This is a genomic window from Agrobacterium genomosp. 13 str. CFBP 6927, from assembly GCA_900012615.1.
Taxonomy (GTDB): domain Bacteria; phylum Pseudomonadota; class Alphaproteobacteria; order Rhizobiales; family Rhizobiaceae; genus Agrobacterium.
This window is the reverse complement of record LT009756.1, coordinates 1,257,635-1,480,908: the sequence shown is the minus strand read 5'-3', so window position 1 is coordinate 1,480,908 and position 223,274 is coordinate 1,257,635. Positions and strand designations below refer to the sequence as shown.

Sequence of the window (223,274 nt, the reverse complement as noted above, 5' to 3'; positions counted from 1 at the left end):
CCGGCCGTCTCTTCGGCGGTCTTTGTCACGGCCGTGACGGATATTGTCGGCTTTTTCGCTTTTCTGGGTATTGCGACCTGGTGGTATGGTATTTCCGGCTAGGCGCGGCGGGAAAAATTGACTTTTACGTGAAGGTCAAATAATATTATCCGGTTATGAATCGGATAGGCCCTTGGACAAGTATTATAGCATAACCGAACTGACACGCGAATTCGGTGTTTCCACCCGCACCTTGCGATTTTACGAGGACGAGGGGCTGATTCACCCTGAGCGTCGCGGGCGCACGAGGCTTTTCAGGGCCGCGGACAGGCGTCTCATTCAGGAAATCCTGCGCGGTCGCCGTATCGGTTTCACGATTTCTGAAATCCGCGAGATTATTCACGTTTACAAGGAGCCCCCGGGCGAATCGGGCCAGCTGGTGCTTCTGATGAAGAAGGTCGATGAAAAGCGTGCCGATCTCCGGCAGAAACGCAAGGACATCGAAGAGACGCTGGCCGAACTCGACAATGTCGAAGAAGCCTGTCTGACCCGGCTTGCCGAAATCGGCGTCGGGACTTGAACGACTACCCTGGCTGTCGCGCTTAAGGCGCGCTTTTAAAGGTCGAGACCTCTCCTTCGTCACCCTCGGGCTTGACCCGAGGGTCTACAGCGACGTCAATGGATCCTCGGGTCAAGCCCGAGGATGACGTCGAGTGTAGGACAACTCGCTGTTCCTCTATGAACCGGCAACTTTTTCCTACTGCGCCTCAACCGTGCACTGCTGCGCCACTTCGCCTACCTTGGTCTGCTGATCGGCGCTGAGCTTGCCTTCCATCATCGTGTCGAACAGGTTTTCCGCCTGCAGCTTTTCCAGCGTGCAGCCGCAGAAACGCTGGCACAATTCCAGCCCGTTCGGCTGCTCGACGCAGCTTTTTTCGCAGCTCGATTTGTAAAGCTCGACCTGATCGACCGGTGGGGGCGGGGCCACCTGCGACAGGACGTAGACAAGGCCGATCAGCACCGGCTGGTGAATGAGGTAGAAGGCGAGGCTGTGACGGCCGGCGCTCGCTATCAGATTGCGCGGCGAGCTTGGACTGCGAAAACGGTCCAGCCAGTCGCGTGGCGTGACGAATTGCGAAACCGCGAGCCCGGCAAGAAAGGGGGCAAGCCACGGCAGGAGCGGCACATAGTCGTTCGAACGCGGCGGCATGGTGGAAAAGCCGATCCAGGCCAGCCACTTGCTGTTGAACAGGTCGGATTGAACATAGTGCGGCAGCGCAAAGGCAATCACTGCGAAAAGCAGCGTTACAGGCGCTGGTGCGCGCAGAAACAGCAGGCCAACGAGGCTTGCAGCGGCGATATTGTGCAGGATGCCGAAAAAGATGAAGCTGTCGGGAAAGGCGAAATACGTGGCGATGGTGATGAGCAGCGCCGAGCCGGCCACCATCGCAAAACGCTTGCCGAAGGACGGCCAGTTCAAGCCTTTGCCATGGGCAAGAAACAGGCTGAAACCGGCCAGAAACAGGAACGAGCTTGCAATGCCGCGCGCATAGAGCTTCCAGAGGCCCGTGGTCGCCGTGCCGGGTTCGAGATAGCCGAAATATTCGAGGTTCCACGTGAAGTGGTAGGATGCCATGGCGATGAGCGCCAACCCGCGCAATGTATCGAGACCGCCGATGCGGCCTTTGCGGCGGTTTTCGTTTGCGGCTGTGTCTGTGTCCATGGTTTCCGCTTTTTCCGCTTTTGGGAGGGCCAATATTCACTCGGGCTTGGCCCTTGAAGTGCGGCTATTTCAAGGCCTGTTCTCTTCCATGATGGCGCGCCGCGCCTCGGAAAAGAACTGGCGGCGCAACAGCGCCACGATGATGGTGACGGTGCTGGCGATGAAGACATAGGGGCTGATGAACCAGCCGAGATAACCGATGGACAGAAAGATGGTGCGCAGGCCGTCATTGAAATTCTTAGCAGCGATGATGTTCATCTTTATGACGTTTTCGGCCGCTCTCTCCGCCGCCTCGCGGTCCGAGTTGACGTCGTGGACCATGGGAATGGCGCCGAACAGGATCGTACAATAGTTGAACAGGCGGTAGGACCAGCCGAATTTGAAGAAGGAATAACCGAACAGGCAGGTGAGCCCGATAACCTTCAGCTCGAAGGCCGTGCGTCCGGCATAGTGTACGAAAGGCATGTCGCGAAACACCGATTCGACCTGCTCGGTCGCACCCAGAAGCGCAAAACAGCCGCCGATGGCGAAGATGGAGGTGGAGGCGAAAAAGGCGGTGCCGTTCTGAAGGCCGGCCATGATCTGCGTGTCGATCATCTTCAGGTCGCGCTTGAGCGAATTCATGATCCACTCGCGCCGGCGCTCGGCCATGGCCTGATTGAGGCTGGTTCGCGAAAACAGCGTCCTGCCTGTCGTGACATGCGTGTAGGCAGCCCATAACACGATGAAAACGACGATCGATATATAGTCCATGATGGTCATCACGGGCAGGCCACCTTGCTGTTTGCGAATCTTCGAAAGCATATTGATTTGAAGGCCATGCCAAGGCAATGGCAGCGGCCTCCGTCAGCCGATATTCTGCCGCGGCGTTGCAGCCTGATCATTTTATTTTCTGCTAACGTTCCGGTAACCAAGTGGCTTTATCAATCCTCTCGCGGACAGCAGGTCTGCCGGTTCCGGGTAAGGTTTTGCGTACCGGTTCCGCTTTGATTTTCCGGCCATATCGCGTGCCGATTGACAGGGCTGCCTTTCGCACCTAGCCTTTCATCAGGACCGGTGTTTCCGGCGCCCGGAGTTGTCAGGACTTTGATATGATCCGCATCCTGCGGACAGGTTGTGATCTCTCCGGCCCGGTATCAGCGGCAGTCCGGCATGAGCAACCGGGGGACGCCTTTTTCTACGAATCGTTCCCTTCATGTCCGCCTGTCCCTGGCTTGCGACATCGCAAAGATACCGGTCCGCTCTATTCTCTCTTTCAGGTTTCCCATGACAGATAAAAACCGCTCCGTTTTCATTCTTGGCGGTGCGCGCTCGGGCAAGTCCCGTTTCGCCGAAGAGCTTGCGGCGAATGCCGGCGGGCATCTGCATTATCTGGCCACCGGCCGGGCATGGGACGATGAAATGCGCGATCGCATCGATCACCATCAGGCGCGGCGCGGCGGGGAATGGACAACCCATGAGGCGCCCGTGGATATCGCCGCCGTGCTTGCCCAGCTTGACGGGCCGGACAATGTCATCCTCATCGACTGCCTGACATTGTGGCTCACCAATCTGATGATGGAAAATGCCGATATCGAGGCCGCCTTTGCCGCTCTTGAGACGGCGATCACATCCACCAGGGCGAAACTCATTCTCGTCTCCAACGAGGTCGGTCTCGGCATCGTGCCGGAGAACCGCATGGCGCGGGAATTTCGCGATCATGCGGGGCGGCTGCACCAGCGCGTCGCCGCCATTGCCGGCGAGGTCTATTTCGTCGCTGCGGGTCTTCCATTGAAGATGAAGGGCTGATGCCGCCCGCCTCTTAAGCCGGAACCGTTTCGGAACCCTGCCATTTTGTTCTGACATCGTTTGTGCGTGAACGCAGCGTTTTTCCCCGCTGCGACAGCTTTGCTTTCTTGATCTGAATCAAGGTGGCTTCCCCACGCCGGTGGCAATGCTCCAACCGACGCAAAGGCCCGTTTCCGCTTAGTCAAGCGCGCGCCGTGCCTTTCGTCGGTCGCTTGCACGTTGGGGGAAACCAACAATGAATTACACGTTAGAAACCGCGATCGTGGCCCTTGGGGCCTTTCTCGCGTTGCTCGGGGCAGCCTTTGCCCATGACAGTCTTTTCGCCGCCCATATGTGGGTGCTGTTCTTTACGCTTCTGGTCAGCACGGTGCTTCTGCTGCGCCGCGTGTCCTTCGCGCCTGTCGATCAGGCTGCGCGCGCGCGCCTCAAATCGCAATATTTCGACGAGGTGGTGAAATACGGCGTCATCGCCACCGTGTTCTGGGGTGTCGTCGGTTTTCTGGTCGGGGTCGTGGTGGCGCTTCAGCTTGCCTTTCCCGATCTCAACATCGCACCCTATTTCAATTTCGGCCGCATGCGGCCGCTGCACACCTCGGCGGTGATCTTCGCTTTCGGTGGAAATGCGCTGATCGCCACGTCCTTTTATGTGGTGCAGAGAACCTGTCGGGCGCGCCTGTTCGGCGGCAATCTCGGCTGGTTCGTGTTCTGGGGCTACAATCTTTTCATCATCATGGCCGCCACCGGCTATCTCCTGGGCATTACGCAGGGTCGTGAATATGCCGAGCCGGAATGGTATGTCGATATCTGGCTGACCATTGTCTGGGTCGCCTATCTCGTCACCTTCCTCGGCACGATCCTGACGCGCAAGGAGCCGCATATCTATGTGGCGAACTGGTTCTATCTGAGCTTCATCGTCACCATCGCCATGCTGCATATCGTCAACAATCTGGCGATTCCGGTTTCCTTCCTCGGCGTCAAGAGCTACTCGGCCTTCTCCGGCGTGCAGGATGCGCTGACACAATGGTGGTACGGCCATAACGCCGTCGGTTTCTTCCTCACCGCCGGCTTCCTCGGCATGATGTACTACTTCATTCCCAAGCAGGTGAACCGTCCGGTCTATTCCTACCGTCTGTCGATCATCCACTTCTGGGCGCTGATCTTCATGTATATCTGGGCCGGTCCACACCACCTGCACTATACGGCGCTGCCGGACTGGGCGCAGACGCTCGGCATGGTGTTTTCGATCATGCTGTGGATGCCATCCTGGGGCGGGATGATCAACGGCCTGATGACGCTTTCTGGCGCCTGGGACAAGATCCGCACCGATCCCATCGTGCGTATGATGGTGATGGCGGTTGCCTTTTACGGCATGGCGACCTTCGAGGGGCCGATGATGTCGATCAAGGCCGTCAACTCGCTCAGCCACTACACCGACTGGACCATCGGCCATGTGCATTCTGGTGCTCTCGGCTGGAACGGCATGATCACCTTCGGCGCGATCTATTACCTGACGCCGAAACTCTGGGGCAGGGAGCGTCTTTACAGTCTGCAGCTGGTCAACTGGCACTTCTGGCTCGCCACGCTCGGCATCGTCATTTACGCCGCCGTCATGTGGGTGGCCGGCATCCAGCAGGCCTTGATGTGGCGCGAATACGATAGCCAGGGCTTCCTCGTCTATTCCTTCGCGGAATCGGTCGCGGCGCTGTTCCCCTATTACGTGATGCGTGCATTGGGCGGCCTGATGTTCCTCAGCGGCGCGCTCATCATGGCCTACAACGTCACGATGACCATTCTCGGTCATCAACGCGACGAAGGTATCCACACGGATGCCGAGGCTTCGGCGCAGCCCGCCGAAACCCGTTCGCTGCAGCCCGCTGAATAAGGAGAGGCCGATGTCCATACTCGACAAACACGGCGTCATCGAACGCAACGCTACACTCCTCTTGGTCGGCTCCCTGCTGGTCGTCTCCATCGGCGGCATCGTGGAAATCGCCCCACTCTTTTATCTCGAAAACACCATCGAGAAGGTGGAGGGCATGCGACCCTATACGCCGCTGGAGCTCGCCGGGCGCAACATCTACATCCGCGAGGGATGTTACGTCTGCCACAGCCAGATGATCCGGCCGTTCCGCGACGAGGTGGAGCGTTACGGGCATTACAGCCTGGCGGCGGAATCCATGTACGACCATCCGTTCCAGTGGGGCTCCAAGCGCACGGGCCCGGACCTCGCGCGTGTCGGCGATCGTTATTCGAACGAATGGCATGTGCAGCATCTGGCCGATCCGCGTTCGGTGGTGCCGGAATCGATCATGCCCTCCTATGCGTTCCTGAAGACCACGCCGCTGAAGATCACCGATATCTCGATGGAGCTGAAGGCCAACCGTACCGTCGGCGTTCCCTATAGCGACGAGATGATCGAGAAATCCGCCGCCGATCTTGCCGCCCAGGCCGACCCGAATGCGGATTCGTCGGAACTCCTGGTGCGTTATCCGAAGGCGAAGGTGGGTGATTTCGACGGCGATCCGGCCAAGCTTACCGAAATGGATGCTCTGGTCGCCTATCTGCAGATGCTCGGCACGCTGGTCGATTTCTCGACCTATGACGATGCCGCCGGATACCGGTGAGGAGGTTTAAGCCATGGAAACCTACACGGCCATGCGCCACTTCGCCGATAGCTGGGGCCTGCTTGCCATGACCCTGTTCTTTGCCGGCGTCGTCGTTTTCACCCTTCGCCCCGGCTCGAAAAAGGCCGCGGACGATGCCGCCAGCATTCCGCTTAGGGAGGACTAAGATATGTCCGAAAAACACATTGATGACATCAGCGGCGTCGAAACCACCGGCCATGAATGGGACGGTATCCGCGAGCTGAACAATCCCATGCCGCGCTGGTGGGTCTGGACCTTCTATGCCACGATCCTCTGGGCGATTGGCTACACCATCGCCTTTCCGGCATGGCCGCTGATCAATGGCGCGACGCAGGGCTTGCTCGGCTGGAGCAGCCGTGGCGAGATCGCGGCCGACATGGCCGAAGCGAAACAGTCGCAGAGCGTCTATGTCGACAGGATCGCCAACTCGTCACTTGCTGAAATTCAGGCGGATCCGACCCTGAGGCAATTTGCCCTTTCCGGCGGCGCTGCCGCCTTCAAGGTCAATTGCATTCAGTGTCACGGTTCGGGTGCTGAAGGCGGGCAGGGTTATCCCAACCTCAACGATGACGACTGGATGTGGGGCGGCAGCGTCGACGACATCTATACGACGGTGAAGCACGGCATTCGTTTTGCCGACGATGCGGATACGCGCGCTTCGGAAATGCCGGCCTTTAGCGATATCCTCCAGTCGAATGAAATCCGCGAGGTTGCCGCCTATGTCGTCAGTCTCACCGGCACCCCCTCCAACCCGGCGCTGGTGGAGCCCGGCAAGCAGCTCTTTGCCGACAATTGCGCCTCCTGCCACGGGGAAGACGCCAAGGGCAATCGCGAATTCGGCGCGCCCAATCTGGCCGATGCGATCTGGCTAAAGTCGCAGGGCGAAGAGGGGATTGTCTCGCAGATACGGTCGCCCAAGCACGGGGTCATGCCCGCCTGGGGTGAGCGTCTCGGTGATACGACTGTCAAGCAGCTGGCAATCTTCGTGCATTCGCTTGGTGGGGGCGAATGAGGCAAGTAGAATATAAAGAAGGGCGCGGGGAGGCGCCCTTTTTTATTGTTCAGATTAGGCGTTTTCCGCCCGTCCATCCGGATATTCGGCTGGTCCCTTCAACTCGATCTTGTTGCCGAAGGGATCACGGAAATAGAACGAATGTCCCATCCCTCTCGCGCCGCCGTGAAAGGCTTCCTGTTCTATCGTGACGTTAAATTTCGCCAGATGGGCGCGAAGCGCATCATGGTTCAGAGGACCGGTCGCTATGCAGATGTGATCGACATTACGACCTCCGGCGACGGGCGGAGCGGCCTTTGTGCCACCGGGGTGCGTGACATCCCACAGCACGATCAGGGCATTGCCGCACCAGACTTGTTCCATCCCGAGAGCAGGGTAAGAGTAACCATCCCTACACCCCAGCACGTTCCGGTAAAAATCGAGCGCCCGCGTCATGTCGTCGACGATGAAGACGATATGATCGATACCGACCAACGAAAAAGGTGGTGTTGTCAAAGTCATGGCGGGCTCCTGCCGATCAGTTTCTCGACCAGACGGCCAGTTCGTATCCATCCGGATCGGTGAAATGGAAACGCCGCCCGCCGGGAAAGGCGAAGATCGCAACGCTGATCTGCCCGCCGGCGGCTTCGACGCGTCGCTGCACATCCTCGATATCGGCGGCGTAGAGAATGACGAGCGGTCCGCCCTTGGCCGAGACCGGAGCCGTCGTGGTGAAGCCGCCGGTCAACCGGCCATCGGAAAACTCGCAATATTGCGGACCGTAATCCTTGAAGGTCCAGCCGAAGGCGCCGCCGTAAAATTCCTTGCTGCGCTCGATATCGGCGACGTTGAATTCGACATAGTCGATCCGCCGGTCGTTCGTATTCGTGGTCATGGTTCCTCCATCAATCCTTTTCGAGCAGCGCCTTCAGCGTTTCGAGATCGGCGGTGACCGCTCGTGCATCCTGTTCGAAATCGTCGCCCGTCATGCCCTGAAGGCGAAGCAGGGTGAAACTCACCTCCGTGCCGCTGCCATTCGGCGTTACCCGTAGCGCGTTATAAACCTTCACGCCATCCGGCAATGTCACGACATGGTCGATGACGCCGAACTCGTTTGCGGGCGCGAAATTGACGCGCACTTCGCCAAGCGGCCCGCCCTCGGCAATCCAGTCTTCTCCGTCAGGCTTCAGCCCGCCGCCAAGACCTGCCGCCCAGTGCGGCATGTTCTGCGGGTCGGAGGCGAAGTTGTAGACATGGCTCCAGGGTTTTTCGATCGACAGATGAATGATTCTCGACTGCATGACAGGCATTTCATCCTCCCTTGGCGGCGCGTTCCCATACTGCGCCACTTTGTCGTCACTTGATGCAAGTCAAGGATGTTTCACCGGGGAGATGGGAGAAAGCAAGGAGATAAAAACGGACTCCTATCATGAACATCTATCGCGCCGGACAGGACCTCCCGCAACAGCCCGTCGAAAGGCTGGAGGCGGAAGCCGTCAATTCCGCAAAAACGCGCAAACCGCTCTACGAAGCGCGCAGGAAGATTTTTCCCAAGCGTGCGGAAGGCAGGTTCCGGCGGTTCAAATGGCTGGTGATGCTGGTCACGCTCGGCATTTATTATCTGACGCCGTTTCTGCGCTGGGATCGCGGTCCCTATGCGCCGGATCAGGCGGTGCTGATCGATATCGCCAACCGGCGCTTTTATTTCTTCTTCATCGAAATCTGGCCGCAGGAGTTCTTCTTCGTCGCCGGATTGCTGGTCATGGCCGGGCTTGGGCTGTTTCTCGTCACGTCCGCTGTCGGGCGTGCATGGTGCGGTTACACCTGTCCGCAGACCGTCTGGGTTGACCTGTTCCTGGTGGTCGAACGGGCGATAGAGGGCGACAGGAACGCCCGCATGAAACTGGATGCAGCGCCCTTCACATTCGGTAAATTGCGCAAGCGGGTGCTGAAACATGCGATCTGGCTGGTGATCGGTGTTCTGACCGGCGGCGCCTGGATTTTCTATTTCGCCGATGCACCGACGCTGGCCATGCAGTTCATGACAGGGCAGGCGCCGATGATCGCCTATTCCACCGTCGCCATCCTCACCGCCACCACCTATGTCTTCGGCGGGCTGATGCGGGAACAGGTCTGCACCTATATGTGTCCATGGCCGCGCATTCAGGCGGCGATGCTGGATGAGAATTCGCTTGTCGTCACCTATAATGACTGGCGCGGCGAACCGCGCTCGCGGCATGCCAAGAAGGCTGCGGCGGCAGGGGAGAGCATCGGTGATTGCGTCGATTGCAATGCCTGCGTCGCGGTCTGTCCCATGGGCATCGACATCAGGGATGGGCAGCAGCTGGAATGCATCACCTGCGCGCTCTGCATCGATGCCTGCGACGGGGTGATGGACAAGATCGGCAAGCCGCGCGGGCTGATCGCCTATGCGACGCTGTCCGAATACCAGTCCAACATGGCGCTGGCGACCGGTAATGGTGAGCATGACATCCGCCCCGCCAATGTGCGCGAGGAGGACGGCAGCTTCAGGAAGAGCATCCGCCACTTCAACTGGCGCATCGTTTTCCGGCCGCGCACGCTGCTTTACACGGCCATATGGTCGGCGGTCGGTATCGGCATGCTGTTTGCGCTGGTGACGCGCGAGCGGCTGGCGCTCAATGTGCTGCATGACCGCAATCCGCAATATGTGCTGGAATCGAACGGCTCCATTCGCAACGGCTATACGGTGCGCATTCTCAACATGGTGCCGCAGCCGCGTACGATGAGCCTGACCATCGAGGGCATTCCGAATGCGGTGATGAAGATCAACGGCATGCCGGATACGGCCGCGCGCACCTTCGAGGTGACGGTGGAGCCGGACGAGGCGACGACGCTGAAGGTCTTCGTCACCCTGCCGGGCGAGGATGTGGCGCGTACGGCGGAAAATTTCGAATTCATCGTCAGCGATACGGGCGGCCATGAGACGGCCCGCTACGATGCTGTCTTCAACGCTCCGGGAGTGAAAAAATGACCGTGAACAATCGTCAGACGTCCGGTTTCACGTTCACCGGCTGGCATATGCTGGGTGTCATGCTGCTGTTTTTCGGCACCGTCATCACCGTCAACATGGTGATGGCCTGGAACGCGGTCAACAGCTGGAGCGGGCTTGTCGTACCCAATACCTATGTGGCCAGCCAGCAGTTCAATGCCAAGGCGGAAGCCGCCAAGGCACGGGCTGCGACCGGTATCAGGGGCAAGCTCATCGTGGATGAAAAGACGGTGCGTTACGAGGTGTTTCATCCCGACACCGGCCCGGTCGACACCGATAAGGTGACGGCGCATTTTCGCCGGCCTGTCGGGGAACGCCAGAATTTCGACATGGAACTGACCCCGGTTTCCACCGGCGTCTTCACCGGCCCGCATGACATGTTGCCGGGCCAATGGATCGTCGAGGTTACCGCCGTCAAGGACGGCCGGATCATCGTGCATGAGGGCACGCGGATCGCCGTCATCAGGGGGCGCAAATGAGCTGCTGCGCACCGGGAACGGAAGGTTCGCTGCAACTCGGCGAGCCGGTCAATCCACCATCGTCGGAGGAGTTGCTGCTGGCGAGCCGCGATCTGGGGCAGGGGCTGCGCCAGACCGATCTCAGCGTACCGGATGTGTATTGCGGCGCCTGTATCACCACCATCGAGACCGCGCTCGGCCGTCTGCGCCAAGTGGAGCGGGCGCGTGTGAACCTGTCGTCCAAACGCGTGGCGGTCGTCTGGAAAGAAGAAGTTGACGGCGTTAGGACCGATCCCGCCGATATTGCTCGCGCCATTCTCGCGATGGGATATCGCACGCATCTTCTCGCCAGCGGGCAGGATGCCTCGGACGCCTTGCGTTCGCAGCTGATCAGGGCGGTGGCGCTGTGCGGCTTTGCTTCCGCCAATATCATGCTTCTGTCCGTCTCCGTCTGGTCGGGGGCGGATGCGGCGACGCGCGACATGTTCCACTGGATTTCGGCGATGATCGCCGCGCCGGCGCTGATCTATGGCGGGCGTTTCTTCTATCAATCTGCCTGGAACGCGCTGAAACATCGCCGCACCAATATGGACGTGCCGATAGCACTCGCCATCACGCTTTCCTATGTCATTTCCCTGTGGGAGACGATCCATCACGGTGAGCATGCCTGGTTCGATGCGACCGTGTCGCTGCTGTTCTTCCTGCTCATCGGCCGGACGCTTGACCATATCATGCGTGACAAGGCGCGTTCGGCCATTGCCGGGCTTGCCCGTCTTTCGCCGCGCGGGGCAACGGTGATCGGTGAGAATGGAACGCGGGAGTATCGGCCGCTTGCCGATATCCAGCCGGGAATGTCGATTGCGATTGCGGCCGGGGACCGCGTGGCTGTGGACGCCCTGGTCGTCTCCGGCAGCAGCGATCTCGACATGTCCATCGTTAATGGCGAAAGCGCGCCGCGCCGCGTTGCGGCAGGCGACAGCCTTCAGGCCGGTACGCTCAACCTCACCGGTTCGCTCATTGCGCGGGTGACGGCATCGGCGAAGGATTCCTTCCTCTCCGAAGTGATCGGGCTGATGGAAGCGGCCGAAGGCGGGCGGGCGCGTTACCGTCGCATCGCCGACCGTGCCGCGAGCTATTATTCTCCAGTCGTGCATCTTCTTGCACTAGTGACGTTTCTCGGTTGGGGCATTTTCGGCGGTGACTGGAAACAGGCGATCCTGATCGCCATTGCGGTTCTCATCATCACCTGCCCCTGCGCGCTTGGTCTTGCCGTTCCAGTCGTGCAGGTAGTGGCCGCCGGGAGGCTTTTCCGCCACGGCATCATGGTCAAGGAAGGCTCGGCGATGGAGCGGCTGGCCGAAATCGACACTGTGCTGTTCGACAAGACCGGGACGCTGACCGTTGGCAAGCCGAGACTGGTCGAAACGGGTGATGTGAAGCCGGCCACGATGGCGATTGCGGCGGGACTTGCCGCCTATTCGCGTCATCCTCTGTCGAAAGCCCTGCATGCCGCTTATAGCGGTGCCTTGCAGACCTATGAGGTGGTGCAGGAAGTTCCGGGCTCGGGTGTCGAGGCTGAGACAGCATCGGGAACCTACCGGCTCGGCAATCGCCGTTTCGCCTGCCCGGATGAGGCACGAACCGACAATGGCGATGCGCGGTCGGAAGTGGTGCTGTCCCTCGATGGCCATCAACTGGCGAGCTTCGGCTTCGAGGACAATCCACGCGCGGGCGCTGCTGCGGCATTGCGCAGTCTGTCTGCGCGAGGCCTGATGCAGGAAATCATCTCGGGTGACCGGGCCGCCGCCGTCAGCGCCATGGCCCAACGGCTGGGGATCGGCAACTGGCGTGCGGACCTGTCGCCGAAGGACAAGGCAGCGCGCTGCGCTGAGCTTGCCGGCGAGGGTCGCAGGGTGCTGATGGTGGGAGACGGTATCAACGACGCGCCGGCGCTCGCCGCCGCGCATGTGTCCATGGCGCCCGCCACCGCCGCCGATATCGGCCGGCAGGCCGCCGATTTCGTGTTCATGCAGGAGGATCTCGATGCCGTGCCTTTCGCAATCGAGACATCGCAGCGGGCCGGAAGGCTGATCCGGCAGAACTTCGCGCTTGCCATCGGCTATAACATCATCGCCGTGCCGATTGCGATTGCCGGCTATGCGACGCCGATGATTGCGGCCATCGCCATGTCGACGTCCTCGCTGATCGTTGTCGCCAATGCCTTGCGGCTTGCCGGTGTGGCTGAAACCGCCCGTCCCCAGAACGACGCAAAGACCGGATTTGCAGGCGAGGGGGCGCAACTGGCATGAACATGCTGATCTATCTCATTCCCGTCGCGCTGTTTTTAGGAGCGCTCGGCCTTTTCGCCTTCCTCTGGTCAGTGCGCTCGGGCCAATATGAGGATATGGACGGGGCCGCCTGGCGGGCCTTGGATGACGGTGATGACCGGCCCCGACGATCATAGGAGGCGAAGCGGGCTTGCCGTCTTGAACCGGTCTCGACCTGTCGCAAATATGCAAAGCTGATTTGCGTCATCAAAATTTAATCGTTTCAGTCGCCCCCAGCCTTGCCGTTTGTTCATTACAGTGCCACAACACGACCACCTAAAAGCAAGATGGAGGCACATCCGTGGAACAGGCAGAAATCGGTTTGATCGGTCTCGGCGTCATGGGCTCGAACCTGGCGTTGAACATCGCGGAAAAGGGCAACAAGATTGCCGTATTCAACCGAACCCCTGAAGCGACGAAAAAATTCTACGCCGAGGCTGGGGACTTGCGGGGACAGTTGATCCCCTGCGAAACCATCGAGGAATTCGTCGCCGCCATTCGCCCTCCGCGCCCGATCATCATCATGATCAAAGCCGGCGATCCGGTCGACCAGCAGATGGAAATCCTGAAACCGCATCTGTCCAATGGCGACATCATGATCGATGCCGGCAATGCGAATTTCCGCGATACGATCCGCCGTTTCGACAATCTGAAGGATAGCGGCCTGACCTTTATCGGCATGGGCGTTTCCGGCGGTGAAGAAGGTGCGCGCCATGGACCGTCGATCATGGTCGGCGGCACCGAGGACAGCTGGAAGCGCGTCGAGAAGGTGCTGACTTCCATTTCCGCCAAGTACAATAACGATCCGTGCGTGGCATGGCTCGGCAATGACGGCGCTGGCCATTTCGTCAAGACCATCCATAACGGCATCGAATACGCCGATATGCAGATGATCGCCGAAATCTACGGCATCCTGCGTGATGGCCTTGGCATGAGCGCCGTCGAAATCGCCGACGTGTTCGCAGAATGGAACAAGGGCCGCCTGAATTCCTACCTGATCGAAATCACCGAGAAGGTTCTGCGCGCCGCCGATCCGATCACCGGCAAGCCGATGGTCGATCTGATCCTCGACAAGGCAGGCCAGAAGGGCACCGGCAAGTGGTCGGTCATCGAGGCGCAGAACATGGGCGTCGCCGCAACCGCCATCGAGGCAGCCGTGGCTGCCCGTATCCTGTCGTCGCAGAAGGATGAGCGCGAAGCTGCCGAGAAGATCTTCGGCCTGCCGACCCTTGCAGCGGCACCCGCCGACAAAAAGGCCTTCATCGCCGATCTGGAAAGCGCGCTTCTGGCCGCCAAGGTCGGTGCTTATGCGCAGGGCTTCGCCATCATGTCGGCCGCTTCCAAGGAGTTCAACTGGAACCTGCCGATGCCGACGATTGCCCGCATCTGGCGCGCCGGTTGCATCATCCGCTCGGAATTCCTCGATGAGATCACCTCGGCCTTCACCAAGGACCCGCATGTGGCCAACCTCATCGTGACGCCTGCCTTCGCCGGCATCGTCAAGGATACCGACGCGCCGCTGCGTCGTGTCGTTTCCTATGCCGTTCTCTCCGGCCTGCCGGTTTCGGCGCTGGCTTCGGCACTCGGTTATTTCGACGCCTATCGTCGCGGCCGCGGCAGCGCCAACCTCATTCAGGCGCAGCGCGACTTCTTCGGCGCGCATGGTTTCGAACGTACCGACGGTGTGGACAAGCCGCACGGCCCTTGGGGCAGCGGCGCCGACATTTTCTGATCGGCTGAAACGACAAACGACAAAAAGGGTCGGCTTTGAGCCGACCCTTTTTACTTGGTGGATAATGCTGAAACCTCTCCTTCGTCATTCTCGGGCTTGACCCGAGAATCCACAGCCCATTGCGATCAATGGATCCTCGGGTCAAGCCCGAGGATGACGTCGAATGTGGAGCGATATTCGTAAAAATTGTCAGGCCCGCTCGCGCGGGCCTTGTCATTGTATCCGGTGACTGCACTCAGCGGGCGGCGGCGAGGCCGACGATCAGGCCGCTGACGGCATTGATGAGCAGGAACTGGTTGTCGACGCGGACCCAGCGCTGGTCGCGGCGCGGTTCGGCAAGGCGATAGCGGCGATAATCGCGGCGGTCGATCACATGGCGGCGTTCGCCCGCAGACAGACGCTGGCCGCGATCCCAGCGGTGCTTCTTGACGATGACCTTCTTGGTGGTGACCTGACGCTCGACGGTGACGCCGCGATGGCGATCGTCGTGGCGGCTTTGGGCCTGAGCCATCGGAGCGGCGAGAACGGTAGCGGCCAGAAGAATGGTGACGAACTTTTTCATGGAAGTTTCCTCTCGTGTTTCGATGAGGAGAACTTACGAATAAACGAATGAACGGAAACTGAATTTAAAATTACATTTATGTAATGGTTATTAACGGTTAGGGGCAGGAGTTAATCTTCTATTTTGAGATTTTTCTTGCTGCCAAAGTGATCCGACCACCCGGCCGTCGTTTTGTCCACCACGCCGTCACGTGCAAATGCTGCTGTTGATTGAACCCCAAAATCCGCCTTGCCTGCGAAAGCGCAAGTACCATGGCGCCGACGCTGACGGCAGGTTCCAGTGCGCGAAACGCACCACAGAAGCCTGAGCCGAACGCGCGCTGCGATGGCATTCAACGTCGATCCGTTGTGCCAATTATAGTTTTATTCACCTCAAAAAACGTTCAAATTCTGAAATATTTGCAATTAGATACGTGCGACTTTAGTGAGAAATAAATATCTGACCACGACCAAGGCGAGTAGAAGAGATAAGCATGAAGTCAAGATTAGTTACATCAGTGTCGCTCATATTGATCACCCTTAGTGGCTGCACAACTGCGCCGACAACGCTTAATAACGCCGGGTCGTCTTCTGACGCTTGTGGTGCGTCGCGCTATCAGAAATATATTGGAGGGCCTTCATCCGCGACTGTTGGTCTGAATATTCCCGGAGACTCGCGGCACTATGGGCGACAAGAGCGCGTTGCTAATGACACACCGTCAAGATTGAACTTTGTTCATAGCGGCACTGCCACAGAATCTGTGACTAATCCGAAGTCGACCGTCATTCGCGTGTTCTGCGGCTAATAAAGGAACCTCGACCCAAGCTTGGGTAACCCATGTGAGCGCGCGGGGGCTTCGGGGCTATTCGAAAACGGCCGGATTCCCTACAACGAGCCCCTTCTGTTCCGGTAGCGACTTTCGCTGCCTCATTGAGTGATAGGACCGCCCGGCAAAACCGGGCGGTCTTTTTTCGATTAGACCCGTTCGGCGGATTTTGCCCAGAGGTTGATATCCGCTTCCTTGGCGTAACGGTCGATTTCGGCAAGCTCTTCGGCCGTGAAATCCGGCTTGTCGAGCGCCTTCACACAATCCTCGACCTGTTCGACACGGCTTGCGCCGATGAGCGCCGAGGTGATGCGGCCGCCGCGCAGAACCCAGGCAATTGCCATCTGCGCCAGCGTCTGGCCGCGCCGCTCGGCAATGCTGTTAAGTGCACGGATGTTCTCGACATTGCGCTCGTTGAGGAAGGCCGGGTTGAGCGATTTGCTCTGCGCGGCGCGGCTGCCGTCCGGCACGCCGCCGAGATATTTCGTGGTCAGCATGCCCTGCGCCAACGGTGAGAAGACGATGGAGCCGATGCCCAGTTCTTCCAGCGTGTCGACAAGACCGTCTTCCTCGATCCAGCGGTTGATCATGGAATAGCTCGGCTGGTGGATGATGCAGGGCGTGCCGAGGTCCTTCAGGATCGCTGCGGCCTCACGGGTGCGCTTTGAATTGTAGGACGAGATGCCGACATAAAGCGCCTTGCCCGAGCGCACGATCTGGTCCAGCGCGCCGCAGGTTTCCTCAAGCGGCGTGTTGGGGTCGAAACGGTGGGAATAGAAGATATCGACGTAATCCAGTCCCATGCGCTTCAGGCTCTGGTCGCAGGAGGCGATTACGTATTTGCGGCTGCCCCATTCGCCATAGGGGCCGGGCCACATGTTGTAACCGGCCTTGGAGGAGATGATCATCTCGTCGCGATAGCCGGCAAAATCCGTCTTCAGAATCTCGCCGAAGGCGGTTTCGGCACTGCCGGGCGGCGGGCCGTAATTGTTGGCGAGATCGAAATGGGTGATGCCGAGATCAAAGGCGCGGCGGCAGATGGCCTGTTTGGTCTGGTGTGGCGTGTCATTGCCGAAATTGTGCCAAAGGCCGAGCGAAATCGCCGGCAGTTTCAGGCCGGTCTTTCCGCAATGATTGTATTTCATGGATTTGTATCGGTTTTCGGCCGGTTGCCAAACCATGGGTCTTCCTCCATTTGCTGATGATCGGCTGCGCAGAATCCGGCAGCCCTTTGAACTGATGGGACAGGCGCGGGCGCACCTGTCATTTCCGAGAGGGATGGTTATGCCTTTCTCCGCCTTGTTTCAATGCGAGGATTGGCAGGTATAAAGATCGAAGATGCGGAAATGCGGCTGCCCGCCATCCGCTTTCGGGGTGAAGATGATACGGCGCGTTTCGCCAGCGGAAAGATCGAACAGATTATCCGAATAGCGCCCGGGCTGATCGGCCTCCAGCACGACGAAGAGGGCGAGACCCGTAGCCGTCACATCGATTTCGAACTGGCCGTTTTTCAGTGTGTTGGTGGTGAATGTCAGGCCGGCAGGCTGAAGCTCCAGCGCTTTGTAGGTGTCGCGCACATGGTGGCCTTCGCCGGTCATGCCGTTGGAAGCGATGAAATTCCAGGCGAGGATGGCGCCATCAGGCAGGCTGTCCATGTCGATATCCGTCAGCGTGGCGGCCCTGTCGGTCGCGCAGGTGCCGTTGGCGGATTTCAGCGGCACGCGGTTGCCGTCCATGGTCAGCGCAACGATGTTCATGTCGATTTCCACATCTTCCGCCGTGTCGTTGACCATGGAGAAGCTCACCCGGCGTCCATCGTCGGAAGGGATGGCCGAGACGGTGACGGGCTGGAAGAAACGGCGGGCGGCATAATGCAGCGCTTTCCAGCCGCCGCCATAATCGAGGCTCGACCATGAGGTGACCGGCCAGGTGTCGTTGAGCTGCCAATAAAGCGTGCCCATGCAATGGGGCTTCAGCGAGCGCCAGTAATCGACAGCCGTGCGGATGGCCAGCGCCTGCTGCACCTGGCTCAGATAAACGAAATTCTCGAAATCCTTCGGGAAGCGGAAGTAGCGGAACATGGTGCCGGCGATGCGCTCATTGCCGCCGACATTCTTCTGGTGCAACTCGATGACCGGGGAGGCGATGTTCATGTCCCTGTCTTCCGCGTAGGTGCGGATGACGGGCATGGATGTATAGGACTGGAAACCGAATTCGGAGCAGAAGCGCGGCTTCACCGAACGGTAATTATTAAACGACTTGTTCTCGTGCCAGACGGACCAGTAGTGCATGTCGCCGGAACCATCCGCGTGCCAGGCATCGCCATAATCGAGATAACCGGAGGCGGGGCTCGATGGCCACCAGAGCGCTTCGGGAGCGGCTTTTTTCAGAGCCCGTTCGATGGTGCGGTTCAGGCGGTCATAGGCTACGAGATAACGGTCGCGATTGTTGCGAGATTCATCGAACCAGGTCAGCGCACCCACCAGCTCGTTGTCACCGCACCAGAGCGCGATGGACGGATGGGAGGAGAGGCGTTTCACCTGATAATCGACTTCGTGTTCGACATTATCGAGGAAATCCTCGCTGCAGGGATAGAGATTGCAGGCGAACATGAAATCCTGCCAGACCAGCAGGCCGAGGCGGTCGCAGAGATCGTAGAACCAGTCTTCCTCATAGAACCCGCCGCCCCAGACGCGGATCATGTTCATGTTGGCCTCGACCGCGGAGCAGAGAAGGTCCTCGGTCTTTCCCCGGCTGGTCAGCGAATAGAGCGCATCGGCGGGGATCCAGTTGGCGCCGCGGCAGAAGATTTCCCTACCATTGATGCGGAAGGCGAAGCGGCTGCCGGCCTCGTCCTTGTCCGTCAGAAGCTCGATGGTCCTGAAGCCGATCTGGCGGGTGACTGTCTCGTCAGGCAATTCCACCGTCAGCGTGTAGAGCGTCTGTTCACCACTGCCGGCCGGCCACCAGAGCTCCGGATTCTCCAGGAAGAAGACGTGGCGCACCACCGTTTCACCGGCGCCGACGCCGCAATCGAGCCTGAGCCTTTCGTCATTCAGCGACAGATAGACCGGCAGGCTGGCCGGGCCCTCGGCAAACAGCGTGACGGCGACATGCAGCTCGACGCCGCCTTCGACATGGTGCTGGGAGGTGACGACATGTTCTATACGTGCGGTATCAAGGCGCTTCAGCAGGATTTTTCCATAAAGGCCGAGTGGCGCAATCGCGATATTCCAGTCCCAGCCGAAATGGCATTGCGGCTTGCGCAGCATGTTGCCATTGGCGATCGGCGAATTGCCCGGGTGATAGGGAATATAGAAAGGCTGGCGTGCCTGCCGTTCCGCACCGGCGGCGATGTTGGAGTGGAAATGGATGCGGATGGTGTTTTCGCCGTGCCGCAGCGCGCGCGACACGTCTGGGCGGTAACGGCGGAAACAATTGTCTGCGGTGAGAACCGGGACATCGTTGACGAAGATGATGGCGACCGTATCGAGGTAATCGATATCGAGATACCAGCTGGCTTCAGCATCATCGAGCACGAATGTCCGCTGGATGATCCAGTCCCGCTGCGCGACCCATTGCACCGCGTTTTCATTGGCAGCGTGATAGGGGTCGGGAATGATGCCTGCATTTTTGAGTGCGCTGTGAATGTCGCCGGGTATAGAAAGTTCGGTCGCATGGTCTCCTTCCGCGGATTCCAGGCGCCACAGCCCGGCCAGATCGATGACGGTTTCGGGCGTGGAGGAGGAAATCATGATCGGACCCTGCGTAATATGAATTCGAAGCGGATGGGCCGGCATTATGATGCAGGCTTGTGTCAGAATCTGGGGAAGACGGATGCCCGTGCACCGGCTGATACAAGCTCGTCCGGCTAGACAGTCTCCTCTCTCCGGCAACGTTACCGTAAAATAATCGTTCCGTCATGCCTTCAGGATGAAACTTACAAAGGTAAAGATGCCTGCCGTCGGAATGCGGTAACTGGCAGATGGTATTGTTTTTAGCATGTCGTACTTTTACATTTTAAATCATATGTTTCAGATGATTATTTAATCTAAATAATAAGGATTTTTTCGCCTGGAAGCGATCGCGATCTCTGCATCTGAGGTTAGGGAGGTTTTTCGGGCAACGGGGGAATTTTTCCCTGCCTATATCGTTATAGTCATGATTTCCGTCGCCATGAGCGCGCTGGCCGGCGGTTTATGACGTTTGCCTTTGCAACAGAGCAAAAGCTATCTATGATTACCGTCCGGTAAAGCGTGGCGAAATGACATGAACGATACAGGTAAATCCGGCGGGGGCGATATGCCCGTCACGACGGGCGAGCGCCCAACCTTGAAGACCATCGCCTTCATGACAGGCCTGGGCATTACCACCGTGTCTCGCGCGCTGAAGGATGCACCGGATATTGGCGCTGAAACCAAGGAGCGTGTGCGGCTTATCGCCCGGCAGATCGGCTACCAGCCGAACCGTGCGGGTGTGCGCCTTCGCACCGGCAAGACCAATGTGATTGCCCTTGTGCTGAGCGTCGATGAAGAGTTGATGGGTTTCACCAGCCAGATGGTGTTCGGCATCACCGAGGTTCTCGCCACCACCCAATATCACCTTGTCGTCACGCCACACACCCATGCCAAGGATTCCATGGTGCCGATCCGTTATATTCTCGAGACCGGCTCGGCGGATGGGGTCATTATTTCGAAGATCGAGCCGAACGATCCGCGCGTGCGTTTCATGACGGAGCGCAACATGCCCTTCGTCACCCACGGCCGCTCGGATATGGGCATTGAACATGCCTATCATGATTTCGACAACGAGGCTTACGCCTATGAGGCTGTCGAGCGACTGGCTCAATGCGGACGCAAGAGGATTGCCGTGATCGTGCCCCCGTCACGCTTTTCCTTCCACGACCATGCCCGTAAGGGCTTCAATCGCGGCATCAGGGATTTCGGCCTTTCCGAATTTCCAATCGATGCCGTGACCATTGAAACGCCGCTCGACAGGATTCGCGATTTTGGCCAGAGGCTGATGCAATCGGACGATCGTCCCGATGGCATCGTCTCCATCAGCGGCAGCAGCACCATCGCCCTTGTGGCGGGTTTCGAGGCGGCGGGTGTGAGGATCGGCGAGGATATCGACATCGTCTCGAAGCAGTCCGCAGAGTTTTTGAACTGGATCAAGCCGCAGATCCACACCGTAAACGAAGATATCAAGCTGGCGGGCAGGGAGCTTGCGACAGCCCTTCTGGCGCGCATCAATGGTGCGTCACCGGAAACCCTGCAGAGCATCAGCGGGCCGGTCTGGTCCGAGATGGCGCCGAAGCCTTGAGAGAAGGATCGCCAGTCCGGATCAGGACAGGCAATCCTTCAGTGAGGCGGCAATGCCGCGCATCAGCTTGAAATAGAGATCGGGGCCGGGCTCCAGCGTGGCCGCCTCCGGATCGAGCGTCGCCGATTTTGCCGCCGTGCCCTCGGTGATGACCGAGATCAGTTTCGGCTCGAATTGCGGTTCGGCAAAAACACAGGTCGCACCAAGCTGGCGGACTTTTTCCTGCATTTGGCTGACACGATCCGCGCCCGGCAGGGTCTCGGGACTGACGGTGATCGATCCCGCCGTTTTCACGCCGTAACGGTGTTCGAAATATTGGTAAGCATCGTGGAAAACGATGAAGGGCTTGTCCTTCACCGGCTTGACCGTTTCCGCAATTTCGGTGTCCAGCGCATCGATGTCATCGATCAGCTTCTTCGTATTGGCCTGATAGGTTGCGGCATTGCCGGCATCTGCCGCAATCAGCGCGGTTTCGATCTCCTGCGCCATGGCCTTGGCATTGGCGGGATCAAGCCAGAGATGCGTGTCATATGCGCCGTGCTCATGATCGTCGTGATCATGGGCATGATCATGCGTGCCTGCCTTTTCGGCATGGCCGTCATGTTCGCCGTGTTCTTCTTCGCCATGGTCATGCGCCTCGAAGGGGCCGCCTTCGCGGAAGGGCAGCTTTTCCAGCCCTTTGGCGTCTTCCAGTTCCACCACAGTCGCCTTGCTGGTCAGCGCCTCCAGCGGCTTTTCCAGGAAAGCTTCGAGCCCGGGCCCGACCCAGAAGACCAGATCGGCCTTTTGGAGCGTGCGTGCATTGGAGGGCCTCAGGTTATAGGTGTGGGGAGAGGCCGCACCCTCGACGAGGAGCTGCGGTTCGCCCACGCCCTGCATGATTGCCGCGACAAGGGAGTGTACAGGCTTGATCGAGACCACGACATTGGGTGCGGCCGTGGCGCCGGAAGCGGCCACTGCTATTGCCACCGATGCCATGAGCGGGATCAGGATCGACTTCATGAAATGCACTCCACTTGAAGAAGTATAGTTATGTTATTACATTTATTGCGTAACTCTATAACGTATGCAATAGCGGTAAGCAACATCGCCAATCGGACAATCCCATGCTTCATTCCGCCCCCAAGGGTAACGACATACTGGTTTCCCTTTCCAATGCCGGCGTGCAGCGCAACGGCCGCTGGCTGGTGCGCGGCGTGGAGTTTTCCGTCAGCAAAGGCGAGATCGTCACGCTGATCGGCCCCAATGGTTCGGGGAAATCCACCAGTGCGAAAATGGCCATCGGCGTGTTGAAGCCAAGCGAAGGTGAGGTGTCGCGCATTGCCGGTCTGCGTGTTGGTTATGTGCCGCAGAAGCTATCCGTGGACTGGACCATGCCGCTTTCCGTGCGCCGGCTGATGACGCTGACCGGGCCGCTGGCCGCCCGCGAGATCGATGCGGCGTTGAACGCCACGGGCATCGCGCATCTGGCGGGTGCAGAAGTCCAGCATCTGTCCGGCGGCGAGTTCCAGCGTGCGCTTCTCGCCCGTTCCATCGCGCGCAAGCCGGACCTGCTGGTTCTTGATGAGCCTGTACAGGGTGTCGATTTCTCCGGTGAGATCGCGCTCTATGAACTGATAAAAAACATCAGAAATTCAAGCAATTGCGGAATTCTGTTAATCTCGCATGATTTGCATGTGGTGATGGCGGAAACCGACACCGTGATATGCCTGAACGGCCATGTCTGCTGCCGCGGAACGCCGCAGGCGGTGAGCCAGAGCCCGGAATATATGCGTCTGTTCGGCGGGGCGGCCGCCAAGGGCCTTGCCGTTTACAGTCACCATCACGATCACACCCATCTGCCCGATGGCCGGGTACAGCATGCGGATGGCTCCGTAACCGATCATTGCCATCCCGAAGATGGCCATCATCACACGCATGATCATGGTCACCGCCATGATGACCATGGCGAATGCGGCTGCGGTCATGAGCATGACCATCAGGGCCACGGCCCCGCAAGCCACGGGAAGGGAGAGCGCCATGTTTGACGATTTCTTCGTTCGCGCCATGCTCGCGGGCATCGGCGTTGCCCTGACCGCCGGTCCCCTCGGCTGCTTCGTCGTCTGGCGGCGCATGGCCTATTTCGGCGATACGATGGCGCATTCCGCACTGCTTGGCGTTGCCTTGTCGCTGCTGCTGCAGCTCAACCTCATCGTCAGCGTTTTTCTGGTGGCGTCGGCCGTTTCGATCCTGCTGATTTTTCTGCAAAGGCGGCAGGCGCTTTCCGCCGATGCTCTGCTCGGCATATTGTCCCACTCGGCGCTTGCGATCGGTCTCGTCATCGTCGCCTTCATGAGCTGGGTGCGCATCGATCTAGTATCGTTCCTGTTCGGCGATATTCTGGCCGTTACCCGCAGCGATATCGCGCTGATCTGGGGCGGCGGACTGGTGGTTATCGTCGCCATGGTCCTCCTGTGGCGGTCGCTGCTCGCCTCCACCGTCAATAACGAGCTCGCAGAGGCGGAGGGGCTGAACCCGGAACGGGCCAAGCTCATCTTCACCCTGTTGATGGCGCTGGTGATCGCCATTGCCATGAAGGTGGTCGGCATCATGCTGATTACCTCGCTGCTCATCATACCGGCGGCGACCGCCAGGCGTTTTTCGGCCACGCCTGAGGTGATGGCCGTGGTCGCCTCGCTGATCGGCGCGGTTGCCGTCATTGGCGGCCTGTTCGGCTCGCTGACCTATGATACGCCGTCCGGCCCCTCCATCGTGGTTGCCGCCGTGATCCTGTTCGTTATAAGCCTGTTACCGGCGCCGGGTTTTTCCCGCTCCGCGGATGAAGGAGGCAAGTCATGAATGTGCAGACCCAGCAGAACCTCACCAAGAACCAGTCGCTGGTCATGAATGCCCTGTCGAATGCGCATCAGCCGCTCAGCGCCTACATGATCCTCGACAAGCTGCGGGATGACGGGTTCCGTGCACCGCTGCAGGTTTACCGGGCTTTGGAAAAGCTTGTTGAATATGGTCTCGTGCACCGGCTGGAAAGCCTCAACGCCTTCGTTGCCTGCACCCACACGCAGGCCGAATGCTGCTCCCATCATCACGGAACGGTGGCCTTTGCCATCTGCGAATCCTGCGGGCAGGTGACCGAATTCCATGATCACGAAATCGACCATCGCCTGGAGCGCTGGGTGAAGGACAGCAAGTTCAAGGCGGAAAAGACCACGATTGAAATTCGCGGCCTCTGCGCCAATTGCGCGTCATAGGCATTGTTCGCGGGGCGGGCGTTATCGCCCGCCGTTTCTCATCCTTCGATGATCGCCAGGTCTTTCGAGAAACGCTTCCAGTTCTCGATGTATTTTTCGGCCGAGCGGCGAAGGCTGGCGACGGCCTCGTCATCCAGCGTCCTGATCGCTCGCGCAGGCGATCCGACGATCAGTGAATTATCCGGGAATTCCTTGCCCTCGGTTACCAGCGCATTGGCGCCGACAAGGCAGTTGCGGCCGATCTTCGCGCCATTCAGGATCGTCGCGCCCATGCCGATCAGCGAATTGTCGCCGATGGTGCAGCCATGCACGATGGCATGGTGGCCGATGGTGCACATTTCGCCGATCGTTGCGGCAAAGCCGGGGTCGCTATGCACCATCGCGCCTTCCTGAATGTTGGTGCCGCGCCCGACGCTGATCGGTTCGTTATCGCCGCGCAGCGTCGCGCCGAACCAGATGCCGACATCCTCACCCAGCGTCACAGAGCCGATGACATTGGCGTCGGGAGCCACCCAGTAGCGATCCGCAGCGGGGGTCTGCGGCACCCGGTTGCCGAGACGAAAAAGCGGCATGGCGGTTCCTCCCTATGGATTATGCGTCGATCATGATCAGGCGACAGTGACGGACAGCGTGCCGACACCTTCGACGCCACACTCGATCCTGTCGCCGCGCACGATGGGGCCGACGCCAGCCGGCGTGCCGGTCATGATCACGTCGCCGGCGGCAAGTGTGAAGAGCTTGGAAAGCTCGGCGATCACTTCCGGCACCTTCCAGATCATCTGCGCAAGATCGCCCGTCTGCTTGCGTTCACCATTGACATCGAGCCAGATCGCGCCGGTCGCCGGGTGTCCAATTTTATCTGCGGGGACGATGGCCGAAACCGGCGCGGAATATTCAAATGCCTTGGCGCCCTCCCAGGAGCGTCCCATCTTCTTCAGGCCGTCCTGCAGATCACGGCGCGTCATGTCGATGCCGACGGCGTAACCCCAGACGTGGTCCAACGCTTCACCCGCCGGAATATCCGCACCACCGCTTTTCAGCACCACGACACACTCGACTTCGTAATGGACGTTCGAAGACAGCGACGGGTAGGGGAAATCCTGACCTTCGGGCAGGAGATTGTCCGGGTTCTTCTGGAAATAAAAGGGTGGCTCACGCGAGGGATCGTGACCCATCTCGATCGCGTGATCGGCATAGTTGCGACCGACGCAATAGACCCGCCGCACGGGGAACATGTCGCTCGTGCCGTCCACGGGCAGGAGCACGGGTTGCGGGGCGGGGATGACGGTGGCGGCCATGGGAGTTTCCTGTCGTCTTTTTTAAGGTGCAATTCTTGTCCCGCGATTCCGGGCTGATTTCCAGTTGAAAATGCTGGCGAGGGCAAAACTGGCTTTTTGCGGTCCTTTGCTGTAGAAGCCGGCGCAAAGAGGTTAATCCATGTACAGACAAGCGCTTGCAAGCGGCGAAAAAATCTTCGCCGTGGCCCCGATGATCGATTGGACCGACACGAGGTGCAGATTTCTGCACCGGCAGCTGTCGAAGCGCGCGCTGCTTTATACCGAAATGATCGTTGCCGACGCCATCATCCATGGCCAGCGGGACAGGCTGCTCAGCTATCACCCCCAGGAACATCCTGTTGCATTGCAGCTGGGTGGATCGGATCCGTTCAAGCTCTCGGAGGCCGTGCGGATCGCCGGTGATTACGGCTATGACGAGATCAATCTCAATGTCGGCTGCCCTTCGGACCGGGTGCAATCCGGCACCTTCGGCGCCTGCCTGATGCGTGAGCCGGATGTCGTGGCGCAATGTGTGGCGGCGATGAAGGCCGTTGCAAAAGTGCCGGTCACGGTGAAATGCCGCATCGGCGTGGATGATCAGGAGCCGGAGGCCGTGCTGCCGGATTTTCTGGCGCGCGTTATCGCCGCCGGTGCGGACGCCATCTGGATCCATGCGCGAAAAGCATGGTTGCAGGGGCTTTCGCCGAAGGAAAACCGCGAGGTGCCGCCGCTTGATTACGAACTTGTCTATCGCATGAAGCGGGAAAATCCCGACGTTTTCATCGGCATCAATGGCGGCATCGCCGATCTCGATCAGGCCTGCGATCATCTACACCATATGGACGGCGTGATGCTTGGCCGTGTCGCCTATCACAACACCTCCATCCTTGCGGATGTCGACCATCGCATCTATGGCGAGGATGCCCGGCAGCCGGACTGGATGGGGCTGCGTGATGCCATGATGGCCTATGCCGCTGACTATATTGCCGCAGGTGGACGTCTCAACCACGTTACCCGGCATATGGTCGGTCTGTTTCAGGGCATGCCGGGTGCACGCCGTTTCCGGCAAATCCTTTCCAGCGATGCGACCCGGCCGGGCGCTGGCACCGAGGTGATCGAGGCAGCGTTTGCGGCCATTGATTTCAACCCGGCGAAAGAGCTGGCTGGCTGAGGCCCGGCAAGGGCCTTGGTGTGCAGCGCCGTCGGTGCGATGGAAAGCCTTTCAGGGAACAACCCAGACCAGACCGCGCCATTCCGTGTCGATATCGCCCGGAACCGTAAAATCCAGAGATGGTTCCCGTATCAGGCCAAGGCGGGCCATGACGGATTGCGATCGGATATTATCGGAACTTGTATAGGCGACGATCCGGGCTATGTCTGAGCGACTGGCCGCATGCGCCAGCGCCGCTCTTGCGCTTTCGGTTGCGTAACCCTTTCCCCAGGCCTGCCGGATGAAACGCCAGCCGATTTCGTGGTGCAGGCCAAGCGGATGGTCGTCTGTCATGCGCGGCATCACGCCGGCATAACCGAGAAAGACGCCGTCCGGACTTTCCACCGCCCAGCGGGCAATGCCCTGGTCGCGCTCCGCCTTGCGGTAACGCTCGAATTTCTCTCTGCTCTTTGCGTTGTCCGCCGGCCCACCCTGATCGGCCATCACGTCCGGGTCCGTCTGCATTGCGGCGAAAGCTTCAAAATGATCGTCCCGCCAGTGGTGAAGGCGCAGACGTTCCGTTTCAATCATTCCCATTGCCGGCCAACCCTTTAAAGACGATAGAGGTCTTGAGATATTAGCCGGCACGAGATGACCGCAATAAGACGGGGGGCATCTGTTCCCTGACTTTTGGTGCCGCTTGGCCAGGTGGATCAAGCGATCGCGAGCGGGCTTTCCCGCTCAGACCGCTTTCTGCAGCGCCTGCGCACCGTTCGGCGCATTGACCTTGCCGCCGGTGATGAAGAAGGCGAAGACGTCGCGCGGCGTTTTTTCGATTTGCCTGTCGGGCGCGATCAGCGGCAGGTCATCCGGCACCCCGCCCGCCGCATAGGTCTTGACCCGTTTTGCCCAATGGTCAATCCCGGTCTTCGGATAGCAGGTCTCGATATCGTCCTCGCCCTTCTGCAGCCGGCAATAGACGAAATCCGCCGTTACATCCGGCAGCATCGGATAGTCGTGGTGATCGGCGCAGACGACGGCGACCTTATGTCTGGCGAGAAGATCGATGAATTCCGGCACCTGAAATGTCGGGTTGCGAACTTCGACCACGTGACGAAGGCGGATGCCGTCCTGTTTTTCGGGAAGCAGCGCCAGAAACGCGCCGAAATCATCCGCGTCGAATTTTTTCGTCGGTGCGAATTGCCAGAGGATCGGGCCAAGATGACACCCAAGTTCCGTCAGGCCCTGTGTCAGGAATTTCGTCATCGATTCGCCCGCTTCGGCCAGAACCCTGCGATTGGTGACGAAACGGCTTGCCTTCAGGGAGAAGATGAAATCCTCCGGCACATCCGCCGCCCATTTGGCGAAGGTCTCGGGTTTCTGGCTGCTATAATAGGTGCCGTTCACCTCGATCGCCGTCAATTGCCGGCTGGCATGTTCGAGCTGGCGTTTTTTCGGCAGTTTCTCCGGATAAAACGTGCCTTCCCACGGCTCGAAGGTCCAGCCGCCGATACCGGTGCGGATCGTGCCTGATGTCGACATATGCTGTTCCTCCCAATTAGGCGTTTTCTTTTCAACGTCGCTCTCGACGTCATCCTCGCCCTTGAGGCGGGGATCCATGTTTTCGGCGGCTGTGGATCCTCGCCTCAAGGGCGAGGATGACGGAGGGGGGTGCGAAATTCCCGGCAATATCCGGGAATTACTCCGCAGCCTCACGTTTTCCGGCCGGCCGGCGTTCCAGAAGTTCCTTCAGGAAGTGACCGGTATAGGACCGCTCGTTCTTGACGATGTCTTCCGGCGTGCCGGTTGCCACCACTTCGCCGCCGCCAGTGCCGCCTTCGGGGCCGATGTCGATGATCCAGTCCGCCGTCTTGATGACTTCGAGATTATGCTCGATCACGACAACGGAATTGCCCTGGTCCACCAGCGCCTGCAGCATTTCCAGCAGCTTGTTGACGTCGTGGAAGTGAAGGCCCGTCGTCGGTTCGTCGAGAATGTAAAGCGTGCGGCCTGTCGAGCGTTTCGACAGTTCCTTGGCGAGCTTGACGCGCTGTGCCTCGCCACCGGAGAGCGTATTGGCCTGCTGGCCGACCTTGATATAACCAAGACCGACATCGAAGAGCGATTGCAGCTTGTCGCGCACCGCCGGAACGGCAGCGAAGAATTCAACACCTTCCTCCACCGTCATATCCAGCACATCGGCGATGGATTTGCCCTTGAAGGTGACATCAAGCGTCTCGCGATTATAGCGTTTGCCGTGGCAGACATCGCAGGTGACATAAACGTCAGGCAGGAAGTGCATCTCGATCTTGATGACGCCATCGCCCTGGCAGGCCTCGCAGCGACCGCCCTTGACGTTGAAGGAGAAACGGCCCGGCGCGTAACCACGCGCCTTCGCCTCCGGCAGACCGGCGAACCAGTCGCGGATCGGCGTGAATGCACCGGTATAGGTGGCGGGGTTGGAGCGCGGCGTGCGGCCAATCGGCGACTGGTCGATGTCGATCACCTTGTCGATGAATTCGAAACCATCGATGCGATCATGTTCTGCCGGAATTTCGCGCGCGCCCATCACCCGGCGCGCCGCCGATTTATAAAGCGTTTCGATCAGGAAGGTGGATTTGCCGCCGCCGGAAACGCCGGTAACGGCGGTGAAGACGCCAAGCGGCACCGCCGCAGTCACATTCTTCAGATTGTTGCCACGGGCGCCAAAAACCTTGATCTCGCGGCCCTTTTTGGGCTTGCGGCGCTCAGCCGGCACGGCAACACCGAGTTCGCCGGAGAGATATTTGCCGGTCAGCGACTTCGGATTGGCCATAACCTCCTGCGGCGTGCCTTCGGCGATCACCTGACCGCCATGGATGCCGGCGGCCGGGCCGATATCGACGACATAATCCGCCGTCAGAATGGCGTCCTCGTCATGTTCGACCACGATGACGGTATTGCCGATATCGCGCAGATGTTTCAGCGTATCCAGCAGGCGGGCATTGTCACGCTGGTGCAGGCCGATGGACGGCTCGTCAAGAACATAGAGAACACCTGTCAGGCCGGAGCCGATCTGCGAGGCCAGACGGATGCGCTGGCTTTCACCGCCGGATAGCGTGCCGGAATTACGCGAGAGGCTGAGATAATCCAGCCCGACATCATTGAGGAAGCGCAGGCGCTCGCGGATTTCCTTGAGGATGCGGACTGCAATCTCGTTCTGCTTGGCGTTCAGGGTCTCCGGCAGGGTCTCGAACCAGTCGCGCGCCATGCGGATCGACATCTGGGTGACTTCGCCGATCTGCAACTTGTTGATCTTGACGGCGAGCGCTTCGGGTTTCAGGCGAAAACCCGCACAGGCCGGGCAGGGGGCGGCCGACATATAGCGTTCGATTTCCTCGCGCGCCCAGGCGCTGTCAGTCTCTTTCCAGCGGCGCTCCAGATTGGGCACGATGCCTTCGAAATTCTTCACCGTCTTGTAGGAGCGGGCACCGTCCTGATAATTGAACTCGATCTTGTCATCGGTGCCCTGAAGGATGGCGTGCTGCGCCTCCTTGGACAGATCGGACCATTTGCTCGAAAGTTTGAAACCAAAGGCCTTGCCGAGTGCTTCAAGCGTCTGGTTGTAATAGGGCGAGGACGATTTGGCCCAGGGAGCGATGGCGCCGTCGCGCAGCGTGCGGGCCGGTTCGGGCACGATCAGGTTTTCATCCACCTTCTGCTGCGAGCCGAGGCCATCACAGCTGGGGCAGGCGCCGAAGGGATTGTTGAAGGAGAACAGCCGCGGCTCTATCTCCGGAATGGTGAAGCCGGAGACGGGGCAGGCGAATTTTTCCGAAAACAGCACACGCTCATGGGTCTCGTTGAGCGACTTGTTGGCGGAGCCGCCAGCCGCGGTTTCTTCCGGCGGCAAGGGCTTGTCGGCGAATTCGGCAACCGCCAGACCGTCGGCGAGCTTCAGGCAGGTCTCGAGACTGTCAGCGAGACGCGCCGCCATATCCGGGCGCACGACCGCGCGGTCGACCACCACGTCGATATCGTGTTTGTATTTCTTGTCGAGGGCCGGAACGTCGGCGATTTCGTAGAACTGGCCATCCACCTTGACGCGCTGGAAGCCCTTCTTCATGAGATCGGCGAGTTCCTTTTTATATTCGCCTTTGCGGCCGCGCACCATCGGCGCGAGAATATAAAGGCGCGTGCCTTCCTCGAAAGCGAGAATGCGATCCACCATCTGGCTGACCGTCTGGCTCTCGATCGGCAGGCCGGTGGCCGGCGAATAGGGCACGCCGACACGCGCAAACAAGAGGCGCATATAGTCGTAGATTTCCGTGACAGTGCCGACCGTGGAACGCGGATTGCGCGAGGTGGTCTTCTGCTCGATGGAAATCGCCGGCGACAGGCCGTCGATCTGGTCGACATCCGGCTTCTGCATCATTTCGAGGAACTGGCGCGCATAGGCCGAGAGGCTCTCGACATAACGGCGCTGGCCCTCGGCATAAATCGTGTCGAAGGCAAGCGATGACTTGCCCGAGCCGGAGAGCCCGGTCATGACGATCAGCTTGTTGCGCGGCAGATCCAGATCAATGCCCTTGAGATTATGCTCACGGGCACCACGGATGGAAATCGTCTTCAGTTCACTCATGACAAAGCTCGGACAAAAATAACAGGCTTGATGGCGGCGCGCCCTTATGTAGTGACGCAGCCGGACGTGTCGAGGTCTATTCCCTATAGTCGGCGGCTTTTCGGCTCACTTGACTCGAATTTCACGATTCAATAGAACAAAAAAGGAACAAATAGCAAGTGCGAATATCCCTTTGGGGTGCTCAAGATTATTCGCTGTGGATAGTTCCCCTGTTGCGGTGCCTTTTAATGCCCGTGGCGGTTATTGTGTGCCGAATTTTTTGAAATGCAATTGCCGGTCATGATGGCTGGCGGACAGGATGACGAGATGGCTGGTAGCGTAAACAAGGTAATTCTGATCGGAAATGTTGGCGCCGATCCCGAAATCCGCCGGACCCAGGACGGCCGTCCGATTGCCAACCTGCGCATCGCCACCTCTGAAAGCTGGCGGGACCGCAATAGCGGCGAGCGCAAGGAAAAAACCGAATGGCACACGGTCGTTGTGTTCAACGAAGGCCTGTGCAAGGTCGTCGAGCAATATGTGAAGAAGGGCGCCAAGCTCTACATCGAAGGCCAGTTGCAGACACGCAAGTGGCAGGACCAGACCGGTAACGACCGTTACTCCACCGAAATCGTGCTGCAGGGCTTCAACTCCACGCTGACCATGCTTGATGGTCGCGGCGAGGGCGGCGGCGGTGGCCGTAGCGGCGGCGGTGACTTCGGCGGCGGCGATTATGGCAGCGGCGGCGGTGGCAATTACGGTGGTGGTTACGACCAGCAGTCGTCGTCGCGCGGCGGCTCCTCGCGTGGCGGCGGCCAGCCCTCCGGCGGCTTCTCCAACGACATGGACGACGATATTCCGTTCTGAGCGGACGGCGAATGAGAGAAGGCGGGCGTAGCGAAGCTGCCGCCCGCATTGAGGTTGCGGCTGTTTATGCCGCAGCCTTATCCGCCAGCATCGCGACCATGACATCGGATTGCGATATAATGCCGACCATCTTGCCGTTGGCGTCGATCACCGGCAGGTAATGCAGCCCTTCTTCCGCAAAGCGGATGATGGCCTCCTCGATTGCGGTTTCCGGCCGCACGGTTCTGACCGGCGATGTCATGATGTCTTTCACGGTATCGTTGGGCGCGCTTGCCCCTGTAAGGATGAGACGCAGCCGCTGCAGGAAACCGATGGAGGGACGGCCGTTTCTCCAGCTTGCCTTTTCCAGAAAATCCGTCTGGGTGACGATGCCGACGATTTCGGCGCGGTCATTGGTGACAGGCAGCGCCTTGAAATGACGGTTGCGCATCAGCGCATGGGCGTGGCGCAGGCTATCATCGGGGGCGACGCCGACGACATCGCGTGACATGATGCTTTCGCAATCGAGATGAAGGGCGCGACGACGCCAGGAGCGCAGTTCGGTCCTGCGCAGGATGGTCTCGAGATCGTCGCGGTCTATATCCAGAATCTCGTCATATTCCTTCAGCACCTCATCGAGATCGGTCGAGGAAAAGCCGATTTTCTGGATCGGCGTCGGGTCTGCCGTGCCATGACTCGCCTTTCCCAGCTTCAGACCGTGCGGATAGGCGCGGCCGGTGGCATTGTTGTAGGCGAGTGCGAGGGCAAGAAGGATCAGCGAGTTTCCGGCGACGGGCCAGAGGAGAAAACCATAACCGAGGCTGTGCACGGCGGGGCCGCCAAGAACAGCCGTCAACGCCACCGCGCCGCTTGGCGGGTGCAGGCAGCGCAGCGCCATCATGGCGGCAATGGCAAGGCCGATGGCGAGCGCGCTGGCAAGGAAGACATCCGGGACGAGAAGCGCCGCCGTCACGCCCACGAAAGCCGAAACGAGATTGCCGCAGAGGATGGACCACGGTTGCGCCAGCGGGCTGGAGGGCACGGCGAAGAGAAGCACCGCCGAAGCCCCCATCGGCGCGATCATGGCGGGCAGGGTGGGGTCGAAGCGAAAAGCGAGGCTGCCCAGAAGCCCGGTCAGCAGGATGCCGACAAAGGCGCCGGTTGCGGCACGCAGCCTTTCCCTGTGACTGACTGGAGCGGCATCCGGGATGAGGCGGCGCAGCGTGGAACGCATGGAGAAAACTTTCGAATCCGGAGAACACACGTCTTTTAGCCGAGGCTGACCCCGGATTTAAAGGACGGATTTTCCGCAGTTCCAACCGGTCGAAGGATTTTCTTGCGCGTGGATCAAGGCAGGCGTCGCTTTAGAAGTCGAAGGCTGATTTTATTCCGTCGACCACGAATTGAACGGAAAGGGCTGCGAGCAGGACGCCAAGCAACCTTGTGAGGATCGCGCGGCCGGTATTGCCGAGAAAGCGGTCCATGCGCTCGGACACGATCAGGACGGCATAGACGAGGGCCATGGCGAAAGCGAGGATGAGAATGAGCACGACCATTTCGAGTGTCGTCTTCATCGTTCCCGCCAAAAGCACCGTGGCGGAAATGGCGCCCGGCCCGGCAATCAGCGGCAAAGCGAGCGGAAAGACCGCCAGATTGTGCAGGTGGTCCTTGGTGATGGCAATCTCGGAGGTCTTTTCCTTGCGCTCCTGGCGTTTCTCGAAAATCATCTCGAAGGAAATCCAGAACAGCAGCAGGCCGCCGGCGATGCGGAAGGCACCGAGCGAAATGCCGAGCAGGTTGAGAATGGTAAGACCGAACAGGGCGAAGACGGCGAGAATGCCAAAGGCGATCAGCGAGCCGCGCAGCGCCACCTGACTGCGCTGGCCGCGCGTCATGCCGGTGGTGAGCGCAAGGAATACGGGCGCGAGACCGGGCGGATCGAGGGTGACCAGTAGTGTGGTAAGCGCGTTGATAAGGATTTCGCTGCTGGCCATTTTTTCCCCGCTTTTTGCCTTTTTGTGCGTGAGACTACGCAAGTCGCGCCTGCATTGAAAGGGAGCGGCGGCGCTTTTGCCAAGCGAAATGGCGAAAAGCGGTGTATGTCTTGCAAATGACGCAAAAGACTGTTCAAAACTCGCCGGGAAATTGGCTTAACGTGGCTGTTTCCGCTATAAAAATCCATCCGATTCTTAACAGAGAATGTGATCCGTTTTGACTGACCAGAGCCCCCCCGGCGGCGGAAAGCTTCCGCCAGGTATTGAACCGATTTCCATCATGGAGGAAATGCAGCGGTCGTATCTCGATTACGCCATGAGCGTCATCGTCTCCCGCGCGCTTCCCGATGTCCGTGATGGTCTGAAGCCGGTTCATCGCCGTATTCTTTACGGCATGTCCGAACTTGGCATCGACTGGAACAAGAAATACGTCAAATGCGCCCGCGTCACCGGTGACGTGATGGGTAAATTCCATCCGCATGGCAATTCGGCGATCTATGATGCGCTGGCGCGTATGGCGCAGGACTGGTCGCTGCGTCTGCCGCTGATCGACGGGCAGGGCAATTTCGGCTCCATCGATGGCGATCCGCCGGCGGCCGAACGTTATACCGAATGCCGCCTCGAAAAGGCCGCGCATTCGCTGCTCGACGACCTCGACAAGGAAACGGTCGATTTCCGCGACAACTATGACGGCACCCTGCAGGAACCGGTCGTCATTCCGGCCAAGTTCCCGAACCTGCTGGTCAACGGCGCAGGCGGCATCGCCGTCGGCATGGCCACCAATATTCCGCCGCACAATCTCTCCGAGGTCATCGACGGCTGTATCGCGCTGATCGAAAATCCGGCGATCGAGCTGCCGGAACTGATGCAGATCATTCCCGGCCCGGATTTCCCGACCGGCGCGCTGATCATGGGCCGTTCCGGCATCCGCTCGGCTTACGAGACGGGCCGCGGTTCGGTCATCATGCGCGGTCGTGCGACCATCGAACCGATGCGCGGCGACCGCGAGCAGATCATCATCACCGAAGTTCCCTATCAGGTGAACAAGTCGTCGATGATCGAGAAGATGGCCGAACTGGTCAAGGAAAAGCGCATCGAGGGCATTTCCGACCTGCGCGACGAATCCGACCGTCAGGGTTACCGCGTTGTCATCGAGCTGAAGCGCGACGCCAATGCCGATGTCATCCTGAACCAGCTTTATCGCTACACGCCGCTGCAGACCTCCTTCGGCTGCAACATGGTGGCGCTGAACGGCGGCAAGCCGGAGCAGATGACGCTGCTCGACATGCTGCGCGCTTTCGTCTCCTTCCGTGAGGAAGTCGTCAGCCGCCGCACCAAGTACCTGCTGCGCAAGGCGCGCGATCGTGCACATGTGTTGGTAGGTCTGGCGATTTCGGTCGCCAATATCGACGAGGTCATCCGCGTTATCCGTCATGCTCCCGATCCGGCTTCGGCCCGCGAAGAGCTGATGACGCGGCGCTGGCCGGCGCGGGATGTGGAAAGCCTGATCCGTCTGATCGACGATCCGCGCCACCGCATCAATGATGACGGTACCTATAATCTCTCTGAAGAGCAGGCGCGCGCCATTCTCGAATTGCGCCTTGCCCGCCTCACCGCGCTCGGCCGCGATGAAATCGGCGACGAGCTGAACAAGATCGGCGCGGAAATCAGCGAATATCTCGAAATCCTGTCGTCGCGCCTGCGCATCATGCAGATCGTCAAGGACGAGCTTGGCGCCATCCGCGACGAATTCGGCACGCCGCGCCGGTCCGAGATCGTTGAGGGCGGCCCTGACATGGACGATGAAGATCTCATCGCCCGCGAAGACATGGTCGTTACCGTTTCGCATCTCGGCTACATCAAGCGCGTGCCGCTGACCACTTACCGGGCGCAGCGTCGCGGCGGCAAGGGCCGTTCCGGCATGGCGACGCGTGACGAAGATTTCGTCAACCGTCTCTTCGTTGCGAATACGCATACGCCGGTGCTGTTCTTCTCCTCGCGCGGTATCGTGTACAAGGAAAAGGTCTGGCGCCTGCCGATCGGCACGCCGCAATCCAAGGGCAAGGCCCTCATCAACATGCTGCCGCTGGAGCCAGGCGAGCGCATCACCACCATCATGCCGTTGCCCGAGGACGAAACGACCTGGGAAACGCTGGATGTGATGTTCTCGACGACACGCGGCACGGTTCGCCGCAACAAGCTCGGCGATTTCGTGCAGGTCAACCGCAATGGCAAGATTGCCATGAAGCTAGATGAAGAGGGTGATGAAATCCTCTCCGTCGAAACCTGTACCGACCGCGACGACGTGCTTCTGACGACTGCTCTTGGCCAGTGCATCCGCTTCCCCGTGGACGATGTACGCGTCTTTGCAGGCCGTAACTCCGTCGGCGTGCGTGGCATCAACATGGCCGAAGGCGACCGTATCATCTCCATGACCATTGTGGGTCACGTGGAGGCTGAACCGTGGGAGCGCGCCGCCTACCTCAAGCGTTCGGCTACCGAGCGGCGCGCCGCTGGCGTCGATGAGGATGATATCGCACTGGTTGGCGAGGAAGTGACGGAAGAGGGCGAGCTCAGTGAAGAACGTTATCAGGAGCTGAAGGCGCGCGAAGAATTCGTGCTGACGGTTTCCGTGAAGGGCTTCGGCAAGCGCTCGTCTTCTTACGATTTCCGCACATCAGGTCGCGGCGGCAAGGGCATCCGCGCCACCGACACCTCGAAGACAGCCGAGATCGGCGAACTCGTTGCCGCTTTCCCGGTCGACGAAGGCGATCAGATCATGCTGGTTTCCGATGGCGGTCAGCTCATCCGCGTACCCGTGAACGGTATCCGTATTGCCAGCCGTGCGACCAAGGGTGTCACGATCTTCTCGACCGCCAAGGATGAGAAGGTGGTTTCCGTGGAGCGCATCAACGAGCCGGAAGGTGACGATGAAGGCGAAAACGGCAGTGGCGAAGAGGCCGATGACAATCTGCCGGATACGCCGGAGGCACCGGAGAGCGAGGCGTAAGCCGCCTCGTTTCCCTCTCACTGCCGATAAACAGAAAACCCCGCGTAGCCTGAGCTTCGCGGGGTTTTTATTTGGATATTGTCTGCAGTCCGGTCTTAGCGAATGCGTATATGGACCGGCGCGCGGCCTGAACGGCGTGCGACATGAAGGTGGATGCTGGCTTCCGGCTGGTTGGCGCGCCAGGCGCGGGCGCCGTGCGACAGAAGCAAGCTGACGAGATCGCGCGTCTTTGCCTTGGAACGGTTGAGACCGAGATCGGCGATACGCATTGCCGCCTCGTGAATGGGATGCAGAACCGACAGACTGCCATGCCCGTTGCCAGACGCAATGTCCGAATAATTCTCGTTGACTGCCATCTTGGAAAGCCTCGCTACACATTACACAATTCGAGGAGACAGGCGATGTTTCGACAATGAACCACCGCCTGCGGAAACGTCTGTTACTGGAGTGACGCCCAGCAGCTGACGCCTTTCTTTTTCAATGCATTGCATGCATTCACCGCAGCGTTCTGGCCATCAAAGCCGCCGAAACGGGCGCGATAAATCTGGGAGCCGTCCTTGCTGAAGGCGACCGTGAAGGGTTTTGCGGAACGAAGGGCGGCGCCGCCCTTTTCCTGTGCGTTCTGCAACAGGCCGCGCGCGGAGTTTTCATCCGGCGATGCGCCGATCTGGATCACCCAGCCACCCTGGGCAACCTCTGCCTTTGCGGAGACCGAAGGGGCAGACGATACCGAAGGTGCGGTCGATGCGGTGACGATATTGTCCACCTTGGTCGAGTTGGTAATCAACTTGCGATCGGGTGCGACGGGCGCCTGATTGATGGGATCCTTGCCCTTCTGCCAGGTGGCGGCCTCCATGGCCTTTACGGCTGCATTGGAAGAGGAGCCTGCGAAGGCGGTAACCGGTGCTTCTTCGTAACGGGTCTGCGGCACAGGGCCAGAATTGGGCAGGCCGGCTGCAGTTGCGGCAACGGCCACGGAAGGAACGGCTGCCGCCACGGCAACGGGTTCTTCAACCGGTGCGGACCGTGTCTGTGCGATGAGGTTGCTGTTACCGCCACGCGATGCCTGCGGCAGGTAGGTGGCAACAAGCTTGCGCATGGTGGCATCACGGGCAGCGCTGGAGCGTCCACCAAGAACAACGGCCACGATGGAGCGGCCGTCAAGCTGCGCCGAAGTCGCAAGGTTGCTGCCGGCAGCGCGGGTGTAACCGGTCTTGATACCGTCCACGCCTCTAACAGTTCCGACGAGACGATTGTGGTTGCCGATGACCTGCTTGCCGAAATTGAAGGTACGCGTGGAGAAATAACCGTAATATTGCGGATAATGCTGGCGAAGGGCGATGCCGAGGCGGGCCTGGTCGCGTGCCGTCGTCATCTGCGCCGTATTGGGCAGGCCATTGGCATTGCGATAGGTCGTACGGGTCATGCCGAGGGCACGGGCCTTGGCGGTCATCATCCGGGCGAAACGGTCTTCCGAACCGCCGAGATATTCACCGAGTGCGGTTGCCATGTCGTTCGCGGAGCGGGTGACGAGCGCAAGGATCGCCTGCTCGACGGTGATCGAGCCGCCGGCGCGCACACCGAGCTTGGAAGGCGGCTCCTTGGCGGCATTGGCCGAGACGGGCACCTTCGAATCGAGCGAGATACGTCCGGTATTCAGCGCTTCGAATGTCAGATAAAGCGTCATCATCTTTGTCAGCGACGCAGGGTAACGCAGACCGTCGGGATCCTCGCCGTAGAGAACCTTGCCGGTCTTGGCATCGATGACGATGCCCGCATATTTCGGCTCTGCCTGCGCAGTCCCCACGGATGTTGCGGTTATGAACGCCGCAGCAAGGGTCAACGCAACAAACCTTACAAAAGACGCCGCGCCTACATTGCGCGAAAGTGCCCCGGATAGACTTTTCAACACTGCTGAACTCTTCAATCGCATATTTCTGTTCCGCTCGGACACGCCCCGCCCGAATGCTCCGGGAAGAAACTTTATCGGGATGGCGTTACCAAGTGGTTTATGAAAGGTATCCGGTTTCCATAAAATGCGACTTTTCGCCCGCAATCTGTTCCGTGCCGTGTCACGGATTTCTGTCTTTTACGAGGCGCTGTTCGACATAAGCTTTTATATCCGCATCCAGCTTTGCCCATTGCGGCAGCAGGGTGGCTGAAAAACGATAGAACAGGCTGAGGTCCTGACCGGCGTGGATATCCCTCTGGCAATCGCTGCCCGTCGCTTCCCGCGGTGTCTGCGGCAGGAGGCAGCGGACCACATAGTCGTTTTCGCCTTCACGTCGGCCTGTCAATATGACTTCCTTGCCGTAACCGGAATCGGCGCGCAGGCGATGCAGCATCAGGCCGTGCTTCAACTGCACCGGATCTCCTTCCGTCAGCCGGGAATAAATCGGCCCGAAACGGCCTGACATATCCTCCGACATCGTGCTTTGCGACAGCTGGACGTAAATCAGGCCTGCTGACCGTGACGGATCGTCAAAGACAGCGCGATTGGCGTCTTCATACCCCCTGAGCTCCGGCCATGTCAGATAAAGATCGACCCGCTCGCGCTCGCCATCCTGGCGTTCGGACGGCACGCGCAGCGTGTTTTTCGCAAGCGTCAGCCGGTCGTTGCCGATTGAAATCAGCACCTCATCGGTTGCTGTCGTATGGGTCGCCTGGATAATCCTGTCGCCATACCATTTGATGCCCACATTGAGTGCGGCGACGAGAACGAGAATGATGACGGCGCTAATCGCGAAGCGCCGCATCAGGGACGATGAAAGCAGGGGTCTTTCGTTGTGCATGAGCTTCCAGATTCGTTCTTGCCATCGGGCGCGTTTTCCCGAGTGGAAATAGATGGGCAAAGCTTTAACCTGCGGCGATCGCCATTGAAATGATGTTTTGCCGCTGCTACCTGATGAGATGCAAGCAAAGGACGGCATATGGCAGCGCGTGACAGATATTCCCGGAAGCTCGAATGTTCCAAATGTGGCCATCAGGGTTTTGCCGAGGTGTCGGAATCCGATGAAAAGGGCCGCGCAAACGTCGATTTTCGCGTCGATGAAATGCCGCGTGGTTTTCGGACCGAGCGCGCTTCGGGCGACCCGACGGATTTCATGATCCGCTGCGCGCAATGTGGCAACATATTCCGTTTCCTGCAGAAAACCGCCTATGCGCCGGGAGGCGAACCGCGCGTGAAGGCCTGAACGGAAGGTGCCGGCATGACCATACCGCAACAACCGAACGGGACGCCGCAGAGGCGTAAACCGATCTGGCCGTGGATCGTGCTTCTGGTGCTGACGCTGTGCGCCATCTATTCCTATAATCGCGCCAACGACATCATTGCCGAACTGTCCGAGACATTGCCTCCGGCGTTGCTGAACCTTTTCGAGGATATTCTAAGGGGTGGCGGGCGGCACGGTGATGGTGGACCCAGTATCGGCGTCTGACCCGCCGAACCGGCCAGGAGGCGTTTTCTGTACGCCCAACCTTTCACCGACGGTCCTAATTTTTAATCGCTATCAAAGAAAAAAGCCCCGCAAAGGAGCGGGGCAGGTTGATCGCTCGGGGAAAGTTGGGCAATGCCCGGGAGCGATGTGATTATATAAGCGACAATATTGCTGACGCGATAGGCCACTTCCGTCCCAAACAGTACGCTGGCGCATAAATTTTGCTCAATGGGTGGAAGACAGGCTTTGGGCCGGTATTTGTTCGCCCGAATGCTTTCTCCGTTTGCAGTTGCAAAACGTGCCAAGCAAACCGACAATCCACCCGCAGGTTGCCCGATTCTTGATGTTGCCTCGAATTGCACATATTCGACCCTAACATAACCGGACATGAGCAGACGCATGGATAAATCCGGAATTCTCTTCGTGGCGCTGTTGCTGGTGCTTGTTGCAATCGTCCTCAGCCTGACGCTTTTCGATTCGAACCAGCAGATCCCTGCTGTTCCCTCGGGCGAGGGGTCTTTGCTGCCGCCGGCGACGACGCCCGGGCAATGATCCTTGGGCTTCCGCCAGGAGAAGAGGCTGGCTTTTCCCAGCGGGATTGACGGCCATTTTCAAACCGCTATAAAGCCTCACCACCGAAGGATGGGTGTCCGAGTGGTTTAAGGAACCGGTCTTGAAAACCGGCGTGCGTGAGAGCGTACCGTGGGTTCGAATCCCACCCCATCTGCCACTTTTGTTTATAATATGTTCCCATATGTTCCTGTTGGCCCTTGCGCGCTTAAGCAGTTCCGGTTCATCCCGGTCATTTCCGGGTACCAAACCGGGTATCAGGTGGCAAAAACCGGGTATCGATGGGGTGGGCGTGCTAACCGACACGGCGATTCGAAAAGCTAAGGTGCAGGACAAGCCCTACAAACTTTCTGACATTAACGGGCTGCACGTTTACGTCACGAAAGCCGGCAGCAAAATTTTCCGTTACCGCTACGAATTTCTTGGCAAGGAGAAGACCCTCGTTATCGGAGATTATCCCGAGATGAGCTTGCTCGAGGCGCGACGCGCCAGAGACGAGGCGCGCCAGCTCCTGAAATCGGGCAGGGACCCATCGTTATGCCGCCCTCTGACAGGTTTTCGACCATTGGCCGGCCAGTTGCAGGAAAGATTTGAACTCGTCCTCAGTGATGAAGACAATGCTCTCCCACTGCTTCACGGCTACGATGCCCTCTCTATCGTCAAGCTAGAGTTCTACGGGCTCATTCTTGAAGGTGTCGATGGTGCAGGTTGTTTTCATCTCGGCCATCCGTCAGCCCTCCTGCTTGGAAGGTGCTGAGGCATAGAGCCTGCCGACCGCGTTCCTCAGCCTTATGGATTTCGTCCATGAAGGCGGCGTGTGGTGTAGCGAGGCTGCTCCTCGTCGCCGAAATCGGCAAGCGCAGCGTTCCAGTAATGCCAGCCGGCATTGATGACCTCGTCCTGATATCCGTCGTTGCAGCGCGCCAGGCACTCGACGCGGATCTCGACTTCGAGGAAGCCACTTTCCTTCATCCGCTCGATGACGGCGGCTTCAAACAGGTCTCGTTGGGTCTTTTTTGGGGGGCGGTCATAGTTTGCGCTCCGGATGTTTGACGCGAAGATGATCAACGGGGACGGTGATAAAGCGATCGTCCTTGATGCATATCGCCATCATCCCGGTGATCGTGCCCGACATGCGGGAGTGATCTTGTACGGTGCCGTGGGCAAAGCCTTGGATGGTGACTTCGTGTTCGTAAAACTCGGGATCTCTTAAAACTGTTGGCTGTTGGTAGATTGCCGGGATCATGCCTTGTCCCTTTCGCGATAGCAGGCGAGCAGCTTCTCGCCGGCCTCTTCGTCTATGATGTCGAGCTGGCGCAGCGCCCAATTGAGCCCTTCGGCGAATCCGCTGCGGCTGCCCTTTTGGAACTCGTCGATGCTGCGCTGGGCGACCTTGCGCTCGCGGTCCTCGACGAGCGTGGTGGCAGGGATCCATCCCCCACATGAAATGATCGGGTCAGTCACAAAAGCCGCTCGGGTGACCGGGCGGCTTTTTAGTTTCTTCTAGAGCTACTCAGAACGAGCAGACACTCGCCGCTAGGCGCACGCAGCTCAGCGTGTAAGACATGGAGTATCGTGATTTGCCTCGCGCTTGGGCAAACTGCTCAGCCGCCTGATCGCAATTTTCTTCCGCCTGTGCTTCTGCCTCAGCGATCGCCTCCGCACTGCCCTGTTCAGTGACAGGTACTCGCGCCATGCCGTAAACCTCTGCTAAGCTCTCTTGAGTTTGATAACTAGTCGGCATCGATACCAACTGACATCCGTAGTAGGGGTTGCACACGGGCTGGACGGTCATCCCAACATTCGTTCGTGTGTACGCTGGCTTTCGTGTCACATATATTGCCGTAGCCCAGGGATAAGTCCGGTAGATTGTCGAAGTGGTGACGTCACCATGGATCGTTGACCCCTGAATGTTCGTGTAGGTCTTGATGTCGACGTTTGGAACGTTCGATCTACAGATGTTGCTGGCCATTTCCCGCCGCTTGGTGGTCGCGTCCGGCTGCTCAGAGCAACCAGCGGTCAATATAGTAAGCGCGATCAGTAAGGAGGACCTAAAAATGTTTAGCATATTACCCGGCCTTTCACGCAACGCTGCTGCGAACAATGACAATCACCGGGTAACAGTTGTGGTTGCAGTTGGATTTGCTGTGGGCGTTACTGTCTGCCCTCCACTAGTTGTGCTTACCGAACCGCCAATTTGTGAATTCGTGATATGCGTTCCTGTTTCTGATTTGGTAGATGTATTATTACAGGCAGAAAGAATGACGGCGCTTGCAAATATAACTAATGCTACTTTCATCTGTTTTCCCCCAAAAGAAATGCAAATTTTTTAACATTTACGGTTGAGTTTGAAAAGGTACTCCATCAAAAGATCAGTAGACTTAGCCGCGGCTCCAAACTGGCGGTACCAAATTCCACCCACAATTGGGGTAGGAAAAAAGGCGGGTCAGCTCTGCGTCGCCCGTCAACGTTGCGCAGGCCTCGAGTAGTCACAAAAGCCACTCAGGTGACCGGGCAGCTTTTGCGTATATCTGCGGTTAGGCTCAGTTGATGAGACTCTTGCAGTAACTCCCGAGAGGTTTCGTCATCAGGATTTAGCCAATGAATATTTTATCAGTGGATAATTCGATTCGTCCACGCCCGATGCGGTGTCGATCAGAGCCCAACCCTGTTTGAGAAGCTCGTTCACACCTTCTTTGGAAGTGGTTTCAGTTACCTCTTTAACTTTAGTCAAGTCGATATTCGGCATTAATTGTATTTCTCCATTTAAGCTGTGGCGGTCGGCCAAAGGCAGGTTGCCTCCGGTGCGGAGGCATGTTGAGGCGATACACCATAAAGTTGCCAAAAACAAACTGAGTTTGCACGGCGGGGCGTTTACGTCATGCTGCCAACACCTTTGGAAACTGGAGATATTCGGTGCCGTAGATCTCGCGGCCGGCGGCCTTCTTGCCCACCCGCACCATTTGCACGGTGCCGAGATTGGTGACTGAGAATGCGTTGTCGTCGCGCGGCAGCTCGAGGAGCGGATAGGTCCTGAGGCTTTTGACGCCCGGGAGCTTGCGCGGGTAACGCCACAATAAACGAAGAAGCCCGCCTTTCAGCGGGCTCCAAACGTCATATGCAATCAAATTTCCGGACAACCACGTTCATTGGCGAAGGTGATGCGGTCCGGTCCGCGGCGGGTGAAGCCTTCGACGACAACACGGCCGGGGGTGACGCGCACGACTTCGGGGTCACGCAGGCCGGCTTCGCGGGCGGCGGCGCGGGCTTCGCGTTCGCTACAGCCACGCATGCGGGGTGGGCCGCGGCGGTCCACATCCCGGTCACGATCCCGGATAACGGGGCGAACGCCATCGGGGCCGATCCTCAGCTCCATATCCTGTGCGCCTGCCGGGATGGGCGCGGTGATGGATACCAGGGCTATACCGAGTGCCAGACCCGTAGCTTTTAACGACTTCAACATGTTTCCTCCCTCAGCCGAAAACCGGCGGAAGCTTGGTTGTTTGCGGGGTGGAAACGCGGCGGCACTGCGTTTGTTCCGTCGGCGCGGATGCCGGAAAGCGAGCAGATCAAGGGCAGGTGGCATGTTCAACACCGCCCAAAAAGAGACAAATCATTAACCACGTTCATTACAATTTTATCGATTTTGCAGAAGTCGTTCGCATTTTCGCCACGTTATGCACAAGATTAAGCGACTGTTAGGTGCTTCGATGGCAGGGGCAAAGCAATCGAAGCGGAAGAGGGTGCGGTTCTCCGAGCCTGTAAGCAGCGTGGGGCAGACGATTTGAATTCTACGGTCAAGAAACTCGGCATCAGCACCAGATCGGGTGCGAAGTGGCTTGCAATTTCCGTGCTTTGCGCCGCGACAGCGTCGTGTTCAACCACTTCCGATACCAAGCCAAAGCCAAAGCGCAGCAAGGAATATTTTTCCGAATCCGAATATGGCGTCAAAGCCAGCCCGCGTGTGGCGGACGGAAAAATCATTCCCAAAGGCGGCGGACGCGAGCTTGTCGGCAATGCCTATACGGTCAAGGGCCGTCGTTATTTTCCGAAAGAAGAGCCGGGTTACAACAAGACCGGCCTTGCTTCCTGGTATGGCTCCGCCTTCCATGGCCGCCTGACGGCGAATGGCGAAGTCTACGACAAGGAACATCTTTCCGCCGCACATCCGACATTTCCCCTGCCGAGCTATGCGCGCATCACCAATATGGAGAACGGCGCCTCGGTTCTGGTGCGCGTCAATGATCGCGGCCCCTTCCATGAGGGTCGCCTGATCGACGTTTCCAGCAAGACGGCCGACCTTCTCGACATGAAAGCGACCGGCACGGCGAATGTGCGGGTGCAATATGCCGGCCGTGCGCCGCTTGACGGTCACGACATGCCTTATCTGATGGCGTCCTATATTCCGAAGGGCTCGCGTTCGCCGGGTGTTGCGCCGGAAGGGCAGATCGCAACCGGCGTCATGGTGGCTTCGGCTTCTCCGAATTTCGTGCCGGCTCCAACATCAAACCCCAATTACGGCGCTTCCACGCAGACGGCGCTGGTGGGGTCAAAGAAGAATGCAGCGCTGCAGGCCATGCCGCTGGTCAATGGCCCGGCGCCGGTCTTCGAACAATTTGCGATTTTGCCGGAAATCGGTCCGTTCCTGGCCGAGCGCCCGGAAGGCAATTTCATGCGTGAGCCGGCGGCACCCGGCGGCAATTATCTGCGCGTGCCGACGCCATCCTCCAAATATGCAGCCGCTTATTCCGAGGAATCTGCTACGGTCTCCAGAACGTCGCGTGCGTTTGACAGCGTGCTCGTCGATCGTGGAACGCTGAATGAGGATTCCATACTCGCCCATGTGAAGCGTCAGCAGGCGAAGACGCGCTGACCAATTGAAGAATTTATGGCTGACTTGCGTTTTCGTCGCGAGCGGCGGGTTGCGGCAGGGAAAGCTGGGCGGTTTCATGCGCAAGGCCATACATCGTTCTATTATTTCGCTCGCCGGGGCGGCGGCATTTGCGTTTCTCGGCGGCGATCCGGCGCAATCGCAAACAGCGCCTTTCATCGCCAAGGCCGAGCAGGCCTATATGATCGATGCCGAGACCGGCACGGTGCTTCTTTCCCAGAATGAGAACCAGTCCTTTCCGCCCGCTTCGCTTGCCAAGCTGATGACGGTGGAGGTGGTTCTGGATGCGCTGTCGAAAGGGCAGGTGACGCCCGAGACGCCTTATCCCGTATCGGAATATGCCTGGCGTACGGGTGGTGCGCCCTCGCGAACCTCGACCATGTTCGCGGCGCTGAAATCTTCCGTCAGCATCAATGATCTCCTGACCGGGATTATTGTGCAGAACGCCAATGACGGCTGCATCATCATCGCCGAGGGCATGGCGGGTTCCGACCCGGCATTTGCCAAGCGCATGACGGTGCGGGCGGGCGAACTCGGCATGAACCGCAGCACCTTTGCCAATTCGACAGGACTGCCCGATCCGGGCAACCAGACGAGTGCGAAGGACATGGTCCGTCTCGCCCAGCATCTGCACGATACCTATCCGGATCGCTACGGGCTTTTCACCCGGCCGGATTTCGAATGGAACCGGATTTTCCAGCGCAACAAGAACTCGCTGCTGGGTAACGGCATAGACGGTCTCGGACTTGGTTTTGCCGAAGGCAGCGGTTTTGCGGCCGTGGTTTCCGCGGAGCGTGAGGGGCGCCGGGTCTATCTGGCGCTTGCCGGCATCGTCGACGACAAGACACGGCAGGAAGAGGCCCGGCGGGTGGTGGACTGGGGGCTGACGGCCTTCGAGAAACGCCACCTTTTTGCCAGGGACGAGGCCGTTGGTTCCGTCAGCGTCTATGGCGGCAATGTTTCGCATATCGATCTTTCGCCGAGAGAAGACGTCAGCGTGCTGGTGCCGGTCAATAATCCCGAGCGTATCTCCGGGCGGATCGTTTATCGCTGGCCACTCAACGCGCCGCTCGACAGCGGCGCGAATGTCGCAACGCTCAAGGTTTTTTCAGGCGAACGGCTGTTGCGGGAAGTGCCGCTTTATACGAAGGCTGCCGTGGGCAAGGGCACGCTGACCCAGAATGCGACAGGCGCGCTCAAGGAATTGCTGCTGTTCTGGCTCTGACGCCTTTTGCGCAGATGACAGCTTTCTCCATGCTTTTGTTCAGTCACCGGATTTTCGCAAAAGCGCTTCACACTTTTCGGTTCGATGCTGTAAACAGGCATTTCGAATTTTGAGAAATCCCCTGCAGGACGTGACATTGGCCGAAAAGACCGGATTGTTCATAAGCTTCGAAGGCGGCGAGGGCGCCGGCAAGTCGACGCAGATTCGCACGCTTGCCGAGGCGCTTCGCGGCCGTGGTTTCGAGGTGGTCGTGACGCGTGAGCCGGGCGGCTCGCCGGGTGCGGAGGCCGTTCGGCATGTACTGCTTTCGGGTGCGGCCGAATCCTTCGGGGTGCGCATGGAAGCGATCCTGTTTGCGGCGGCGCGCAACGATCATGTCGAGGAGGTCATTCGTCCGGCACTGGAGAAGGGCGCAATCGTTCTCTGCGACCGGTTCCTCGATTCTTCCCGTGTCTATCAGGGTACGACCGGCAATCTGGAGCCGGATTTCATCGAAACGCTGCAACGGGTCGCGATTGACGGCGTTGTGCCGGAACTGACGCTGATCTTCGATATCGCTGCCGAAAAGGGCCTTGCCCGCGCCAGAAAGCGGGCGGATGAGGGCGCTACGCCGGATCGGTTCGAAAAAGAGGAAATCGAGACCCACGAGAAGCGGCGGGAGGCCTATCTCGATATAGCGCTTGCCGAGCCGCGTCGCTGCCGGATCGTCAATGCCGATCAGCCGGAAGAAAAAGTGACGGAGGACGTCATGTCCTTTGTCGAGCCGTTACTCGAGCGGCTGAAGACTGTGGCGGGCGCGGAGCATGAGTGACGTTCAGGGCGTTCTCGACGGTGCAATCGCGCCGCAGCAGAACACGAAGCTTTTCGGTCATGCCGAAGCGGAGGCGTTCCTTGCGCAGTCCTATCGCTCCGGCAAAGGGCATCATGCCATTCTGATCGAAGGGCCGGAGGGTATCGGCAAGGCAACGCTCGCCTTCCGTTTCGCCAATCATGTGCTCAGCCATCCCGATCCGTCGCTGGCGCCGGATTTCCTTGCCGATCCCGATCCGCAATCGCTGGTCAGTCGGCAGATTACCGCCGGCGCCTCGCACAATCTGCTGCACCTCACCCGTCCCGTGGACGAAAAGACCGGCCGTGTGAAATCCGCCACCACTGTGGACGAGGTGCGGCGGGCAGGGCACTTCTTTTCGCAGACCTCCGGCACCGGAAACTGGCGTATCGTCATCATCGATCCCGCCGACGATCTCAACCGCAATGCCGCAAATGCGATCCTGAAAATACTGGAAGAGCCGCCCAAGCGTGCGATGTTCCTTGTCCTGTCACATGCACCGGGAAAATTGCTGCCGACCATCCGTTCGCGCTGCATGCCGCTGAGGCTCCTGCCGCTTTCCGATGCGGCCATGGTGCAATCCCTCGATCATCTCGGCATCAGCCCATCCGGCGAAAAGCGCGACGCCCTGCTCGCCGCCTCGAAGGGCAGTGTGGCGCAGGCTTTGAAGCTGATGAATTACGGCGGCTCCGACATTGTCGAGGCCTTTGCGGAAGTCATGGCGGCTGAAGGGCCCGGCGTGCGCAAGCAGATGCACAAGCTTGCCGAGGTCCTGGCACAGAAGGATGGCGATATCGTTCTCGGCTTCTTCATGGAGCATGTGACGGAAGAGCTGATGGAGAGGGCGCGGGCGGCGGCGATGGCGGGCGATATCGCTGCGGCGGAAAAACACGCGCGGCTTTCCTCTACGCTTTCGGAGCGGATTACGGTGGCGCAGGCCTATAATCTCGATAAGAAGCAGATGGTGCTTTCCATTCTGGAGGATATTCGCGGCGTTTGAAGACAGGAAATCGTCCGAAACGTACGGTTTTATCGATACGGAAACGTCTCCTCCGTCATGCCGGACTTGATCCGGCATCCAGCCACGGCGCGTCTGCGCCGTGAGCAGTGAGTCTTTCGCAATCAAGGACTTGATCGCTGCTGGACCCCGGACCAGGTCCGGGGTGACGGCAATGTGGATGCCAAGCGCTCGCCAACTCCACTTTGTCCGCAAGCCATCGTACAAAACGTACGCTTTTTCTTTCGCTGCTGCGAACAATGGTTTAAGAGCGGTCTATCCAAAAAACAGCCTGTAAAGTCGATAGACCGTCATGACAGACAAGACACCATTCTACATCACCACCGCGATCTCCTATCCTAACGGCAAGCCGCATATCGGCCATGCCTATGAACTGATCGCGACGGACGCCATGGCACGCTTTCAGCGCCTGGACGGAATGGATGTGTTCTTCCTGACCGGCACTGACGAACATGGCCAGAAGATGCAGCAGACGGCGCGGGCGGAAGGCATTTCGCCGGAAGAACTGGCGCAGCGCAACTCCGACCAGTTTCGCGAGATGGGCAAGTTGCTCAACGCCTCGAACGACGATTTCATCCGCACCACGGAAGAGCGTCACCACGAGACCTCGCGCAATATCTGGAACCTGATGGCCGATAGCGGCGACATCTACAAGGACAGCTATGCCGGCTGGTATTCCGTGCGCGACGAGGCCTATTACGGCGAGGACGAGACGGAAGTGCGCGCCGACGGCGTTCGTTACGGGCCGCAGGGCACGCCCGTCGAGTGGGTGGAAGAGGCAAGTTATTTCTTCAAGCTCTCCGAATATCAGGAGAAGCTGCTGAAGCTCTATGAGGATAACCCGGATTTCATTGGTCCGGCGGAACGGCGCAATGAAATCATCTCTTTCGTCAAATCCGGCCTCAAGGACCTGTCGATTTCCCGCACCACCTTCGACTGGGGTATCAAGGTTCCGAACGACCCGAAGCACGTCATGTATGTCTGGGTCGACGCGCTGACCAACTACATCACCGCGACCGGTTACATCGAGGACAAGAACGGCCCGCGCGCAAAATACTGGCCAGCCGACGTGCATATCATCGGCAAGGACATCATCCGTTTCCACGCGGTCTACTGGCCGGCTTTCCTGATGAGCGCGAATCTGCCGCTGCCCAAGCGCGTCTATGCGCACGGCTTCCTGCTCAACAAGGGCGAGAAGATGTCGAAGTCGCTCGGCAACGTCGTTGATCCGGTTAATCTGGTCAACCATTTCGGTCTCGATCAGGTCCGCTATTTCTTCCTGCGCGAAGTCTCTTTCGGCCAGGACGGCAGCTACAGCGAAGAGGGCATTGCCACCCGCATCAATGCCGATCTTGCCAACGGTATCGGCAATCTCGCCAGCCGTTCGCTGTCGATGATCGTCAAGAATTGCGACGGCCAGATTCCGGCCCCCGGCGAGTTCACCGATGAAGACAAGGCGATGCTTGCCTCCGCCGACGGGCTGCTTGAGATTTGCCGCGAGGAGATGGGCAAGCAGCTCATCCACCGTGCGCTTGCGGCCATCATTGCCGTGGTGTCCGAAACTGACCGCTATTTCGCGTCGCAGGAGCCGTGGGCGCTGAAGAAGACCGATCCCGAGCGCATGGGCACCGTGCTTTACGTTACGGCGGAAGTCGTGCGCCAGATTGGCATTCTCCTGCAGCCCTTCATGCCGGAATCCTGCGAGAAGCTGCTCGATCTCGTTGCTGCCCCCGCCGATAAACGTGATTTTGCAGCGCTCGGCGAAGCGGGACGTCTGGTTCCGGGCACGCCGCTTGAGGCACCGAAGCCGGTCTTCCCGCGTTACGTCGCTCCGGAAGCGTGAAGGCGACGACCATGCTGATCGATACCCATTGCCATCTGGATTTTCCCGATTTCGAGGCTGAGCGCGACGATATCGTCGCCCGCGCCCACGCTTCGGGCGTGAGCCAGATGGTGACGATCTCGACGCGGGTACGCCGTCTGCCCGAGCTTTTGAAGATCACGGAGAAGTACCCGTCGGTCTTCTGCTCGGTCGGTACGCATCCCAACAGCGCCGCCGAGGAACTGGATATTTCCGCGGACGATCTGGTGCGGCTGGCGGAGAGCCATGACAGGATCGTGGCGATCGGCGAGGCGGGTCTGGATTATTTCTACGATACGCAGAAGCCGGAGGACCAGAAGACCGGTCTCCTTCGTCATATCGAGGCGGCAAGAAGGACGAAGCTGCCGCTCGTCATTCACAGCCGCAGCGCCGATGACGATATGGCTGCGATTTTGCGCGAGGAAAGCGACAAGGGTGCCTTCCCGTTCATCCTGCACTGCTTTTCCGCCGGCCCGGAGCTGGCGAAGACCGGTGTCGAGCTTGGTGGTTATGTGTCCTTTTCCGGCATTCTGACTTTCCCGAAATCGCAGGACATCCGCGATATTGCCGCCACCGTGCCGCTGGACCGGCTGCTGGTGGAAACGGACGCGCCCTATCTTGCGCCGAAGCGCTGGCGGGGAAAGCGCAACGAGCCGTCCTATGTCGTTAACACGGCGGAGGTTCTGGCCGAGGTGCATGGCATTTCCTTCGAGCGGATGGCTGACATCACCACCGAGAATGCCTTTCGCTGCTTTTCGAAGATGACAAGGGTGTAGGCGTGGCAATATACCGTCGCCGCTTCACGGTTCTCGGATGCGCGTCGTCGCCCGGCGTGCCGCGCATCAACGGCGACTGGGGCGCCTGCGACCCTGAAAACCCCAGGAATCGGCGCACGCGCACGGCCTTCATGGTGGAGCAGATCGGACCCGATGGCGGCAAAACGACCGTCGTCATCGATACCGGCCCGGATTTTCGCGAACAGATGATCGCGGCGAAGGTAGAGGCGGTCGATGCGGTGCTTTACACCCATGCCCATGCCGACCATCTGCACGGCATCGACGATCTGCGCATCTATTTCGCCATTCAGCAAAACCGCATTCCGATCTATGCCGATCCCGTCACCATGGCGCGCATCTGGGACGGGTTCGCCTATTGCCTGGAAACACCGCCGGGCAGCAGCTATCCGCCCATCGTCGAACCGCGGATCATCGCCGATATCGATGCGCCCTTGATCGTCGAGGGGGCAGGTGGGCCGATACCTTTCAACGTGCATATGCAGCAGCATGGCGACGTGCACTCGCTCGGCTTTCGGATCGGCGATATCGCCTATTGCACCGATGTCAGCGATTTTCCGACTGAGACCCTGCCAAAGCTCGCCGGTCTCGACATTCTCGTCATCGACGCGCTGCAGCACCGCTATCACCCCAGCCATCTTTCGCTGGAACAGGCGCTCGGCTGGATCGAAAGATTTGCCCCCAAAAGGGCGATCTTGACCCATATGCATATTCCGCTCGATTATGACACGGTGATGCGTGAAACGCCTGATCATGTTGAACCGGCTTACGATCAGATGCGTTTCGAAGTCGAGATCGAGATTGAAGCGCCCTAGTACCGCCTGAAAAGGAACAGCATGTCGACCCGGCCTTTCCGTGCACCCAGTATGGCGAGCTTTTTCGACAATCTGCGCGCCAGCCGCCTGCGGGCGATGTTCCGGCGCGGCGAACTGGGGCTGGTGGCCCTTTCCGTTCTCATCGGCATCGCAGCGGGGCTTCTGGTGGCGCTGATCGGCGCCCTGAGCACGGCGCTGCATGTGCTGGTCTTCGGCGTCGAGCGCCTGAGCAGCAGCGATCTGTCCGGGTGGATCGTGCTTGTGGGGCCAATCATCGGCGGCATCGTGCTTGGCCTCATCATTTTCATTCTGTCAAAGACCCGCAAGAAACCCATGGTCGACCCGATCGAGGCGAATGCGCTGCATGGCGGCCGCCTGTCGTTGACGGACAGCATCATCGTCTGCGTGCAGAACATCGTGTCCAACGGTTTCGGCGCGTCCGTGGGGCTTGAGGCCGGTTATACGCAGATTGCCAGCGGCGTCGCCTCCAAGATCGGCATCAAGCTGAAGCTGCGGCGTGGGGATATGCGAATCCTCGTCGGCTGCGGTGCGGCGGGGGCGATAGCGGCGGCCTTCAACGCGCCCTTGACCGGGGCATTCTACGCCATCGAACTTATCATCGGCACCTATACGGTCGTGACGCTTGCGCCGCTCATCGTCTCGGCGCTGGTGGCGACGACCGTCATAGGGGTTATAGGTGGCCATGGCCTCTCGATCGATATTGTCGATGCAAGCCGCGTGACGCCCGCCGACTACGTGCCCGCCATCTTTCTTGGCGTCGTATGCGCGGCGATTGGCATCGCGCTCATGCAGACAGTGTCCTTCATCGAGGAGACTGCGCGCAAAAGTGCTATTCCAGGCTGGCTTCGTCCAGCCATTGGCGGCGTGGCTGTGGGCGCCCTCGCGTTGATATCGCCGCAGGTGCTTTCGAGTGGCCATGGGGCGCTGCATCTCAATATCGATGCAGAACTGACGATCTACGGGCTGGCGGGGCTGTTCCTGCTGAAAGCGGCGGCCAGCGCCGTTTCCATCGGTTCGAATTTCCGCGGTGGCCTGTTCTTCGCCTCGCTGTTCATGGGATCGCTGCTCGGCAAGATTTTCGCGCTCTGCGCCCCCTATATCGGTTATGGGGCGACAGCGCCCATCGTCTATGCCGTGATCGGCATGAGCGCCTTTGCCGCCGCCATCATCGGCGGTCCGCTGACGATGACATTTCTGGCGCTGGAACTGACCGGAGACTTCCAGATCACGGCTCTGGTGCTTGCCGCCGTCATCACCACCTCGCTCGTGGTGCGCACGACCTTCGGTTACTCCTTCGCCACCTGGCGCTTCCACCTTAGAGGCGAAAGCATTCGCAGCGCCCATGACATTGGCTGGATCCGCGACCTGACCGTGGGCAAGATGATGCGCGCCGATATTCGCAAGGCCAATGTCAGCATGGGGCTCCCAGCCTTCAAGGAGAAGTTTCCACTGGGTTCGACGCAGCGTGTGATCATGACGCATGATGACGGGCGCTATGCCGGCATCGTCCTCGTGCCGGAAATCTACGCCGACCCGATGGATCGCGACCCGAGCAAGATCAGCCTCGAAACCTATCTCCACTACAAGAATGACGTGCTGCTGCCGACGATGAATGCGCGGCAGGCGGCAGCCGCTTTCGATGCCACGGAAAGCGAAGCGCTGGTTGTCGTCAACGACAAGATAGAAAACCGCCCGGTTGGCCTGCTGACGGAGAGCCACACGCTCAGGCGCTACAGTGAAGAGCTTGAGTTGCGACGCCGAGAGGCCTCCGGTGAACTATAAATTACTTTATGTTTTCCGCTTTAAATATTGATATAATTATATTTGATATAGATCATATCTTCCTTTTGATTTTTGGTTTCCCCGCGATAACGGCGTTGGGTGCGATAATTCGGTACCGCGTCGTAAAACATGGTCTTGACCAGCAAATAAAACCATGTGTATGTAACTTTATAACGTAACAATTGATTGGACGAAGGAGACTTGCGTAGCGTGTTCACTTGCGGCGCAGGCGGTTGACAGCGGCCGGCGGCAGTGTAGGTTCGCTCCGTCATGGTTCTTCCGCCACCCGGTGGAAGCTAAGAGGGAATCCGGTGAAGACCCGGAGCTGTCCCGCAACTGTAAGCGGTGAGCCAATCGCCCACAATGTCACTGGCAGAAATGCCGGGAAGACGGGTGAGGTGGCTTTGACCCGCAAGCCAGGAGACCTGCCTGACATATTGTAATTCCGTGGTCGGGGGGTGCCATGGGAATGATGGCTGTTTCCGGCATTGATGCCGGAGGCCCGTCATTTTCGTCGCCGCCTCGTGAATGAGGCATTGTGACAACCGAGATCCAACCAACCTATCGAGAGCCATCTCAGCCCGACGCCGTGCTGCTTGTCGCTAAATCGGCTTTCGCGGCGGCGCCACATCAGGACATGCAGCGTCTTGCGGCGCTGGCGGGGCAGCTGCGTGGAGCGAGAACCGTTCGCATCGCATTCACCGAGCAGGGCACACCGTCCTTGCGCGAAGCACTCGGCGCGCTCATCGATGAGGGTTTCGGCAATCTCCTTCTCGTGCCGCTCATGTTGCCATTGGAGCCCAGCTTTCAAAACTGGCTGACCAAGACCCTGAAACGATGGCGGGCAGCGGACCCACGCCCCTGGCCCTCGCTCTCGATAACCGCGAGCCCGACCGCAAGCAGCCTGATGACGCTTCTTATCGAAGACCTCGCCCAAACGGCGAAGGAACTCGATCTTTCACCGTCGGTGCGCCCGGCAGGCGAGGGGTCGCTGGTGCCTGCGCAAAAGCGCCGCGTACTCGTCTGTCAGGGTGCCCCGTGCAATTCAACCGGTGCGGACGCCATCTGGGGGCATCTGCGCAACCAGCAGGAACGGCTAAAACTCAGGGTAACGGGCGATGGCACCATGACGGCCAAATCGACCTGTCTCGGCCCCTGTAACCTTGCGCCGGTCATGCAGGTCTTTCCAGAGGGCACTTATTACGGCGGCGTCACCGAAGAGGCCGTCGATCGTATCGTTGCCGAACACTTGCTTGGTGGTCGTATCGTCGAGGACTTCGCCTATCACCCGACCGGCCGCAAACAGCGGCTGCGCAATCTTTCCGAATAGCATGAGAGGAAACAAAATGCCGATAAAGAGCTTTTCGCGTCTGGCAGCAGCCGGGCTCGCGGCTTTCATCACAGGCGTGGCGGCCGATGCGCTTGCCACCGAACCCTTGCGCGTCGGCGCCACCTACATCACAAGTGGCCTTGATCCCGCAAAGGGCTCCAATGGCTGGGCTCTTGTCAGTCATGGAGTGGGCCAGAACCTCTTTACCGTCGACAAGGAGGGTCGGCTTGTGCCGGACCTTGCCGAGAAAGCGGAACGTACGGGCGATTTGACCTGGACAGTGACGCTGAAACCGGACCGGACCTTCTCCGATGGTTCTGCCGTAACGGCAGCAGCCCTTGCGGCCGGATTTGAGCATACTTTCGCAACCAACAAGGCGGCGCTTGCGACAGGTGGAAAGCTTGGCTTCAAGGCAGTCGATGCACTGACGCTCGATATCACGACGGAGAAACCGGTGTCCTTCCTGCAGGCGCTATTTGCGGAGTGGCCGCTCGTCGCCTATACGCCGGCCGCCGATGGAAGCGCTCTCTTCACCGGGCCGTATCAGATTGCGGATTTCAAGGCAGATACATCGCTGAAACTCGCGCCGAATGCCAATTTCGCCGATGCGGCTTCCCGCTCCCCGGTCGATTTCCGCAGGTTCGGTGACGCGCAAAGCATGACACTTGCGCTGGAGGCTGGCGAATTGGACCTCGCCTTCGGACTGCCCTCGGAAGTCGTGAAACGGCTGGAAACCAATCCGGCACTGACGATCAAGTCCTTCCCGGTCGGTTATCAATATCTCGCCTTCCTCAATACGAAGCGGCCGATTACCACCGACATCAAAGTGCGGGAGGCGCTGGACCTGACTTTCGATCGCAAGGAGCTGGCTGCCGCGATCAATGGCGGTGAGCCGGCCACCGGCGCTTATGCCGCCTATTTCCCCTTCGCTGGAAAGCAGCCGCGGCCGACCGACATCAAGAAGGCCGAAGCGCTTCTCGATGACGCCGGATGGGTCAAGGACGGGGCAGGGAACCGCACAAAGGACGGCTTGCCGTTGCGGCTTCTCGCCATCACCTATCCGCAGCGCCCGGACCTTGTTACCATGCTGCCTGTCGTGAAGGCGCAGCTTGCCAGGGTCGGTATCGCGCTTGACACCAAGGTCGTGGAAAACATTCAGGATGTGGCGGCCGCGGGCGAATTCGATATCGCGCTCTGGGCGCAGCACACCGCGCCCAACGGCGATCCGGCTTTTTTCCTCAATTCGATGCTGCGCAGCGGTGCTTCGCTCAACTATTCGAAATATTCCTCTGCGGAATTCGATGCGATCCTTGACCGCTTCGCTACGGCGGGTGAGGCCGGCGAACGGGCCGCGATTGCCCTTGATGCCCAGGCAAAATTGTTCACGGACGTTCCTGCTTCCTTTCTAGTCTCGCCAGTCTGGTATGTGGGCCTTTCGAAGCGGCTTCAGAATTATGAGCCATGGGGTTCGGACTATTATGTCCTTCGCGCCGATATCGGCGAGACCAGGTAGTTCTGATGCAATTGTTCAGTTTCGGCATGCGTTCGGCTTTGGCAATGCTTGCGCTTTCGCTTGCATCCTTCACGCTTATCGCCCTTATGCCCGCCGATCCCGTGCAAATCGCCATCAGGGTATGGAACATGACGGCAACGAGTGAAACCGTCGCTGCACTGAGGGAAGAATGGGGCCTCGATCGGCCCCTTCTTCTGCGTTATCTGCATTGGCTTGCGGATTTCGTCATCGGTGACTGGGGGCGGTCTTTCCGCACCGGTGAACCCGTTTTCGCGGAGTTTAGCGAGCGTCTTCCGGTTTCCCTCATGCTCGGCCTTGCGGGCATGCTCCTCGCCATCGCCGTCGCAGTGCCGATCGGATTTTTCGCAGCGGCCCGGCTAGGTGGAGTTACCGACCGCGCAAGCCGCGCATTTTCAGTCTTCGTCCAAGCCGTTCCAGGTTTCTGGCTCGGGCTGATTCTGCTCTGGGTTCTCGGTGTCCAGCTGCGATGGATACGTCCCTTCGCGACCGACGCCACCGCGATCGTGCTGCCCGTCATGCTGATAGCGTCGCATTCAACCGCCGTCTTTGCGCGCGTCTATCGGCGAGACATGATGGAAACCATGCGGCAGCCCTATTTCCGCACCGCTCTCGCCAAGGGGCTTTCGCGCCGGCAGGCTCTCTGGCGTCACGCGCATCGCAGTGCTTTTTATGCGCTGCTTTCGGCGGTCCGCTCGGAGGCTGGCTGGGTGATCGGTTCGACCGCGACCATGGAAATTCTCTTCAATCTTCCGGGTCTCAGCCAGTTTCTTGTGCAGAGCATTGCGGTGCGCGACCAGATGGTCTTGCAGGCCTATGTCATGGTCATTGCGCTGTGGCTGCTCCTCATGAACCTGATCGTTCATATACTTCAACGTTTTCTCGATCCGCGGCTTGGGCGATGATCCGGTATTCCGCACTTGCCATTTTGCTTCTTTTCCTGCTTCTGAGCACCTTCTGGCAGCCCTATGATCCGGATGCGGTGGATATTCTTGCCCGTCATTCGGGCATGACGGCGAGCCACCTGCTGGGAACCGATCACCTCGGCCGCGATCTTCTGTCCCGCATCATGGCGGGCGGGTGGCGCACGGCGCTGGTGGTTTTTTCGGTTGGCTTCATCGCATTTACCGGCGGGACATTGCTCGGCACAGCCGCCGCCGTACTGGGTGGCTGGAAGGAGCGCGCATTGCTGCGCTGCTGCGAATTCTTCATCACCGTCCCGACGCTGATCATCGCGCTCACGACAGCGGCGGTTTTCGGTCTGACGCCCATGACGGCGGGACTGGCGCTTGGCCTTGCCGGCATTGGGCCGACGGCCCTGTTTGCCCATTCCCTTAGCCAGCGCGTGCTTGGACAAACCTTTGTTCATGCGGCGGAGGCCCTCGGTGTGCCACCATTCCGGATGATCATCCGCCATCTTTTGCCGAACATCCTGCCGCTGATGGTGACACATACCGGCAATCAGGCGGGTTTTGCGGTCACCGCCTATGCCTCGCTCGCCTTTATCGGCCTTGGCGCGGATCCATCAAAGCCGGACTGGGGCTCCATGCTCTTCGAATATCGCGTTTTTATCTTTGACCATCCGAGCCTGATGATTTGGCCGGGTGTTGCGATTGCCGTGACGGTCGGAACGCTCAATGCGCTGTTTGACACCGCTGACTGACATTTCGCCAAGGTGGAAACAACGTGCAATACCTAAAGGATCAAACAATGGATGGCGGCAATTTCGACCTGAAGGAAGAAATCCGGGATTACTGGTCGAAAAGATCCGAAACGTTCGATCTTGCCTTTGGACACAGGATTGCTGCCGGTCCGGAGGCGGATGCATGGCAGAAGCCGATCAGGGACTTGCTGGGTACAGAGCCAAAGCGCATCCTTGAACTGGCCTGCGGCACGGGCGAGGTGACGCGACTGATTCACGACCTCGGTCATGATGTCACGGCACTGGATTTTTCAGAGGCGATGCTGTCCTTGGCGCGGGCGAAACATGCCGGAAAGCCGAAGCTACGTTTCATCATGGCGGATGCTGAAAACACCATGGAACCGGACCAGTCCTATGACGCAATCATCTGCCGGCATCTGGTCTGGACATTGACCGAGCCCGAGAAGGCCTTCCGAGAATGGTTCAGGCTGCTTCGTCCGGGCGGTCGCCTGCTGTTCTTCGATGGTGACTGGGCAAGGCCAAAGCCGATAGGGCGCTTCGCAAGCCAGCTGATCTGGCTCATCGACCGGTTGGTGGGCGCCGACAAGAGCTACGACGGCGCCCAGAGTGTTCACCACGCCGCCATCATGAAGGCTCTTCCGTTCGGGCAGGGGCTGAGGCCCGACATGCTGATGCCGCTTCTGACGTCCGCAGGCTTTGCCGGCATCGAACTGCACTCCCACGACCCTATAGCGCAAGCGCAGCGTAAAAATGCCAACCTGCGCAACAGGCTGCGCACCTATGTCTACCGACGTTTCATACTGACGTGCCGCCGCCCGTGAGCGAGATAATGAAGTCGTCGCTGTTGACAGTGGCAATATATCCGTTATTCTGGATATATGGATAACAGCATTGCGATAACGGCGCTCGGCGCGCTCGCCCAATCCACCCGACTGGAGACTTTCCGGCTTCTCGTGCGCCACGAGCCCGAGGGTATTCCGGCGGGTGAACTTGCGCGTCTCATCGATATTCCGCAGAACACGATGTCGGCACATCTTGCCACATTGTCGAGGGCAGGGCTTGTCAAAAGCGAGCGGCAAAGCCGGTCGATCATCTACCGCGCGGATCTCGATGGTCTGCGTGAGCTGATCCTGTTCCTGCTGAAGGATTGTTGCGGCGGCGCGACCGAACTCTGTGCTCCGCTCCTTGCCGAACTTACACCCTGCTGCAGCCCGGAGGCGAAGCCCTCTTGAGGTCTGCCAAGCCGCCGACCTAACCCGGATCAAGAGACCATGACAGATAACGTCCATAACGTGCGCAGCCCGCGCACGAATAATCACGCGCGCTCAATTTTCTCCCATCGTGAAGGGCGGGGGGCCGGCCGACGGCCGCATTATCCTTCCCCGACGACGACGCAGGGAAGGTCCGTATAATGTCCAGGTTCGAACGTTATCTCACGGTGTGGGTGTTCCTGTGCATCATTGTCGGTGTCGCCCTCGGGCACATGATGCCCGGGGTCTTCCAGCTTATCGGTGCGGCCGAGATCGCCAGGGTGAACATGCCCGTTGCAATATTGATCTGGCTGATGATCATTCCGATGCTGCTGAAAATCGATTTCCGGTCTCTTGCGCAGGTCGGCACCTACTGGCGGGGCATCAGCGTGACGTTGTTCATCAACTGGGCCGTCAAGCCGTTTTCCATGGCGCTGCTGGGCTGGCTCTTCATCGGCTGGCTGTTTCGTCCCTATCTTCCCGGCGACCAGATCGATTCCTACATTGCCGGGCTGATCATTCTCGCCACCGCGCCCTGCACGGCCATGGTTTTCGTCTGGAGCAACCTGACACGGGGAGAGCCGCTGTTCACCCTCTCGCAGGTCGCGCTCAATGATGCGATCATGGTCATTGCATTTGCTCCGATTGTCGGCCTGCTGCTTGGCCTGTCGGCCATCACGGTTCCATGGGACACGCTGATCCTGTCCGTTGCGCTCTATATCGTCGTGCCCGTCATCCTTGCGCAGCTCATCAGGCGGAAGCTCACGGCCGACGGTACGTCACGGGTGCTGGATCGCGTGCTTGCCAGGCTGCAGCCGATGTCGCTTGTGGCGCTGCTCGCAACCCTGGTTCTTCTCTTCGCCTTTCAGGGGGAACAGATCATCGCACAGCCAACCGTCATCGGCTTGCTCGCCATCCCGATCCTGATCCAGGTCTATCTGAATTCCGGGCTCGCCTATCTTCTGAACCGCATGGCTGGCGAAAGGCATTGCGTTGCCGGACCGTCCGCCCTGATCGGCGCCAGCAACTTCTTCGAACTCGCGGTCGCGGCCGCCATCAGCCTGTTCGGCTTTCAGTCAGGCGCGGCACTCGCAACCGTCGTCGGCGTCCTCATCGAAGTACCGGTCATGCTCTCGGTCGTCTGGATCGTGAACCGCTCAAAGGACTGGTATGAGGCCGCCCCCGCTGTTTCCCGAACAATAGTCACCGAAAGGCAATGAGCATGGACATCACGATCTATCACAACCCGTCCTGCGGGACATCGCGCAACACGCTGGCGCTGATCCGCGCCGCCGGGATCGAACCGAAGGTGATCGAATATCTGCAGGAGCCGCCGACACGCGAAGAACTCGCGACGATGATCTCGGAAGCAGGCCTGACCGTTCGCGAGGTCATTCGCGAGAAGGGCACACCCTATGCCGAACTCGGTCTCGACAATCCCGACCTGAGCGAAGACGAATTGCTTGACGCCATGATCGGCACACCGATCCTCATCAACCGTCCCTTCGTGGTGACACCGCTTGGCACCAGGCTCGCGCGTCCTTCCGAGGTTGTGCTGGATATATTGCCGGACAGCTTCAAGGGACCATTCTTCAAGGAGGATGGCGAGCAGATACTGGATCAGAAAGGAAAGCGAATTGCCTGATACATTCCCGGCACTGAATGGTGACCATCTGCAGTCGATCGATCTCGATGCGCTCCGTTCATCCTTCGCAACCCACAAGCCCCGCATCCTGATCCTTTACGGCTCGCTCCGCGAAGTGTCCTACAGCCGTTTGCTTGCGTTCGAAGCGGCGCGGCTCCTTGAAAGGCTCGGATGCGAGGTGCGGATATTCGATCCGAAAGGCCTGCCTTTGCCCGATGAGGCGCCCGTCAGCCACCCGAAGGTGCGGGAACTGCGCGAGCTGTCGCTGTGGTCTGAAGGTCAGCTATGGGTAAGCCCCGAGCGCCACGGCGCGATGACCGGCATCATGAAGTCGCAGATCGACTGGATTCCTCTTTCTGTCGGATCCGTGCGCCCGACGCAGGGCAAGACGCTTGCCGTGATGGAGGTTTCCGGCGGCAGCCAATCGTTCAATGCCGTGAACCAGATGCGGATCCTCGGGCGGTGGATGCGGATGATCACCATTCCCAACCAGTCCTCGGTTGCGAGAGCCTATCAGGAATTCGACGCCGATGGCCGGATGAAGCCGTCGTCCTATTACGACCGGGTGGTGGATGTCTGCGAAGAGCTGGTGAAATTCACCCTGCTGACGCGTGACGCCTCAGCCTATCTGACTGACCGTTACAGCGAACGGAAAGAAGAGGCGTCCGCGCTGGAGAAGCGCGTTTCGCTAGGCTCCATCTGACGGGTGAGGGCGTCACTCTTCGTCTTATAAGGATAAGTTTTCAACGAATCTGGATCGGCTGAAACTCTTTTCCCGACCGGCTCGTATCTTCCCTTGCTCCGATTGTGGAGTGTCAGCCCGAGGAGGCGCGTAGCGAGCGTCGGGGCAATCGAACAAGAGGAAATTACGATGATCAGGTCCACGATAGGCACGCTTGCAGTCGCAACAATCGTGTCCGCCATCTCCGTCAGCGCATTCGCCGCCAATCCGAAGGTGGGCGGCGCTGCCATGTACGAAAACAAGAACATCGTTGAGAATGCGATGAACTCAAAGGATCACACGACCTTGGTCGCAGCCGTCAAGGCCGCCGGCCTGGTTGAGACGCTTCAGGGGAAGGGGCCTTTCACGGTCTTCGCACCCACCAACGAAGCCTTTGCGGCGCTGCCCAAGGGCACTGTGGAAACCCTGCTGAAGCCGGAAAACAAGGCGCAGCTTACCAAGGTTCTCACCTGCCATGTGGTGGCCGCCGATGCCATGTCGAAAACCATCGAAAAGATGATCAAGGACGACAAGGGTACGCATGACGTCAAGACCGTTGGCGGCTGCATTCTCAAAGCCAAGGAAAGCATGGGCAAGATCACGCTGACCGACGAGACCGGCGGCGTGGCGCATGTCACCATCGCCGACGTCAAGCAGTCGAACGGCGTCATTCACGTCATCGACAAGGTTCTGCTTCCGAAGATGTGACCGGCGAATAACCGGCGTCATGGAAAAGGCTGGCCCCAAACGGACCAGCCTTCTTTTTTGTTCGGAGCCCGTGATCGCAAATCACATCGCTGGAAGGACCGTAATATCGCGCAGGCCGTTCTCCGCGCCGGTGATTGCACCGACTTCGGTGGCCGCGCCGGTTTCGAGATTGACGGTGTAGAGAGTATTACCCGCAGCCAGATAGGCGGTGTTCTTGCCGCCTTCCTCACCGTGAATGTCAAACGCATAAGTAGCCGGTTTTTCCTTGAGGCCAAGCTTGCCGATCGCTTTCAGCGTGCCGTCATTCGGTTTCGTCTGCTGGATCAATGCGCCGATGGTGGCATCGATATTGTACATCGCCGTTTTTTCCGGCTTGCCTATCGAGTTGGTATAGGCGGCGGCAACGATGTTGGGCGTTTCGCCCTTATGCATGTCGCCGTCTTCGAAGGCGAGTGCGCCATCCACCGTCACGGCGCCGGTATCGGGGTGGACGCGGTGATTGGTCGTTCCGGTCATGAAGCGCAGACGATCCGCCATCGGGTTGAAATCGACCACCACCGGCGCCTCCGTGAGGGTCAGCATCTTGTCCATCTTGGCCACTTCGGTTGCCGCGCCCGTCTCGAGATTGATGGAGACGATGCGATGATCCGGCGTTACACCGATAACGGTCTTGCTGCCGGGGCGAAAATCGATGCCGACAAGCTTGTCGACGCCGGTGACATCCATCGTCTTGGTAACGGCCGGCTTTTCGCTATCGAACATTACCAGTGTCTTATCTCCGGTCAGTCCAAGTACCGGCGCTGAAACGGCGACGCCTGCGGTCGCTGCGAAAGCGACGGAGGCGATCAGAGTGAAGCGGATAGTAGTCATGTCTTTCTCCCGTGCGTTGATCCGTTTGGAAGCCGTTCAAGCTTTGGCATTTAACGCTTCCAGCAATGAAGACACGCGGGGCAGGGCGTTTGGATGCAGCCGGTAAAAAAATATCTGCCGCATGCATCCATATCGCCGCTCTATGGGTATTATGCCAGGATCGGCCGTTGCTGCGGTCAGAACTCGAAAGGTTTCGCATGCGTATGGGCTCCGTGCCTGATGATCTCGACAGGGCGCTCGCTGCCTGTGCCAGAGGCGACCGAAACGCATTGCGCGCTATTTTCGACCGTGAAGCGGGGCGGTTGATCGCGGTGGCCGAGCGTATCGTCAAGCGCAGGGAACTGGCGGAAGAGGTGGTGCAGGAAAGTTTCGTGCGTATCTGGACGCATGCTCACCAATACAGGAGGGATCAAGGTTCGGCGCGGGGCTGGATTTACGCCATCGTCAGAAACCGGGCACTGAACCTTCTGCGGGACGGCAGGCGTGAAATCGCGGTGCAGGATGTCGAGACGCTGCGCGACATTGAACAGGCCGATGAAGTGATCGCCGCCTGGCAGAAGCTCGACAGGAATTCGCGTCTTTATGAATGTCTCGGTGCGCTCGACGAGACCAAAAGGCAGGGCATTCTGATGGCTTACGTCGCCGGATATTCCCATGGCGAAATCGCCGGCCGGCTGCGGGTTCCGCTTGGCACGACGAAATCCTGGATAAGGCGCGGACTTTCGGCGCTTCGGGAGTGCATGGCATGACGTTTGATCGCAAAGACATTCCCGCTATTGCCGACGACTATGTATTGGGGCTGCTCGAAACGTCGGAGGCTGCGGCCATCGAGGCGGCAATGGAAAGCGACCACGAATTGCGGGCGGCAATCGCGGCAAGCCGGGAGCGCTTCCTGCCGCTCGATACCAGCGTTGAGCCCGCAGCCGTCAACGGTGAGTTATGGAACAATATCCAATCCCGTTTGCCGCTTCAGGAGAAATCCGCGGCCAATAAACCGATCCGCACCGCAAACGACAATCAAGGAAACGGGTGGCGATCGATTGCCATTTCCGCGATTGCCGCAACCGTCGTTCTTGCCGCCGGCCTCACCTTTAGCCTGACACGGACAATGGAGCCGCTGGTGATTGCAGTCCTCGTCAACGAGGCTGGCGAAGTTCAGGCCGTGGTCGAGGATTTCGGAAATGAAAAGGCGACTGTGCGGATGCTGGCTGATTTTGCCGTACCGCAGGACAAGACGATCCAGCTATGGACCTTGCCTTCCAAAGAGGTTGGGCCAGTCTCACTCGGCCTGATCGAAGGCGTTCGATCCGCACATCTCGCAGGACCGGCTTTGCCGACGCCAAAAAGCGAGCAGCTTTACGAGATCACGCTCGAGCAGGCAGGCGGATCGCCAACGGGCAGACCGACCGGACCGATTCTGGCGAAAGGTTTTGCACGAATGCCGCGGTGATAATGCTTGAACAGCAAAATGTTTGTGATGGTTCCTGTTGGTTTCGAAAATGGATCTTACGCGGATTTCCTGACTATCAGCGCGCCCGGCAGCGTAACAGTTTCAAGCTCGATCGTTCCCTTGATCATCTTGAGGATCACATCGACCATTTCGCTGCGCGGCTGCTCGTAGGTGGTGAGGCCATATGCAAATGACCCGCCCAATTCGTAGTTGTCAAAGCCCACGACGGCGATATCTTCGGGAACTCTGAGCCCGAAATTTCCCCGGATTTCATCCATGGCGCCCATCGCGAGGATATCGTTTTCGCACATGAGGACATCGACACGGTCGTCCGCGGCGGTCCGGGACAGATACTCCCTTACTGACGTGGCACCCGCTTCCGCGCTGTATTTTTCTGCGGAAAGCAGCGCGATTTCCGTAACACCCTTGGATGCCCAGAACTCCGTAAAGTGGTGACGCCGTCGAAGCGCCGTCGATAGAGCCGCGGCGCCACTCATGAAGCCTGGCCGTTTGTATCCCTTCGCATGGAGATGATCGACGATTTCCCTCAGCGCAAGTTCTGCGTCGCAGACGACGGCGGGAACGCCCTCGATCTGGCTATCGCGCGCAAGTACGAACATTGGCGGCATTCCATGACCGAGTTGCAGATCCGTGAGGGTCTCGTCGCGAAACGCCGTGCCGAACAGGACGATGGCGTCCACTTGCCGCTGATCGGCATGAAGAAGCGCGTTCACATGGTCGAAATGGTTATTGATATTGATGAGCATCACCACCAGTCCGGCGGCCTGCAGTTTTTCGGTCAGCGCCTCGAGGAACGGCAGCTTTTGCGGGTTTGAGAAGTCATCCACGAAAACAGCGACCTGTCCGGTGGAATTGGTGGCAAGACTCCGGGCGAGCAGGTTGGGCGTGTAGTTCAAAGCCGCGGCGGTCTCGAGCACTTTTCGCTTGCTTTCATCGGTAATTGAAGCGCCGGGCGTGAAAGCGCGAATGACGGTCCACTTCGATACCCCGGCCGCTTCCGCTACCTGCTTTGCCGTTGCTCTCTTGCGCATGACTTCCCCCGTAAATGGAATATGTGTTCCATTTTTATATTCCGACGAAATGAATGCTTGCTTTTAACGCATTCCCACATAATATGCACCTGCTTGCACCCGGTAGCAAATACATTTGCACCCGGTAGCATTCGAATTTGCCAGCCAGAGGAGTGGGTGGCATTGAGGAGGAAAAAATGAAATCGATTTTGAAGACATTTACTTCGGCTGCTATTGCCGTATCGCTGGCTGGCGCCTGGTCGGTGGGTGTAAAGGCCGATGAACAGCCCAGCATCATTGCCGTCACGCATGGTCAGGCTTCGGATCCGTTCTGGTCCATCGTCAAGAACGGCATGATGCAGGCCGGCAAGGACATCAATGCCAAGGTCGACTACCGCGCGCCTGAGACCTTCGACATGGTTGCAATGGCTCAGCTCATCGAGGCTGCGGTCAATCAGAACCCGGCAGGCATCATAATCTCCAATCCCGACCCGGACGCACTCGGACCGGCCGTAGAAAAGGCCGTCGCCGCCGGCATTCCGGTCATTTCCATGAACTCCGGTATTGCGGCCGCCGAGAAGCTCGGCATTAAGCTGCATGTCGGCCAGGATGAACTTCCTGCGGGTGTGAAGGTCGGCGAAAAGCTGAAGTCGCTTGGCCTGAAGCATGTTCTCTGCGTCAACCAGGAAGTGGGCAATGCCGCTCTCGACCAGCGCTGCGCCGGTACTGCAAAGGGGTTTGAGGGTGGCAAGGTCACAATCCTGCCCACGACGAGCGATCCGGCGGAAATTGAAGCCAAGATCCAGGCTGCCCTGACGTCCGATCCGTCCATTGATGCCGTCCTTGGCCTGTCCGCTCCGCTCGTCGGGGAGCGCGCCGTGGCTGTCGTTGACAAAATGGGCAATGGCGACAAGGTCAAGGTTGCCTCCTATGATCTTTCGGCCAATTTTCTGAAGGCTGTTTCCGAGGGCAAGGCACTCTTTGCAGTCGACCAGCAACCCTATCTGCAGGGTTATCTCCCGGTCACGTTCCTCGCGCTGAATGCCAAATACGGCACGATCCCCGCTGGAAACGTCGCTTCCGGTCCGAGCTTCGTCGAGAAGGATGCCGCAGCTTCGGTTATCGAGAAATCCTCCCAGGGTATCCGCTAGGCGGAACCCCTCCCGCAGTTCCCGCACCTCTAGCGGGAGCTGCCCACATCGCCCGATATCCGATCCGCGTGACGCGTGAGCGGAAACCGATGGCGCAGGTATAACAACTTACTTCTGAGGTACGACCATGACGCTGGCAAACGAACAGAACGGGTCTCCGACTCGATCCGACGAACGCCTGAAAAAGGTTTCGACAATGACCGCGCTGGCGCGGCGGCCGGAACTCGGCGCCGTCGCAGGACTGGTTCTCGTCACCATTTTCTTCTATTTCACGGCCAATCCGGCCATGTTCACGCTTGCCGGCGTGGTCAATTTCATGGCCCCGGCCGCACAGCTGGGAATCCTTGCGATTGGCGCGGCGCTTTTGATGATCGGCGGTGAGTTCGATCTGTCTATCGGTTCAATGGTCGCCTTTGCGGGCCTTGTGTTCGGTACGGCGCTTGTTGTGCTTGATCTGCCCCTCAGCGTCGCGATTCTGATCGCGCTCGGTTTCGCCGTGGTCATCGGCATCACCAATGCTCAGCTCACCATGCGGACCGGGTTGCCATCGTTCATCGTTACGCTTGCCTTCCTTTTTATTCTGCGGGGACTGACGCTTGTCGGACTGAAATGGGCGAGCGGCGGCTCGACGCAGCTGCGTGGAATGCGGGAGGCGGTGGCGGATAGTCCGATCGCTCCGCTGTTCTCCGGCGACGCGTTTACGGGCCTGTTTTCCTGGCTTGGCAATCAAGGTATCATCGATACCTTTCCGAACGGCGCTCCAAAAGTTCCGGGCATACCTGTCGAAATCCTCTGGTTCGTCCTGATCGCCCTCGTCGCGACGTGGGTGCTGCTTCGGACGCGATTCGGGAACTGGATCTTCGCCTCCGGCGGTGACCCGAAGGCTGCCCGCAAGTCTGGCGTGCCTGTCGCTCGTGTGAAAACCACCTTGTTCATCGTCACCGCGATGTGCGCCACTCTTGTCGCCATCCTGACGGTCCTCGATGCCGGTTCCACCGATGCCCGGCGTGGCTTTCAAAAGGAATTCGAAGCCATCATCGCGGCCGTTATCGGCGGATGTCTTCTGACCGGCGGTTATGGTTCGGCAATCGGCGCGTTCTTCGGTTCGATCGTCTTCGGCATGGTTCTGATCGGCCTGACCTACACCTCCATCGATCAGGATTGGTACCTCGTCTTCCTTGGTGGAATGCTGCTGACCGCGGTTATTTTCAACAATATCATTCGTAAGCGTGTGACGGGAGAACGCTGATGAGCACGACCCAGACACCACTTGTCGAGGTCAAGAACCTCGTGAAACATTTCGGTTCCATCATCGCGCTCAACGGCGTCTCGCTGAGCGTCCACGCAGGGGAGGTTCTCTGCCTTCTCGGAGACAACGGGGCAGGCAAGTCCACTCTCATCAATACACTTTCCGGCGTACATAAGCCGACATCGGGTGACTTCCTGGTCGAAGGAAAACCGCACGCTTTCAATGGCCCACGCGGTGCGCTCGATGCAGGGATCGCCACCGTTTATCAGGATCTGGCGATGATCCCGCTGATGTCGGTGACACGCAATTTCTTCATGGGTCGCGAGCCGCTCAAGGGGTTCGGTCCGTTCAAATACATGGACATGGAATTCGCCGATCGCGTCACGAGCGAGGAGATGAGAAAGATCGGCATCGATGTCCGTGAGCCCGGACAGGCCGTTGGCACGCTTTCCGGTGGCGAACGCCAGTGTGTGGCAATTGCCCGTGCCGTCTATTTCGGGGCGAAGGTTCTCATTCTCGATGAACCGACATCCGCCCTTGGCGTAGCGCAGACCTCGATGGTTCTAAAATACATCGATCAGGTGCGCAGCAAGGGGCTGGGCGTGATCTTCATTACCCACAATGTTCGCCACGCCTATGCGGTGGGCAACCGCTTCACGGCTTTAAACAGAGGGAAGACACTTGGCACTTTTGCCAAGAATGAGATCGATCTTGATGGTCTCCAGAACCTCATGGCTGGCGGCAAGGAACTCCAGTCGATCTCCGCGGAACTGGGCGGAACCATCTGACAGAACCCCATGAAAACGACATTGAGCTCGGCGTCAGCGCCGGGTTCGAACACCCATACCCAAAACCCAGGGAATCACCCCAATGAGCAATGCCATCAACACCCCGTTTCCATTGGCCGCCTGCGCGGAGATGCTGTGGCGGGACAGGCCGATAGAATGGCGCGCCTCCCGCCTGAAGGAGCTGGGATTCGGCGTCGGCCTCTGGAACTGGCCGGAACATGACATCGGCAAGCTGGAAGCCACCGGCGCAACCTTCACAATCATGAACGGCTATCTGGCCGGCCGGCTCACCGATGAGGAGGGGGCAACCGAACTCCTGAGGACGGCTCGGGAAACCGCTCAGATCGGTAAACGTCTCGGCGTCCAACGTCTCAACCTTCACGGAACAGGCCTTGGGGATCGCGGCCTTCCCGTTCAGCCGGTCGAGGTCATCACGGGAGCGATGTGGCTGAAGGCGCAGGATACGTTACGCCGCATCGTCGATTTGGCGGAAGAAGAGAATGTGGTTTTCACACTGGAGAACCTGAACCTTCCCGTCGATCATCCCGGTGTGCCGTTCGGCCGCGCCGAAGACACCCTGGCCCTGGTATCCAGCATCAATCATCCACGCCTTCGTCTCAATCTGGATCTTTATCATGCCCAGATCGGGGAGGGGAACCTGATCGAACTGTGCCGGAAATGCCTGCCATGGATCGGCGAGATTCAGGTGGCCGACGTTCCCGGACGCTGCGAGCCGGGTACGGGCGAGGTGAACTGGAAGGGCGTCGCCAAGGCGCTGAACAATATGGGCTATTCCGGTCCGATCGGGATGGAGGCATGGGCGGCCGGAGATTCCGAGGCCGCGCTCCTGACCTTCCGCGAAGCCTTCACTCTCTAATTCCCAGAAACAGGACACAAATCATGGCCAAGGTCAAAACTGTCAATATCGGGCTTATCGGAGCAGGGCGCATCGGCTCTTTCCATGGCGAAAGCGTCGCCAAAAGGCTGGTGGATGCGGAACTTGTAGCAATAGCCGATCCTGCACCCGGCGCGGCAGCGACGCTTGCCGGCAAGCTGGGCGTCGATGCTTCCTACACCGATGTCGCCGCAATGCTTGCTCATCCGGATCTGGATGCCGTTATCATCGCAACGCCGGCGCGGTTCCACACGAATATTCTGGTGCAGGCTGCCGAGGCCGGCAAGGCAGTGTTTTGCGAAAAGCCGATGGCGCTCACCCTTGAAGATGCGGAGCGCGGCATTGCGGCCGCCAAAGCTGCGGGCGTTCCGCTTCAGGTTGGCTTTAACCGCCGCTGGGACCAGGCATTTGCCGAGGGACGCGCAGCGATCGATGCAGGAAAAGTCGGTGCGCCGCAGCTCATCCGTTCGCTGACGCGTGATCCAGGCCCGTTCGGCGCCGATCCCGACAAAATCCCGCTGTGGACGATCTTCTATGAAACGCTGATCCACGACTTCGACACTCTGCTCTGGCTGAACCCCGGCGCAAAACCGGTCGAAGTTTTCGCCATGGCGGATGCGCTTGTTCGTCCGGATGCACGCGACAAAGGGTTTCTCGATACGGCCGTTGTCAACATCCGCTTTGACAACGGGTCCATTGCCGTCGCCGAAGCAAACTTCTGCGCAATGTACGGCTACGACATCCGCGGTGAAGTCTTCGGCTCGGGCGGCATGGTCACCATGGGCGACGTTCGCCGTTCCAGTATGACACTCTTCAACAAGGATGGCGTCTCCTACGACACGTGGCGGCGCGATACGGACCACTTCGTCCAAGGTTATACGGCCCAGATCGCGTCATTCGTAGAGGCGGTTCGCAACGGTGCGATCAAGGATGCGCCGACAGGTATCGATGCCCGCAACGCTCTGGCGATCGCGCTTGCCGCAATCGAGTCCGTTTCAACCAGGCAGCCGATCAGTATCGGTTGATCGCCGCCGCCGATGGGAGGGCGTGCCTGCCCTCCCTGCCAGCGAACCGGCATTTCGGAATTCATGACCGGAAACTGACCTGATTTCACCGGACATGCTCGAATAATTTGGAGAGGTTCGTCAATGAGCGAGAACACGACATTGCCCCAGTCAAAAGCGCGCCTTGCTGTCAGCCCTCTGTCTTGGGCGAACGATGTGCTCGAGGATCTGGGAGCCGATATTTCTCTTGAGACATGCGTGTCAGAAGCCGCGTCGAATGGCTATGCCGGTATCGAACTCGGCCGGAAATTTCCGCGTGATGTATCGATCCTTCGACCATTGCTCGAAAATCATGGGCTTGCCCTGGCGTCGGGGTGGCATTCGGGACAGCTTGCGGAAAGGACTGTCGAGGATGAGATGGCCTCGGTCGTGGAACATGCCGAGCTTCTGAAGGCCATGGGCTGCGGCGTTCTCGTCTATGGCGAGGTCGCCATGATGACGCCAGGAGCGCCGCTTGATGCTCCCATGTCCCACCGCCTTGTCATGCAGGCGACAGACAGGACCGGCTACGCCGCTCGCCTGACCGACTTCGGCAAGCGTCTCTTCGACAGATACGGCCTGAAGCTGGCTTATCATCATCATTTGATGATGATCGCAGAAACATTCGATGAAATTTCCGACATCATCGGCGGCGCCGGGCCGGAGGCCGGCCTGCTTCTGGATACGGGACATGCGGCAGCGGCGGGCTTTGATTATGAAAAGCTGATCGAGCACCTTGGTGACCGTATCGTTCACATTCATCTGAAGGATATGCGCAAGGCTGTTCGGGAAGATGTGCGGACCAATGACTTGAGTTTCAACAAGGGTGTTCGCAACGGCATGTTCACCGTTCCAGGCGATGGCGTTGTCGACTTCGATCCGGTTGTCCGGTTCGTGAAGAGCACCGGATATGACGGATGGCTGGTTGTTGAAGCCGAACAGGATCCCGTTGTTGCGCCGCCAAAGGAATACACGGCACGGGCATTCGAATTCATTCAAACGAAGTTTGAAGGCTGGTCTTCTGAAGCAGGCTAATCATCAATTGCAAGGTGCTATCATCATGAGAAGCCACGTGGTCATTGAGAAACCCACGACTTTCGCTGAACTGAAGGGCATGATCACGGCGACTGAACTCAGGCTCTCCAAAAATCAGGCGCGGCTGGCGCGAACGGCTGTCGCTCATCCCGAAATAGTGGCGTTCGGAACAGTGCATTCGCTTGCCGATCATTGCGCCGTTTCGCAATCGACGGTCATGAGGCTGGCAATCTCTCTCGGCTTTGGAAGTTTCAGGGAGTTCAGACAGGTTTTCCGTCATCACATTAGAGCGAATACGGGATTTCAACGTTAAACGTAACGCTTCCAGACGATGATTTATGTTCCATAATCTATCTTATGCGATCATTAAATGTGGTGGTAATGCGATAGCTGGGCCGGATAGAAATGCGACACTCTCCTCGCATGACGCCGCGATGTGCTAGGTTCCCGAGAGTAACGATTGGAGGGCTCGCGCGTCACCGTTGGTCAAGATCGACATGTCTCTTGTAGACGGCACCTTCCCGATATCTCATCGGAAGTTCAGCCGCGGGCAGATCGTGCGCCTCGAACGGTTTCCCGCTGGACCAGGGGAGCGCGTTCAACGCGACGCCGAACCCTGTGCTGAAAAGCCATGGCGCGAGCTTCGTAAGGGGCTTCTTCCACGCGATTGCAAAAACACTGAGCGGCAACTTCACGACTAAGAATAGGATGAGGACGAGCGGGGCGACGAAGAGGGTCAGCACCATCGGAATCGCCGTTTCCAACATGGGATCGCCGCCGTATCGCAAGCGAAGCGGTGGGTTCCGTGTGGCCGCAAATGGAATCAGTTCTTCCATGAAGCGAACGTAGTCGGCGGACCGATCGACGCCCGTTTCTTCGAGCCAATCGAGCGAGGAGATTTCGTTTGACGCGAAGCGCGTCCTTAGACGCGTGCTGTAGACTGGAAAGCCAGTGGTGCCGACCCCACTCGTGACGTGGAGGTGCAGGAATCGAAGCGACGTCCACGGGACGAGGCTGACGGACCGCCCTCGCGTCACCGAGAGGCCTCGGTCCTCGATGACGTAGGCCATCTCGACCTTTTGCGGGGTATCACGATATCTCTGGATCTTCGCAGTGAAGCGGTAGTTGGGAAGGTCGTCCGTCTGCAATCGAGCCCTCCAATACGGTCCGCCAGTCGAAATGCTGCCTATCCGCGATAGGATTCGTTATCTGATTTACACGCAACTTGTTCTGCTGGGAATGACCGCTTGCGGCGGATCAGAGATCAGCCGTTATCTTCGCCTTCGGGCTCGGGAGCAGACCGACTTAAACGCTTCAAGGACGCCCGAAATTGGCGCAAAGCAGCCGTGACGACTAAGGAAGCTAAAGCCGAAGGGGTGTTCCATCACCCGCCCCCTCCCTACCCTTGCAACTCGGCCCAGCCGGTTCGGTCGAGGGCTGATCTGCGGTGCCAGTGTCGCATTTCTAACGGGCCAGCGGCGTCGCATCTCTAATCAGCTTTGACATTGTTTGTGGATTGTAGCCATCTCGCTGACGGGTGTTTTCCGGCACAGTCAAAGGCGGTCTTCCGCTATGGGAGGGATTTTGACGATCTGCCGGCGTGGTGCGGATTAAACCTCGTCCTGTGGTGTTCTCCTGAGTGCGACTACTCATGAAGGAACTTGCGCCGTGAAATATTCCCACTCCATCACTCTTCTTATCGTGACATTGATTTGCACGCCGGTGTCTGCCAGTCCATTCTCATCGGCGGCCGGACGCTATCGTATCGATCCTGCCTCTCACATTCGCTTTTCAATTGCGCAGGTTGCCGGCCCTGGGATCAAGGGCACAATTCCTGATATTTCCGGCCGCTTTGATATCGACCCGGACCAGCCGGCCAGATCTTACGTTGAAATCAGTCTCAACCCTTCCAGCGTCCAGACCGGGCAAGAACGGGTGGAAAATTTCCTGCGATCCAGTGCGGTTTTCAATATCGCCGTTTATCCGCAGATCGTGTTTCGCTCCAGCCGCGTTACGCAGGACGGACCGCGCAGCGCCGTGGTTGAAGGCACATTGACAGCCAGAGGCATATCCAGACCCGAAACGTTTCACGCGACATTCGTTGAACAACAGAAGGGATCCGTCACCTTCCACGTCACCGGCAATGTTGCACGCTTGCCCTATGGCATGGGTGTCGGAGTGCCGCTCTATTCGAATACGGTTGCATTCGACATTGATTTAAAGGGCGTCAGATAAAGGCGCTGGGACAGCAAAAAATCAAGCGGCGATGGGATTAAAAGCCGAGGGCGGGTGTTTGTCTAATATCGGGCATATCGTCCGATCCGTTACCCTTCAAAGGATTATCGTCATGCGTGCACATCATTTCATTCTGGCCGGCGTTGTAGCACTTGCCGCCACGGCTGCCCTCGCCGAACCATATGCCGGTGGCGCCGTGGTTGAAAAGGCAACGGCCAAAGGCCCGATCCTTACCGACGCCAAGGGCATGACACTCTATACGTTCGACAATGATACCAATGGCGCATCGGTCTGCTATGACGGCTGCGCAAAGAAATGGCCGCCCCTCGCCGCCTCGAAAACCGACAAGGCGGATGGCGACTATAAACCAATTTCCCGCAAAGATGGTACGATGCAATGGTCGCATGACGGAAAACCGCTCTATCGCTGGCAGATGGACAAGAAGCCCGGCGATGTCACGGGCGATGGCGTTGGCGGCGTCTGGCACATTGCCAAGGAATAGTGTCCATGCCGGATTTTCTGGACGAGATGACGAGTTGCATACCAGCGCTTCGCCGCTACGCGAATGCGCTTACGCATGATCGTGACACGGCTGACGATCTCGTCCAGGACTGTCTGGAAAGAGCCATCCGTAAAAAGGCGCTGTGGAAACCGCAAGGACCGTTGCGTCCGTGGTTGTATCGGGTGCTCGTCAACGTCTACCGCAATAATCTGCGCGGCCGCAATCGCCGGCCCTCGCAAGTGCCGATCGACGATGTTGCGGAACAGCTGTTTGTGCCGGCGGCGCAGACGGGCCGGATTGCGCTTGCCGAAATGGCCCGCGCTATCGAAAAACTGTCCGGCGAACATCGCGAGGCCCTGCTCCTCGTCGTCGTCGAGGGTCTCAGTTATGCGGAAGCGGCAGATGTTCTTGAAATTCCGCTGGGCACGCTGATGTCCCGTCTGGGGCGGGCCCGAACGGCTCTCGCCCGGATGACCCAGGAAGACCAGCCAAATCTCAAGGTGATAAAATGACCGGCAGCGAAGCGCAGATAACCGAAGCCGATCTGATCTCTTATGTCGACGGGCAGCTCGAAGACAGGCAGCGTGACGCCGTTCGTGCCCACCTCGCCTCCAATCCGGCCGACGCGCGTAAGGTTGCGATGTGGCAACAGCAGAATGCGACGCTGACGGCTCTCTACGGCCCTCTTGATACCGACGCCCTGCCCGAGCGTCTCAATGTGTACCGCATCGAGCGGCGTCTGCGGTTGCAGCGCGCGGATTGGCGTAACGTGGCGGCGGCATCGATCCTTATTCTGGCCGTTGGGTTGACGGGCGGGTGGTTCGGGCGCGGGCTGGTGTCCCAGGTCGCGGAACCGACCCATTCTATCGTGGCTGATGCAGCGCAGGCGCATAAGCTGTTTGCGAGCGAGGTTCTGCATCCCGTCGAAATCCGGGCCGATGCGGAGAATGCTTCCAGCCTGCCGAAATGGCTTTCGAAGCGGCTGGACCGCAAACTGAACATTCCCGACCTCACCCGCCACGGTCTGTCGCTTGTCGGCGGCCGGGTTCTTCCCAGCTCCGAAGGCGCCGCCGCCCAGCTGATGTATGAGGATAAAAGCGGGCAGCGCGTCACTCTTTATATCGTGGCTGCAGCCGATTCGAGCGACACCGCCATGCGGCGGTCCAGCCTCGGTTCGCTGGAGGCCATCTCCTGGGACGACGAAACCATTCGCTGTGCTTTGGTCGGCAACCTGCCATCCGACCGCATGGACGCCATCGCGAAAGACACCTATCAACAATTGAGCTAGCCGATGAGATATTTCGAGGATCATTCCGATAGCGCAACGACGCGGGAACGGGTGTGGCGTAATACGCCCCTATCCTACGGACTGGTGGCAATCGCGTTCCACTGGACAATCGCGGTGCTTTTTCTGGCGCAGCTTGCGCTGGGATATCTGATGAGCCGCGACAATATCGACCCGGTTCTTCAGTTCGACCTGTTCCAATATCACAAGTCGATAGGATTTCTGGTGCTGGCCCTCGCCGCGCCGCGTTTCCTGTGGTCTGTTTTCAGTAGAAAGCCGCATGCTCTAGAAGGTGATGGGCTGGCAGCGAGGTTCGCCGCGCGGGCCGCTCACGCCGCGTTGCTGTTCCTGACGCTCGCCGTTCCCCTCGCCGGCTGGGCAATCGCGTCGACCTCGCCCCTGCAAATCCCCAGTTACGTCTTCGACCTCGTGGTCGTGCCGGGATTGCCCCTGGTGATTTCCGACAAGGCGGAGGCCTTCTGGAGCGAGGTTCACGCCACCCTCGCCTACCTTGCCGCAGCCATCGTCTTTCTTCATGTGGCGGCAGCGTTATGGCACCATTTCATTCGTAAAGACGCGACTCTCCGACGTATACTTCCGTTTCCGACAGCCACAGATAGCAGGCATAAAACCGCCGCCTCCCGGAAATAAACGCACAAGCCGTTATGTAAGTATATGTTTCCATTATTTTTATGACGATAGAGCCTGTCCGAAACGTCATCTGAACCGGGAAGAATGGGCGGGCGGGTCACCTGACGTTGCATAAAAGTCGCATCGCAACGGCTTTCGGCCTTTTCGCCGCACTGGATGACTCTGTTTCGGAGCGATCATTTGTTATTGTCGCCGCCGAAGAGCATTGGCGCATCGAGGTAGACTTTGCCTAAGTAAATACCGGTCTCAATCCAGTTTCACCCGTATTGCCGGATAGCCACAGGCTGTCGGCGTATGATCATGTTCATCGGGTGGTGGCAAGAGACCGGTCTGGCATTGTTACAATGTGCCCTGCGCAGCGCCGCTGTCTCAGCTCTTCACCACCCAAAAACACCGCCATGCCGTTCCCGTAAGGGTTTTCTCCTGCACCATCTTGGTGGACTTCCAAATGGAAGACCAAGAGACTATGTGCAATTTACTTCGGGTCCAATGGACCGTTACGCCACGAACGGCGCCCCAGCCCTGGCTTGCATGCAGCGGATGCGGCGGCCTGAGGGCGTTTCAGGCCAGTGGCAAGATCCGGCTCAATGCCAATGGCCGCAAGCTGGATGCCTGGCTTATCTATAGATGCATAATCTGCGACAAGAGTTGGAACAGGCCGATTTTCGAGCGGCAGAATGTCCGGGACATAAGCCCTGCGGTTCTCGAAGCGCTGCAGTCCAACGATCCGCAATGGATAAGAGCGGAGACCTTCAACCTCGAAGCTTTGAGATGTAAATCGCAGCGCGTCGATGAGTTTCCCGAATTCGATATCGCGAAACAGATAAGGGATGAACCTCCCGACTGGGCCATGGCGGAGATCGATCTCACGGTTCCGTTTCAGGCCGGCATACGCCTTGACCGTCTGCTGGCGTCTGAACTCGGGCTTTCGCGGTCGATGCTGCAGAAGCTTCAGGATGAAGGTTCGCTTCGGGCGCAGTCCGACCGTTCCGATCTTTGGCGGCGGCGCGTTAAAAACGGCACCCGCATTGTGATCGCGCGCTGCGACAGCTTCGATCCGGAGCATTTGTGGAAACCCGTGACGGCGGAATTCTAACTGCATGGCGAGGGCCTGAAGGTTCAGGCCCTCGCTTGCGGCATCGTTCAGTCGAGAAACCCCTGCTCCACCTCAGGCGAGTGCCTTCTTCACCGCAGCGAGACCGCGACGCAGGAACGGATCGGAATGGACATAGAAGAATTGCACGCCGCGCTCCCGCCAGTGCGGCATTTCATCCAGCGTCGCAAGCGTTCCCGCGATTTTTCCGGCTGCGCGTATCTTGTCGACGGCGATGGCGACCTTCTCTATCACCACATCCGGGCGCGGCTCGCCGAATGGCGGCGCGGGCGGATAACCCATATCCTGGGAAAGATCGCCGGGACCGATGAAGAAGACGTCGATACCCTCGACCGTCAGCATCTTGTCCAGAGCATCGATCGCATCGACGGTCTCGATCATGGCGATGACAAGCCGTTTTTCATAGTCTGACGGCAGGGCGTAACGCACCGCATCGACAATCGCGCGGGCCTCGTCGGCATTGCCGACCATGGGCACCATGATCCCGTCCGCGCCGGCATTCAGATAGCGGATGATGAGCGGCCGCTCGTGCGAATGCGGGCGTACGATGGCAGCACCACCGACGGAGCGCACCACCTGCCCGGCCGCGCGCACATCCTCAAAGCTCCATGTGCCGTGCTCGCAATCGAGGAAGACCGCGTCCGCGCCCAGTTCCACCAGCCGGGCGGAAAGGCCCGACGACGTATGATGCGGGGTGAACATGCTGATAGCTTCACCCGCCGCAAGACGGGCGCGCAGCTTTGCTCCATTCATGGACGTCTCTCCCTAGTTCTTTTTCGGCATGTCCGGCGTATCGTCCGGTGCGCCCACCCAGCGCGCGACTTCGATATCCTTCGATGTGTCACGCATATGGGTCGGGCAAATGTGCAGTTCCGGAATGACTGCGCTTTTGTTCAGGCTGGCGCAAAGCAGGATGGCGCGGGCCACATCATGCGGATCCATCATCACGGCGCGTTCTTCCTTCAAAGGCGGACGCGCGCGGTTGTTCATGATCGGTGTATCGGTCTCGCCCGGCAGAATGGTCGTCGCGCGGATACCCTGGTTGCGATAGGTATTGTGCAGGAAGGTCATGAAATTCTTCACGCCCGCCTTGGCAGCGCCATAGGCCACGCCGCCCAGAAGATTGGGATTGAGGGCGGCGAGCGAGGAGACGGTGATGATGGTGCCCTCACCCTTTGCGATCATCTCCGGCAGTACCGCCTGTGTCAGGTTGAACACGGCCGTCAGATTGACGTTGATGGTGGCGTTCCACTCCTCCTCACCGATGAAGCGGGCGTTGAGCACCTTGCTGGCGGAACCGGCATTGTTCACCAGAATATCGACGGGACCGACGGCCTCACCGATCGACTTCACCGTGTCGAAGATCGCCTCGCGCGAGGCGATATCGAGCGTCCGGGCAATCGCCCTACCCTTTTTCTTCTCGATCAGTTCCACGACCTCGCGCAGCGGATCGAGGCGGCGGCCGGTCAGAACGACCGTCGCCCCTTCTTTCGCCAGCAGGATTGCGGTTTCGCGGCCGATGCCTGAACCGGCGCCGGTTACCAGCGCAATTTTTCCGTTCAGCAGTCCCATTCTCATCTCCTATTCGGCTGCGGCAGCAATGGTGCCAGAATAGCCGAAGATTTCTTTCGCCGCCTTCGCGGTGACCAGACCTTCGGAAATATCCTGTTCGATCAGCGCGCGCGAACGCTCGCTGGCCCTGCCCCAGCCGCCGCCGCCGGGTGTCTGGACTTCCAGACGTTCGCCGGTCTGAAGAACGACCTTGCCCTTGGGAAAATGCGACTTGCCCTGCTTCATTACCTTGCCGGCGGACCCGCTCTGGCCTTCCACCACGCCGAAGCAGGGATGGCGGACGCGTTCCGATGCCAGATAAATGTTCATCGGGTTCTTGCCGAGATTGCGCAGAACGACGCGCTGGCCAAGGCCGCCGCGATGTTTGCCGGCGCCACCGGAATCGGCGATGAGTTCCTTGCGTTCAGTCAGTACCGGAACGGCGACCTCGAACATTTCGATGGCGGTGACCTTGCAGTTGGACGGGAAGCTCAGCGTATCCAGCCCGTCGAATTCGGCGCGCGCGCCCTGCCCGCCATGGAAATTCTGTACGGAGCCATATTGCGTGCCATCGTTACGCTGGCCGACGCAATTGGCCGCCCAGATCGGCGCACCGCCGCTATCGCCCAGCACCTTTTCCGGCACGATGCCTTCCAGCGCCTTGAAGATCAGCGAGGGAATGACGTGGCCGATGAGGTTGCGCGAATTGCCCGCCGTCCATTCCTGCGGATTGAGAATGCAGCCGAGCGGCGCCTCGTCGGTGATCGGAACGATGCAGCCCTCATTATTGGGCGTTTCGGCATCGAGCAGGCATTTCAGCGCATAGACCGAATGGGCGTAACGGTAGTTCGTGCGGCAGTTGATCGAGTGCAGGACCTGATCCGAGGTGCCGGTATAATCCACATGGATGGAATCGTCCCTGACGATCACGGCGGCTTTCAGTGTGACGTCGACATCGTAGCCGTCGAGCAGGACTTCGGCGGAATAGGTGCCGTTCGGCCATTCGCGGATTGCCTTGCGCGTCTGCGCTTCGGAACGGGTGTGGATGGCGTCTGCCAGCCCGTCGACATCGTCCAGCCCGTATTCATCGAGGAATTTCACCAGTTCGCGGCCCATGACATTGTTGGCGGCGATCATCGATTCCAGATCTCCGCGCACTTCCGTGGGAAGGCGGACGGAGGCTGCGATGATATCGAACACATCCTCGTTCGGAACGCCGGCCTTGAGCAGCTTGACGATGGGAAAACGGATACCTTCCGCGAAAATGTCGCTGGCTTCCGAATGCAGCGGCGCGCCGCCAATATCGGGAAGATGGGCGATGGACCCCGCATAAGCGACGACCTTGCCGTTCTTGAAGATCGGCGTGATCATCGTCACGTCAGGCAGATGGCCGGTTCCGATTTCCGGATCGTTGGTCGCGAGAACATCGCCCTCTTCCAGCATCTCGACCGGAAACTTTGGCAGGAAATATTTCTGCGCCGCTGCGGGCAGCGAGGTGATGAAAACCGGGATCGACCAGGTGCATTGCGCCAGCGCCCTCCCCTTACTGTCGAGAAGTACCGTTACGTAATCATGGTTCTCACGCACGATCGGCGAAAAAGCTGTCTTTCCGAGCACGTTATCGGCCTGATCCGCGATGAAGATCAGGCGATTCCACATGACCTGAAGGTTGATCGGATCGTTGAAATCGGTTGCGGGTTTCGACATCTGACTGCCCCCTTAGAGAATATTGATCACGAGATTGCCGTGGGCATCGACATGGAAGGCGCCACTCGGCCCGACAACGGCCGTCGATTCACGCTGTTCCACAATGGCAGGCCCTTTCATCTCGTGGCCGACCGGCAGTTTGTAATGGTCGTAAACCGAGGTTTCGACATAGCCGCCCGCCTCCTGAAAATAGACCTGTCGGCTGCCCTTGCGGGCTTCGGCAACGACGGTTTCATGCGGCCGGGTGACCTGATCCTTCTCGCCGCTGGCGCGTAGACGCCAGGTGATGACTTCCAGCGGTGCGGCCACCGTGCGGCCGAACAATTCGCGATAGAGCTTGAAGAAGCTGCTGCGCAATTCTTCAAGGAAAAGGTCTTTCGGCAGGTTACGGTCGGGCAGTACCACCGTAATCTCGTGTCCCTGCCCCACATGGCGCATATCCACGGTATAGCGATTGCTGATCGTCTCCTTCGGAACCCCGGCGGCCGAAACGACTTCCGCCCCCTGAGCGGAAAGATCATCGAGCAGGCGGTTCATCGCCTCGATATCCCAGGCGTCGAGCGCCATCGGATGGCTTGCGGAGAGATCGACGGCAACCGGCGCGATCAACAGGCCGATAGCGGAGCTGACGCCGGCGCCGGTCGGGCAGATGATGCGCGAAATCCCGAGCTTGCGGGCTATGCCATAGGCGTGGACCGGGCCGGCCCCGCCGAAAGCGACCATCGGCAGCGAGCGCGGATCGACACCGAGATCGGTCGCGTGCATGGCGGCGGCCTTGCTCATGGATTCGTTGACGAGATCGTGGATGCCCCAGGCGCAGCGCTCGACGGACACATCGAGAGAAGTGGCCAGTTTGGACATCGCCTCACGGGCCGCGTCCTTCGATACCTTGAACGAGCCGCCGACGAAGGATTCCGTTCCCATGTAACCGAGCAGAATATCGGCGTCGGTTACCGTCGGTTCGGTTCCGCCGCGCTGATAGGCGGCCGGACCCGGCATGGCGCCGGCGGAATGCGGGCCGACATCGAGAAGGCCGAGAGGGTTCTTCGCGGCGATGGAACCGCCGCCAGCGCCGATCTCGATCATCTGAATCGACTGGATTTTCAGCGGAAACCCCGATCCCTTGCGGAAACGCTGGTAATGCGCGACTTCGAGATCGGTGCCGACATTCGGTTCGCCATCGGGAATAAGGCAGAGCTTGGCGGTGGTGCCGCCCATGTCGAAGGAAAGAACGCTCGCTTCGCCCGCCGTACGACCGAATTCGGCGGCGGCGACAGCACCTGCGGCGGGGCCGGATTCGATCAGGCGAACGGGAAGTTCGGCGGCGCGGCGGCTCGGCACAAGGCCGCCCGAAGAGGTCATCCACAGCACCTGCCGGTCGATGCCCTTCTCAGCAAACTCCCGTTGTAGATGGGCGACGTGGCCCGACATTTGCGGGCGGGTATAGGCATTGACCACCGTTGTCGAGGCGCGGTCGAATTCACGCATTTCCGGGCAGACCTCGGAAGACAGCGAAACGAAAATATCCGGGTCTTCCTCGCGCAGAAGGGCGGCAACGCGCTGCTCGTGCTGCGGATATTTGTAAGCGTGCAGCAAGCAGACCGCTACCGAGCGGATGCCTTTTTCTTTCAACCGTCCGGCAATCTCGCGGACGGTCTCCTCCTTGAGCTCCGTCATCACCTCACCATCGGCGGCGATGCGTTCTTCGGCGCCGAAACTGTTGGCGCGGGTGACCAACGGATCGGGATATTTGATGTTCAGGTCATAGAGATCGTAACGCCCCTCGTTGCGGATACGCAGCATGTCCTGAAAACCGTCTGTGGTGACGAAACCGGTCTCCACGCCCTTGCGCTCCAGCACCGCGTTGGTGACGACGGTGGTTGCGCCAAGCACCTGCAGGTTCTCGATGGCAATCGCGTCCGCATGTTTTTCGAGCAGCTCAGACACGCCCTGGACAACGGCTTCGGCCGGATTTTTCGGCGTGCTCAGGACTTTATGGAGGTGCAGTTCGCCGCTGTCGTCCAGAAGCGCGAAATCGGTAAAGGTACCGCCAGTATCGAAAGCCAGTTTTGCCATTGTTTCCCTCGAGCGACCATGCAGCCTCTTTGGCTGCCTTGTGGACCCAAATTTGAATCCGTTCACTGATGGAAAATTTGAAACGTTCGGCGGGCCTTTACCAACACAACCTCGGTCTGCCGCCATAGGGTTTGCTTATAGCGAATTCAGATGGCGCGAATGCCGGGGTGGTGGCCGCTCTTGAGCTTGGTGACGATCTCGAGAAGCACGGAACGCGCCGCCAGAGCCGGCTCGGAAAGCGGCATATGATCGGAGACGCAGAGCGAAACCGTGGCGTCGATGACGGGGGTTGTGAGCGGGTGCAGCTGCGCGCCGCTGAAGCTCGGGGTTTCCAGAACAACGGAGGCTGGAAGGATGGTCGAGCCGAGGCCGTCCAGTACCGCCGCCCCGAGCGCCGGCACGGATTCCAGTTCTGAAATCACCTCCGGCTTTGCGCGCGCCCGCGCCAGCCCTTCATCGATGAGCCGGCGAAGGAAATGCGCCTTGCTCGGCAATAGCATCGCGTGGCCATCCAGCGCCGAGAGCGGAAGCGGCTGACCGGGTTCGGCCGGCAGCTTCATATCGGCGGGCGAGACGAGGAACATTTCTTCCCGGAACAGCGGCTCCAGCGTCACGCCCTTGATGGGATCGGAGGTGTAGATCAGCGCCATGTCCATCTTGCCGGTCATGATCAGCTCGCTGAGGATATGGCCGAAACTGTCGTTGATATGGACCGTAATGGCGGGGAACCGTGCCCTCATCTCCTTGATGAGCGGCAGGGACAGTGCGCTGGACGAGGAATAGGTGGCAAGCCCGATGGAGACGCGGCCGGAGACCGAGCGGGCCGAGCGGTCGATATCGGTCTGCGCCTGCTCGATCTGCTTCAGCATGATCTGCGCATGGCGATAGAGGATCAACCCCGCTTCGGTTGGCGTGATACCGACATTGCTGCGCAACAGCAGCTGGTGTTTGAAATGCTGTTCCAGCGACGCGATCTGCTGCGACAACGCCGGCTGCGCCACACGAAGAATGCCGGCGGCACGCGAAACGCTGCCGGTATCGACGATCTTGACGAAGCTCTTGAGTTTTTTGAAATCGACGCTCATCGGTCCCCACTTTTTGGGGGAAATCCTAGCGCATCGATGCGGAAACAGGAATGGATTTCTGCACGGAGGATTCGTAATTTCAATGGGATAGGTGTTTTTCGGTATATGTCCACGACACAGCTGTGCGCGTACATCTCCACCTCCGTTATTCCGGCCTTGAGCCGGAATCCAGTCGACGCGCGTCTGCGCGGCGGGACAAGTCTTTTCAGCCCAGGGACTTGGGCTGGCTGGATTCCGGCTCAAGGCCGGAGTGGCGGGAAGTGAAAGCGTCAAGAACCGTTGTAAAGGCGAGCCTGTTTACGGGTCCTATTTGCCCCTACCTTAGCGCCGCCACCGCCCGTTCGATGCGATCGCATGCATCCTCCAGCACTTCCATGGAGGTGGCGAAGGAAATGCGGAAATAGGGCGAAAGGCCATAGGCGGCACCCTGAAGAGCCGCCACGCCGACGCTGTCGAGGAGATAGAGGACGAAATCGAGATCGTTTTCGATCACCTTGCCATCTGCCGTCGTTTTGTCGATCACCCCGGCGCAACTCGGATAGAGGTAGAAGGCCCCATCCGGAACCATGCAGGAAAGGCCGGGGATCGCGTTCAGGCGCGATGAGGCGTAGTCGCGCCGCTGTTTATAGACCGCGACGCTTTCCGTCACGAATGTCTGGTCGCCGGCAAGTGCATGGGCGGCGGCGGCCTGGCTGACGGAGGACGGGCAGGACGACATTTGTGACTGCAACTTGTTGATGGCAGCGACGAGTGCTGCCGGCCCTGCCCCGTAACCGATCCGCCACCCCGTCATGGCATAGGATTTTGAAACGCCGTTGGTCAGAAGCACGCGGTCCTTCAGTTCCGGAACGACGGCAACGAAGGTCTTCATCGGCTCGTCCCTGAACCAGACCTGATCGTAAATATCGTCGGATAGGACCATGACATGCGGATGGCGCAGCAATACGTCGCCCAGCGCTTTCAATTCCGCTTCGCTATAGGCAGCACCCGTCGGGTTCGAGGGGGCGTTGAGGATCAGCCACAGCGTCTTCGGGGTGATTGCCGCTTCCAGCGCTTCAGCCGTCAGCTTGAACCCCGTTTCCTCCGGGCATGCAACGATGACGGGCGTGCCGTCATTGGCGATGACCATATCGGGATAAGACACCCAGTAGGGAGCCGGAATGATGACTTCCGCATCGTTTTCCACGCTTGCCATCAGCGCCAGAAACAGGATCTGCTTGGCGCCGCCGCCGACGCAGATTTCACTATCGCCATAGGTGATGCCGAGACGTCTCTGGAAGTCGCCGATGATTGCCTTGCGAAGCGCCGGCGTGCCGTTGACTGCTGTGTATTTGGTCTCCCCCCGATCGATGGCGGCATGCGCCGCGGCCTTGACGGCGTGCGGCGTATCGAAATCCGGCTCGCCGACGGTCAGGTCGGCGATATCGCGGCCGGCGGCCTTCAATTCGCGGGCGCGGGCCGCCGCCGCCGTGCTTGGCGAAACCCTAATTTTCGACACGCGTGATGCTGGCACGAAAGTGCTCATGGTCTTTCCTCGTCTGATATAAAGCTTTGGACCAGTCAGTGTGCGGCTTCGAGTTCGCCGCGCATCTTTCCGGTCAGGAACAGTTCACCTAGTTCGTCATGGGTGATCTCCGCCGGCGTGCCGTCCCAGATCACCTTGCCGAGACGGAGAATGACGGCGCGCTCAGCCACCTCCATGGCCTTTTTGGTATTCTGCTCGACCAGCAGGATGGTCATGCCATTCGCATGCAGCCGCAGGAGTTCATCGAACACGATACCGATTGCGGCCGGCGACAGGCCGACCGAGGGCTCATCCACCAGCAGTACCTTCGGCCGCTGCAAAACCGCCATCGCCACTTCGAGCAATTGTTGCTCGCCGCCCGACATATTGCCCGCGAGCGTCGAACGCCGTGTCTTCAGGATCGGGAAAAGGTCATAGACATAATCCCGGTCCGCCTTCACTTTCGCATCCCGGATGGTATAGGCAGCCATTTGCAGGTTTTCATCGACCGTCATAACCGGGAAATTGCAGCGTCCCTGCGGCACGAAGGATATGCCCTCCCCCAGAATGGCGCGCGACGACAATCCGGCGATATTCCTGCCGCGCCAGTCGATGCCGCCTTCCTTGATGGTCGTCATGCCATAGAGCGTCTTGAGCAGGGTCGATTTGCCCGCCCCGTTCGGCCCCATGAGGGCCACGAATTGGCCGGCCGGCACATCCAGATCGACGCCGTTCAGGATATCGAGATTGCCGTAACCCGCGCGCAGGCCCTTGATGGAAAGATTGCTGTCAGCCGCCAAGATAGGCCTCCCTCACACGCTGGTCCTTGATGATGTCATGCGGCAGCCCCTCGACCAGTTTCGTTCCCTGATCGAGCACGACCACACGCTGGCAGATGCTGGTGACCACATCGATATTATGTTCGATGACGAGGAAACTCACGCCGAGCGATTTATTCGCATATTGGATCGTCTCCACCACGCGCTCGATGATCTTCGGATTGATGCCGGCCATCGGCTCATCGAGCAGGATAAGCTTCGGTTCCGGCATCAGCATGGAGGCGAACTGGATGAGTTTCTGCTGACCGCCGGACAGATTGCCGGCGGGCTGATGGCGAACGTCCCAGAGGCCCGCCATCTTGATCAGCTCACGCGCCCGCTCTCTCAGCCCCGCCACGCGTCGGCGCGACATGCCGCCGAGACCGAAGGTCGACAGCAGCGAGGGAAAGGTGAACATCTGGCCGGCGATGACGAGGTTTTCCTCCACATCGAGCGCCTTGAAGGTGACTGTCTTCTGGAACGATCGCAGCATGCGGCCTTCACGGGCGATGCGGTTGAGCGACCAGCCGGTGATGTCCTGCCCGTCCAGTATCACCTTGCCGGTATCCGGCCGGGCAAGCCCGGTGCTGCAATCAAAGAATGTGGACTTTCCCGAGCCGTTAGGCCCGATCAGCCCGGCGATCTCGCCGCGATTGATGTGCATGCTGACATCATTGACCGCCTTCACCGCACCATAGGACTTGCTGAGGTTCTTTATCTCGAGGATGGGAAGATGAGCCGTCATTTCGAACCTCCGATCGCGTTCCAGAAGCGATTGATCAGGGGCGCAAAGCCCTTCTTGAACCAGAAGACGAGAACGAGAAGGCAGAAACCATAGGCGATCATCCGCACTTCTGGCGCGACGCGCAGCGCCTCCGTCAGACCGACGAAAAGCAGGCTGCCGAACACGGTTCCGGAAATCATGCCAGCACCACCGCCAAGAACGATGATCAGCATCGTCGTGGAGTAATACATCTGGAAGGTCAGCGGGCTGACGACCGTGAGGTAATGGGCATAGAGGCTGCCCCCTACCCCGGCAAAAACGGCGCTCAGCATGAAAACGATCAGCTTGTAGCGCCAGGTGGGAACACCGAGGGATTCCGCCAGCGTTTCGTTTTCGCGAATAGCGACCATGTTGCGGCCCGCCGGCGAGCGAACGATTGCCCATGCGGCAAGCGTTCCCAGCACGCAGATGGCCAGAGCCAGATAATAGAAACTGGTGGTTCCGCTGACCGTGAAGGAGAGCGGGCCAAGTTCGAAATAGGGCTTCGGTATGCCGGAAAGGCCCATGTCGCCGCGGGTCAGCGAAATCCAGTTCTTGGCGATTGCCTGGCCGATGATGACGAAACCCAGCGTACACATGACGAAGGATGTTGAACGAAGACGCAACGCCGGAATGCCGAGCGGCAGGGCAATCGCGCCGGTAACGAGGCCGGAGGCGATGAGGTTCACGTAAAACGGCGTCTCGAAATGCACCGCCAGTAGGCCCGCAGTATAGGCCCCGATGCCGAAGAATGCCGCCTGCGCCAGTGATAGCAGACCGGTATAGCCGACGAGCAGATTGAGCCCGTGGGCCGGCAGCATGAAGATGAGCGCAATGATGAGCGAATGGGTAACGTAACGCGTGCCGATGAAGGGCGCGGCCAGCGCGACGACGATCAGGACGGCGGCGAGCGGAATGCGCAGATCGCGGCGGCGTGCCTGGGGAAAGGTGTCTGTGAGAGACATGTCTAGTCCTCAAAATTCGAGTAAATTCGGCGGGCGCGGCTTCTAGAAGCGCGCCTGCGTCGAAAACAGGCCGTGCGGACGCCACATCAGCATCAGGATCAGCGTTGCGAAACCAACCGTGTCGCGGAATTGCAGCCCGACATAGGTGGCGACGAGGCTTTCGGCGATGCCGAGGATCATGGCCGCGAAGAAGGTTCCCCGCACGTTGCCAAGGCCACCCATGATGATGATCGGCAGGGTTTTGAAAGTGATGAGCTCCCCCATGCCGCCATAGACGCTGACATTGACCGGCGCGGTGAGCACGCCCGAAAGTGCAGCAAGCGCAGCGCCCAGGACGAAGGTGCGCAACACAACCTGCGAGACGTCGATGCCGACCACGCCGCAACATTCGACATTCTGCGAGACCGCCCGCATCGCCATACCGAGACGGCTATAGGTGACCATCAGTTCCAGACCGACGAAGACGATCAGACACACGACCAGAATGAGCACGCGCTGCTGCGCCAGCGTGAAGCCGAGAATGGAAATCGGCTCGATATAACCGCCGGCGAAGAACTTGTAGCCGCCGCCGAAGACGAAAATGATCGTGTTCTGCAGGATCAGCGCGATGCCGAGGGTGGCGAGAACGCCGGACTCCGCCGGCGCCCCCACCATTCTGCGCATCACCAGCTGGCCGACCACATAGGCCACGACTACGGTGGAAAGAACGCCGACGACGATCGAAGCCTCATAGGACAGGCCGAGATAATCGATGGCGAACCACGCCCCGAAGGTTCCGAGCATGTAATATTCGCCATGAGCGAAGTTGATGGCTCTCAGCACCCCGAAAATCATGGTCATGCCGACGGCGACGATAGCGTAGACGGAACCGGTGACGATCCCGTTTACGACTTGCTCGAGAATTGTCGAGAACATGGCTGTACCCCTCCCGGTCTATCAGTTCGCAGGGTACTGGATTTCCGCCGTATAAGCGCCCTTGATGCTGGGCTTGCCGTTCTCGATCTGGAGAAGGATCATCGGAAGGCGCGCCTGATTGTGATCGTCGAAGGTCACTTCGCCGACCGGGCTCTTGTACTTGATCTTGGAGAGCGCTTCGCGGACCGCATTGCGATCAGCGCTGCCGGCTTGCCTGATCGCCTGGGCGAGCAGGTTGACGGTATCCCAATGCACATAGGCGTGATTGTTCGGCGCTTCTTTGTATGTGGCGGTGAATTTCTCGACGAAGGCCTTGCTGGCCGGACTATCGAACTGCGGCAGCCAGGCGGCGGCTTCCACGGCGCCTTCCATGGCTTTCGGCGCGGATTTGATCGTCTTTTCGGTGTTGAATTCACCGTTGCCGATCAGCACGACCTTGCCGGCAAGGCCGAGTTCCAGCATCTGGCGGGCAACGATTGGCGTGGTATCGGCGAGACCATACATGATGATCGCCTGTGCGCCGTTATCGCGGATCTTTGCCAGCACACTGCGGAAGTCGACCTCGCCTTCCTTGTAATAATCCTCGCTCAGAATCTCGCCCTTGAAGTCCGGCAGGTATTTCTTGGTGAAGGTGATGGCGGAGCGGCCGTAGTCGCTATCGACCGACAGGACGGCGAATTTGGTGAAACCACGCTGTTCGGCAGCGTATTTCGCCACGACAAGCGCACGGTTCTCATCCGTCGGATAGTTGCGGAATGTCCATTTGAAACCGCCGACGCCCGCCTGATAGGTGATCTTTGGGTTGGAAGACGCGGCGTTCAATAGCAGAACCTCGGCATCTTCGGCGACAGGCTGCATCGCAAGCGTCACGGAGCTGGAGACATCGCCGATGACGAAATCCACCTCGTCCTGATCGATCAGGCGGCGGGTGGCCGAAACGCCTTCGACCGGCGTGCCCTGGCTGTCGGCGTTGAAGAGTTCGATCTGCTGGCCGTTGATGCCGCCGGCCGCGTTGATGTCCTTTACCGCGAGTTCCGCGCCATGCATGGAGAAAGCGCCGTAGCGCGCATTCGGGCCGCTCATCGGCGCGACGAGGCCGAGCCTTATCGTGTCGGCCGCATAAGCGGAGGCGGAGAGCGCCGGCGACAGGCTCAGGATCGGAGCGACCGCTGCGGAAACCAGTAGAAGTCTGCGAGTAATACCGTTTTTCATGTTCCCACTCCTTTTCGGATTTATCTGTTCCGGCTTTGGCCGGGCGAGCTTTTGCCGCTTTTGCGGTTCTTGTCGATTAACGTCATGCTAATCTTTCAGGCAGAGTAGGTTCATCGCCGGATATTTTGCCAACACAAGTCCTTTCTGCCGCTATAGCGTTTCCTTATGCCGGCAGTCGTTTCCCCCTATCCAGACGTCGGGTTTCGATTTTTGCATGTCTTCCATGCAGGCAAATGCCTGTATTTTTCGCGCCAGAATGGGCATATTTTATGCAATCTCATCACTGGAAACCATGAAAATGAAACTTCACGAAACCGTTCGAAACTATTTCCGCAACCGTCGCGCCGTAGCCGAACTGAGCGCGCTCGATGACAGAAGCCTTTCCGACATCGGCGTCAGCCGCTCGCGTATTCGTTCCGCCGTGGAAGGCCGCCGCTAACAGGCCGAAACGGACGCCTTCATGGGCGTCCGCGCGCAGCACGATCTTCAGGCGCTGAAAATTGCGCCTCAGAATCGGTAAAGCTCCTGTAGAACTCTTCTCCACATATTGGGCGGCGCTTTCAGAGCGCGGCCAAGAGGAGAGTCGAATGAACCACGCCGATTATTCCCCCGACTATTCCATTGTCGCGACAATCCCGTCTGTCGAGGACTATCTGCGCCTTCGCGCCGTGGCGGGGCTAAGCCCCTTCTCACGGGAGGCGGCGGAGAAGGGTTTGCAGGGCACGGTCTTCTCCGTGCTGGTTCTGCATGCAGGTTCCGCCATCGGCATGGGCCGACTGATCGGCGATGGCGGCTGCTTCTTTCAGGTCGTGGACATTGCCGTCGATCCCGCCCATCAGGGCCGGGGCTTGGGCAAGGCGGTCATGGATGCGCTGATGAGCCATGTGAAGAGCGAGCTTCCCGCTTCGGCCTATGTCAGCCTGATCGCCGATGTGCCGGCAAACAGGCTATACGAAAAATTCGGCTTCAGGGAGACCGCGCCGAGGTCGCTCGGAATGGCCTATCGCGTCAGCACGTCGGATTGATCGCATGCAGTCCGCAGCGAGGGCCTCTCCGGTCGATGCGGTTCAGCCGTTCGATGCAGCTTTGAAAATCGCCAACTGATCGGCAAAGGCGCGTTTATAGGCGGGACGCGCCTCGCCGCGGGCGACATAGGCCGCGAGATTCGCGTATTCATCGAGAATGCCCGAACTTTTTATCCGTTGCAGCACCGATATCATCAACAGATCGCCGGCGCTGAATGCGCCGTCAAGCCATTCGGCCTTCCCCAGTCGGTGGGACAATTCGCCGAGCCGCTTGCGAATGCGTTCATCGACGATCTGCAGGCGCTCGCCGTGCCAGCTTTTGTCCCTTTCGAGAAAGCCGGTGACAAAATGCTCGACGATGGGCGGTTCCATGGTGCTGAGCGCGGCGAACATCCACATGATTGCGCGCGCCCGCGCATTCGCATCCTGTGGCAACAGGCCGGCATGGCGTTCGGCTATATGGAATATGATCGCACCGGATTCGAACAGGACGAGATCGCCCTCCTCATAGGTCGGGATTTGCCCGAAGGGTTGAAGCGCGAGATGCGCCGGTTCCCGCATCGCCTTGAAGGAAAGGAGGCGGACCTCATAGGTTTGGCCCACTTCTTCGAGTGCCCAGCGGACGCGCATGTCGCGGGCGAGACCTTTGCCGCCATCGGGCGAACGTTCAAAAGCGGTAATGGTGACTGTCATTGCTGTTCTCCATCACTCCCCATCCCCGGAATGCTGTCGCCTGACGTTGCGTCACACTATGCGCTGGGATGAGCGAAAACAACGTCGTCGTGTTTTCGGCACAGGCTCAGGCGGCGGTTTGCTTTCGGTGGGACACCCACATCAACACCGGCAATGCGGTAAAAGACAGTGCTGCGCCCGCCAGGAAGGTGCCGAATGAACCATGGAGGTCCCACAGCAAGCCGGCGATGACATTGCCGACCAGCACCGCCAGACCTGTCATCAGATTGAAGATGCCGAAGGCCGTTCCCTTGAGATGTGGCGGCGCCGTTTCCGCAATCAGGGCTGCGAGCAGACCCTACGACAGGCCCATATGCAGCCCCCACAGAAGAATGCCAAACAGGAACAACGGAATGGAATTGGCAAAAGCAAGCGTCAGATAGGAGGCCACCAGCACGGCCACGCTCGCCGCGATAATCCCTGAGCGGCCGATCCTGTCCGAAAGCCGGCCGGCGGGATAGGCTGTCAGGCCGTAGACGGCATGCATGATGACCATGGTGATCGGTATCCATGCCGGCCGGAAGCCCGCCTCTTCGGATTTCAGCAACAGGAATGCTTCGCTGAAACGCGCGAAGGTCAGGAGCGACGCCGCGATGATGACGATCCAGACCGCCTGATTGAGTTTCGCAAAATCGGCGAGCCGGAATGGCTTTTCGGCTTTCGGTCTTGCGGGCGCATCCGGTTCCTTCACACCGGCGATGAGGATGAACACCGCAAGGAAAGCGGGAATGACCGCGACCCAGAAAATGGCGAGTACATTTTCGCTGAGCGCGAACATCAGCCCGATGGCCGCCAGCGGCCCAATGAAGCCGCCGACCGTATCGAGTGACTTTCTGAGCCCGAATGCGGCGCCACGAATTTCGGGCGGTGTCACATCGGCAATAAGGGCGTCGCGCGGCGTTCCGCGAATGCCCTTGCCGACCCGGTCCACGGCCTTGGCAGCGACGATCCAGCCAAGCGAGGTGGCGAAGGGAAAAGCGAGTTTCGAGATTGCGCCGAGACCGTATCCAAGCACGGCAAGCATTTTCCGCCGCCTCGTCCAGTCCGCTACAATCCCGGAAAACAGCTTGGTCGTGGTGGCGATGGCAACCGACATGCCCTCGATGAAGCCGACAGTGACCGCGGAAGCGCCGAGACCGGAAACGAGATAATAGGGCAGCAGCGTCTGCACCATTTCCGAAGAAATATCCATCAGAAGGCTAACGATGCCGAGCACCCAGACCGTCGCTGGAATGCGTGCCCGAACCGTTGCGGAAACAGGCGCAGAAGAAGTCGTCATGATGGCCCCCGATCGTCTCTGGAATAATCATGTCCTCCTGAAACAATCAACCGGGCGGATATCGTGCAACCGCGACAAACGGGGAAAATAAGCGCCATCAAATCTCTGTGGGGCTGAGGCAAATACCGCCGAAGCCCGATGAAAGGGCTGGCCATTTCATGCAAAAACTCTAAGCTCCAGCGCCGGACACGGATTGCCTAGAACCATCGGTTTTCAGTTCAAATCATTAGGGAGAAAACATCAGATGAGCCTGCGTATCAACGACATAGCACCCGACTTCACCGCCGAGACCACCCATGGTCCGGTGAGCTTCCACGACTGGATCGGCGACGGCTGGGCGGTCCTGTTTTCGCATCCGAAGAACTTCACGCCGGTCTGCACGACGGAACTCGGTGCGATGGGCGGCCTGCAGCCGGAGTTCGAAAAGCGTGGTGTCAAGATCATCGGTATTTCGGTCGATCCGGTCGAAAGCCATGAAAAATGGAAGAATGATATTCGCACCGCGACCGGTTTCAACGTCGACTATCCGCTGATCGGCGACAAGGACCTGAAGGTCGCCAAGCTATACGACATGCTGCCGGCCGGTGCTGGCGACAGCTCCGAAGGCCGCACGCCTGCCGACAACGCCACCGTGCGCTCCGTCTTCGTCATCGGTCCCGACAAGAAGATCAAGCTGGTCCTCACCTACCCCATGACCACCGGCCGCAATTTCGAAGAAATTCTTCGCGCGATCGATTCCATCCAGCTCACATCCAAACATCAGGTGGCGACCCCGGCCAACTGGAAGCAGGGCGAGGATGTCATCATCACCGCAGCCGTTTCCAACGAGGATGCGATCGCCCGTTTCGGTTCCTACGACACGGTTCTTCCGTATCTGCGCAAGACCAAACAGCCCGGCTGATTTGAAGCCTATGATGGGGCGGTGAAACATCATCGTCCCATCCGTCCTTAGGTACGATAGCACGCTCTAGCCGGCGTCCTGCCTGATAACGCGCAGCATTGGCCGGGCATCGAGTTCGGCGGGCGTGAAACGCGCAAGAAGGTCGAAAGATGTTATGGCTTCGCCGGCAGCGAAGCGTCGCCCGTTGACGACGAGATGCCCGAGGCCGAAGAGGGTAAGAAGCGCTTCCGTCGCATCTCCGGCCGGGGTTTCGAAAAGCAGATTCGTCTGGCCGAAATGTTCCAGACCCGTTGTCCAGGCCCTGATCTTTTCCCCCTCCTCCGTCACGAAGGTTCCGAAGGCCAGCATCGCCGCCATTTGCTGCGGTTGGTCCAGATGGCCGTTTGCATAATTCAGATAGTCATCGAGATTGGCGCGGCCGACGATCATGTCGAGATAATGCAATGCAACGGCCTGCATGGGAGCGACCTGATGAATGCCGAGCAGGGCCGAGGCGATCTCGTTATGGGCGATTTCAGGATCGTCCTCATCCGCCATGATGAGGAATCTGAACTCGCACTGATGCGTCGCGCGGCTGAAATCGTCATATGCCGCTTTGGCATCGACGCAAAAGGTCTTTGACCAGTCGACCCTGGCCTCTGCGACTGCCGGATATTGGGCCGGCGCAACCGGCGCAACCGGCGCCACTGCGACCGGCTCGGGAGTGCCGACAAAAACCCTCGTCGAACCGCGCAAGCCGTCAAATACGCCCTTTTCGCTCAGCCGCTCACATTCATATCCCTCCTCGCCCCACGCTTCTGTCAGCGCTGAATCAGAGATCGTGGGTTCGCTGTCGAAATAGAGTGTCGCCTTGAAAAATTGAGTGTCGCCATTTGCCATCGCAAATCCCGTCCATGGCATTTTCTGTGCGTTATGGCTTTATGATCCCGCCATGATAGTCAAGCCGGTACGTCTCGACATGGCCCCGGTAAATGCGCTCGATACCGGTGAAGGACCGGAATTCACCTTCATTCGTGTCGACATAGATCAGATTTTCCACCGGGTTGGTGAAGCCGCCAAGGAACCGGCCCTCACGATAGAGCGTGGAAAGCGACCGCTGAATGACCATGCCAGCCGTGGCGCCATCGATCATGTCGGGCCGGAGGATGCGGCCGTAATAACTCATTGCCCACACTGCCGTTCCCTCATGCCAGACGACCTCCTGGCCGATGAAATCGGTTCCCCCGAAATAACTGTCGATATAGTGCCAGTCGCCGCTCTGATAACCGAGATCGTGAGATCCCTTGCGCGTGGGCGTCGCCGATTTACTACCGCTGCCGACATAGGTGGCGGACTTGGCCTGCACGATGAACTCTTCCAGCATGGGAAACCTTTCGGGATAAGAACATAAAGTGAACATAGGCGATTTTTGGGGTGGTCGCAAGTGCGGTCCCTGCCCGGCATCGAACCCGCATTTCAGCAATGGCGGGCTTGGTAATCGCGGCGTTTGCGCTTAGAAGCTTGGCAGGAATTATCCGAAAAGAGTGTCCATGCCGCAAAACCCGCAAATCTATGTCGATGCCGATGCCTGCCCCGTGAAGCCGGAGATTCTGAAGGTGGCGGATCGGCATGGGCTGGAAGTGACCTTTGTTGCCAATTCCGGTCTGCGCCCGTCACGCGATCCCATGGTGAAAAACGTCATCGTATCCGCCGGTTTCGACGCGGCAGACGACTGGATCGCCGATCATGCCGGTGAGAACGATATCGTCATCACCGCCGATGTGCCGCTGGCCGGGCGCTGCGTCGCCAAGGGTGCGTTGGTGACCGGGCCGACGGGTCGCGTTTTTGACCAGTCTAATATCGGGATGGCGACGGCGATGCGCGATCTTGGCGCGCATCTGCGCGAAACCGGTGAAAGCAAGGGATATAATGCGGCTTTTTCACCGCGTGACCGCTCCGCTTTTCTGGAGACGCTTGACCGTTTCTGCCGCCGTGTCAAAAAATGACAGCGCCAACAGAAAGGTGCCGCCCATGACCCCGGCCAATATGAAAAGCAACAGCTATCGCCGCCATCAACCTTTCGTCATTGCTTTTTTGGTCGGTGCCGTGAGCCTTGGGCTGGCGCTGGTTTTTGCGCCACCGCTGGCGATCGAGGTCGCGGCCGTCCTGTTCTTCCTGACCTATCTCACCCTGATCGCCTTTCGCCTGTCGGGCCTGACGGCGCAGCATCTGAAGGCCCATGCCGATAGCGACGACCTGCCTGCGGTCGCCATCATCGCCGTCACGCTGCTTGCCGTTGCCGTCGCGGTGGTATCGCTGTTTCAGGCCCTCAACCATACCGGCGAAACAGTCTGGGCGCTGCTCATCGCCTTCGCCTCGGTGATCTTCGGCTGGCTGACCATCCACACCATGACCGCCCTGCATTACGCCCATCTTTACTGGCGGCCCGCCATGGTGGACGGCAAACGCCAGCATCGCGGCGGCATGGATTTTCCGGGCACGAAGGAACCCTGCGGTTACGACTTTCTCTATTTTGCCGTGGTGATCGGCATGACCGCACAGACGTCGGATGTGGGGATAACCACGACCGCCATGCGCAAGGTCACGCTGCTGCACTCCATCGTTTCTTTCTTCTTCAATACGGTTCTGGTGGCGGCGGCGGTCAATGCAGCCGTCTCGCTTGCGGGCTGAACCGGGAAATTTCACAAGGAATGGCTTCATGAACATTATTTCGCAAAATACGGCCTTTGGCGGCATGCAGGGCGTATTTTCGCACACATCGGAAACCCTGAAATCGGAGATGAGCTTTGCGGTTTATGTGCCGCCGAAGGCGATTCATGAGCCCTGCCCTGTCCTGTGGTATCTTTCCGGCCTCACCTGCACCCATGCCAATGTCATGGAAAAAGGCGAATATCGCCGCATGGCGTCCGAACTCGGGCTGATCGTCGTCTGCCCGGATACCAGCCCGCGCGGCAATGACGTGCCGGACGAATTGACCAACTGGCAGATGGGCAAAGGCGCCGGATTTTATCTCGATGCCACGGAGGAGCCCTGGTCCGAGCACTACCGGATGTACAGCTATGTAACGGAAGAACTGCCTGCCCTCATCGGCCAGCATTTCCGTGCGAATATGAGCCGCCAGGGCATTTTCGGCCATTCGATGGGCGGCCATGGCGCGATGACCATTGCGCTGAAGAACCCCGGGCGTTTCAAGAGCTGCTCAGCCTTTGCGCCGATCGTGGCTCCCTCTTCGGCCGACTGGTCCGAGCCGGCGCTGGAAAAATATCTCGGTGCGGATAAGGCCGCATGGCGTCAATACGACGCCTGTGCGCTGGTCGAGGACGGCGCGCGTTTTCCCGAGTTCCTGATCGATCAGGGCAAGGCCGATAGTTTTCTTGAAAAGGGCCTGCGCCCCTGGCTGTTCGAAGAAGCGGTCAAGGGCACGGATATCGGCCTGACGCTGCGCATGCATGAGCGCTACGACCACTCCTATTATTTCATTTCCACCTTCATGGATGACCATTTGAAGTGGCATGCGGAGCGGCTGGGATAAGGATGGAGAAGCAGGCTGGCGGCGCCCTGTAAGCGCCGCCGTTTCGGATTTAACCTGACATTACGGGATGCGGGCAATGACCTTGATCTCGAAATCGAAGCCGGCAAGCCAGTTGACGCCGACGGCCGTCCAGTTCGGGTAAGGCTTTTGGCTGAAAATCTCCTGCTTGACGGCCATGATCGTTCCGAACTGGTTTTCCGGATCCGTGTGGAACGTCGTTACATCCACAATATCATCGAAGGTGCAGCCCGCCGCTGCAAGCGTGGCCTTGAGGTTTTCAAAGGCCAGCCGGACCTGACGTTCAAAATCAGGTTCAGGCGTTCCATCGGCACGGCTGCCGACCTGGCCGGAAACGAAAAGAAGGTCACCGGATCGGATCGCTGCGGAATAGCCATGCTCCTCGTAAAGCGCATGCCTGTTGGCGGGGAAAATTGCTTCGCGTGCGGTCATTGTGCATCTCTCTTTTGGCTGAGTGGTCATGGACGCGAGAAGCGTTGCTCTTCTTAAAAGAAGGCTTCGGGCGCCAATTCACATACGTTACGTATGCCAGATAATTACATACGTGCCGCATGTCAATTAAATATACGCGACGTATGTGAATTCAAGAGCATCGAAGATGCGCCTGATTGAAGCTTGAGATATTTGTGAAGCTGAAGTGCGGACGAATAGAAGTCACGCCCTCGCCTTTTGTGTCCGGCCTATGGAAACAGCGCCGTTGCAAGCGTCGTCGGGCCGGGTCGGCTGAGCCTGAACTCGCGGATCACGCGTTCGGCGACGCCATAGGCAAGTTCCTGCTCTGTCGACTGATTGTCGAAGCTGACGACGGTGGCGGTGAATTTGGCCTCGGCGATCACCTCTCCCGTCGCAACGGCGGCGGCGCGGACGATGACCTTGGCTGACGCCCTTTCCCCGAATAGAAAGGGACCGCGCGTAACGGATGCGAGGCGAATGGTCAGTACCACGCGCGGCCGGGTTTCTCCACGCGCCGTGGTTTTGATCGCGTTCTGCACCTGCGCATGAATGGACTGCATCAGCGCCGGAGCGACATCCGGGCGTGCGGCGACGAATGCGCCGCGCACATCGTAAAGCAGCCGGTCGGTATTGGTCGCTTCCGGTTCCAGCCTGAAAGACATGAGCGTGAAACACGCCAGCACAAGAATGCCAAGGCGTTTCAGCGTGGTGATCATGATCAGCGGCTCCCCTAACGTGAGGTAACCGCATATTCGGCCATCAGGGTTAGAAAAGCGTTAAGAAGCGCTCTTCAGGGACTCCAGAACATTGAGTGCGGCGCGCATATCGACAAGCCTGACGGCGCGGCGCTCCAGGGCCTCCTCGTCCTCACCCCATTGCTCGGCCGTCCAATCCTCGTCCAGATGGGCAAGCGCCCAGGCTTCCTCCAGCGTCAGCTCCGCTTCCGCCAGTGCAAGGGCCAAAATGGCGGAGCCGGTCAGCGACGTCATGGTGTGAAGAGCGGCAAGCGCAATCGGCGTATCGTATTTCTTCAGCGTTACCGCAAAAGCCGCGATGGCTTCGCGCGGCTGGTCCTGATGCATCACGCCTTCAACGAGAATGAAGCGCGCTCCGAGCACATTGGCCGCCCAGTCCAGAACAGGATCCCAATGGTCCGTCTGCCGCGCGACCAGCGCTTGCGGATCACCCGCGCGATAGCAGAGGAGATCGGAAGAGGAAAAACGAAGTATGTCCTCAAAAACCGCCTGCGTGTCGTTGGCGACGCCATCAATGGCCGTGTTCACATGCCGAGAGACGGGCATGACCACCGGATTGACCACTTCTTTCTGGGCGTCCCATTCATCGCGAAGCAGTTCCGCCAGCGCACGCGTCGGGACAGCTAGCGACTTCTTGGCGGGGGTGCGTAGCGGCTTACCATCGAGAAGGATGGTGAAGCCGCCCTCTTCCGTCTCACCGACGGTGACATCCTTGTAAAACCGCTTCGGCAGAGGTTTCTGCATCTGGATCTGCGCGCGCAGGATCGGATCGGGATGGCTCAGGCCCTCCGAAAGGTCATTCAGGAGATCACGCATGGCACGTCCTCGTCAGTCGGATAAAAAGATTATTCAAGAATATCGGCCGGAACATAGGCCGGGATTTCGCGCGGGTGGCTGACGACCGCATCGGCGCCCGCCTTCCAGAGATCGTCGACAGAGGCATAACCCCAGGCGACGCCGATTGCTTTCGCGCCCGCAGCCTTGGCCATCTGCATGTCATAGATCGCATCGCCGATAACGACAGTGTCGGCCGGAACCATGCCGGTTTCATGGCAGCATTCCATCACCATGGCCGGATGCGGCTTGGAGGGGCAATCATCCGCCGTGCGCGACACGATGAAATGATCGGTAAAGCCATGCGTCTCGAGAATATGGGTAAGCCCGCGACGACCTTTGCCGGTGACGGCGCCGATCAGGACATCGTTGCGTTTCGCCAACTCGTCGATCAGCGCCGCAACGCCATCGAAAAGCGGCTCGATCATTCCCGGGCGGGCGCGGACCGGATGATAGATTTCCTTGTAGCGCTGCGTCATCGCCAGCGCCTCGTCATCCACATGCGGCTTGTCGAGCATGCGGGCGATGGCGATATCCAGCGTCAGGCCGATAATGGCCTTGGTCTGCGAGATATCCGGACGCGGTTTTCCGAAATCGGCGAATGTATCGGACATGACGGCATGGATGAGGCCGGCGCTATCCACCAGCGTGCCGTCGCAATCGAAAAGAACCAGTTTCATGGGCTGTCAGCCTTCCCTGTCGCCATCGGCCACGTCGAGGCCGAGCAGGTTCCAGGTCTGGACCATATGCGGCGGCAGGGGTGCGCTGACCCGAAGCCGGCCGCCATTCGGATGCGGAATGTCGATATGGCGCGCGTGGAGATGCAGGCGTTTCTGGATGCCGCCCGGAAAATCCCAGTTTGGATCATCGATGTAATATTTGGGATCGCCGATGATCGGGTGTCCCATATGCAGCGCATGGACGCGAAGCTGATGGGTGCGGCCGGTATAGGGTTCCATTTCCAGCCAGGCAAGGTTCTGCGCGGCGGTATCGATGACACGGTAATAGGAAATGGCGTGGTCAGCCCCCTCCTCGCCATGTTTGGCGATGCGCATGCGGTCGCCATCGGCCGTCTGTTCCTTGACGAGCCAGGTGGAAATCTTGTCCTGATGCTTGCGCGGCACGCCCTTGACCAGCGCCCAATAGGTCTTCTTGGTGTCGCGCTCGCGGAAGGCGGCGGTCAGTTTCTGGGCAGCACCGCGGGTGCGGGCGACGACCAGCACGCCAGACGTATCGCGGTCGAGGCGATGGACCAGACGCGGCTTTTCGCCCTTCTGGTTTGTCCATGCTTCGAGGAGCCCGTCAATATGACGGTTGACGCCGGAACCGCCCTGCACGGCAATGCCGGCCGGCTTGTTGAAAACAAAAACCTTGTCGTCCTCATGCAGCAGCATGCGGGCCAGAAGCTCGGTATCTTCCGAATGCTTGAGGTCCCTTGACCCGATCGGGCCGCTCTTGACCTTGAGGTCGGAATCGACCGGCGGTACGCGAACCATCTGCCCCGGCTGCACCCTCGCATCGGTTTTTACACGGCCGCCATCCACGCGCACCTGTCCGGAGCGCAGCAGCTTCTGCAATTGCCCGAAACCAAGGCCCGGATAGTGAATCTTGAACCAGCGATCGAGCCGCATACCGGCCTCGTCGGCCTCGACCTTGATATGCTCGATACCTGCCATGAAATTTCCAGTCTCTCTGTCTTGATCGCACGCCCATATCTCTGGCGCGCCGTTTGAACCAAGCCTTTAGAACAAACTGCGGCCCAAGGCCAGCCCGGCAAAAACCGCAGCGATGGAAACCACAAGACTTGCAATGACGTAAATAGCCGAAAGACCGAGCGCGCCGCGCTCAAAAAGCGCAACCGCATCGAGCGAGAAGGACGAAAAGGTGGTGAACCCGCCGAGCACGCCGGTAACGAGAAACAGGCGCATTTCCATCGAGGCGTTCAGCCGCCGCGCCACAAGCTCGACCAGTAAACCGATCAGGAAGGACCCAACCACGTTAACGGCCAATGTTCCCCAGGGAAAATTCGGACCAGCCAATCGCATGCTCCAGACACCGACCAGATAACGAAACACGGAACCGATTGCGCCGCCTGTGGCGACAAGGGCGATATTGATCATGGGGATTATGTCTCCGGAGGAAATTGCCGGACAATCTGTCCGAGGCATTTCTAGACCATGGCAATCCTGCGCGAAAGTCCACTACCCCGCGCTTTCGTCCATTAAAATACGATTAAATTGCAGGTCCGCGATTTAGCCTTCCAACAAGACGGCGGTGTTAGTCTCCTGTTTTTACGGGTCGGCGAAGATGGCCGGAGGTTGGATGACACAGGTTCTTTCCGTTTCAGCAAATACGGCCGCCTATGCACTGGAGGCGGTGAAGCCGTCGCCGCGCGTGCCGCGCAGGAGCGAGGTCGAAGAGGCCATTCATGAATTGGCGCGCAAGGCGGAAAACGGAGACGACTTCCAGCTCAGGGCCCTGATGACGGCTATCAAGCCGCCCGCACTTACCCTTTATTTCCTGACCAATGCCAGCCAGCGTCACGAACCGCAGACTACGCTCGATCAGGCCGTGGAGGCCTATGAGGAAAACAATCCCCCTTCTGATCATAAAAAATCACTTTAGATCAAATTGATATCTTTATATTCTAATTTTATGGTTCAGGTTTTTCCGATTTAAATTCGGCCTTCCCATTCAGGCTGATGTCAGGCTGATTTTCTAGATATCACCCACCGAATGCCGGAAAAATCACGGAGGCGATGGCCATCACGCCTTTTCCGTCACGGCGCTGAAAGCAAGGAAATAACCGAAAAAGCTTGCGGCTACCGGACATGTCACGCGTTCCGGTAGCCGTTTTTTCAGCCATCAATTGTGCTGGTGTTCGTCACCCTTGGCCGAGCCTGCGGAAAGCACGATTTCGACTTTGCCGGCTTTTTCGAAGATCAGCGTCACCGGCACCTTGTCACCTTCGGCAAAGGGCTTCTTCACGTTGAAGAACATCATGTGCAGGCCGCCCGGCTTCAATTCCACCGTCTGGCCGGCGGGAATGACGATGCCGTCATCCAGCTTGCGCATTTTCATGACGTCGTTGACCATGGCCATTTCATGAATTTCAGCGCGACCGGCGGCGGCGGATTCGACGCCGATCAGCTTGTCATCGCTATCACCGGCATTCTTGATCGTCACATAACCGCCGCCCACGGGCTGGCCCGGCAGCATGGCCTTGGTCGTGGCGCCGGAAACCTCAAGGCTGCCGGCCTTCACCACATCCATATCCATGGCCATGGCGGAATGGTCATGCCCACCGGCATGGGTCTTGGCAGTAACGCGGATGGCCGGGGCCGGGTTTTTCAGCGAATGCGGATCGACGCCTGCCGCTGCCACCTCGTCCCAGGAAACCTTGCCCTTGTCGCCGCAAAGCTGCGTGACCTTGAAGGGCAGGTCCTGCCCTGCCTCTATACCGGAGATTTTTCCCTGTATCGCAAAGGTGTCGTAGAACTCGTCCGGCAGGTTGCCGCCTTTCCAGAGAATCTCGACCGGGCCGCTTTTGATCTCCTGGCCGTGGTTCTTGTAGGCTTTCTGATAGTCGCCCTTGATGATTTCCAGCTCCCAGCCGGCCTTGGGCTGCGGCTTGGCGGAAATGAAACCTTCCGGCAGCTTGACCTGAACTTCGGTCGTGGCAAGGCCGCCTTCGCAGCCATGCGGCACCTGAAGAGCGGCGACAACGGTGCTTTCCTGTTCGGCCGAAGCGTCAACGAAGCTGGTATGGGCAAATGCCTGGACGCTCGAGACCGAAGCGGCAAACAGGGTGCAGGTGATGATCCTGGTGGTTTTCATTGTGTCTTGTCCTTGCGACTGCGCCCCACGGGCAGTGCAGCCATTGCGTGCCGCCAGCCGGCGGCGATGATCCTGTGAAACGAAGAGATCAGACGGACAGCAATGGCGGGCCGCGCGCAGCCTGTTTAAGGATCGTCAGGACCGAGCGGAAACTCCACTCCGCGGATAAACGATTGTCGAGCCAGGCGAATTCGGTCCTCAGCCAGCCGTCCGCATCGGGCACGGGCAGGAGAATGGACGAGGCCAGCAGGCAGGCCTCGCAAAACAGGATCGCATCGCTGGAATGGGTCGGACCGTCCTTGGCGTGCGAGGCATTCACCCCGCCGCCGTGGCCGAGGCAAATCTCTGCAAAGGTGCCATCCGGCAGCCGGTAACTCTCATCAAGCACGACTTGCGAGGCAGCGGCAAGTACGGGCTTGTGGGCAAAGCCGAGCGACAACATCAGGGTCGCGCAGAAAATGCGAAGCATTTTCTCCATCCCTGTCAGCCGTCGCTTTCGATTTGCGTCCATACTCTGGCGATACCTCTCTTTCTCACCGATTTCAAAGGGGAAATTTGCCGCAGCCCCAGGCTCTGAACCGGAACAATCGTCGGAGCGCGGCATTTTCCCTCCGATAAACTATTACGGAAGGAGTATCCGACATGCCGGCCAAATCGAAAGCCCAGCAGAAAGCGGCGGGCGCGGCGCTGGCCGCCAAACGCGGCGACATCAAGAAATCCAGTTTACAAGGTGCTTCAAAAAGCATGGAGAAGTCCATGACAGAAAAGGAACTTGATGAATTGGCATCGACAAAACGCAAGGGGTTGCCGGAGAAAAAATCCGACTGATATTGTCCGGCACTCAGGCTGTTGACTGCATCTTACGCCGACGATGGCGCAGATGGAGCAAGAATCTGTTCAGATGCGTCATTTGGTCCTTGCCAATAACGGGTCTTCGAAGATAATGAGCGTCGCATCATCGTTGGGAGAAACCGCTTCACTGCGGTGCCGAAGGAGCAACCGCCCCGGAAACTCTCAGGCAAAAGGACCAGCGGTGACGACGGAACTCTGGAGAGAAGCCACCTTTCATTAGGACGGCTCGCCGAAGGGATAACAATCTCAGGCGACAAGGACAGAGGGGGCTCTTGAACCCGGCGCGTTTTTAGCGTCATGACCTGAGCCCGCGCGATCTTTCGCGCAACCCTGGAGGCGTCCTTGGACGATACCGCCGAGCTTCAAATCACGCCGCTCAATTCCCTGCATCTATCGCTTGGCGCCCGCATGGTGCCTTTCGCCGGTTATGACATGCCGGTCCAATACCCGGCCGGCGTTCTGAAGGAACATCTTCAGACCCGCACCTCCGCCGGTCTGTTTGACGTGTCGCATATGGGTCAGGTGATCCTGAAGGCGAAGTCCGGCAGAAATGAAGATGCCGCACTCGCGCTGGAAAAGCTGGTGCCGGTGGATATTCTCGGCCTGAAGGAAGGTCGCCAGCGCTACGGTTTCTTCACCGACGAAAATGGCGGCATTCTCGATGACCTGATGATCACCAATCGCGGTGACCATCTGTTTGTCGTCGTCAATGCGGCCTGCAAGGATGCCGATGTCGCCCATATGAAGGCGCATCTTTCCGATGCCTGCGAGATAACGCTTCTCGATGACCGGGCGCTCATCGCGCTTCAGGGACCGCGCGCGGAGGCCGTTCTGGCTGAGCTCTGGGCCGGCGTTTCGGAAATGAAATTCATGGATGTGCAGGAAGTGCCGCTGCATGACGTGCCCTGCATCGTCTCCCGCTCCGGTTATTCCGGTGAAGACGGCTTTGAAATCTCCGTGCCGGCCGACAAGGCCGAAGAAATTGCCAAAGCCCTGCTCGAACATCCCGATTGCGATCCGATCGGACTTGGTGCGCGCGACAGCCTGCGTCTGGAAGCCGGCCTTTGTCTCTACGGCAACGATATCGATACGACGACCTCCCCCATCGAAGCCTCGCTCGAATGGGCGATCCAGAAGGCGCGCCGCGCTGGCGGCGACCGCGAGGGCGGTTTTCCCGGCGCAGAGCGCATTCTCGGCGAATTGAAAGACGGCACATCGCGCCGACGCGTTGGCCTGAAGCCGGAAGGCAAGGCGCCGGTGCGCGGCCATTCGAAGCTGTTTGCGGATGCCGAAGGCAAGACGGAAATCGGTGAAGTGACCTCGGGCGGTTTCGGTCCCTCGGTCGAAGGTCCCGTCGCCATGGGTTACGTGCCTGTTTCCCACGCTGCTCCCGGCACGGCTGTCTTTGCGGAAGTGCGTGGCAAATATCTGCCCGTCACCGTCGCCGCCCTGCCCTTCATCAAACCCACCTATAAACGATAATCTTCATCCCATCTCCGGAGAGAATACGATGCTGAAATTTACCGCAGAACACGAATGGCTGAAGTTCGAAGGCGATATCGCCACCGTTGGCATCACCAGCCACGCCGCTGAACAGCTTGGCGATCTCGTCTTCGTCGAATTGCCGGAAGTGGGCGCCACCTTCTCCAAGGATGGCGACGCGGCAACCGTTGAATCCGTCAAGGCGGCTTCCGACGTCTATTGTCCGCTGGATGGCGAAGTGGTGGAAATCAACCAGGCCATCGTCGATGATCCTTCGCTGGTCAATTCCGACCCGCAGGGCGCCGGCTGGTTCTTCAAGCTGAAGCTTTCCAATGCGGCGGATGCCGATACGCTGCTCGACGAGGCAGCCTACAAGGAGCTGATCGCGTAATGACGACGCCCACCGAATTCCATTTCACCGACTATCAGCCCTATGATTTCGCCAACCGGCGTCATATCGGGCCGTCGCCGTCGGAAATGGCCGAGATGCTGAAGGTCGTTGGCTACAAGAGCCTCGACGCCCTGATCGACGCCACCGTTCCCTCCTCCATCCGCCAGAAGGTGCCGCTGACCTGGGGTGCCGCGTTGACCGAACGCGAGGCGCTCGACCGTCTTCGCGAGACGGCCAACAAGAACCAGGTCCTGACCTCGCTGATCGGCCAGGGCTATTATGGCACCATCACGCCGCCGGTCATCCAGCGCAATATTCTGGAAAACCCGGCCTGGTATACGGCCTATACGCCCTACCAGCCGGAAATCAGCCAGGGCCGTCTTGAGGCGCTGCTGAACTACCAGACGATGGTGTGCGACCTGACCGGTCTCGACGTTGCCAACGCATCGCTGCTCGATGAAGCGACGGCGGCTGCCGAAGCCATGGCGATGTGCCAGCGTGTTGCCAAGTCCAAGGCGACCGCCTTCTTCGTTGACGCCAATTGCCATCCGCAGACCATTGCGCTGATCGAGACGCGTGCGGCCCCGCTCGGCTGGAAGGTGATTGTCGGCAACCCCTTTACCGATCTCGATCCGGTCGACGTGTTCGGCGCGATCTTCCAGTATCCGGGCACGCATGGCCATGTCAGCGATTTCTCCGGCCTGATTTCCCGCCTGCACCAGACGGGCGCGATTGCCGCCGTCGCCGCGGATCTTCTGGCGCTGACGCTCCTGAAGTCTCCCGGCGAAATGGGCGCGGATATCGCCATCGGCACCTCGCAGCGTTTCGGCGTTCCGGTTGGTTACGGCGGTCCGCATGCGGCCTACATGGCCGTCAAGGATGCGCATAAGCGTTCCATGCCCGGCCGTCTGGTCGGCGTTTCGGTCGATGCGCGCGGCAACCGCGCCTATCGCCTGTCGCTGCAGACCCGCGAGCAGCATATCCGCCGCGAAAAGGCGACGTCGAACATCTGCACCGCGCAGGTGCTGCTCGCCGTTATGGCCTCCATGTATGGCGTCTTCCATGGCCCGCAGGGTATCAAGGCGATTGCCCAGCAGACCCACCAGAAGGCGGTGCTGATGGCCAAGGGACTGGAAAAGCTCGGCTACACCATCGAGCCGGAAACCTTCTTCGACACGATCACCGTCGAAGTCGGCCATATGCAGGGCGTCATCCTGCGTTCGGCCGTAGCGGAAGGTGTAAACCTGCGCAAGGTCGGCGCGACCAAGATCGGCATGAGCCTTGACGAGCGCACGCGTCCGGCAACGCTGGAAGCCGTCTGGCGCGCTTTTGGCGGCAATTTCTCGATCTCGGATTTCGAGCCGGACTATCGTCTGCCGAAGGAATTGCTGCGCACCAGCCAGTACATGACGCATCCGATCTTCCACATGAACCGTGCCGAAAGCGAGATGACCCGTTACATCCGCCGTCTTTCGGACCGCGATCTGGCGCTTGACCGTTCGATGATCCCGCTCGGTTCCTGCACCATGAAACTGAACGCCACGGCGGAAATGCTACCGATCACCTGGCCGGAATTTTCCGACATCCATCCCTTCGTACCTGCCAATCAGGCACTCGGTTACAAGGAGATGATCGACGATCTCTCCGAAAAGCTGTGCTCGGTCACCGGTTACGACGCCTTCTCCATGCAGCCGAATTCCGGCGCGCAGGGGGAATATGCCGGGCTTCTGACCATCCGCAACTACCACCTCGCCAATGGCGGCACACATCGTGACGTCTGCCTCATTCCCACCTCGGCGCATGGCACCAATCCTGCCTCCGCGCAGATGGTCGGCATGAAGGTGGTGCCGGTGAAGGTGCGGGATAACGGTGACATCGATATCGATGATTTCCGTGTAAAAGCAGAGCAGTATGCGGAAAACCTCTCGTGCTGCATGATCACCTATCCGTCCACTCACGGCGTGTTCGAAGAGACCGTTCGCGAGATTTGCGAGATCACGCACAAGCATGGCGGTCAGGTCTATCTCGACGGCGCCAACATGAACGCCATGGTCGGTCTCGCCCGTCCCGGCGATATCGGTTCTGATGTTTCGCATCTCAACCTGCACAAGACTTTCTGCATTCCGCATGGCGGCGGTGGCCCCGGCATGGGACCGATCGGCGTCAAAGCACATCTTGCTCCTTACCTGCCCGGCCATCCGGCGACGGACGGCCGTGAGGGTGCGGTGTCTGCTGCCCCGTTTGGTTCGCCGTCGATCCTGCCGATTTCCTGGAGCTATTGCCTGATGATGGGCGGCGAAGGGCTGACGCAGGCGACCAAGGTGGCGATCCTCAACGCCAACTACATCGCCGAACGGCTGAAGGGCGCTTATGACGTGCTCTACAAGTCCGAAACGGGACGTGTGGCGCATGAATGCATCATTGATACCCGCCCGCTGGCAGACAGCTGCGGCGTGACGGTGGACGATGTCGCGAAGCGCCTCATCGACTGCGGTTTCCATGCGCCGACCATGAGCTGGCCGGTTGCCGGCACGCTGATGATCGAGCCGACGGAATCCGAAACCAAGGCTGAAATCGACCGTTTCTGCGATGCCATGCTGGCGATCCGCGAGGAAGCCCGCGACATCGAGGAAGGCCGTGCGGACAAGACCAACAACCCGCTGAAGAACGCGCCGCATACGGTGGAAGACCTCGTCGGCGAATGGGATCGTCCCTATAGCCGCGAAAAGGGCTGCTTCCCGCCCGGTGCGTTCCGCATCGACAAATACTGGTCGCCGGTCAACCGCATCGACAATGTCTATGGCGACCGCAACCTCATCTGCACCTGCCCGCCGATGGAGGCTTATGCCGAAGCCGCCGAATAAGGCACTCGGTTCGAATAATAAGAAGGCCCGGACAGATCCGGGCCTTTTTTCGTTGCTGCAAGTGAAACGGTCCTGGGATCGCGCTGACACGATTGATCGCCCGTCGATCCATGTTAAACCGGACCATGCAAACCAGCGGCGATGGAGTGTGAATGCGTCTGATCTGCCTGAACGGTTGGGGCGGAAAGCTCCATGACGAGCTCGTTTCCTATATTGCCGCGGTCGATCCCGATATTCTGTGTCTCCAGGAGGTCATTCATACTCCGGCGGCCACGCAGGAGTGGCTGATCTATCGTGATCACGGCATTGACCTGCCGCAGAGGGCGAATTTCCTGCAGGATGTCGCAAAGGCCCTGCCCGATCATCTGGCGGTGTTCTGCCCGGCAGCGCAGGGCGATCTGTGGGATGATGAGACGCGGTATCCTTCCCAATGGGGGCTGGCGACCTTCGTGCGCAAATCCATTGCCATTGTCGCGCAGGCGCAGGGTTTCGTGCATGGCGCCTTTTCCGCGGACGGATATGGCGATCATCCTCGCTCGCGCACCGGTCATGCCATTCGTGTCTTTGATTTCACGACCCGTAGACCGGTCGTCATCGCCCATATGCATGGCCTGCGGGAACTCGATGGCAAACGGGATACACCCGCCCGTCTGGCGCAGGCAGAACGACTCGTCCAGCTCGTCAGAAACATCGCCGAGGATGGCGACCGGGTCATCGTCTGTGGCGATTTTAATGTTCTGCCTGATAGTGAGACATTCGCCGTGCTGAAGACGCTGGACCTTGTCGAGCTCGTTACGACACGCGGCTTTACCGACACGCGGACATCGCACTACACGAAACAAAATCGTTATGCGGACTATATGCTGGTCAATCCGGCCGTGAAGGTCGATCACTTCCATGTCGTGACGCAGCCGGAAGTCTCGGACCATTGCCCGCTGCTTCTCGAGTTCAGCTGAAAATCTGAACTCAATGTCCGACTTTCACCAGCAGCTAGCCGAAAGTAATCAGCGCACCAGCCGGATGTCGCTCGTCACCACCGTTTTACCGGTCTTGCCGTCCTTGTCGGTCGTGCGCAGCCGCAGGCCATTGTCACCGACTTTTTCAATGGTCATGGCCGCGACGCGGTCGCCGTTGATTTCACGGTTCCAGCGGACCGTGAGATTGATTGCATTTCCCTGACGGTTGCCGGCCAATGCCGAAGGACGGCCGGAGGGGCCGGTATAGGTGCCGCTGTAACGCGCGCCGCTGGCGGCGAGGTCAGCGGCGATGGCGCGCTTTACCACGACAAGACCACGGCATGTACCCGACATGCGCAGCGCCGTCGCCTTTGCGTCGGAACTCAAGGTGCAATTGACATTGATCGGCGGCATGCCGATGCGGGTGATCACCGTTCCCTTGCCTGTCCATGTGCCCTCCAGCGACGACAGGAACCCGCTTTCATCGGCGCGCGTCGGGCTTGCGGCAATGAGGCTTGCGAAAGATAAGATTAGGGCTGCCTTCGTTTTCATGGCGATCATCCGATACGATTTGATGAAAGGTAACTCGCGGATCGCCGAAAATGTTCCTCGTGCCATTTTTCAGGCAACTAAAAAAAACGTCAGCGAAAGTTTCGTCCGCGTCGATGCAACCAAATGCCGGCAGGCATGTTCTTGGCGAGCCACGGTGACCCTGTGCCAATATCGGGCATATTTCGGAGCTTGTTCCATGACGACTATCGGCATTTCGGCATCGAAGGCTAATATCCCTTCCGGGGGGCTGCCGCGCAGCGGTTTGTCCGACCGCACGCTCTTTGCGCTGGCGGCGCTGAACTTCTTTCTTGCCGATGCGCGTGACGGGCTTGGGCCGTTTCTGGATGCGTTTCTGGCCACCAAGGGTTGGTCATCGCTTTCGCTTGGTTTGATTGCAACAGTCGGCGGGCTGGTCGGCCTTTTGGCGACCCCCCTGTGCGGCGCCCTTGTTGATGGCACGGTGTGGAAACGGACGCTGATCGCGGTGCCTGTCGTTCTGGTGACCATCGGGGCGCTCATTACGCTCATCTTTCCCGATGTCTGGATTGTCTGGACTGGCCAGATCATGACCGCTGTCGTCGGCGCCGTCGTCGGTCCCGCCCTCGCCGGGCTGACACTCGGCCTTGTGGGCGAACGCCTGTTTTCCCGGCAGATTTCGCGAAACGAGTTCTGGAACCACGGCGGCAACTTTGCCTCGCTTTTCGCCACCTATGTTGCCGTTTCCTTCTTCGGACTGCATGGCGTCATCGGTCTCATGCTGTTGACAGCGGCGGGAGCGCTTGTTGCCGCAGCCGCAATCGACCCTGACAGGATCGATCACAAGGTTGCGCGCGGTCTGGGTGAAGACAAGGGCGAACCTGGCCCCTCCGGCATCAATGTGCTGTTTCACGAACGTGGATTGATCCTGCTCGCCGTCATCCTGCTCATCTTCCATTTCGGCAATGCGCCGATGGGGCGGCTTCTGGCCCAGGATTTTGCGATCGAATTGCAGACGCCGTTCCGCACCACCGCCATCATCACCGGCGTCGCGCAGTTTGCCATGATCTTTGTGGCTGCCATGGCGCCTTTGCTCATACGCCGTTTCGGCCTTGCCATGGTCTTTCTCATTGCGCTCGCAGCATTGCCGATCCGTGGGTTTCTTGCGTCCGCTTTCACGGATTTCTGGGTTATTTTCCCCGTGCAGTTTCTCGACGGTATAGGCGCGGGCCTTTTGGGGATTGTGACGCCGGTGGCTGTGGAGCGAATCCTGAAAGGCACAGGGCGTTTCAACGTCGGTCTCGCCAGCGTGATGATGGTGCAGGGTATCGGCGCTTCGTTCAGCAATGTCGTTGCGGGCTGGCTGGTGACGAAAGGCGGTTATGCCCTGTCACATCTGGTTGGCGGCGGCATTGCGGCCATCGCTATAGCCCTGTTCCTTGTCTACCGGAATGAGATCGCGCCAAGACAGAATGACGAGATCGCCGCCAAATAAAAAGGAGGCCTTTCGGCCCCCTTTTTAAAAACGTCTGTACGGATATTTCCTCAGCCGACAAAAGCACGCTCGATCACGAACTCGGCTGGCTTGTTATTGGCGCCTTCATTGAGCCCCGCCTTTTCAAGCAGTTCCTTGGTGTCCTTGAGCATAGCGGAGGAACCGCAGATCATGCCGCGATCGATTTCGGGATCGAGCGCCGGAACACCGAGATCCGCAAACAGCTTGCCGTTCTCGATCAGCGTGGTGATGCGGCCCTTGAAGGGGTAATCCTCGCGGGTGACCGTTGCATAATGCTTCAGCTTGTCGCCGACGATCTCGTTCAGGAATTCGTGGTTACGGATTTCCTCGACCAGATCGAAGCCGTATTTCAGTTCGGCCACGTCGCGGCAGGTATGGGTGAGGATGACTTCCTCGAACTTCTCATAGGTTTCCGGGTCGCGGATCAGGCTCGCGAAAGGCGCGATGCCGGTGCCGGTGGAGAACATGTAAAGCCGCCTGCCGGGCGTCAGCGCATCCAGAACCAGCGTGCCTGTCGGCTTCTTGCGCATCAGGACGGTGTCGCCGGGCTTGATCGCCTGAAGATGCGAGGTCAGCGGGCCATCCGGAACCTTGATCGAGAAGAATTCAAGTTCCTCATCCCAGGCGGGGCTGGCGATGGAATAGGCGCGATAGATCGGCTTTTCTCCGACCATCAGGCCGATCATGGCGAATTCGCCGGAGCGGAAACGGAAACCGGCCGGACGCGTCATGCGGAAACGGAACAGGTGGTCCGTATAATGCTCCACCGATAAAACCGTCTCGGCGTAAACACCATCAGGTATCTTGATCGCGAAATCTTCCGTCTTGGCTGGCGCGTTCATTTCAGGTTCCGTCCATTCTTATTCGATAAGCGACATTCTCCGACCGGGCAATTATACCATTTTTGCTCCGGTTTGAAGGCATGAGAATGTCAATACTGCCATGTGCGCAGGAAATATGTATCCAAAACTCATATTTCTCGCATCATGCGTCAACCGGCCGCACGGCGGCGCCAGCTATAGGCCTCTCCGCCAGCGGCCTGTCTGGCCGTCGGCTGGTAATAGACCGGAATTTCCGGCAGGCGATTTTCAGACAGGCGGCGGATCGCCGTGCCGTTCGTCACCGCAAAGCTGGTAAAGCCCGTCCGCAACATCAGCGGCACCTGATCGATCAGCACATCGCCGACAGCCCTCACCTCGCCTGTAAAGCCAAGACGGCTGCGCAGCAGCGAGGCGTGGCTGAAACCACGGCCGTCATTGAAGGCCGGGAAGCTCACGGCAACAAGCTCGATACGGTCGAGATAAGGCTCAAGCCGGGTGACATCGTCGGCAGGCGCGATGAGAACACCAAGGCCGATATCGTTGCTCTCGGCAGCGCGGACGAGGAAATCGGCAAACGGCAGCAAGGGCCTTTGCTCCGCTGTCGCCTTCACTTCTTCCGTTTCAATCACCCAGGGATCGTTTTCCACGAAACCGTCGCGGTTCCAGATTTTCGTCATTGCAATCTCCTCAGGCGGCTTCGGCTGCGGAACCGTAGAGCGCATCCTTGAAAGGCTGCGGTCCGACGCGGCGATAGGCTTCGAGGAAGTTCTCTTCCTTCGAAAGGCGAAGACCAAGATAGGTGTCGACGATGGTTTCCACAGCATCGGTCACTTTTTCCGGCTCGAAGCCACGGCCGATGATCTCGCCGATCGAGGTGTTTTCATCGCCCGATCCGCCAAGCGTGATCTGGTAGAGTTCAGCACCTTTTTTCTCCACGCCCAGAAGGCCGATATGGCCAACATGGTGGTGACCACAGGCATTGATGCAGCCGGAAATCTTGATCTTCAGCTCACCGATTTCCGCCTGACGCTCATGCGCGCCAAAGCGGGTGGAGATTTCCTGCGCCAGCGGAATGGAACGCGCATTGGCGAGCGCGCAATAGTCCAGCCCGGGACAGGCAATGATATCGGTGATCAGCCCGGCATTGGCGGTGGCCAGCCCAGCGCCGACAAGCGCGCGATAGACCGGTTCGAGATCAGCCAGCGCCACATGCGGCAGGATGATATTCTGCTCATGGCTGATACGGATTTCGTCGAAGGCATATTCTGCGGCGATATCGGCGACGAGTTCCATCTGCTCGTCCGTCGCATCGCCCGGAATGCCGCCAATCGGCTTCAGCGAAATCGTCACCATGCCATAGTCCGGGTGCTTGTGCGGCGCGACGTTTTGCTCGACAAAACGGGCAAAGCCTTCATCGGCCCGCTTCCAGCGCGCCAGGCTCTCCCAGCCCTCGGGGCGGTCCTTCAGTTCGGGCGGCGCGAAATAAGCGGTGATAGCCGCGATATCGGCATCCGGAAGCTTCAACTCGGTGTTCTTCAGTTCCGCGAATTCCACCTCGACCTGCCGGGCCAGTTCTTCCGCACCGGTCTCGTGCACGAGGATCTTGATACGCGCCTTGTATTTGTTGTCGCGACGGCCGTGCAGATTATAAACGCGCATGATCGCGGTGGTGTAGGACAAGAGGTCCTCTTCCGGCAGGAAGTCGCGAATTTTCTTGGCGATCATCGGTGTACGACCCTGTCCGCCGCCGACATAAACGGCGAACCCGATCTCGCCCCTGTCGTTCTTTTTCAGATGCAGGCCGATATCGTGAACCTGAATGGCGGCGCGGTCGCGCTCGGCGCCCGTCACCGCGATCTTGAACTTGCGCGGCAGGAAGGAGAATTCCGGGTGTACGGAAGACCACTGACGCAGGATTTCCGCATAGGGGCGCGGATCGGCGACCTCATCGGCAGCCGCACCGGCGAAATGGTCGGCGGTGACGTTACGAATGCAGTTGCCGGACGTCTGCAGCGCATGCATTTCGACACTTGCCAGTTCAGACAGGATATCCGGCGTATCGGACAGACGCGGCCAGTTGTACTGGATGTTCTGGCGGGTGGTGAAGTGGCCGTAACCCCGGTCATATTTGCGGGCGATATGGGCCAGCATCCGCATCTGCTTGGAATTCAGCGTGCCGTAAGGAATGGCGACGCGCAGCATATAGGCATGCAGCTGGAGATAGACACCGTTCATCAGGCGCAGCGGCTTGAACGCATCCTCGGCCAGTTCGCCGGAAAGGCGGCGCTCGACCTGATCGCGAAACTGTGCCACGCGGCCTTCAACAAATGCGTGATCGAACTCGTCGTAACGGTACATATTCTTCCTCAGACTGCGATGAATGCTGCATCGGCCGGCTTGAAGCCGGTGGCATAGTGCACGGTTGGGCCAGCGGCGCGAATGCGTTCGCGAAGACGGGTCGGCCAGAGCTTGCCGTTCTCCTCGACAACATCGATGACGGCCACATCCACGACCTTGTTGGCGGAGAAATCCCGCTTGCCGATTTCCTCGAACGAGGCGACGGCCTCCGCATGGCGGGCCACGATCGCCCCCTGCAGGTTCTCCGTCCATTCGCCATTGGCGTCGAGCCAGACGGCGATACCGTCGCTCAGGCGGTTGGCGGTCAAAACCTTGTCAGCCATTTGCATACTCCCGTTTGAGGTTCGCCGGCCTTGCGGCAAGCGCAAGCGCCTCGGACCTGTCGAAATTAGCGCCCGCCACGGCATCGCCGATGATGACCATGACCGGGCCGGTCAGCTCATCGCGATGTTCGAGGTCGGGCAGATCGTTCAATGTGCCATGCAGCAGGCGGCGATCCGCGCGGCTGGCGTTTTCGATGACGGCGACCGTCGTTTCCACGCCAAGCCCCGCCTCGATCAGCCTTGTCGCAACCGAAGCGGCGACGCTGCGGCCCATATAGACGGCAATGGTCGCGCCGGAGACGGCAAGACGGGCCCAGTCGGGCAGGACATCGCCGGTCAGGTCATGGCCGGTGGTGAAAATCAGCGACGAGGCGACACCGCGCAGCGTCAGCGGCAATTCGAAATCCGCAGCGGCGGCGAAGGCGGAAGTGATACCGGGCACGATCTCATAACCGATACCGGCATTACGCAGCGCCGCCATTTCCTCGCCCGCCCGGCCATAGACCAGAGGATCACCGGATTTGAGGCGCACGACACGCTTGCCATCCTTGCCGAGGCGCACCAGCAGGCGGTTGATTTCCTCCTGCGATTTCGTGTGGCAGCCCTTGCGCTTGCCGACGGAGAGACGCTCGGCATCGCGGCGCCCCATATCGACAATCGCCTGCGGCACAAGCGCGTCATAGACGATCACATCGGCTTCCATCAACACGCGCTGGGCGCGCAATGTCAGCAAATCTTCCGCCCCCGGACCGGCACCAACCAGCCAGACGCGGCCTTCGCTGCGCTCAGGCGATTGCAGCAGACGGTCAGCGGCTTCACGTGCTGAAGACGTATCGCCAAGAGCCACGGCATCCGCGACCGCACCGGAAAAGAACCGCCGCCAGAAATTGCGCCGCAAGGCGCCCTTCGGCACGTTTTCTTCGGCTGCGTCGCGATATTGCACGGCAAGACGCGCAAGCTTGCCGAGCGACGGCGACAACATCTGATCGATGCGCGCGCGGATCATCTGGGCAAGAACAGGCCCCGCCCCTTCCGTGCCGATGGCAATGGCGACAGGCGCGCGGGCGACCAGCGCCGGCGTGAAGAAATCGCAGAATTCCGGCTGATCCACCGCATTGGCAGGGATTTTCTTTGCACGCGCCGCAGAAACGATCTCACGGTCCAGCGCCTCGTCACCAGTTGCGGCAAAAACCAGCGTTGCACCATCGATCAGACGGCTTTCGAAACCCAATGCCCGATGATCAATGCTGTTTTCCTGGAGATAACGTCTAAAATCCGCTTCCGGCTGATCGGCATAGGCGACGATATGCGCATCAGTGTTGGCGAGAAGCCTTACCTTGGCGAAAGCCTCGTCTCCATTTCCGAAAACAGCGACCTGCCGTCCCTCAACCCGGAAGAAGGCAGGGAAGGTTGAAAGGCGGTCGCCAGCAGCGGAAAAATCATGTTCGTTGTGCATTGGACATATATCCCGCATTGCGATGCAAGATTGAAGAAACAGAAATTCAAGCCTTTCCAGCACCTGGATTTTTATTTCTCGAAGACCCCTGTTTTGGAGGAAAACAAACCGGCAGTCCCTTTTCGGGCCTCAGAATCCCTTCAGAATCCCTTGACAAACCGGGTCCTCGCGCCGAACAAGGAGCGACCGTTTCCTGTCGATTTCTCCATGCGAAGACCGCTTTTCTGCAGGCGGCACGAAGGACCAGCCCCTTGACCAGCCACACCCTCGCCGCCCGCCTTCTCGATGTCATCGAACACGATATCCTGCCGCTGACAGCGCGCGGGGTCAGCCTCGGCAACAAGGTTTTCGGTGCGGCGATCCTGCGCAAATCCGACCTGTCGCTGGTGGTGGCCGAGACGAATAATGAGCTGGAAAATTCGCTCTGGCATGGCGAAGTGCACACGCTGAAACGGTTTTACGAACTGGGTGAAAAGCCGAATACCAAGGAACTGATTTTCCTTTCGACCCACGAACCCTGCACCATGTGCATGTCCGCCATCACCTGGGCCGGCTTCGACAATTTCTACTCCTTCTTCAGTCACGAGGATTCCCGCGACGCTTTCGCAATCCCGCATGATCTGAAAATCCTCAAGGAGGTTTTCGGGCTGGAGCCCGGCGGATATCGCCGCAACAATGCCTTCTGGAATTCCTATTTCATCGCCGATCTGGTGGAGGGCGAAGACGATCCGCTGAAGACCACGCTGAAGGCGCAGACGGCCCGGATCAAGGCCGTCTATGACGATCTTTCCACCAGCTACCAGTCCTCAAAGGGTGACAATGACATTCCGCTCAACTGACGCGGTTTTGCATCCGAACAAAGAGTAAAAACGAAAAGACAGGGCATTTGCGGGTGATCCCGTTTCCACCCATACTCCCCGCAAGAACGAAGGTTTGAGACATATGGAAGCCTCGAAGGATATTTCCCGCCTGATCGAGATCATGCAGGCCCTGCGCGAACCGGAGACCGGCTGCCCGTGGGATGTCGTCCAGACCTTCGAGACCATCAAGCCCTATACGATCGAAGAGGCCTATGAAGTCGCCGATGCCATCGAGCGCGAGGATATGGACGATCTCTGCGAGGAGCTGGGCGACCTGTTGCTGCAGGTGGTCTTCCATGCCCGCATCGCCGAGGAAAAGGGCGAATTCGCCTTTGGTGACGTGGTTGAGGCCGTCACCTCGAAGATGATCCGCCGCCATCCGCATGTCTTTGCCGCATCGGACGCCGATACGCCTGACAGTGTCAAGCTGCAATGGGACCGGATCAAGGCCGAGGAAAAACGCGAGCGGGCGGAGCGCCGCGTGCGCCGGGGCATTACGGAGGATTTCAAGGCGGGCTTTCTGGGTGGGATACAACGTAGCCAGCCGGCGCTGACGGAGGCCTTGAAACTACAGGAACAGGCGGCCCGCGTCGGTTTCGACTGGTCGGATCCGGCTCCCATTCTCGACAAGATCGAAGAGGAAATAGCCGAGCTGCGCGAGGCGCTGGCGGAAGGAAAACCGGAAAAGGTTTCGGACGAACTCGGCGACCTGATTTTCGCGCTCGTCAATATCGGCCGCCACGTCAAGACCGATCCGGAAAATGCGCTGCGTGGCACCAATACGAAATTCCGCAGGCGTTTCAACCATATCGAAACATCACTCTCTGACAGTGGCGAGACGCTTCAGGAAGCGAGCCTTGAGAGAATGGAAGACCTGTGGCAGGCGGCGAAACGCATCGAACGGTCGCTCGATACGGTTTCGTCCTGATTGTTCTGATATTCCGCTAAGGAGCGCTCAGCGCTCCCAGTCTTCCCGCTCGCGAATGGTCGCCTTTCCAAGCTTCCGTTCGAGTTCAGCCGCCTGCGTTTCCGAAAGGCGCACATCAAGCGCAACCGAGCCATCCTCATGGTCTTCACGGCTATCGACGATGGAGTTGCTGTAAACCCAGGATATGAGCGGCAATTGCTCAACGGACAGGAGAACGGTTGTTTCCGTCAAAACACCGGACAGGCGTTTTGAAATCTCGTCCATGAGGGCATCGACGCCCTCGCCCGTGATTGCCGAAACGGCACGGATATCCGAGCGGCCTTCGGCACGCTGCATGATGGCGTCATGCGCCTCGGGTTCCAGACGGTCGACCTTGTTCCAGACCTCGATGATGCGCTTTTCGGCTTCCTTCTCGTCAATGCCGAGATCGCCGAGAATGCGCAGCACGTCAGCCGATTGCGCGGCATTGTCGGGATCGGACATGTCGCGCACATGCAGAACGAGATCGGCTTCCAGCACTTCTTCGAGCGTCGCGCGGAAAGCGGCGACGAGATGCGTCGGCAGGTCGGAGATGAAGCCAACCGTGTCGGACAGGATGACGGTTCGGCCATGTGGCAGTTTCATGCGACGCAATGTCGGGTCGAGCGTGGCGAACAGCATGTCCTCCGCCAGAACACCTGCCCCGGTGATGCGGTTGAACAGCGTGGATTTGCCGGCGTTGGTGTAGCCCACCAGCGCGACGATCGGATGCGGCACCTTGCGGCGCTTGGCGCGGTGAAGCTGGCGGGTACGCACCACCTGCTCCAATTCCTTCTCCAGCTTGACAATGCGATCCTGCAGCAGGCGTCTGTCGGCCTCGATCTGGGTTTCACCCGGACCGCCCATGAAACCGGCGCCACCGCGCTGGCGTTCAAGGTGGGTCCAGCTTCTGACGAGGCGGCCCTTCTGGTAGTTCAGATGCGCAAGATCGACCTGCAGCGTGCCTTCCTTGGTGGAGGCACGGCGGCCGAAGATTTCAAGGATCAGACCGGTACGGTCGATGACCTTGGCATTCCACTGTTTTTCGAGATTGCGCTGCTGCACCGGGGTGAGCGGGTGATCGACGATCACGAGGCCGGAATTGGTCTCATCCAGAAGATGGCCGATTTCCTCGATCTTGCCGGTTCCGAACAAGGTGGCGGGACGCGGCTGATTGACCGGAACGACAAGACCCTGCGTCACGTCGAGATCGATGGCAAGCGCCAGACCCTTCGCTTCCTCAAGCTTGGCTTCAACGGAGCGACCGGGGGAAGGAGGTGCCGACGCCGCATCGCGGCCTTCGCGTTGCTGCTTGAGAACCGGCACGAGAACCACGGCGCGCATGTCGTCGCGGCGCTTCTCCTGCTCCGGAATGATCGATTCGTTCGAGGTGTCTCGCGTCGAAATGGGCTCAGCCTTATCCAGAAGGAACATTGCGGCCGACCGCGTCCGCGCGGGCGGCCCTTAGAATAACCTGACGGAACCGGAAATGTTCCCTCTTCACGTCAGCCTATGTCGAAAGATACCGTCGAGGGAGCCCGATCAGGCTGCGCCTTCTTCGCTCTCGAACATCTGCATCGGCTGGCCGGGCATGATGGTGGAGATTGCATGCTTGTAGACAAGCTGCGAATGACCATCACGGCGCAGAAGCACGCAGAAATTGTCGAAGGAGGTGACAACGCCCGTCAGCTTGACGCCGTTGATCAAGAAAATCGTGAGCGAAATCTTTTGCTTACGAACGGTATTGAGGAAGAGATCCTGAAGGTTTTGAGAACGTTCCGCCATGGCGCCGCTTCTTTCTTTTTTGCCGGCAGGGATACCGGAAAATAATCAATCAATAATAAGCCGGCCAAGTCTTGTCCCCCGCTTGGTCGACCTCAAACTCTGGTATCAAATCGTGTTCCGTTCCGCAACGGTCAAAACAGCCGAATGAGTACGAGTATTGACCCGCTTTTTCGATTCGGGACAGTCAGAAATATTGTATTGAAACACGGAAAAGTTGTTCCACGTCGCGCACCGCATCGGCGGATGCAAACAGCACGACACGGTCCTTCGCCTTGATTTTTGTACTGCCGTCCGGGCGGATCACCACGCCGTCGCGATAGATCGCGCCAATGCGCACGCCGTCAGGCATATCGATGTCGCGGAACGACTGGCCGACCAGCGGCGAGGTTTCCAGCGCCTCCGCCTCGATCACCTCCGCCGACCCGCGCTGCACGGCATAAACCGAGCGGATGCGGCCCTTGCGCACATGCTGGAGAACGCGGGAAATGGTGACGGCCCGCGGGTTGATATAGGCATCCAGACCGAGCGAACCGGCGACCTCATGGAAAGACGAGCTGTTCAGCAGCGCAAGGTTGGACTTGCAGCCGAGCTGCTTGGCCATCACCGCCGCCAGAATGTTGGTCTGGTCGTTATTGGTCAGGGTAACGATGAGGTCCGAATCCTGGATGTCGGCCTGCATCAAGATTTTATGGTCAAGCGCCGATCCATGCATGACGATGGTGTTGCTGAGCTGTTCCGACGCGGCAATAGCCCTGTCGCGATCCGCCTCGATGATCTTCACCCGTGTTTTCGGCTGCATCTCCTCAATCTTGCGGGCGACGAAGTAGCCGATATTGCCAGCGCCGGCGATAACGATGCGCTGCGCCTCCTGCTCCTCATGGCCGAAAAGGCTCAAGGTGCGGCGGGCGTGCAGGCGCTGACAGATCACATAGGCGAGGTCTCCGACCCGCAGCTGTTCCGAGGAATGCGCGACCTTGAGGATGCCGTTACGGTAGATACCCACCACCGTCGCGATCAGGTCCGGGAAAAGGTTGGACAGCTGCTGCAATGGCGTGTTGATGACAGGGCAGTCCTCCATGCATTCAATCGCCAGCATGAAGATCGTATCATCGGCAAAACGCACGACATCGGTCGCGCCCGGAAATGCGATGCGCCGGAGCACCATCTTGCCGACCTCGACTTCCGGCGAAATCGTCACGTCGATCGACATGTTCTCGCGGCTGAAGAGATCGGCATATTCCGGTTTCAGATAACTCTGGTCGCGAATACGGGCAATCTTGGTCGGAACGCTGAAGAGCGCATGCGCCACCTCGCAGGCGACGATATTGATTTCGTCATGCAGCGTCACGGCGATGATCATGTCCGCCTGGTCTGCACCCGCCTTCGCCAGCATATCGGGATGCGCGCCATGGCCGACATAACCGCGCACATCCAGCGTTTCGGTGATGGCAGTGATGAGCGGCGCGGCCGTATCGATCACCGATACTTCATTATCCTCCCGCGACAATTGTTCGGCGATGCCGTAACCCACCTGCCCTGCGCCGCAAATGATGACTTTCATGCTGTCTCTCTGACGGAATAATCGGTTGCGGCGACTTGGCCTTCGCTCCTTATACGCCGAGAGATTTCAGTTTGCGATGCAGTGCAGACCGTTCCATGCCGACAAATTCCGCCGTTCGCGAAATATTGCCACCGAAGCGGTTGATCTGGGCGACCAGATAGTCCCGTTCGAACATTTCGCGGGCTTCGCGCAGCGGCAGGGTCATGATGTGCTGGTCGCCCTGCGCCGAAATCTTCGGCAGCATGTCACCGATATCCGATGGCAGCATGTCGGCCGAGATCGGCGCTTCGCCGCCTTCGGGACGGGCAAGGATCATCAGCCGCTCGATATTGTTGCGCAGCTGGCGGATATTGCCCGGCCAGTCATGCGTCTGGAGAACGGCCATAGCGTCGTCACCGATCTTGCGGGGGCGGATGCCGGCCTGCTCGGAAATCTGGCGCATGAACATGTCGACAAGGAAGGGAATATCCTCGCGCCGTTCGGACAGCGCCGGAACCTTCACGGGCACCACGGCGAGACGGTGATACAGGTCTTCACGGAACTGGCCTTCGGCAATCAGGCTTTCAAGGTGGTGGGCGGTCGAGGAAATGATGCGCACATCCACCTTCACTCGCTTGCCGCCGCCAACGCGCTCGAACTGCTGATCGACCAGCACGCGCAGGATCTTGTTCTGGGTTTCGCGCGGCATCTCGCCGACTTCGTCGAGATAAAGAACGCCGCGATGGGCCTCTTCCAGCGCGCCCACCTTGCGTGGCTGTCCGGGTAGGCCTTCGGTGCCGAAAAGCGCAATTTCCATACGGTCCGGCGTGATCGTTGCGGCATTCAGCGCCACAAAAGGTCCGGTGGCGCGTGAGGATTTCTTGTGCACCATCCGCGCCACCAGTTCCTTGCCGGAACCCGAGGGCCCGAGGATCATGATGCGGCTGTTGGTGGGAGCAACCCTGTCGATGGTCTGGCGCAGCTGCGAAACCGCAAGCGATGCGCCGACGAGTTCGACCGCGTCACCCGTGCGTTTCTTGAGTTCCTGAACCTCGCGTTTCAGCTTGGAGTTCTCCAGCGCCCGCTCGGCGATCAGGATCAGGCGATCGGCCTTGAAGGGCTTCTCGATAAAATCGAAGGCGCCGCGCTTGATGGCGTTGACGGCGGTTTCGATGTTGCCGTGACCGGAAATCATGACAACCGGAATTTCGGGATGGCGGCTCTTGATCTCATCCAGCAGCGCCAGACCGTCGAGCTTCGAGCCCTGCATCCAGATATCGAGAAAGATCAGGCGCGGTACGCGCTCCGAAATGGCGGCCAGCGCGCTGTCGCTGTCGAACGCCATGCGGGTCTCGTGGCCCTCGTCGGACAGAATGCCCGCTACGATTTCGCGAATGTCCGCCTCGTCATCCACGACCAGAATATCAGACGCCATATGCTGCTTCCTTGTTATTTTCGCCGCCGACCGCCTCGATATAGGGCAGCAGCACTCTGATCATGGCGCCATGGCCATGGTCGAACTCCGGCGGGGCATCATGGAGCTCCAGATACCCGCCATGCTCTTCGATGATTTTCTTGACGATGGCGAGGCCGAGGCCCGTGCCCTTGTCCCGCATCGTCATATAGGGTTCGAGAATGCGGTGACGGTTCTCGACGGGCAGGCCGCGGCCATTGTCGATGATGTCTGCCACAAAACGGGAATTGCTCTCGTCGAAGGAGGCACGCACCAGGATTTTTCCAGGCCGCTTTTCGCCTTCCACCGCCTCGATGGCTTCCGTCGCATTCTTGATGAGATTGCCGAAGGCCTGACCCAGCATGCGGGCATCGAACATGCCCTCCAGCGGGATGTCGCCCAGTTCGGTTGAGAATTTCGTATCGGCGGCGCTGATTTCGCGCAGGAATGCGGCATCCTTCAGGATTGCCCGCAGATCCGACTTTTCCTTTGTCGGCTTCGGCATGCGCGCAAAGGCCGAGAATTCATCCACCATCCGGCCGATATCACCGACCTGCCGGACGATGGTGTCCGTACACTGGTCGAAGACGGCGCGGTCGCTCTCGTCGATCTGCTTGCCGAAACGGCGCTTGATGCGCTCGGCGGAAAGCTGGATCGGCGTCAGCGGGTTCTTGATTTCATGCGCAATACGGCGCGCCACATCCGACCATGCCGTCGAGCGCTGGGCGATGACGAGATCGGTAATATCATCAAGGGTGATGACGTAGCTGTCGCGGCTGTCGCGGGCATCCTCGCGGGTCACCTGGACATTGAGCGTGCGCTCCTTGCCGCGTCGCATGATATTGATCTGCTTGCGGAAATTGCCGCGCGACCAGGTATTCGCCTCGGTCACGACCTGCTCGATTTCAGGCGCAATCTCCGAGAGTTGCGCGCCGATAAGCTGCTCGGAGGTCTGCGCCAGGAATTCCTCGCCTGACGGATTGACGATGGTGATCCTGCGGTTCTCATCGACACCGATGACGGCGGCGGTGACGCCTGACAGCACGGCTTCAATGAAGCGGCGGCGATCATCGATATCGTCCTTGGCCTCGATGATCTGTTCCTGCTGGCTGCGCAGTTCCGAGACCATCTTGTTGAAGGTGCGCGACAGGCGGCCAACGTCACCATCGACGGCGCGCACGGGCACCAGCACATGCATGTTGCCGGTGGCGACACTATCGGCGGCACCGATGAGAAGGCGGATCGGCCGCACGATACGGTCGGCGACCGCAATGGCCGTCCAGATGGCGGCGAGAAGCACGATCAACGCAAAGCCGAGATAAAGGATTGCGAAGGCGATCTGCAACGGCGCGCGGCCCGCTTCCATCGCCTTGTATTCGGCGCGGTTCTCTTCCATCAGCCGCATCGCGCCCATCACCTTGGGATCGACGGCGCGGACCGTGTAAAGGAAGGTACCGCCGATGCCTTCAAGCTTGATGATGGCACCGACGAGGTTGGTGATGCCAGGTGGGATCAGCGTCGGCTGGCCGGCGGCCGCTTTTTCGAGCGCGTCATGCGGAATGGCCGGAAGCGGCTTTTCCGTCTTGATATCGGCCTGAGCGACGGCGTCACCATCCTCCTGCACCAGAAACGCGCCGAGCAGGCCGCGGCCCTTGGCCTGGCGGGTCATGAGATCAATGAAGCCGGTGCGGTCGAGATAAAAAAGGGCGCGGTTACGATCGAGGTCGGTCGCCATCGACAGGGTCTGGCCCTGAAGATAGCCGGCATTCTCCATCATATAGGCCTGGGCAATATTGCTCGATGAATCGACGATCGATTGCGTGCGCAGCGAAAACCAGCGGTCGAGGCCAACATTCAGCGTCAGGCTGGCGAAAATGGCGACGAGAACGGCCGGTGTGATCGCCACGATGGAGAAAAGCACGACGATGCGCACGTGCAGGCGAGCGGCGGCCCTGCCCTTTTTGCGGGCTTTCAGCAGCCGGTTGATTTCACGCCCGATGAGGAAGATCAGTCCGATCACGAAGATCGAATTGATCACCACCGAGGCGATGACGACGTTCGATGTCGGCGCAATGGGGGTGACACCCAGAAGCACGAAGAGAGTGAGGATAGCGCAGACAAGGGCGACGCCGGCGAGCACCAGCCCCGGCAAAGCGAAAGACATCCTGCGATCGGCAACCACCATTCCCGCTGCGTCGTCGGCAACGGCTTTTTCGGCGGCGGGTTTCCGCATGCACTACTCCCAATCGCTGGCCAGCCAGCACCACATTTCTGAAGTCAGGCGAGACGCGCCTCAGACTGGCGAATCTCTTTCCTTCTAGTGTTTTTCAAGCAACACAATGTGGCGAAAGTGCAACGACAAATGCGGCCTTGTCAACATTCTCAGCTTGGGCGGGAGCTACGATAGACCGAAACGCCAAGCTCGCGGATTTTCTTGCGCAGCGTATTGCGGTTCAAGCCAAGAAGATCGGCGGCCTTGATCTGGTTACCGCGCGTCGCCGTCAGGGCGGCGAGAATCAGCGGATATTCCAGTTCGCGCAGAACGCGGTCATAAAGGCCGGGCGGCGGCAGGCCATCGCCGAAGCTGGCGAAATAATCGCGCATATTCTCCTCGACCGCCTGCGAAATGGTGAGCGAACCGGTGCGGACCGCCATCTTGTCGAGCGGGCTGTCGGGAACATCCGATTGCAATTCCTGCTCGATGATCTCGCGGGTGATGACTTCCTGAGGATAAAGCGCCATCAGGCGGCGGATCAGGTTTTCCAGCTCACGCACGTTGCCTGGCCAGGCATAGGCCTTCATAACCTCCAGCGCCTCGCTCTCGAAACGCTTGCCTTCCAGACCTTCCTTCTCACCCTGCTGAATGAAATGGCGCACCAGATCGGGAATATCCTCGGCGCGGTCACGCAGCGGCGGCAGCCGCAGCGGCACGACGTTCAGGCGATAATAGAGGTCTTCGCGGAAGAGACCCTGATTGATCGACTGTTTCAGGTCCTTGTTGGTGGCGGCGACGATGCGGACGTCGGTGCGGATCGGTGTGCGACCGCCAACCGTGGTATATTCGCCCTGCTGCAACACGCGCAGCAGGCGCGTCTGGGCGTCCATCGGCATGTCGCCGATTTCGTCGAGGAACAGCGTGCCGCCCTCGGCCTGTTCGAAACGGCCGGTGGAGCGGTTCTGCGCGCCGGTGAAGGCACCCTTCTCGTGGCCGAAGAGTTCGGATTCGATCAGGTCGCGCGGGATAGCAGCCATGTTGATGGCGACGAAGGGACCGTTGCGGCGCTTGCCGTAATCATGCAACGCCCGCGCCACCAGTTCCTTACCCGTACCCGATTCGCCCGTTATCATCAGCGTCAGGTCGGTCTGCATCAGGCGGGCGAGAACGCGGTAGATTTCCTGCATCGCCGCCGAACGGCCAACGAGCGGCATACCGTCCTGCATGTCGTCATCGAGCTTGGCCGGCTTGCGCTTCGGTTCCGACAGGGCGCGGCCGATGATGGCGATCAGCTCCGTCAGGTCGAAGGGCTTGGGCAGGTAATCGTAAGCGCCCTTTTCAGAGGCCTTGATCGCCGTCATGAAGGTGTTCTGCGCGCTCATGACCAGAACCGGCAGGTCCGGGCGGGCCTTCTTGATACGCGGCAGAAGGTCAAAGGCGTTTTCATCCGGCATCACGACATCGGTCACGACAAGATCGCCCTCACCTGCCGAAACCCAGCGCCAGAGCGTGGCGGCATTGGAGGTGATGCGCACGTCGTAACCGGCGCGGCTCAGCGCCTGGTTCAGCACCGTGCGGATTGCGGCATCATCATCGGCGACGAGGATCGTAGCTGTCATGGGTCATTTCCTGTCGTGTTCGGCAAAGTGCGGTCGTCGAACGCCACTTCCGGCGAGACGGGCATCAATACGCGGAAAGTCGTGCGGTGGTTCTGGCTGTCGCATTCGACAATGCCGCCATGGGCGCCGATCAGCTTGGCGACAAGCGCCAGGCCAAGGCCCGAACCATTCGTCTTGGTGGTGATGAAGGGATCGAATAGATGCGGCAGCAGATCGGCCGGAACGCCCGGGCCATTATCATGCACGCAGAATTCGAGCGGCAGCGAGATGCGCTCGCGGCTGCCGGCAACCGAAAGCCGCATGCCGGGGCGATAGGCGGTGGTGAGGATGATCTCGCCATCCGGCTGGTTGCCTACGGCTTCCGCCGCATTCTTCACCAGATTGAGAAAGACCTGCACCAGCTGGTCGCGATTGGCATAAACAGGCGGCAGCGACGGGTCGTAATTCTCCGAAATCTTGATATTGCGGGCAAAGCCGGCCTTGGCGATGGCCTTCACATGATCGAGCACGGAATGGATATTGACCGGCACGCGATCCACCGGCCGCTCGTCGGAAAACACCTCCATACGATCGACCAGCGAGACGATGCGGTCGGTCTCGTCGCAGATCAGCCGTGTCAGCGCCCTGTCTTCATCGGCAACCGAAGTCTCCAGCAGCTGGGCAGCGCCACGAATGCCGGACAGCGGATTCTTGATTTCATGGGCGAGCATGGAGGCAAGACCGGTAACCGAGCGCGCCGCCGCCCGGTGGGTCAATTGCCGGTCGATCTTGTCGGCCATCGATCTTTCCTGGAAAACGACGACCACCGATCCCGGCTCGCTGACAACGGGCGCAACGTAGAGATCGACCAGCTTGTCCTGGCCGAGACGCGGCGAACTCAGATCGACGCGATATTCATTGACCGGCGCACGGCGCTCCCGCACCTGATCGATCAGTGCGAGCAACGGGCTGCCGAAGGGAATGAAGGTGGAAACGCGGTAGCGCGCGAGGTGGGAGGCGCTTGCCCCGAAAAAGGCTTCGGCTTCCCAATTGGCGAAGGCGATGAAACCTTCGGCATCCACCAGGATGACGGGGTTTTGCACCGCGTTCAAAACCGCCATGGCGAGCGGGTTTGCATCTGCCGGGCTGTGTTTGTCAGCGCTCATGCGGCCTTCCTTGCGGCTTCTTCGCCCGCATTTTCGCTAAGGGCGGAGCGCAGCAGATCCGCCACTTCCGCCGTGTCACGCGATGTCATGATTTCAGCCTTGTCAGTCGTGGCGATCTCAGGCGCGAAACGGTCGAGATACCAGCCAAGATGTTTGCGGGCATGCCGGAGACCGGCTTCCCTTCCGTAAAATTCCAGCATCATCTCGTAATGTTCGATGGCGATGGCGGGAATATCGTCGCGGTGCGGCGCTGAATGTCCGGCGAGCACCGCCGGCAGCCAGGGCTGACCCTGCGCGCTGCGACCGACCATGACGGCGTCAGCACCCGAGCGGCGCAGGATTTCCCGCGCATCTTCGGCTGTCTCCACATCGCCATTGGCGATCAGAGGCACGGAAATCACCTCACGCACGGCGCGGATGGCGTTCCAATCCGCACGCCCCTCGTAAAACTGCATACGGGTGCGGCCGTGAATGGTGATCAGCTGGACGCCTGCGTCTTCGGCACGGCGGGCAATCTCCGGCGCATTGATGGTGTTCTCATCCCAGCCGAGCCGCATCTTCAGCGTCACAGGCACCTCGACTGCATTGACCGTCGCCTCGATCAGCGAGAGTGCATGATCGGGATCGCGCATCAAAGCCGAACCGGAATAACCGCCCGTGACCTTCTTGGCTGGACAGCCCATATTGATATCGATGATTCCAGCGCCGTTATCGGCGGCGATCTTCGCCGCCTCGGCCATGAAATGCGCCTCGCGTCCGGCAAGTTGCACCATATGCGGAACCATGCCGGCATTTTTCAGCCGCGCCCAGGATTCTCCTCGGTTGGCGACAAGTTCGCGGCTTGCCACCATTTCCGTGACAACAAGGCCCGCGCCGTAACGCCAGGCGAGCTGCCGGAACGGCAGATCCGTGACGCCCGACATGGGCGCCAGCACGGCGCGATTACGGATCGCAACTGAGCCGATGCTGAACGGTTCTGACAACTCCGGAAGGGGCAACTGATGATCTTTCATGCAGAAGGGCTATTTGCATTATTTTTAGACAGTGTTTGTGCAGTTGCCAAGCACTTTTAGAGGGTTGCACCTTTTATTTGCTGGGCGACTGCCTGCCTGTTTTGCTGTCGGCAGCAATTTGTGCAGGTTCGAACACGCAATGATTGCGGATCCTGCGAGGTACAGGGGCGGATGCGCGTCTTATCGGGCTGGCCATCCGGGTTTTGAAACGCTAGAGCAGGACTGTCAACCGCTAAGGGTTGCGCGCAAAGCATAAGACCAATGCAGGAAAGTACTATGAAACTCGGCATCGTCATCGTCGCCGCAGGACGCGGAGAAAGAGCGGGCTCCCCCGAGGAAGGGCCGAAACAATATCGCCCGATCGGCGGCAGGGCCGTGATCGAGCATACATTGTCGACCTTTCTGGATTGGGATCACGCCTCTCCGATCGTTGTCGTCAGCCATGCAGACGATGCAGCACTGCTGTCGCCGATCCTTGAACGGCTTGATGCCGGCGAGCGGATCGTTATGGTCACGGGCGGCGCGACACGCCAGCAATCGGTGCTTGCCGGTCTGGAAGCGCTCTCCTCGGAAGAGCTGACGCATGTGATGATCCATGATGCCGTGCGGCCTTTCGTCGCCGTGGACATGCTGGAACGCATTATGGCACTGCACCGGGCCGGCGCCAGGGGCGTCCTGCCCGCCCTGCCCGTCACTGACACGCTGAAGCGCGGTTCGGATGGTCGTGTCGTGGAAACGGTTTCTAGGCAGGGGCTTTATGCGGCGCAGACACCGCAGAGTTTCGGCTATGGCGATATTCTCGCCGCGCACCGCGCCGCTGCCGCCTCCGGAAAGTCCGATTTCACCGATGATGCTTCGATTGCCGAATGGGCGGGACTGACGGTGACGCTGACCGAAGGTTCGGCCGACAATGTAAAACTCACTCTCAAGCGGGATATCGCCATGGCCGATGAAAAGCTCTCCCACGGATTGCCGGACGTGCGCACCGGCAATGGTTACGATGTGCATCAGCTGGAAGCCGGCGACGGCGTGACGCTGTGCGGCGTCTTCATCGAACACGACCAGAAACTCAAAGGTCATTCGGATGCGGATGTGGCCTTGCATGCGTTGACGGATGCCCTGCTCGCCACCTGCGGTGCTGGCGATATCGGCGATCACTTCCCGCCTTCCGATCCGCAATGGAAGGGCGCCGCTTCGCGCATCTTCCTCGAACATGCGGCGAAAGTGGTGCGCGACAATGGCGGTACGATCATGAATGCCGATGTCTCGCTGATTGCGGAAGCGCCGCGCATCGGCCCACACCGCCAGGCCATGCGCGAAGCACTCTCGGACATGCTGGGCATCGCGCTGGAGCGCTGCTCGGTGAAGGCGACGACCAATGAGACCATCGGTTTCGTCGGCCGCCGGGAAGGCATCGCTGCAATTGCCACTGCTACCGTTGTCTACAGGGGCAGACCTTTATGAGCCTTTTTCCCGCTGACATAGAAGAGCTGGCGCGGCAGATCATTGTCGATTTCACCGCGCATGGCCTCATGGTCTCGACCGCGGAAAGCTGCACGGGCGGCCTGATCGCCGGTGCCCTGACGGAGATTGCCGGCTCCTCCGCTGTCGTCGATCGTGGTTTTGTCACCTATACCAATGAAGCCAAGATGGACATGCTGGGGGTTAGCGTCGAGACGCTGGCGAATTTCGGCGCGGTTTCCCGACAGACGGCGTTGCAGATGGCGCATGGCGCGCTCTTCCGTTCACGGGCGGATTTTGCGGTCGCCGTTACCGGTATTGCCGGTCCGGGTGGTGGTTCCGCCGACAAGCCGGTTGGGCTGGTGCATCTGGCCGCCAAGACGCGCAATGGCGGCAGCCTGCATAAGGAAATGCGTTACGGCGAGATCGGCCGCACCGAAATCCGGCTTGCGACGGTGATGACGGCGCTTGAGATGCTAATTGCCCTTAATCAGGCCGGGTCCGTATAGATTTTATCGGCACGCGTTTCAAAGGCTTCTGCGAACATGCGGAAGGCCCGGTCGAACATCGACCCCATGACCGCGCCGAGCAGACGGTTCTTGAATTCGTAATCGATGAAGAAATGGATGGCTGAGCCGCCCTCGTCCGAGGCCTCGAAACGCCAGCGATTGTCGAGATATTTGAACGGTCCGTCGATATATTTCACGTCGATGGCGCGTTCACCCGGATTCAGCAGCACCTGCGTGGTGAAGGTTTCGCGAATGGCCTTGTAGCCCACGGTCATATCCGCCACCAGCAACACCTTGCCATCGCGCTCCTTGCGCGAACGCACGGTGAGCGCCTCGCAAAGGGGCAGAAATTGCGGATATTTCTCCACATCGGCGACGAGGTCGTACATGCGGTCGGGCGAGTGTTTGACATGGCGATGCGTTTCGAACTGTGGCATGAGCGGCAGTTAATCCTCGATACGCAGAAGATCAAGAAGGCGGCGAAACTGTTTTCGGCTTTTCAGCTGGAATACCGGCACATCAGGACCATAAAGCGCGAAATTCTGCTCGAAGATCGGCGTATGGCGCCGCTCGAAATTCCAGATATAGCGCAAGAAATCGAGATCGATCCTTTCTGGGCAACCCTCCGCCATTTCGGGCCTCGCCCTTCCGTAACCCTTGACGATTCGGCTGATCGCGCCCCACAGGCAAAGCCAGCGCGGCATGCGCACCCACAGGACGATGTGGGATCTCGGCAGGCGCATGTCGAAAGATGACGGATTGCTGCCATCCATCAGCCAGTTCTCCTCTGCGACGATGGCGGCGATCTTCTGCCGTTGCTCCTCGCGCGGACGCGCCTGCCAGCCCGGCAGCCAGAAAATCTCGCGATCCATGGAAATGTAGCGAAGCCCGAAGGCAGCCGAGAGCTTATGTGACAGTGTCGACTTGCCGCCACCCGAGCAGCCAACGACCATGATACGTTTTGCGCCGGCGATGATTTTTGCTGCGTCTTCGGCTCTATCCAGATACTGCGGCATCGCGTAAACCTCGTCAGGACCGCCGGAACATCGTGCTGCCAATCCGATATAACGTTCCAGAACGATATCGTCGTTGCGCATGGCAGTTACGGAAAATTGACTATTGCAACCCCCTCGCAGGGATTGCTATTTATTTGCCACTAATATTACACCCACTGGATGCAAACGCGCCGGGCACTCCCGATTTCCCCACGCGTATTCATCCTTGGGTTCAGACCCGACATAACCGCTTTGAGCCACTGAGTGAGCCGATGGACGATTTTTCCAACATCATCAACCTTCTCGAATCCGCCAAGCAACTCGCATCGATGAATGGCATGCCGGTGCTTGCCTATCTCATCGACGTTGCGAAATGCGAGGCGAGAGAGAACAAGCCGGTTCTGCGCAAGCGCAAACGCGGCGAATCGACCGCCAAAGAAGACTGTTAATTGCCGGCGCGCAGAGCCGACCGATAAAGCCGACTGGCCCAATCTTCAAGACGATGTCATAATCAAACAATGAAACTGGCCGCTTTTTCGAGGCGGCCATTTCTTTGCACAATGGAAACGACAGCGTCATGATGGCCGCATCCGCAAATATCAGAACCTACAGGGAAGAAAGACCGAAGGAACGGCATGGCTTCGTGCAGATCGTTCTTCCTGTCTCCGGGCGTCTGCTGATCGATGTGGCCGGACGGCAGGACGAATTGTCGACCGGACGCGGCGTGTTCATCCATCGCGATGCGCCGCATACGCAGGAAGCGACGGCGAGCAACCGCTCGCTGGTGGTCGATATCGATGAAGGCGCCCTTCCCGAGCAAACGCTCGATAAATTCGTCCATTCGCCGTTTCTCGACATAGCGCAGGATACGCGGCAATTGATCGCCTATATGCGCGGTGTCATCGGAACAGAGGGGCGACGCGACGATATTGCGGACCTGTGGGCGCCGCTCCTGGTCGACAGCCTTGCCAATGAGAAAGCCGATATCCGCCAACGCCTGCACAGGCTCGCTGCACTTGTCAGGGCAGAACCGTTCTTCCCGTGGACGATAGAGATGCTCGCCGCCTGCGTGACCATCAGCGACAGCCGCCTGCATGCGCTGTTTCTTGAAGAATTCGGCCTCCCGCCTCACCGATGGCTGGCCGGGCTGCGCATGGACAAGGTCTGCGCATTGCTCAGCAATTCCACCCTGCCAATTGCCGAGATCGCCTTGCGGGCCGGTTTTTCCGACCAGACTGCACTGACGCGGGCCATGCGCAATGCAGTGGGTGAAACGCCCGCAGCCTACCGTCGGACCTACGGGATTCATTAAAACCGCCAGCACATCCGTCAGGAGTTTTTGTCAAGACAGCCGCAGAGGGCTGTGGCACATCGCAGGCAAATGTGAATGCGGATGTGACATGACATGAACAGAACAGGTCTCGGTGTTTTTTACGGCATGCTGGCGGGTGCGCTTTGGGGTGGGATTTTTCTCGCCCCGAAACTCGTGCCGGATTTTTCGGCCCTGCAACTGTCGACAGCGCGTTATCTCACCTATGGGCTGATTTCCCTCATCATCATCGGGCCGCGCCTGAAACGCGTGTCGGCCCATTTTGGCGCGCGGGAGTGGATAGCGCTCGGCTGGCTGAGCATGATCGGCAACATCGCCTACTACGTCTTCATATCGACGGCGGTGAAATTGAGCGGTGTCGCCTTCACCTCGATCATCATCGGTTTCCTGCCCGTCGCCGTCACCATCATCGGCAGCCGCGATCATGGCGCGGTGTCGCTGAAGCGGCTGTGGCCGTCGCTCGCCTTCGGCGCAATCGGCATTGTTGGCATTTCATGGCAGTCGCTGACGGAGAACGATGCGGGGCTCGATGTCTCTCGCGTCATCGGGCTTGCCTGTGCGCTCGGTGCGCTGGCGTCATGGACGGCCTTTGCGGTTGGCAATGCCCGGTGGCTCTCCCGCCTTCACGATGTCAGCGCCGATGACTGGAACATGATGACCGGTGTGGTGACCGGCGGGCTTGCGCTGGCGCTCGCCATCCCGGCCTTTGGCTTTGGCGGCGAAAGCCATAGTTCGGGCGACTGGCTGCACTTTGTGGCCGTTGCAGCCGGGCTGGGTTTCACCGCCTCCATTCTTGGCAATGCCTTATGGAACCGCATGAGTCGCCTTCTGCCGCTCACCATGGTCGGGCAGATGATCCTGTTCGAAACGCTGTTTGCGCTGCTTTACGGTTTTCTATGGGAAGGACGCGGGCCGACCATTGTCGAGATCGTGGCGATCTGTTCGGTGGTGCTGAGCGTGATCTTGTGCATGCGGGCGCATAGGCCGGAGAAGGTTGTGGTGTGATGGGTTGAAGGCCGGGAACAGGCGGCGGAGCCATTTCACAAGCCTCGCCTCCCACTCACGTCATCCTCGGGCCTGTCCCGAGGATCCAATCACGTATCGTACAATCGATAGGTTGCAGATGCTCGGGACAAGCCCGAGCATGACGGTGGAGAGAGCGTATATCGCCCGATCCAGCAACCTATGTTGCCGAACCTTTGTCCCTTACTCCGCAGCCGCCAGCAGCTTCTTCTCGCGGGCCGCACGCAGGCGTTCGAAATCGTCGCCGGCATGGTGCGAGGAGCGGGTCAGCGGGCTGGAAGACACCATCAGGAAGCCCTTGGTATAAGCCACGGTCTCGTAGGACTTGAACTCTTCCGGCGTCACGAAGGCCTCGACCTTGTGGTGCTTGCGGGTCGGCTGCAGATATTGACCGATAGTCAGGAAGTCCACATCGGCGCTGCGCAGATCGTCCATCAGCTGCAGCACTTCGTTTCGCTCTTCGCCGAGGCCGACCATGATGCCCGATTTGGTGAACATGGTGGGATCGAGTTCCTTCACCCGCTGCAGAAGGCGCACGGAGTGGAAATAGCGCGCGCCGGGACGAACCGTGAGGTAATTGCCCGGGACGGTTTCCATATTGTGGTTGAAGACATCGGGCTTGGCGGCGACGACCCGCTCCAGCGCGCCGGGCTTCTTCAGGAAGTCGGGGGTGAGGATTTCGATGGTCGTGTTGGGCGATGCCGCACGGATCGCCCAGATGACCTTCTCGAAATGTTCAGCGCCGCCATCGGCGAGATCGTCGCGGTCGACCGAGGTGATGACGACGTGGGAAAGGCCCATCTGCTTGACGGCCTTAGCGACGTTCTCGGGCTCGGCCATATCCAGCGGATTGGGCTTGCCGGTCGCGACATTGCAGAAAGCGCAGGCGCGGGTGCAGATTTCACCCATGATCATGAAGGTCGCGTGTTTCTTGTCCCAGCACTCGCCGATATTCGGACAGCCGGCTTCCTCGCACACCGTCACCAGCTTGTGCGAACGCACCAGTTCACGCGTCTCGTGATAGCCCTTGGATGTCGGCGCCTTGACGCGGATCCATTCCGGCTTGCGCATGACCTCGGTATCGGGCTTATGCGCCTTTTCCGGGTGGCGAATGCGCTTTTCGTCGGACGACGTCCTGTCGAGAATAGTGACCATTAAAAACCTGCTTCCATCGCCCCTGGCGACCTAAACATCTGTTGGTCCGATGCTTTAGAACAATTCCAGAAAAAGCGTAAGCCCCTTCCGGTCACGAAGCCTTTCAGCGCCGTACCAGCTTCGCCAGAAACAGCAAAAGGCTGGCGCCGATGAACGACGTGACGAAATAGCCGAGCCTGCTGTCCTGCACGAAAACATCGAAGGTTCGAAGCATCGCAACCGCAACCACCGAACCGACGATGCCGAGGATGATGTTCATGAAAATGCCGAAGCGCATATCCATGAGCTTGCCCGCAAGCCAGCCGGCGAGACCGCCGATTATGATCGCTGCAATCCAGCCTACACTTTCCATTCCCACGCTCCCTGAAAGAACCAGCCCCATTTAAGGAGCCTGCATCGAGACATATGGGACACCCGGCATGGTTAAACAATGCCGGGTATCACGGAGCACTTATGCGTTCAGAACACGCCCATAGGCGTCGAGCACGCTTTCCTTCATCGATTCCGAAATGGTCGGATGCGGGAAGATCGTATGCATCAGGTCTTCTTCAGTGGTCTCGAGATTCATGGCGACCACGAAGCCCTGAATGAGTTCGGTCACTTCCGCACCGACCATATGCGCGCCGAGCAGCTCGCCGGTCTTCTTGTCGAAGATAGTCTTGACCATGCCCTGATCTTCGCCGAGCGCGACAGCCTTGCCGTTTGCCGCAAAGGAGAAGCGGCCGACGCGGATGTCGCGGCCCTGTTCCTTGGCCTTGGCTTCGGTGAGACCGACCGAGGCGACCTGCGGGTTGCAATAGGTGCAGCCCGGAATCTTGAGCTTGTCCATCGGGTGCACATTCGGCAGACCGGCGATCTTTTCGACGCAGATCACTGCCTCATGCTCGGCCTTGTGGGCGAGCAGCGGTGGGCCGGCGACGTCGCCGATGGCATAGATGCCCGGCACGTTGGTCTTGCCGTAACCGTCGATGACGATGAAGCCGCGATCGGTCTTCACGCCGGCAGCCTCGAGGCCGATGCCTTCGATATTGGCAACGACGCCAACGGCCGAAATCATGCGGTCGGCGGTGATCTTCTCGGAAGAACCGTCCTTCTTCTCCAGCGTCGCGGTGATGGAGTTCGCGCCCTTCTCGACCTTGGAAACCTTGGTTTCAAGGTGAATTTTCATGCCCTGCTTTTCCAGCTGCTTCTTGGCGAAGGTGGAGATTTCCGCATCCTCGACCGGCATGACCTGGCTCATGATCTCGACGACGGTGACGTCGACGCCCATGGTGCGGTAGAAGCTGGCGAATTCGATGCCGATGGCGCCCGATCCCATGACAAGCAGCGACTTCGGCAGCTCTTCCGGCTTCATCGCCTCGAAATAGGTCCAGATCAGCTTGCCATCGGGCTCGATGCCGGGCAGCGCGCGCGGGCGGGCGCCTGTGGCGACGATGATGTGCTTGGCGGTATAGGTGCCCTCGCCCAGCGTGTTCTTCGGCACGGGACCCTGCGGCTGAACCACCGGCTTGGTCGATTTGCCGACGACGATCTCGCCCGGCTTGGTGATTTTTGCTTCACCCCAGATGATATCGACCTTGTTCTTCTTGAACAGGAAACCGACGCCATTGTTCATGCGTGCAGCAATGCCGCGCGAGCGCGCCACGATTGCCTTGACGTCCGGCTTGATCGAGCCTTCCAGCGTCAGGCCGTAATCCTTGGCATGGGTGGCGGTGTGCATAACATCGGCGGTGCGCAGCAGGGCCTTGGTGGGAATGCAGCCCCAGTTGGAGCAGATGCCGGCCAGATGCTCGCGCTCCACGACGGCAACCTTCATGCCGAGCTGGGCTGCGCGGATCGCGGCAATATAACCGCCCGGTCCCGAACCGATGATGATGACGTCATAAGATTGAGCCATTGGAAATCCTGCCTTGTCTTAATTCGGATAACGGCACGCCGTTCCGAAACGGAATTATTGTCAAAGTCCGAGCATCATGCGGACGACGGGCTCCAGCCCGCGGCCGATGGCCCGCGTGTTTTCAGCATCGAGATGAACGCCGTCCACCGGCGTCGTGCGGGCAACGGAGCCGGCATCGAAAAAACCGCAATCGAGGTCGTCGGCAAGGTCCCGGTAAACCGAAGCCAGCATGGCCGATTCATCGATCGCATCGCGATAGATCGCCCCCATCATGGGGTTTGCCGTTTCGCAAAGCTGCGGCGGCGCGACGATCAGAACATCCGGCGCTTCCCAGTCAGCGACTTGCCAGACGTGATTGCGCGTGAGTTTCACCAGTCGCTCGATACCCTTCATGGCGACAATGGCCGATCCGTGGATAGACGGTTTCATGTCGTTGGTGCCGAGCATGATGATGACGAGATCAAGCGGCGCATGGCTGTGCAGCAGCGTCGGCAGAAGCCTTGCGCCATTGCGATCACAATCGGCCGTCAGATCGTCATAGGCGGTAGTACGGCCACCAAGACCTTCGTGGATCACGTGCACGTCGGGACCGAGCGCCTTTTGCAAGACGCTCGGCCAAAGGTCGTCATGGCTGTGACGGCCACCCGTTTCCGCATCTGATCCCCAGGTCAGGGAATCGCCAAAGCAGAGGACCGATTTCACCATGTCACGCTCCGATCAAACCAGCATGCCCATCGGGTTTTCGATATAGCGCTTGAAGGCACCGATCAGTTCGGCTCCGAGCGCGCCATCGACGCAGCGGTGGTCGGTGGAGAGCGTGACCGTCATGACGTTGGCGATCTTGATCTCGCCATTCTTCACGACAGCGCGTTCTTCACCCGCACCGACCGCCAGGATGGTGGCATGCGGCGGGTTGATGACGGCGGAGAAGCTTTTCACGCCCATCATGCCCATGTTGGACACGGCGGTCGTACCGCCCTGATATTCCTCGGGCTTCAGCTTGCGCTCCTTGGCGCGCTTGCCGTAGTCCTTCATCTCGTTGGAGATGGTGGAGAGCGACTTCTCTTCCGCCTTGCGGATGATCGGCGTGATCAGGCCACCCGGAATGGAAACGGCAACGCCGACATCCGAATGCTTGTGCTTGACCATGGCGCTTTCCGTCCAGGAGACGTTGGCGTCAGGCACATCGCGCAGGGCAAGAGCCAGCGCCTTGATGACCATGTCGTTGACCGACAGCTTGTAGGCCGGCTTGCCGTCCTTTTCGGGGGCAGCCGCATTGAGCTGGGCGCGCAGCGCCAGAAGCGTATCGAGCTCGCAATCCACGGAAACGTAGAAATGCGGAACCGTCTGCTTGGATTCGACCAGACGCTTGGCGATGACCTTACGCATGCCGTCATGCGGCACCAGCTCGTAAGAACCCTGTTCGAACAGCTTGAGAACGGCTTCGTCCGACTGGCCCTTGGCGAGGGCCGGAGCCGGTGCGCCTGCGGATGCAGCAGCAGACGGCGCGGCCTTCGCACCGCCGGAAGCGGCGGCCTTTTCCACATCGGTCTTGACGATACGGCCATGCGGTCCGGAACCGGAAACGGCCGAGAGGTCGAGACCGGCTTCCTTTGCGAGACGGCGGGCAAGCGGCGAAGCGAAGATGCGCTCGCCGGACTTTGCGACCGGAGCCGGTGTGGACGATGCGGCAGCCTGATCAGCCACGGGCTTTTCAGCCTTGGCTGGGGCAGATTCTTCCTTCGGCGCTTCGGCCTTTGCAGCTTCCTGCTTCGGAGCCTCGGCCTTGGCGGGAGCAGCTGCGCCGCCCTTTGCCGCTTCGGCCACATCCTCGCCATCAGCGGCGAGGATGGCGATCAGGGCGTTGACCTTGACCGCTTCGGTGCCTGCCGGAACGACCAGCTTGGCGACCGTGCCTTCGTCAACGGCTTCCACTTCCATGGTCGCCTTGTCGGTCTCGATCTCGGCGATCACGTCACCGGGTGCGACCTTGTCGCCTTCCTTGACCAGCCACTTGGCCAGATTGCCCTCTTCCATCGTCGGAGAAAGGGCAGGCATGGTGATGTTTATCGGCATCGAAACGCCTCCCCTTACTTGTAGCAGACGGTTTTGACGGCCTGAACGACTTCATCGACGTTCGGCAGAGCCAGCTTTTCGAGGTTTGCCGCATAAGGCATCGGAACATCCTTGCCGGCGATCGTCAGGATCGGCGCATCGAGATAATCGAAAGCGGCGCGCATGACCTGGTTGGCGATGAAGTCACCGACCGATGACTGCGGGAAACCTTCCTCGACCGTGACCAGACGACCGGTCTTCTTGACCGATTCGATGACGGTGGGCAGATCCATCGGGCGGATGGTGCGCAGATCGATCAGTTCGACGTCGAGCCCAAGCTTTTCGAGTTCCGCAACCGCCTTGATCGCGTAGGTCATGCCGATGCCGAAGGAAACGATGGTCGCATCCTTGCCCTTGCGATGAATGCGCGCCTTGCCGATCGGCAGCACGAAATCATCGAGCTTCGGAACTTCGAAGCTCTGGCCGTAGAGAATTTCATTCTCAAGGAAGATAACCGGGTTCGGATCGCGGATGGCGGCCTTGAGCAGACCCTTCGCGTCGGCTGCCGTGTAAGGCATGACGACCTTGAGGCCCGGAATATGGCTGTACCATGCGGCGTAACATTGCGAATGCTGCGCGCCAACGCGGGCAGCAGCACCGGACGGACCACGGAACACCATCGGAGCGCCCATCTGGCCACCCGACATATAAAGCGTCTTTGCCGCCGAGTTGACGATCTGGTCGATCGCCTGCATGGCGAAGTTGAACGTCATGAATTCGACGATGGGCCGCAGGCCCGTCATCGCCGCACCGACGCCGATACCGGCAAAGCCGTGCTCGGTGATCGGGGTATCGATGACGCGACGCTCACCGAATTCCTGCAACAGGCCCTGGGTGATCTTGTAAGCGCCCTGATATTCGGCGACTTCCTCACCCATGACGAAGACTTTTTCGTCGGCGCGCATTTCCTCGGCCATGGCGTCGCGCAGCGCTTCACGCACCGTCGTCATCACCATTTCCGTGCCTGCCGGAATGTCCGGATCGGCAACGACTTCGATCTTCGGTGCTGCCGGAACCTTGGCGACTTCCTTGGCAGCGCTCGGCTCTTCGGTCGCTTCGCGGGTCTTGCCGCCGGCCGCATCCGAATCGGAATTTGCGGTTTCAGCCTTCGGCTCTTCTTTCTTCGCGGAGGAAGAAATGTCGTCGGCGCTTTCGCCGTCCTGAAGAAGCACGGCAATAGCCGTGTTGACCTTGACGCCTTCGGTGCCGGCATCGATCAGCAGCTTGCCGATGACGCCCTCATCCACGGCTTCCACTTCCATGGTCGCCTTGTCGGTCTCGATCTCGGCGATCACGTCGCCGGAGGTGACCTTGTCGCCTTCCTTTTTAAGCCATTTGGAAAGCGTGCCTTCCTCCATGGTCGGGGAAAGGGCGGGCATAAGAATTTCTACTGGCATGGGTTTCCCTTTCCCGATCAGAGCAGAATGTCGGTGTAGAGCTCGGATACATCCGGCTCTGGGTCGTTCTGGGCGAAGTCGGCGCTGTCGGCGACGATATCACGGACATCCTTGTCGATGGCCTTGAGTTCGTCTTCGCTTGCCCAGCCCTGCTCCAGAAGCCGTGCCTTGACCTGCTCGATCGGGTCATGTTCGGAGCGCATCTTCTGCACTTCGTCTTTCGAACGGTATTTCGCCGGGTCGGACATGGAGTGACCACGGTAACGGTAGGTCAGCATTTCCAAAATGATCGGACCCTTGCCGGAACGGCAATGTTCCAGCGCCTGATCGGCGGCGGCCTTGACGGCGCGCACGTCCATGCCATCCACCTGGATGCCGGGAATGCCGAAGGACTGGCCGCGCAGCGAATAGTTCGACTGGGCGGTGGCGCGGGCGGTGGAGGTGCCCATGGCGTAACGGTTGTTTTCAACGATATAGATGATCGGCAGTTTCCAGAGAGCGGCCATGTTGAAGCTCTCGTAGACCTGACCCTGGTTGGCGGCGCCGTCACCGAAATAGGTTACGGAGACATTGTCGTTGCCGCGATAGCGGTTGGCGAAAGCGAGACCGGTTCCGAGCGAAACCTGCGCGCCGACGATGCCGTGGCCGCCGTAGAAATGTTTCTCCTTGGAGAACATGTGCATCGAGCCGCCCTTGCCTTTCGACAGGCCGCCCTTGCGGCCGGTCAACTCGGCCATGACACCACGCGCGCTCATGCCGAGCGCCAGCATGTGGCCGTGGTCGCGGTAAGCGGTAATAACCTGATCGCCTTCCTTCTGCGACATCTGCATGCCGACGACGACAGCTTCCTGACCGATATAGAGGTGACAGAAACCACCGATGAAGCCCATGCCATAGAGCTGGCCGGCTTTTTCCTCGAAACGGCGGATGAGCAGCATTTCACGATAAGCGTGAAGCTCTTCTTCCTTCGAGAAGTCCGGGCTGTTCTTGCCGGTGAATTCGGTTGCGGCCTTTGCCGTGGTCTTGCGGCCGGATACGGTCGCTGGTTTTCGCGGCGCCATTCATCCCTCCCTGAGTTGCCGTTTGAATGGATAGAGTGGCGCGTACCATATGCAAGAAAATGCCATGCAGCAATGCTTTAAACGCATGGCACATATTCACGCTAAGATGCTGTGAATAAATCAGAAATGTTAAATTAACTTGATTTAGGTTAATTAGAAATATGTGTTCATGATGACGATTTCGTCCGTGCGGGACATATTCAGCTGGTAACGGGAAATCTCGTCGATCATGTCCCGCTCGAGCGAGCCATCGCTCAGCAATTCCACCTGCCGCTCCAGCGCAACACGGGCCTGCGTCAGCTTTGCAAGCTCCGCAGTACGGGTGATACGCTGCCGCTCCAGCCGCTCCGTTGCCTGAAGACCGAAGTCGCCATGGATGGAATGATAGCCGAAATAGGAAAGAAAAGCGATCGTGATGGCCGGAACGATCAAACGGCCGAATCGTCTCTTTTTATGATGTCTGGTCCACATGCCGCAGAGAAGCCTTAAAACGCATAACCTTGAGTCTCGAGATTAAGGCTGATTGTTTAACTATCCGTTGACCTTAAATTGTCTTTGGCGAATAGGTGCAAAAAAGCCCGCCGGAGGGCGGGCTAAGAATGGCAGCGACGTCAAAAGAACCCTCGTCATGCCGGACTTGATCCGGCATCCAGCCACAGCGCGTCTGCGCTGTGGGGAGAGTCTTTCGCGATCAAGGACTTGATCGCGCTGGACCCCGGACAAGTCCGGGGTGACGGAATGCGGATGCTACCGCTCGCCCCTGAATGAGCCCGCCGAGGCGGCGGGCCGCATCACAAACCAATACTGCCGGAATTACCCGCGCAGGATCGAACGGCCGGCGTAAGCCGCCTGCGGGCCGAGCATTTCTTCGATGCGGATCAGCTGGTTGTACTTTGCGAGCCGGTCGGAGCGGGCAAGCGAGCCGGTCTTGATCTGGCCGCAGTTCGTCGCAACAGCGAGATCGGCGATGGTGGAGTCTTCCGTCTCACCCGAACGGTGCGACATGACGGCGGTGTAACCAGCCTTGTGTGCGGTCTCAACCGCATCCAGGGTCTCGGAAAGCGAGCCGATCTGGTTGACCTTGACGAGGATGGAGTTTGCAACGCCCATCTTGATACCATCACGAAGGCGAGCGGAGTTGGTGACGAAAAGATCATCGCCGACCAGCTGGCACTTGTTGCCAATAAGATCGGTCAGAGCCTTCCAGCCGTCCCAGTCGTCTTCAGCCATGCCGTCTTCGACGGAGATGATCGGATACTTGGCGACGAGTTCGGCCAGATATTCGGCCTGCTCGATCGGCGAACGGGTCTTGCCTTCGCCTTCATAAACGTAATTGCCGTTCTTGAAGAATTCGGTTGCGGCACAGTCGAGACCGATGAACATGTCGTCGCCCGGACGGTAGCCAGCCTTTTCGATCGACTTCATGATGAAATCGAGTGCTGCCGGCGCGCTTTCCAGACCCGGCGCAAAACCGCCTTCGTCGCCAACATTGGTGTTGTGGCCCTGTGCAGACAGTTCTTTCTTCAGCGTATGGAACACTTCAGAACCCATGCGCACGGCTTCGCGGATGTTTTCCGCGCCAACCGGCAGGATCATGAATTCCTGGAAGTCGATGGGGTTATCGGCATGCGCGCCGCCATTGATGATGTTCATCATCGGAACCGGCAGCAGATGTGCGTTCGGGCCGCCGACATAACGGTAAAGCGGCAGGCCGGAGGCTTCAGCAGCAGCCTTGGCGACGGCAAGCGATACGCCGAGGATGGCGTTGGCGCCGATGCGCGACTTGTTCGGCGTGCCGTCGAGCACGATCATCGTCTGGTCGATCTGGATCTGGTTTTCGGCATCGAAACCGCCAATGGCGTCGAAGATTTCCGTATTGACGGCTTCAACCGCCTTTTCCACGCCCTTGCCGAGATAACGCTTGCCGCCATCGCGCAGCTCAACCGCCTCATGCGCGCCCGTGGAGGCACCGGAAGGAACGGCGGCGCGGCCCATGGAGCCGTCTTCCAGGTAAACATCGACTTCAACGGTCGGGTTGCCGCGGCTGTCGAGGATTTCGCGCGCGATGATATCGGTAATGGCAGTCATGGTCTCTCCCTTGGGAATGGAACAGATATTTTCCGTCGCCTGTCTTAGACGATGGCGAAGAAATTACAATGACGACGGGCGGCAGAAACGGCCCGCCCGCCATTAAAATCGATTGGCACAGACAGTGCCCGCCGTAACGCCCCCCGCCCCTCAGGCTTTGGTAATGGCGTCGAAAGCGAGCAGCTTTTCCAGCAGTTTCGGCATGTCCTTCAGATGGACCATGTTGGGGCCGTCGGACGGCGCATTGTCCGGGTCCTCATGGGTCTCGATGAATAGGCCAGCGACACCGACAGCAACCGCCGCCCGCGCCAGAGTCTCAACGAATTCGCGCTGGCCGCCCGTGGAACCGCCCTGCCCGCCCGGCTGCTGCACGGAATGGGTGGCATCAAAGACAACAGGCGCGCCGAGCGAAGCCATGATCGGCAGCGAGCGCATGTCGGAAACAAGCGTGTTGTAACCGAAGGAGGCGCCGCGCTCGCACAGAAGCACATTCGGATTGCCGCTCTCGTTGAGTTTGGCCAGCACGTTCTTCATGTCCCAGGGGGCCAGGAACTGGCCCTTCTTGACGTTGATGACGCGGCCGGTTTTCGCGGCGGCGACGAGAAGATCGGTCTGGCGGCTGAGAAAGGCCGGAATCTGCAGCACATCCACCACTTCGGACACGATGGCGCATTGTTCTTCGGTGTGAATATCGGTAAGAACAGGAAAGCCGAATTCCTTCTTGAGATCGGCAAAAACCTGCATGGCGCTATCAAGGCCGATGCCGCGCTTGCCGGAAAGCGAGGTACGGTTTGCCTTGTCGAAGGACGACTTATAAACGAGCCCGATCCCCAGCTTGTCGCAAAGCTCCTTCAGGACACCGGCGATCATGAAGGCATGCTCGCGGCTTTCCATCTGGCAGGGGCCGGCGATCAGCGAAAAACGCTCTGTATTGGAGAAGGAAACCTTGCTGGCGCCATCGCCGGCGGTGACTTTGAGATTATTCGTAACGCTCATCATTTTTCCTCGAAGGCGAATGTTACGCCCTGACCGGGTGCTGCTGCCACCACCAGGCGGCCGCCCGCTTTTGCGCAGGACACGCCATTAGCAGCAAGCACAGCTTCTGTCACGGCAAGATCGTGTGACAAAAAGATGACGCCCGCGCCGCGCAATCCGCTGTCGCCCCACTCCCTGGCATTCATGCCATGCCCGCCAAAAACCGGCTTTGCCGCCAATCGGATGCGCGCATTGCCGGTTGCGAAAATCATATCACCATCCGGGGACATTTCACCCTTGCAGCGAAAAACCGTTTCGATCAGCCGCGCCGCATTTCGATCGGCTCCTGGAAACAGAACGATCTCGCTGAGGCCGAGAACCCCATTGGCATGGCGCTCCAGTGCCGTGCGATCACCCGGCAGCGCCTGAAGCCGCTGACAGCTGAACGAAAAGAAATCCGCAGCCGTCCCGCTTGCTGCTGCAAAAGCAAGCCGGAATGCCGCCTCGCTTTGCGAACCGTCCGGCATTCGAACAGGCCGCGAAAATTCAAAGATATCGCCCGCCGAAAGGCCGGAGACTGCAAATCTCTCATGATCAGCAAAGGCATCCTCGGTTCGGGCTACCAGAGCGGAAAATCCCTCCCTGCCATGACCCTGTCGGAAGGCCCGATCCCTGCCTGTGAACACATCGTCACGGTTCACGGAGGCATTATATTTAGCCGGATCAGCAATTGCCAACGGCTCCAGATAGGTTCCATCGGTGAAAAAAACGCATGCGTTCTGCGTCCCGAAGGGATGAAGAGCCTCCGGCGCAACCGTGAAGCCGAGGTCTTCATAGCGCTTTTCCGCAACGGCAAGAGCCTGCACGGGCAAGACGAGATGATCGATGCAATAGGGTTTCGTCATTGTCATTCCTGCTGGCGGCGCGACAGGAGGCCATGCTGCACCGGTTCGAGGCGAAGAAAAGCACAATTTCGTGCGATGAGGCAAATCATCAAAACAACAGATAGCAGCTTCACGAAATTTTAGGGGATTGCGGAACACATATGGAACATATAGTGTTCGTTCTGTATTTGTTTCGCGACCTCCACTACGATTCTCAAGGGTGTTTTCCTCATGCTCACGCGCAAACAGCAGGAATTGCTTCTCTTCATTCATGAAAGAATGAAAGAGTCCGGCGTGCCGCCCTCCTTCGATGAAATGAAGGACGCACTCGATCTTGCCTCCAAATCCGGCATTCATCGCCTGATCACTGCCCTCGAAGAGCGCGGATTCATTCGCCGGCTACCTAACCGGGCACGGGCGCTGGAAGTCATCAAGTTGCCCGAGGCCTATGCGCCAGGTGCGAGGCCGCAGCGCGGCTTTTCGCCGAGCGTCATCGAAGGCAGCCTCGGCAAGCCGAAGACGCCGGAACCGACCCCTGCCCCCAAGGCACCAGCCAATGATCTTGGCGGGGCCGTTACCGTGCCGGTCATGGGCCGTATCGCCGCCGGCGTGCCGATTTCCGCCATCCAGAACAATACCCACGACGTTGCCGTGCCGGTGGATATGCTGGGCACCGGCGAACATTACGCGCTTGAGGTCAAGGGCGATTCGATGATCGAGGCCGGTATTTTTGACGGCGACACCGTCATTATCCGCAATGGCAATACAGCCAATCCGGGCGATATCGTTGTGGCATTGGTGGATGACGAGGAGGCGACGCTGAAGCGCTTCCGCCGCAAGGGCGCCTCCATCGCACTCGAGGCTGCGAACCCCGCTTATGAGACCCGCATCTTCGGACCGGATCGGGTGAAAATCCAAGGCAAGCTGGTTGGACTGATCCGCCGTTATCATTGACCCGATGGGCCGGATGTCATCCGGTTTCAACAGGCGTCGTCTTGATGATGACGCCTGTATGAGAGGTGAGGACTGCCTGAAGCATGGCATGATTTGAATGCGCGCGGTGGTATGTGACTGACGCGGGCGATGCTTGATGCCTTCCGACACTGGCTACAGTTTCATGCTGATTTTCCGTTTTGCTAGTATGACGACATAGGTCTGTCCTGCCGCATTCAGCCCTTGAATTCTCGCCAAGCCCTCGCGAAGTTGCATTTGCGCCGTCGGTCGATTGGTGATTTTTCAGTTGTCTCCGGTCGGTGATATTTGCGAGACGTTGCCGTCCATGCCCTTACCTGATCATTCATCAATACGGCTTATGGGAGCCATGGATTATTTTCGATATTCCACGGACGTCCGGCAGGTATAAAAATGCGCGTCATATCAGGGAGATACGCCATGTACGATCTTTATATAGCGAATAAGAACTATTCTTCATGGTCGTTGCGGCCGTGGGTGCTGATGCGCACGCTGGGTATCGCCTTCACTGAAAAACTCATTCCGTTCGGTGAAGGAATTTCCTTCTCCTCCTTTTCACCAACCGGCAAGGTGCCGTGCCTTGTCGATGACGGCTTCATGGTGTGGGAAACGCTTTCGATCGCTGAATATCTTGCTGAAAGACATCAGGGGGTCTGGGCGAGCGACAAGCAGGCACGGGCCTGGTCACGGTCGGCGGCAAGTGAAATGCATGCCGGCTTTTCTTCGCTGCGCAATCTCTATCCCATGTCTGTCGGGATCAGGGCAAAACCGAAGGGCGGTGATGCCGGGCTTGCCGCCGATATCAAGCGAATTGACGCGCTGTGGAGCGAAGGCCTTGCAAAATTCGGTGGACCATATCTCGCCGGCGCGAAATTCACGGCGGTCGACGCCTTTTTCTGCCCGGTGGCGTTCCGTTTCCAGAGCTATGGCGCCGATCTTTCACCCGCGGCCAGGAGCTATTGCGAAAGGCTGCTCGCCCTGCCCGCGATGCGTGAATGGTACGAGGCCGGCTTGAAGGAAACCTGGCGTGACACGGCGCATGAAGAAGAAATTGGCGGGATCAGCGACGTGATCGAAGATCTGCGCGCCAGGGCATGATGAACCACGCTGGCGGCTCACTCTGACGTCGCCAGCAGCCTGTTGACGGCGTCCGGCACGTCATGATCGAAACGGCCGCTTTTCCAGTCGTAATAACGATGTTCGCTCCATGGCCTGTCCGTTCCGGATATTGCGGCGCGCAGCCGTTTCACCACGCCTGCCTGATCCATATTGGCAAAATCTATTTCCACCGAACCGATACGTCGCAATATGTCTCGATTGAGAAGCAGCGCGCCGGAGCGGCACTGTGAAAACGAAGTTCGGCGGGAAACGATGACAATATCGGCGATATCACAGGCTGTTCCGGCAAAGCGGCCATCCTCCAGAACGATGATCCACTCGCCGCTGCCGGCGCGGGCCACGCACCATATGCCTTTTCTGCAGGTGAAGACGCCAGCCTTGGCGTCCCTCAGCGCCGCCGTCATCTCTTTCGTCACCACCGCAATCTCTTTGGGTGGGAGCTTCGTTTTCGGCGCCAAGCCGGCAGTGCTTACCCTAAGCTCCGGTTCCACGACCATTGGCGGCACGGGTTTTTCCGGCAGCAGCAGCGCCCTTTGCCACTGGCCATACACAAAGTCCGGCGGCCGCGCTCTTGTCGTGAAGACCTTGCCGTCCTCCAGCATGGCCACCAGCTGGCCGTCCTCGTGCACCAGGAGATGAGGAGGATAACGAGGGGTCAGAGCTGACAGGCCGAAGGCGAAAAGCAGGATCGGTATGCCGAGAAGGGCAAGCCGGCTGCGCAGCAAAGTCAGCAGCAGGAAACCCGCTGTGGCGAGACCGATAAACCACCCATGCGGCCGCCCCGTCGCCGCGCTGCCACCCCATGACGCCACCTCATTGGCGACCTCGATGACAAGAGCCATGCCATAACCCATGATCTTCAGGAAATGCGCATCGAGCCCGAAGGGCATCAGCAGCATCGCGAGAAGACCGAACGGCATGACAATCAGCGACATCAACGGCATGGCAGCCAGATTGGCAAAAAGTCCATAGGTGGTGACACGATGAAAATGTTCGGCGGAATAGATCGCCGTCGAAAGGCCGCCGATCAGCGATGTCGTGACAACACCACCAATGACGGCACCTGCCATTTCCAGCACCGTCATCCAGGCGGGCTTGCGCCCGACCAGCAGCCGATCCCGCTCGGTTCGCCAGCGGTTCCAGGCGGCATAAGCAGAAACAAGCGCTATGGTGGCCGCAAATGACATCTGGAAACTCGGCCCCATGATTTCCGATGGCGAGAAAGCCAGAATGACCAGAGCGGAAAGGGCAACATTTCTCAGGCTGAGAGACGGCTGGTCGAAAAGAACCGCGATCAGCATCACCGACATCATCAACCATGCGCGTTCGGCGGAGACGGCAAAACCGGAAATGAGGTAATAGGCGAGTGTCATCAGCAGTGCTGCAAAGGCCGCGATCTTCTTGACCGGCCAACGCTGCGCAAAGCCCGGAAACAGGCTGAAGGCCAATCTCAGGCCAACGAAGAAAATGCCTGACGCCAGCGCCATGTTGAGCCCGGATATCGCAACGATATGGGCAAGGCCGGAGAGCCGCAAAGCCTCCATCGTTTCCGCCGAGATTGCCTGTCTCTCATCGGTGACGATGGAGGCGGCGAAAGCGCCGGCATCACCGCCGATGGTGGAGCGAATACGTTCCGCAATGGCGCTGCGAAGTCCGTAAAGCCACATATCCGCCCATTCGAGCCAGCCCGCCTCGGCCTTGATGTCCCCCGCAGGCGACGGAAGCGTCTGCGGTGGCTTATAAAAGAAACCGGTGGCGCCTATTCCCTTGAAATAGGATGCGAAGGCAAAGTCGTTCAATCCCGGCAAGGCGGGGCCGGACGGCGGCGAGAGGCGCACTTTGCCGCTGATGGTGGCGCCCAGTGCCGCCGGTTCACCCCTGCCGCGCGATAACACGGAAATCATCTGTGGCGGACGAGACAAAACCGGCGCCTCCGTCGCGGTCAGCCGAACCACATATCGCCAGGAACCGCGCGCATCAACCTCCCGGCGCGCAACCGTGCCGGTGATGGTAGTGGTGACGGGCGTATCCAGCACCACGGTTCCGGCCCGCCGGGTTTCAAAATCGGCCAGAAGCATGCCGAGCAAAACAAAAGCGCAAAGGCCGCAAGCCGTCGACATGAAGCCGGGGGTATATCTGACGAGGAGCGCCAGGCCCGCGACAAGCAAAAATGCGATCGCCAGAACGGACGACGAGGGCGTGACGTCGAGAGAAAACCACAGAACTGCGCCGCAGCCGATGAGAACGGGAATAAAAAGAAAATCATGGCCAAAAGCGCGCTCTTCAGCGACCCATATGGCAATTTTTCCGGTGACAGAGTTTTTGAGATTTTGCCGGGGAATAATGGCTGGCGTGCCATATGTCGCAATGTCGCTCGTCCGACGAAGGGGAAGCAGAATATCCCGCGTGCCGGGCAAGTCGCCCTGCAACGTTTCGGCATACCGGAAATGCTGTTTTTCCCCTTGACCAAGCAATTTGCGCCGCCCCTTGCCGCACCGGAAACAGATTTGCAGGCACGCGTGAGGGATTGCAATCCTTTCCTTTAACCCTGCGTTGACCGAGATTGAATTGCTATCGCCACGAAAGCCCAAAGCAACGGGATTGCTTTTGCCGCAATGCACAATTTGACCTTCGGATAGCTTGGCATCGGCGCAAGGATCATATAGCTAATCGGTAGACGCTTAACCGCGGGGCGTGTCTCAACGCCCCCACCCGCATGTTTTCGGAGGATCAGTATGACGGAAAAAAGCGCTACAGTGACACTTGGCGAAAAACAGGTCGAACTCCCGGTCAGGGAAGGCACGATTGGACCAAGCGTCGTCGATATCGCCACGCTGTACAAGCACACGGGCTCTTTCACTTATGACCCGGGTTTCACGTCGACGGCCTCCTGCGAATCCAAGATCACCTATATCGACGGTGACGAGGGCGTTCTCCTGCATCGTGGTTTCCCCATCGAGCAGCTCGCCGAACAGGGCGACTTCCTGGAAACCTGCTACCTGCTGCTTTACGGCGAACTGCCGACCGCGGCTCAGAAGAAGGATTTCGACACCCGAGTCACGCGCCACACCATGGTGCATGAGCAGATGAGCCGCTTCTTCACCGGCTATCGCCGCGACGCGCATCCGATGGCCGTCATGTGCGGTACGGTCGGCGCTCTTTCGGCCTTCTATCACGACTCGACCGACATTACCGATCCGCACCAGCGCATGGTCGCTTCGCTTCGCATGATTGCGAAAATGCCGACGATCGCCGCCATGGCCTACAAGTACCATATCGGCCAGCCCTTCGTTTACCCGAAGAACGACCTCGATTACGCCTCCAACTTCCTGCACATGTGCTTTGCCGTGCCCTGCGAGGATTACAAGGTCGATCCGGTTCTGGCCCGCGCCATGGACCGCATCTTCATCCTGCATGCCGATCACGAGCAGAACGCCTCCACCTCCACGGTGCGTCTTGCCGGTTCGTCGGGTGCGAACCCGTTCGCCTGTATCGCGGCTGGCATCGCCTGCCTCTGGGGCCCGGCTCACGGTGGCGCCAACGAAGCGGCGCTCAACATGCTCAACGAAATCGGCACGGTTGACCGTATTCCGGAATATATCGCCCGCGCCAAGGACAAGAACGATCCGTTCCGCCTGATGGGCTTCGGCCACCGCGTCTACAAAAACTACGACCCGCGCGCCAAGATCATGCAGAAGACGATGTACGAAGTGCTGGAAGCCACCGGCAACTCCGACGATCCGATCATGCAGGTCGCGCTGGAACTGGAAAAGATCGCTCTTTCCGACCCCTACTTCGTCGAAAAGAAGCTTTACCCGAATGTCGACTTCTATTCGGGCATCACGCTGAAGGCGCTCGGTTTCCCCACGACCATGTTCACCGTTCTCTTCGCTCTTGCCCGCACCGTCGGCTGGATCGCACAGTGGAACGAAATGATCGAAGATCCGCAGCAGCGCATTGGCCGTCCACGCCAGCTCTATACGGGCGCCGGCAAGCGCGACTACGTTCCGGTTTCCAAGCGCTAAGCCGCGAAACCCCATAAAATCAAAGGCCGGCAGGTTTTCACCAGCCGGCCTTTTTGTTGGGCGTTAGAATAGTTTCCTTAGTGGCGCGCAGCGACGCCCAGGAACTGCTTCAGTTCCGGTGTTGCGGGATTGGAGAAGACCTCTTCCGGCGGGCCTATTTCATGCACCCTGCCCTCATGCATGAAGACGACGCGGGAGCAGACGTCGCGCGCAAATTTCATTTCATGCGTCACCATCAGGAGCGTCATGCCTTCAGCGGCAAGTTCACGCACCACGGCCAGCACTTCCGCGACGAGTTCGGGATCGAGCGCCGAGGTGATCTCATCGCACAGCAGCGCGATTGGCTGCATGGCAAGCGCGCGGGCAATGGCGACGCGCTGCTGCTGGCCGCCGGACAATTCATCGGGATAGGCATCGAATTTATGCGCCAGCCCGACCCGTTCCAGCATCTTGCGGGCAACGGCTTCCGCTTCCGGCTTTGGGGTCTTCTTCACCACGGTCTGCGACAGCATGACGTTGCCGCCGACGGTCTGGTGCGGGAAGAGATTGAACTGCTGGAAGATCATGCCGACCTTCAACCGCAGGGCTTTGAGATGCAGATCGTCTTCGAGAAGCTGCGCGCCGGCGACCGATATGGAACCGGCCGAAATCGTCTCCAGCCCGTTGATGCAGCGAAGTAGGGTCGATTTTCCCGATCCGCTCTTGCCGATGATGGCGATGACCTCACCGGGCTCCACATCGAGGTTGATGCCCTTCAGTACCTCGTTGCTGCCATAGCTTTTGCGGACTTCAGTGATTTCGATGAGCGACATTGAGCTTCCTTTCGAGGATCTGGCTGCTCTTCGACAGAGGCCAGCACAGCGCGAAATAGATGAGGGCGACGAGGCCATAAACGGTGAAGGGCTGGAAGGTGGCGTTGGTGACGACCGTGCCGGCCTTGGACAGTTCCACGAAACCGATGATCGAGGTCACGGCCGTTCCCTTGATGACCTGCACGAAGAAACCGACGGTCGGGGGAATGGCGACCCGCATGGCCTGCGGCAGGATGACATAACGCATCTGCTGCAGGCGTCCCATGGCAAGGCTCGCCGATGCCTCCCATTGGCCCTTGGCGACGGATTCCACGCAGCCGCGCCAGATTTCGGTGAGGAAGGCCGCTGCCCACAGGATCAGCGTCAGGCCCGCCGCCAGCCAGGCCGGCACATCGATGCCGAACAGGCCGAGGCCGAAAAAGGCGATGAAGAGCTGCATCAAAAGCGGCGTGCCCTGAAAAAGCTCGACATAATAGCGCGCAAAAACCCGCATCGATTTTTTTCGGGAAATGCGCATGAACAGCAGAAGCAGCGCCACCATGCCGCCGCCGACGAAGGAGACGAGCGACAGCAGCACGGTCCAGCGCGTGGCGAGCAGCAGGTTTCTGAGAATATCCCAGGTGGAGAATTCGATCATCGGACACTCCTGCGCGGAAAGATGAGGTTGCCGCCCATGACAAGCACCTGCCGGAGAAGGATGGCCAGCACGAGATAAATGACGGTGGAGACCATATAAGCTTCGAAGGCGCGGAACGTGCGCGACTGGATGAAATTGGCGGCAAAGGTCAAATCCTCGGCGGCGATCTGCGAGACGACCGACGAGCCGAGCATGACGATCACCACCTGCGATGAAAGAGCGGGCCAGATGCGTTGCAGCGAGGGAACCAGAACCACATGCCGGAAGGTTTCGAAGCGGGTCATGGCAAGGCTTGCCCCTGCCTCAAACTGCCCCTTCGGCGTCGCCTGAATACCGGCGCGGATGATTTCGCAGCTATATGCCCCGAGATTGACCACCATGGCGATATTGGCGGCGGTCAGTTCCGACAATTGCAGGCCAAGCGACGGCAGGCCGAAAAAGATAAAAAACAATTGTATGAGGAATGGCGTATTGCGAATGAGCTCCACATAGGTCGCGACCGGCGGCCGCAGCCATTTGGGCCCGAGTGCGCGCACCCAGGCGCAGACAATGCCGAGTGCGATGCCGAGAACGCCGCCAATGGCAATCAATTCCAGCGTAACGTCGATGCCTTTGGCGATCTGCGGGTAATAATCGAGAAGCCATCCAAAATCGAATGTGTATTTCACCCGATGCTTCCTTTCGGCGAGGACAAACCATGCGCCGGTCCCGCCTCAAGGCAGGGCCGGTGCATGCATTTTGCCGGGTTGCTCAGAGATCCTTGGGCAGGTCGGTTTTCAGCCATTTCTGCGCGATCGTGTTCAGCGAACCATCGGTCTTTGCGGTGGCGATGATGGCGTTGACCTTTTCCAGAAGCGCCGGCTGCTCCTTGTTCAGGCCGATATAGCAGGGCGAATTCTTGATCAGGAACTTCAGCTCGGGGCGCTTTGGCGGGTTCTTGGCGAGAATGGCGGCGGCCACGACATTGCCCGTGGCCACGGCTTCCACCTGGCCGGCGAGGAAGGCGGAGATCGTGCCGTTATTGTCCTCATAACGCTTGATGGTCGTATCGGCAGGCGCCACCTTCGTCAGCTCCAGATCCTCGACGGCGCCACGGGTGACACCGATGGTCTTGCCGGACAAATCTTCCGCCTTGGTGACGGCAACCGAATCCGGAGCGAACACGCCGTTGAAGAAAGGTGCATAGGCGGTGGAGAAGTCGATGACCTTTTCACGGTCCGGGTTCTTGCCGAGGCTCGAAATGACGAGATCGACCTTATTGGTCTGCAGATAGGGAACGCGGTTGGCGCTGGTGACCGGTACGAGTTCGACCTTCACGCCCAGCTTCTCGCCGATCAGATTGGCGACGTCGATATCGTAGCCCTGAGGGGCCATATCCGTGCCGACGCTGCCAAAGGGCGGGAAATCCTGCGGGACGGCAACGCGGATCGTGCCGCGGGAGGTGATATCACCGAGCGCATCGGCAAAGGCTGCGGGCGAAAAACCAAGGGTTGCGGAAATCGCGGCAATGGCAAGCAATGAACGTCTGGAAAACATTGGGAATTACTCCTTGGGGCTTGGGGAAAGAGGCTGCAATGAAAGGGAGTTGCGAAGCTCGTAGAGCGGGTCCGGCCTGCGGGTGAGATCGAGACCGGTTTCGACCTCGTCGAGATGACGGATGGCGAGTTCGGCGGCGGCGTGGAAATCGGCCGCCTTGATCGCCTCGAAGATGCGGCAATGTCCGTCATGCGACTGCTGCGCATGGAAATCGGACTGATAGAGCATGGAAATGAGAATGGTTCTGGCCGTCAGGTCGCGCAGCGTTTCGACGATGATGTCGTTTCCGGCGATTTCAGCGATGCGGATGTGGAAATCGCCCATCAGGCAGGTCAGGCGCTGGCGGTCGCCTTTGGCAATCGCCGCCTTCTCCTCATCGAGATGATCGACAAGAATGGCGATCCCTTCGGCGCTAACGCCGGAAAGATTGCGCAAGAGCCCATATTCGATGATGCGCCGCGCCTCATAAACCTTGATGGATTCTTCGGCGGAAGGTTCCACCACGAACCAGCCCCGGCGCGGGCTGACGGTGACGATGCCGCGCGTCTCCAGTCGCATCATCGCTTCGCGGATGCGTGTGCGCGACACGCTGAAAAGGCTGGCGAGCTGGTTCTCGCTGAGGCGGGTTCCCGGACGGATGCGGGCGGAAAGAATGCCGGAGATGATGGCGTCTTCTACCGCGCTCTGGGCGCTTTCGGATGTATGGCTATCTTGCATACAAGATTGAAAGCAAGAGGTGTGCCAGACGGAAATTCATGGGCTGCCAACCGCCTGATGATCAGCGGCTTGCCGTCCTAACGATCAAATGCAGTAAAATCGACCCCTCGCCTGCCCGCATCGGCAGCAGGACGGCAGCCTGTCGGGAAGAAAGAATTGAAATGATTATGCCGAAGGACGAGCCTTGTTCTTCAGGACGTCGAGAAGAATGCGCGCACCGGTTTCGCCCGGAGGCACATCTGTGCGTAAACGTTTCTGCACCAGAGCATAACCCTCCAGCATTGCCCGCCGCTCGGTGGTGTCGGATGACAGCCGCTCGGCCCAACGCAGCATCGAGCCCGCACGCACAACCTCGTTGAAATATTCCGGCACGACGGCATAATCGGCAATCAGGTTCGGTAACGCCCCGGTCCAGGTTTTCACCCGCTTGCTCAGCATGGTGAAAATCCAGTCGGTCTTGTAAACCGAGATCGTCGGTACGCCGGCAAGTGCCAGTTCGAGAATGACGGTGCCGGACGCTGCAATCGCCGCATCAGCCTCAGCAAAGGCACTCCACTTGAAAACAGAATCGCTGCCGATCTCGGGCCTGATGTCCTGCGGCCATGCCGCCGCCAATTCGCGGATGCGGCTTTCCTGGCGCGGTACGGTGGGAAGCAGAAACCGGGTCGGGCCGTTGCGTTCCACAAAAGCTTTTGCGGCCTCCTGAAACGGTTCCATCAACCGCGTCGTTTCGGTGGAGCGCGACCCCGGCAGGAGAAGAATGGTTTTCGGTTCGCCTTGGGCAGGAAGCGACCGTTCCGCCCGCTTCGCCCGCACGGAAAGCACATCTTTATCGACGCTGAGGCGATGGCCGACAAAGGTTGTCGGTGGGCCGCCGAGACGCCGCATCGCCTCCGGCTCAAAAGGAAGCAGGGCGAGAACGTGATCGACATAGGATAACATCGCGGTGGCGCGATATTCCTTCCATGCCCAGACACTGGGGCAGACATAATTGACGACCGGAAGATGCGGCAATTGTTTGCGGACTTTTTTCGCAACGCGATGGGTGAAGTCCGGACTGTCGATAATCAGCAGAACATCCGGTCTTGCGGCGATGATCGCCTCGGCAGTCTGGTTGATCCGCGAAATGAGTTTCGGCAGTTTCTTGAGGACCTGCGTGAAGCCCATGATGGAGAGTTCGGAATAATCGAACAGCGATGCCAGACCTTGCGACTCCAGCGCCTCGCCGCCCACGCCCATCAGCTCGATGGATCCCTCATACCGGGTTTTGAGCGACCTGATCAGATCTGCACCCAGAAGATCGCCGGAAACCTCGCCGGCTATGACCGCCACTTTCAACGTTGCCGTCATCGCTTCATATCTCCGCCCAGCATGTCCTCACCGAGTGACGTATCGATGCCGCAGACGAATATGCCCGCCTGATCGGCTGCTTTCAACATCTCGTCACGGTCGAGCACCAGCGCCCGTCCCGCTTCGACTGCGATGCCCGCCAGCCCGGCCTTCTGCGCGTTCTCCACCGTTTCGACGCCGATGGTCGGCAGGTCTGCACGGACATCCTGCTGCGGCTTGCAGAGCTTCACCAGCACACCCTTGCGGCGGGGCGAGATGCGGCCCTCGGTGCGCAATGCCGCAACGCGCGCCAGCATGGCGTCCGTGCCTTCCACGCCCTCCAGTGCGACGATGCGGCCACCGACGGAGACTGCGCCCTGCCCGACATCGAGCGAGCCAAGAGCAAGAGCCGCCTGAGCAGCCTTGCGTATATCGCGCAGATCATCCTCGGAAGGATTTTGTGCACCGAAAGCACCGATCGTCGCCAGCAGGCCAGGTGCGATCTCGTGGGCACCGATCACCTTCGCGCCGAGCGTACCGATTACCTTGATGACCATCTGCAAAACGGCATCATCCCCGCTGGAAAGCAGGGTGCGAACGATGGACGGCAGTTTCAGCACTATGCCCAGCGTGGGACGGATTTCCCGCCACTCCGGACGCCGCGCCACGGCGCCGGACAACACGACGCGGTCCACCTGATTTTCACGCAGCAGACGACCAAGCCCGGCGACGTCCCCGACACTGATCACGGCATTGTCGAAACCGGTCCAGTCAAAGCGGGAATCATCGCGCAACCGCACAATGAAAGGGTTTTCGCCCATCTCACGGGCGGCGGCCGCCACATAGAGCGGCAGCTGGCCGCTGCCGGCCACAATGGCGAGACGCCCGCCGCCTGTCACGGCTCACTTGCCCCGGTTGGGCGAAGAGATCGCGCGGTCGCTATCCGCACCGATGAAATCGATGACTTCAAGCGCCTGCGGGCAATCCAGATAGTCATTACGGTCGATGGCCGCCGCATTGCCTCGGATCGTGCCTTCGGCCTCGAAAATCGCCTTGTAGACACGCCTGACCTTGTGGATATCAGCACGGTCGATACCAGCGCGTGTCATGCCGACCACATTGAGCCCGCCGAGAATACCGGGATTGCCGTTCAGCATGCCATAGGGAATGACATCGTAATTGACCGCCGAAAGCCCGCCGATAAAGGCCTGACGACCGATGCGGGTGAATTGATGCACGGCGCAGCCACCGCCCAGAATGGCGCGATCCTCGATGGTGACATGGCCCGCCAGCATGACATTGTTGGACAGCACGATATGGCTGCCAAGGCGGCAATCATGCGCCACATGCGAATTGGCGAGGAAGAGATTATCGTCGCCGATAATCGTCTTGCTGCTGCCGTCGGAACTGCCGGCGTTCATCGTCACGCCTTCGCGCATGACGCAGCGCTCACCGATCTCGAGCGTCGTTTCCGAGCCATCGTGGCGAATAGCCTGCGGCGTACCGCCGATGACCGCCATGGGATGGATGACCGAACCACGGCCGATGACGGTCCGACCGGAAACAACGGCGTGATTGTGCAGCCGGACATCGTCATGCAACGTGACTTTCGCACCGACATAGCTCAGCGCACCGATGACGACATTTTCACCGATCACCGCGCCGTCTTCGATCACGGCCGTCGGGTGAATTCTGGCCGAGGCGGCAATCGTGCTCATTGCTGGTCCTCGGGGATCATCATGGCGCCAACATCGGCTTCCGCCACCAGCGCGCCATCCACCTTCGCCTCGCAATGGAATTTAAAGACATTACCGCGCTGGCGCTGCTTGACGACATGGATTTCCAGACGATCGCCGGGGATCACGGGCTTGCGGAAACGCGCATTGTCGATTGTCATGAAATAAACCAGGTGACCACCCTCGCCCTGGCTGCGAGCGCAGATCGCGCCTGCCGTCTGGGCCATGGCTTCGACGATCAGAACGCCCGGCATGATCGGCCGGTCCGGAAAATGGCCGGTGAAATGCGGTTCGTTGACCGTGACGTTCTTGATGCCGATCGCCGAGTTGTTACCATCGATCTCGATGATCTTGTCGATCAGCAAGAATGGGTAACGATGCGGCAGAAGCTTCATGACTTCCAGAATGTCAGCCGCGCCCAGCGCCGTCTTCGTTTCTTCAGTCATCGTTTTTTTCTCCTGTTTTTTTATCACGCCCTTCAGCGCGCGCCAGAATTTCGGCCATGTCGCGCAGGAAATATTTCATCGGACGCGCGGGCGTTCCGCCATAGCGCGCGCCTGCCGGCACGTCCGCGACCACACCGCTCATCGCGGCGATCTGCACGCCGTCGCCGATGTTGATATGGCCATTGATGCCTGCCGCGCCGCCAATCATCACACCGTCACCGATGCGGGTGCTGCCCGCAATGCCAACCTTGCTGACGATGCCGCAATGGCGGCCGATGCGGACGTTGTGGCCGATCTGGACCTGGTTGTCGATCTTGGTGCCTTCGCCGATAACGGTGTCATCCATGGTGCCGCGATCGATCGTGGTGTTGGCACCGATCTCGACATTGTCCTGAATGATGACCCGGCCGATCTGGACGATCTTCAGCATGCCGCGCGGACCGGGCGCATAACCGAAACCGTCCTGACCGATGCGGGCGCCGTTATGGATAATCACGTTGTTGCCGAGGAGAGAAGCAAGGATGCTCGCGCCACCGGCAATGGTGCAATCGCGCCCCACCTGCACATCGGGCCCGATGATGACGCCGGGACCAATCCGGGTACCAGCACCAATGTGGGCACCAGCGCCGATGACCGCGAGCGGCTCGACGATCACGCCCGCTTCCAGCTTCGCGGAAGGATCGACATGCGCGGCACTGGAAATTTCACCTTCCATCGGCGCAATCGTTGCGGGACGCATGGCGGCCGGATGCAGCAAGGCACCCACCTGCGCAAAAAGCGTATGCGGATTTTTCGATATCAGGGCCGGTATATGGGGCGGAAGCATATTCTTCAGCGCCACGTCGCAAATCACGGCGCCTGCCTCGCAAGTCAGCAATTCGTCGCGGTTCTTGCGGGAGAGAATATAGCAGAGCTGGTCGGGCTTTGCCCGATAGACCGGCGCGACGGACCTGATGATCCGCTCTCCCGCCGCATCTTCAGACAGTTCCGCCCCAAAACGGTCTGCGATATCTTTCAATCGCAGTCCCTCGTGGGGCGGAAAAAAGGCGTTGTATTCCATCAGCCGGAAACTCCAGAACGTTCAAAGTTGCAGTTCTGGACTGCCGATATCAGAAAGTGTTGGACATGCCAAACCGGAAACGCTGTTCCTCGTCGTAGTCTTCCTTGGCGATCGGAACGGCGTAGTCGACGCGGATCGGGCCGAAAGGCGACGCCCACATCACACCGATACCGGCGGATGCGCGGATGGAGTTGTCGTCCTTCACACCTGCACTGTTGGCGACCTTGTTGCCATACAGCGTACCGGCATCGACGAAGCCAGCCAGACGCAGACCGAAATCTTCGGGAACGCCAGGCATCGGGGCCGTGACTTCAGCGGAAGCAGCGAAGTAGGTCGTGCCGCCGATGGAGTCGTTGCCAATGCGCGGACCGATACCATCGTTCTTGAAGCCGCGAACCTGACGGCCGCCGAACTTGAACTGATCGAACACCAGCAGATTGTCGCCCGTCGGAACAACGTGACCCGCCTGACCGGTGATCGAGCCGATGACATCGTACTCGTCCGACAGCGTGTAGTAGAAGCGCGCCTTGGCGTAGATCTTGTAGTATTCGGAATCGCCGCCGAGGCCTGCAAATTCGTTCGTCAGGGCCGCCTGCCAGCCTTCACGCGGCATGTTGCGGTCGTCGAGCGTATTGTAGTTCAGCGTGTTCGAGATGATGGACTGTGTCCAGTCACCACCACGGATCAGAGCCTTATAGGGCTCGGCAAGATTGCTGCCGCTTTCCCAATCGCCCTCACCGTCGTAGTTCAGCTGCTTGTAGGTGTACTTAAACGTCGTCGAGAGGTCTTCGGTGATCGGCGCGGTCACACGCAGCGCGAAGCCTTGCTCGTCGTAGTCATAGTAGTCTTCGCTGCGGCTCTGGCTCTTGAACAGGTCGAAACCTGCGGCCAGACGGTAGCCAAGGAAATAAGGCTCGGTGAAGGACAGCGTGTAGCTGCGCGCATCATCTTCGCCAGCACCGGCGGCGAGACGGATGTACTGGCCGCGACCGAGGAAGTTCTTCTCTTCGATGGATGCTTCGAGCAGCACGCCGTCGTTCTGAGAGTAACCCGCACCGATACCGAACGAACCGGTCGACTGATCCTCAACGTCGACAACGATCACGACGCGGTCAGGCGCGCTGCCGCCGGCGGTCGAGATGTTGACCTTCGAGAAGTAACCGAGCGCCTCAAGGCGGCGCTTTGCCGCAGTGATGACGGTCTGGTTGAAAGCATCGCCTTCGGAAATATCGAATTCGCGACGAATGACATAGTCACGCGTACGGGTGTTGCCGCGGATTTCGATACGCTCGACATAGGCGCGTTCGCCCTGGTCGACGATATAGGTCACGCCGATGGTGTTGCCGGCCATGTCGCGGTCGCCGCGCGGCGTTACGCGGGCGAAAGGATAACCTTCGCCGGCAACGCGCTTGGAAATCGCTTCCATGCTCTGCTGAACTTCCTTGGCGCTGTAGCTCGCGCCTTGGCGGGTTTCAACGAGGCCCTGCAATTCAGAACCATCAACACCCGGAACGGTCGATTCGACGGCAACGTTACCGAAGTCGTACTTCTTGCCTTCATCCACCGTGATGGAGATGGTGTATTCGTTCTTGGACTCGTCCAGCACAGCATCGGACGACACGACCCGGAAGTCGGCATAACCGCGGTTGTAATAGAACTGGCGCAGCGCCTCTTCGTCGGCGCGCAGCTTGTCCTCGTTGTAGACGTCCTTGCGCGTCAGGAACGACAGCATGTTGGACTTCTTGGTATTGATGACGGCAGCCAGACGGCCATCGCTATAGGCATTGTTGCCGACGAAATCGATGCGACCGATCTTCGTGCGCTCACCTTCGTTGATAACGAAAGCGATGTTCACGCGACCCTGACCGACAGACACTGTCTGGGTGGTGACTTCGACGTCGCTGCGGCCGATCGCGGCATAGGCTTCCTTGATGCGCGCAATATCGGCGGTCACAATTGCCTGATTGAACGGGCCGAGCGACTGGGTCTGCACGATTCCGGCGAGCTTGTCGTCCTTGATCTTGCGGTTGCCGTTGAAGACCACCTGGTTGACGAGCTGGTTTTCATTGACGGTCACGACCAGCGTGCTGCCGGAAACGCGCATGGAGACATTCGAGAAGTAACCGGTAGCGTAAAGACGCTTTACCGATTCATCGATGTCCGAATTGGAAAAGTTCTTACCCGGCGCAATGGTGATGTTGGAACGCACGGAGTCCGCGCCGGACCTCTCAGCCCCGCGAACATCGATCTTGCTGATAACAGCTGCATTTGCCGCACCAGCAGAGGCAAGCACGCCAAGGCCCGCAACCGAAGAAACACCAGCAGACAGCGCAACCGCCGACACAGCGTTCAAAAATCTTGAACCAGCCTTCATTTCAATTCTTACCTTTTTACGTTGTCCCTCAGCGGGCGGAACCCGACTCCGGCCATGTGCGTCGTTTTACCTGCTTTTCCCCTACAAGCAAGTCAGAACGTTAAATTCTGTTTACTTCGTGATCCAGAGTGGCTCATTCGCCACTTCGGCATAAAAACAGGGTAAACAAGCTGCTAACAAAACCGTTAAAACACTATCTTCAGCCGATCAAGCTGCTGATATCATTCCATGTTGCAAAAACCATAAGACCCAAAATCATCATCATGCCAATACGGAAAGCCACTTCCTGCGCAGCGGCGCCAAGCGGCCTGCCGCGAATGGCCTCGATTGCGTAAAACACCAGATGCCCACCATCCAGAACCGGTACAGGCATCAGATTGAGAAGACCGATCGACACGGAAAGAACGGCGGCAAGCTGGATGACGGCCGAAATTCCAAGCGTCGCCATCTGGCCGGACGCCTGCGCTACCCTGACAGGGCCGCCGAGCTGATCGGCATTCATACGGCCGGTCACAAGATTGCCGATATAGTTGAAGGTGCCGGTAATGACGTGACCCGTTTCGCGAACACCCTCGACCAGCGCCTGGGACGGCGAATATTCGATGTGGCGGAAATTGCCGCTGCTCTGGTCGGTGACAATGCCGATAATGCCCATTTCCAGCTTGTTGCCGAACTGGTCGGTGGTTTCGGTTCGGGTCGGAACCATCGGTAGCTTCAGTTCTTCGCCCGCTCTTTCCACCGTTACGGTGATAGGCGTGCCCGGCCGGATGCCGACATAACGGCGGACATCCTCGAAGGTCATCATTTTTTCACCGTCAATCGCCAGCAGCCGGTCACCGGCGCGCACGCCCGCTGTCGCGGCGGCACTGTTTTCACGCACCTCCGCCACAACCGGATCGGCGATCATCCGGCCATAAACACCGAACAGCACCGCGAAGATGAGGATGGCGAGAATGAAGTTGGCAATCGGGCCGGCGGCAACCGTTGCAGCCCTCTTCCAGAGCTTGGCGCCGGAAAGCGTCTGCGCCCTCTCCTCCAGCGACATATGCGACAGGCCGGAACTATCGGGCTTGCTGGCTGCATCTTCGTCGCCGAAGAACTTCACGTAGCCGCCAAGCGGGATAGCGGAAATCTTCCAGCGTGTACCGCGTCGGTCGGTATAGCCGATCAGTTCCGGGCCGAAACCGATGGAAAAAGCTGTGGAGCGTATGCCGCTCCAGCGGCCGACGAGGTAATGGCCCATTTCATGGACAAAAACGAGCAGGGAAAGTACCAGAATGAAGGGCACGATATAGCCGGTCAGAAAGCCGGTTGCCGCCATTACTGTGTTCATGACAATCTGCCCTTTATTTCATGACCTTTCGCGCCGCTTAAAAGCCCGGTAACAGACCGCCACCCGATCCGGGTACGTCGCCGGTTGCCGCTGCATGCACGAAAGCGATGAGGAATACCGTAAAGCAGGCGAAAACAAGACCATCGACCCGATCCATGAAACCGCCATGGCCGGGAATGAGATGGCTGGAATCCTTGACCTGAAACCGCCGCTTCACGAAGGATTCAAAAAGATCGCCGATCTGGCTGAATATGGAGAGGATGAGAGCGAGGCCCAGCACAAGCAGGCTGATCCTGCCATGATAGGCGAGCGATACCGCCCCGCCCCCGATCAGTGCCGCCACTGCACCGCCGACAGCGCCCGACCACGTCTTGCCTGGCGAGATCGCCGGCGCGAGCTTAGGCCCGCCAATGGCGCGCCCGACAAAATAAGCCAGGATATCCGTCGACCAGACGACAGCGAAAATAAACAGGATGGAGACGAAACCGGTCAGCTCGTCACCACGAATCGCGGCAAGCGATATGCCACTGAGACCGGCGTAGACGATGCCGCCCACTAGCCACCAGTTCCTGCCGCGCAAAACGGGGAAAAGCGCCGCCGTCAGGGTAAAGCCAGACAGCAGCGGCAGATCAAGCGACGGCTCGCCGAATATCGTATTGCCGGCGATGACCGCGACCGCAAACCAGCCCCAGGCATTGCCGGTGGGATTGGTCTCAGACAGGCGGGTGATCTTTGACCATTCATAATAGATGAGAATCGCCAGAAGGCCGGCCACGATGCGGAACAGAATGCCGCCATACCAGGTCGCGACCAATATGGCGGCCGCCATGACAATTGCGGACACGATCCGCAGTCTGAGTTCACGGCTCATCAGGCGCCTGCCACGGCAACCGGCTCGGCGATTGCGCCGAAGCGGCGGTCACGCGTTGCATATTGCTCGATTGCGGAAAAGAACAGCTGCCGGTCGAAATCGGGCCAATATTCAGGAATGAAAAGGAACTCGGAATAAGCCGCCTGCCAGAGCAGGAAGTTCGACAGACGCTCCTCACCGCTGGTGCGGATGATCAGATCGGGATCCGGTATTCCGGACGTATCCAGTCTCGCCGAAATCATCTCCGACGTGATCGATGCCGCATCCAGCCGGCCTTCGGCGACATCGCGGGCGATCGCCATTGTCGCGCGGGTAATCTCGTCGCGGCTGCCATAGTTGAAGGCAATCACCAGCGTCAGCTTGGTGTTATCAGCCGTCATCTGTTCGGCTTCTTCGAGAAGGCTGCGGATGTCGTTCCTCAACCCCTCGCGGTCGCCGATGATCCGAACACGGACGTTTTCGCGATGCAGTTCCGCAAGGTCGCGCCGGATGAAAGCCTTCAGCAGGCCCATCAGGTCGCTCACCTCGGATTCCGGCCTGCGCCAGTTTTCTGACGAAAAGGCGAAGAGGGTGAGATAACGGATACCGCATTCACCCGCTGCACGCACGGTTTCGCGCACCGCCTCCACCCCGCGGCGATGCCCCATCACGCGCGGAAGACCGCGCTGTTTTGCCCAGCGTCCATTGCCATCCATGATGATGGCGACGTGCTCGGGTATGGAGGAACGTGTCGTCGTCGGCATATCGATCCAGTAACAGGCAGTGCGGAATTAAAACGAATAAAATACAGGTCTATCGCAAGCGATATCAGACCTGCATGATTTCCTTTTCCTTCTCGCCAAGCAAGCGGTCAATTTCCGAAATCGTGTCGTCGGTCATTTTCTGGACCTTTTCGGACTGTCCACGGCTTTCGTCCTGACCGATGTCACCGTCCTTTTCGGCTTTTTTCAGACCATCCATGCCATCACGACGCACATGGCGAATCGCCACCTTGGACTTTTCGGCATAATCATGGGCTACCTTGACGAGCGATTTGCGGCGCTCCTCGTTGAGCTCGGGCAGCGGAATTCTGAGGTTCTGGCCATCAACGATCGGGTTGAGGCCGAGATTGGATTCGCGGATCGCGCGATCGACGGCATTGACCATCGACTTGTCCCAGATGTTGACGCCGAGCATGCGCGGCTCCGGTACGGTGATGTTCGCGACCTGATTGAGCGGCACGCGCGAGCCATAGGCCTCGATGGTTACCGGATCGAGAATGTTGGCCGAAGCACGGCCGGTGCGCAGCGATGCGATATCGCTCTTGAACGCATTGATGGCGCCATCCATGCGGCGCTTGATATCGTTGAGGTCAATACCACTCATCTAGATACTCCATCTCTGTCGGCCTTTCCGGCCGGAATTCGCCCCAGGGGACGGCATCTTTTCTTGATTACTTGTCGTGCACGATGGTCTTGCGGCCACCGCCGGTCAATATCTGCGCGAAACCGCCCTTCTCATGGATCGAGAAAACGATGATCGGGATGTGGTTTTCGCGGGCAAGTGCGACAGCCGCGATATCCATGACCGCGAGACCCTTGCCGAGCACTTCGCTATGGGTCAGCTCGTCGAAGCGGGTGGCTGCCGGATCCTTCTTCGGATCGGCTGAATAGATGCCATCCACCTGGGTGCCCTTGAAGATGGCCTCGGCGCCCATTTCCGCGGCGCGCAGCGCAGCGGCGGAATCGGTGGTGAAGAAGGGATTGCCCGTGCCGCCGGCAAAAATCACCACGCGACCCTGTGCGAGGTGGTGAAGTGCTGCGCGCTGCGAGAAGCTCTCGCAGATTTCAGGCATGGCGATTGCAGACAGAACGACGGTATCGATGCTGAGCTTGCGCAGCGACGTCGCGAGCGCCAGCGCGTTGATGACGGTCGCCAGCATGCCCATATGGTCGCCGGTGACACGGTCGCCGCCCTTGGAGGCCACGGCGACGCCGCGGAAAATATTGCCGCCGCCGACGACAACGCCGACTTCAACGCCCATCGCCCTTGCTTCAGCGATATCGGAGGCGATCCGGTCGGCCACCGCCACATCGATACCGAAACCCTGATCGCCCATGAGGGCTTCGCCGGAAGCCTTGAGAAGAACACGTTTGTAGATCGGCTTGGAAGACATCATGACTCCTCGGAAATGTAACCGAAACGCGGATACACGAAGGGCACCGCGTTGTCACGCGATGCCCTCCCGTTTTCCCAAGATTGGGTAAATATAATCAGCCCTTGGCGACGGCAGCGACTTCAGCTGCGAAATCGCTTTCTTCCTTTTCAACGCCTTCGCCGAGCAGCAGGCGAACCATGCCCGTTACCTCGATCGCCGCGCCGGCTTCCTTTTCGGCTTCCTTGATGGCAGCGCCGACGGTCAGGTCCGGGTTGATGACGAAAGCCTGCGACAGAAGGGCGACTTCCTCGAAGAACTTGCGCATGCGGCCATCAACCATCTTTTCGATGATGGCTTCCGGCTTGCCAGATTCGCGGGCCTGTTCGATGAAGACGTTACGCTCGCGCTCAGCAACGGCGGCGTCGACTTCTTCAGCGCGGATGGCGAGCGGGTTGGTCGCAGCAATGTGCATGGCAACCTGGCGGCCGATCGAGTTCAGGACAGCCTTGTCGCCAACCGACTTCAGGGCAACGAGAACACCGAGCTTGCCGATGCCGTCGCCGGCAGCATTGTGGATGTAGGTCGCGACAACGCCGTGCTCGACTTCGAGCGCAGCCGAACGGCGCAGCGTCATGTTTTCGCCGATGGTGGCAATCGCGTCCTTGATGCTGTCTGCAACGGACTTGCCGGTTGCCGGATAGGTGGCAGCGGAAACAGCGTCAACGGTGCCGTTGGTGGTGAGGGCAACCTGGGCGATACCGCGGATGAGATCCTGGAACGCATCGTTACGGGCAACGAAGTCGGTCTCGGAGTTGAGTTCGACAACAACAGCCTTGTGACCCATGGTGGCGACGCCGATCAGACCTTCGGCAGCCGTACGGCCGGACTTCTTGTCGGCCTTTGCGATGCCCTTGGCGCGCAGCCAGTCGATCGCCGCTTCCATGTCGCCATTGGTTTCAGCAAGAGCCTTCTTGCAGTCCATCATGCCTGCGCCGGATTTCTCGCGCAGTTCCTTCACCATTGCGGCTGTGATTTCGGTCATTGTTTGCCTCTTATCGGTTCGATCGGTCAGCCGGCTGAATTTGCCGTGCCGAATTTCTGGGTGATGAGTGTACCCGGCCGCACACCCTTTGAAACCGGAGAGGATTTCAGGAAAGGGGTATGCGCATTCCCAAGTGCTGCGGCGTCTCCATACATCGAAATGATGGGTGCCGCCGAAGTGTGACAGCGTTATGAAGACTGCTTTCCGTTTCAACCACATCAGACGCCGACAGCTTCGTAAAAACCGAGACGGAGCGGTATGAAACGAACAAGGCCGTCAACCCATTGAAGGTCTTTGACGGCCTTGTCATATCCTGGTCGAGGAGACGGCGATCAAGAAATCGCCGCCAGACAGGGCCTAAATCAGGCGCCAGCCTCGTCTTCGAGAGCGGGCTCGATCGGAGCTTCTTCAGCAGCGCCGATGTCGCGGCCGGAAGCGCCCTGCTGACGTGCGATACCGTCGATGGCAGCGCGGGCGATCAGGTCGCAATAGAGCGAGATGGCGCGCGAAGCATCGTCGTTACCCGGGATCGGGAAGTCGATGTGGTCCGGGTCGCAGTTGCTGTCGATGATCGCAACGACCGGAATGCCAAGACGCTTGGCTTCTTCGATCGCGATCTTTTCCTTGTTGGTGTCGATGATGAACATCAGGTCCGGAACGCCACCCATATCGCGGATACCGCCGAGAGCCTTTTCAAGCTTTTCGCGTTCGCGCTCGAGGTTCAGGCGTTCCTTCTTGGAGTAGCCGGAAGCTTCCGAGTTCAGGATCTCGTCGACCTTGCGCAGGCGCTGGATCGAGTTGGAGATGGTCTTCCAGTTGGTCATCATGCCGCCGAGCCAGCGGGAGTTGACGTAGTACTGGGCCGAACGCTTTGCGCTGTCGGCGATGATTTCGGACGCCTGGCGCTTGGTGCCGACGAACAGAACGCGGCCGCCACGTGCAACGGTGTCGGACACGACCTGAAGGGCGCGCGACAGCATCGGAACGGTCTGAGCCAGGTCGATGATGTGGATGTTGTTACGGTCGCCGAAGATGTACGGCTTCATCTTCGGGTTCCAGCGGTGCGTCTGGTGGCCGAAGTGAACACCAGCTTCCAGAAGCTGGCGCATAGAAAAATCGGGCAATGCCATGCCTTGTTACTCCTTTTCCGGTTTAACCCCCGCGAAGCGAACAGCACCGATTTTCATCGATACCACCGGGCGGAACGGACCGGATTTCTCCCGGAACATCCCAAGCTTCGCGTGTGGAATGGTGAGCCGCATACAGTCGCCCGCGTGAAAATGCAAGCATTTATGCGAAAAAACCGCAGAAACAGCCGCCTTTCAGCGGACAGGCTTGTTTTCGCAGGTTTCGGGCTTGAGAATATCGAGCTTCGCAAGCTTTCCCGTCAGAACGAAATCGCCGTAATCCATCGTCAGGTCGCGGGTGATTCCGTTTTCATAGAGCTTGAACGACATGCGGTAGATCGGCAGCGCGTCCGTACCCGTCTTGTCGTTGTAATAAGCGATGGTCACCGGCCAGAATGCAGCCTTGGCGAAATCGCCCGCCTTGCCGGCCTCGGCATCGCCGTCCTTCGGCATCTGCGACTTGCCGACCAGCGTGGAGGTGATCAGGCTTTCGTCGCCATCATCCGAACCGTCGAAAATGCGGGATTCGAAGATGCGTTTTCCCTGTTTGGCATGTTCGATGACCTGGAACATGTGTTCCGTGGGAAATTCGCTGGCGACGAGACTGACCTGGCGGGCATCAGGCCTCGTCAAATCGACCTTCACGCCGTCGGTGCCGTCGATTGCCGCCCCCTGCACTTCCTTGTCCAGCTTGTCGTCGGTGTAGGACTTGGTCTCGAAGGTGAACTTCTTCGCGGCCAGATCCTCGAAGGTGGTGGTCTGCTGGTCGGTCATGCGAACAGCATCGCCGGTGTTGATCTGCGTCACGAAGCGGAAATCCGTCTTGTAACCCTGACAGGCCGAGCCGGTGAATTCATAGACCATGCGGCCAGTCATGCCCTCGATGCCGGAGCGGTCGGACGCATCCTTGAGTTCGAGATCATAAACTGCGCGGTGCGCGACGAGGTCCGGAACCGCCACCGGCAAGGCATTGGCGGCGTTTGACAGGCCGGTCATAAGCCCTGTTGCGGCAACGAAACCAAGCGTCCTGACAAACATGCAATATCTCCTGTTGGAAGAGCCGCTCATATTGTACAAGCAACCGCCCGGCTTTTGGATCAACATCTTCTGAATGCCGGATTCTTGAAGGATTTACAACAAAACCGGAGACGAAAATGTCTGATGTCATCGAAGGCCGCCTCAAGGAACTTGGCTTTACGCTTCCCGTAGCCGCAGCACCAGCCGCAAACTACGTTCCCTTCACCATCAGCGGCAATCTGCTTTATGTATCGGGTCAACTGCCGATGGAATCAGGCAAGATTGCGGTGACCGGCCTTGTTGGCCGCGATGTAGACGTGCCAGGCGCCCAACGCGCCGCCGAACTTTGCGCCGTCAACATTCTCGCACAGGTCAAGGCCGCGTTGAATGGCGACCTCTCGAAAATCCGCCGCGTCATCAAGCTGAATGGCTTCGTCGCCTCGGTTCCGGAATTCGTCGAACAGCATCTCGTCATCAACGGCGCCTCCAATCTTCTCGCCAATGTTCTCGGCGATGCCGGCAAGCATGCCCGCGCCGCTGTTGGCATGGCCTGCCTGCCCTTCAATGCCGCCGTCGAGATCGACGCCATCGTGGAAATCGAAGCATGACCCTTAAACTCTCCTGGCTGACGGCCGAACCCGTCGCCCATCGCGGTTATCATGACCTCAACAAGGCCGTCTGGGAAAATACGCTTTCGGCATTTTCCCGCGCCATCGAGGCCGGTTTCGCCATCGAATGCGACGTGCAGCTGGCGGCCGACAGTGTGCCGGTGATTTTTCACGACCACGACATGGCCCGGCTGACGGGCATCAAGGGCGACGTGCGTGAACGCACCTCCGGTGAACTGTCGCTCCTTTCCGTCGGCCAGACGAAAGATCGCGTTCCGACGCTGAAGCAGCTTCTGGCGCTCTGCGCCGGCAAGGTACCGCTGGTGATCGAGCTGAAAGGCCGTGAGGGCGAAGGCGTCGACGACGGTTTTGCCGAGGCGGTGCTGGAAGACCTCGAGGGCTATAAGGGCCATGTGGCGCTGATGAGCTTCGACCACCATCTGCTGAAGGATCTGAAGGCGGCCGGCTCGCCCTGGCCACTGGGTCTCACCGCCGAAGGCAACAAGCCGGAAGACTTCTTCAAACATGACGAAGCGATGCAGCTGGGTCTCGATTTCATCTCCTATCATTGGGGTCACCTGCCCAACAGCTTCATCGAGGCGCAAAGAAAACTTGGCCTTCCGGTGATTACCTGGACAGTCAGGGATGAAAATGCGCGCGAGACTACCTATAAATATGCGGACCAGATGACATTCGAAGGTTTCGACCCGAGAGAGAACCCGTCCGCCACGGCATGACAGAAGACTATTCCATCAGTATCGCGCAATCCTTTGGGGATATCGATCCGGAAAGCTGGAAACGGCTTTCCGGAACGTCGCGCAATACATCAGGAAAATATTACAACCCATTTATTTCCCACGAATTTTTATCCTCCATGGAGGATTCCGGATCGGCGACTGCCAAGACCGGCTGGCTCGGACACCATCTGCTTCTCGAAAACGCGTCCGGCGGGCTGGTTGGGGCAATACCTGCCTATCTGAAGAACCACAGCAAGGGCGAATATGTCTTCGACCATGGCTGGGCGGATGCTTTTGAACGGGCCGGCGGGCATTATTACCCGAAACTGCAATGTTCAGTGCCCTTCACACCGGCAACCGGTCCACGGCTGCTCGTTTCGGAAAACGGAGACGAGACACGCTTCAAGGCGTTACTGGCCTCCGGTCTCGCGCAGGTGACTGAGAAGATCGGCGTCTCCTCGGCACATGTCACATTTCTGGAAGAAAGCGATCTTTCCGCCCTTCTGCCGCGCGATTTCCTGCACAGGACCGACCAGCAGTTTCATTTCATCAATGACGGTTATCGCGACCACGGTGATTTTCTCGACGCCCTTTCTTCGCGCAAGCGCAAGGGGCTGAAGAAAGAACGCCGTGCGGCGCTGGAAAACGGCATCGAGATCGACTGCCTGACCGGAAGCGACCTGACCGAGGATATCTGGGACCAGTTTTTCGCCTTCTACATGGATACCGGCGGCCGCAAATGGGGCCGGCCCTATCTGACGCGGGAGTTTTATTCGCTGATCGGCGAGCGTATGGCCGATGATGTGCTGCTGGTGATGGCGAAACGCGACGGGCGCTATATTGCCGGCGCGATCAATTTCATCGGCTCGGATGCGCTTTATGGCCGCCACTGGGGCTGCATCGAGGATCATCCCTTCCTGCATTTCGAGGTCTGTTACCATCAGGCGATCGATTTCGCGCTCTCCAGGGGATTGAAACGGGTGGAAGCGGGCGCGCAGGGCGAGCACAAGCTGGCGCGTGGCTACACGCCTGTCACCACTCATTCGGCGCATTTCATCGTCCATCCGGGCCTGCGCCGCGCCATTGCCGATTATCTTCAGCGCGAGCGCGAGGAAGTCGAGCATATCGGCGATTATCTTGATGAACACACGCCCTTCCGCAAGGGCGAGAGACAGGAACAGGAACCGGACGCATAGTCCGCGATGAGGAGATCACCGATGACGGCCAGCGCTTATGATGACAACAATATCTTCGCGAAAATCCTGCGCGGCGAAATTCCGAGCCACAAGCTTTACGAGGACGAACATACGCTGGCCTTCATGGATGTGATGCCACAGGCCCCCGGCCACCTGCTCGTCGTTCCCAAGACCGGCTCCCGCAACCTGCTCGATGCCGACCCGGAAGTGCTGGCGAGAACCATTCCCGTGGTGCAGAAACTGGCCGTGGCGGCCAAGGAAGCCTTCGATGCGGATGGCGTCTTCATCGCCCAGTTCAACGAACCGGCGGCTGGGCAGACCGTTTTTCACCTGCATTTCCACGTCATTCCGCGCAAGGAAGGCGAGCCGCTGAAGCCGCATTCCGGTGTGATGGCCGATGGCGAGGTGTTGAAAGCCCATGCGGAGAAGATAAAGGCGGCGCTTGCTTCCTGATAGCTGCCTCGCATGTGACGTCATCCTCGGCCTTGTGCCGAGGATCCAACCACGTATCTGAAATCAATCGGTTGCAGATGCTCGGGACAGGCCGAGCATGACGAAGGAGAGGTTTTCGGACTGATCATTCCGGATAACGGTAAGCATTCCGTTCCGGCCAAGGCCAGCCTTCAAGCACCGCCATATCCGGCCGGAAAATCTCCACCTTCAGCGGATAACAGGCTGCCGTATCGCTGGAATGGGTGGCGCTGCAATCGCCGCCCGGGCAGGCGGAAAGAGCGCCGATGAGATCGATTTCCGCAAAGAATTCCAGATAGTCACCCGGCCGCACCGGGCTTGCTTTCATGAAATATTGGTGTGTGTCGTGGGTGAAACCCGTGCACATGAAGACGTTCAGCACATCATGTACATGCGGCTCTGCCTGCCGGAACGACAGGCCGCTGGCGGAGGCGAGCGCATTGGTCAGATTGGAATGGCAGCAATGGTGGTAATCGCCGCCGCTCAGGAGCTTGTTGGTATAGGGATCGCAGCGTGTGCCGATCACGTCATGAACGCCGCCGCCGTCTTCGTCGAAGCCGTACCATGACAGGGTATCGTGGGTGATGGTCGCCATCGGCCGCAGGGACGGCAGGTTGCTCCACAACCGGTTGCCGACGGAAACATGGGTGGCATGCAGGGCGCGGGTCTTCCCGCTGAAAAACCGTTCGGTCAGATCATTGGCGTTCCAGAGGTTGAGATCGCCGACCTGCGGCCCCTCAATGCTGACGATGCGGAAAAAATGCCCCTTCGGCACATTGAAGCTGCGGCCGTCGCGTGGGGGCACGATGACCTCGTCGATCTTCTCCATATGCTTCTTTGCCTTCTCGAGAAGCGCAAGGTCGGGCGCCTCAAGGGTGCCGTTCGGATAAACGACGACGGGGCGGACAGCGCGGCGCGTGGCGGCGTCAACGGGCTCGGCGGCAACAGGCATAGGGGTCATGAAATCCTCGGAGCAATATAGATGTCGGCGCGAAACTGCGGCATGAATGGGCGGCTGGCAAGACGGGTTTTTCTTGCGCTCAGACCAAGTTTTACTTAGCCTTGGCGATATGAAACTGCCACCGCTCGCCACCCTCCGCGCCTTTGAAGCCGCCGCCAGAAGAGCAAGCTTTTCCCTGGCCGCGCAGGAACTCGGCATGACGGCAACTGCCGTCAGCCAACATGTGCGCAATCTGGAGGCGTGGCTCGGCGTGGCTCTTTTCGAGCGCCACGCGCGCGGGGTCAGGCTCACCCCGGCGGGCCAAGAGTTCGGCATCACAGTTTCGGACGGTTTACGACAGATCGCCTCCGGCGCGCAAAGGATCAGGCGGGGCAGCGACGGCATGACGGTCCGTCTCGCCAGCCTGCCTTCGGTGGTGGCCCATTTCCTGACACCGCGCCTTCCCCGTTTCCGGGCGCTGCATCCCCAGATACAGGTGTCGATCAGCTATTATATCGGAGGAAATGATCAACCCGATCTCAGCATAATACACGGGCCAACGCCCGCACAAAAAGCCGTGGCGCTCTTCAGCGCCGAGACACGACCGACATGCGCGCCTGCCTATCTCGCGAAATCCGGTCCCTTCGATGACGCCTCGAGCCTGCTGCAGGCGGAATTGCTGCATGACCACAGCGAGACGGCGTGGCGGAACTGGCTTGCAACTGCTGACCTATCCCTTCCCAAGACCACCGGTCCCATCTTCGCGGATTTCAATCTGCTGGTCACCGCCCTCAAGGCTGGACAGGGCATCGGCCTTTGCCCGACGGCACTTCTTGGCGACGAGATCGCCGATGGTCAATTGAGCGTGCTTTCCGATCGGGCGGCCGATACGGACAAATATTACTGGCTGATAGAGGCGGACGAGATGACCGCGCCTGCCCGCATCCTGTCGGACTGGCTTGTTGCTGAGGCCCGTGAGAGCGGAACGCGCGGCAATTATTCCGCCGCCAATATCTGAGCAGGAGCTATAACCTTCCCAGCCGCCAGTTCTTTTGCCGAAAGCCAGTCAAGCAGGCGGGCTGAGGCGGCACAGACGATGACGAAAGCGACAAGACCACCAAAAATATCCGAGAGATGGTGTCCGCCCTGGACCAGAACGGCCGGCAGCATCAAAAGGTTCAGTGGCAGGATCACCGCCACTACCAACCTATGGCGCGGGACGAACCATACGGACATAGCCGCCATGAAGGTGTGGAACGACGGGAAGCTAATCAAGCCCAATACGTTACGCGGCGATATATACGCTACACCATCCTGACCCATCCTTGCGACCTCACGCGCGTATGAGGGATCAAGCGCTATAGGAATAGTTTCCATTACCCATTGCGGTAAATCATAGTAGGCCGCTGCTCCATAGGTCGGAAAAAATATCCAGAAGACAATGCTGACAAAGGCTCCAAGTACACCAGTCACAAGAAAATGGTGTAACTTCCGGTCTTTGCCGGTAAAGCCGAGAATTATGATTATGGCCAGAAGCTGCGGCAGCGATGTCGCATAAACGAAGAACAGGATTTTTCCGATCCATGGGTGTGTCGCCGCCCATAGGACGATGCCTGTCCAGCTGTAACCGAAAGCCGCATCCACGCGGAAGAGCACATGATCAATCGTCGGGAAAGCGACGGGCAGGAACATGTAGTTAAACACCGAGGCGACAAGCGTGAAGAGAATGAACAGGCCGCCCGCAATCAGGGCAGCGGCAATGCGAAGATCACGCCCGCTTTTGCGATAGAATTGACCGAGGATGAAAACGCCAGCGCCCGCCAGCGCGCATAAAAAATATCCGGCGTAATCGACCCTGATGCCTTTGACGGCGATCAAAGCCGCATCGATGGCGAATAATATGGCGATAAAGCCAAGTACAAAACGTTCTGCCGCGAATAGCCGCATGGATTTGGCCCCTGTTTAGTCAGTGGCAAACTAGGGCAACAGGCTTAATATTCGGATAAGGAGAGTATTAAAAACCGAGCACCAGCAATCCACCGGCCAAAAGCAGGATCGGAACGGCGACGCCGACGATGACGCGCTGGCCGGCCAACAGGAATGCGGCAAAGCCGAGTGCCGCCGCTCCGATACGCAGCCATAAAGGCGACGCTTCGAGCGACCCGGTCGGGAACACGATCAGCTTGGCGGTAACGGCCATGACGAGCGCGGTGGCGACCGCCCTCACCCAGTGAAGCGCCTCCGAATCCTCCTTCAGCCGATTGCCGGCGAGAACGCCCAGCCAGCGCCAGAGATCGGTCGCCAGCCAGCCGGCAATGGCGATGAAGAGATAGGGCGCCCACCAGTTTTCAGTCATCATGGCTCGCTCTCCGGTGAAACGGGTTTGATCCTGCGGCGGAAGACGAAGCGGTCGATCAGATAGGCGGCAGTTCCGCCGCCTATCCCGGCATAGAGAATGTCGAATTCGGGTGCGATCACCGCGAAGACCGGACCTGCGATCACGCCGATGACAAAGGCGACCTTGACGACGGAATGGCGGGCCGACGCCCAGATCGACGCCACGAAATAGACCGGTGTGAGAAAGAACAGGACGCCGGCGACCAGCGGCGGAAAGGCCGCGACGACGCCGTAACAAAGGCCGACGATGATCGCATTGACGACGGTAAGCGTGATGCCGAAACCGGCGAACCAGGCAGCACGCGCCTCACGCGGCACTTTCGAGAGGTTCTGCGTGGCGAAAACCCAGGCCGTGATTGCAACGAAGTGGGAAAGAAACAGCAAAATCCATGTCGGCGTCTTCGCGCCGCGCATTTCCGGAACGATGGAAGCGACCATCGGCATCATCCGCACCGATGACAGCGTTACCGCCAGAAAACAGGCGGCGAGATTGGCGCCGCCGACCATGGAGCCGATCAGGATCATCTTGGCCGGCAAGGCCCAGATCGTCAGTGTCATGAACACGGCTTCGCCGCGCGCAACGCCTGATTCCAGCGCGAAGGCGCTGAAACCGACAAAGGATGTCATGAGAATGAGCGAGGGCAGCGAGAATATGCCCCGCATTCCCCTGAAAAACCAGCCGCTCAGGGGGATGGCATCGCTGTCGGCAGTCTGCATTGCTGATCCACTATGCATGAAAATGCCGGGCCTCCGCCCGGCATCGGTTTATATCTTTGTTTCCACGCATTTTCCGAATGTAAAGATGCTGCGCATTTTTACCGGAAATGCTCCAAGGACCGCGATCACTTCTTCTTCGGCACTTTCGGCACCGTATTGGCCTTGCGGCGTGGCTTGTTATCCTCGCCCGACTTGTCGGTCTCGGCCACAAGAATCTCCGCCTCTTCATTGGCTTTTGCCGCCTTCGAGGCGGGTTTCGCCTTGGCTTTCGCCTTGCCGGGCGATTTGGCCGCCTTCAACTCGGCTTCCGGCTGTGGCTTCACGGGCGCTGTCTCCGGCAGAACCTCGAGTATGAGGCCGTCGGAGCCGTCGTCCTTCTTGCCGACGGTGACGCTGACGACACCGCCCTTCTTGAGCTTGCCGAAGAGAATTTCGTTGGCGAGCGGCTTCTTGATGTTTTCCTGGATTACGCGAGACAGCGGGCGAGCGCCCATCTTCTCGTCGTAACCCTTTTCCGCCAGCCAGGAAATCGCGTCCTCATGCAGATCGAAGGTGACATTCCGCTCGGAAAGCTGGGTTTCCAGCTGCATGACGAACTTCTGCACGACCTTGTGGATGACGGCGGTCGGCAGCGGCGAGAACGGAATGATCGCATCCAGACGGTTGCGGAATTCCGGGGTGAACAGGCGGTTGATCGCCTCTTCATCCTCGCCTGTGCGCCGCGAAGAACCGAAACCGATGGCGGATTTCGCCATTTCGGATGCACCCGCATTGGTCGTCATGATGAGGATGACGTTGCGGAAGTCGATCTTCTTGCCATTATGGTCGGTCAGCGAGCCATGGTCCATCACCTGCAACAGGATGTTGTAGATATCCGGATGCGCCTTTTCGATTTCGTCCAGCAGCACCACGGAATGCGGATGCTGGTCGACGCCATCGGTCAGCAGACCGCCCTGATCGAAGCCGACATAACCGGGAGGTGCGCCGAGCAGGCGCGACACGGTATGACGCTCCATATATTCCGACATGTCAAAGCGCAGCATCTCGACGCCGAGCGAGGCGGCAAGCTGCTTGGCCACTTCCGTCTTGCCCACGCCCGTTGGGCCGGAGAAGACATAGGAGCCGATCGGCTTGTTCGGTTCGCGCAGGCCGGCGCGGGCCAGCTTGATGGCGGTGGCAAGCGCCTCAATGGCGATGTCCTGACCGTAAACGACCGAGCGCAGTTCCTTTTCGAGGTTGGCGAGAACCATCTCGTCATCCTTGGAGACTGTCTTCGGGGGAATGCGGGCCATCGTCGCGATGGTTGCCTCGATTTCCCGTTCGGTGATCAGCTTGCGGCGCTTGGAAGCCGGCAGCAGCATCTGCGCCGCACCGGTCTCGTCGATCACGTCGATCGCCTTGTCCGGCAGCTTGCGGTCGGAAATGTAGCGGGCCGACAGTTCGACGGCAGCCTTGATCGCCTCGTTGGAATATCTCAGGTGATGATAATCCTCGAAGTAAGGCTTCAGCCCCTTCATGATCGCGATCGCATCATCGATGGAAGGCTCGTTGACGTCGATCTTCTGGAAACGGCGCACGAGTGCACGGTCCTTTTCGAAGAACTGCCGGTATTCCTTGTAGGTGGTCGAGCCGATGCAGCGGATCGCGCCCGACGACAGGGCCGGCTTCAGCAGGTTCGATGCATCCATCGCGCCGCCGGAGGTGGCACCCGCACCGATGACGGTGTGGATTTCGTCGATGAACAGAACCGCGCCCGGAAACTCCTCGAGTTCCTTGACGACCTGCTTCAGACGCTCCTCGAAATCACCGCGATAACGGGTTCCGGCAAGCAGCGTGCCCATGTCGAGCGAGAAGATCGTGTCGTTGGCGAGAGCCTCCGGCACCTTGCCTTCGACGATGCGCTTGGCGAGGCCTTCGGCGATGGCGGTCTTGCCCACGCCGGGATCACCCACATAAAGCGGGTTGTTCTTGGAGCGACGGCAGAGGATCTGGATGGTGCGGTTGACCTCTTCATGGCGGCCGATCAGCGGGTCGATCTTGCCGTTCCTCGCCTTGTCGTTGAGGTTGACGCAATAGGCCTTCAGCGCATCCTGCTGCTTCTTGGCGGAAGATCCCTCTTCCTCGGGATTGCTGCGGCTCGCCTTGTTTTCGCTTTCGGGCTCATCGGCGCCGCGCGGCGTGCGCGTCTGCGACGTGCCCGGACGCTTGCCAATGCCGTGGGAGATGTAGTTGACCGCGTCGTAACGGGTCATCTCCTGCTCCTGCAGGAAATAGGCGGCATGGCTTTCGCGCTCGGCGAAAATGGCCACAAGCACGTTCGCGCCGGTCACTTCCTCGCGGCCGGACGATTGCACGTGGATCACAGCCCGCTGGATGACCCGCTGGAAGCCGGATGTGGGCTTGGAATCCTCGTCGTAACCGGTGACGAGGTTGGTCAGTTCGTTGTCGACGTAATCGCTGACGGTCTTGCGCAGCGCATCGAGATCGACATTGCAGGCGCCCATCACGGCGGCGGCATCCGCGTCGTCGATCAGCGCCAGAAGTAGATGTTCAAGCGTCGCATATTCGTGGTGACGCTCATTCGCAAAGGTCAGTGCCTGGTGCAGCGCCTTCTCGAGACTTGGGGAAAAAGTTGGCACGTTGCGATCCTCATTTCTTTTCCATGACGCATTGCAGCGGATGCTGGTGCTGTCGGGCGAAATCCATGACCTGGCTTACTTTCGTCTCTGCGACCTCATATGTAAACACCCCGCATTCGCCCACGCCGTGCTGGTGCACGTGCAGCATGATACGGGTCGCCGCTTCGCGATCCTTCTGGAAAAAACGCTCCAGAATATGGATGACGAACTCCATAGGAGTGTAGTCGTCATTCAGTAAAAGAACACGGTACAAATTCGGTCTTTTCGTCTTTGGCTTGACGCGGGTAATAACGGACGTTCCGCGGTTGGTGCCGCCGTCTTCCCCGTCGCCCTCGCCCTGCATGTAGATCGGCCTAGCGATCATCTTTCATCATTCTCCAAACCGTTCTCAAACCGACAGTTCTTTGCCAGGAGGGAGAACTTCGCCTCTTCATATCTAGGTCGTTAAGACGCGATTTTAAGCCCCTTGCGAAACGGTGCAATCACTATTGCGTTTGCGAAGAGGCAAACCTCGGGAAAAGTGCGGATGTGGAGGCAGCCAGGGCTCAAGGAAGACAAGCGCCCACGGCAGCGACGCGTTTTTCAGACCGGATGCAAACGGGTGCGGCAGGTCGCGGCGCAGCCGAATCCGCTTCACCGCCGCCGGCCTTAATCCTTGTCGTCGAGCATTTCCCGAACGGCGATGGCGAGCTGCTTCAGCGAGAACGGTTTCGGCAGGAAACCGAACTTGGCGTCCGCCGGCAGGTTTTTCGCGAAGGCATCCTCGGCATAACCTGAAACGAAGATGAATTTCAGGTCGGGATAGGATTTGCGCAGCTCCCTCAGCAGCGACGGACCGTCCATTTCCGGCATCACCACATCGGATACGACGATGTCGACCTTGCCTTCCAGCTCCTCCATCACCTCCAGCGCCTCGGTGCCGGAGCCCGCCTCGTGCACGGTGTAACCGCGTGTTTCCAGCATGCGCTTGCCGCCGCGCCGCACGGCCTCCTCGTCCTCCACCAGAAGGACGACGGCGGAATTGCCGGTCAGGTCGAGCGGCTCTTCCTTCACCGGCTCCGGCGCCGCCACGGGCGCAAGCGCCGCCTCGCCGTGCTGCTGCCCATTGGCCTGAACGGCCTCAACCACATGGCGCGGCAGGTAAATGCGGAAGGCGGTTCCCTTGCCCACTTCCGATTCGGGATAAATATAGCCGCCCGACTGCTTGACGATACCGTAGACCATCGACAGGCCAAGGCCCGTGCCCTTGCCAACTTCCTTGGTGGTGAAGAAGGGCTCGAAAATCTTGTCCATGATTTCCGGCGGAATACCCGTGCCATTATCGGCAACTTCCACCATCACCATGTCTTCAGCCGGGAATTCGGGACGGCCAAGGGCTGCGATTTCCTTGGCGTCGACGTTCCGCGTCCTGATGCTGATCTTGCCGCCATCAGGCATGGCATCACGCGCATTGACGCAGAGATTGATGAGCACCTGCTCGAATTGCGACAGGTCGGTCTTTACCGGCCAGAGATCGCGGCCATAATCCACCTCCAGCTTGACGTTGGTGCCGGAGATCAGCCGATCCACCAGCATGCGCAGATCGCCGATCACGTCGGTCAGGTTGAGGATTGCCGGGCGCATGGTCTGCTTGCGCGAGAACGCCAGAAGCTGGCGCACCAGCACGGCCGCGCGGTTGGCGTTGCGCTTGATCTCCATGAGGTCGGCGAAGCTTGGGTCGGCAGGCCGCGCCTGCAGAAGCAGATGATCGGACGAGAGCAGGATGGCGGTCAGCACATTGTTGAAGTCGTGGGCGATGCCACCCGCCAGCGTGCCGACGGCATTCATCTTCTGCGTCTGCGCCATCTGGGTTTCGAGCGCCTTCTGCTCCGTCACCTCGATGGCATAAACGATGGCCACCTCTTCCGGCGCCTCGTCGTCCTGGTCGATCACGGCATTGACGTAGAAACGGAAATGCCGGCCCTCGTCGCTCGGATGGCGGGAATCGAACGGGGCGATGTCTCCCTGACGGTCCTTGGCTTCGGCCAGCGCCTGTTCCAGCCGGGGTTTTTCATTGTCGTGGATGATGGTTTCGAGCGCAATGCCGCGATCGATATCGTCACGCCCGACCACACCTGAGAACAGCTTGAGGAAGGGCGCGTTGATACGCAGGATGCGGCCCTCTCCGTCAAGCGAGGCAATCGCCATCGGCGTATTGTTGAAGAAGCGCGTAAAGCGCATGGCGGAGGATGATTCCGTATCCTCCTGGCCCTTGGGGCGCATCAGAACGATGGTCCGGCTCTCGCCCGGCGCACCATCCTTGGAGGTGACCTGATGCACGAGGCGGGCCGGCATGCTCTGGCCGTTCACCCGGCGCATGTCGAGGTCGAGGATTTCCGTGCGCTTGGTGCTTCCCTGCGGGTGCACGGATTCGATCAGCGCCATGCCCTCGCCGGCGACGATGTCGGACACCGTCATCGAGCCGGGAGAAAATTGTGCCAGATCGATGCCAAGCCATTCGGACAGGGTGGCATTGAGATAAACGATTTCGCCCTTGCGGCCTGCGGAGAAGAAACCGGCCGGCGCATGGTCGAGATAGTCTATGGCGCTTTGCAATTCGCGGAAGAATCGCTCCTGATCCTCACGCTCCGGCGTGATATCGGCGATCTGGAAAACGTGCAGCCCCTCACCGCCCGCATCCTTCAGCACCCGCCCTTTCAGCCTGTACCAGTGCGGCCCGGCAGCGGCATCCTCGCCGAGCGGCTTCAGCAGCCGGAACTCTTCGTAACCGTCACGGCCTTCCCGCAGCACATTGATGAGCCGGTAAAGGGCCTCCGTCGATTCCCGGCTACGCGACAACAGCGTCTCCAGGCTCTGTATATCGCTTGCCTTGGAGGTGCCGCTCATACGGCAATAGGTGGCGTTGGCGTAGACCATATGGCCCTTGGCATCGGTGATCAGCGTGCCTTCCGGGTGGGCCGACAGGAAACGGCGGGCAAGCCCGTCCGACTGCGACTGCGGCATGACCTCGATGAAACCGATGATCGACGAGACCAGAAAGAAAATGCCCATCATCGCCAGCACGCCGAGAATGCCGAGCACAATCTCGTTTTCCAGCGAATCCTTGAAATAGACGAAGGCGGCCGCAGCCGCGATCAGCACCAGCGCCAGAAGCAGAATCCGCAACACCGTGCCGGAACGGGCACGCCTGTCCACCAGCGGAAGGTCGTTGTCGCTTGTCTCGCGCACCCGTGTCATCTTGGCCTCGCAGTCGTGCAGGTCGTCATTCGGTCAGCCACATTTCCGAGACGGAATCGGGCAGCAGAATTTCTTGTAGCAACTCGCTTGACCATCAAAAAGCTCCGCGGGGACACAAAGGCTTAAAAACGCACAGAGAAACGACCCGAAAGGCGCAATGGACAAGGCTTTCCGGCGATGAGGGAACCGAAAGCCCTGCCAACCGGTTTTGCGTTTCAAACGGGCAAAGGCGGATAAACCTTGTATCGCGCCTAAAAAAATCGTCTTTTCCTGCTTAACGTTCACACTATAAGAACCACGGCAATATTAATTGCTCGAAAAAATCTGAAGGGACGATCTCCATGATGGATGATTTTATCGGGACCTATGGAAACAACCTCATCGTCGCCGTTGTCGGTGTGGGTGTGGCGCTGCTGGTGCTGGCGATTGCTCTGTGGCTTCTGCGCAGGCGCAGCGGTTCGGCCCCCTTTATCCGGGGTGGACGCAATCGGCAGCCGCGCCTGCAGGTTCTCGATGCGACGGCCGTGGATGCGCGTCGCCGCCTCGTGCTGGTGCGACGCGACAATGTCGAGCATCTGGTGATGATCGGCGGTCCAACCGATATCGTCATCGAAAGCGGCATCGGCGCGATCCCGATCGTGCGGGACGTACAGGAACCGGAACTGAAGGCGCTGCCGCGCCAGGAGAGCGACGTAAAAAAGGCCGAGCCGGCTATCCCGCAGGAGCGCCGCGCGGCCCTGCCGCAACAACAGCCTGTAGCGACGGTCGCTCCCGCTACCGCAACCGAAGAACCCGTAAAACAGCCGCAACGGCCTGAGCAGCCTGCCCCGGCGCCCCGCCCCGCACCTGCCCCGGTTTCAGCCGCACCGCTACCGCCACGCCCGTCGACACCGCAGCAACCGGTTTCCGCCGCGCCTTCGGTTGCCCGCGAGCCTGCACCGCCTGTAAGGCAGGCAGCCCCCGAGAGGGAGATTGCCCGCCCCGTCCCTTCACCGGCACCTGCACCAACACCGGTACCCGCACCGGTTACCGCGGCCACACCGGCAGTCGCCGTTCTGCCGGTTGCCGCTGCCTCGCTCGATATGGCGGCAGAACCGACCGACCAGAGGCGAGCCGAGCCTTTCGCGCCTGCGCCTGCGCCGGCCCCGGTCACGCCTCCCGTTACCGTACAGGCAAGGGCGCCAGAGGAACGGCCAGCGGTGCCCGCGCCACAGGTTTTTGCCGCGCGTGAGCCTGTCATCGACCAAACGAATGCCGCCGATTTTCTGGACGCCGCACGCGAGCGTGTTCTGCCCGGGCTGAAACCCGGAGACAATACGCCGCCGGCGCCCTTCCCGCCGCAGCCCGAAAATCCGCCTATCGTCTCCGCTGACGCCGAACCCAGATTTTCCGATGACCTTGCCAGCGATTTCGAGAGCTTTCTCGAAGCCGAAATAGCCAAGAGCAAGGACGCCGAGAAAGAGCCGGAAATTGCTGCGGCAGCGGAAAAGCAGCCCAAGACCCAGCCCGCCTCTCCGCCTGTTACCGGCGCGACACCGGATGGTGATATGCAGAAGGAAATGGCGCGTATCTTCGGTGAGCTTTCGGTCACCCGCGATCGCTGACGGGCCGGGGTCCGTTAGACGGATCGATTTGAAAGCAAAAAGGGCGCGGAAATAATTCCACGCCCTTTTTCATTTGTGTAATTTTCACCGACCGGTTCGCTGTGATAACCGGAGAGCTCTCCATCTTACTCGTCGCGGTAGACTTTTTCGCGACGCTCGTGACGCTCCTGCGCCTCAATGGACAGGGTCGCTATAGGGCGGGCGTCAAGACGCTTGAGGCCGATAGGCTCACCCGTTTCCTCACAGTAACCGTAGGTGCCGTCTTCGATCCGCTGAAGGGCCGCATCGATCTTTGAGATCAGCTTGCGCTGGCGGTCCCGGGCGCGAAGTTCGATCGCCCTGTCTGTTTCGGAAGATGCCCGATCCGCGAGATCGGGGTGGTTGGCGCTTTCTTCGGCGAGATGTCCGAGGGTCTCGCGCGCTTCTCTAAGGATGTCATTTTTCCAGGCGACCAGCTTCGCGCGGAAGTAGGCACGCTGGCTGGCATTCATGAACTCGTCGTCTTCCGAGAGTACATATTTGCTAAGATCGATCTTCTCACTCAACGCGATTCTCCTCGAAGAACATCTCAATGCGGCGGTGTATACTCCAATGATATAGGCCGGTTCAAGTCTACAGATCAGTTTTCAGGCATTTTTAAAACTGACATAAAAATCATCTAAATGACTAATTTTTATCCTTTATTGGCGTGGAAGCGATCTCTTCTTCGATCACTTAGACGCGACTTGCCAACAGGAAAGAGGACTTGCGGTCCCGTGAGCCTATCCTGTAGCATTCGGACCGTGCCTAGAGTTTCGAACGCCGGTCCCTGCCCTTGACAGATCATCACCCGAAGCGAGTTTACCTTCTGCGCCACGCCAAGGCCGCCTGGGCGGCGCCGGGAGAGCGCGATTTCGACCGGGGATTGAACGAGGCGGGTTTCGCCGAGGCGGAGATCATCGCCGATCTTGCCGCCGACCGGCACTACCGCCCTGACATGCTTCTGTCATCGACGGCCGCGCGCTGCCGGCAGACCACGCAGGCCTGGCAACGCGCCTTCAATGAAGGCATCGACATCGGCTATGTCGATGAAATGTACAATGCGCGCAGCGAAACCTATCTCTCCCTCATTGCCGCACAAACGGATGTGCAATCCGTGATGCTGGTCGGACACAATCCCACCATGGAGGCGACGCTGGAGGCGATGATCGGCGAGGATCTGCTGCATGCCGCCCTGCCTTCCGGCTTTCCGACATCGGGGCTTGCCGTGCTCGATCACGACGACGGCGTCGGAAACGGCAGGAATCGCTGGCGGCTCGTCGATTTCCTGTCACCAGGCAGATAGCCAAAGGCTGCCGTGGCTGCGGGAGTGCTAAACGCGATGTCGTTGAAAATCCACGGGGTCGCTTCTTTTTTGGGCAGCCACGCATTCCTATATTGCAGCCGTGATCGTGAAACACAGCCGGGAAACTGCCATTGCCGCCTTCTCTTACGTCCCTGACGGACAGTGCGCTCATCGCATTCGATAATCTGGCCGACCGTGCGAGCAGCCTCACCCACCCGACATTGCGGCTTGGCGTCACCGGTCTTTCGCGGGCGGGAAAGACGGTCTTCATTTCCTCCCTCGTCCACAATCTTCTGAATGGTGGCCGCCTGCCGCTGTTTGAAGCCATGCGGTCTGGCCGGGTCTCGAATGTGCGCCTCGAACCGCAGCCGGACGACGCCATTCCCCGTTTTCAATACGAGGACCATATTCAGGCGCTGGTGCGCGACCGGCTCTGGCCCGATTCGACGCGGGCAATATCCGAACTGCGGATCACGCTGGACTACCAGAGTGCCAGCGGCTGGGGCCGGTGGTTTTCGGCCGGCAAGCTCTCCATCGATATCGTCGACTATCCCGGCGAATGGCTGCTCGACCTGCCGCTTCTGTCGCAGGATTACAGGCAATTCAGCGACGCAACCGTCGCACTCGCCGGAACCGGCATCCGTTCCGAGCTGGCGCAGGAATGGCTGGCGATCGCTTCGTCTCTCGATATCAACGCCCCTGCCGACGAGATGACGGCGCGACGTCTGGCCGAAAGTTTCGCAGCCTATCTGAAAGCCTGCAAATCCGACGAAAGATCGCTCTCCACCCTGCCGCCGGGGCGTCTTTTGATGCCGGGGGATCTGGAAGGATCGCCGGCGCTGACCTTCGCGCCCCTGCCCGGCCTGACGGATGAGAAAGCACCGAAGGGTTCGCTGCGCGCCATGATGGAGCGGCGCTACGACGCCTATAAATCGATCGTGGTGAAACCCTTCTTCCGCGAGCATTTCGCCCGCCTCGACCGGCAGATCGTGCTGATCGACACGCTTCAGGCGGTCAATCGCGGCCCGGAAGCCGTGCAGGATCTGGAACGGGCGCTGGGCGATGTTCTCGCCTGTTTCCGCCCCGGGACCAACAGCCTCCTGTCGTCTCTCATCGGCCGGCGCATCGACAAGGTGCTGATTGCCGCCACCAAGGCCGACCACCTGCACCATGAAAGCCATGACCGGCTGGAGCGGCTCACCCGCCGTCTGGTGGACCGCGCCATCACCACCATCGGCATGAATGGCGCCGGCATAGAGGTCATGGCGCTGGCTTCCGTGCGTGCAACGCGGGAAGCGACCGTGCGGCAGGATGGCCACGAATTGCCCGTCATCGTCGGCACACCAATGGCCGGTGAGACCATCAATGGCGAAACCTTCGATGGCAACCGCAAGACGGCGATCTTTCCCGGCGATCTGCCTGATGATCCCGAGCCGCTGTTCCGCAGCATTGACAGGGATGGCGACAACGCGACATTGCCCGACGTCAATGTCGTGCGTTTCCGGCCGCCCAATGTCGACGAGCCGGGCAGCGGCGGTATAAGGCTTTCCGTGCCCCATATCAGGCTTGATCGCGCCATGCAGTTCCTGTTCGGAGACAAGCTCGCATGAAGGTTCCCACTCCCAATGATTCGCAGGCTCGCCGCCCGGCAGCTTTCACGCTCGAGACGGAAGAGACGGCACGGCCATCCGCGACGCAGAAACGTGCCCCGCGCAGCTTCGGCGCCGAGATTTCACTGACGCCCGACGAAGACGATCCGTTTCTCGCGCCGGAAGAAATCGATGCAGCCGCCTTGCCGGTGGCGACGCCGAAGAAAAGCCGATTCTCCTTCGGCAAACTCGCACTCGGCGCATTGGGCGTGTTGTTCTCGCTTGCCTTCGGGCTCTGGGCGGATCAGCTTATCCGCAACCTGTTTTCCCGCTCAGACTGGCTTGGCTACACGGCGACCATCGCGCTTATCGTTGCGCTTCTGGCCGTTCTCGTCCTCGTCGGGCGGGAAGTCTTTGGAATCATGCGGCTCAATGCCGTGCAATCCTTGAAGGCTGATGCGGAAACGGCAAGCCTCGACAAGAGCCCGAAACCCGCCCGCGCCATCGTCACACGCCTCAATGCCGTCCTCTCCCACCGGGCCGAAACGGCCAAGGGACGTGCGGCGCTGAAGGAAACGGAAAACGATGTGATCGACGGCCCACATCTGATCGAGCTTGCCGAACGTGAATTGCTGGTGCCGCTCGACCGGCAGGCGCGCGCCCTGATCCTCAATTCCTCCAAACGCGTCTCCGTCGTCACCGCCGTCAGCCCGCGTGCAATCGTTGATCTCGCTTACGTGCTGTTTGAGGTGACACGGCTGGTGCGGGCCATGGCGGAGCTTTACGGCGGCCGTCCCGGCACGCTTGGCATGTTGCGGCTGCTGAAGGATGTCGTCGCCCACCTCGCCGTGACGGGATCGATTGCCGTCGGCGACGGCCTTGCCCAGCAGGTTCTCGGTCACGGTCTTGCCTCGAAACTCTCGGCGCGACTCGGCGAAGGTGTCATCAACGGCCTGATGACGGCGCGAATCGGCATTGCGGCCATGGATCTGTGCCGTCCGTTGCCGTTCAGGGCCGTGAAGCGTCCGGGGATCGGCGATTTCATGTCCGACCTGACGCCCGATTTAAGCGGCGGAAAAAGCGGTGAAAAAGCCTGAGTGGCAAGACATGAGCGGTTCAAAAAGGTTACGGACGAAGCCGCAAATGAGAGCGAAATAAACCAAGCATTAACCATTCCGCCGGTAGATTGCGGCCTATCGAACAGGCTTCTTCGCCGGGGAAAGTATCATGTATTCGCGCTTCTTTTCGCTTGTGGGCGGACTTGCCGCCATATTGTCCGTCAGCGGCGGTTTCGGCCTGTCTGACGTCCATGCCGCATCGCGCGACCGCGACGACGTCTTCTTCCGCTCCGTGGCCGGCAGCTGGAAAGGCCCGGGCGAAATCGTCGCCGGCAAATACAAGGGCACCAAATTTACCTGTGATCTGACCGGCGAACCACTTGATGACAAGCAGACCGGCATCAAGCTCGGCGGCACCTGCCGCGTCGGCGTTTTCAGCCAGCCCATGTCCGCCGTCATCAGCCAGAAGGGCAACTCTTACGAGGGCAAGTTCCTCGACGGTGCAGAAGGCAAGGGGCTGGACATCACCTCCGGACAGGTCAGCGGCGACAAGGTCGTTGTCGGCATCAACCGCGCCAAGCTCAATGGTGCGATGGTCGCGCGTGTCTCCAGCGACAATTCGATGAATATCACCATTTCCGTCAAGGTCGCCGACCAGATGATCCCGGTCATCGGCGTGACGCTGGCGCGTGACATCGACCAGATGGCCGTCGGTTCGATCAAGCCGTAACGGCTGCAGCCTCTTTACTCATCACCGAGCGGGAGTGTCCACCACTCCCGCTTTTCGTTTGCGCGGATGATGCCCGTCCTGTCCGCCTGCTGAAGCCATTCCAGGACGGATTTGCCTTTGACTTCAAGATCGGGCGCGATGTCGGCAAGCGGCATCAGCACAAAAGCTCGCTCCGTCATGCGCGGATGCGGCACTTCGATGCTTTCCGTTACGAGAGACTCATTCCCAAAGGTCAGCACATCGATATCGATGGTGCGCGGACCCCAGCGCTCCGTCCGCACCCGCTTCATGCCCTTTTCAATATCGAGGCATAATTTTAACAGCGAAGGCGCCGCAAGCGAGGTTTCCACCAGGGCGCAGCAGTTGAAAAAATCCGCCTGATCCGTCTTGCCCCACGGTGGCGTGCGGTAAAGGCCAGAGACGGCCAACAGGCGGCAATCGCCATGCGTGTCCAGTTCGCGCAGGGCTCTCGCCATCGCGGCGGCGGGATTGCCGATGTTGCCGCCGAGTCCCAGGGTAGCGACGGTCGTCTTTTCAGGCACGGTGTTCAACGCTCACCTGCGCATAGTCCAGAATGCCGGGAACGGGCGCGGAGGGTTTGCGCACCGTTATTCGCAGCCAGACGATTTGCGGATAACGCTCGCGCAGCGCCTTGCAGATGTCATTCGCCAAGGCTTCGATGAGATAGCGGCGCTGGCCGACGACGATCTTTTCGATGACGGCGAAGGCGACGCCATAATCGACGGTATTTTCGATCTCATCGGTTTCCAGCGCATCGCCCGCCTCGACCTCCATCTCGGCATCGACGAAAAAGCGCTGGCCCAGCACCTCCTCCTGCTCGAGAAGGCCATGACGGGCGAAAAAGGAACAGTTTTTCAGGATGATGGTATAGCGGCTCATCGCATCGCCTCCATGGCAGGACTGTTTCGCCAGAAAGCCGCACCACTTTCGGGACGCGGCATTCCGGCACTCATTGATCTACGCATCGGCCTTTGCCGACGTTTTGGCAAGAACCGCATCGGCGATTGCCAGCGCATCACGTGTCGCGGCAACATTGTGCACGCGAAAAATCGAAGCGCCCGCCAGCCTCAGGATCGCGGTGGTTGCAGCCGTTCCGATATCGCGTTCCTCAGCCGCATCCCGGCCCGTCAGCGACCCGATGAAACGCTTGCGCGACGTGCCGGCCAGAACCGGCAGTTCGAAAGCAGCCAGTTCGCCGAAACGCGCCATCAGCGCGACATTTTCACTCTCGTCCTTCGCAAAACCAAAACCCGGATCGAGCGCGATGGCGTCACGGGCAATACCCGCATCCTCGGCGATCTCGAGCGAGCGATTGAGGAATTCGAACTGATCCTCGATCACATCGGCAAGCTTCTGCCGGTCGCGGCCGGTATGCATGATGCAGACGCCGGCGCGGGTGGCGGCGACCACACCAGCCATTTCCGCGTCTTTCTGCAGGCCAAAGACGTCATTGACGATATGTGCACCTGTCCCGATCGCCAGCCGCGCTGTCGAAGCGCGATAGGTATCGACGGAAATCAGCACATCCGTCTCGCGGCGCAATTTCTCGATGACGGGCAACACCCGGTCCTGTTCCTCGGCTTCCGTTACTGCGGCCGCACCCGGCCGGGTGGATTCCCCGCCTATATCGATGATGTCGGCGCCCTCCTCCACACAGCTCAGCGCATGGGAAAAAGCCGCATCGACGGCGAGATAACGGCCGCCATCGGAAAAGGAATCGGGCGTGGCATTGACGATGGCCATAATACGGCCACGCCCATCAAGTTTCAGGGAGCGACCATGGGCCGCTTGCCACACATTGCTGCCGGCTGTTATCACGTAACACGCGCCTTTCGGGAATAACGGAGTGTTATGCCAATTCTTATAAGTTTCGCTCCGCCTATGCAGCAAACCTTTTTCAAGTTCAACCGGAAGGCCGGGTCATGACCAAATCATCACGTGCTCTTTGCACCGCTCTGGCGGGTGCATTGGCCCTTTCCATGCCCGGATCGGCTTTTTCAGAAACTATCGTCCGCAAGACCTATTCCTATTTTTCGATCAGCGGCAAAACCGCCGCCGATCTGGACCAGCAGCTTTCCAAGCACGGTCCGCTGACCCGCAACACCGGTGCACGCCATCCGGGCGCGACCGAGATCAAATTCGGCGGCGAGCTCACCTATGTCGAAAAGAACGGCCTGTGCAGCGTGGGAACGGCGAAGGTGGTGCTGAATACCCGCATCCTCCTGCCGCAATGGAAAAACCGGCGGCGCACCACGGCGGAGCTGGCCTTTATCTGGGACACGCTGCTTGCCGATATCAAGCGCCACGAGGAACGCCATGCGGAGATCGCCCGAACCCATGCCCGCACGCTCGAGAGGCAATTAACGGCGCTTCGCCCGCAGAAAAACTGCGAGACGCTGCAGGAAATGGTCGGCAAGATCACCCAGACGGTAATGGACGAGCACGACAAGGACCAGATGCGTTTCGATGTGGTGGAATCGAAAAATTTCGATGCCCGCATGACGCGGCTTTTGAAAAACCGGCTCGAACAGGGCCAGAACCGGCGCTAAGCGACCTCACCTCTCGACCTGCCAAAAACTCACCCCGCGCAACGGGCATGACGTAACGTCATGTCCGATATCACCCGTGAATTCTCGTCATGGTGCGGTCGTCGAGACTCATTGTAGCTTGTTTACATGGTTTGGAACGGTCGCAGCTTACAGCGGGTCGGACGTTTTAACCGTCTCCGGTTCTCCCGGTGCGCACTTGAGGGCTCGCAGGTGTTTCCTCCCTCGCCTGCATGCTGCGTACCCGCCTCGCCCCGCTCCCCGCTACCAGGTGAGCGGGGCTTTTTCTGCGTCAGGCAATGCCGAGGGTTTATCAGCCCTGGCGCTCGGGAACGTGAACGACAAGACCGTCAAACTCGTCATTCATCTTGATCTGACAGGAAAGACGCGAAGTGGGACGCACATCGAAAGCGAAATCCAGCATGTCCTCTTCCATCGGCTCGGGCCCACCGACGCGCTCCGCCCATGCATCGTCGACATAGACATGACAGGTCGCACAGGCACAGGCGCCGCCGCATTCCGCATCGATGCCGGGAATGGAGTTGCGCACGGCATTCTCCATGACGGTGGAACCGTTGCTCACGTCAAGTTCATGGGGCGTGCCGTCAAAGGCGACGATGGTCAGTTTTGTCATGCCGGAAATCCAAAATGTGATCTAAGAACTGTTCTAAACACATAGAAAGGCCGGTCCGCCTTGGCAACCCGCTTCAAGGGTGCCAGATCCAACCGGCCTCACAAAACGGCTAATTTGATGCTTACCGCCTCAGCGGCAGAGCTTGAGGATGAAGTTTTCCGCTTCAACAATGGCAGCGGCGAGCCTTGCGATAGCCGCGCTGTCATTACCCTTGTCCTCCACCGCTGCTGCGGCCGTGGACACGGCGGATGCGCCGATGGCCTGAGCGGCGCCTTTCAGACGGTGGGCGGTTGCCCTGACAGCCTTGTCGTCAGCACCGGCCATCTCGTGAAGGGCTGCGCGTGCATTGCGGCTGAACAGCTTCAGCACCTCGATTTCGAGATCCTTGTCGCCCATTGTCTGCCGGGCAAGATGATCGAAATCGATGGGCCTTGTGCCTGCGGCCGGCGCGCCGCCGCAATTATCCGGAGCTTCGAAAGCAATACTGACCGCTGCCATGTCTGAAATTCCTTGTGTCTCGCCGTTTCCTGTTTCGTGTCACATCTGTGTCGTATTTACGCATTGAAGCCGGTGCTATCGGCTTAAATTACGGCGTGACGCAGGCGAAAATCTTCTGCTATGGTTAATTTATGTTAAACTTATGCGAAACAAGGCGTTCAGAGCGAAACCGAGGTTTAAAAACTGTTAAAAAGCCGACACTTCGCTGCCGTCGCAAATCCGCATTAATTGTTTCGAACACCTAAATGTGTCACTACGGTACTGCCGTTCCTGCAGGGCTTGAGCTCAAGCTTTGTTATTCCGGCACAGTGATGTAATTTCGCCCGAAAGCTGGATCACCAGCAATTCGGGATTTGGTAAATGGCGGAATTGTTCTCTCATAAGGGATAATGTTCCGCTGGCATGATGGCGGCAGTCCGCTTGCTGGTCGCGAGTGGTCAACGGCATGAAGCCGGGCGTATGTGTAACGAGGCGTAACCGCATGGCGAATAACAAGATCAGCGACTCTGTAGACGAGACTGCATTTCAGGCGTTGGAAGACGCCTTGCAGCTTGGCGCTTTCGAAGAAAAGCCGGAGACGCGGAAAACTGCAGCGCCGAAGCAGCCGGAGGCCAGATTGAAGGAAGCAAGCAGACAGACCCCTGCTCCCGAGGCCGCGCGCGCGCCTGCCGAACAGGCGCCCAAATCGCCCAATCTCGAGGCAGCCAATGACGGCTCCAAACGCAGCCCGGCCATGATCCTGAAGTCGCTCGAGGGCGGCTCCATCGGCGGCGCGCTTCGCAACGCGACGATCATGTCGGTCATCTGGGCGCTCGGCGGTCTTGGTGTCGCGCATCTTCTTTACGGGAATGCGCTGTGGAACATCGGCTCGCTTGCCGATCTCACCGCAATCCCCGGCCTGATGGCGATCGTCGTCGGCATCCTCGTTCCTGTCATGCTGTTCTTCGCCTTTGCGATCATGATGGCACGCGCCCGCGATCTGCGGAACGCCGCCCGCTCCATGGCCGAAGTCGCCCTTCGTCTTGCGGAACCCGAAACGGTCGCATCCGACCGCATCATGTCCGTCGGACAGGCGGTTCGCCGCGAAGTCTCGGCCATGAATGACGGCATCGAGCGCACCATCGCCCGCGCGACGGAACTCGAAACCCTCGTTCACTCCGAGGTCAACGCGCTTGAACGCAGCTATGCCGACAATGAACTGCGTGTGCGCAGCCTCGTGCAGGAACTGACCGCCGAGCGCGACGCCATCGTCAATCATGCGGAGCGCATCCGCTCCTCCATCGTCGGCGCGCAGGAACAGATCAAGGAAGAGCTTTCCATCGTCGGCGAAGAGCTTTCGATGCGGATCGCGACGACCGGCGAGGCTTTCGCCTCGATGATCGACACCCGCTCGGCCGCGCTTTTGGAAAAATCGCGCGCCTCGACCGAAGCGATGGGCAGCCTGATCGCCGCCAAGACCGAAAACCTGCTTCAGGCGCTGAATTCCTCCGGCACGACGATCTCCAACGAATTCGACATGCGCCTGCACAACCTCACCTCGACGCTGGATGAGCGCGGTGAAGTGCTGCTCGAACGCTTCGCGATCCACGCTTCGACGCTGGACAGCGGTGTGGAAAGCCTCAATAGCGCGCTGGAGGAACGCACCCGCCAGCTCAACGAGACCCTGTCCACCCGCACCCTTGAACTCAACCGCAATATCGATCGCGGCCAGCAGATCATCGGCGGTTCGCTGGATACCGTGCTCGACAAGCTCTCCACGACGCTCGAGGAAAAAGGTCTTTCCTTCCGCCAGAGCCTGCAGAGCACGGCTGACGATGCGATCATGGACCTCGATCTTCGCTCCGGCCTCTATGAGGAACGGTTGCAGGCAACGGTCGGCCAGGTCAATTCGGCCTTTGACGAACATGTGGCGGAATTCGCCAGCGCCTTCGATCAGCGCGCCGGCAGCCTCGACAGCAAGCTGATGGAAAGCCTCGCCCGGATCAACGAAACCGTTGCCGGCGGCTCCGAAGCCCTCGATACCATGCTGTCGAGCGGTCTTGAGCGCATCGGCACGACCATGACCGATCAGTCTCTGGCGCTCGCAACCGCGCTGGGCACGGGTCAGGAAATGCTCGAAAGCGCGCTTGAAACCCGCACCCGCGAATTCAGCGACGCAATCGGCCAGCGCACTGCCGACATCACCAATGCCTTCGCCAATTCGCATGAGAAGATCGACAGCGTGCTGGCGGAACGCAGCAACGCCCTGTTCGGCGCGCTTTCGGCCAGCCAGGACCGTTTCGACGAGGCGCTCGCCAGCCGTTCGCTGGCCATCACCGGCTCCGTCTCCGGTACGGCCGAACGCCTCGCCGCGATGCTCGACGAACGTGCAGCCGCGATCAACAGCGTCGTCGCCGATGTCGAGCGCCGCCTTTCGGAAACGCTCGAAACCCGGGCTGCTGCCATTACCGGTGCCGTTTCCGGCATCGAGGATCGCATTTCCGATACGCTGGAAAGCCGCACGGCTGCCCTGCACGACGTCGTCTCCGGTGCGGAGAGCCGTATCGCCGACACGTTGGATGGCCGCACCGCTGCCCTTTCCAGCGCGATTTCGGGTGTCGAGGAACGCATTGCCGACACGATGGACAGCCGTACCCTGTCGCTCGACATGACCTTCGCCAATGTCGAGGAAAGACTTTCCGAAACGCTCGACAGCCGCACCTCTGCCCTCACCGGCATTGTTGCCAGCGCTGAAGAGAAGATCGCCGGCGCACTCGACAGCCGCACGGCCACTTTCGGCGACGTGGTCGCCGGTGCTGAAACCCGTATCGCGGAAACGCTGGATGGCCGCACCGCAGCGCTCAACGCTGTGGTCTCGGGCGCCGAAGAACGCATCGCCGATGCGCTCGACAGCCGTACGATGGCACTCGACATGGCATTTTCCGGTGCCGAGGAAAAAATCACCGAGGCGCTCGACACCCGCACCGCAGTCCTTGGCGAACTGGTGGCCGGGGCCGAGAGCCGTATCGCCGGCGCACTCGACAGCCGCACGGATTCGCTGAAAAACGTCGTTTCCGGCGCGGAGGAGCGGATCACGGACGTGCTCGACAGCCGCACCATGGCGCTCGACATGAGCTTCTCCGGTGTCGAGGAAAAGATCGCCGATATTATCGACGGCCGCACCGCCGCCTTGCACAGCGCCGTTTCCGGTGTCGAAGACCGTATTGCCAGCGCCCTGGACAGCCGCACTTCCGCCCTTTCCGGTATCGTCTCCAGCGCAGAGGAACGCATCGCCGACGCGCTCGACAGCCGCACCCTGGCGCTCGACATGACGATTTCGGGCGTGGAAGAGCGGATTGCCGAGGCCATGGATGCCAGAACGTCGTCGCTTTCGCTTGCGGCGGCCGGTGTCGGTCAACGTCTCGAAGCCACCGCCTTTACGCTTGAAAACGCGCTTGCCAGCGGCCACGAGCGGCTGGAAACGATGCTCGGCTCGCAGGCGGAGCGCATTGCCGGCTCGCTGGAGCGCAATAGCGGTCTGATCGAACAGAGCGTTTCCGGCGCGGCCAACCGCATCGAAACCGTTGTGGAAGATGGCAGCAGCCGTTTTGCGCAGACAGTGGAAGAAGGCGTGTCCCGCCTCGAAAGCAATCTGTCGCAATCGCATGAGGATATTCGCACCGCGCTCGACCAGCGCCACGCCGATATGGCAGCGACCCTGAGCTCGGCCACGACCCAGATGGGCGACATGCTGTCCGAGCAGGCGATGATGATCGGCACCACGGTCGCCTCCAGCGCCAGCATGCTCGAACTGTCGCTCGAAACCCAGCAGGAAACGCTGCAGAAGGCAATTGACGGCAGTGCGGCGACGCTGGAAGAGCGCCTTCGCAACAGTGCCGGCGACATCGCCGTCAAGATCGGCGAAGCCGCACGGGAAATCGGCGGCGCGACCGACGCCCTGTCCTCGAAAATCGAGAGCTCGATCGGCAATGTCACCACCCGTCTCGACGAGACCGGCGCTCGTATCGAGTCGTCGCTCGACGCCCTGCAGACACGCGTCGGTGGAGATCTGGCCAACGTCAACACCTCGATTGAGGATGCCGGCCGTCGCTTTGCCGATGCGCTGGAAGACAAGACGGCCGCTTTTGCCCGCACCAGCGACGATGCCGCGCAGCGCATTACCGGCATTCTGGACGAGCAGGCCATACGTGTAACCGACACGTTCGAAAGCCGCACGAGCCGCCTGGCGGAAACCTTCGATGCCGGTACCGCCCGCATCGATGAACGTCTCGGCACCATGGACCGGGCGCTGACGATCGGCCTCGAAAACGTCAACCGCACCATCGAGGGCAAGGCAAGCGATCTCGCCGTCAGCCTGCGTGGCGCGGTCGTCTCCGCCACCCAGAGCATTGATGAGGAAGCCGTTCGCTCCTCCGCTCTGCTTGCCAAGTCCGGTTCGGAATTCGCCGAGCAGGTGCAGGCGCAGAACGAGGCCTTCACCAAGGCCATCGAGGAACGTTCCGGCGAGATCGTCAGCCGCATCTCCGATGCGCAGACGCGCTTGTCCGGCCAGGCCGCCGCCGTCGCCCAGACCTTCTCCGAGGCTGGCAACATCATCGTCAACAAGGTCGCCGAGGCCGAAGCGGTCGTGCGTTCGCAGGTCGGCGTTATCTCCGAGACGCTCACGGGCGTCGAATCGGCCCTCGATGCCCGCGGCGAATCCATCCGTTCTGCGCTGGACAACCGCACCCGCGAACTCAACTCGATGCTGGCCAGCCGTTCCGCTGAACTGTCGCGCCTGATCGAGGAGAAGGCCAAGCCCGTCGTCGACGAATATGCCACCATCGGTCGCGAAGCCGCCGAGAAGATCGTTTCCGCCGCCCAGCAGAGCGCCGAGCTCCTGTCGCAGAGCAACAGCGGCATGGTCGGCATGGTGGAACAGGCGATCAGCGATTACGCCAATGCCGGCACGGATGCGGCGAGCAAGCTTGTCGCGGCCACCCGCCAGAGCACGGATATGCTGTCGCAGACGCATACCGCCATGGCGGATGCCGTTGAACAGGGCATTGAGAAATATGCACGCTCGGGCAGCGATGCGGCCAACAAGCTGGTTGCCGCCACCCGTCAGAGCACCGACATGCTGTCGCAGACCCATAACAGCATGGCCGAAATCGTCGAGCAGTCGGCAACCAACTTCAACTCCGCCGTCGAGCGCGCCGCACAGGAATTCGGCACGGCCGACGCAGCGCTGAACGCATCGGCGACCCGCTTCTCCGATAGCGCCTCGCAGGCCGCCGACATGGTGTCCAGCTCCAGCCGTCTGCTCGAAGGAAAGATCGACCGTCTGTCGAATATTTCCGGCCAGACGCTGGCGCAGGTTGCCGGCATCGTCGGACGCTTCGAGGAACATTCGAAGGTGCTGAGCCAGGCGTCCGAACTGCTGAATGCGGCGCAGTCCAGCCTCGTCGGCACGCTGGAAGAACGCCAGGATGCGCTTCGCAGCCTGTCCGTCGGTCTCGTCAAGCGTTCCGAGGAAATCGAAAGCGCCATGCGCAACGTCGTCGGCGTCGTGGAAACCACGCTCAACGATGCCGAGGAGCGTTCGCAGAACGTCGCCGGCAATCTGCGTGACAATCTGCAGGCGTCCTTTACCGATATCGGCCGCTCGCTGGATGAAACCGAACAGCGCGCCCGCTCGGCGGCACAGACCATGCGGGGCGCCCTGCTCGCCGCCGGTCAGGATGCCAGCCGCTCGATCGAAAGCACGCTGTCCGACGCACAGAAATATTCCGACGAGCTGGTCAACCGCCTGCGCGGCGGCGTCGAATCCTCGCTTTCGGAAGTTGACAATCTTCTCGGCAGCGCCTCGGAAAAATCCAATGCCGCCGCCGCCAACCTCAAGGAAACCCTGCGTCAGGCTGTCGAAGAAGCTGTCAGCCGCTTTGCCGGCGCGACGGACGAAATTCGCCGCTCCAGCCACGACATCCGCCGCGAGCTGGATGCAACCCGCGCCGAACTGAAGCGCGGCGCATTCGACCTGCCGGAAGAGGCAAAGGAAAGCGCTGCCGCCATGCGCCGCGCCGTTTCCGAGCAGATCAAGGCCCTGCAGGATATTTCCCAGCTTGTCGGTCGTTCGACCCACCAGATGGAAGTCTCCGAACCCGTTGCCCGCGCCATCGCAGCGACCCAGCCAGCCGCCGAGCGCCGCGTCGAGACGCGTCCGCAGCCGGCAACCGCCGCTCCGGTACAACAGCGCCCGGCGCAGCCGCAGACTGCCGCCGCACCGGCTTTGCGCGGTACGCTGCCGCTTGAGAACCGCCAGGTCGAAAACCGTCAGGCACCTGCCCCGTCGCAGACGGCAACAGCGCCTGCCGGACGTCGCGAAGAAGGCGGCGGCTGGATCAGCGATCTGCTGCGCGGCGCGTCACAGGAAACGCCAGCAGCGTCCACACCGCGCGCCAACACTGAGCAGCAGCCGACCCGTGCGGCCGACACCCGCAATCCGCGCCACATGGTCGAATCGCTGAACTCGCTGTCCGTCGACATTGCCCGCGCCATCGACCACGATGCGTCGGTTGAGCTGTGGCGCCGCTATCAGCGCGGCGAACGCGATGTCTTCACCCGTCGCCTCTACACGCTGAAGGGCCAGACGACCTTCGACGAGATCAAGCGCAAATACGAACGGGAAGCCGAATTCCGCACCGCCGTGGACCGCTACATCACCGATTTCGAAAAGCTGCTCGCCGATGTGGCGCGCACCGACCGCGACCGGAGTGTTACCCAGTCCTACCTCACCTCCGATACCGGCAAGGTCTATACGATGCTTGCCCACGCGGCGGGTCGGTTCAACTGATCTCTGGCGCGAGTAGAAACAATAAAACCCCGGTCACGACCGGGGTTTTTCATTTTGGCTGACAGGCGGATTTAGACTGGAATTCAGCCGGTTGCTAAATCAAAGCTCGAACGTGCCCGAAGCAACACGCACCGCGTGGCCGCCGATGCGGGCGCGGGCGATTTCGCCATCCTTGATGTCCATGCGCAGGTGGATGTGAGAAGGCCGCTCCATCTCAACGCCCTGCTCTACCAGGATAGGGTAGTGCCCATCGGTCAGGCCGTCGAAATGATGGATCGCGCCGGAAAGGGCGGCGACGGCAGAGCCGGTTGCGGGGTCTTCCGAAATCCCCATATCCGGTGAGAACATGCGGGCATGGAACTTTGCCGCATGATTGACGCCGCCGCGACAGTAGATGTAGGCCGCCGCCAGGCGTCCCTCCACCAGCGGCGCGGTGCGCAGCCACAGATTGGCATCGAAATCCATGTCCCTGATGGCGGCGATATTGTGCAACGGCACGAACAGGAACGGCACGCCGGCCGTCCAGATTGACGGCACATGATTTTCAAAGCCGAGATGGCCTTCGCTCACACCCAGCGCATCGGCAAGCGCGGTATGATCGAGCGGCAGGTCGACGCGCGAGGATTTGCGCGGCAGGTCGAATTCGGCGAAGCTGACCGCGCCGGCGCGCATCTTGACCGCGCAGCGCACCGGGCCCACCTGCTCCTCCAGCACGCAGACCATGTCGATATTGTCATCGCCCTCGCCGCGGTTACGCTCGGCGATAGCGACCGCAGCACCGACGGTGGGATGGCCGGCGAAAGGCAATTCACCTGAAGGCGTGAATATGCGTACCGACGCTGCGTGGGCGGGATTGCCCGAACGATTGACGAAAACGGTCTCGGAAAGATTCATTTCCCGCGCGATCGCCTGCATTGTCGCCTTGTCGAGATCATCCGCGTCATACATGACCGCCAGCGGGTTTCCCGCCATTTTGGTCTCGGTAAAGACATCGTAGATATTGTAGTTCAGCACCACACACGTCTCCTGCCATCAGTCATTCCGCCTGCCTTGCGCAAACTGCCTTACGCCGCCCCGCATCGCAACCCTTGTCCGAAGCCATAAACCAAGAAGCTGTGGACCGGCTTCCTGTAAAGGCGAACGCCTGCCTGACCGAAAGGCCTTGTGGCCAGCCGCCGTCTTCATGTACCAAGGACGGGTCTTGTGGCTTGCAAGCGACCGTGCTCCTGCCGGTTTGGAGATTACGAGCCACTTCAACAGGTTACAGCATCTGTCACAGGCCGGTTGCGGTTTGCGTCGTTGTCGAGGGAAGCGGATGTCGCATTCTACCTATTCACTATCCTTCGTTGCATCCGCCTCCGAGGAGGCACAGATGGCGATGGAGGAGCTGAAAACGGCTTACGGCAACGCGCCTTTCGAGGAAGCGGAGGTGATCGTCGCGCTGGGTGGCGACGGCTTCATGCTGCAAATCCTCAACGAGACGATGAATTCCGGCAGACGCGTCTACGGCATGAACCGGGGCTCGGTCGGTTTCTTGATGAATGACTACCGCGTGGAAGGCCTGCGCGAGCGCATCGCGGTGGCGACAGGCAATGATTTTCATCCGCTGCGCATGACGACGACGGATTCCGATGGCGACGAATTTACGGCACTCGCCATGAATGAAGTGAGCCTCTTCCGGCAGTCACATCAGGCCGCCAAGCTTCGTGTCGAGGTGGATGGCAAGGTTCGGCTGGAAGAGTTGATCTGCGACGGCATGATGGTGGCGACGCCTGCGGGGTCGACAGCCTATAATTTCTCCGCCCATGGGCCGATCCTGCCGCTCGAATCACCGCTTCTGGCGCTTACCCCCGTCAGCGCGTTCCGGCCAAGGCGCTGGCGCGGCGCTCTATTGCCGAACAAGGTGACGGTCGACATTCATGTTCTGGAGCGTGACAAGCGCCCGGTGAACGCCGTGGCCGACCATACGGAGGTGAAATCCGTGCGCCATGTGCGGATTGCGCAATCGCAGGACAGGACGGCCAGAATTCTCTCGGATCCGGACCGTTCATGGTCCGACCGGGTTCTCGCCGAACAATTCAACAATTGACGCCAACGACCGACGATAGCCATGCATCTGAAAACACCGATCCTTGCCACTCTCTTTCTCGCCACAGCCGTGCTTTCCGCACGGGCGCAGACGGAGGCGATCGACGCCTTGCCGGTCTCGGCGATCTTCGTCGTCAGCAGCGGCATGTGGGAAGAGCAGAATCTGGAGCCGGTGAAAGGCTCTGACGGCCAGCTGCGGCCGCCGCCAGCAGCGCCGACACGCGGTTATTACAAGGTGGTTGCAATTCGTCAGGGGGATGGTACCGCGAAGATCTACCTGCAGCGCATCGTCTTTACCGCCGACGGACCCAATCTCCTCGAAAATGTCGAGCTGGAAGAGTTCAACCAGATGAAATCCTACGTCACGGATATTCGTCCGGAAAGCTCGAACGGCGCATCCGCCTCACCCGGCCTGTTCGTGACCGTTTATCTGAAAACCGACCCGATGGCCAAGGAAGCGGAAAGCTGGACGATCCTGATCGATGAGCTTGGCGAGATGAAGATCGAGAAAGCCTCAAACTGACGGCTAGAGCACGTCCGGTTTAAGCTCATGCGACCCGGAAAGAACTGCGCCGAAATGATGTTTCCATAATCTGGCGCCGAGTTCGCCGCTGCGGTCGAGGCTTGAACCAACCGTCAGCCACGGCAGAAGCGTGGGGTGCAGTCCCGCGTCGAAAAACGCAAAACCGGCGGCCAGCACGCAGGTATCTGCCTGAATACCGCAGACCAGCACCCTCTCGACCTTCAGGGACAGGAGATGGTCGACCGCTTCCCTTGGCGGCGCATAACCGTGCTTGATGAATATCCGATCCGCCTGAACCAGCGAGCAGTCATCCCTGCCCGGCTTCCAGCCCAGTTGCCGCTCGAAAGGTGTCACGCTCTCATCATGGCGCTCGACGCTGGCGACGCTCGGCATGGTGGCGGCGAGCGCGGTTATGTCCGCCACCAGCGAAGCCGGCGGATTGAAGCTCGGCTGGACGTCGACGATATAAAGCGCCTGTTTCATGCATCTCCTCCAACGAAAAACCCCTCGCAATGGGTTTGCGAGGGGCAATTTTCAATCAACGCATTGCAGCGTCTTAGTCGATATCAGCCACTTCCACATCCGCGCCGCCGCTGATGCGGTGAGCGAGAGCAGCTTCCATGAACTCGTTCAGGTCACCGTCCAGCACGTTGCCGGGTGCGGTGCTTTCCACGCCGGTACGCAGGTCCTTGACCAGCTGGTAAGGCTGCAAAACGTAGGAACGGATCTGGTGGCCCCAGCCGATATCGGTCTTGGAAGCGGCCTGTGCATTGGCTGCCTCTTCCCGCTTTTGCAACTCCACCTCGTAAAGGCGGGCGCGCAGCATGTCCCACGCCTTGGCGCGGTTCTTGTGCTGCGAGCGTTCCTGCTGGCAGGCAACCGCGATACCGGTCGGAATATGCGTAATGCGCACGGCCGAATCGGTGGTGTTGACGTGCTGGCCACCCGCGCCGGACGACCGATAGGTATCGATACGGCAATCGCTTTCGTTGACGTCGATCTGGATCGAATCGTCAACCACCGGGTAGACCCAGACGGAGGAGAACGACGTGTGGCGACGCGCATTGCTGTCATAGGGCGAAATGCGAACAAGACGATGCACGCCCGATTCCGTCTTCAGCCAGCCAAAGGCATTGTGGCCCTTGACGAGGATCGTCGCGGATTTGATGCCGGCCTCTTCGCCATCGTGAACTTCCAGCACCTCGACCTTGAAACCTTCACGGTCCGCCCAGCGGGTATACATGCGCAGCAGCATGTTCGCCCAATCCTGGCTTTCCGTGCCGCCGGCGCCGGAGTGCACTTCGAGATAGGTGTCGTTGCTGTCCGCCTCGCCCGAGAGCATGGCTTCAACCTGACGGCGGTTCGCCTCGTTCTTCAGCGCCTTAAGCGCGTCTTCGGCGTCCTTGACGATCTCGTCGTCGCCTTCCATCTCGCCGAGTTCAATCAGCTCGATATTGTCCTTGAGCTGCTGCTCAAGCGCCTTCACGCCGCTGATGCTGTCATCCAGCTGCTGGCGCTCGCGCATCAGCTTCTGGGCCTCGGTGGCATCGTTCCAGAGGGTCGGGTCCTCTGCCTTGTTATTCAACCAGTCCAGTCGTCTTATCGCCTGGTCCCAGTCAAAGATGCCTCCTCAGCAGGCTTATGGCCTGCTTGATTTCGTCGACTACGTTCACGATTTCATTGCGCATTTCGCTGGTTCTTCGCCTTCATTGAAACTCGTTGCTCAAATAAATGCGGGGGGCGCGGATGTAAAGACCCGCGCCCCCCCGATGATCCCTGAACTGGGGTCAATAAAGACCGCCGCCGCCGCCGGTAATGGCCTGCTGCGCCTGCGGCGAGGTCTTCAGAATATCTTCCTGCGACATGTAGTTTTCCGCGCCGATCACCGAGAAGCTGTCGGCCGGGCCGGTGCCGGGCTTGAAGGCTTCCATGATGGTGTCCGGTTCGCCTTCAACTGCCGCCATGCCGGTCTTGCGGTTGACGGCGACGAAGTTCATGCCGCTCGGTACGATGAACTTGCTCGGCTCCATATGCTTGGCCGCATCGGAGATGAACTCGCCGAAGATCGGCGCGGAGAGCGAGCCACCCGTGCCGCCGCGACCGAGAGGTGCGGGCGAATCGAAGCCGATATAAAGGCCGGCGACCATGTCCGGCGTATAACCGACGAACCAGGCATCCTTTTCATCGTTGGTGGTGCCCGTCTTGCCGGCAACCGGCAGATCGACCTTGATCTTGCCCGCCGCCGTGCCGCGCTGCACGACACCTTCGAGCATCGAGGTCGTCTGGTAAGCAGTCATCGGGTCGAGAACCTGCTCGCGATTGTCGACGATGACGGGCTCGTCCTGGTTCTGCCAGCTTGTCGCGTTGCAGCCCTCGCAGGCGCGCTCCTCATGGCGGAAGATGGTCTTGCCGTAGCGATCCTGAATGCGGTCGATCAGCGTCGGCTTGATCTGCTTGCCGCCATTGGCGATGACCGAATAGGCCGAAACCATACGCATCACGGTGGTTTCACCGGAACCCAGCGACATGGACAGAAGCGGCGGCATCTTGTCGTAGATACCGAAGCGTTCGGCATATTCCGCCACCAGATTCATGCCCATGTCCTGCGCCAGACGCACGGTCATGAGGTTACGGGATTTTTCGATACCGAGACGCAGGGTAGACGGACCGGCGGAGCCCCCGCCGTAATTCTGCGGCTTCCAGACCTGACCGCCCGACACAACTTCGATCGGCGCATCGAGAATGACCGATGCCGGGGTATAACCATTGTCCAGCGCTGCCGCATAGATGAACGGCTTGAAGGAAGAGCCCGGCTGGCGCATCGCCTGCGTGGAGCGGTTGAATTCCGACTGCGCATAGGAGAAACCGCCGACCATGGCCAGAACACGGCCGGTATGCGGGTCCATCACCACCATGCCGCCCTGCACTTTCGGCGGCTGGCGCAGGCGGTATTCATTACCGGAATTGGAAAGCGGCTGTGCATAGATCACATCGCCTGCCGCCACGACACCGACCGGCGACTTGGCAGTCGCCTTTTTGCCGGTCGCATCACGATAGGCCCAGCGCATGTTTTCAGCGGAGATATGGCCGCGTGTGCGCTTGTCGCCATCTTCCGTTTCCGTGTCCGGCTGCACGCCGATATCGACGCCATCGGCAGCAACGGCGAGGACCACGGCGACCTTCCATTCGGGGACGTCGCGCAGGCCCTTGACCTTGGCGAGCGCCGCCGTCCAGTCACCGGTCGTTTCGATCTTTTCGACGGGTCCGCGGAAACCGCGACGCTCGTCATATTGCACCAGACCGTCCTGAAGCGCCTTGCGTGCTTCCATCTGGATCTGCGGATCGAAAGAAGTGCGGACCGAGAGCCCGCCTTCAAGAAGCGCTTCTTCGCCGTATTTCTCGACAATCTGGCGGCGAACTTCTTCGGCGAAATAATCGGACGCGAAAATATGCGCGCCACCGCGACGCAGATTGACGCCAAGCGGCTGTTTTTTGGCGTCCGTGGCGTCGGCGACGGTGATGTAGCCATTTTCGGCCATGCGGTCGATCACCCAGTCGCGGCGCTCGAGAGCCGCCTTTTCGCGACGGATCGGGTGATAATTGGCCGGACCCTTCGGCAGCGATGCGAGATAGGCCGTCTCGGCGATCGTCAGTTCCGTCACTGATTTGTTGAAATAGGTGAGCGCAGCGCCGGCAATGCCGTAGGAATTCAGGCCGAAGAAAATCTCGTTGAGATAAAGCTCGAGGATCTTGTCCTTGGAATAGGTCTGCTCGATGCGGAAGGAAAGAATGGCTTCCTTGAGCTTGCGGTCGATGGTCTGGTCGTTGGTCAGAAGGAAGTTCTTCGCCACCTGCTGGGTGATGGTGGATGCGCCGACCGGACGGCGGCCGGAGCCGAGATTCTGGATATTGACGAGAATGGCGCGGCCGAGACCGAAGACGTCGACACCCGGATGGTTGTAGAAATTCTTGTCTTCCGCCGAAAGGAAGGCCGCCTTCACCCGGTCGGGTATGGCCTGGATCGGCAGGAACAGGCGCTTTTCATGGGCGTATTCCGCCATCAGCGCACCGTTGCCGGCATGCACGCGGGTCGTTACCGGCGGCTCATACGTGCTCAGAACTGCGTAATCCGGCAGGTCTTTCGTCACGCCGTGCAAATAAATTGCACCGGCGGCGGCGGCGCACAGGAAGAGCACGCTGGCCAAGCCGAAAAAATATCCAATCAGTCTGATCATACCAAGCTACCGATAATTCGAATCGTAACCATCAACGCCCGACGATTTACGGGCGCATCCTTGCATATCGCGTGCCGTTTTGCACACCATACCTTCGATGACAAGCCGGATAGGGCAGCATTCTCCGATATGTTACCGGACCAACCGCCGCAATCGCACACCTGCCGCCTTGCGGATTGCCACCGAATCCGCTTCCCGAGTAACGCGGCGAATGTGAGTAAAATAGGGCTTTGCGTCCTTAATCGTCCGCAAGGCCCAAGAATTGAACAGCTTTTCGGCTGCAAGCGGCACGGCGGCAACAGTAGCGTTGCATCGCCGGGTGGCGCTTCATCCACCGTTCGCCATGGCCTTGGCTCTGTACCGTCCGACCGCCGTAGCAAGCCTGTCGGCGACCTTCCCGCGCCATTCGCCATCGAGAAGCAGCTTTTCGTCTTCCGCATTGGAGAGAAAACCGAGTTCAAGCAGTACCGAGGGCACGTCATGGGCACGCAGCACCATGAAACCGGCGTAACGATGCGGATTATTGATCAGGCCGATCTGCCCCTCGAAAGAAGACACGATGTTTTCAGCAAGCGTCACCGAAAAGGCCTGGGTTTCACGACGGGTGAAATCGAGAAGGATATCGGCGACCTCGGGCGGTTCGGTGGAGGCGGCCACACCGGCGATCTGGTCGGACTTGTTTTCGCGCTCCGCCAGTTCCTGCGCCTGCCGGTCCGATGCCCGATCGGACAATGTGTAGACGGTGGCGCCCCGGATACCCTTCTGCTTCAGGGTGTCGGCGTGGACTGAAATGAACAGGTTGGCATTATTCTGCCGGGCAATCGTCACCCGTTCGGACAGCGCAAGAAACGTGTCGGATTCGCGGGTCAGGAAGGCCCTGATACCCGGCTCCTTGTTCAGCCGTTCCGCGAGCTCCTTTGCAAAGGTGAGCGTGATGACCTTTTCTTCCGTGCCGGTCGCACCGCCCGTCGCACCGGCATCGATGCCGCCATGGCCGGCATCGACCGCTATGACGAATTCCGCCTGACGCGATGTTTTGTCGCCGGGGGTGATTGCGGCGGTGGTGACAGGGGCCGGCACCTGCCATTGCTGCTCCTTCACCAGTTCGGCGAATTTGCCCTTGGTGGTGATCTCCGTATCGAGAACGAAACGAAACGACGCGCCGTCATCGCCCTTTTTGGTTTCGGCAACCGCCACCTGAACCGGTTTTTTCGCCGTCAGCACGATGCGGGCGCTATTTTGCCCCATGCTGCCGAAGCGAATATCCGAAAACAGGCCCGTCGGCTTGAGGTCGGATGCCGGAAAAGAGAAATTCACCGCCGGAAAATCCACGACGATGCGGGCGGGCGAATCGAGATAGTGAACGTCGAATTCCGGCTCTTCGGCAAAATCGAGAACGATGCGGGTACGCGCTTCATCGCCGATGATGCGGGCTTGATGGACGACAAGCGGCTCGGCGGCCAGGGCCGCAGCGGGAACCGCGGAAACATAAGCGGCGACAAGAAATGAAAAGGCGCCCGCAATCCGTGCGATTCGCGCACCAAGCGGCCCTGCCCCACCGAATATCGCTGCGCTGCGCGTGAAATTCATGGTCTTCAAGAAATTCCGTATTTCAGTCATTTTCGATAAATGGGGCGGAAAAGCACCGCGAACGGCACGATTTCGACCACGCCGGACGTTTGTTTGCGCGTTTGCGCCCCACAATCGCAGGCCTTGGTGAACCAATTATTAACCCGGAAATTCCACCAATAATATGGCATATTTAGCCAGCCTATTGCTATTATGACAGAGAAAACATACAACAAGGACGAGGGTTAAAAGTGTTGACGGGATAGATGCCCGCCGGCTGCCAATCGAAAAAGACGCTGGCGCTGCAAATCGGGCAATCATCTGCCGTCGTTACATTTATCCTGAAACTGGATCAATTCCGGCCGTGGCCGGAGACCTACCCGGTGGCAATGCCACCGCCGCTCTGAGGAGAGCAAATTCATCGGATCCCAAGGGGTCTATATATTATTGTCGTTCCGCCTGGCCAATGATGTCGCAGCAGTTTTCACATGAACCGGATACCAGGAGCAGGCCAAGCGCCTCGCCGTCGGTCCGGATGCTGCCAGTTTACAGAGGCCCGGCCGGAGACTTCATTTCCGGCACATCCTTGCACTCATATGAAAGGCTCGTCCGTGTGGCGGGCCTGTTCTCGTATAAAACAAGGCTGCGCCGAGGAGCACAGCTTACATGGCAGACAAAATGCTTATCGACGCCTCCCACGAAGAGGAGACACGCGTAGTCGTTGTCCGTGGGAACCGGATCGAAGAATTCGATTTCGAATCGGAGCACAAAAAGCAGATCCGCGGCAATATCTACCTTGCCAAGGTAACGCGGGTTGAACCCTCGCTTCAGGCGGCCTTCGTCGATTACGGTGGAAACCGCCACGGCTTTCTCGCTTTTGCGGAAATCCATCCGGACTACTACCAGATTCCGCTTGCCGACCGTCAGGCCCTCCTGAAAGCGGAAGCCGAGGATCATCGTCGCAGCGACGACTTCGAATCCGCTGATGCCCCTGAACCCGCAGCACCAATGATCGACCTTTCGCAGGTGGACCAGCCGGACGTTGGTATCGTTTCCGCGAGCGAAACCATTGAAACCGTTGTTACGGAAGAAACCGCAGCCGTCGCGGAAGAGGTCTCGGAAGAAGCAGCCGTCGAGGCCGTAGCAGAAGAAGCGCCCGCCGAGGAAGAAAAGCCGAAGAAGCGCACCCGCCGCCCCCGCGCCAAGAAGAAGACTGCGGAAGAAGCAGCAGCCGAAGCCGCTGAAGCCTCTGCCGAAGAAGACGGCAGCACCGGCGGCGAGATGGCCGCGATGGTCGATACCGATACGATTTCCGAGGAAGTCGAGGGCCTTCGCCGCGGCAATGACGATGATGACGACGACGATGACGACGATCATCACGAAAAGGAAGTGATCGAATCCGTCGGCGCCGAAGACGCCATGGAAGAGGTTCCCGATCGCGTTGCCCGCAAGCCGCGCAAGCAGTATCGCATTCAGGAAGTCATCAAGCGCCGCCAGATCCTTCTGGTGCAGGTGGCCAAGGAAGAACGCGGCAACAAGGGTGCCGCACTCACCACCTATCTGTCGCTTGCTGGCCGTTATTCCGTGCTGATGCCGAATACGGCGCGCGGCGGCGGCATTTCCCGCAAGATTACCCAGCCGACCGACCGCAAGCGCCTGAAGGAAATCGCGCGCGATCTGGAGGTTCCGCAGGGCATGGGCGTCATTCTGCGTACCGCAGGCGCCAACCGCACCCGCGTTGAGATCAAGCGCGACTTCGAATATCTGATGCGCCTGTGGGAAAATGTCCGCACGCTGACACTGAATTCCACGGCTCCCTGCCTCGTTTACGAGGAAGGCTCGCTGATCAAGCGCTCGATCCGCGATCTCTACAACAAGGATATCGGCGAGATCATCGTTTCAGGCGAAGAAGGCTATCGTGAAGCCAAAGACTTCATGAAGATGCTGATGCCGAGCCATGCCAAGGTGGTTCAGCCTTACCGCGACATTCACCCGATCTTCTCGCGCTCCGGCATCGAAGCCCAGCTCGACCGGATGCTGCAGCCGCAGGTCACGTTGAAGTCCGGTGGTTACCTCATCATCAACCAGACGGAAGCTCTGGTTTCCATCGACGTCAACTCCGGCCGTTCGACTCGCGAGCACTCCATCGAGGAAACCGCGCTGACGACCAACCTCGAGGCGGCGGAAGAAGTGGCGCGCCAGCTGCGCCTGCGCGACCTTGCCGGTCTTGTCGTCATCGACTTCATCGACATGGAAGAAAAGCGCAACAACCGCGCTGTCGAAAAGAAGCTCAAGGATTGCCTGAAGAACGACCGCGCGCGCATCCAGGTCGGCCGCATCTCGCATTTCGGCCTTCTGGAAATGTCGCGCCAGCGCATCCGCGCTTCGGTGCTGGAATCGACCACCCAGGTCTGCCAGCATTGCGGCGGCACGGGCCATGTACGTTCGGAATCCTCCATTGCGCTGCATGTTCTGCGCGGTATCGAGGAATATCTGCTGCGCAACACGACGCATAACATCACCGTTCGCACCACACCGGAAACGGCGCTTTACCTGCTCAACCACAAGCGTGGCACGATCGTCGATTATGAAGGCCGCTTCGGCGTGTCGATCATCATCGCCGCCGATTCGAGCGTCGGCGCGCAGCATTTCGCCATTGATCGCGGTGAAGCCGTTGAAAATCCGGTGAAGATCGAAAGCCTCATCCAGATGCTTCCGAACTTCGTGGAAGAGGAAGACGATTTCGTCGCCGAGGTGGAAGAGGACGAAGACGAGGAAGAAATCGTCAAGGCCCAGAGCGCCGAGCCGCGCCAGCAGCCACAGCAGAGCGACAATGGCGAGGACGGCAAGCGCAAGCGCAAGCGTCGCCGCCGCCGTCGTGGCAAGGGCGGACAAAACGAACAGAACGGTGCGCTTGATGCCGAGGCCGGAAACGAAGGCGACGATTCGGACGACGACGATAGCGTCGAAACCGATGAGGCCGGAGTGGAAGCCGATGAAAACGGCGTAAGCGAAGCTGCAACATCCGATGAGGACGGCAAGCGCAAGCGCCGTCGTCGCGGCAAGCGCGGCGGCCGCCGCAACCGCGCCGAAGACGAGGCTCTCGATGCCGCAGGCACCGAAGCTGGCGACGAAGGCGAGACGGAAGGTGAAAGCGAAGAGGCCTCCGCCGTAACTCCGGTCACCGAAGAGCCGATCGCTGCCGAGGTGGTGGAAGGCGTTGTCGCTGACATCGTTGAAGAAGAAGCGCCGAAAAAGCCGCGCCGCACCCGCAAGGCGAAGGCCAAGACGGAAACGGAAGAGGCACCGAAGGCAGAAGCCGTTGAAACGGTCGAGCCAGTGGCCGTTGAGCCGGCAATCGTCGAAGCGACCGTCGTTGATGTCGCTATCGAGGAAGTCGGTGCAGCCTCGGCCGATCTGGCTTCTCAACCGGAAGCGCCCACAACGGAAGAGAAAGTCCGCGCGAACCGGGGTAGCAACGTCTCCAGTTCGGAGCCGGTTGTGACCTCCTCCGGTACGACGGCAAATCCCGATGGTGAGGAGCCGAAGCCGCGCAAGGGCGGCTGGTGGCAGCGCAAGGGTTTCTTCTGATAGAAACTGGATTAAAAAACGCCCGCAACCATGTTGCGGGCGTTTTGCTTTTGGTGGTGCAATAACGAGCGTTTTTTATGCTTGGGCCTCTAATTGCGTCGGTTGAGGGGCCTTTTTTGTGGTCGCTCTCCTTTCCTCATCCCTGTGCCTGTCACAGGAATGAGGGTTTGAGGATGCCCGCCCGTCAAACAGACCGCGTCAGGCCGCCATCGACGCGGATGTTCTGGCCGGTGATGTAACCTGCCCCCTCAGAGGCAAGGAATGCCACGGTGGCGGCGATTTCCTCGCTCTTGCCGTAACGCTGCATCGGCACGCTCTCGCGGCGTTCCTCCGTCGACGGCAGGCTGTCGATCCAGCCGGGTAGCACATTGTTCATGCGCACATTATCGGCCGCATAGGTATCGGCGAAAATCTTCGTGTAAGAGGCAAGGCCGGCGCGGAACACGGCCGAGGTCGGGAACATGCTGCTCGGCTCGAAAGCCCAGGCGGTCGAGATGTTGACGATCGCGCCCGCCTTCTGCTTCACCATGACAGGCGCCACGATCCGCGTTGGGCGGATGACGTTCATCAGATAGACATCGAGACCCGTATGCCATTGCTCGTCGGTGATATCGAGGATGGAAGCGCGCGGGCCATGGCCGGCGCTGTTGACCAGCACATCGATGCGGCCGAATTCTTCGAGCGTCAGATCCGTGAGCCGCTGGAGATCGTCATTGGACTGGTTGGAGCCGGTGACGCCGATGCCGCCCAGCTCCTGCGCCAGCGCCTCTCCCTTGCCGGACGAAGACAGGATTGCGAGCTTGTAGCCATCCGCGGCCAGACGTTTCGCCACGGCAGCCCCCATGCCGCTGCCGCCTGCCGTTACAATCGCTACTTTTTCTGCCGACATCGCTTTTCTCCTTGTCCAATCTTAAGGGTGTCCCGCACCACATTGGCCCATCTATAACGGGTTTCAAAGGCGAGTTCGAACCAGAAAGCCTTGCAGCGGCATGCAGAAAAACTGATGCTGGATACATCAGCCTAAGCTGTTCCCTCTGCCGGATGGGCTTTCCGGCTGTCGACTGGCGCTTCCTCCCGTTCCTCCAGGCCATAGTCGCGGATCACCTGCGCGATACGCAGCCGGTAATCGGAAAAAACACCGGACCGGCCCAGCGACTGTGCGGCGCGATGTGGCAGGGTGTTGCGCCATGCCCTCACCGCCTCCTCATCCCGGAAGAAGGACAGAGAGAGCATCTTGTCCGGATTGCCGATGCTTTGAAACCGTTCAACGGATAGGAAGCCATCTATGGTTTCCAGTTCAGCCCGCAGGCCTGCCGCGATGTCGAGATAATGCTGCTTCTCGCCTTTAGCCGGCCAGACCTCGAAGATGACGGCGATCATTGTCCGCCTCCGGTACGCGGAGCGGAGGCGAGGCGCAGAAAAAGCCGGTCCTCGCGGCGGATGAACTGCTCACGGCGGGCGAATTCGTAGTTGTCCCGCCCCGCGGGATCGACGGCGAGCCTTGCCCTGTAAGCTTCGTAGGCGGCAAGATTTTCGATGTTGTAGACACCGTAGGCAATCGTGCTCGATCCCTCCTTCGGCGCATAATAACCGATCAGATCGGCCCCGCAGCGCGGTATCGCCTCACCCCATGTGCGGGCATATCGTTCGAAGGCGTCGACCTTGAAAGGATCGATCTCGTAGCGGATGAAACAGGTCAGCATCGTTTGTCTCCTCGTGGTTTACCTCTTTCTTTTACGCCATTGCCTTGCATCAATGCTTCGGTTACCATCGAAGCATGAAAGACGGACCCCTGATCGCCAATGTCGCCGCGCTGATCGGTGACCCTGCCCGCGCCAACATCCTAACCGCGCTGATGGACGGACGTGCGCTGACCGCAAGCGAGCTTGCCGAAGCCGCCGGTGTGACCCTGCAGACCGCCAGTGGGCATCTGTCGAAGCTCTCCGAGGCGCAACTCCTGAAAGCGGAAAAACAGGGGCGTCACCGCTATTTCCGTCTTTCCGATGAGGATGTGGCGCATGTTCTGGAAGCGCTTATGGGTCTTGCCCAGCGTACGGGCGCGGTCCGCGTTCGCACGGGACCGAAGGACAAGGCGTTGCGGGAAGCGCGCATCTGCTACGATCATCTGGCCGGGGAGAGCGGTGTGACGCTGCTTGCCGCCATCACCGCAAAAGGGCTCGTGACGTCAGGCGACGATCCCGCCCTGACGGAGAGCGGGCGTGATTTCTTCTCAAGCTTCGGCATCGACCTTTCGCCGCTCGAAAAAGCCCGACGTCCGATCTGCCTGCATTGCCTGGACTGGAGCGAACGCCGCCATCATCTCGGCGGCGGGCTTGGCGCATCGCTGCTTGAGGCGATGCAGCAGCGGGACTGGCTGCGGCGCGGAAACGGCCGTGTGCTGACCTTCACTGCCAAGGGCGAAAAGGCGTTTAACAGCACTTTCAGCTGCGCACCCGCCTGATCCTTTATGTGAACAGGAGAGCCGACGGCTTATTTCAGCCAGCCGGCAATACGTCCCACAGCCTCGGCTATATCCGACACGGAACCCGCATAGGAAATGCGCAGCGCCCTGTGGCCTTCCTCGGGATCGAAATCCATGCCGGGCGTCGCTGCCACATCGATTTCCGCCAGCATGCGCTTGGCAAAATCCATGCTGTCATTGGAAAAACGGCTGGTATCGACATAGGCGTAAAAAGCACCATCCATCGGGGATGCAAGCGGCAGGCCGATTTCCGGCAGGCGCGCCATCAGGAAATCGCGGTTGGTACGGTAGCTTTCCCGGTAAACATCCAGTTCCTCCGCTGCCGAAAAGGCCGCCATCGCCGCCAGCTGTGACAGCTCGGGCGGTGAAATATAAAGGCTCTGCGCCAGGCACTCGACCGGCCTGACCAGATTTTCGGGCAGGACCATCCAGCCGATGCGCCAACCGGTCATGCAATAATATTTGGAGAATGAGTTGATGATCACGGCATTGTCGGTGATTTCGAGCGCGCTCGTCTCTTCGCCGACAAAGGTAAGGCCGTGATAGATCTCATCGGAAATGAAAGCCATGTCGCGGCTTTCGCAATAGCTCGCCAGCCGCTTCAGCGCCTCACGGCCGGTAACCGTGCCGGTCGGATTGGCCGGGCTTGCCAGAAGCACGCCCTTCAGCTTGCAGCCGGCTTTCGTTTCCGCCCGCTCCAGACTTGCAGGCGTCAGCGTATAACCGGTTTCGGCGGTGACCGGCACTTCCACGACATTGAGGCCGAGCGCCTTCAGAATATTGCGATAGGCCGGATAGCCGGGTCTTGCGATGGCAACATGGTCGCCCGCATCGAAAAGGCTGAGGAAAGCGAGATTGAAGGCGGCAGATGAGCCCGTGGTCACGGCGATGCGGGCCGGATCGATCGCGACCTGGTGGCGCAGCCGGTAGTGACCGGCAATCGCCTCGCGCAGCTCGCGCAGACCCAGTGCGTCTGTGTAACCGATGCGCCCGTGTTTCAGCGCGGCCTCAGCCGCCGCAAGCGAGGCTTTCGGCGCGGGATGCGAGGGCTGGCCGACCGCCATGGAAATGACGGGGCGGCCCGCCTGCCTGCGCCTGTTCGCTTCCGCCAGGATATCCATGGCGTGAAAGGGTTCGACTGCGCTCCGCTTCGACATCGTAATCAAGGGCATGCTCTTTCCTGAACCGTATTTCAGAGACTTGCCGCAGAATCACAATCTTCACAATCATGAGATCATAATGCGGACAAGTATTTTTGCCGTATGGCATTTGGCTTAAAGTAAGGTAATTGCCTTCATAAGATTTCAAGAGGCTTCGGCCGAACAGAATGAGGACCGATATGGCGCATTTTCTCCGTTCCACCCTTCTCGCCAGCGTGACGGCCCTTTCGACGGTATTCGCCTCCCTGCCCGCCCATGCGCTCGACGAGCAGCAGAAGAAGGAAATGGGCGAGTTCATCAAGCAATATCTGATCGAGAACCCGGAAATCATGCTCGAGGTTCAGGATGCGCTTGAGCGCAAGCAATATGCGGCGCGCAATGCCAAGGCGGCGGAAGCCGTCGCCGACAACAAGAAGGCCATCTTCGAATCGAAATTCGATCTGGCGCTCGGCAACCCGGATGGCGACGTCACGCTGGTCGAGTTCTTCGATTACAATTGCGGTTATTGCAAACGCGCCATGGGCGACATGGACAATATCCTCAAGAGCGACAAGAAGGTGCGCGTCGTCCTCAAGGAATTCCCGATCCTCGGACCGGAATCGGTTGCTGCGCACCGCGTTTCCAATGCCGTGAAGCTGCTTGCGCCGGCCAAGTATCCCGAATTCCAGCGCACCCTGCTCGGCGGCCGCGGACGCGCGAATGAGGACAGCGCCATGGAAGTCGCGACCTCGCTCGGTCTCAAGGAAGCCGATATCCGCAAATCGATGGCGGAAAACCCCAATGACGAGCAGGTGCAGGAGACTTACAAGCTGGCAACCAGCCTCGGCATCACCGGCACCCCCTCCTATATTGTCGGCGACGAGGCGGTTTTCGGCGCCGTCGGCGCGGACCCGCTGAAGGAAAAATCGCCAATATGCGCAGCTGTGGCAAAGCCACCTGCTCCTGATTTCCAAAAAAGCCCCTGCATTCCCTGTGAGATGCCGGGCAAGCCGGCGCTTTCCGGCTTGCGGGGGCTTTTCCTTGGCGGCTCCGCAGTCTATAGCTGTCGCTGATTTTCTTATGGAAACTTGAATGAGCAACATCATCATCGTCATCAACGGCCCCAATCTCAACATGCTGGGAAAAAGGGAACCGGGTATCTATGGTGGCAAGACGCTGAAGGACATCGAGAATGATTGCCTTCAAGCCGGTGCCGATCTCGGTTTCGCAGTGGAATTCCGCCAGTCCAACCACGAAGGTGTGCTCGTGGACTGGTTGCATGAGGCGGGTGAACGGGCGGTGGGCGTCGTCATCAATCCCGGCGCCTACAGCCACACTTCCATCGCCCTGCACGACGCCATTCGCGCGATTTCCACGCCGGTCGTGGAAGTGCACATTTCCAACATCCACGCCCGCGAGGAGTTCCGTCACAAATCGATGGTATCACCGGCGGCGAAGGGCATGGTCTGCGGTTTCGGACCATATGGATACATCATGGCGCTTCACGCGCTGAAGAACATCACGGCATAAAAAGAAACAAAGAATAGGGTTTGTCATGTCTGAAAAGAAACAGGGTATCGACAAGGAACTGATCCGCGAGCTCGCGAATATCCTCAATGATACCGACCTTTCGGAAATCGAAGTGGAGCAGGACGACCTGCGCATCCGCGTTTCCCGCGCCGCTCCGCCCGCCACGGTCTATGCCGCGGCGCCCGCCCCCTACGCAGTACCGGCAGCAGCGCCCGCTGCCGCTCCCGCAGTTGCCGCGCCTGCAGCGCCTGCTGCCTCCGCAGCGCCTGCCCGCAACCCGGCCAATACCGTGTCCTCGCCGATGGTCGGTACGGTCTATCTGTCGCCTGCCCCGGGCGCACGTCCCTTCATCGAAGTGGGTGCAACCGTCAAGGAAGGCCAGACCATCCTCATCGTCGAAGCCATGAAGACCATGAACCAGATCCCGGCTCCCAAGTCCGGCAAGGTCGTGGAAATCATCGTCAACGACGCTCAGCCCGTGGAGTATGGCGAAGCCCTCGTGGTCATCGAATAAAGGCGGTTCAGCATGGTTTCGAAGATTCTCATAGCCAACCGCGGCGAGATCGCGCTACGTGTCCTGCGCGCCGCCAAGGAGCTTGGCATTCCGACGGTGGCCGTGCATTCCACGGCCGACGCGGACGCCATGCATGTGCGCCTTGCCGACGAAAGCGTGTGCATCGGCCCGCCGCCCTCGCGTGACAGCTACCTCAACATCCATCAGATCGTTGCGGCCTGCGAAATCACCGGTGCGGACGCCGTTCACCCCGGTTACGGCTTCCTGTCGGAAAATGCCAAATTCGCCGATATTCTCGACGCGCACGGCATCACCTTCATCGGACCGACCGCCGAACATATCCGCATCATGGGCGACAAGATCACCGCCAAGCAGACGGCGCAGGAACTCGGCATTCCCGTCGTTCCCGGCTCCGACGGTGAAGTGAAGCCCGAAAATGCGATGGAAATCGCCCGGACGATCGGCTTCCCTGTTCTCATCAAGGCGACGGCAGGCGGTGGCGGCCGCGGCATGAAAGTGGCGAAGACCGAAGCCGATCTGGAAGAGGCAGTAGCGACTGCCCGTTCCGAAGCGGCAGCAGCCTTCGGCAACGACGCCGTCTACATGGAAAAATACCTCGGCAAGCCGCGCCATATCGAGGTGCAGGTTTTCGGCGATGGTGAAGGCAATGCCGTTCACCTTGGCGAACGCGATTGCTCGTTGCAGCGCCGTCACCAGAAGGTGCTGGAAGAAGCCAATTCACCGGCACTGACAGTCGAACAACGCATGAAGATCGGCGAGATTTGCGCCGACGCCATGCGCAAGCTGAAATATCGCGGCGCCGGCACCATCGAGTTCCTCTATGAAAACGGCGAGTTCTATTTCATCGAAATGAACACCCGTTTGCAGGTGGAGCATCCGGTGACGGAAGCCATCACCGGCATGGATCTCGTGCAGGAGCAGATCAGGGTCGCTTCAGGCCAGGGCCTGTCGGTCACGCAGGCGGATATCGAATTCCATGGCCACGCCATCGAATGCCGTATCAATGCCGAAGACCCGCGCACCTTCGTTCCCTCGCCGGGCACGCTGACCTACTTCCATACGCCGGGCGGCCTTGGCGTGCGCGTCGATTCGGGTGCCTATCAGGGCTACAAGATTCCGCCCTATTACGACAGCATGATCGGCAAGCTGATCGTCCACGGCCGCGACCGTGACGAATGCATTCGCCGCCTGCGTCGGGCGCTCGACGAATTCGTCGTTGATGGTATCAAGACCACGCTGCCGCTTTTCCAGGATCTTCTCCAGAATGAGGATATTCTGAACGGCGATTACGATATTCACTGGCTGGAGAAATACCTGGCCGGTGACGCGTCTCACTAAGACGATATGGCTGGGCGGCGCAGCAGAAATAACGACATAACGGTCGATATCCTGCTGCGCGCCTATTCCGCCGGCCTGTTTCCCATGGCCGATTCGGCTGACGATCCGGAGCTTTTCTGGGTCGAGCCCGAGATTCGCGGCATCATCCCGCTCAATGATTTTCACATTTCCAAAAGTCTCGCCAAGGCGATGCGCAAGAAGCCGTTCGAGATACGCTTCAACACCGCCTTCGAAGCGGTGATGGCCGGATGTGCGGCGGAAGCTCCGGACAGGCCGAGCACCTGGATCAACACCACCATTCGCAAGCTTTATACCGAGCTGCACCAGATCGGCCATGCCCACAGCGTCGAAGCATGGGAAGGCAAGGAGCTTGTCGGCGGTCTTTACGGTGTCTCGCTCGGGGCCGCCTTTTTCGGCGAAAGCATGTTTTCTCGCCGCACCAATGCCTCGAAGATCTGCCTTGTGCATCTGGTGGAGCGGCTGAGAGCGAGCGGCTTCGTACTGCTCGATACGCAATTCACAACAGAGCATCTCAAGACATTCGGCGCAATCGACGTGCCGAAGCAGGATTATGCGAAGATGCTAGACCTTGCCGTCAACCGGCCCAGCCTGCAATTCTGAAGACTTTACGTTAGGTTATTTGCTTGCCGTAGAGGGAGCGGGAACGTCCGAGTCCTGCTTGCAGCCCGTCAGCCACACGTCGTAGATCGGGTGTTCCACGGCGTTGAGGCCGGGGCTGTCGGCGAACATCCAGCCCGTGAAAATCCGCTTGATCTTACGATCGAGGGTGATCTCATCCACCTCGATGAAGGCGTCGATCTTCTGGGTTTCGGTCTGGTCGCGGGAATAACAGACTTTCGGCGTTACCTGAAGCGCACCGAACTGCACGGTCTCATCGATATAGACATCGAAGGAAGTGATGCGGCCGGTGATCTTGTCGATGCCGGAAAACACCGCCACGCGGTTTTCGAGACGAGCAGCAGAAACGGGCGAAATGAGGATGACAGCAGAGACCGCTGCAAACAGCGAGACTGTCAGCGCACGCAAAGAACGATCCCGCGTGATTTTCCTCATACGATATGTCTCCAAATATTTGCCTGTGTCGAACTGCCGACCGGATCAACGCCTAAGGGCGGAATGTGGCAAAAACCGGTGAGGCCGGATGCAAGCGCGGTGTTTTGCACAACACCGCGCATCACAAGATGCTTAGTTGCCGGGTGTCCAGGCGTCGTAGTCGCCGGTCACGCGCGGGCGCTCGCCAGCCACGGCCAACGATCCCTGAGGACGGTAGGCCTTGGACGAACCGGTGAGGTTCGGCTGATGCGGCTTCTGCCAGTCGCGCGCAACGTAGCTTTCCTGGCTCGGCGGCACGTCGGTGCGGTAATGCATCCAGCCATGCCAGCCGGGCGGAATGGCCGACGCTTCGGCATAACCGTTATAGATCACCCAGCGGCGCGGCATGCCCCAGGAGGTTGTGCCGCCTTCGTAATAGGTATTGCCCAACTCGTCCTGTCCTACCTTCTTGCCGAAACGCCAGGTATGAAACCGCGTTCCGATCGTCTGGCCGTTCCACCAGGTGAAGATTTGCGTCAGGAGAGTCTTCATTCTACGTTCCTCGGGCTTGAATGCGCCGCAGCGATTTTCCGTGCACGGCACAAGACATGCTTATGCCGCCCCTCACGGCAATTGTCCAGCATTTCGAGATATATCCGCGCTATTTCAGCTTCATCCTGAAGCCTAAATGCCGCTTCTCGAAACCCAGCCGCTCATAAAAGCGATGCGCATCCAGCCGGGCCATGTTGGACGTCAGTTGCGCAGCGTTCAGGCCCTGACGGCGGGCTTCTTCCAGGCAATGATTGATCATCACCGCGCCGATGCCGCGACCGCGCATGTCGGCGCGGGTCTGCACCGCTTCGATCAGCATGGACTTCGCCCCTCGCCCGACGAGCTTGGTCAGGATCGCCGTCTGGAAGGTGCCGACCACCTCGCCATCCAGTTCCGCCACATAGAGCGTTTCGCTCGGCGACGCTTCGATGGCACGGAAAGCGGCGAGATAGTCCGGCTGCGCCGATTCTTCCGCCGTATCCCCGTGGCCGCCGATCTCGTCAGCGGCAAAAATGGCGGCGAGTGCGGGAAGATCGTCTTCGCGCGCCGTGCGGATGATCAGCTTCTGCAATGTCTCATTCATCGGGTCAGGCTCTTTTCCATAACAATGCCAGGCAACCCCTCGATGCCCGCCATGCGCTCGATTCGGTCAACCTCGACAAATCCGACGCCTTCATAAAAGGCGATTGCGACAGTATTTTTAGGCTCGACTTCAAGA

At 59.4% G+C, this 223,274-nt stretch carries 226 protein-coding genes, 1 tRNA gene, 2 pseudogenes and 2 riboswitches (2 of these 231 running past the window's edge); of the genes and pseudogenes, 103 read left to right on the top strand and 126 right to left on the bottom strand.

Going from position 1 to position 223,274, the window contains the following annotated elements:
* Window positions 1-102, top strand: partial view of a magnesium transporter gene (gene mgtE / locus AGR13A_RS07395; RefSeq protein WP_080834498.1) — the end only. It extends 1,326 nt beyond the left edge of the window; only the last 102 of its 1,428 coding nucleotides appear in the window; its start codon lies beyond the left edge, outside the window; its stop codon occupies window positions 100-102.
* A gap of 70 nt (window positions 103-172) precedes the next feature.
* Entirely contained in the window at window positions 173-559 is a 387-nt protein-coding gene (locus AGR13A_RS07390) for a MerR family transcriptional regulator (protein ID WP_003495942.1), read from the top strand.
* 177 nt (window positions 560-736) lie between these two features.
* On the opposite strand, the gene AGR13A_RS07385 is transcribed toward AGR13A_RS07390, so the two are convergent.
* Together AGR13A_RS07385 and AGR13A_RS07380 are read right to left on the bottom strand one after the other, a co-directional pair.
* Window positions 737-1,702: a heparan-alpha-glucosaminide N-acetyltransferase gene (locus AGR13A_RS07385; RefSeq protein WP_080834496.1), complete on the bottom strand. Its 966-nt coding sequence runs from the start codon at window positions 1,700-1,702 to the stop codon at window positions 737-739.
* A gap of 69 nt (window positions 1,703-1,771) precedes the next feature.
* Complete coding sequence (locus AGR13A_RS07380; RefSeq protein ID WP_080836649.1) at window positions 1,772-2,464, bottom strand: DUF599 domain-containing protein; 693 nt, start codon at window positions 2,462-2,464, stop codon at window positions 1,772-1,774.
* A gap of 504 nt (window positions 2,465-2,968) precedes the next feature.
* Between AGR13A_RS07380 and cobU the strand changes: the two genes are divergently transcribed.
* From cobU to ccoP, 5 genes are all read left to right on the top strand, one after another.
* Window positions 2,969-3,490: a bifunctional adenosylcobinamide kinase/adenosylcobinamide-phosphate guanylyltransferase gene (cobU, locus tag AGR13A_RS07370; RefSeq protein WP_080834494.1), complete on the top strand. Its 522-nt coding sequence runs from the start codon at window positions 2,969-2,971 to the stop codon at window positions 3,488-3,490.
* 235 nt (window positions 3,491-3,725) lie between these two features.
* Window positions 3,726-5,372: a cytochrome-c oxidase, cbb3-type subunit I gene (gene ccoN / locus AGR13A_RS07365; RefSeq protein ID WP_080834491.1), complete on the top strand. Its 1,647-nt coding sequence runs from the start codon at window positions 3,726-3,728 to the stop codon at window positions 5,370-5,372.
* Window positions 5,373-5,382: 10 nt separating this feature from the next.
* On the top strand, window positions 5,383-6,114 hold the full coding sequence (ccoO, locus tag AGR13A_RS07360) for a cytochrome-c oxidase, cbb3-type subunit II (RefSeq protein ID WP_080834489.1): 732 nt from the start codon (window positions 5,383-5,385) through the stop codon (window positions 6,112-6,114).
* A 13-nt stretch (window positions 6,115-6,127) separates the two neighbouring features.
* On the top strand, window positions 6,128-6,280 hold the full coding sequence (locus AGR13A_RS07355) for a CcoQ/FixQ family Cbb3-type cytochrome c oxidase assembly chaperone (RefSeq protein ID WP_006316283.1): 153 nt from the start codon (window positions 6,128-6,130) through the stop codon (window positions 6,278-6,280).
* A 3-nt stretch (window positions 6,281-6,283) separates the two neighbouring features.
* Window positions 6,284-7,147, top strand: a complete 864-nt coding sequence (gene ccoP / locus AGR13A_RS07350) for a cytochrome-c oxidase, cbb3-type subunit III (protein ID WP_035223371.1) — start codon at window positions 6,284-6,286, stop codon at window positions 7,145-7,147.
* A 54-nt stretch (window positions 7,148-7,201) separates the two neighbouring features.
* Here ccoP and AGR13A_RS07345 read toward each other — a convergent pair whose 3' ends face one another.
* The 3 genes from AGR13A_RS07345 to AGR13A_RS07335 are packed head-to-tail and all read right to left on the bottom strand — an operon-like array spanning window position 7,202 to window position 8,436.
* The gene (locus AGR13A_RS07345) at window positions 7,202-7,648 is read right to left on the bottom strand and encodes a VOC family protein (protein ID WP_035223373.1); all 447 of its coding nucleotides are present in this window, start codon (window positions 7,646-7,648) and stop codon (window positions 7,202-7,204) included.
* A 16-nt stretch (window positions 7,649-7,664) separates the two neighbouring features.
* Window positions 7,665-8,021 (bottom strand): VOC family protein, encoded by a 357-nt coding sequence (locus AGR13A_RS07340; RefSeq protein WP_080834487.1) that lies wholly within the window; start codon window positions 8,019-8,021, stop codon window positions 7,665-7,667.
* 10 nt (window positions 8,022-8,031) lie between these two features.
* Window positions 8,032-8,436, bottom strand: coding sequence for an SRPBCC family protein (locus AGR13A_RS07335; protein ID WP_080834485.1), 405 nt, complete (start codon window positions 8,434-8,436; stop codon window positions 8,032-8,034).
* A 119-nt stretch (window positions 8,437-8,555) separates the two neighbouring features.
* Between AGR13A_RS07335 and ccoG the strand changes: the two genes are divergently transcribed.
* The 5 genes from ccoG (at window position 8,556) to gndA (ending at window position 14,674) form a co-directional block, all read left to right on the top strand.
* Window positions 8,556-10,139: a cytochrome c oxidase accessory protein CcoG gene (gene ccoG / locus AGR13A_RS07330; RefSeq protein WP_059753063.1), complete on the top strand. Its 1,584-nt coding sequence runs from the start codon at window positions 8,556-8,558 to the stop codon at window positions 10,137-10,139.
* Window positions 10,136-10,636 (top strand): FixH family protein, encoded by a 501-nt coding sequence (locus tag AGR13A_RS07325; protein ID WP_080834483.1) that lies wholly within the window; start codon window positions 10,136-10,138, stop codon window positions 10,634-10,636. The genes ccoG and AGR13A_RS07325 overlap by 4 nt, the downstream gene beginning before the upstream one ends.
* Window positions 10,633-12,924: a cation-translocating P-type ATPase gene (locus tag AGR13A_RS07320; protein ID WP_080834481.1), complete on the top strand. Its 2,292-nt coding sequence runs from the start codon at window positions 10,633-10,635 to the stop codon at window positions 12,922-12,924. The genes AGR13A_RS07325 and AGR13A_RS07320 overlap by 4 nt, the downstream gene beginning before the upstream one ends.
* Complete coding sequence (ccoS, locus tag AGR13A_RS07315) at window positions 12,921-13,079, top strand: cbb3-type cytochrome oxidase assembly protein CcoS (RefSeq protein WP_003502794.1); 159 nt, start codon at window positions 12,921-12,923, stop codon at window positions 13,077-13,079. Before AGR13A_RS07320 ends, ccoS begins: the two co-directional genes overlap by 4 nt.
* A gap of 164 nt (window positions 13,080-13,243) precedes the next feature.
* Complete coding sequence (gene gndA / locus AGR13A_RS07310; RefSeq protein WP_080834479.1) at window positions 13,244-14,674, top strand: NADP-dependent phosphogluconate dehydrogenase; 1,431 nt, start codon at window positions 13,244-13,246, stop codon at window positions 14,672-14,674.
* A 235-nt stretch (window positions 14,675-14,909) separates the two neighbouring features.
* Here gndA and AGR13A_RS07305 read toward each other — a convergent pair whose 3' ends face one another.
* From AGR13A_RS07305 to AGR13A_RS07295, 3 genes are all read right to left on the bottom strand, one after another.
* Window positions 14,910-15,236: an RcnB family protein gene (locus tag AGR13A_RS07305; RefSeq protein ID WP_035223395.1), complete on the bottom strand. Its 327-nt coding sequence runs from the start codon at window positions 15,234-15,236 to the stop codon at window positions 14,910-14,912.
* Window positions 15,237-16,190: 954 nt separating this feature from the next.
* A complete protein-coding gene (gene mgrA / locus AGR13A_RS07300) occupies window positions 16,191-17,222 on the bottom strand; it encodes an L-glyceraldehyde 3-phosphate reductase (protein ID WP_080834477.1) in 1,032 nt (343 codons plus the stop codon).
* Between the two features lie 123 nt (window positions 17,223-17,345).
* On the bottom strand, window positions 17,346-19,841 hold the full coding sequence (locus tag AGR13A_RS07295; protein ID WP_139786026.1) for a beta-mannosidase: 2,496 nt from the start codon (window positions 19,839-19,841) through the stop codon (window positions 17,346-17,348).
* A 469-nt stretch (window positions 19,842-20,310) separates the two neighbouring features.
* Between AGR13A_RS07295 and AGR13A_RS07290 the strand changes: the two genes are divergently transcribed.
* Entirely contained in the window at window positions 20,311-21,363 is a 1,053-nt protein-coding gene (locus tag AGR13A_RS07290) for a LacI family transcriptional regulator (protein ID WP_167377434.1), read from the top strand.
* A gap of 21 nt (window positions 21,364-21,384) precedes the next feature.
* Here the strand turns inward: AGR13A_RS07290 and znuA are convergent, their stop codons facing one another.
* Window positions 21,385-22,365, bottom strand: coding sequence for a zinc ABC transporter substrate-binding protein ZnuA (znuA, locus tag AGR13A_RS07285; protein WP_080834475.1), 981 nt, complete (start codon window positions 22,363-22,365; stop codon window positions 21,385-21,387).
* A 104-nt stretch (window positions 22,366-22,469) separates the two neighbouring features.
* Here znuA and znuC point away from each other — a divergent pair, with 104 nt between their 5' ends.
* Genes znuC through zur form a run of 3 tightly spaced genes read left to right on the top strand, consistent with a single transcriptional unit; the run spans window position 22,470 to window position 24,611 of the window.
* Window positions 22,470-23,390: a zinc ABC transporter ATP-binding protein ZnuC gene (znuC, locus tag AGR13A_RS07280; RefSeq protein WP_080834473.1), complete on the top strand. Its 921-nt coding sequence runs from the start codon at window positions 22,470-22,472 to the stop codon at window positions 23,388-23,390.
* Complete coding sequence (znuB, locus tag AGR13A_RS07275) at window positions 23,383-24,201, top strand: zinc ABC transporter permease subunit ZnuB (RefSeq protein ID WP_080834471.1); 819 nt, start codon at window positions 23,383-23,385, stop codon at window positions 24,199-24,201. Before znuC ends, znuB begins: the two co-directional genes overlap by 8 nt.
* Entirely contained in the window at window positions 24,198-24,611 is a 414-nt protein-coding gene (gene zur / locus AGR13A_RS07270; protein WP_035217240.1) for a zinc uptake transcriptional repressor Zur, read from the top strand. The genes znuB and zur overlap by 4 nt, the downstream gene beginning before the upstream one ends.
* Window positions 24,612-24,649: 38 nt before the next feature.
* Here zur and AGR13A_RS07265 read toward each other — a convergent pair whose 3' ends face one another.
* Window positions 24,650-25,183, bottom strand: coding sequence for a gamma carbonic anhydrase family protein (locus AGR13A_RS07265; RefSeq protein ID WP_080834469.1), 534 nt, complete (start codon window positions 25,181-25,183; stop codon window positions 24,650-24,652).
* Between the two features lie 36 nt (window positions 25,184-25,219).
* Window positions 25,220-25,909: a fumarylacetoacetate hydrolase family protein gene (locus tag AGR13A_RS07260; RefSeq protein WP_080834466.1), complete on the bottom strand. Its 690-nt coding sequence runs from the start codon at window positions 25,907-25,909 to the stop codon at window positions 25,220-25,222.
* Window positions 25,910-26,048: 139 nt separating this feature from the next.
* Between AGR13A_RS07260 and dusA the strand changes: the two genes are divergently transcribed.
* Window positions 26,049-27,059: a tRNA dihydrouridine(20/20a) synthase DusA gene (gene dusA / locus AGR13A_RS07255; RefSeq protein WP_080834464.1), complete on the top strand. Its 1,011-nt coding sequence runs from the start codon at window positions 26,049-26,051 to the stop codon at window positions 27,057-27,059.
* A gap of 51 nt (window positions 27,060-27,110) precedes the next feature.
* On the opposite strand, the gene AGR13A_RS07250 is transcribed toward dusA, so the two are convergent.
* From AGR13A_RS07250 to uvrA, 3 genes are all read right to left on the bottom strand, one after another.
* Window positions 27,111-27,629, bottom strand: coding sequence for a GNAT family N-acetyltransferase (locus AGR13A_RS07250; RefSeq protein ID WP_167377433.1), 519 nt, complete (start codon window positions 27,627-27,629; stop codon window positions 27,111-27,113).
* Between the two features lie 150 nt (window positions 27,630-27,779).
* Window positions 27,780-28,580, bottom strand: a complete 801-nt coding sequence (locus AGR13A_RS07245; protein ID WP_080836643.1) for a DUF72 domain-containing protein — start codon at window positions 28,578-28,580, stop codon at window positions 27,780-27,782.
* Between the two features lie 157 nt (window positions 28,581-28,737).
* Window positions 28,738-31,659, bottom strand: coding sequence for an excinuclease ABC subunit UvrA (gene uvrA / locus AGR13A_RS07240; RefSeq protein ID WP_035217248.1), 2,922 nt, complete (start codon window positions 31,657-31,659; stop codon window positions 28,738-28,740).
* Between the two features lie 264 nt (window positions 31,660-31,923).
* Here uvrA and AGR13A_RS07235 point away from each other — a divergent pair, with 264 nt between their 5' ends.
* Window positions 31,924-32,505: a single-stranded DNA-binding protein gene (locus tag AGR13A_RS07235; protein WP_167377432.1), complete on the top strand. Its 582-nt coding sequence runs from the start codon at window positions 31,924-31,926 to the stop codon at window positions 32,503-32,505.
* 64 nt (window positions 32,506-32,569) lie between these two features.
* Here AGR13A_RS07235 and AGR13A_RS07230 read toward each other — a convergent pair whose 3' ends face one another.
* Both AGR13A_RS07230 and AGR13A_RS07225 read right to left on the bottom strand, forming a co-directional pair.
* Window positions 32,570-33,718 (bottom strand): HPP family protein, encoded by a 1,149-nt coding sequence (locus AGR13A_RS07230; protein ID WP_080834460.1) that lies wholly within the window; start codon window positions 33,716-33,718, stop codon window positions 32,570-32,572.
* 130 nt (window positions 33,719-33,848) lie between these two features.
* Window positions 33,849-34,478 carry a MarC family protein gene (locus tag AGR13A_RS07225; RefSeq protein ID WP_080834457.1) on the bottom strand — a complete coding sequence of 210 codons (630 nt, stop codon included), beginning with the start codon at window positions 34,476-34,478 and terminating at the stop codon, window positions 33,849-33,851.
* A gap of 217 nt (window positions 34,479-34,695) precedes the next feature.
* On the opposite strand from AGR13A_RS07225, the gene gyrA reads away from it, so the two are divergent.
* Window positions 34,696-37,488 carry a DNA gyrase subunit A gene (gene gyrA, locus AGR13A_RS07220; RefSeq protein WP_080834454.1) on the top strand — a complete coding sequence of 931 codons (2,793 nt, stop codon included), beginning with the start codon at window positions 34,696-34,698 and terminating at the stop codon, window positions 37,486-37,488.
* A gap of 95 nt (window positions 37,489-37,583) precedes the next feature.
* Here the strand turns inward: gyrA and AGR13A_RS07215 are convergent, their stop codons facing one another.
* The 3 genes from AGR13A_RS07215 to AGR13A_RS07205 all read right to left on the bottom strand — a co-directional run bounded on the left by AGR13A_RS07215 (window position 37,584) and on the right by AGR13A_RS07205 (window position 40,280).
* The gene (locus AGR13A_RS07215; RefSeq protein ID WP_035217258.1) at window positions 37,584-37,844 is read right to left on the bottom strand and encodes a hypothetical protein; all 261 of its coding nucleotides are present in this window, start codon (window positions 37,842-37,844) and stop codon (window positions 37,584-37,586) included.
* Between the two features lie 83 nt (window positions 37,845-37,927).
* Window positions 37,928-39,421: a D-alanyl-D-alanine carboxypeptidase gene (locus AGR13A_RS07210; RefSeq protein WP_051795842.1), complete on the bottom strand. Its 1,494-nt coding sequence runs from the start codon at window positions 39,419-39,421 to the stop codon at window positions 37,928-37,930.
* Between the two features lie 139 nt (window positions 39,422-39,560).
* Complete coding sequence (locus AGR13A_RS07205; RefSeq protein WP_080834452.1) at window positions 39,561-40,280, bottom strand: hypothetical protein; 720 nt, start codon at window positions 40,278-40,280, stop codon at window positions 39,561-39,563.
* 138 nt (window positions 40,281-40,418) lie between these two features.
* On the opposite strand from AGR13A_RS07205, the gene AGR13A_RS07200 reads away from it, so the two are divergent.
* Window positions 40,419-40,682 (top strand): hypothetical protein, encoded by a 264-nt coding sequence (locus AGR13A_RS07200; protein WP_035217273.1) that lies wholly within the window; start codon window positions 40,419-40,421, stop codon window positions 40,680-40,682.
* Window positions 40,683-40,697: 15 nt separating this feature from the next.
* Window positions 40,698-40,925: a hypothetical protein gene (locus tag AGR13A_RS07195; RefSeq protein WP_035217274.1), complete on the top strand. Its 228-nt coding sequence runs from the start codon at window positions 40,698-40,700 to the stop codon at window positions 40,923-40,925.
* A 62-nt stretch (window positions 40,926-40,987) separates the two neighbouring features.
* Here the strand turns inward: AGR13A_RS07195 and AGR13A_RS24885 are convergent, their stop codons facing one another.
* Window positions 40,988-41,326, bottom strand: a complete 339-nt coding sequence (locus AGR13A_RS24885) for a hypothetical protein (protein ID WP_167377431.1) — start codon at window positions 41,324-41,326, stop codon at window positions 40,988-40,990.
* On the opposite strand from AGR13A_RS24885, the gene AGR13A_RS07190 reads away from it, so the two are divergent.
* The 3 genes from AGR13A_RS07190 to AGR13A_RS07180 all read left to right on the top strand — a co-directional run bounded on the left by AGR13A_RS07190 (window position 41,325) and on the right by AGR13A_RS07180 (window position 42,252).
* Window positions 41,325-41,477, top strand: coding sequence for a hypothetical protein (locus AGR13A_RS07190; protein WP_167377430.1), 153 nt, complete (start codon window positions 41,325-41,327; stop codon window positions 41,475-41,477). The genes AGR13A_RS24885 and AGR13A_RS07190 overlap by 2 nt on opposite strands.
* Before the next feature lie 88 nt (window positions 41,478-41,565).
* Window positions 41,566-41,655, top strand: a tRNA-Ser gene (locus tag AGR13A_RS07185).
* A 132-nt stretch (window positions 41,656-41,787) separates the two neighbouring features.
* Entirely contained in the window at window positions 41,788-42,252 is a 465-nt protein-coding gene (locus AGR13A_RS07180) for an Arm DNA-binding domain-containing protein (protein WP_080836639.1), read from the top strand.
* Between the two features lie 32 nt (window positions 42,253-42,284).
* Here AGR13A_RS07180 and AGR13A_RS07175 read toward each other — a convergent pair whose 3' ends face one another.
* From AGR13A_RS07175 to AGR13A_RS07165, 3 genes are read right to left on the bottom strand one after another with little or no spacing between them, the layout of a single operon-like run.
* Complete coding sequence (locus AGR13A_RS07175; RefSeq protein WP_139786025.1) at window positions 42,285-42,563, bottom strand: hypothetical protein; 279 nt, start codon at window positions 42,561-42,563, stop codon at window positions 42,285-42,287.
* Window positions 42,523-42,741: a hypothetical protein gene (locus tag AGR13A_RS07170; RefSeq protein ID WP_080834447.1), complete on the bottom strand. Its 219-nt coding sequence runs from the start codon at window positions 42,739-42,741 to the stop codon at window positions 42,523-42,525. The genes AGR13A_RS07175 and AGR13A_RS07170 overlap by 41 nt, the downstream gene beginning before the upstream one ends.
* The gene (locus tag AGR13A_RS07165; RefSeq protein WP_080834445.1) at window positions 42,738-42,959 is read right to left on the bottom strand and encodes a hypothetical protein; all 222 of its coding nucleotides are present in this window, start codon (window positions 42,957-42,959) and stop codon (window positions 42,738-42,740) included. The genes AGR13A_RS07170 and AGR13A_RS07165 overlap by 4 nt, the downstream gene beginning before the upstream one ends.
* Before the next feature lie 494 nt (window positions 42,960-43,453).
* Between AGR13A_RS07165 and AGR13A_RS24515 the strand changes: the two genes are divergently transcribed.
* A complete protein-coding gene (locus AGR13A_RS24515) occupies window positions 43,454-43,828 on the top strand; it encodes a hypothetical protein (protein ID WP_139786024.1) in 375 nt (124 codons plus the stop codon).
* Between the two features lie 254 nt (window positions 43,829-44,082).
* Here the strand turns inward: AGR13A_RS24515 and AGR13A_RS24880 are convergent, their stop codons facing one another.
* The 3 genes from AGR13A_RS24880 to AGR13A_RS07150 all read right to left on the bottom strand — a co-directional run bounded on the left by AGR13A_RS24880 (window position 44,083) and on the right by AGR13A_RS07150 (window position 44,958).
* Window positions 44,083-44,244, bottom strand: a complete 162-nt coding sequence (locus AGR13A_RS24880) for a hypothetical protein (RefSeq protein ID WP_167377429.1) — start codon at window positions 44,242-44,244, stop codon at window positions 44,083-44,085.
* A 130-nt stretch (window positions 44,245-44,374) separates the two neighbouring features.
* Entirely contained in the window at window positions 44,375-44,623 is a 249-nt protein-coding gene (locus AGR13A_RS07155; RefSeq protein ID WP_080834439.1) for a hypothetical protein, read from the bottom strand.
* Entirely contained in the window at window positions 44,620-44,958 is a 339-nt protein-coding gene (locus AGR13A_RS07150) for a hypothetical protein (protein WP_035217275.1), read from the bottom strand. The genes AGR13A_RS07155 and AGR13A_RS07150 overlap by 4 nt, the downstream gene beginning before the upstream one ends.
* A gap of 321 nt (window positions 44,959-45,279) precedes the next feature.
* Here AGR13A_RS07150 and AGR13A_RS07145 point away from each other — a divergent pair, with 321 nt between their 5' ends.
* The 8 genes from AGR13A_RS07145 to AGR13A_RS07110 all read left to right on the top strand — a co-directional run bounded on the left by AGR13A_RS07145 (window position 45,280) and on the right by AGR13A_RS07110 (window position 54,731).
* Window positions 45,280-46,368: a septal ring lytic transglycosylase RlpA family protein gene (locus AGR13A_RS07145; protein ID WP_080834437.1), complete on the top strand. Its 1,089-nt coding sequence runs from the start codon at window positions 45,280-45,282 to the stop codon at window positions 46,366-46,368.
* A 76-nt stretch (window positions 46,369-46,444) separates the two neighbouring features.
* The gene (locus AGR13A_RS07140) at window positions 46,445-47,611 is read left to right on the top strand and encodes a D-alanyl-D-alanine carboxypeptidase family protein (protein WP_080836637.1); all 1,167 of its coding nucleotides are present in this window, start codon (window positions 46,445-46,447) and stop codon (window positions 47,609-47,611) included.
* Window positions 47,612-47,747: 136 nt separating this feature from the next.
* Window positions 47,748-48,422 (top strand): dTMP kinase, encoded by a 675-nt coding sequence (gene tmk, locus AGR13A_RS07135; protein ID WP_080834435.1) that lies wholly within the window; start codon window positions 47,748-47,750, stop codon window positions 48,420-48,422.
* On the top strand, window positions 48,415-49,440 hold the full coding sequence (locus AGR13A_RS07130; RefSeq protein WP_080834433.1) for a DNA polymerase III subunit delta': 1,026 nt from the start codon (window positions 48,415-48,417) through the stop codon (window positions 49,438-49,440). The genes tmk and AGR13A_RS07130 overlap by 8 nt, the downstream gene beginning before the upstream one ends.
* A gap of 310 nt (window positions 49,441-49,750) precedes the next feature.
* Window positions 49,751-51,301 (top strand): methionine--tRNA ligase, encoded by a 1,551-nt coding sequence (metG, locus tag AGR13A_RS07125; RefSeq protein WP_080834431.1) that lies wholly within the window; start codon window positions 49,751-49,753, stop codon window positions 51,299-51,301.
* A gap of 11 nt (window positions 51,302-51,312) precedes the next feature.
* The gene (locus AGR13A_RS07120) at window positions 51,313-52,095 is read left to right on the top strand and encodes a TatD family hydrolase (protein WP_080834429.1); all 783 of its coding nucleotides are present in this window, start codon (window positions 51,313-51,315) and stop codon (window positions 52,093-52,095) included.
* Between the two features lie 2 nt (window positions 52,096-52,097).
* Window positions 52,098-52,928: an MBL fold metallo-hydrolase gene (locus AGR13A_RS07115; protein WP_080834427.1), complete on the top strand. Its 831-nt coding sequence runs from the start codon at window positions 52,098-52,100 to the stop codon at window positions 52,926-52,928.
* A gap of 21 nt (window positions 52,929-52,949) precedes the next feature.
* A complete protein-coding gene (locus AGR13A_RS07110) occupies window positions 52,950-54,731 on the top strand; it encodes a chloride channel protein (RefSeq protein WP_080834425.1) in 1,782 nt (593 codons plus the stop codon).
* 20 nt (window positions 54,732-54,751) lie between these two features.
* On the opposite strand, the gene AGR13A_RS24875 is transcribed toward AGR13A_RS07110, so the two are convergent.
* Window positions 54,752-55,003 carry a hypothetical protein gene (locus AGR13A_RS24875; protein ID WP_167377428.1) on the bottom strand — a complete coding sequence of 84 codons (252 nt, stop codon included), beginning with the start codon at window positions 55,001-55,003 and terminating at the stop codon, window positions 54,752-54,754.
* Window positions 54,985-55,178: riboswitch (cobalamin riboswitch) on the top strand. It overlaps the preceding gene by 19 nt.
* 91 nt (window positions 55,179-55,269) lie before the next feature.
* Here AGR13A_RS24875 and AGR13A_RS07105 point away from each other — a divergent pair.
* The 10 genes from AGR13A_RS07105 to AGR13A_RS07060 all read left to right on the top strand — a co-directional run bounded on the left by AGR13A_RS07105 (window position 55,270) and on the right by AGR13A_RS07060 (window position 63,579).
* Window positions 55,270-56,061 carry a (2Fe-2S) ferredoxin domain-containing protein gene (locus AGR13A_RS07105; protein WP_237681298.1) on the top strand — a complete coding sequence of 264 codons (792 nt, stop codon included), beginning with the start codon at window positions 55,270-55,272 and terminating at the stop codon, window positions 56,059-56,061.
* A gap of 16 nt (window positions 56,062-56,077) precedes the next feature.
* Window positions 56,078-57,574: an ABC transporter substrate-binding protein gene (locus AGR13A_RS07100; protein WP_308400178.1), complete on the top strand. Its 1,497-nt coding sequence runs from the start codon at window positions 56,078-56,080 to the stop codon at window positions 57,572-57,574.
* Between the two features lie 5 nt (window positions 57,575-57,579).
* Window positions 57,580-58,497, top strand: a complete 918-nt coding sequence (locus AGR13A_RS07095) for an ABC transporter permease (protein WP_308400177.1) — start codon at window positions 57,580-57,582, stop codon at window positions 58,495-58,497.
* Entirely contained in the window at window positions 58,494-59,255 is a 762-nt protein-coding gene (locus tag AGR13A_RS07090) for an ABC transporter permease (RefSeq protein WP_080834421.1), read from the top strand. The genes AGR13A_RS07095 and AGR13A_RS07090 overlap by 4 nt, the downstream gene beginning before the upstream one ends.
* Window positions 59,256-59,302: 47 nt before the next feature.
* A complete protein-coding gene (locus tag AGR13A_RS07085; RefSeq protein ID WP_080834419.1) occupies window positions 59,303-60,076 on the top strand; it encodes a class I SAM-dependent methyltransferase in 774 nt (257 codons plus the stop codon).
* 57 nt (window positions 60,077-60,133) lie between these two features.
* Window positions 60,134-60,487, top strand: coding sequence for an ArsR/SmtB family transcription factor (locus AGR13A_RS07080; protein ID WP_035217292.1), 354 nt, complete (start codon window positions 60,134-60,136; stop codon window positions 60,485-60,487).
* 179 nt (window positions 60,488-60,666) lie between these two features.
* Window positions 60,667-61,725, top strand: coding sequence for an ACR3 family arsenite efflux transporter (gene arsB, locus AGR13A_RS07075; protein WP_080834417.1), 1,059 nt, complete (start codon window positions 60,667-60,669; stop codon window positions 61,723-61,725).
* A 2-nt stretch (window positions 61,726-61,727) separates the two neighbouring features.
* A complete protein-coding gene (gene arsC, locus AGR13A_RS07070) occupies window positions 61,728-62,150 on the top strand; it encodes an arsenate reductase (glutaredoxin) (RefSeq protein ID WP_080834415.1) in 423 nt (140 codons plus the stop codon).
* Window positions 62,107-62,853: an arsenical resistance protein ArsH gene (arsH, locus tag AGR13A_RS07065; protein WP_167377426.1), complete on the top strand. Its 747-nt coding sequence runs from the start codon at window positions 62,107-62,109 to the stop codon at window positions 62,851-62,853. Before arsC ends, arsH begins: the two co-directional genes overlap by 44 nt.
* A gap of 168 nt (window positions 62,854-63,021) precedes the next feature.
* Window positions 63,022-63,579, top strand: coding sequence for a fasciclin domain-containing protein (locus AGR13A_RS07060; RefSeq protein ID WP_080834413.1), 558 nt, complete (start codon window positions 63,022-63,024; stop codon window positions 63,577-63,579).
* Between the two features lie 81 nt (window positions 63,580-63,660).
* On the opposite strand, the gene AGR13A_RS07055 is transcribed toward AGR13A_RS07060, so the two are convergent.
* Window positions 63,661-64,449, bottom strand: coding sequence for a DUF4394 domain-containing protein (locus AGR13A_RS07055; protein ID WP_080834412.1), 789 nt, complete (start codon window positions 64,447-64,449; stop codon window positions 63,661-63,663).
* Between the two features lie 203 nt (window positions 64,450-64,652).
* On the opposite strand from AGR13A_RS07055, the gene AGR13A_RS07050 reads away from it, so the two are divergent.
* Together AGR13A_RS07050 and AGR13A_RS07045 are read left to right on the top strand one after the other, a co-directional pair.
* On the top strand, window positions 64,653-65,198 hold the full coding sequence (locus tag AGR13A_RS07050; protein ID WP_080834410.1) for a sigma-70 family RNA polymerase sigma factor: 546 nt from the start codon (window positions 64,653-64,655) through the stop codon (window positions 65,196-65,198).
* Window positions 65,195-65,899 (top strand): anti-sigma factor, encoded by a 705-nt coding sequence (locus tag AGR13A_RS07045; RefSeq protein ID WP_080834407.1) that lies wholly within the window; start codon window positions 65,195-65,197, stop codon window positions 65,897-65,899. The genes AGR13A_RS07050 and AGR13A_RS07045 overlap by 4 nt, the downstream gene beginning before the upstream one ends.
* A 56-nt stretch (window positions 65,900-65,955) precedes the next feature.
* On the opposite strand, the gene AGR13A_RS07040 is transcribed toward AGR13A_RS07045, so the two are convergent.
* Window positions 65,956-66,951, bottom strand: coding sequence for a LacI family DNA-binding transcriptional regulator (locus AGR13A_RS07040; RefSeq protein ID WP_080834404.1), 996 nt, complete (start codon window positions 66,949-66,951; stop codon window positions 65,956-65,958).
* A gap of 176 nt (window positions 66,952-67,127) precedes the next feature.
* Here AGR13A_RS07040 and AGR13A_RS07035 point away from each other — a divergent pair, with 176 nt between their 5' ends.
* The 7 genes from AGR13A_RS07035 to AGR13A_RS07005 all read left to right on the top strand — a co-directional run bounded on the left by AGR13A_RS07035 (window position 67,128) and on the right by AGR13A_RS07005 (window position 73,404).
* Complete coding sequence (locus AGR13A_RS07035) at window positions 67,128-68,081, top strand: sugar ABC transporter substrate-binding protein (RefSeq protein WP_080834402.1); 954 nt, start codon at window positions 67,128-67,130, stop codon at window positions 68,079-68,081.
* A 127-nt stretch (window positions 68,082-68,208) separates the two neighbouring features.
* Window positions 68,209-69,330 (top strand): ABC transporter permease, encoded by a 1,122-nt coding sequence (locus AGR13A_RS07030; protein ID WP_080834400.1) that lies wholly within the window; start codon window positions 68,209-68,211, stop codon window positions 69,328-69,330.
* Window positions 69,330-70,118, top strand: a complete 789-nt coding sequence (locus tag AGR13A_RS07025; protein WP_080834398.1) for an ATP-binding cassette domain-containing protein — start codon at window positions 69,330-69,332, stop codon at window positions 70,116-70,118. The genes AGR13A_RS07030 and AGR13A_RS07025 overlap by 1 nt, the downstream gene beginning before the upstream one ends.
* An 82-nt stretch (window positions 70,119-70,200) precedes the next feature.
* On the top strand, window positions 70,201-70,995 hold the full coding sequence (locus tag AGR13A_RS07020; protein ID WP_080834397.1) for a TIM barrel protein: 795 nt from the start codon (window positions 70,201-70,203) through the stop codon (window positions 70,993-70,995).
* 23 nt (window positions 70,996-71,018) lie between these two features.
* The gene (locus AGR13A_RS07015) at window positions 71,019-72,038 is read left to right on the top strand and encodes a Gfo/Idh/MocA family oxidoreductase (protein ID WP_080834395.1); all 1,020 of its coding nucleotides are present in this window, start codon (window positions 71,019-71,021) and stop codon (window positions 72,036-72,038) included.
* 123 nt (window positions 72,039-72,161) lie between these two features.
* On the top strand, window positions 72,162-73,091 hold the full coding sequence (iolE, locus tag AGR13A_RS07010; protein WP_080834393.1) for a myo-inosose-2 dehydratase: 930 nt from the start codon (window positions 72,162-72,164) through the stop codon (window positions 73,089-73,091).
* Window positions 73,092-73,116: 25 nt separating this feature from the next.
* Window positions 73,117-73,404 (top strand): MurR/RpiR family transcriptional regulator, encoded by a 288-nt coding sequence (locus tag AGR13A_RS07005; RefSeq protein WP_080836630.1) that lies wholly within the window; start codon window positions 73,117-73,119, stop codon window positions 73,402-73,404.
* 163 nt (window positions 73,405-73,567) lie between these two features.
* On the opposite strand, the gene AGR13A_RS07000 is transcribed toward AGR13A_RS07005, so the two are convergent.
* Window positions 73,568-74,239, bottom strand: coding sequence for a hypothetical protein (locus tag AGR13A_RS07000; RefSeq protein ID WP_167377425.1), 672 nt, complete (start codon window positions 74,237-74,239; stop codon window positions 73,568-73,570).
* Between the two features lie 520 nt (window positions 74,240-74,759).
* Between AGR13A_RS07000 and AGR13A_RS06995 the strand changes: the two genes are divergently transcribed.
* The 6 genes from AGR13A_RS06995 (at window position 74,760) to AGR13A_RS06970 (ending at window position 78,860) form a co-directional block, all read left to right on the top strand.
* On the top strand, window positions 74,760-75,326 hold the full coding sequence (locus AGR13A_RS06995; RefSeq protein WP_080834391.1) for a YceI family protein: 567 nt from the start codon (window positions 74,760-74,762) through the stop codon (window positions 75,324-75,326).
* A gap of 112 nt (window positions 75,327-75,438) precedes the next feature.
* Complete coding sequence (locus AGR13A_RS06990; protein ID WP_080834389.1) at window positions 75,439-75,828, top strand: COG4315 family predicted lipoprotein; 390 nt, start codon at window positions 75,439-75,441, stop codon at window positions 75,826-75,828.
* Between the two features lie 5 nt (window positions 75,829-75,833).
* Entirely contained in the window at window positions 75,834-76,340 is a 507-nt protein-coding gene (locus AGR13A_RS06985) for a sigma-70 family RNA polymerase sigma factor (RefSeq protein ID WP_035217313.1), read from the top strand.
* A complete protein-coding gene (locus AGR13A_RS06980) occupies window positions 76,337-77,116 on the top strand; it encodes an anti-sigma factor family protein (RefSeq protein ID WP_080834388.1) in 780 nt (259 codons plus the stop codon). The genes AGR13A_RS06985 and AGR13A_RS06980 overlap by 4 nt, the downstream gene beginning before the upstream one ends.
* 3 nt (window positions 77,117-77,119) lie before the next feature.
* Complete coding sequence (locus AGR13A_RS06975; RefSeq protein WP_080834386.1) at window positions 77,120-77,764, top strand: cytochrome b; 645 nt, start codon at window positions 77,120-77,122, stop codon at window positions 77,762-77,764.
* Window positions 77,765-78,230: 466 nt separating this feature from the next.
* Window positions 78,231-78,860, top strand: a complete 630-nt coding sequence (locus tag AGR13A_RS06970) for a DUF1062 domain-containing protein (protein WP_080834384.1) — start codon at window positions 78,231-78,233, stop codon at window positions 78,858-78,860.
* Window positions 78,861-78,932: 72 nt separating this feature from the next.
* Here AGR13A_RS06970 and AGR13A_RS06965 read toward each other — a convergent pair whose 3' ends face one another.
* The 11 genes from AGR13A_RS06965 to AGR13A_RS06915 all read right to left on the bottom strand — a co-directional run bounded on the left by AGR13A_RS06965 (window position 78,933) and on the right by AGR13A_RS06915 (window position 91,474).
* Window positions 78,933-79,631 carry an HpcH/HpaI aldolase family protein gene (locus AGR13A_RS06965; protein ID WP_080834383.1) on the bottom strand — a complete coding sequence of 233 codons (699 nt, stop codon included), beginning with the start codon at window positions 79,629-79,631 and terminating at the stop codon, window positions 78,933-78,935.
* Between the two features lie 12 nt (window positions 79,632-79,643).
* Entirely contained in the window at window positions 79,644-80,450 is an 807-nt protein-coding gene (locus tag AGR13A_RS06960) for an SDR family oxidoreductase (protein ID WP_080834381.1), read from the bottom strand.
* A 9-nt stretch (window positions 80,451-80,459) separates the two neighbouring features.
* Window positions 80,460-82,136 (bottom strand): hydantoinase B/oxoprolinase family protein, encoded by a 1,677-nt coding sequence (locus AGR13A_RS06955; protein WP_080834379.1) that lies wholly within the window; start codon window positions 82,134-82,136, stop codon window positions 80,460-80,462.
* A 12-nt stretch (window positions 82,137-82,148) separates the two neighbouring features.
* Complete coding sequence (locus tag AGR13A_RS06950) at window positions 82,149-84,212, bottom strand: hydantoinase/oxoprolinase family protein (protein ID WP_080834377.1); 2,064 nt, start codon at window positions 84,210-84,212, stop codon at window positions 82,149-82,151.
* A 146-nt stretch (window positions 84,213-84,358) separates the two neighbouring features.
* Entirely contained in the window at window positions 84,359-85,297 is a 939-nt protein-coding gene (nac, locus tag AGR13A_RS06945; protein ID WP_080834375.1) for a nitrogen assimilation transcriptional regulator NAC, read from the bottom strand.
* A gap of 316 nt (window positions 85,298-85,613) precedes the next feature.
* Entirely contained in the window at window positions 85,614-86,822 is a 1,209-nt protein-coding gene (locus AGR13A_RS06940; RefSeq protein WP_080834373.1) for an aspartate transaminase, read from the bottom strand.
* Window positions 86,823-86,857: 35 nt separating this feature from the next.
* Window positions 86,858-87,601 (bottom strand): branched-chain amino acid ABC transporter ATP-binding protein, encoded by a 744-nt coding sequence (locus AGR13A_RS06935; RefSeq protein ID WP_003523645.1) that lies wholly within the window; start codon window positions 87,599-87,601, stop codon window positions 86,858-86,860.
* A complete protein-coding gene (locus AGR13A_RS06930) occupies window positions 87,591-88,364 on the bottom strand; it encodes an ABC transporter ATP-binding protein (protein WP_035217348.1) in 774 nt (257 codons plus the stop codon). Before AGR13A_RS06930 ends, AGR13A_RS06935 begins: the two co-directional genes overlap by 11 nt.
* Complete coding sequence (locus AGR13A_RS06925; RefSeq protein WP_080834371.1) at window positions 88,361-89,347, bottom strand: branched-chain amino acid ABC transporter permease; 987 nt, start codon at window positions 89,345-89,347, stop codon at window positions 88,361-88,363. Before AGR13A_RS06925 ends, AGR13A_RS06930 begins: the two co-directional genes overlap by 4 nt.
* A 42-nt stretch (window positions 89,348-89,389) precedes the next feature.
* The gene (locus AGR13A_RS06920; protein ID WP_080834369.1) at window positions 89,390-90,262 is read right to left on the bottom strand and encodes a branched-chain amino acid ABC transporter permease; all 873 of its coding nucleotides are present in this window, start codon (window positions 90,260-90,262) and stop codon (window positions 89,390-89,392) included.
* Window positions 90,263-90,283: 21 nt separating this feature from the next.
* Window positions 90,284-91,474: an ABC transporter substrate-binding protein gene (locus AGR13A_RS06915; RefSeq protein ID WP_080834367.1), complete on the bottom strand. Its 1,191-nt coding sequence runs from the start codon at window positions 91,472-91,474 to the stop codon at window positions 90,284-90,286.
* Between the two features lie 298 nt (window positions 91,475-91,772).
* On the opposite strand from AGR13A_RS06915, the gene AGR13A_RS06910 reads away from it, so the two are divergent.
* Window positions 91,773-91,913: a DUF1127 domain-containing protein gene (locus tag AGR13A_RS06910; RefSeq protein ID WP_139786023.1), complete on the top strand. Its 141-nt coding sequence runs from the start codon at window positions 91,773-91,775 to the stop codon at window positions 91,911-91,913.
* A gap of 148 nt (window positions 91,914-92,061) precedes the next feature.
* Entirely contained in the window at window positions 92,062-92,499 is a 438-nt protein-coding gene (locus tag AGR13A_RS06905) for a GNAT family N-acetyltransferase (RefSeq protein ID WP_080834365.1), read from the top strand.
* Between the two features lie 42 nt (window positions 92,500-92,541).
* On the opposite strand, the gene AGR13A_RS06900 is transcribed toward AGR13A_RS06905, so the two are convergent.
* The gene (locus AGR13A_RS06900; protein WP_080834363.1) at window positions 92,542-93,192 is read right to left on the bottom strand and encodes a glutathione S-transferase family protein; all 651 of its coding nucleotides are present in this window, start codon (window positions 93,190-93,192) and stop codon (window positions 92,542-92,544) included.
* Between the two features lie 106 nt (window positions 93,193-93,298).
* Window positions 93,299-94,510 (bottom strand): annotated as a pseudogene (locus AGR13A_RS06895) (MFS transporter).
* Window positions 94,511-94,754: 244 nt separating this feature from the next.
* Between AGR13A_RS06895 and AGR13A_RS06890 the strand changes: the two are divergent.
* Window positions 94,755-95,411: a peroxiredoxin gene (locus AGR13A_RS06890; RefSeq protein ID WP_035217366.1), complete on the top strand. Its 657-nt coding sequence runs from the start codon at window positions 94,755-94,757 to the stop codon at window positions 95,409-95,411.
* 66 nt (window positions 95,412-95,477) lie between these two features.
* Here the strand turns inward: AGR13A_RS06890 and AGR13A_RS06885 are convergent, their stop codons facing one another.
* Both AGR13A_RS06885 and AGR13A_RS06880 read right to left on the bottom strand, forming a co-directional pair.
* Complete coding sequence (locus tag AGR13A_RS06885; RefSeq protein ID WP_080834361.1) at window positions 95,478-96,290, bottom strand: hypothetical protein; 813 nt, start codon at window positions 96,288-96,290, stop codon at window positions 95,478-95,480.
* 31 nt (window positions 96,291-96,321) lie between these two features.
* Window positions 96,322-96,774 carry a DUF5680 domain-containing protein gene (locus tag AGR13A_RS06880; protein ID WP_080834358.1) on the bottom strand — a complete coding sequence of 151 codons (453 nt, stop codon included), beginning with the start codon at window positions 96,772-96,774 and terminating at the stop codon, window positions 96,322-96,324.
* A 166-nt stretch (window positions 96,775-96,940) separates the two neighbouring features.
* Here AGR13A_RS06880 and AGR13A_RS06875 point away from each other — a divergent pair, with 166 nt between their 5' ends.
* From AGR13A_RS06875 to fghA, 3 genes are read left to right on the top strand one after another with little or no spacing between them, the layout of a single operon-like run.
* Window positions 96,941-97,396, top strand: a complete 456-nt coding sequence (locus AGR13A_RS06875; RefSeq protein ID WP_080834356.1) for a YaiI/YqxD family protein — start codon at window positions 96,941-96,943, stop codon at window positions 97,394-97,396.
* 25 nt (window positions 97,397-97,421) lie between these two features.
* Window positions 97,422-98,081: a DUF1345 domain-containing protein gene (locus AGR13A_RS06870; protein WP_080834354.1), complete on the top strand. Its 660-nt coding sequence runs from the start codon at window positions 97,422-97,424 to the stop codon at window positions 98,079-98,081.
* Window positions 98,082-98,109: 28 nt separating this feature from the next.
* Window positions 98,110-98,943 carry an S-formylglutathione hydrolase gene (fghA, locus tag AGR13A_RS06865; protein ID WP_080834352.1) on the top strand — a complete coding sequence of 278 codons (834 nt, stop codon included), beginning with the start codon at window positions 98,110-98,112 and terminating at the stop codon, window positions 98,941-98,943.
* A 60-nt stretch (window positions 98,944-99,003) separates the two neighbouring features.
* On the opposite strand, the gene AGR13A_RS06860 is transcribed toward fghA, so the two are convergent.
* The 6 genes from AGR13A_RS06860 to crcB form a co-directional block, all read right to left on the bottom strand.
* Window positions 99,004-99,393, bottom strand: coding sequence for a RidA family protein (locus tag AGR13A_RS06860; protein ID WP_035217376.1), 390 nt, complete (start codon window positions 99,391-99,393; stop codon window positions 99,004-99,006).
* Between the two features lie 248 nt (window positions 99,394-99,641).
* Window positions 99,642-100,130, bottom strand: a complete 489-nt coding sequence (locus AGR13A_RS06855; RefSeq protein ID WP_080834349.1) for a hypothetical protein — start codon at window positions 100,128-100,130, stop codon at window positions 99,642-99,644.
* 60 nt (window positions 100,131-100,190) lie between these two features.
* Window positions 100,191-100,985 (bottom strand): ATP12 family chaperone protein, encoded by a 795-nt coding sequence (locus AGR13A_RS06850; RefSeq protein WP_035217389.1) that lies wholly within the window; start codon window positions 100,983-100,985, stop codon window positions 100,191-100,193.
* A 29-nt stretch (window positions 100,986-101,014) separates the two neighbouring features.
* Window positions 101,015-101,683: an HAD family hydrolase gene (locus tag AGR13A_RS06845; RefSeq protein ID WP_080834346.1), complete on the bottom strand. Its 669-nt coding sequence runs from the start codon at window positions 101,681-101,683 to the stop codon at window positions 101,015-101,017.
* 6 nt (window positions 101,684-101,689) lie between these two features.
* The gene (locus tag AGR13A_RS06840; RefSeq protein ID WP_035217394.1) at window positions 101,690-102,679 is read right to left on the bottom strand and encodes an RluA family pseudouridine synthase; all 990 of its coding nucleotides are present in this window, start codon (window positions 102,677-102,679) and stop codon (window positions 101,690-101,692) included.
* A gap of 66 nt (window positions 102,680-102,745) precedes the next feature.
* Entirely contained in the window at window positions 102,746-103,123 is a 378-nt protein-coding gene (gene crcB, locus AGR13A_RS06835; RefSeq protein ID WP_080834344.1) for a fluoride efflux transporter CrcB, read from the bottom strand.
* A gap of 202 nt (window positions 103,124-103,325) precedes the next feature.
* Between crcB and AGR13A_RS06830 the strand changes: the two genes are divergently transcribed.
* Window positions 103,326-103,628 (top strand): hypothetical protein, encoded by a 303-nt coding sequence (locus AGR13A_RS06830; RefSeq protein ID WP_080834342.1) that lies wholly within the window; start codon window positions 103,326-103,328, stop codon window positions 103,626-103,628.
* Between the two features lie 240 nt (window positions 103,629-103,868).
* On the opposite strand, the gene AGR13A_RS06825 is transcribed toward AGR13A_RS06830, so the two are convergent.
* Window positions 103,869-104,840 (bottom strand): copper chaperone PCu(A)C, encoded by a 972-nt coding sequence (locus tag AGR13A_RS06825; RefSeq protein ID WP_080834340.1) that lies wholly within the window; start codon window positions 104,838-104,840, stop codon window positions 103,869-103,871.
* Window positions 104,841-104,928: 88 nt separating this feature from the next.
* Entirely contained in the window at window positions 104,929-105,309 is a 381-nt protein-coding gene (locus AGR13A_RS06820; protein ID WP_080834339.1) for a hypothetical protein, read from the bottom strand.
* A 173-nt stretch (window positions 105,310-105,482) separates the two neighbouring features.
* Between AGR13A_RS06820 and AGR13A_RS06815 the strand changes: the two genes are divergently transcribed.
* The 5 genes from AGR13A_RS06815 (at window position 105,483) to AGR13A_RS06795 (ending at window position 111,385) form a co-directional block, all read left to right on the top strand.
* Window positions 105,483-105,668, top strand: a complete 186-nt coding sequence (locus tag AGR13A_RS06815; protein ID WP_035217408.1) for a DUF3008 family protein — start codon at window positions 105,483-105,485, stop codon at window positions 105,666-105,668.
* A 124-nt stretch (window positions 105,669-105,792) separates the two neighbouring features.
* Window positions 105,793-105,880, top strand: a riboswitch (glycine riboswitch).
* A gap of 154 nt (window positions 105,881-106,034) precedes the next feature.
* On the top strand, window positions 106,035-107,174 hold the full coding sequence (gcvT, locus tag AGR13A_RS06810; protein WP_080834337.1) for a glycine cleavage system aminomethyltransferase GcvT: 1,140 nt from the start codon (window positions 106,035-106,037) through the stop codon (window positions 107,172-107,174).
* Between the two features lie 28 nt (window positions 107,175-107,202).
* On the top strand, window positions 107,203-107,565 hold the full coding sequence (gene gcvH / locus AGR13A_RS06805) for a glycine cleavage system protein GcvH (RefSeq protein ID WP_003502678.1): 363 nt from the start codon (window positions 107,203-107,205) through the stop codon (window positions 107,563-107,565).
* Window positions 107,565-110,429, top strand: coding sequence for an aminomethyl-transferring glycine dehydrogenase (gene gcvP / locus AGR13A_RS06800; RefSeq protein ID WP_080834335.1), 2,865 nt, complete (start codon window positions 107,565-107,567; stop codon window positions 110,427-110,429). Before gcvH ends, gcvP begins: the two co-directional genes overlap by 1 nt.
* 152 nt (window positions 110,430-110,581) lie before the next feature.
* The gene (locus AGR13A_RS06795; protein ID WP_080834332.1) at window positions 110,582-111,385 is read left to right on the top strand and encodes an endonuclease/exonuclease/phosphatase family protein; all 804 of its coding nucleotides are present in this window, start codon (window positions 110,582-110,584) and stop codon (window positions 111,383-111,385) included.
* Window positions 111,386-111,433: 48 nt separating this feature from the next.
* On the opposite strand, the gene AGR13A_RS06790 is transcribed toward AGR13A_RS06795, so the two are convergent.
* Window positions 111,434-111,937, bottom strand: a complete 504-nt coding sequence (locus AGR13A_RS06790) for a hypothetical protein (RefSeq protein ID WP_080836624.1) — start codon at window positions 111,935-111,937, stop codon at window positions 111,434-111,436.
* A gap of 196 nt (window positions 111,938-112,133) precedes the next feature.
* Between AGR13A_RS06790 and AGR13A_RS06785 the strand changes: the two genes are divergently transcribed.
* Window positions 112,134-113,408: an MFS transporter gene (locus tag AGR13A_RS06785; protein WP_080834330.1), complete on the top strand. Its 1,275-nt coding sequence runs from the start codon at window positions 112,134-112,136 to the stop codon at window positions 113,406-113,408.
* A gap of 50 nt (window positions 113,409-113,458) precedes the next feature.
* Here AGR13A_RS06785 and AGR13A_RS06780 read toward each other — a convergent pair whose 3' ends face one another.
* The 5 genes from AGR13A_RS06780 to cysG all read right to left on the bottom strand — a co-directional run bounded on the left by AGR13A_RS06780 (window position 113,459) and on the right by cysG (window position 118,387).
* Entirely contained in the window at window positions 113,459-114,271 is an 813-nt protein-coding gene (locus AGR13A_RS06780) for a ferredoxin--NADP reductase (RefSeq protein WP_035217416.1), read from the bottom strand.
* Window positions 114,272-114,420: 149 nt separating this feature from the next.
* Complete coding sequence (locus AGR13A_RS06775; RefSeq protein WP_080834328.1) at window positions 114,421-114,927, bottom strand: DUF934 domain-containing protein; 507 nt, start codon at window positions 114,925-114,927, stop codon at window positions 114,421-114,423.
* Between the two features lie 10 nt (window positions 114,928-114,937).
* Window positions 114,938-116,608, bottom strand: coding sequence for a nitrite/sulfite reductase (locus AGR13A_RS06770; RefSeq protein WP_080834327.1), 1,671 nt, complete (start codon window positions 116,606-116,608; stop codon window positions 114,938-114,940).
* Window positions 116,609-116,616: 8 nt separating this feature from the next.
* Complete coding sequence (locus tag AGR13A_RS06765) at window positions 116,617-116,931, bottom strand: DUF2849 domain-containing protein (protein ID WP_035217422.1); 315 nt, start codon at window positions 116,929-116,931, stop codon at window positions 116,617-116,619.
* Complete coding sequence (gene cysG / locus AGR13A_RS06760; protein WP_080834325.1) at window positions 116,924-118,387, bottom strand: siroheme synthase CysG; 1,464 nt, start codon at window positions 118,385-118,387, stop codon at window positions 116,924-116,926. Before cysG ends, AGR13A_RS06765 begins: the two co-directional genes overlap by 8 nt.
* Before the next feature lie 251 nt (window positions 118,388-118,638).
* Between cysG and AGR13A_RS06750 the strand changes: the two genes are divergently transcribed.
* Together AGR13A_RS06750 and mazG are read left to right on the top strand one after the other, a co-directional pair.
* On the top strand, window positions 118,639-119,226 hold the full coding sequence (locus tag AGR13A_RS06750) for a deaminase (RefSeq protein WP_080834319.1): 588 nt from the start codon (window positions 118,639-118,641) through the stop codon (window positions 119,224-119,226).
* 103 nt (window positions 119,227-119,329) lie between these two features.
* The gene (gene mazG, locus AGR13A_RS06745; protein WP_080834317.1) at window positions 119,330-120,175 is read left to right on the top strand and encodes a nucleoside triphosphate pyrophosphohydrolase; all 846 of its coding nucleotides are present in this window, start codon (window positions 119,330-119,332) and stop codon (window positions 120,173-120,175) included.
* A gap of 27 nt (window positions 120,176-120,202) precedes the next feature.
* On the opposite strand, the gene hflX is transcribed toward mazG, so the two are convergent.
* From hflX to dusB, 8 genes are all read right to left on the bottom strand, one after another.
* Window positions 120,203-121,627, bottom strand: coding sequence for a GTPase HflX (gene hflX, locus AGR13A_RS06740; protein WP_208612388.1), 1,425 nt, complete (start codon window positions 121,625-121,627; stop codon window positions 120,203-120,205).
* A gap of 108 nt (window positions 121,628-121,735) precedes the next feature.
* Window positions 121,736-121,978, bottom strand: a complete 243-nt coding sequence (hfq, locus tag AGR13A_RS06735) for an RNA chaperone Hfq (RefSeq protein WP_003496145.1) — start codon at window positions 121,976-121,978, stop codon at window positions 121,736-121,738.
* Between the two features lie 184 nt (window positions 121,979-122,162).
* Window positions 122,163-123,539: a Trk system potassium transporter TrkA gene (gene trkA / locus AGR13A_RS06730; protein WP_080834315.1), complete on the bottom strand. Its 1,377-nt coding sequence runs from the start codon at window positions 123,537-123,539 to the stop codon at window positions 122,163-122,165.
* Between the two features lie 49 nt (window positions 123,540-123,588).
* Entirely contained in the window at window positions 123,589-124,953 is a 1,365-nt protein-coding gene (gene ntrX / locus AGR13A_RS06725) for a nitrogen assimilation response regulator NtrX (RefSeq protein ID WP_035217431.1), read from the bottom strand.
* A complete protein-coding gene (locus AGR13A_RS06720; protein WP_035217432.1) occupies window positions 124,943-127,204 on the bottom strand; it encodes a sensor histidine kinase NtrY-like in 2,262 nt (753 codons plus the stop codon). Before AGR13A_RS06720 ends, ntrX begins: the two co-directional genes overlap by 11 nt.
* A 149-nt stretch (window positions 127,205-127,353) precedes the next feature.
* A complete protein-coding gene (gene ntrC, locus AGR13A_RS06715) occupies window positions 127,354-128,805 on the bottom strand; it encodes a nitrogen regulation protein NR(I) (RefSeq protein WP_035217434.1) in 1,452 nt (483 codons plus the stop codon).
* A complete protein-coding gene (locus AGR13A_RS06710; RefSeq protein ID WP_080834313.1) occupies window positions 128,802-129,950 on the bottom strand; it encodes a two-component system sensor histidine kinase NtrB in 1,149 nt (382 codons plus the stop codon). Before AGR13A_RS06710 ends, ntrC begins: the two co-directional genes overlap by 4 nt.
* Complete coding sequence (gene dusB, locus AGR13A_RS06705) at window positions 129,947-130,963, bottom strand: tRNA dihydrouridine synthase DusB (RefSeq protein ID WP_080834311.1); 1,017 nt, start codon at window positions 130,961-130,963, stop codon at window positions 129,947-129,949. The genes AGR13A_RS06710 and dusB overlap by 4 nt, the downstream gene beginning before the upstream one ends.
* Before the next feature lie 276 nt (window positions 130,964-131,239).
* On the opposite strand from dusB, the gene AGR13A_RS06700 reads away from it, so the two are divergent.
* Complete coding sequence (locus AGR13A_RS06700; protein ID WP_080834309.1) at window positions 131,240-132,427, top strand: bifunctional 2-C-methyl-D-erythritol 4-phosphate cytidylyltransferase/2-C-methyl-D-erythritol 2,4-cyclodiphosphate synthase; 1,188 nt, start codon at window positions 131,240-131,242, stop codon at window positions 132,425-132,427.
* Window positions 132,424-132,933, top strand: a complete 510-nt coding sequence (locus AGR13A_RS06695; RefSeq protein ID WP_080834307.1) for a CinA family protein — start codon at window positions 132,424-132,426, stop codon at window positions 132,931-132,933. The genes AGR13A_RS06700 and AGR13A_RS06695 overlap by 4 nt, the downstream gene beginning before the upstream one ends.
* On the opposite strand, the gene AGR13A_RS06690 is transcribed toward AGR13A_RS06695, so the two are convergent.
* Both AGR13A_RS06690 and AGR13A_RS06685 read right to left on the bottom strand, forming a co-directional pair.
* Window positions 132,915-133,370: a type II toxin-antitoxin system RatA family toxin gene (locus AGR13A_RS06690; protein ID WP_080834305.1), complete on the bottom strand. Its 456-nt coding sequence runs from the start codon at window positions 133,368-133,370 to the stop codon at window positions 132,915-132,917. The two genes, AGR13A_RS06695 and AGR13A_RS06690, sit on opposite strands and share 19 nt — an antisense overlap.
* A gap of 9 nt (window positions 133,371-133,379) precedes the next feature.
* A complete protein-coding gene (locus AGR13A_RS06685; protein WP_080836620.1) occupies window positions 133,380-133,949 on the bottom strand; it encodes an AAA family ATPase in 570 nt (189 codons plus the stop codon).
* A gap of 251 nt (window positions 133,950-134,200) precedes the next feature.
* Between AGR13A_RS06685 and AGR13A_RS24870 the strand changes: the two genes are divergently transcribed.
* From AGR13A_RS24870 to AGR13A_RS06675, 3 genes are all read left to right on the top strand, one after another.
* On the top strand, window positions 134,201-134,377 hold the full coding sequence (locus AGR13A_RS24870; protein WP_003496171.1) for a hypothetical protein: 177 nt from the start codon (window positions 134,201-134,203) through the stop codon (window positions 134,375-134,377).
* A 128-nt stretch (window positions 134,378-134,505) separates the two neighbouring features.
* Window positions 134,506-135,240 carry a helix-turn-helix transcriptional regulator gene (locus tag AGR13A_RS06680; RefSeq protein WP_080834303.1) on the top strand — a complete coding sequence of 245 codons (735 nt, stop codon included), beginning with the start codon at window positions 134,506-134,508 and terminating at the stop codon, window positions 135,238-135,240.
* Window positions 135,241-135,333: 93 nt separating this feature from the next.
* Window positions 135,334-136,263, top strand: a complete 930-nt coding sequence (locus AGR13A_RS06675) for a DMT family transporter (protein ID WP_080834302.1) — start codon at window positions 135,334-135,336, stop codon at window positions 136,261-136,263.
* 201 nt (window positions 136,264-136,464) lie between these two features.
* Here the strand turns inward: AGR13A_RS06675 and lipA are convergent, their stop codons facing one another.
* From lipA to AGR13A_RS06620, 11 genes are all read right to left on the bottom strand, one after another.
* Window positions 136,465-137,436, bottom strand: a complete 972-nt coding sequence (gene lipA / locus AGR13A_RS06670; RefSeq protein WP_035217452.1) for a lipoyl synthase — start codon at window positions 137,434-137,436, stop codon at window positions 136,465-136,467.
* A gap of 103 nt (window positions 137,437-137,539) precedes the next feature.
* A complete protein-coding gene (locus AGR13A_RS06665; RefSeq protein ID WP_035217455.1) occupies window positions 137,540-137,788 on the bottom strand; it encodes a GlsB/YeaQ/YmgE family stress response membrane protein in 249 nt (82 codons plus the stop codon).
* Between the two features lie 99 nt (window positions 137,789-137,887).
* Window positions 137,888-139,333, bottom strand: coding sequence for a dihydrolipoyl dehydrogenase (gene lpdA / locus AGR13A_RS06660; RefSeq protein WP_003502607.1), 1,446 nt, complete (start codon window positions 139,331-139,333; stop codon window positions 137,888-137,890).
* A 60-nt stretch (window positions 139,334-139,393) separates the two neighbouring features.
* Window positions 139,394-140,038, bottom strand: a complete 645-nt coding sequence (locus AGR13A_RS06655) for an SGNH/GDSL hydrolase family protein (RefSeq protein WP_080834300.1) — start codon at window positions 140,036-140,038, stop codon at window positions 139,394-139,396.
* A 12-nt stretch (window positions 140,039-140,050) separates the two neighbouring features.
* Window positions 140,051-141,409 (bottom strand): pyruvate dehydrogenase complex dihydrolipoamide acetyltransferase, encoded by a 1,359-nt coding sequence (locus AGR13A_RS06650; protein WP_080834298.1) that lies wholly within the window; start codon window positions 141,407-141,409, stop codon window positions 140,051-140,053.
* Window positions 141,410-141,423: 14 nt separating this feature from the next.
* Complete coding sequence (locus AGR13A_RS06645) at window positions 141,424-142,845, bottom strand: pyruvate dehydrogenase complex E1 component subunit beta (RefSeq protein ID WP_080834296.1); 1,422 nt, start codon at window positions 142,843-142,845, stop codon at window positions 141,424-141,426.
* 17 nt (window positions 142,846-142,862) lie between these two features.
* The gene (gene pdhA / locus AGR13A_RS06640) at window positions 142,863-143,906 is read right to left on the bottom strand and encodes a pyruvate dehydrogenase (acetyl-transferring) E1 component subunit alpha (protein ID WP_035262411.1); all 1,044 of its coding nucleotides are present in this window, start codon (window positions 143,904-143,906) and stop codon (window positions 142,863-142,865) included.
* A 153-nt stretch (window positions 143,907-144,059) separates the two neighbouring features.
* Window positions 144,060-144,377 (bottom strand): FtsB family cell division protein, encoded by a 318-nt coding sequence (locus AGR13A_RS06635; protein ID WP_004441601.1) that lies wholly within the window; start codon window positions 144,375-144,377, stop codon window positions 144,060-144,062.
* A gap of 342 nt (window positions 144,378-144,719) precedes the next feature.
* Window positions 144,720-145,994 (bottom strand): phosphopyruvate hydratase, encoded by a 1,275-nt coding sequence (eno, locus tag AGR13A_RS06630; protein WP_035217470.1) that lies wholly within the window; start codon window positions 145,992-145,994, stop codon window positions 144,720-144,722.
* 150 nt (window positions 145,995-146,144) lie between these two features.
* Entirely contained in the window at window positions 146,145-146,990 is an 846-nt protein-coding gene (gene kdsA, locus AGR13A_RS06625) for a 3-deoxy-8-phosphooctulonate synthase (RefSeq protein WP_080834294.1), read from the bottom strand.
* Window positions 146,990-147,874: a VOC family protein gene (locus AGR13A_RS06620; RefSeq protein WP_080834292.1), complete on the bottom strand. Its 885-nt coding sequence runs from the start codon at window positions 147,872-147,874 to the stop codon at window positions 146,990-146,992. Before AGR13A_RS06620 ends, kdsA begins: the two co-directional genes overlap by 1 nt.
* A gap of 210 nt (window positions 147,875-148,084) precedes the next feature.
* Here AGR13A_RS06620 and lexA point away from each other — a divergent pair, with 210 nt between their 5' ends.
* Entirely contained in the window at window positions 148,085-148,807 is a 723-nt protein-coding gene (lexA, locus tag AGR13A_RS06615) for a transcriptional repressor LexA (RefSeq protein ID WP_035217477.1), read from the top strand.
* 438 nt (window positions 148,808-149,245) lie between these two features.
* A complete protein-coding gene (locus tag AGR13A_RS06610) occupies window positions 149,246-149,923 on the top strand; it encodes a glutathione S-transferase family protein (protein ID WP_080834290.1) in 678 nt (225 codons plus the stop codon).
* Between the two features lie 17 nt (window positions 149,924-149,940).
* Here the strand turns inward: AGR13A_RS06610 and AGR13A_RS06605 are convergent, their stop codons facing one another.
* Entirely contained in the window at window positions 149,941-152,313 is a 2,373-nt protein-coding gene (locus AGR13A_RS06605) for a ComEC/Rec2 family competence protein (protein ID WP_308400228.1), read from the bottom strand.
* On the opposite strand from AGR13A_RS06605, the gene AGR13A_RS25100 reads away from it, so the two are divergent.
* Both AGR13A_RS25100 and gltA read left to right on the top strand, forming a co-directional pair.
* Complete coding sequence (locus tag AGR13A_RS25100) at window positions 152,209-152,490, top strand: hypothetical protein (protein ID WP_308400237.1); 282 nt, start codon at window positions 152,209-152,211, stop codon at window positions 152,488-152,490. The two genes, AGR13A_RS06605 and AGR13A_RS25100, sit on opposite strands and share 105 nt — an antisense overlap.
* Window positions 152,491-152,679: 189 nt before the next feature.
* Entirely contained in the window at window positions 152,680-153,969 is a 1,290-nt protein-coding gene (gene gltA / locus AGR13A_RS06600) for a citrate synthase (protein ID WP_003502585.1), read from the top strand.
* Between the two features lie 77 nt (window positions 153,970-154,046).
* On the opposite strand, the gene AGR13A_RS06595 is transcribed toward gltA, so the two are convergent.
* The 19 genes from AGR13A_RS06595 to AGR13A_RS06505 form a co-directional block, all read right to left on the bottom strand.
* Window positions 154,047-154,781 (bottom strand): amino acid ABC transporter ATP-binding protein, encoded by a 735-nt coding sequence (locus AGR13A_RS06595; protein WP_035217484.1) that lies wholly within the window; start codon window positions 154,779-154,781, stop codon window positions 154,047-154,049.
* On the bottom strand, window positions 154,759-155,418 hold the full coding sequence (locus AGR13A_RS06590) for an amino acid ABC transporter permease (RefSeq protein ID WP_059752809.1): 660 nt from the start codon (window positions 155,416-155,418) through the stop codon (window positions 154,759-154,761). Before AGR13A_RS06590 ends, AGR13A_RS06595 begins: the two co-directional genes overlap by 23 nt.
* Window positions 155,415-156,086 carry an amino acid ABC transporter permease gene (locus tag AGR13A_RS06585; protein WP_080834285.1) on the bottom strand — a complete coding sequence of 224 codons (672 nt, stop codon included), beginning with the start codon at window positions 156,084-156,086 and terminating at the stop codon, window positions 155,415-155,417. The genes AGR13A_RS06590 and AGR13A_RS06585 overlap by 4 nt, the downstream gene beginning before the upstream one ends.
* A gap of 82 nt (window positions 156,087-156,168) precedes the next feature.
* A complete protein-coding gene (locus AGR13A_RS06580) occupies window positions 156,169-156,954 on the bottom strand; it encodes a transporter substrate-binding domain-containing protein (protein ID WP_059752807.1) in 786 nt (261 codons plus the stop codon).
* A 6-nt stretch (window positions 156,955-156,960) separates the two neighbouring features.
* On the bottom strand, window positions 156,961-157,671 hold the full coding sequence (locus tag AGR13A_RS06575) for a GntR family transcriptional regulator (RefSeq protein ID WP_080834283.1): 711 nt from the start codon (window positions 157,669-157,671) through the stop codon (window positions 156,961-156,963).
* Between the two features lie 165 nt (window positions 157,672-157,836).
* Complete coding sequence (lpxB, locus tag AGR13A_RS06570) at window positions 157,837-159,021, bottom strand: lipid-A-disaccharide synthase (RefSeq protein ID WP_080834281.1); 1,185 nt, start codon at window positions 159,019-159,021, stop codon at window positions 157,837-157,839.
* Window positions 159,018-159,899, bottom strand: coding sequence for an LpxI family protein (locus AGR13A_RS06565; RefSeq protein ID WP_035217500.1), 882 nt, complete (start codon window positions 159,897-159,899; stop codon window positions 159,018-159,020). The genes lpxB and AGR13A_RS06565 overlap by 4 nt, the downstream gene beginning before the upstream one ends.
* Before the next feature lie 3 nt (window positions 159,900-159,902).
* Window positions 159,903-160,718 carry an acyl-ACP--UDP-N-acetylglucosamine O-acyltransferase gene (gene lpxA, locus AGR13A_RS06560; protein WP_080834279.1) on the bottom strand — a complete coding sequence of 272 codons (816 nt, stop codon included), beginning with the start codon at window positions 160,716-160,718 and terminating at the stop codon, window positions 159,903-159,905.
* Window positions 160,715-161,182: a 3-hydroxyacyl-ACP dehydratase FabZ gene (gene fabZ, locus AGR13A_RS06555; RefSeq protein WP_003521400.1), complete on the bottom strand. Its 468-nt coding sequence runs from the start codon at window positions 161,180-161,182 to the stop codon at window positions 160,715-160,717. The genes lpxA and fabZ overlap by 4 nt, the downstream gene beginning before the upstream one ends.
* Entirely contained in the window at window positions 161,175-162,242 is a 1,068-nt protein-coding gene (gene lpxD / locus AGR13A_RS06550) for a UDP-3-O-(3-hydroxymyristoyl)glucosamine N-acyltransferase (RefSeq protein ID WP_080834277.1), read from the bottom strand. The genes fabZ and lpxD overlap by 8 nt, the downstream gene beginning before the upstream one ends.
* Before the next feature lie 49 nt (window positions 162,243-162,291).
* Window positions 162,292-164,616 carry an outer membrane protein assembly factor BamA gene (bamA, locus tag AGR13A_RS06545; RefSeq protein WP_035217504.1) on the bottom strand — a complete coding sequence of 775 codons (2,325 nt, stop codon included), beginning with the start codon at window positions 164,614-164,616 and terminating at the stop codon, window positions 162,292-162,294.
* 199 nt (window positions 164,617-164,815) lie between these two features.
* On the bottom strand, window positions 164,816-165,937 hold the full coding sequence (rseP, locus tag AGR13A_RS06540; RefSeq protein ID WP_167377525.1) for an RIP metalloprotease RseP: 1,122 nt from the start codon (window positions 165,935-165,937) through the stop codon (window positions 164,816-164,818).
* A 49-nt stretch (window positions 165,938-165,986) separates the two neighbouring features.
* A complete protein-coding gene (locus AGR13A_RS06535; RefSeq protein ID WP_035217507.1) occupies window positions 165,987-166,820 on the bottom strand; it encodes a phosphatidate cytidylyltransferase in 834 nt (277 codons plus the stop codon).
* On the bottom strand, window positions 166,820-167,563 hold the full coding sequence (locus AGR13A_RS06530; RefSeq protein ID WP_035217508.1) for an isoprenyl transferase: 744 nt from the start codon (window positions 167,561-167,563) through the stop codon (window positions 166,820-166,822). Before AGR13A_RS06530 ends, AGR13A_RS06535 begins: the two co-directional genes overlap by 1 nt.
* Before the next feature lie 64 nt (window positions 167,564-167,627).
* Window positions 167,628-168,185: a ribosome recycling factor gene (frr, locus tag AGR13A_RS06525; protein ID WP_003496224.1), complete on the bottom strand. Its 558-nt coding sequence runs from the start codon at window positions 168,183-168,185 to the stop codon at window positions 167,628-167,630.
* Between the two features lie 67 nt (window positions 168,186-168,252).
* Window positions 168,253-168,975: a UMP kinase gene (gene pyrH / locus AGR13A_RS06520; protein ID WP_035218853.1), complete on the bottom strand. Its 723-nt coding sequence runs from the start codon at window positions 168,973-168,975 to the stop codon at window positions 168,253-168,255.
* Window positions 168,976-169,072: 97 nt separating this feature from the next.
* A complete protein-coding gene (tsf, locus tag AGR13A_RS06515) occupies window positions 169,073-169,999 on the bottom strand; it encodes a translation elongation factor Ts (protein WP_080834272.1) in 927 nt (308 codons plus the stop codon).
* Window positions 170,000-170,361: 362 nt separating this feature from the next.
* Window positions 170,362-171,129: a 30S ribosomal protein S2 gene (gene rpsB, locus AGR13A_RS06510; protein WP_035217513.1), complete on the bottom strand. Its 768-nt coding sequence runs from the start codon at window positions 171,127-171,129 to the stop codon at window positions 170,362-170,364.
* 192 nt (window positions 171,130-171,321) lie between these two features.
* Window positions 171,322-172,164 carry a cell envelope integrity EipB family protein gene (locus AGR13A_RS06505; protein ID WP_080834270.1) on the bottom strand — a complete coding sequence of 281 codons (843 nt, stop codon included), beginning with the start codon at window positions 172,162-172,164 and terminating at the stop codon, window positions 171,322-171,324.
* A gap of 116 nt (window positions 172,165-172,280) precedes the next feature.
* Here AGR13A_RS06505 and AGR13A_RS06500 point away from each other — a divergent pair, with 116 nt between their 5' ends.
* Genes AGR13A_RS06500 through AGR13A_RS06485 form a run of 4 tightly spaced genes read left to right on the top strand, consistent with a single transcriptional unit; the run spans window position 172,281 to window position 175,137 of the window.
* Entirely contained in the window at window positions 172,281-172,751 is a 471-nt protein-coding gene (locus AGR13A_RS06500; RefSeq protein ID WP_080834267.1) for a RidA family protein, read from the top strand.
* The gene (locus AGR13A_RS06495; RefSeq protein ID WP_035217520.1) at window positions 172,748-173,488 is read left to right on the top strand and encodes a glycerophosphodiester phosphodiesterase; all 741 of its coding nucleotides are present in this window, start codon (window positions 172,748-172,750) and stop codon (window positions 173,486-173,488) included. The genes AGR13A_RS06500 and AGR13A_RS06495 overlap by 4 nt, the downstream gene beginning before the upstream one ends.
* Window positions 173,485-174,684: a GNAT family N-acetyltransferase gene (locus AGR13A_RS06490; RefSeq protein WP_080834266.1), complete on the top strand. Its 1,200-nt coding sequence runs from the start codon at window positions 173,485-173,487 to the stop codon at window positions 174,682-174,684. Before AGR13A_RS06495 ends, AGR13A_RS06490 begins: the two co-directional genes overlap by 4 nt.
* Before the next feature lie 21 nt (window positions 174,685-174,705).
* Window positions 174,706-175,137 (top strand): HIT family protein, encoded by a 432-nt coding sequence (locus AGR13A_RS06485; RefSeq protein WP_003496252.1) that lies wholly within the window; start codon window positions 174,706-174,708, stop codon window positions 175,135-175,137.
* Between the two features lie 124 nt (window positions 175,138-175,261).
* Here AGR13A_RS06485 and AGR13A_RS06480 read toward each other — a convergent pair whose 3' ends face one another.
* Window positions 175,262-176,116: an urea carboxylase-associated family protein gene (locus AGR13A_RS06480; RefSeq protein ID WP_080834264.1), complete on the bottom strand. Its 855-nt coding sequence runs from the start codon at window positions 176,114-176,116 to the stop codon at window positions 175,262-175,264.
* A gap of 109 nt (window positions 176,117-176,225) precedes the next feature.
* Between AGR13A_RS06480 and AGR13A_RS06475 the strand changes: the two genes are divergently transcribed.
* Window positions 176,226-177,113: a LysR family transcriptional regulator gene (locus AGR13A_RS06475; RefSeq protein WP_080834261.1), complete on the top strand. Its 888-nt coding sequence runs from the start codon at window positions 176,226-176,228 to the stop codon at window positions 177,111-177,113.
* On the opposite strand, the gene AGR13A_RS06470 is transcribed toward AGR13A_RS06475, so the two are convergent.
* From AGR13A_RS06470 to cckA, 6 genes are all read right to left on the bottom strand, one after another.
* Window positions 177,092-178,042, bottom strand: coding sequence for a phosphatase PAP2 family protein (locus AGR13A_RS06470; RefSeq protein ID WP_080834259.1), 951 nt, complete (start codon window positions 178,040-178,042; stop codon window positions 177,092-177,094). The two genes, AGR13A_RS06475 and AGR13A_RS06470, sit on opposite strands and share 22 nt — an antisense overlap.
* A 67-nt stretch (window positions 178,043-178,109) precedes the next feature.
* On the bottom strand, window positions 178,110-178,454 hold the full coding sequence (locus AGR13A_RS06465) for an AzlD domain-containing protein (protein WP_035217523.1): 345 nt from the start codon (window positions 178,452-178,454) through the stop codon (window positions 178,110-178,112).
* Window positions 178,451-179,209, bottom strand: coding sequence for an AzlC family ABC transporter permease (locus AGR13A_RS06460; RefSeq protein ID WP_080834256.1), 759 nt, complete (start codon window positions 179,207-179,209; stop codon window positions 178,451-178,453). The genes AGR13A_RS06465 and AGR13A_RS06460 overlap by 4 nt, the downstream gene beginning before the upstream one ends.
* A gap of 125 nt (window positions 179,210-179,334) precedes the next feature.
* On the bottom strand, window positions 179,335-181,848 hold the full coding sequence (gene clpA, locus AGR13A_RS06455) for an ATP-dependent Clp protease ATP-binding subunit ClpA (RefSeq protein WP_080834254.1): 2,514 nt from the start codon (window positions 181,846-181,848) through the stop codon (window positions 179,335-179,337).
* A gap of 10 nt (window positions 181,849-181,858) precedes the next feature.
* Entirely contained in the window at window positions 181,859-182,212 is a 354-nt protein-coding gene (clpS, locus tag AGR13A_RS06450; protein WP_046800247.1) for an ATP-dependent Clp protease adapter ClpS, read from the bottom strand.
* Between the two features lie 284 nt (window positions 182,213-182,496).
* The gene (gene cckA, locus AGR13A_RS06445) at window positions 182,497-185,085 is read right to left on the bottom strand and encodes a cell cycle histidine kinase CckA (protein WP_080834252.1); all 2,589 of its coding nucleotides are present in this window, start codon (window positions 185,083-185,085) and stop codon (window positions 182,497-182,499) included.
* Between the two features lie 341 nt (window positions 185,086-185,426).
* On the opposite strand from cckA, the gene AGR13A_RS06440 reads away from it, so the two are divergent.
* A complete protein-coding gene (locus tag AGR13A_RS06440; RefSeq protein ID WP_080834250.1) occupies window positions 185,427-186,689 on the top strand; it encodes a flagellar biosynthetic protein FliO in 1,263 nt (420 codons plus the stop codon).
* Between the two features lie 125 nt (window positions 186,690-186,814).
* Here AGR13A_RS06440 and dksA read toward each other — a convergent pair whose 3' ends face one another.
* Window positions 186,815-187,234: an RNA polymerase-binding protein DksA gene (gene dksA / locus AGR13A_RS06435; protein ID WP_003496274.1), complete on the bottom strand. Its 420-nt coding sequence runs from the start codon at window positions 187,232-187,234 to the stop codon at window positions 186,815-186,817.
* A 302-nt stretch (window positions 187,235-187,536) separates the two neighbouring features.
* Between dksA and AGR13A_RS06430 the strand changes: the two genes are divergently transcribed.
* From AGR13A_RS06430 to AGR13A_RS06415, 4 genes are all read left to right on the top strand, one after another.
* On the top strand, window positions 187,537-188,013 hold the full coding sequence (locus tag AGR13A_RS06430; RefSeq protein ID WP_051795914.1) for a SixA phosphatase family protein: 477 nt from the start codon (window positions 187,537-187,539) through the stop codon (window positions 188,011-188,013).
* A 131-nt stretch (window positions 188,014-188,144) separates the two neighbouring features.
* Entirely contained in the window at window positions 188,145-189,623 is a 1,479-nt protein-coding gene (locus AGR13A_RS06425) for a YcjX family protein (RefSeq protein WP_080834248.1), read from the top strand.
* A complete protein-coding gene (locus AGR13A_RS06420; RefSeq protein WP_035217535.1) occupies window positions 189,620-190,699 on the top strand; it encodes a YcjF family protein in 1,080 nt (359 codons plus the stop codon). Before AGR13A_RS06425 ends, AGR13A_RS06420 begins: the two co-directional genes overlap by 4 nt.
* A gap of 130 nt (window positions 190,700-190,829) precedes the next feature.
* Window positions 190,830-191,390, top strand: a complete 561-nt coding sequence (locus tag AGR13A_RS06415) for a hypothetical protein (RefSeq protein ID WP_035217538.1) — start codon at window positions 190,830-190,832, stop codon at window positions 191,388-191,390.
* A gap of 14 nt (window positions 191,391-191,404) precedes the next feature.
* Here the strand turns inward: AGR13A_RS06415 and folK are convergent, their stop codons facing one another.
* The 3 genes from folK to folP form a co-directional block, all read right to left on the bottom strand.
* Entirely contained in the window at window positions 191,405-191,941 is a 537-nt protein-coding gene (folK, locus tag AGR13A_RS06410; protein WP_167377422.1) for a 2-amino-4-hydroxy-6-hydroxymethyldihydropteridine diphosphokinase, read from the bottom strand.
* A complete protein-coding gene (folB, locus tag AGR13A_RS06405) occupies window positions 191,925-192,290 on the bottom strand; it encodes a dihydroneopterin aldolase (RefSeq protein WP_035217542.1) in 366 nt (121 codons plus the stop codon). Before folB ends, folK begins: the two co-directional genes overlap by 17 nt.
* A gap of 78 nt (window positions 192,291-192,368) precedes the next feature.
* Complete coding sequence (gene folP, locus AGR13A_RS06400) at window positions 192,369-193,154, bottom strand: dihydropteroate synthase (RefSeq protein ID WP_080834246.1); 786 nt, start codon at window positions 193,152-193,154, stop codon at window positions 192,369-192,371.
* Window positions 193,155-193,333: 179 nt separating this feature from the next.
* Here folP and AGR13A_RS06395 point away from each other — a divergent pair, with 179 nt between their 5' ends.
* Window positions 193,334-193,960, top strand: coding sequence for a DUF922 domain-containing Zn-dependent protease (locus AGR13A_RS06395; protein WP_035217546.1), 627 nt, complete (start codon window positions 193,334-193,336; stop codon window positions 193,958-193,960).
* A gap of 310 nt (window positions 193,961-194,270) precedes the next feature.
* Here AGR13A_RS06395 and AGR13A_RS06390 read toward each other — a convergent pair whose 3' ends face one another.
* Window positions 194,271-194,591, bottom strand: a complete 321-nt coding sequence (locus tag AGR13A_RS06390; protein ID WP_035217549.1) for a 2Fe-2S iron-sulfur cluster-binding protein — start codon at window positions 194,589-194,591, stop codon at window positions 194,271-194,273.
* A gap of 129 nt (window positions 194,592-194,720) precedes the next feature.
* Window positions 194,721-195,089: an Hpt domain-containing protein gene (locus AGR13A_RS06385; protein ID WP_035217551.1), complete on the bottom strand. Its 369-nt coding sequence runs from the start codon at window positions 195,087-195,089 to the stop codon at window positions 194,721-194,723.
* 481 nt (window positions 195,090-195,570) lie between these two features.
* Between AGR13A_RS06385 and AGR13A_RS06380 the strand changes: the two genes are divergently transcribed.
* Window positions 195,571-201,921, top strand: coding sequence for a hypothetical protein (locus AGR13A_RS06380; RefSeq protein ID WP_080834245.1), 6,351 nt, complete (start codon window positions 195,571-195,573; stop codon window positions 201,919-201,921).
* A gap of 99 nt (window positions 201,922-202,020) precedes the next feature.
* Here the strand turns inward: AGR13A_RS06380 and AGR13A_RS06375 are convergent, their stop codons facing one another.
* Window positions 202,021-202,938: a PhzF family phenazine biosynthesis protein gene (locus AGR13A_RS06375; protein WP_080834243.1), complete on the bottom strand. Its 918-nt coding sequence runs from the start codon at window positions 202,936-202,938 to the stop codon at window positions 202,021-202,023.
* A gap of 298 nt (window positions 202,939-203,236) precedes the next feature.
* On the opposite strand from AGR13A_RS06375, the gene AGR13A_RS06370 reads away from it, so the two are divergent.
* Complete coding sequence (locus AGR13A_RS06370) at window positions 203,237-204,010, top strand: NAD kinase (RefSeq protein WP_035217554.1); 774 nt, start codon at window positions 203,237-203,239, stop codon at window positions 204,008-204,010.
* Window positions 204,011-204,031: 21 nt separating this feature from the next.
* Window positions 204,032-204,532 carry a hypothetical protein gene (locus tag AGR13A_RS06365; protein WP_080834241.1) on the top strand — a complete coding sequence of 167 codons (501 nt, stop codon included), beginning with the start codon at window positions 204,032-204,034 and terminating at the stop codon, window positions 204,530-204,532.
* A gap of 3 nt (window positions 204,533-204,535) precedes the next feature.
* Here the strand turns inward: AGR13A_RS06365 and AGR13A_RS06360 are convergent, their stop codons facing one another.
* The 4 genes from AGR13A_RS06360 to AGR13A_RS06345 all read right to left on the bottom strand — a co-directional run bounded on the left by AGR13A_RS06360 (window position 204,536) and on the right by AGR13A_RS06345 (window position 210,357).
* Window positions 204,536-205,015, bottom strand: coding sequence for a cysteine hydrolase family protein (locus tag AGR13A_RS06360; RefSeq protein ID WP_080834240.1), 480 nt, complete (start codon window positions 205,013-205,015; stop codon window positions 204,536-204,538).
* A 73-nt stretch (window positions 205,016-205,088) separates the two neighbouring features.
* Window positions 205,089-206,220, bottom strand: a protein-coding gene (gene prfB / locus AGR13A_RS06355) for a peptide chain release factor 2 (protein WP_162180471.1) whose coding sequence is annotated in 2 segments (ribosomal slippage) — window positions 205,089-206,150 and window positions 206,152-206,220 — 1,131 coding nt in all. Because the reading frame shifts where the segments join, the coding sequence is not laid out codon by codon here.
* Between the two features lie 99 nt (window positions 206,221-206,319).
* Entirely contained in the window at window positions 206,320-208,767 is a 2,448-nt protein-coding gene (locus tag AGR13A_RS06350; protein ID WP_080834238.1) for a penicillin-binding protein 1A, read from the bottom strand.
* A 327-nt stretch (window positions 208,768-209,094) separates the two neighbouring features.
* A complete protein-coding gene (locus AGR13A_RS06345) occupies window positions 209,095-210,357 on the bottom strand; it encodes an N-acetylmuramoyl-L-alanine amidase (protein WP_080834237.1) in 1,263 nt (420 codons plus the stop codon).
* Window positions 210,358-211,002: 645 nt separating this feature from the next.
* Here AGR13A_RS06345 and AGR13A_RS06335 point away from each other — a divergent pair.
* Window positions 211,003-213,927 carry an Rne/Rng family ribonuclease gene (locus AGR13A_RS06335; RefSeq protein ID WP_080834235.1) on the top strand — a complete coding sequence of 975 codons (2,925 nt, stop codon included), beginning with the start codon at window positions 211,003-211,005 and terminating at the stop codon, window positions 213,925-213,927.
* A 184-nt stretch (window positions 213,928-214,111) separates the two neighbouring features.
* Here AGR13A_RS06335 and AGR13A_RS06330 read toward each other — a convergent pair whose 3' ends face one another.
* The 3 genes from AGR13A_RS06330 to AGR13A_RS06320 all read right to left on the bottom strand — a co-directional run bounded on the left by AGR13A_RS06330 (window position 214,112) and on the right by AGR13A_RS06320 (window position 215,630).
* Window positions 214,112-214,816, bottom strand: a complete 705-nt coding sequence (locus AGR13A_RS06330; RefSeq protein WP_080834233.1) for an SDR family oxidoreductase — start codon at window positions 214,814-214,816, stop codon at window positions 214,112-214,114.
* 131 nt (window positions 214,817-214,947) lie between these two features.
* Window positions 214,948-215,307, bottom strand: coding sequence for an antibiotic biosynthesis monooxygenase family protein (locus AGR13A_RS06325; RefSeq protein ID WP_080834231.1), 360 nt, complete (start codon window positions 215,305-215,307; stop codon window positions 214,948-214,950).
* Window positions 215,304-215,630, bottom strand: coding sequence for an NIPSNAP family protein (locus AGR13A_RS06320; RefSeq protein WP_080834230.1), 327 nt, complete (start codon window positions 215,628-215,630; stop codon window positions 215,304-215,306). The genes AGR13A_RS06325 and AGR13A_RS06320 overlap by 4 nt, the downstream gene beginning before the upstream one ends.
* 74 nt (window positions 215,631-215,704) lie before the next feature.
* On the opposite strand from AGR13A_RS06320, the gene AGR13A_RS06315 reads away from it, so the two are divergent.
* Complete coding sequence (locus tag AGR13A_RS06315; RefSeq protein WP_080834228.1) at window positions 215,705-216,388, top strand: ArsR/SmtB family transcription factor; 684 nt, start codon at window positions 215,705-215,707, stop codon at window positions 216,386-216,388.
* A 29-nt stretch (window positions 216,389-216,417) separates the two neighbouring features.
* Here AGR13A_RS06315 and AGR13A_RS06310 read toward each other — a convergent pair whose 3' ends face one another.
* Window positions 216,418-217,575: a pyridoxal phosphate-dependent aminotransferase gene (locus AGR13A_RS06310; RefSeq protein ID WP_167377524.1), complete on the bottom strand. Its 1,158-nt coding sequence runs from the start codon at window positions 217,573-217,575 to the stop codon at window positions 216,418-216,420.
* 173 nt (window positions 217,576-217,748) lie between these two features.
* Between AGR13A_RS06310 and AGR13A_RS06305 the strand changes: the two are divergent.
* The 5 genes and pseudogenes from AGR13A_RS06305 (at window position 217,749) to aat (ending at window position 221,572) form a co-directional block, all read left to right on the top strand.
* Window positions 217,749-218,515 (top strand): annotated as a pseudogene (locus AGR13A_RS06305) (DsbA family protein).
* Between the two features lie 125 nt (window positions 218,516-218,640).
* Window positions 218,641-219,078 carry a type II 3-dehydroquinate dehydratase gene (gene aroQ / locus AGR13A_RS06300; protein WP_035217571.1) on the top strand — a complete coding sequence of 146 codons (438 nt, stop codon included), beginning with the start codon at window positions 218,641-218,643 and terminating at the stop codon, window positions 219,076-219,078.
* A 25-nt stretch (window positions 219,079-219,103) separates the two neighbouring features.
* Window positions 219,104-219,592 carry an acetyl-CoA carboxylase biotin carboxyl carrier protein gene (accB, locus tag AGR13A_RS06295; RefSeq protein WP_080834224.1) on the top strand — a complete coding sequence of 163 codons (489 nt, stop codon included), beginning with the start codon at window positions 219,104-219,106 and terminating at the stop codon, window positions 219,590-219,592.
* Window positions 219,593-219,604: 12 nt separating this feature from the next.
* Entirely contained in the window at window positions 219,605-220,951 is a 1,347-nt protein-coding gene (gene accC / locus AGR13A_RS06290; protein WP_080834223.1) for an acetyl-CoA carboxylase biotin carboxylase subunit, read from the top strand.
* A 6-nt stretch (window positions 220,952-220,957) separates the two neighbouring features.
* The gene (gene aat, locus AGR13A_RS06285) at window positions 220,958-221,572 is read left to right on the top strand and encodes a leucyl/phenylalanyl-tRNA--protein transferase (RefSeq protein ID WP_080834221.1); all 615 of its coding nucleotides are present in this window, start codon (window positions 220,958-220,960) and stop codon (window positions 221,570-221,572) included.
* A gap of 15 nt (window positions 221,573-221,587) precedes the next feature.
* Here the strand turns inward: aat and AGR13A_RS06280 are convergent, their stop codons facing one another.
* The 4 genes from AGR13A_RS06280 to AGR13A_RS06265 form a co-directional block, all read right to left on the bottom strand.
* A complete protein-coding gene (locus AGR13A_RS06280; RefSeq protein WP_035217582.1) occupies window positions 221,588-222,025 on the bottom strand; it encodes a DUF2155 domain-containing protein in 438 nt (145 codons plus the stop codon).
* Between the two features lie 132 nt (window positions 222,026-222,157).
* Window positions 222,158-222,556 (bottom strand): NADH:ubiquinone oxidoreductase subunit NDUFA12, encoded by a 399-nt coding sequence (locus AGR13A_RS06275; RefSeq protein ID WP_003521463.1) that lies wholly within the window; start codon window positions 222,554-222,556, stop codon window positions 222,158-222,160.
* A 109-nt stretch (window positions 222,557-222,665) separates the two neighbouring features.
* Entirely contained in the window at window positions 222,666-223,139 is a 474-nt protein-coding gene (locus AGR13A_RS06270) for a GNAT family N-acetyltransferase (protein WP_080834220.1), read from the bottom strand.
* On the bottom strand, window positions 223,136-223,274 hold the 3' portion of the coding sequence (locus tag AGR13A_RS06265; protein WP_035217585.1) for a GNAT family N-acetyltransferase. Its footprint extends 359 nt past the window's final position; only the last 139 of its 498 coding nucleotides appear in the window; its start codon lies off the right edge, out of view; the stop codon is at window positions 223,136-223,138. Before AGR13A_RS06265 ends, AGR13A_RS06270 begins: the two co-directional genes overlap by 4 nt.

Excerpts from the sequence above, each read along its gene's own strand:
- AGR13A_RS07385 (WP_080834496.1), bottom strand. The coding sequence starts at position 1,702 with ATGGACACAGACACAGCCGCAAACGAAAACCGCCGCAAAGGCCGCATC.
- AGR13A_RS07380 (WP_080836649.1), bottom strand. The coding sequence starts at position 2,464 with ATGACCATCATGGACTATATATCGATCGTCGTTTTCATCGTGTTATGG.
- cobU (WP_080834494.1), top strand. The coding sequence starts at position 2,969 with ATGACAGATAAAAACCGCTCCGTTTTCATTCTTGGCGGTGCGCGCTCG.
- ccoN (WP_080834491.1), top strand. The coding sequence starts at position 3,726 with ATGAATTACACGTTAGAAACCGCGATCGTGGCCCTTGGGGCCTTTCTC.
- ccoO (WP_080834489.1), top strand. The coding sequence starts at position 5,383 with ATGTCCATACTCGACAAACACGGCGTCATCGAACGCAACGCTACACTC.
- AGR13A_RS07355 (WP_006316283.1), top strand. The coding sequence starts at position 6,128 with ATGGAAACCTACACGGCCATGCGCCACTTCGCCGATAGCTGGGGCCTG.
- ccoP (WP_035223371.1), top strand. The coding sequence starts at position 6,284 with ATGTCCGAAAAACACATTGATGACATCAGCGGCGTCGAAACCACCGGC.
- AGR13A_RS07345 (WP_035223373.1), bottom strand. The coding sequence starts at position 7,648 with ATGACTTTGACAACACCACCTTTTTCGTTGGTCGGTATCGATCATATC.
- AGR13A_RS07340 (WP_080834487.1), bottom strand. The coding sequence starts at position 8,021 with ATGACCACGAATACGAACGACCGGCGGATCGACTATGTCGAATTCAAC.
- AGR13A_RS07335 (WP_080834485.1), bottom strand. The coding sequence starts at position 8,436 with ATGCCTGTCATGCAGTCGAGAATCATTCATCTGTCGATCGAAAAACCC.
- ccoG (WP_059753063.1), top strand. The coding sequence starts at position 8,556 with ATGAACATCTATCGCGCCGGACAGGACCTCCCGCAACAGCCCGTCGAA.
- AGR13A_RS07325 (WP_080834483.1), top strand. The coding sequence starts at position 10,136 with ATGACCGTGAACAATCGTCAGACGTCCGGTTTCACGTTCACCGGCTGG.
- AGR13A_RS07320 (WP_080834481.1), top strand. The coding sequence starts at position 10,633 with ATGAGCTGCTGCGCACCGGGAACGGAAGGTTCGCTGCAACTCGGCGAG.
- ccoS (WP_003502794.1), top strand. The coding sequence starts at position 12,921 with ATGAACATGCTGATCTATCTCATTCCCGTCGCGCTGTTTTTAGGAGCG.
- AGR13A_RS07305 (WP_035223395.1), bottom strand. The coding sequence starts at position 15,236 with ATGAAAAAGTTCGTCACCATTCTTCTGGCCGCTACCGTTCTCGCCGCT.
- mgrA (WP_080834477.1), bottom strand. The coding sequence starts at position 17,222 with ATGGTTTGGCAACCGGCCGAAAACCGATACAAATCCATGAAATACAAT.
- AGR13A_RS07295 (WP_139786026.1), bottom strand. The coding sequence starts at position 19,841 with ATGCCGGCCCATCCGCTTCGAATTCATATTACGCAGGGTCCGATCATG.
- AGR13A_RS07290 (WP_167377434.1), top strand. The coding sequence starts at position 20,311 with ATGAACGATACAGGTAAATCCGGCGGGGGCGATATGCCCGTCACGACG.
- znuA (WP_080834475.1), bottom strand. The coding sequence starts at position 22,365 with ATGAAGTCGATCCTGATCCCGCTCATGGCATCGGTGGCAATAGCAGTG.
- znuC (WP_080834473.1), top strand. The coding sequence starts at position 22,470 with ATGCTTCATTCCGCCCCCAAGGGTAACGACATACTGGTTTCCCTTTCC.
- znuB (WP_080834471.1), top strand. The coding sequence starts at position 23,383 with ATGTTTGACGATTTCTTCGTTCGCGCCATGCTCGCGGGCATCGGCGTT.
- zur (WP_035217240.1), top strand. The coding sequence starts at position 24,198 with ATGAATGTGCAGACCCAGCAGAACCTCACCAAGAACCAGTCGCTGGTC.
- AGR13A_RS07265 (WP_080834469.1), bottom strand. The coding sequence starts at position 25,183 with ATGCCGCTTTTTCGTCTCGGCAACCGGGTGCCGCAGACCCCCGCTGCG.
- AGR13A_RS07260 (WP_080834466.1), bottom strand. The coding sequence starts at position 25,909 with ATGGCCGCCACCGTCATCCCCGCCCCGCAACCCGTGCTCCTGCCCGTG.
- dusA (WP_080834464.1), top strand. The coding sequence starts at position 26,049 with ATGTACAGACAAGCGCTTGCAAGCGGCGAAAAAATCTTCGCCGTGGCC.
- AGR13A_RS07250 (WP_167377433.1), bottom strand. The coding sequence starts at position 27,629 with ATGATTGAAACGGAACGTCTGCGCCTTCACCACTGGCGGGACGATCAT.
- AGR13A_RS07245 (WP_080836643.1), bottom strand. The coding sequence starts at position 28,580 with ATGTCGACATCAGGCACGATCCGCACCGGTATCGGCGGCTGGACCTTC.
- uvrA (WP_035217248.1), bottom strand. The coding sequence starts at position 31,659 with ATGAGTGAACTGAAGACGATTTCCATCCGTGGTGCCCGTGAGCATAAT.
- AGR13A_RS07235 (WP_167377432.1), top strand. The coding sequence starts at position 31,924 with ATGCAATTGCCGGTCATGATGGCTGGCGGACAGGATGACGAGATGGCT.
- AGR13A_RS07230 (WP_080834460.1), bottom strand. The coding sequence starts at position 33,718 with ATGCGTTCCACGCTGCGCCGCCTCATCCCGGATGCCGCTCCAGTCAGT.
- AGR13A_RS07225 (WP_080834457.1), bottom strand. The coding sequence starts at position 34,478 with ATGGCCAGCAGCGAAATCCTTATCAACGCGCTTACCACACTACTGGTC.
- AGR13A_RS07215 (WP_035217258.1), bottom strand. The coding sequence starts at position 37,844 with ATGGCAGTCAACGAGAATTATTCGGACATTGCGTCTGGCAACGGGCAT.
- AGR13A_RS07210 (WP_051795842.1), bottom strand. The coding sequence starts at position 39,421 with ATGCGATTGAAGAGTTCAGCAGTGTTGAAAAGTCTATCCGGGGCACTT.
- AGR13A_RS07205 (WP_080834452.1), bottom strand. The coding sequence starts at position 40,280 with ATGCACAACGAAAGACCCCTGCTTTCATCGTCCCTGATGCGGCGCTTC.
- AGR13A_RS07200 (WP_035217273.1), top strand. The coding sequence starts at position 40,419 with ATGGCAGCGCGTGACAGATATTCCCGGAAGCTCGAATGTTCCAAATGT.
- AGR13A_RS07195 (WP_035217274.1), top strand. The coding sequence starts at position 40,698 with ATGACCATACCGCAACAACCGAACGGGACGCCGCAGAGGCGTAAACCG.
- AGR13A_RS07190 (WP_167377430.1), top strand. The coding sequence starts at position 41,325 with ATGGATAAATCCGGAATTCTCTTCGTGGCGCTGTTGCTGGTGCTTGTT.
- AGR13A_RS24885 (WP_167377431.1), bottom strand. The coding sequence starts at position 41,326 with ATGCGTCTGCTCATGTCCGGTTATGTTAGGGTCGAATATGTGCAATTC.
- AGR13A_RS07170 (WP_080834447.1), bottom strand. The coding sequence starts at position 42,741 with ATGATCCCGGCAATCTACCAACAGCCAACAGTTTTAAGAGATCCCGAG.
- AGR13A_RS24515 (WP_139786024.1), top strand. The coding sequence starts at position 43,454 with ATGTTGCTGGCCATTTCCCGCCGCTTGGTGGTCGCGTCCGGCTGCTCA.
- AGR13A_RS24880 (WP_167377429.1), bottom strand. The coding sequence starts at position 44,244 with ATGCCGAATATCGACTTGACTAAAGTTAAAGAGGTAACTGAAACCACT.
- AGR13A_RS07150 (WP_035217275.1), bottom strand. The coding sequence starts at position 44,958 with ATGTTGAAGTCGTTAAAAGCTACGGGTCTGGCACTCGGTATAGCCCTG.
- AGR13A_RS07140 (WP_080836637.1), top strand. The coding sequence starts at position 46,445 with ATGCGCAAGGCCATACATCGTTCTATTATTTCGCTCGCCGGGGCGGCG.
- AGR13A_RS07130 (WP_080834433.1), top strand. The coding sequence starts at position 48,415 with ATGAGTGACGTTCAGGGCGTTCTCGACGGTGCAATCGCGCCGCAGCAG.
- metG (WP_080834431.1), top strand. The coding sequence starts at position 49,751 with ATGACAGACAAGACACCATTCTACATCACCACCGCGATCTCCTATCCT.
- AGR13A_RS07120 (WP_080834429.1), top strand. The coding sequence starts at position 51,313 with ATGCTGATCGATACCCATTGCCATCTGGATTTTCCCGATTTCGAGGCT.
- AGR13A_RS07110 (WP_080834425.1), top strand. The coding sequence starts at position 52,950 with ATGTCGACCCGGCCTTTCCGTGCACCCAGTATGGCGAGCTTTTTCGAC.
- AGR13A_RS24875 (WP_167377428.1), bottom strand. The coding sequence starts at position 55,003 with ATGACGGAGCGAACCTACACTGCCGCCGGCCGCTGTCAACCGCCTGCG.
- AGR13A_RS07100 (WP_308400178.1), top strand. The coding sequence starts at position 56,078 with ATGCCGATAAAGAGCTTTTCGCGTCTGGCAGCAGCCGGGCTCGCGGCT.
- AGR13A_RS07095 (WP_308400177.1), top strand. The coding sequence starts at position 57,580 with ATGCAATTGTTCAGTTTCGGCATGCGTTCGGCTTTGGCAATGCTTGCG.
- AGR13A_RS07090 (WP_080834421.1), top strand. The coding sequence starts at position 58,494 with ATGATCCGGTATTCCGCACTTGCCATTTTGCTTCTTTTCCTGCTTCTG.
- AGR13A_RS07085 (WP_080834419.1), top strand. The coding sequence starts at position 59,303 with ATGGATGGCGGCAATTTCGACCTGAAGGAAGAAATCCGGGATTACTGG.
- AGR13A_RS07080 (WP_035217292.1), top strand. The coding sequence starts at position 60,134 with ATGGATAACAGCATTGCGATAACGGCGCTCGGCGCGCTCGCCCAATCC.
- arsB (WP_080834417.1), top strand. The coding sequence starts at position 60,667 with ATGTCCAGGTTCGAACGTTATCTCACGGTGTGGGTGTTCCTGTGCATC.
- arsC (WP_080834415.1), top strand. The coding sequence starts at position 61,728 with ATGGACATCACGATCTATCACAACCCGTCCTGCGGGACATCGCGCAAC.
- arsH (WP_167377426.1), top strand. The coding sequence starts at position 62,107 with ATGGCGAGCAGATACTGGATCAGAAAGGAAAGCGAATTGCCTGATACA.
- AGR13A_RS07060 (WP_080834413.1), top strand. The coding sequence starts at position 63,022 with ATGATCAGGTCCACGATAGGCACGCTTGCAGTCGCAACAATCGTGTCC.
- AGR13A_RS07055 (WP_080834412.1), bottom strand. The coding sequence starts at position 64,449 with ATGACTACTATCCGCTTCACTCTGATCGCCTCCGTCGCTTTCGCAGCG.
- AGR13A_RS07050 (WP_080834410.1), top strand. The coding sequence starts at position 64,653 with ATGGGCTCCGTGCCTGATGATCTCGACAGGGCGCTCGCTGCCTGTGCC.
- AGR13A_RS07045 (WP_080834407.1), top strand. The coding sequence starts at position 65,195 with ATGACGTTTGATCGCAAAGACATTCCCGCTATTGCCGACGACTATGTA.
- AGR13A_RS07040 (WP_080834404.1), bottom strand. The coding sequence starts at position 66,951 with ATGCGCAAGAGAGCAACGGCAAAGCAGGTAGCGGAAGCGGCCGGGGTA.
- AGR13A_RS07035 (WP_080834402.1), top strand. The coding sequence starts at position 67,128 with ATGAAATCGATTTTGAAGACATTTACTTCGGCTGCTATTGCCGTATCG.
- AGR13A_RS07030 (WP_080834400.1), top strand. The coding sequence starts at position 68,209 with ATGACGCTGGCAAACGAACAGAACGGGTCTCCGACTCGATCCGACGAA.
- AGR13A_RS07025 (WP_080834398.1), top strand. The coding sequence starts at position 69,330 with ATGAGCACGACCCAGACACCACTTGTCGAGGTCAAGAACCTCGTGAAA.
- AGR13A_RS07020 (WP_080834397.1), top strand. The coding sequence starts at position 70,201 with ATGAGCAATGCCATCAACACCCCGTTTCCATTGGCCGCCTGCGCGGAG.
- AGR13A_RS07015 (WP_080834395.1), top strand. The coding sequence starts at position 71,019 with ATGGCCAAGGTCAAAACTGTCAATATCGGGCTTATCGGAGCAGGGCGC.
- iolE (WP_080834393.1), top strand. The coding sequence starts at position 72,162 with ATGAGCGAGAACACGACATTGCCCCAGTCAAAAGCGCGCCTTGCTGTC.
- AGR13A_RS07005 (WP_080836630.1), top strand. The coding sequence starts at position 73,117 with ATGAGAAGCCACGTGGTCATTGAGAAACCCACGACTTTCGCTGAACTG.
- AGR13A_RS06990 (WP_080834389.1), top strand. The coding sequence starts at position 75,439 with ATGCGTGCACATCATTTCATTCTGGCCGGCGTTGTAGCACTTGCCGCC.
- AGR13A_RS06985 (WP_035217313.1), top strand. The coding sequence starts at position 75,834 with ATGCCGGATTTTCTGGACGAGATGACGAGTTGCATACCAGCGCTTCGC.
- AGR13A_RS06980 (WP_080834388.1), top strand. The coding sequence starts at position 76,337 with ATGACCGGCAGCGAAGCGCAGATAACCGAAGCCGATCTGATCTCTTAT.
- AGR13A_RS06975 (WP_080834386.1), top strand. The coding sequence starts at position 77,120 with ATGAGATATTTCGAGGATCATTCCGATAGCGCAACGACGCGGGAACGG.
- AGR13A_RS06970 (WP_080834384.1), top strand. The coding sequence starts at position 78,231 with ATGTGCAATTTACTTCGGGTCCAATGGACCGTTACGCCACGAACGGCG.
- AGR13A_RS06965 (WP_080834383.1), bottom strand. The coding sequence starts at position 79,631 with ATGAATGGAGCAAAGCTGCGCGCCCGTCTTGCGGCGGGTGAAGCTATC.
- AGR13A_RS06960 (WP_080834381.1), bottom strand. The coding sequence starts at position 80,450 with ATGGGACTGCTGAACGGAAAAATTGCGCTGGTAACCGGCGCCGGTTCA.
- AGR13A_RS06955 (WP_080834379.1), bottom strand. The coding sequence starts at position 82,136 with ATGTCGAAACCCGCAACCGATTTCAACGATCCGATCAACCTTCAGGTC.
- AGR13A_RS06950 (WP_080834377.1), bottom strand. The coding sequence starts at position 84,212 with ATGGCAAAACTGGCTTTCGATACTGGCGGTACCTTTACCGATTTCGCG.
- nac (WP_080834375.1), bottom strand. The coding sequence starts at position 85,297 with ATGAGCGTCGATTTCAAAAAACTCAAGAGCTTCGTCAAGATCGTCGAT.
- AGR13A_RS06940 (WP_080834373.1), bottom strand. The coding sequence starts at position 86,822 with ATGAGCACTTTCGTGCCAGCATCACGCGTGTCGAAAATTAGGGTTTCG.
- AGR13A_RS06930 (WP_035217348.1), bottom strand. The coding sequence starts at position 88,364 with ATGACGGCTCATCTTCCCATCCTCGAGATAAAGAACCTCAGCAAGTCC.
- AGR13A_RS06925 (WP_080834371.1), bottom strand. The coding sequence starts at position 89,347 with ATGTCTCTCACAGACACCTTTCCCCAGGCACGCCGCCGCGATCTGCGC.
- AGR13A_RS06920 (WP_080834369.1), bottom strand. The coding sequence starts at position 90,262 with ATGTTCTCGACAATTCTCGAGCAAGTCGTAAACGGGATCGTCACCGGT.
- AGR13A_RS06915 (WP_080834367.1), bottom strand. The coding sequence starts at position 91,474 with ATGAAAAACGGTATTACTCGCAGACTTCTACTGGTTTCCGCAGCGGTC.
- AGR13A_RS06910 (WP_139786023.1), top strand. The coding sequence starts at position 91,773 with ATGAAACTTCACGAAACCGTTCGAAACTATTTCCGCAACCGTCGCGCC.
- AGR13A_RS06905 (WP_080834365.1), top strand. The coding sequence starts at position 92,062 with ATGAACCACGCCGATTATTCCCCCGACTATTCCATTGTCGCGACAATC.
- AGR13A_RS06900 (WP_080834363.1), bottom strand. The coding sequence starts at position 93,192 with ATGACAGTCACCATTACCGCTTTTGAACGTTCGCCCGATGGCGGCAAA.
- AGR13A_RS06890 (WP_035217366.1), top strand. The coding sequence starts at position 94,755 with ATGAGCCTGCGTATCAACGACATAGCACCCGACTTCACCGCCGAGACC.
- AGR13A_RS06885 (WP_080834361.1), bottom strand. The coding sequence starts at position 96,290 with ATGGCAAATGGCGACACTCAATTTTTCAAGGCGACACTCTATTTCGAC.
- AGR13A_RS06880 (WP_080834358.1), bottom strand. The coding sequence starts at position 96,774 with ATGCTGGAAGAGTTCATCGTGCAGGCCAAGTCCGCCACCTATGTCGGC.
- AGR13A_RS06875 (WP_080834356.1), top strand. The coding sequence starts at position 96,941 with ATGCCGCAAAACCCGCAAATCTATGTCGATGCCGATGCCTGCCCCGTG.
- AGR13A_RS06870 (WP_080834354.1), top strand. The coding sequence starts at position 97,422 with ATGACCCCGGCCAATATGAAAAGCAACAGCTATCGCCGCCATCAACCT.
- fghA (WP_080834352.1), top strand. The coding sequence starts at position 98,110 with ATGAACATTATTTCGCAAAATACGGCCTTTGGCGGCATGCAGGGCGTA.
- AGR13A_RS06860 (WP_035217376.1), bottom strand. The coding sequence starts at position 99,393 with ATGACCGCACGCGAAGCAATTTTCCCCGCCAACAGGCATGCGCTTTAC.
- AGR13A_RS06855 (WP_080834349.1), bottom strand. The coding sequence starts at position 100,130 with ATGATCACCACGCTGAAACGCCTTGGCATTCTTGTGCTGGCGTGTTTC.
- AGR13A_RS06850 (WP_035217389.1), bottom strand. The coding sequence starts at position 100,985 with ATGCGTGATCTCCTGAATGACCTTTCGGAGGGCCTGAGCCATCCCGAT.
- AGR13A_RS06845 (WP_080834346.1), bottom strand. The coding sequence starts at position 101,683 with ATGAAACTGGTTCTTTTCGATTGCGACGGCACGCTGGTGGATAGCGCC.
- AGR13A_RS06840 (WP_035217394.1), bottom strand. The coding sequence starts at position 102,679 with ATGGCAGGTATCGAGCATATCAAGGTCGAGGCCGACGAGGCCGGTATG.
- crcB (WP_080834344.1), bottom strand. The coding sequence starts at position 103,123 with ATGATCAATATCGCCCTTGTCGCCACAGGCGGCGCAATCGGTTCCGTG.
- AGR13A_RS06830 (WP_080834342.1), top strand. The coding sequence starts at position 103,326 with ATGACACAGGTTCTTTCCGTTTCAGCAAATACGGCCGCCTATGCACTG.
- AGR13A_RS06825 (WP_080834340.1), bottom strand. The coding sequence starts at position 104,840 with ATGAAAACCACCAGGATCATCACCTGCACCCTGTTTGCCGCTTCGGTC.
- AGR13A_RS06820 (WP_080834339.1), bottom strand. The coding sequence starts at position 105,309 with ATGCTTCGCATTTTCTGCGCGACCCTGATGTTGTCGCTCGGCTTTGCC.
- AGR13A_RS06815 (WP_035217408.1), top strand. The coding sequence starts at position 105,483 with ATGCCGGCCAAATCGAAAGCCCAGCAGAAAGCGGCGGGCGCGGCGCTG.
- gcvH (WP_003502678.1), top strand. The coding sequence starts at position 107,203 with ATGCTGAAATTTACCGCAGAACACGAATGGCTGAAGTTCGAAGGCGAT.
- gcvP (WP_080834335.1), top strand. The coding sequence starts at position 107,565 with ATGACGACGCCCACCGAATTCCATTTCACCGACTATCAGCCCTATGAT.
- AGR13A_RS06795 (WP_080834332.1), top strand. The coding sequence starts at position 110,582 with ATGCGTCTGATCTGCCTGAACGGTTGGGGCGGAAAGCTCCATGACGAG.
- AGR13A_RS06790 (WP_080836624.1), bottom strand. The coding sequence starts at position 111,937 with ATGAAAACGAAGGCAGCCCTAATCTTATCTTTCGCAAGCCTCATTGCC.
- AGR13A_RS06785 (WP_080834330.1), top strand. The coding sequence starts at position 112,134 with ATGACGACTATCGGCATTTCGGCATCGAAGGCTAATATCCCTTCCGGG.
- AGR13A_RS06780 (WP_035217416.1), bottom strand. The coding sequence starts at position 114,271 with ATGAACGCGCCAGCCAAGACGGAAGATTTCGCGATCAAGATACCTGAT.
- AGR13A_RS06775 (WP_080834328.1), bottom strand. The coding sequence starts at position 114,927 with ATGACGAAAATCTGGAACCGCGACGGTTTCGTGGAAAACGATCCCTGG.
- AGR13A_RS06770 (WP_080834327.1), bottom strand. The coding sequence starts at position 116,608 with ATGTACCGTTACGACGAGTTCGATCACGCATTTGTTGAAGGCCGCGTG.
- AGR13A_RS06765 (WP_035217422.1), bottom strand. The coding sequence starts at position 116,931 with ATGGCTGACAAGGTTTTGACCGCCAACCGCCTGAGCGACGGTATCGCC.
- cysG (WP_080834325.1), bottom strand. The coding sequence starts at position 118,387 with ATGCACAACGAACATGATTTTTCCGCTGCTGGCGACCGCCTTTCAACC.
- mazG (WP_080834317.1), top strand. The coding sequence starts at position 119,330 with ATGGAAGCCTCGAAGGATATTTCCCGCCTGATCGAGATCATGCAGGCC.
- hflX (WP_208612388.1), bottom strand. The coding sequence starts at position 121,627 with ATGTTCCTTCTGGATAAGGCTGAGCCCATTTCGACGCGAGACACCTCG.
- hfq (WP_003496145.1), bottom strand. The coding sequence starts at position 121,978 with ATGGCGGAACGTTCTCAAAACCTTCAGGATCTCTTCCTCAATACCGTT.
- trkA (WP_080834315.1), bottom strand. The coding sequence starts at position 123,539 with ATGAAAGTCATCATTTGCGGCGCAGGGCAGGTGGGTTACGGCATCGCC.
- ntrX (WP_035217431.1), bottom strand. The coding sequence starts at position 124,953 with ATGGCGTCTGATATTCTGGTCGTGGATGACGAGGCGGACATTCGCGAA.
- AGR13A_RS06720 (WP_035217432.1), bottom strand. The coding sequence starts at position 127,204 with ATGCGGAAACCCGCCGCCGAAAAAGCCGTTGCCGACGACGCAGCGGGA.
- ntrC (WP_035217434.1), bottom strand. The coding sequence starts at position 128,805 with ATGACAGCTACGATCCTCGTCGCCGATGATGATGCCGCAATCCGCACG.
- AGR13A_RS06710 (WP_080834313.1), bottom strand. The coding sequence starts at position 129,950 with ATGAGCGCTGACAAACACAGCCCGGCAGATGCAAACCCGCTCGCCATG.
- dusB (WP_080834311.1), bottom strand. The coding sequence starts at position 130,963 with ATGAAAGATCATCAGTTGCCCCTTCCGGAGTTGTCAGAACCGTTCAGC.
- AGR13A_RS06700 (WP_080834309.1), top strand. The coding sequence starts at position 131,240 with ATGAAACTCGGCATCGTCATCGTCGCCGCAGGACGCGGAGAAAGAGCG.
- AGR13A_RS06695 (WP_080834307.1), top strand. The coding sequence starts at position 132,424 with ATGAGCCTTTTTCCCGCTGACATAGAAGAGCTGGCGCGGCAGATCATT.
- AGR13A_RS06690 (WP_080834305.1), bottom strand. The coding sequence starts at position 133,370 with ATGCCACAGTTCGAAACGCATCGCCATGTCAAACACTCGCCCGACCGC.
- AGR13A_RS06685 (WP_080836620.1), bottom strand. The coding sequence starts at position 133,949 with ATGCCGCAGTATCTGGATAGAGCCGAAGACGCAGCAAAAATCATCGCC.
- AGR13A_RS24870 (WP_003496171.1), top strand. The coding sequence starts at position 134,201 with ATGGACGATTTTTCCAACATCATCAACCTTCTCGAATCCGCCAAGCAA.
- AGR13A_RS06680 (WP_080834303.1), top strand. The coding sequence starts at position 134,506 with ATGATGGCCGCATCCGCAAATATCAGAACCTACAGGGAAGAAAGACCG.
- AGR13A_RS06675 (WP_080834302.1), top strand. The coding sequence starts at position 135,334 with ATGAACAGAACAGGTCTCGGTGTTTTTTACGGCATGCTGGCGGGTGCG.
- lipA (WP_035217452.1), bottom strand. The coding sequence starts at position 137,436 with ATGGTCACTATTCTCGACAGGACGTCGTCCGACGAAAAGCGCATTCGC.
- AGR13A_RS06665 (WP_035217455.1), bottom strand. The coding sequence starts at position 137,788 with ATGGAAAGTGTAGGCTGGATTGCAGCGATCATAATCGGCGGTCTCGCC.
- lpdA (WP_003502607.1), bottom strand. The coding sequence starts at position 139,333 with ATGGCTCAATCTTATGACGTCATCATCATCGGTTCGGGACCGGGCGGT.
- AGR13A_RS06655 (WP_080834300.1), bottom strand. The coding sequence starts at position 140,038 with ATGGTGAAATCGGTCCTCTGCTTTGGCGATTCCCTGACCTGGGGATCA.
- AGR13A_RS06650 (WP_080834298.1), bottom strand. The coding sequence starts at position 141,409 with ATGCCGATAAACATCACCATGCCTGCCCTTTCTCCGACGATGGAAGAG.
- AGR13A_RS06645 (WP_080834296.1), bottom strand. The coding sequence starts at position 142,845 with ATGCCAGTAGAAATTCTTATGCCCGCCCTTTCCCCGACCATGGAGGAA.
- pdhA (WP_035262411.1), bottom strand. The coding sequence starts at position 143,906 with ATGGCGCCGCGAAAACCAGCGACCGTATCCGGCCGCAAGACCACGGCA.
- AGR13A_RS06635 (WP_004441601.1), bottom strand. The coding sequence starts at position 144,377 with ATGTGGACCAGACATCATAAAAAGAGACGATTCGGCCGTTTGATCGTT.
- eno (WP_035217470.1), bottom strand. The coding sequence starts at position 145,994 with ATGACTGCCATTACCGATATCATCGCGCGCGAAATCCTCGACAGCCGC.
- kdsA (WP_080834294.1), bottom strand. The coding sequence starts at position 146,990 with ATGAGCGTTACGAATAATCTCAAAGTCACCGCCGGCGATGGCGCCAGC.
- AGR13A_RS06620 (WP_080834292.1), bottom strand. The coding sequence starts at position 147,874 with ATGACGAAACCCTATTGCATCGATCATCTCGTCTTGCCCGTGCAGGCT.
- lexA (WP_035217477.1), top strand. The coding sequence starts at position 148,085 with ATGCTCACGCGCAAACAGCAGGAATTGCTTCTCTTCATTCATGAAAGA.
- AGR13A_RS06610 (WP_080834290.1), top strand. The coding sequence starts at position 149,246 with ATGTACGATCTTTATATAGCGAATAAGAACTATTCTTCATGGTCGTTG.
- AGR13A_RS25100 (WP_308400237.1), top strand. The coding sequence starts at position 152,209 with ATGGCCAAAAGCGCGCTCTTCAGCGACCCATATGGCAATTTTTCCGGT.
- gltA (WP_003502585.1), top strand. The coding sequence starts at position 152,680 with ATGACGGAAAAAAGCGCTACAGTGACACTTGGCGAAAAACAGGTCGAA.
- AGR13A_RS06595 (WP_035217484.1), bottom strand. The coding sequence starts at position 154,781 with ATGTCGCTCATCGAAATCACTGAAGTCCGCAAAAGCTATGGCAGCAAC.
- AGR13A_RS06590 (WP_059752809.1), bottom strand. The coding sequence starts at position 155,418 with ATGATCGAATTCTCCACCTGGGATATTCTCAGAAACCTGCTGCTCGCC.
- AGR13A_RS06580 (WP_059752807.1), bottom strand. The coding sequence starts at position 156,954 with ATGTTTTCCAGACGTTCATTGCTTGCCATTGCCGCGATTTCCGCAACC.
- AGR13A_RS06575 (WP_080834283.1), bottom strand. The coding sequence starts at position 157,671 with ATGCAAGATAGCCATACATCCGAAAGCGCCCAGAGCGCGGTAGAAGAC.
- lpxB (WP_080834281.1), bottom strand. The coding sequence starts at position 159,021 with ATGACGGCAACGTTGAAAGTGGCGGTCATAGCCGGCGAGGTTTCCGGC.
- lpxA (WP_080834279.1), bottom strand. The coding sequence starts at position 160,718 with ATGAGCACGATTGCCGCCTCGGCCAGAATTCACCCGACGGCCGTGATC.
- fabZ (WP_003521400.1), bottom strand. The coding sequence starts at position 161,182 with ATGACTGAAGAAACGAAGACGGCGCTGGGCGCGGCTGACATTCTGGAA.
- lpxD (WP_080834277.1), bottom strand. The coding sequence starts at position 162,242 with ATGGAATACAACGCCTTTTTTCCGCCCCACGAGGGACTGCGATTGAAA.
- bamA (WP_035217504.1), bottom strand. The coding sequence starts at position 164,616 with ATGAAGGCTGGTTCAAGATTTTTGAACGCTGTGTCGGCGGTTGCGCTG.
- rseP (WP_167377525.1), bottom strand. The coding sequence starts at position 165,937 with ATGGCGGCAACCGGCTTTCTGACCGGCTATATCGTGCCCTTCATTCTG.
- AGR13A_RS06535 (WP_035217507.1), bottom strand. The coding sequence starts at position 166,820 with ATGAGCCGTGAACTCAGACTGCGGATCGTGTCCGCAATTGTCATGGCG.
- AGR13A_RS06530 (WP_035217508.1), bottom strand. The coding sequence starts at position 167,563 with ATGCCGACGACGACACGTTCCTCCATACCCGAGCACGTCGCCATCATC.
- frr (WP_003496224.1), bottom strand. The coding sequence starts at position 168,185 with ATGAGTGGTATTGACCTCAACGATATCAAGCGCCGCATGGATGGCGCC.
- pyrH (WP_035218853.1), bottom strand. The coding sequence starts at position 168,975 with ATGTCTTCCAAGCCGATCTACAAACGTGTTCTTCTCAAGGCTTCCGGC.
- tsf (WP_080834272.1), bottom strand. The coding sequence starts at position 169,999 with ATGACCGAAATCACAGCCGCAATGGTGAAGGAACTGCGCGAGAAATCC.
- rpsB (WP_035217513.1), bottom strand. The coding sequence starts at position 171,129 with ATGGCATTGCCCGATTTTTCTATGCGCCAGCTTCTGGAAGCTGGTGTT.
- AGR13A_RS06505 (WP_080834270.1), bottom strand. The coding sequence starts at position 172,164 with ATGTTTGTCAGGACGCTTGGTTTCGTTGCCGCAACAGGGCTTATGACC.
- AGR13A_RS06500 (WP_080834267.1), top strand. The coding sequence starts at position 172,281 with ATGTCTGATGTCATCGAAGGCCGCCTCAAGGAACTTGGCTTTACGCTT.
- AGR13A_RS06495 (WP_035217520.1), top strand. The coding sequence starts at position 172,748 with ATGACCCTTAAACTCTCCTGGCTGACGGCCGAACCCGTCGCCCATCGC.
- AGR13A_RS06490 (WP_080834266.1), top strand. The coding sequence starts at position 173,485 with ATGACAGAAGACTATTCCATCAGTATCGCGCAATCCTTTGGGGATATC.
- AGR13A_RS06485 (WP_003496252.1), top strand. The coding sequence starts at position 174,706 with ATGACGGCCAGCGCTTATGATGACAACAATATCTTCGCGAAAATCCTG.
- AGR13A_RS06480 (WP_080834264.1), bottom strand. The coding sequence starts at position 176,116 with ATGACCCCTATGCCTGTTGCCGCCGAGCCCGTTGACGCCGCCACGCGC.
- AGR13A_RS06475 (WP_080834261.1), top strand. The coding sequence starts at position 176,226 with ATGAAACTGCCACCGCTCGCCACCCTCCGCGCCTTTGAAGCCGCCGCC.
- AGR13A_RS06470 (WP_080834259.1), bottom strand. The coding sequence starts at position 178,042 with ATGCGGCTATTCGCGGCAGAACGTTTTGTACTTGGCTTTATCGCCATA.
- AGR13A_RS06465 (WP_035217523.1), bottom strand. The coding sequence starts at position 178,454 with ATGATGACTGAAAACTGGTGGGCGCCCTATCTCTTCATCGCCATTGCC.
- AGR13A_RS06460 (WP_080834256.1), bottom strand. The coding sequence starts at position 179,209 with ATGCAGACTGCCGACAGCGATGCCATCCCCCTGAGCGGCTGGTTTTTC.
- clpS (WP_046800247.1), bottom strand. The coding sequence starts at position 182,212 with ATGATCGCTAGGCCGATCTACATGCAGGGCGAGGGCGACGGGGAAGAC.
- cckA (WP_080834252.1), bottom strand. The coding sequence starts at position 185,085 with ATGACACGGGTGCGCGAGACAAGCGACAACGACCTTCCGCTGGTGGAC.
- AGR13A_RS06440 (WP_080834250.1), top strand. The coding sequence starts at position 185,427 with ATGATGGATGATTTTATCGGGACCTATGGAAACAACCTCATCGTCGCC.
- AGR13A_RS06420 (WP_035217535.1), top strand. The coding sequence starts at position 189,620 with ATGAAGGTTCCCACTCCCAATGATTCGCAGGCTCGCCGCCCGGCAGCT.
- AGR13A_RS06415 (WP_035217538.1), top strand. The coding sequence starts at position 190,830 with ATGTATTCGCGCTTCTTTTCGCTTGTGGGCGGACTTGCCGCCATATTG.
- folB (WP_035217542.1), bottom strand. The coding sequence starts at position 192,290 with ATGAGCCGCTATACCATCATCCTGAAAAACTGTTCCTTTTTCGCCCGT.
- folP (WP_080834246.1), bottom strand. The coding sequence starts at position 193,154 with ATGGCCATCGTCAATGCCACGCCCGATTCCTTTTCCGATGGCGGCCGT.
- AGR13A_RS06395 (WP_035217546.1), top strand. The coding sequence starts at position 193,334 with ATGACCAAATCATCACGTGCTCTTTGCACCGCTCTGGCGGGTGCATTG.
- AGR13A_RS06390 (WP_035217549.1), bottom strand. The coding sequence starts at position 194,591 with ATGACAAAACTGACCATCGTCGCCTTTGACGGCACGCCCCATGAACTT.
- AGR13A_RS06385 (WP_035217551.1), bottom strand. The coding sequence starts at position 195,089 with ATGGCAGCGGTCAGTATTGCTTTCGAAGCTCCGGATAATTGCGGCGGC.
- AGR13A_RS06380 (WP_080834245.1), top strand. The coding sequence starts at position 195,571 with ATGGCGAATAACAAGATCAGCGACTCTGTAGACGAGACTGCATTTCAG.
- AGR13A_RS06370 (WP_035217554.1), top strand. The coding sequence starts at position 203,237 with ATGTCGCATTCTACCTATTCACTATCCTTCGTTGCATCCGCCTCCGAG.
- AGR13A_RS06365 (WP_080834241.1), top strand. The coding sequence starts at position 204,032 with ATGCATCTGAAAACACCGATCCTTGCCACTCTCTTTCTCGCCACAGCC.
- AGR13A_RS06360 (WP_080834240.1), bottom strand. The coding sequence starts at position 205,015 with ATGAAACAGGCGCTTTATATCGTCGACGTCCAGCCGAGCTTCAATCCG.
- AGR13A_RS06350 (WP_080834238.1), bottom strand. The coding sequence starts at position 208,767 with ATGATCAGACTGATTGGATATTTTTTCGGCTTGGCCAGCGTGCTCTTC.
- AGR13A_RS06345 (WP_080834237.1), bottom strand. The coding sequence starts at position 210,357 with ATGAATTTCACGCGCAGCGCAGCGATATTCGGTGGGGCAGGGCCGCTT.
- AGR13A_RS06335 (WP_080834235.1), top strand. The coding sequence starts at position 211,003 with ATGGCAGACAAAATGCTTATCGACGCCTCCCACGAAGAGGAGACACGC.
- AGR13A_RS06330 (WP_080834233.1), bottom strand. The coding sequence starts at position 214,816 with ATGTCGGCAGAAAAAGTAGCGATTGTAACGGCAGGCGGCAGCGGCATG.
- AGR13A_RS06325 (WP_080834231.1), bottom strand. The coding sequence starts at position 215,307 with ATGATCGCCGTCATCTTCGAGGTCTGGCCGGCTAAAGGCGAGAAGCAG.
- AGR13A_RS06320 (WP_080834230.1), bottom strand. The coding sequence starts at position 215,630 with ATGCTGACCTGTTTCATCCGCTACGAGATCGATCCTTTCAAGGTCGAC.
- AGR13A_RS06315 (WP_080834228.1), top strand. The coding sequence starts at position 215,705 with ATGAAAGACGGACCCCTGATCGCCAATGTCGCCGCGCTGATCGGTGAC.
- aroQ (WP_035217571.1), top strand. The coding sequence starts at position 218,641 with ATGAGCAACATCATCATCGTCATCAACGGCCCCAATCTCAACATGCTG.
- accB (WP_080834224.1), top strand. The coding sequence starts at position 219,104 with ATGTCTGAAAAGAAACAGGGTATCGACAAGGAACTGATCCGCGAGCTC.
- accC (WP_080834223.1), top strand. The coding sequence starts at position 219,605 with ATGGTTTCGAAGATTCTCATAGCCAACCGCGGCGAGATCGCGCTACGT.
- aat (WP_080834221.1), top strand. The coding sequence starts at position 220,958 with ATGGCTGGGCGGCGCAGCAGAAATAACGACATAACGGTCGATATCCTG.
- AGR13A_RS06280 (WP_035217582.1), bottom strand. The coding sequence starts at position 222,025 with ATGAGGAAAATCACGCGGGATCGTTCTTTGCGTGCGCTGACAGTCTCG.
- AGR13A_RS06275 (WP_003521463.1), bottom strand. The coding sequence starts at position 222,556 with ATGAAGACTCTCCTGACGCAAATCTTCACCTGGTGGAACGGCCAGACG.
- AGR13A_RS06270 (WP_080834220.1), bottom strand. The coding sequence starts at position 223,139 with ATGAATGAGACATTGCAGAAGCTGATCATCCGCACGGCGCGCGAAGAC.